167 protein-coding genes, 2 tRNA genes and 2 rRNA genes (1 of these 171 running past the window's edge) are annotated in these 206,749 nt (G+C 67.8%); 70 read left to right on the forward strand and 101 right to left on the reverse strand.

Annotated features, from left to right (window positions below; translation table 11 throughout):
• The 22 genes from AC1DZQ_RS04945 to AC1DZQ_RS05050 all read right to left on the reverse strand — a co-directional run.
• Window positions 1–2,773, reverse strand: partial view of a PKD domain-containing protein gene (locus tag AC1DZQ_RS04945; protein ID WP_476962459.1) — the 5' portion only. Its footprint begins 1,055 nt before the window's first position; the window shows 2,773 of its 3,828 coding nt (coding positions 1–2,773); it begins with the start codon at window positions 2,771–2,773; its stop codon lies beyond the left edge, outside the window.
• 22 nt (window positions 2,774–2,795) lie between these two features.
• Window positions 2,796–6,443, reverse strand: a complete 3,648-nt coding sequence (locus AC1DZQ_RS04950) for a PKD domain-containing protein (RefSeq protein WP_476962460.1) — start codon at window positions 6,441–6,443, stop codon at window positions 2,796–2,798.
• Window positions 6,444–6,454: 11 nt separating this feature from the next.
• Complete coding sequence (locus AC1DZQ_RS04955) at window positions 6,455–7,396, reverse strand: hypothetical protein (protein ID WP_476962461.1); 942 nt, start codon at window positions 7,394–7,396, stop codon at window positions 6,455–6,457.
• Entirely contained in the window at window positions 7,393–8,211 is an 819-nt protein-coding gene (locus tag AC1DZQ_RS04960; RefSeq protein WP_476962462.1) for a hypothetical protein, read from the reverse strand. The genes AC1DZQ_RS04955 and AC1DZQ_RS04960 overlap by 4 nt, the downstream gene beginning before the upstream one ends.
• Window positions 8,208–9,005: a CDP-alcohol phosphatidyltransferase family protein gene (locus AC1DZQ_RS04965; protein WP_476962463.1), complete on the reverse strand. Its 798-nt coding sequence runs from the start codon at window positions 9,003–9,005 to the stop codon at window positions 8,208–8,210. The genes AC1DZQ_RS04960 and AC1DZQ_RS04965 overlap by 4 nt, the downstream gene beginning before the upstream one ends.
• Window positions 9,002–10,168 (reverse strand): DUF1972 domain-containing protein, encoded by a 1,167-nt coding sequence (locus tag AC1DZQ_RS04970; protein WP_476962610.1) that lies wholly within the window; start codon window positions 10,166–10,168, stop codon window positions 9,002–9,004. Before AC1DZQ_RS04970 ends, AC1DZQ_RS04965 begins: the two co-directional genes overlap by 4 nt.
• 5 nt (window positions 10,169–10,173) lie before the next feature.
• On the reverse strand, window positions 10,174–10,635 hold the full coding sequence (locus tag AC1DZQ_RS04975; protein ID WP_476962464.1) for an FAD synthase family protein: 462 nt from the start codon (window positions 10,633–10,635) through the stop codon (window positions 10,174–10,176).
• Window positions 10,636–10,691: 56 nt separating this feature from the next.
• Window positions 10,692–12,293, reverse strand: coding sequence for a sugar transferase (locus AC1DZQ_RS04980; RefSeq protein WP_476962465.1), 1,602 nt, complete (start codon window positions 12,291–12,293; stop codon window positions 10,692–10,694).
• Between the two features lie 552 nt (window positions 12,294–12,845).
• Window positions 12,846–15,485 carry a LuxR C-terminal-related transcriptional regulator gene (locus AC1DZQ_RS04985; RefSeq protein ID WP_476962466.1) on the reverse strand — a complete coding sequence of 880 codons (2,640 nt, stop codon included), beginning with the start codon at window positions 15,483–15,485 and terminating at the stop codon, window positions 12,846–12,848.
• A gap of 68 nt (window positions 15,486–15,553) precedes the next feature.
• Window positions 15,554–18,292, reverse strand: a complete 2,739-nt coding sequence (locus AC1DZQ_RS04990; RefSeq protein ID WP_476962467.1) for a LuxR C-terminal-related transcriptional regulator — start codon at window positions 18,290–18,292, stop codon at window positions 15,554–15,556.
• A 287-nt stretch (window positions 18,293–18,579) separates the two neighbouring features.
• The gene (locus tag AC1DZQ_RS04995) at window positions 18,580–21,243 is read right to left on the reverse strand and encodes a LuxR C-terminal-related transcriptional regulator (RefSeq protein WP_476962468.1); all 2,664 of its coding nucleotides are present in this window, start codon (window positions 21,241–21,243) and stop codon (window positions 18,580–18,582) included.
• Between the two features lie 40 nt (window positions 21,244–21,283).
• On the reverse strand, window positions 21,284–24,028 hold the full coding sequence (locus tag AC1DZQ_RS05000; RefSeq protein ID WP_476962469.1) for a helix-turn-helix transcriptional regulator: 2,745 nt from the start codon (window positions 24,026–24,028) through the stop codon (window positions 21,284–21,286).
• A gap of 252 nt (window positions 24,029–24,280) precedes the next feature.
• Window positions 24,281–24,868 carry an aminoacyl-tRNA hydrolase gene (gene pth, locus AC1DZQ_RS05005; RefSeq protein WP_476962470.1) on the reverse strand — a complete coding sequence of 196 codons (588 nt, stop codon included), beginning with the start codon at window positions 24,866–24,868 and terminating at the stop codon, window positions 24,281–24,283.
• A 175-nt stretch (window positions 24,869–25,043) separates the two neighbouring features.
• A complete protein-coding gene (locus tag AC1DZQ_RS05010) occupies window positions 25,044–25,643 on the reverse strand; it encodes a 50S ribosomal protein L25/general stress protein Ctc (protein ID WP_476962471.1) in 600 nt (199 codons plus the stop codon).
• A gap of 266 nt (window positions 25,644–25,909) precedes the next feature.
• Window positions 25,910–26,890, reverse strand: coding sequence for a ribose-phosphate diphosphokinase (locus AC1DZQ_RS05015; protein WP_018774662.1), 981 nt, complete (start codon window positions 26,888–26,890; stop codon window positions 25,910–25,912).
• A gap of 5 nt (window positions 26,891–26,895) precedes the next feature.
• Entirely contained in the window at window positions 26,896–28,425 is a 1,530-nt protein-coding gene (gene glmU / locus AC1DZQ_RS05020) for a bifunctional UDP-N-acetylglucosamine diphosphorylase/glucosamine-1-phosphate N-acetyltransferase GlmU (RefSeq protein ID WP_476962472.1), read from the reverse strand.
• 43 nt (window positions 28,426–28,468) lie between these two features.
• Window positions 28,469–28,540 (reverse strand) — tRNA-Gln (locus AC1DZQ_RS05025).
• A gap of 574 nt (window positions 28,541–29,114) precedes the next feature.
• Window positions 29,115–30,944 (reverse strand): ABC-F family ATP-binding cassette domain-containing protein, encoded by a 1,830-nt coding sequence (locus AC1DZQ_RS05030; protein ID WP_476962473.1) that lies wholly within the window; start codon window positions 30,942–30,944, stop codon window positions 29,115–29,117.
• 72 nt (window positions 30,945–31,016) lie between these two features.
• On the reverse strand, window positions 31,017–31,979 hold the full coding sequence (locus AC1DZQ_RS05035; RefSeq protein ID WP_476962474.1) for a 4-(cytidine 5'-diphospho)-2-C-methyl-D-erythritol kinase: 963 nt from the start codon (window positions 31,977–31,979) through the stop codon (window positions 31,017–31,019).
• Window positions 31,980–32,060: 81 nt separating this feature from the next.
• Window positions 32,061–32,900, reverse strand: a complete 840-nt coding sequence (rsmA, locus tag AC1DZQ_RS05040) for a 16S rRNA (adenine(1518)-N(6)/adenine(1519)-N(6))-dimethyltransferase RsmA (RefSeq protein ID WP_476962611.1) — start codon at window positions 32,898–32,900, stop codon at window positions 32,061–32,063.
• 214 nt (window positions 32,901–33,114) lie between these two features.
• On the reverse strand, window positions 33,115–34,260 hold the full coding sequence (locus AC1DZQ_RS05045) for a transglycosylase family protein (protein WP_476962612.1): 1,146 nt from the start codon (window positions 34,258–34,260) through the stop codon (window positions 33,115–33,117).
• Between the two features lie 303 nt (window positions 34,261–34,563).
• On the reverse strand, window positions 34,564–35,451 hold the full coding sequence (locus AC1DZQ_RS05050; RefSeq protein WP_476962475.1) for a TatD family hydrolase: 888 nt from the start codon (window positions 35,449–35,451) through the stop codon (window positions 34,564–34,566).
• A 177-nt stretch (window positions 35,452–35,628) separates the two neighbouring features.
• Between AC1DZQ_RS05050 and AC1DZQ_RS05055 the strand changes: the two genes are divergently transcribed.
• The 3 genes from AC1DZQ_RS05055 to AC1DZQ_RS05065 are packed head-to-tail and all read left to right on the forward strand — an operon-like array spanning window position 35,629 to window position 40,858.
• Window positions 35,629–36,774 carry an AAA family ATPase gene (locus tag AC1DZQ_RS05055; RefSeq protein WP_476962476.1) on the forward strand — a complete coding sequence of 382 codons (1,146 nt, stop codon included), beginning with the start codon at window positions 35,629–35,631 and terminating at the stop codon, window positions 36,772–36,774.
• Window positions 36,775–36,788: 14 nt separating this feature from the next.
• The gene (locus AC1DZQ_RS05060; protein ID WP_476962477.1) at window positions 36,789–38,333 is read left to right on the forward strand and encodes a DUF58 domain-containing protein; all 1,545 of its coding nucleotides are present in this window, start codon (window positions 36,789–36,791) and stop codon (window positions 38,331–38,333) included.
• Complete coding sequence (locus AC1DZQ_RS05065; protein ID WP_476962478.1) at window positions 38,330–40,858, forward strand: transglutaminase TgpA family protein; 2,529 nt, start codon at window positions 38,330–38,332, stop codon at window positions 40,856–40,858. The genes AC1DZQ_RS05060 and AC1DZQ_RS05065 overlap by 4 nt, the downstream gene beginning before the upstream one ends.
• 9 nt (window positions 40,859–40,867) lie before the next feature.
• Here the strand turns inward: AC1DZQ_RS05065 and AC1DZQ_RS05070 are convergent, their stop codons facing one another.
• Together AC1DZQ_RS05070 and rsmI are read right to left on the reverse strand one after the other, a co-directional pair.
• The gene (locus tag AC1DZQ_RS05070; protein WP_476962479.1) at window positions 40,868–42,367 is read right to left on the reverse strand and encodes an NAD-dependent succinate-semialdehyde dehydrogenase; all 1,500 of its coding nucleotides are present in this window, start codon (window positions 42,365–42,367) and stop codon (window positions 40,868–40,870) included.
• Between the two features lie 300 nt (window positions 42,368–42,667).
• Entirely contained in the window at window positions 42,668–43,588 is a 921-nt protein-coding gene (gene rsmI, locus AC1DZQ_RS05075; RefSeq protein WP_476962480.1) for a 16S rRNA (cytidine(1402)-2'-O)-methyltransferase, read from the reverse strand.
• 57 nt (window positions 43,589–43,645) lie between these two features.
• Between rsmI and AC1DZQ_RS05080 the strand changes: the two genes are divergently transcribed.
• Together AC1DZQ_RS05080 and AC1DZQ_RS05085 are read left to right on the forward strand one after the other, a co-directional pair.
• Entirely contained in the window at window positions 43,646–45,391 is a 1,746-nt protein-coding gene (locus AC1DZQ_RS05080) for a dolichyl-phosphate-mannose--protein mannosyltransferase (RefSeq protein WP_476962481.1), read from the forward strand.
• A gap of 61 nt (window positions 45,392–45,452) precedes the next feature.
• The gene (locus AC1DZQ_RS05085) at window positions 45,453–47,282 is read left to right on the forward strand and encodes an AMP-dependent synthetase/ligase (protein WP_476962482.1); all 1,830 of its coding nucleotides are present in this window, start codon (window positions 45,453–45,455) and stop codon (window positions 47,280–47,282) included.
• Between the two features lie 19 nt (window positions 47,283–47,301).
• Here the strand turns inward: AC1DZQ_RS05085 and AC1DZQ_RS05090 are convergent, their stop codons facing one another.
• The 5 genes from AC1DZQ_RS05090 to AC1DZQ_RS05110 all read right to left on the reverse strand — a co-directional run bounded on the left by AC1DZQ_RS05090 (window position 47,302) and on the right by AC1DZQ_RS05110 (window position 52,392).
• Window positions 47,302–48,534 (reverse strand): TIGR01906 family membrane protein, encoded by a 1,233-nt coding sequence (locus AC1DZQ_RS05090; protein ID WP_476962483.1) that lies wholly within the window; start codon window positions 48,532–48,534, stop codon window positions 47,302–47,304.
• A 112-nt stretch (window positions 48,535–48,646) separates the two neighbouring features.
• Window positions 48,647–49,873, reverse strand: a complete 1,227-nt coding sequence (locus AC1DZQ_RS05095) for a L,D-transpeptidase (RefSeq protein WP_476962484.1) — start codon at window positions 49,871–49,873, stop codon at window positions 48,647–48,649.
• Between the two features lie 156 nt (window positions 49,874–50,029).
• Entirely contained in the window at window positions 50,030–51,517 is a 1,488-nt protein-coding gene (gene ahcY, locus AC1DZQ_RS05100) for an adenosylhomocysteinase (RefSeq protein ID WP_476962485.1), read from the reverse strand.
• Window positions 51,518–51,675: 158 nt separating this feature from the next.
• The gene (locus tag AC1DZQ_RS05105) at window positions 51,676–51,909 is read right to left on the reverse strand and encodes a hypothetical protein (RefSeq protein WP_476962486.1); all 234 of its coding nucleotides are present in this window, start codon (window positions 51,907–51,909) and stop codon (window positions 51,676–51,678) included.
• Window positions 51,910–52,002: 93 nt separating this feature from the next.
• Window positions 52,003–52,392, reverse strand: coding sequence for a DUF3499 domain-containing protein (locus AC1DZQ_RS05110; RefSeq protein WP_476962487.1), 390 nt, complete (start codon window positions 52,390–52,392; stop codon window positions 52,003–52,005).
• A 133-nt stretch (window positions 52,393–52,525) separates the two neighbouring features.
• Here AC1DZQ_RS05110 and AC1DZQ_RS05115 point away from each other — a divergent pair, with 133 nt between their 5' ends.
• A complete protein-coding gene (locus AC1DZQ_RS05115) occupies window positions 52,526–53,077 on the forward strand; it encodes a metallopeptidase family protein (protein WP_476962488.1) in 552 nt (183 codons plus the stop codon).
• A 39-nt stretch (window positions 53,078–53,116) separates the two neighbouring features.
• On the opposite strand, the gene AC1DZQ_RS05120 is transcribed toward AC1DZQ_RS05115, so the two are convergent.
• From AC1DZQ_RS05120 to AC1DZQ_RS05130, 3 genes are read right to left on the reverse strand one after another with little or no spacing between them, the layout of a single operon-like run.
• Entirely contained in the window at window positions 53,117–54,781 is a 1,665-nt protein-coding gene (locus tag AC1DZQ_RS05120) for a DUF5719 family protein (RefSeq protein WP_476962489.1), read from the reverse strand.
• Window positions 54,774–58,169 (reverse strand): glycosyltransferase family 2 protein, encoded by a 3,396-nt coding sequence (locus AC1DZQ_RS05125; RefSeq protein WP_476962490.1) that lies wholly within the window; start codon window positions 58,167–58,169, stop codon window positions 54,774–54,776. Before AC1DZQ_RS05125 ends, AC1DZQ_RS05120 begins: the two co-directional genes overlap by 8 nt.
• 29 nt (window positions 58,170–58,198) lie before the next feature.
• Window positions 58,199–58,741 carry a WhiB family transcriptional regulator gene (locus AC1DZQ_RS05130; protein WP_476962613.1) on the reverse strand — a complete coding sequence of 181 codons (543 nt, stop codon included), beginning with the start codon at window positions 58,739–58,741 and terminating at the stop codon, window positions 58,199–58,201.
• 368 nt (window positions 58,742–59,109) lie between these two features.
• Between AC1DZQ_RS05130 and AC1DZQ_RS05135 the strand changes: the two genes are divergently transcribed.
• On the forward strand, window positions 59,110–59,814 hold the full coding sequence (locus AC1DZQ_RS05135) for a TIGR03089 family protein (RefSeq protein ID WP_476962491.1): 705 nt from the start codon (window positions 59,110–59,112) through the stop codon (window positions 59,812–59,814).
• A 51-nt stretch (window positions 59,815–59,865) separates the two neighbouring features.
• Here the strand turns inward: AC1DZQ_RS05135 and AC1DZQ_RS05140 are convergent, their stop codons facing one another.
• A complete protein-coding gene (locus AC1DZQ_RS05140; protein ID WP_476962492.1) occupies window positions 59,866–60,432 on the reverse strand; it encodes a GtrA family protein in 567 nt (188 codons plus the stop codon).
• Window positions 60,433–60,700: 268 nt separating this feature from the next.
• On the opposite strand from AC1DZQ_RS05140, the gene AC1DZQ_RS05145 reads away from it, so the two are divergent.
• The 5 genes from AC1DZQ_RS05145 to AC1DZQ_RS05165 all read left to right on the forward strand — a co-directional run bounded on the left by AC1DZQ_RS05145 (window position 60,701) and on the right by AC1DZQ_RS05165 (window position 66,471).
• Complete coding sequence (locus AC1DZQ_RS05145; protein ID WP_476962614.1) at window positions 60,701–61,849, forward strand: 5-(carboxyamino)imidazole ribonucleotide synthase; 1,149 nt, start codon at window positions 60,701–60,703, stop codon at window positions 61,847–61,849.
• Window positions 61,846–62,457, forward strand: a complete 612-nt coding sequence (purE, locus tag AC1DZQ_RS05150; protein WP_476962493.1) for a 5-(carboxyamino)imidazole ribonucleotide mutase — start codon at window positions 61,846–61,848, stop codon at window positions 62,455–62,457. Before AC1DZQ_RS05145 ends, purE begins: the two co-directional genes overlap by 4 nt.
• A gap of 22 nt (window positions 62,458–62,479) precedes the next feature.
• Window positions 62,480–64,141 carry an LCP family protein gene (locus AC1DZQ_RS05155; RefSeq protein WP_476962494.1) on the forward strand — a complete coding sequence of 554 codons (1,662 nt, stop codon included), beginning with the start codon at window positions 62,480–62,482 and terminating at the stop codon, window positions 64,139–64,141.
• Between the two features lie 64 nt (window positions 64,142–64,205).
• The gene (gene manA / locus AC1DZQ_RS05160) at window positions 64,206–65,495 is read left to right on the forward strand and encodes a mannose-6-phosphate isomerase, class I (protein ID WP_476962495.1); all 1,290 of its coding nucleotides are present in this window, start codon (window positions 64,206–64,208) and stop codon (window positions 65,493–65,495) included.
• Between the two features lie 4 nt (window positions 65,496–65,499).
• The gene (locus AC1DZQ_RS05165) at window positions 65,500–66,471 is read left to right on the forward strand and encodes a lipid II:glycine glycyltransferase FemX (RefSeq protein ID WP_476962496.1); all 972 of its coding nucleotides are present in this window, start codon (window positions 65,500–65,502) and stop codon (window positions 66,469–66,471) included.
• Between the two features lie 14 nt (window positions 66,472–66,485).
• On the opposite strand, the gene galE is transcribed toward AC1DZQ_RS05165, so the two are convergent.
• Complete coding sequence (galE, locus tag AC1DZQ_RS05170; protein WP_476962497.1) at window positions 66,486–67,460, reverse strand: UDP-glucose 4-epimerase GalE; 975 nt, start codon at window positions 67,458–67,460, stop codon at window positions 66,486–66,488.
• 151 nt (window positions 67,461–67,611) lie between these two features.
• Window positions 67,612–68,634 carry a class II fructose-bisphosphatase gene (gene glpX / locus AC1DZQ_RS05175; RefSeq protein WP_018774693.1) on the reverse strand — a complete coding sequence of 341 codons (1,023 nt, stop codon included), beginning with the start codon at window positions 68,632–68,634 and terminating at the stop codon, window positions 67,612–67,614.
• Window positions 68,635–68,828: 194 nt separating this feature from the next.
• Here glpX and AC1DZQ_RS05180 point away from each other — a divergent pair, with 194 nt between their 5' ends.
• The 3 genes from AC1DZQ_RS05180 to AC1DZQ_RS05190 all read left to right on the forward strand — a co-directional run bounded on the left by AC1DZQ_RS05180 (window position 68,829) and on the right by AC1DZQ_RS05190 (window position 71,708).
• Complete coding sequence (locus tag AC1DZQ_RS05180) at window positions 68,829–69,575, forward strand: DUF4245 domain-containing protein (protein WP_476962498.1); 747 nt, start codon at window positions 68,829–68,831, stop codon at window positions 69,573–69,575.
• 9 nt (window positions 69,576–69,584) lie between these two features.
• Window positions 69,585–70,199: a carbonic anhydrase gene (locus tag AC1DZQ_RS05185; protein WP_476962499.1), complete on the forward strand. Its 615-nt coding sequence runs from the start codon at window positions 69,585–69,587 to the stop codon at window positions 70,197–70,199.
• A gap of 72 nt (window positions 70,200–70,271) precedes the next feature.
• Window positions 70,272–71,708 carry a class II fumarate hydratase gene (locus tag AC1DZQ_RS05190; RefSeq protein WP_018774697.1) on the forward strand — a complete coding sequence of 479 codons (1,437 nt, stop codon included), beginning with the start codon at window positions 70,272–70,274 and terminating at the stop codon, window positions 71,706–71,708.
• Between the two features lie 92 nt (window positions 71,709–71,800).
• Here AC1DZQ_RS05190 and AC1DZQ_RS05195 read toward each other — a convergent pair whose 3' ends face one another.
• A complete protein-coding gene (locus AC1DZQ_RS05195) occupies window positions 71,801–72,469 on the reverse strand; it encodes a VWA domain-containing protein (RefSeq protein WP_476962500.1) in 669 nt (222 codons plus the stop codon).
• A 164-nt stretch (window positions 72,470–72,633) separates the two neighbouring features.
• On the opposite strand from AC1DZQ_RS05195, the gene AC1DZQ_RS05200 reads away from it, so the two are divergent.
• Window positions 72,634–73,365, forward strand: coding sequence for a TetR/AcrR family transcriptional regulator (locus AC1DZQ_RS05200; protein WP_476962501.1), 732 nt, complete (start codon window positions 72,634–72,636; stop codon window positions 73,363–73,365).
• The gene (locus AC1DZQ_RS05205) at window positions 73,362–75,086 is read left to right on the forward strand and encodes a DHA2 family efflux MFS transporter permease subunit (protein ID WP_476962502.1); all 1,725 of its coding nucleotides are present in this window, start codon (window positions 73,362–73,364) and stop codon (window positions 75,084–75,086) included. Before AC1DZQ_RS05200 ends, AC1DZQ_RS05205 begins: the two co-directional genes overlap by 4 nt.
• A 137-nt stretch (window positions 75,087–75,223) precedes the next feature.
• Here AC1DZQ_RS05205 and AC1DZQ_RS05210 read toward each other — a convergent pair whose 3' ends face one another.
• Entirely contained in the window at window positions 75,224–75,694 is a 471-nt protein-coding gene (locus AC1DZQ_RS05210; protein WP_476962503.1) for an NUDIX hydrolase, read from the reverse strand.
• Window positions 75,695–75,705: 11 nt separating this feature from the next.
• On the reverse strand, window positions 75,706–76,263 hold the full coding sequence (locus tag AC1DZQ_RS05215) for a prepilin peptidase (RefSeq protein ID WP_476962504.1): 558 nt from the start codon (window positions 76,261–76,263) through the stop codon (window positions 75,706–75,708).
• A gap of 58 nt (window positions 76,264–76,321) precedes the next feature.
• Here AC1DZQ_RS05215 and AC1DZQ_RS05220 point away from each other — a divergent pair, with 58 nt between their 5' ends.
• Window positions 76,322–77,149 carry a hypothetical protein gene (locus AC1DZQ_RS05220; protein WP_476962505.1) on the forward strand — a complete coding sequence of 276 codons (828 nt, stop codon included), beginning with the start codon at window positions 76,322–76,324 and terminating at the stop codon, window positions 77,147–77,149.
• Window positions 77,150–77,196: 47 nt separating this feature from the next.
• Complete coding sequence (locus AC1DZQ_RS05225) at window positions 77,197–77,847, forward strand: GNAT family N-acetyltransferase (protein WP_476962506.1); 651 nt, start codon at window positions 77,197–77,199, stop codon at window positions 77,845–77,847.
• Between the two features lie 403 nt (window positions 77,848–78,250).
• Here AC1DZQ_RS05225 and AC1DZQ_RS05230 read toward each other — a convergent pair whose 3' ends face one another.
• Together AC1DZQ_RS05230 and AC1DZQ_RS05235 are read right to left on the reverse strand one after the other, a co-directional pair.
• Entirely contained in the window at window positions 78,251–79,690 is a 1,440-nt protein-coding gene (locus AC1DZQ_RS05230; protein WP_476962507.1) for a PhoH family protein, read from the reverse strand.
• A gap of 233 nt (window positions 79,691–79,923) precedes the next feature.
• Window positions 79,924–80,685 (reverse strand): isoprenyl transferase, encoded by a 762-nt coding sequence (locus AC1DZQ_RS05235; RefSeq protein ID WP_476962615.1) that lies wholly within the window; start codon window positions 80,683–80,685, stop codon window positions 79,924–79,926.
• Between the two features lie 154 nt (window positions 80,686–80,839).
• On the opposite strand from AC1DZQ_RS05235, the gene trhA reads away from it, so the two are divergent.
• Window positions 80,840–81,556, forward strand: a complete 717-nt coding sequence (trhA, locus tag AC1DZQ_RS05240) for a PAQR family membrane homeostasis protein TrhA (protein WP_476962508.1) — start codon at window positions 80,840–80,842, stop codon at window positions 81,554–81,556.
• A 127-nt stretch (window positions 81,557–81,683) separates the two neighbouring features.
• Here the strand turns inward: trhA and AC1DZQ_RS05245 are convergent, their stop codons facing one another.
• From AC1DZQ_RS05245 to mca, 4 genes are all read right to left on the reverse strand, one after another.
• Window positions 81,684–82,349 carry an HAD family hydrolase gene (locus AC1DZQ_RS05245; protein WP_476962509.1) on the reverse strand — a complete coding sequence of 222 codons (666 nt, stop codon included), beginning with the start codon at window positions 82,347–82,349 and terminating at the stop codon, window positions 81,684–81,686.
• Window positions 82,346–84,553 carry a thioredoxin domain-containing protein gene (locus tag AC1DZQ_RS05250; RefSeq protein ID WP_476962510.1) on the reverse strand — a complete coding sequence of 736 codons (2,208 nt, stop codon included), beginning with the start codon at window positions 84,551–84,553 and terminating at the stop codon, window positions 82,346–82,348. Before AC1DZQ_RS05250 ends, AC1DZQ_RS05245 begins: the two co-directional genes overlap by 4 nt.
• Window positions 84,531–84,884: a hypothetical protein gene (locus AC1DZQ_RS05255; RefSeq protein WP_476962511.1), complete on the reverse strand. Its 354-nt coding sequence runs from the start codon at window positions 84,882–84,884 to the stop codon at window positions 84,531–84,533. The genes AC1DZQ_RS05250 and AC1DZQ_RS05255 overlap by 23 nt, the downstream gene beginning before the upstream one ends.
• Window positions 84,885–84,975: 91 nt before the next feature.
• The gene (gene mca / locus AC1DZQ_RS05260; protein ID WP_476962512.1) at window positions 84,976–85,881 is read right to left on the reverse strand and encodes a mycothiol conjugate amidase Mca; all 906 of its coding nucleotides are present in this window, start codon (window positions 85,879–85,881) and stop codon (window positions 84,976–84,978) included.
• Between the two features lie 121 nt (window positions 85,882–86,002).
• On the opposite strand from mca, the gene AC1DZQ_RS05265 reads away from it, so the two are divergent.
• Together AC1DZQ_RS05265 and greA are read left to right on the forward strand one after the other, a co-directional pair.
• Window positions 86,003–86,455 (forward strand): DUF4307 domain-containing protein, encoded by a 453-nt coding sequence (locus AC1DZQ_RS05265; RefSeq protein ID WP_476962513.1) that lies wholly within the window; start codon window positions 86,003–86,005, stop codon window positions 86,453–86,455.
• A gap of 257 nt (window positions 86,456–86,712) precedes the next feature.
• Entirely contained in the window at window positions 86,713–87,207 is a 495-nt protein-coding gene (greA, locus tag AC1DZQ_RS05270; RefSeq protein WP_476962514.1) for a transcription elongation factor GreA, read from the forward strand.
• 158 nt (window positions 87,208–87,365) lie between these two features.
• On the opposite strand, the gene AC1DZQ_RS05275 is transcribed toward greA, so the two are convergent.
• The 4 genes from AC1DZQ_RS05275 to AC1DZQ_RS05290 all read right to left on the reverse strand — a co-directional run bounded on the left by AC1DZQ_RS05275 (window position 87,366) and on the right by AC1DZQ_RS05290 (window position 91,708).
• Window positions 87,366–87,992 carry a rhomboid family intramembrane serine protease gene (locus AC1DZQ_RS05275; RefSeq protein ID WP_476962515.1) on the reverse strand — a complete coding sequence of 209 codons (627 nt, stop codon included), beginning with the start codon at window positions 87,990–87,992 and terminating at the stop codon, window positions 87,366–87,368.
• A 5-nt stretch (window positions 87,993–87,997) separates the two neighbouring features.
• The gene (gene ilvA / locus AC1DZQ_RS05280) at window positions 87,998–89,236 is read right to left on the reverse strand and encodes a threonine ammonia-lyase (RefSeq protein ID WP_476883749.1); all 1,239 of its coding nucleotides are present in this window, start codon (window positions 89,234–89,236) and stop codon (window positions 87,998–88,000) included.
• A 21-nt stretch (window positions 89,237–89,257) separates the two neighbouring features.
• Window positions 89,258–90,571, reverse strand: a complete 1,314-nt coding sequence (locus AC1DZQ_RS05285) for an AI-2E family transporter (RefSeq protein WP_476962516.1) — start codon at window positions 90,569–90,571, stop codon at window positions 89,258–89,260.
• Between the two features lie 171 nt (window positions 90,572–90,742).
• Complete coding sequence (locus tag AC1DZQ_RS05290) at window positions 90,743–91,708, reverse strand: aldose 1-epimerase family protein (RefSeq protein WP_476962517.1); 966 nt, start codon at window positions 91,706–91,708, stop codon at window positions 90,743–90,745.
• A 76-nt stretch (window positions 91,709–91,784) separates the two neighbouring features.
• Between AC1DZQ_RS05290 and galK the strand changes: the two genes are divergently transcribed.
• On the forward strand, window positions 91,785–92,945 hold the full coding sequence (gene galK / locus AC1DZQ_RS05295) for a galactokinase (protein WP_476962518.1): 1,161 nt from the start codon (window positions 91,785–91,787) through the stop codon (window positions 92,943–92,945).
• Between the two features lie 20 nt (window positions 92,946–92,965).
• The gene (locus tag AC1DZQ_RS05300; RefSeq protein WP_476962519.1) at window positions 92,966–94,204 is read left to right on the forward strand and encodes an acetyl-CoA C-acetyltransferase; all 1,239 of its coding nucleotides are present in this window, start codon (window positions 92,966–92,968) and stop codon (window positions 94,202–94,204) included.
• A gap of 111 nt (window positions 94,205–94,315) precedes the next feature.
• Here the strand turns inward: AC1DZQ_RS05300 and AC1DZQ_RS05305 are convergent, their stop codons facing one another.
• On the reverse strand, window positions 94,316–95,218 hold the full coding sequence (locus AC1DZQ_RS05305) for a Bax inhibitor-1/YccA family protein (RefSeq protein WP_476962520.1): 903 nt from the start codon (window positions 95,216–95,218) through the stop codon (window positions 94,316–94,318).
• A gap of 166 nt (window positions 95,219–95,384) precedes the next feature.
• A complete protein-coding gene (locus AC1DZQ_RS05310; protein ID WP_476962521.1) occupies window positions 95,385–96,284 on the reverse strand; it encodes a hypothetical protein in 900 nt (299 codons plus the stop codon).
• Between the two features lie 489 nt (window positions 96,285–96,773).
• Here AC1DZQ_RS05310 and AC1DZQ_RS05315 point away from each other — a divergent pair, with 489 nt between their 5' ends.
• The 4 genes from AC1DZQ_RS05315 to AC1DZQ_RS05330 are packed head-to-tail and all read left to right on the forward strand — an operon-like array spanning window position 96,774 to window position 100,878.
• Window positions 96,774–98,036 (forward strand): branched-chain amino acid ABC transporter permease, encoded by a 1,263-nt coding sequence (locus tag AC1DZQ_RS05315; RefSeq protein WP_476962522.1) that lies wholly within the window; start codon window positions 96,774–96,776, stop codon window positions 98,034–98,036.
• A gap of 9 nt (window positions 98,037–98,045) precedes the next feature.
• Entirely contained in the window at window positions 98,046–99,014 is a 969-nt protein-coding gene (locus AC1DZQ_RS05320) for a branched-chain amino acid ABC transporter permease (protein ID WP_476962523.1), read from the forward strand.
• Window positions 99,011–100,108 carry an ABC transporter ATP-binding protein gene (locus tag AC1DZQ_RS05325; protein ID WP_476962524.1) on the forward strand — a complete coding sequence of 366 codons (1,098 nt, stop codon included), beginning with the start codon at window positions 99,011–99,013 and terminating at the stop codon, window positions 100,106–100,108. The genes AC1DZQ_RS05320 and AC1DZQ_RS05325 overlap by 4 nt, the downstream gene beginning before the upstream one ends.
• Window positions 100,105–100,878, forward strand: coding sequence for an ABC transporter ATP-binding protein (locus tag AC1DZQ_RS05330; RefSeq protein WP_476937114.1), 774 nt, complete (start codon window positions 100,105–100,107; stop codon window positions 100,876–100,878). Before AC1DZQ_RS05325 ends, AC1DZQ_RS05330 begins: the two co-directional genes overlap by 4 nt.
• 348 nt (window positions 100,879–101,226) lie before the next feature.
• On the opposite strand, the gene AC1DZQ_RS05335 is transcribed toward AC1DZQ_RS05330, so the two are convergent.
• The 24 genes from AC1DZQ_RS05335 to AC1DZQ_RS05450 form a co-directional block, all read right to left on the reverse strand.
• Window positions 101,227–102,576: an ABC transporter substrate-binding protein gene (locus AC1DZQ_RS05335; RefSeq protein WP_476962525.1), complete on the reverse strand. Its 1,350-nt coding sequence runs from the start codon at window positions 102,574–102,576 to the stop codon at window positions 101,227–101,229.
• 325 nt (window positions 102,577–102,901) lie between these two features.
• A tRNA-Leu gene (locus AC1DZQ_RS05340) sits at window positions 102,902–102,975 on the reverse strand.
• A 32-nt stretch (window positions 102,976–103,007) separates the two neighbouring features.
• Window positions 103,008–103,952: an N-acetyltransferase gene (locus AC1DZQ_RS05345; protein ID WP_476962526.1), complete on the reverse strand. Its 945-nt coding sequence runs from the start codon at window positions 103,950–103,952 to the stop codon at window positions 103,008–103,010.
• A gap of 122 nt (window positions 103,953–104,074) precedes the next feature.
• Window positions 104,075–105,547 (reverse strand): NAD(P)/FAD-dependent oxidoreductase, encoded by a 1,473-nt coding sequence (locus tag AC1DZQ_RS05350; protein WP_476962527.1) that lies wholly within the window; start codon window positions 105,545–105,547, stop codon window positions 104,075–104,077.
• A gap of 38 nt (window positions 105,548–105,585) precedes the next feature.
• Window positions 105,586–106,986 (reverse strand): S8 family serine peptidase, encoded by a 1,401-nt coding sequence (locus AC1DZQ_RS05355; protein ID WP_476962528.1) that lies wholly within the window; start codon window positions 106,984–106,986, stop codon window positions 105,586–105,588.
• Between the two features lie 65 nt (window positions 106,987–107,051).
• A complete protein-coding gene (locus AC1DZQ_RS05360; protein WP_476962529.1) occupies window positions 107,052–108,023 on the reverse strand; it encodes a Ppx/GppA phosphatase family protein in 972 nt (323 codons plus the stop codon).
• Entirely contained in the window at window positions 108,020–108,754 is a 735-nt protein-coding gene (locus tag AC1DZQ_RS05365) for a DUF501 domain-containing protein (RefSeq protein WP_476962616.1), read from the reverse strand. The genes AC1DZQ_RS05360 and AC1DZQ_RS05365 overlap by 4 nt, the downstream gene beginning before the upstream one ends.
• A 113-nt stretch (window positions 108,755–108,867) precedes the next feature.
• Window positions 108,868–109,635: an FtsB family cell division protein gene (locus AC1DZQ_RS05370; RefSeq protein ID WP_476962530.1), complete on the reverse strand. Its 768-nt coding sequence runs from the start codon at window positions 109,633–109,635 to the stop codon at window positions 108,868–108,870.
• Window positions 109,636–109,721: 86 nt separating this feature from the next.
• Window positions 109,722–111,002 (reverse strand): phosphopyruvate hydratase, encoded by a 1,281-nt coding sequence (eno, locus tag AC1DZQ_RS05375; RefSeq protein WP_476883764.1) that lies wholly within the window; start codon window positions 111,000–111,002, stop codon window positions 109,722–109,724.
• A gap of 191 nt (window positions 111,003–111,193) precedes the next feature.
• Window positions 111,194–111,799 (reverse strand): MazG nucleotide pyrophosphohydrolase domain-containing protein, encoded by a 606-nt coding sequence (locus AC1DZQ_RS05380; protein ID WP_476962617.1) that lies wholly within the window; start codon window positions 111,797–111,799, stop codon window positions 111,194–111,196.
• Between the two features lie 67 nt (window positions 111,800–111,866).
• On the reverse strand, window positions 111,867–113,024 hold the full coding sequence (locus AC1DZQ_RS05385) for an adenosine deaminase (protein ID WP_476962531.1): 1,158 nt from the start codon (window positions 113,022–113,024) through the stop codon (window positions 111,867–111,869).
• A 32-nt stretch (window positions 113,025–113,056) separates the two neighbouring features.
• Window positions 113,057–113,791: a DedA family protein gene (locus AC1DZQ_RS05390; RefSeq protein WP_476962532.1), complete on the reverse strand. Its 735-nt coding sequence runs from the start codon at window positions 113,789–113,791 to the stop codon at window positions 113,057–113,059.
• A gap of 144 nt (window positions 113,792–113,935) precedes the next feature.
• Window positions 113,936–114,571: a DedA family protein gene (locus AC1DZQ_RS05395; protein WP_476962533.1), complete on the reverse strand. Its 636-nt coding sequence runs from the start codon at window positions 114,569–114,571 to the stop codon at window positions 113,936–113,938.
• 192 nt (window positions 114,572–114,763) lie between these two features.
• Window positions 114,764–116,095 (reverse strand): thymidine phosphorylase, encoded by a 1,332-nt coding sequence (locus tag AC1DZQ_RS05400; RefSeq protein ID WP_476962534.1) that lies wholly within the window; start codon window positions 116,093–116,095, stop codon window positions 114,764–114,766.
• Window positions 116,092–116,496: a cytidine deaminase gene (locus AC1DZQ_RS05405; RefSeq protein ID WP_230010838.1), complete on the reverse strand. Its 405-nt coding sequence runs from the start codon at window positions 116,494–116,496 to the stop codon at window positions 116,092–116,094. Before AC1DZQ_RS05405 ends, AC1DZQ_RS05400 begins: the two co-directional genes overlap by 4 nt.
• Before the next feature lie 2 nt (window positions 116,497–116,498).
• Complete coding sequence (locus AC1DZQ_RS05410; protein WP_476962535.1) at window positions 116,499–117,815, reverse strand: ABC transporter permease; 1,317 nt, start codon at window positions 117,813–117,815, stop codon at window positions 116,499–116,501.
• Window positions 117,812–119,212, reverse strand: coding sequence for an ABC transporter permease (locus AC1DZQ_RS05415; protein ID WP_476962536.1), 1,401 nt, complete (start codon window positions 119,210–119,212; stop codon window positions 117,812–117,814). The genes AC1DZQ_RS05410 and AC1DZQ_RS05415 overlap by 4 nt, the downstream gene beginning before the upstream one ends.
• A complete protein-coding gene (locus AC1DZQ_RS05420) occupies window positions 119,205–120,893 on the reverse strand; it encodes an ABC transporter ATP-binding protein (RefSeq protein WP_476962537.1) in 1,689 nt (562 codons plus the stop codon). The genes AC1DZQ_RS05415 and AC1DZQ_RS05420 overlap by 8 nt, the downstream gene beginning before the upstream one ends.
• Window positions 120,894–121,057: 164 nt before the next feature.
• Window positions 121,058–122,164: a BMP family lipoprotein gene (locus AC1DZQ_RS05425; protein WP_476962538.1), complete on the reverse strand. Its 1,107-nt coding sequence runs from the start codon at window positions 122,162–122,164 to the stop codon at window positions 121,058–121,060.
• Window positions 122,165–122,475: 311 nt separating this feature from the next.
• Window positions 122,476–123,507 (reverse strand): NADP-dependent oxidoreductase, encoded by a 1,032-nt coding sequence (locus AC1DZQ_RS05430; protein WP_476962539.1) that lies wholly within the window; start codon window positions 123,505–123,507, stop codon window positions 122,476–122,478.
• Window positions 123,504–123,935, reverse strand: a complete 432-nt coding sequence (locus AC1DZQ_RS05435; RefSeq protein ID WP_476962540.1) for an organic hydroperoxide resistance protein — start codon at window positions 123,933–123,935, stop codon at window positions 123,504–123,506. The genes AC1DZQ_RS05430 and AC1DZQ_RS05435 overlap by 4 nt, the downstream gene beginning before the upstream one ends.
• 150 nt (window positions 123,936–124,085) lie before the next feature.
• Window positions 124,086–124,550 (reverse strand): MarR family winged helix-turn-helix transcriptional regulator, encoded by a 465-nt coding sequence (locus AC1DZQ_RS05440; RefSeq protein ID WP_476962541.1) that lies wholly within the window; start codon window positions 124,548–124,550, stop codon window positions 124,086–124,088.
• 250 nt (window positions 124,551–124,800) lie between these two features.
• Window positions 124,801–126,000 (reverse strand): amidohydrolase, encoded by a 1,200-nt coding sequence (locus AC1DZQ_RS05445; RefSeq protein WP_476962542.1) that lies wholly within the window; start codon window positions 125,998–126,000, stop codon window positions 124,801–124,803.
• A 97-nt stretch (window positions 126,001–126,097) separates the two neighbouring features.
• Window positions 126,098–127,231 carry a mannose-1-phosphate guanylyltransferase gene (locus tag AC1DZQ_RS05450; protein WP_476962543.1) on the reverse strand — a complete coding sequence of 378 codons (1,134 nt, stop codon included), beginning with the start codon at window positions 127,229–127,231 and terminating at the stop codon, window positions 126,098–126,100.
• 267 nt (window positions 127,232–127,498) lie between these two features.
• Between AC1DZQ_RS05450 and sdhC the strand changes: the two genes are divergently transcribed.
• The 5 genes from sdhC to AC1DZQ_RS05475 all read left to right on the forward strand — a co-directional run bounded on the left by sdhC (window position 127,499) and on the right by AC1DZQ_RS05475 (window position 132,013).
• Window positions 127,499–127,879 carry a succinate dehydrogenase, cytochrome b556 subunit gene (gene sdhC / locus AC1DZQ_RS05455; protein WP_090583363.1) on the forward strand — a complete coding sequence of 127 codons (381 nt, stop codon included), beginning with the start codon at window positions 127,499–127,501 and terminating at the stop codon, window positions 127,877–127,879.
• Window positions 127,880–127,882: 3 nt separating this feature from the next.
• Window positions 127,883–128,347, forward strand: coding sequence for a succinate dehydrogenase hydrophobic membrane anchor subunit (locus AC1DZQ_RS05460; protein WP_476962544.1), 465 nt, complete (start codon window positions 127,883–127,885; stop codon window positions 128,345–128,347).
• A 178-nt stretch (window positions 128,348–128,525) separates the two neighbouring features.
• Window positions 128,526–130,325 carry a succinate dehydrogenase flavoprotein subunit gene (gene sdhA, locus AC1DZQ_RS05465; RefSeq protein ID WP_476962545.1) on the forward strand — a complete coding sequence of 600 codons (1,800 nt, stop codon included), beginning with the start codon at window positions 128,526–128,528 and terminating at the stop codon, window positions 130,323–130,325.
• 1 nt (window position 130,326) lies between these two features.
• On the forward strand, window positions 130,327–131,109 hold the full coding sequence (locus tag AC1DZQ_RS05470) for a succinate dehydrogenase iron-sulfur subunit (RefSeq protein ID WP_018774751.1): 783 nt from the start codon (window positions 130,327–130,329) through the stop codon (window positions 131,107–131,109).
• A gap of 139 nt (window positions 131,110–131,248) precedes the next feature.
• The gene (locus AC1DZQ_RS05475) at window positions 131,249–132,013 is read left to right on the forward strand and encodes an alpha/beta hydrolase family protein (protein WP_476962546.1); all 765 of its coding nucleotides are present in this window, start codon (window positions 131,249–131,251) and stop codon (window positions 132,011–132,013) included.
• Here the strand turns inward: AC1DZQ_RS05475 and AC1DZQ_RS05480 are convergent.
• The 11 genes from AC1DZQ_RS05480 to glyA form a co-directional block, all read right to left on the reverse strand.
• Entirely contained in the window at window positions 131,976–133,142 is a 1,167-nt protein-coding gene (locus AC1DZQ_RS05480) for a YihY/virulence factor BrkB family protein (RefSeq protein ID WP_476962547.1), read from the reverse strand. The two genes, AC1DZQ_RS05475 and AC1DZQ_RS05480, sit on opposite strands and share 38 nt — an antisense overlap.
• On the reverse strand, window positions 133,087–133,698 hold the full coding sequence (locus AC1DZQ_RS05485) for a 2'-5' RNA ligase family protein (RefSeq protein WP_476962548.1): 612 nt from the start codon (window positions 133,696–133,698) through the stop codon (window positions 133,087–133,089). Before AC1DZQ_RS05485 ends, AC1DZQ_RS05480 begins: the two co-directional genes overlap by 56 nt.
• Before the next feature lie 4 nt (window positions 133,699–133,702).
• Window positions 133,703–134,806 carry a tryptophan--tRNA ligase gene (gene trpS / locus AC1DZQ_RS05490; RefSeq protein ID WP_476962549.1) on the reverse strand — a complete coding sequence of 368 codons (1,104 nt, stop codon included), beginning with the start codon at window positions 134,804–134,806 and terminating at the stop codon, window positions 133,703–133,705.
• 17 nt (window positions 134,807–134,823) lie between these two features.
• Window positions 134,824–135,657, reverse strand: a complete 834-nt coding sequence (locus AC1DZQ_RS05495; RefSeq protein ID WP_476962550.1) for an exodeoxyribonuclease III — start codon at window positions 135,655–135,657, stop codon at window positions 134,824–134,826.
• A gap of 10 nt (window positions 135,658–135,667) precedes the next feature.
• Window positions 135,668–136,237 (reverse strand): hypothetical protein, encoded by a 570-nt coding sequence (locus AC1DZQ_RS05500; RefSeq protein WP_476962551.1) that lies wholly within the window; start codon window positions 136,235–136,237, stop codon window positions 135,668–135,670.
• A gap of 110 nt (window positions 136,238–136,347) precedes the next feature.
• Window positions 136,348–136,704, reverse strand: a complete 357-nt coding sequence (locus tag AC1DZQ_RS05505) for a VOC family protein (RefSeq protein ID WP_476962552.1) — start codon at window positions 136,702–136,704, stop codon at window positions 136,348–136,350.
• 25 nt (window positions 136,705–136,729) lie between these two features.
• Entirely contained in the window at window positions 136,730–137,578 is an 849-nt protein-coding gene (locus AC1DZQ_RS05510; protein WP_476962553.1) for an ABC transporter permease, read from the reverse strand.
• Window positions 137,575–138,444, reverse strand: a complete 870-nt coding sequence (locus AC1DZQ_RS05515; protein ID WP_476962618.1) for an ABC transporter permease — start codon at window positions 138,442–138,444, stop codon at window positions 137,575–137,577. The genes AC1DZQ_RS05510 and AC1DZQ_RS05515 overlap by 4 nt, the downstream gene beginning before the upstream one ends.
• Before the next feature lie 10 nt (window positions 138,445–138,454).
• Window positions 138,455–139,402: an ABC transporter ATP-binding protein gene (locus AC1DZQ_RS05520; protein ID WP_476962554.1), complete on the reverse strand. Its 948-nt coding sequence runs from the start codon at window positions 139,400–139,402 to the stop codon at window positions 138,455–138,457.
• Between the two features lie 184 nt (window positions 139,403–139,586).
• Window positions 139,587–140,519: a bifunctional methylenetetrahydrofolate dehydrogenase/methenyltetrahydrofolate cyclohydrolase gene (locus AC1DZQ_RS05525; protein WP_476962555.1), complete on the reverse strand. Its 933-nt coding sequence runs from the start codon at window positions 140,517–140,519 to the stop codon at window positions 139,587–139,589.
• Window positions 140,520–140,522: 3 nt separating this feature from the next.
• A complete protein-coding gene (gene glyA, locus AC1DZQ_RS05530; protein WP_476962556.1) occupies window positions 140,523–141,821 on the reverse strand; it encodes a serine hydroxymethyltransferase in 1,299 nt (432 codons plus the stop codon).
• A gap of 313 nt (window positions 141,822–142,134) precedes the next feature.
• Here glyA and purU point away from each other — a divergent pair, with 313 nt between their 5' ends.
• The 3 genes from purU (at window position 142,135) to AC1DZQ_RS05545 (ending at window position 144,064) form a co-directional block, all read left to right on the forward strand.
• Window positions 142,135–142,995 (forward strand): formyltetrahydrofolate deformylase, encoded by an 861-nt coding sequence (gene purU, locus AC1DZQ_RS05535; protein ID WP_476962557.1) that lies wholly within the window; start codon window positions 142,135–142,137, stop codon window positions 142,993–142,995.
• A gap of 21 nt (window positions 142,996–143,016) precedes the next feature.
• Window positions 143,017–143,442, forward strand: a complete 426-nt coding sequence (locus AC1DZQ_RS05540; protein ID WP_476962558.1) for a class I SAM-dependent methyltransferase — start codon at window positions 143,017–143,019, stop codon at window positions 143,440–143,442.
• A gap of 100 nt (window positions 143,443–143,542) precedes the next feature.
• Window positions 143,543–144,064: a gamma carbonic anhydrase family protein gene (locus tag AC1DZQ_RS05545; protein WP_476962559.1), complete on the forward strand. Its 522-nt coding sequence runs from the start codon at window positions 143,543–143,545 to the stop codon at window positions 144,062–144,064.
• A 61-nt stretch (window positions 144,065–144,125) separates the two neighbouring features.
• Here the strand turns inward: AC1DZQ_RS05545 and AC1DZQ_RS05550 are convergent, their stop codons facing one another.
• Together AC1DZQ_RS05550 and AC1DZQ_RS05555 are read right to left on the reverse strand one after the other, a co-directional pair.
• Entirely contained in the window at window positions 144,126–145,823 is a 1,698-nt protein-coding gene (locus AC1DZQ_RS05550) for a flavin monoamine oxidase family protein (RefSeq protein ID WP_476962560.1), read from the reverse strand.
• Window positions 145,820–147,358, reverse strand: coding sequence for an amino acid permease (locus tag AC1DZQ_RS05555; protein WP_476962561.1), 1,539 nt, complete (start codon window positions 147,356–147,358; stop codon window positions 145,820–145,822). The genes AC1DZQ_RS05550 and AC1DZQ_RS05555 overlap by 4 nt, the downstream gene beginning before the upstream one ends.
• 159 nt (window positions 147,359–147,517) lie before the next feature.
• Here AC1DZQ_RS05555 and AC1DZQ_RS05560 point away from each other — a divergent pair, with 159 nt between their 5' ends.
• Window positions 147,518–149,233, forward strand: coding sequence for a PucR family transcriptional regulator (locus AC1DZQ_RS05560; RefSeq protein WP_476962619.1), 1,716 nt, complete (start codon window positions 147,518–147,520; stop codon window positions 149,231–149,233).
• Here AC1DZQ_RS05560 and AC1DZQ_RS05565 read toward each other — a convergent pair.
• Complete coding sequence (locus AC1DZQ_RS05565) at window positions 149,212–150,027, reverse strand: nitrilase-related carbon-nitrogen hydrolase (protein ID WP_476962562.1); 816 nt, start codon at window positions 150,025–150,027, stop codon at window positions 149,212–149,214. The two genes, AC1DZQ_RS05560 and AC1DZQ_RS05565, sit on opposite strands and share 22 nt — an antisense overlap.
• Window positions 150,028–150,270: 243 nt before the next feature.
• Here AC1DZQ_RS05565 and AC1DZQ_RS05570 point away from each other — a divergent pair, with 243 nt between their 5' ends.
• The 11 genes from AC1DZQ_RS05570 (at window position 150,271) to AC1DZQ_RS05620 (ending at window position 163,524) form a co-directional block, all read left to right on the forward strand.
• Window positions 150,271–151,461: an ROK family transcriptional regulator gene (locus AC1DZQ_RS05570; RefSeq protein WP_476962563.1), complete on the forward strand. Its 1,191-nt coding sequence runs from the start codon at window positions 150,271–150,273 to the stop codon at window positions 151,459–151,461.
• Between the two features lie 130 nt (window positions 151,462–151,591).
• Window positions 151,592–153,148: a multiple monosaccharide ABC transporter ATP-binding protein gene (mmsA, locus tag AC1DZQ_RS05575; RefSeq protein WP_476962564.1), complete on the forward strand. Its 1,557-nt coding sequence runs from the start codon at window positions 151,592–151,594 to the stop codon at window positions 153,146–153,148.
• Between the two features lie 54 nt (window positions 153,149–153,202).
• Entirely contained in the window at window positions 153,203–154,471 is a 1,269-nt protein-coding gene (gene mmsB / locus AC1DZQ_RS05580) for a multiple monosaccharide ABC transporter permease (RefSeq protein WP_476962565.1), read from the forward strand.
• Window positions 154,472–154,538: 67 nt separating this feature from the next.
• A complete protein-coding gene (locus AC1DZQ_RS05585; RefSeq protein WP_476962566.1) occupies window positions 154,539–155,642 on the forward strand; it encodes a substrate-binding domain-containing protein in 1,104 nt (367 codons plus the stop codon).
• A 247-nt stretch (window positions 155,643–155,889) separates the two neighbouring features.
• On the forward strand, window positions 155,890–157,305 hold the full coding sequence (locus AC1DZQ_RS05590) for an ABC transporter permease (protein WP_476962567.1): 1,416 nt from the start codon (window positions 155,890–155,892) through the stop codon (window positions 157,303–157,305).
• Between the two features lie 2 nt (window positions 157,306–157,307).
• The gene (locus AC1DZQ_RS05595; RefSeq protein ID WP_476962568.1) at window positions 157,308–158,015 is read left to right on the forward strand and encodes an ABC transporter ATP-binding protein; all 708 of its coding nucleotides are present in this window, start codon (window positions 157,308–157,310) and stop codon (window positions 158,013–158,015) included.
• 111 nt (window positions 158,016–158,126) lie between these two features.
• On the forward strand, window positions 158,127–159,197 hold the full coding sequence (locus AC1DZQ_RS05600) for a Gfo/Idh/MocA family protein (protein ID WP_476962569.1): 1,071 nt from the start codon (window positions 158,127–158,129) through the stop codon (window positions 159,195–159,197).
• Window positions 159,198–159,351: 154 nt separating this feature from the next.
• Window positions 159,352–160,548 (forward strand): hypothetical protein, encoded by a 1,197-nt coding sequence (locus AC1DZQ_RS05605; RefSeq protein ID WP_476962570.1) that lies wholly within the window; start codon window positions 159,352–159,354, stop codon window positions 160,546–160,548.
• A 447-nt stretch (window positions 160,549–160,995) separates the two neighbouring features.
• Window positions 160,996–162,213, forward strand: a complete 1,218-nt coding sequence (locus tag AC1DZQ_RS05610; RefSeq protein WP_476962620.1) for a serine/threonine-protein kinase — start codon at window positions 160,996–160,998, stop codon at window positions 162,211–162,213.
• Window positions 162,210–162,731, forward strand: a complete 522-nt coding sequence (locus tag AC1DZQ_RS05615) for a mucin-associated surface protein (protein WP_476962571.1) — start codon at window positions 162,210–162,212, stop codon at window positions 162,729–162,731. Before AC1DZQ_RS05610 ends, AC1DZQ_RS05615 begins: the two co-directional genes overlap by 4 nt.
• A 211-nt stretch (window positions 162,732–162,942) precedes the next feature.
• A complete protein-coding gene (locus tag AC1DZQ_RS05620; protein WP_476962572.1) occupies window positions 162,943–163,524 on the forward strand; it encodes an SRPBCC family protein in 582 nt (193 codons plus the stop codon).
• Window positions 163,525–163,662: 138 nt separating this feature from the next.
• Here the strand turns inward: AC1DZQ_RS05620 and AC1DZQ_RS05625 are convergent, their stop codons facing one another.
• Window positions 163,663–165,885, reverse strand: coding sequence for an NADP-dependent isocitrate dehydrogenase (locus tag AC1DZQ_RS05625; RefSeq protein ID WP_476962573.1), 2,223 nt, complete (start codon window positions 165,883–165,885; stop codon window positions 163,663–163,665).
• A 245-nt stretch (window positions 165,886–166,130) separates the two neighbouring features.
• Between AC1DZQ_RS05625 and AC1DZQ_RS05630 the strand changes: the two genes are divergently transcribed.
• Window positions 166,131–167,129, forward strand: coding sequence for a trypsin-like serine peptidase (locus AC1DZQ_RS05630; RefSeq protein WP_476962574.1), 999 nt, complete (start codon window positions 166,131–166,133; stop codon window positions 167,127–167,129).
• 560 nt (window positions 167,130–167,689) lie between these two features.
• On the opposite strand, the gene purH is transcribed toward AC1DZQ_RS05630, so the two are convergent.
• Complete coding sequence (gene purH, locus AC1DZQ_RS05635) at window positions 167,690–169,384, reverse strand: bifunctional phosphoribosylaminoimidazolecarboxamide formyltransferase/IMP cyclohydrolase (protein ID WP_476962575.1); 1,695 nt, start codon at window positions 169,382–169,384, stop codon at window positions 167,690–167,692.
• Between the two features lie 150 nt (window positions 169,385–169,534).
• Between purH and AC1DZQ_RS05640 the strand changes: the two genes are divergently transcribed.
• A complete protein-coding gene (locus AC1DZQ_RS05640) occupies window positions 169,535–170,887 on the forward strand; it encodes an MFS transporter (protein ID WP_476962576.1) in 1,353 nt (450 codons plus the stop codon).
• 69 nt (window positions 170,888–170,956) lie between these two features.
• Here AC1DZQ_RS05640 and AC1DZQ_RS05645 read toward each other — a convergent pair whose 3' ends face one another.
• Both AC1DZQ_RS05645 and purN read right to left on the reverse strand, forming a co-directional pair.
• Window positions 170,957–171,568 (reverse strand): hypothetical protein, encoded by a 612-nt coding sequence (locus tag AC1DZQ_RS05645; protein ID WP_476962577.1) that lies wholly within the window; start codon window positions 171,566–171,568, stop codon window positions 170,957–170,959.
• Window positions 171,569–172,063: 495 nt separating this feature from the next.
• Window positions 172,064–172,630 (reverse strand): phosphoribosylglycinamide formyltransferase, encoded by a 567-nt coding sequence (gene purN, locus AC1DZQ_RS05650; protein ID WP_476962578.1) that lies wholly within the window; start codon window positions 172,628–172,630, stop codon window positions 172,064–172,066.
• Window positions 172,631–172,669: 39 nt separating this feature from the next.
• Between purN and AC1DZQ_RS05655 the strand changes: the two genes are divergently transcribed.
• A complete protein-coding gene (locus AC1DZQ_RS05655) occupies window positions 172,670–173,101 on the forward strand; it encodes a hypothetical protein (RefSeq protein ID WP_476962579.1) in 432 nt (143 codons plus the stop codon).
• Between the two features lie 22 nt (window positions 173,102–173,123).
• Here AC1DZQ_RS05655 and AC1DZQ_RS05660 read toward each other — a convergent pair whose 3' ends face one another.
• Window positions 173,124–174,443 carry a cell division protein PerM gene (locus AC1DZQ_RS05660; protein WP_476962580.1) on the reverse strand — a complete coding sequence of 440 codons (1,320 nt, stop codon included), beginning with the start codon at window positions 174,441–174,443 and terminating at the stop codon, window positions 173,124–173,126.
• A 218-nt stretch (window positions 174,444–174,661) separates the two neighbouring features.
• Here AC1DZQ_RS05660 and AC1DZQ_RS05665 point away from each other — a divergent pair, with 218 nt between their 5' ends.
• On the forward strand, window positions 174,662–175,081 hold the full coding sequence (locus AC1DZQ_RS05665) for a DUF4383 domain-containing protein (RefSeq protein WP_476962581.1): 420 nt from the start codon (window positions 174,662–174,664) through the stop codon (window positions 175,079–175,081).
• Between the two features lie 244 nt (window positions 175,082–175,325).
• On the opposite strand, the gene AC1DZQ_RS05670 is transcribed toward AC1DZQ_RS05665, so the two are convergent.
• Together AC1DZQ_RS05670 and AC1DZQ_RS05675 are read right to left on the reverse strand one after the other, a co-directional pair.
• The gene (locus AC1DZQ_RS05670) at window positions 175,326–175,823 is read right to left on the reverse strand and encodes a cytidine/deoxycytidylate deaminase family protein (RefSeq protein WP_476962582.1); all 498 of its coding nucleotides are present in this window, start codon (window positions 175,821–175,823) and stop codon (window positions 175,326–175,328) included.
• 84 nt (window positions 175,824–175,907) lie between these two features.
• On the reverse strand, window positions 175,908–177,212 hold the full coding sequence (locus tag AC1DZQ_RS05675) for an MFS transporter (protein WP_476962583.1): 1,305 nt from the start codon (window positions 177,210–177,212) through the stop codon (window positions 175,908–175,910).
• A gap of 578 nt (window positions 177,213–177,790) precedes the next feature.
• Between AC1DZQ_RS05675 and AC1DZQ_RS05680 the strand changes: the two genes are divergently transcribed.
• The 10 genes from AC1DZQ_RS05680 (at window position 177,791) to AC1DZQ_RS05725 (ending at window position 188,109) form a co-directional block, all read left to right on the forward strand.
• Window positions 177,791–178,399 (forward strand): helix-turn-helix domain-containing protein, encoded by a 609-nt coding sequence (locus AC1DZQ_RS05680; protein WP_476962584.1) that lies wholly within the window; start codon window positions 177,791–177,793, stop codon window positions 178,397–178,399.
• A 225-nt stretch (window positions 178,400–178,624) separates the two neighbouring features.
• Window positions 178,625–180,007 carry an FAD-dependent oxidoreductase gene (locus AC1DZQ_RS05685; RefSeq protein WP_476962585.1) on the forward strand — a complete coding sequence of 461 codons (1,383 nt, stop codon included), beginning with the start codon at window positions 178,625–178,627 and terminating at the stop codon, window positions 180,005–180,007.
• Window positions 180,004–181,263: a CaiB/BaiF CoA transferase family protein gene (locus AC1DZQ_RS05690; protein WP_476962586.1), complete on the forward strand. Its 1,260-nt coding sequence runs from the start codon at window positions 180,004–180,006 to the stop codon at window positions 181,261–181,263. Before AC1DZQ_RS05685 ends, AC1DZQ_RS05690 begins: the two co-directional genes overlap by 4 nt.
• A complete protein-coding gene (locus tag AC1DZQ_RS05695; protein WP_476962587.1) occupies window positions 181,260–182,090 on the forward strand; it encodes an enoyl-CoA hydratase-related protein in 831 nt (276 codons plus the stop codon). The genes AC1DZQ_RS05690 and AC1DZQ_RS05695 overlap by 4 nt, the downstream gene beginning before the upstream one ends.
• A gap of 92 nt (window positions 182,091–182,182) precedes the next feature.
• Window positions 182,183–183,115: a dihydrodipicolinate synthase family protein gene (locus AC1DZQ_RS05700; protein WP_476962588.1), complete on the forward strand. Its 933-nt coding sequence runs from the start codon at window positions 182,183–182,185 to the stop codon at window positions 183,113–183,115.
• Entirely contained in the window at window positions 183,115–183,903 is a 789-nt protein-coding gene (locus AC1DZQ_RS05705) for an SDR family oxidoreductase (protein WP_476962589.1), read from the forward strand. The genes AC1DZQ_RS05700 and AC1DZQ_RS05705 overlap by 1 nt, the downstream gene beginning before the upstream one ends.
• A gap of 56 nt (window positions 183,904–183,959) precedes the next feature.
• The gene (locus AC1DZQ_RS05710) at window positions 183,960–185,435 is read left to right on the forward strand and encodes an aldehyde dehydrogenase family protein (protein WP_476962590.1); all 1,476 of its coding nucleotides are present in this window, start codon (window positions 183,960–183,962) and stop codon (window positions 185,433–185,435) included.
• 6 nt (window positions 185,436–185,441) lie between these two features.
• Entirely contained in the window at window positions 185,442–185,771 is a 330-nt protein-coding gene (gene fdxA / locus AC1DZQ_RS05715) for a ferredoxin (RefSeq protein ID WP_476962591.1), read from the forward strand.
• Between the two features lie 198 nt (window positions 185,772–185,969).
• Entirely contained in the window at window positions 185,970–187,175 is a 1,206-nt protein-coding gene (locus AC1DZQ_RS05720; RefSeq protein WP_476962592.1) for a serine hydrolase domain-containing protein, read from the forward strand.
• Between the two features lie 28 nt (window positions 187,176–187,203).
• Window positions 187,204–188,109, forward strand: coding sequence for an HNH endonuclease (locus AC1DZQ_RS05725; protein ID WP_476962593.1), 906 nt, complete (start codon window positions 187,204–187,206; stop codon window positions 188,107–188,109).
• 23 nt (window positions 188,110–188,132) lie between these two features.
• Here the strand turns inward: AC1DZQ_RS05725 and AC1DZQ_RS05730 are convergent, their stop codons facing one another.
• On the reverse strand, window positions 188,133–189,650 hold the full coding sequence (locus AC1DZQ_RS05730) for a phenylacetate--CoA ligase family protein (protein ID WP_476962594.1): 1,518 nt from the start codon (window positions 189,648–189,650) through the stop codon (window positions 188,133–188,135).
• Between the two features lie 339 nt (window positions 189,651–189,989).
• On the opposite strand from AC1DZQ_RS05730, the gene AC1DZQ_RS05735 reads away from it, so the two are divergent.
• From AC1DZQ_RS05735 to AC1DZQ_RS05770, 8 genes are all read left to right on the forward strand, one after another.
• Window positions 189,990–191,423: a flotillin family protein gene (locus AC1DZQ_RS05735; RefSeq protein ID WP_476962595.1), complete on the forward strand. Its 1,434-nt coding sequence runs from the start codon at window positions 189,990–189,992 to the stop codon at window positions 191,421–191,423.
• A gap of 50 nt (window positions 191,424–191,473) precedes the next feature.
• Window positions 191,474–191,713 (forward strand): hypothetical protein, encoded by a 240-nt coding sequence (locus AC1DZQ_RS05740; RefSeq protein ID WP_476962596.1) that lies wholly within the window; start codon window positions 191,474–191,476, stop codon window positions 191,711–191,713.
• A 304-nt stretch (window positions 191,714–192,017) separates the two neighbouring features.
• Entirely contained in the window at window positions 192,018–193,190 is a 1,173-nt protein-coding gene (locus AC1DZQ_RS05745) for a glycosyltransferase family 4 protein (RefSeq protein ID WP_476962597.1), read from the forward strand.
• Window positions 193,191–193,339: 149 nt separating this feature from the next.
• Window positions 193,340–195,589 (forward strand): putative bifunctional diguanylate cyclase/phosphodiesterase, encoded by a 2,250-nt coding sequence (locus AC1DZQ_RS05750; protein WP_476962598.1) that lies wholly within the window; start codon window positions 193,340–193,342, stop codon window positions 195,587–195,589.
• Between the two features lie 57 nt (window positions 195,590–195,646).
• Window positions 195,647–197,830 carry a putative bifunctional diguanylate cyclase/phosphodiesterase gene (locus tag AC1DZQ_RS05755; RefSeq protein WP_476962599.1) on the forward strand — a complete coding sequence of 728 codons (2,184 nt, stop codon included), beginning with the start codon at window positions 195,647–195,649 and terminating at the stop codon, window positions 197,828–197,830.
• A gap of 100 nt (window positions 197,831–197,930) precedes the next feature.
• On the forward strand, window positions 197,931–198,644 hold the full coding sequence (locus AC1DZQ_RS05760) for a hypothetical protein (protein ID WP_476962600.1): 714 nt from the start codon (window positions 197,931–197,933) through the stop codon (window positions 198,642–198,644).
• Window positions 198,641–200,989: a multicopper oxidase domain-containing protein gene (locus AC1DZQ_RS05765; RefSeq protein ID WP_476962601.1), complete on the forward strand. Its 2,349-nt coding sequence runs from the start codon at window positions 198,641–198,643 to the stop codon at window positions 200,987–200,989. Before AC1DZQ_RS05760 ends, AC1DZQ_RS05765 begins: the two co-directional genes overlap by 4 nt.
• A gap of 242 nt (window positions 200,990–201,231) precedes the next feature.
• Complete coding sequence (locus AC1DZQ_RS05770) at window positions 201,232–203,067, forward strand: putative bifunctional diguanylate cyclase/phosphodiesterase (protein ID WP_476962602.1); 1,836 nt, start codon at window positions 201,232–201,234, stop codon at window positions 203,065–203,067.
• A 90-nt stretch (window positions 203,068–203,157) separates the two neighbouring features.
• On the opposite strand, the gene AC1DZQ_RS05775 is transcribed toward AC1DZQ_RS05770, so the two are convergent.
• The 5 genes from AC1DZQ_RS05775 to AC1DZQ_RS05795 all read right to left on the reverse strand — a co-directional run.
• Window positions 203,158–203,460, reverse strand: coding sequence for an excalibur calcium-binding domain-containing protein (locus AC1DZQ_RS05775; protein ID WP_476962603.1), 303 nt, complete (start codon window positions 203,458–203,460; stop codon window positions 203,158–203,160).
• A gap of 94 nt (window positions 203,461–203,554) precedes the next feature.
• Window positions 203,555–204,415, reverse strand: a complete 861-nt coding sequence (locus AC1DZQ_RS05780; RefSeq protein WP_476962604.1) for an SDR family NAD(P)-dependent oxidoreductase — start codon at window positions 204,413–204,415, stop codon at window positions 203,555–203,557.
• A gap of 139 nt (window positions 204,416–204,554) precedes the next feature.
• On the reverse strand, window positions 204,555–206,057 hold the full coding sequence (locus tag AC1DZQ_RS05785; protein WP_476962605.1) for a CBM96 family carbohydrate-binding protein: 1,503 nt from the start codon (window positions 206,055–206,057) through the stop codon (window positions 204,555–204,557).
• A 251-nt stretch (window positions 206,058–206,308) separates the two neighbouring features.
• A 5S ribosomal RNA gene (gene rrf, locus AC1DZQ_RS05790) occupies window positions 206,309–206,425 on the reverse strand.
• A gap of 202 nt (window positions 206,426–206,627) precedes the next feature.
• Window positions 206,628–206,749: ribosomal RNA gene (locus tag AC1DZQ_RS05795) — 23S ribosomal RNA — on the reverse strand; the annotation flags it as partial.

The following is a 206,749-nucleotide window of genomic DNA, read 5'->3' on the forward strand; positions in this document are numbered from 1 at the left end:
TGGTGCCGTCGGGGTCGGTGGACGTCGACGCGTCCACGGCTGCGGTCAGCTTGCTGGTGGTGGACGTGAACGCCGCCACGGGCGGTTGGTTCCCGGGTGGGGCCGTGGCCGTGACGGTGCGGGTGGTGCTCGTGGAGTTGCCGTCGCCGTCGGTCACGGTGAGGCGGACGGTGTAGGTTCCGGCAGCCGCGTAGGCGTGCTGGGTGGTGACGCCAGTCCCGGTGGTTCCGTCGCCGTATGCCCAGGTGTAGGTAGCGATGGGTCCGTTCGGGTCCGAGGAGCCGGAGGCGTCGGCGCTGAGGCTCAGGTAAGTGATGGAGGAGGTGAAGGCTGCCGTGGGCGGCGTGGCCGGGACGGTGAGCGTGCGGCCGGAGGCGCGGTAGTGGTTCTGGACCTGCTGGAGGCCGAGGGCCGCGGGATAGAGCGCGACTTCGTCGATGTCGGCTTTGAGGCTGCCGCTGCTCGGCTGGCTGGGCCAGGTGCCCACCAGGTCCGATCCGATCCGCCAGTACCCGTCAAAGACCCGGCCCGAGGTGACGTCGGTACGGAAGGCCGCCCGGGCGCCGTCGATGTAGAGGAACATGCCGCCGCCGCTGAGGGTGGCGGTGACCTGGTGCCATTGGCCATCGTTGAACCCCGTGCCGCTGTTAATGCTCCGGACGGCCCCGTTCCAGAGACCGAAGTAGATCCTGCCGGCGTCGTCCATGTAGACGTTGCGGTCAGTGACCCGGGACGTGCCGCTGGCAACGTTGCCGAACCCGATGATTTTCCCGCCCGTTGTGCTGCTCGTGCGGACCCATGCCTCGGCGGTAAACACGTCCGGCGCGCGCTGGAATGCGTTGTCCGCGGCGACACCGTTGACGGTGCCGTCAAAGGTTCCGGCGCCGGACGTTTCGCCGACGACGGCACCGTCGCCCCGCAGCCCGGTACCGGCAGCGGCTGCGAGGTCCTCGGCGCCGGCCGAATCCACCAAAGTGGGTCCGGAGGTGTCATTGAAGCGCCAGAAGTTCCCGGGGCGGTCAGCCTGGACGGCGTCGGCGTAGCCGGAGACCGGCGTGGAGGCCGCGGCCGTGATAGTGACGGTGTCGGACCGGGATTCGTTACCGAGCGGGTCTGTGGCGAAGATCCGGTATCTGTAACTCTGGCCCGGCACCAGCCCGGAATCGAGATAGCTCATCCCGGGCCGCTTCCAGAACGTGCTGTCCTGCGTGACGGTGTAGGCGGGGGCGGCGGTGATGCCGTCCCGGATTACGCGATACGTGAGCCGGACATTGTCCGGGTCATGGTTGGCCTGCCAGCGCAGCCGCACCGTCCCGGCCGCGGGCGAGCTCAGGGTCGGGTTGCTGCGGGCCCCGCTGAAGACCGGGCCGCGCGCGTTCGGGGCCTTGTCCCGTACGGTGAACCGGACGAGGCCCTGCTGGCGGACGCCGTTGACCGTGGTGAATTCCCCGCCCAGGACCACGTATTGTCCGTTCCCGGTGACGGCCCAGGCCCCCTGGTTCTGGCCGGTATACGCGCCGGTGTCGATGGCCGGGAACCAGTTGAGCAGCGAGGGTGAGGGCAGTCCGGACCAGTTCGGGTAGCCGAGCGGGTCCCGGATGATGGTGCCGGTGGCGGCCTTGCTGAACGCGAGGCCGCGTTGGAAGCTCCAGGGTTCGGTCTGCGGATAGCCGCCGACGTTGCCGCAGTAGTGGGCGTGACCCACCTTGTAGATGACGTCGCCGGCCGGATAGACGGCGTACGTGTCGCCGTGGCAGTCCTCCATCCAGGTGATCTGGCCGTCGTTCCAGCCGGCGGCCACCGTCCCTTCGAGGTTGCCGCCCGTGCCAAAGACGTAGCCGGTCGCGTAGACGTTATCGGCGTCGCCGCTCAGGCTCGTGATGGCGGAGTTGGTTCCGGCGTCCCGCACCCGCGCGTTGGCGGCCCAGGGCAGGAGACCGCCGTTGAGGGTGTCCACGGCGGCGAGCCCGTAGCCGGGGTTGGCGGAGCCGTTAAGGGTGGTGAAGGCGCCACCAACCACCATGCGGGTGCCGTCAGGTGACAGGGCCAGGGCGTTGACCCGGCCGCCTTCCGCCGAGGGCGCCCAGGCTGTGAGACCGCCGTTGGCGGCCTGGACGGCCGCCAACCGGCTGCGCGCGACCGATCCCACCGCGGTGAACAGACCGCCAAGGTAGACGGTGCCGGCCGTCGGCACGATCGCCCGGACGCTTGCGGCGACCTTGGGCAGGAAAGAGGGAATGAGCGCCCCCGTTCCGGGATTGAGCGCGGCGACCCGCCAGGCGTTTGCACCGTTGACAGTGGTGAAGTCACCGCCGACGTAGATGCGCGAACCGTCCGGCGATGCGGCGATGCTGAACGCCTGGGCGTTCAACACGGGGGCAAAAGGAAGCAGTTCGCCCGTGGTGAGGTTGTAGGCCAGGATATTGCGGCGGACCACGGTGTTAGTCCCAGCCGGTGAGCCCGCCGGCCGGGCAGTGCCGAAGCTCCCGGCCGCGTAGACGGTGTTGCCGACCACCACCTGTTGCCAGACGACGCCGTCGATCTGGACTGTCGGCAGGGCATCCGCCGTCACCGTGGCCGGGTTGGCGGGATCGGCCGGCGCCGGCGGGGCACTGTCCGCCGCCGCCGGGGCCACTGCCGCCAGCCCCAGCGACAGTGCGAGCGCCGCAGCCGCCAGGGCCGCCACGACCTTTTCCAGCAGCCGTCGCGGGGCCGGTCCGCGGCGCTGTGCCTGTCCTTGCGCGGATCCTTGCGGTGACGTCAGCATCGTCATGGCCTCCCCCAATTCCCTAGGCCTACGGGATCTTCACGGAGAGGGTGTCAAAACGCAACGCCACCGGGAAGTTGGTGGACGATGCCGAGAGGTAACCGGCAAGTCCTGCGCCGCCGGCCACCTGGAGCCCGGCCGTCGAGTCGCTCCCGGTCAACTGCCACGCTGCCGGTTCGGCTGCAGATGCCCGCCAGACCTTTGCGCTGAGCGCCGTCGGTGCAGTGCCGGTCAGGCTGAGCCGGATGATCACGGGATCGTTCGGGGCCAGGGTCAGGCCGGCAATCGCGAGGGGCCCGGCAATGGTCGTCTCGGCGTTGTTGATGACCCGGGTGAGGTACAGGGACACGGCGCCGTTGCTTCCGACCTTGATCTTGGCGCGGTAATCGTTGCTGTTCGCCCGCCGGCCGATCAGGGAGGCAAACATGCCCCCGCCGTCGGCGATCTTGTCGGCTGAGACCGTGACGGTCCCATCGAAGGCTGCCGTGGACACCGAGTTCAGGTACGCACTCCGGCTGGCTCCGGCGGCACCGAGGCTCACAGCACCGGAGCCGTTGTTCACGGCGAAGTTGGTGTTGCCTCCTGAAAGCGTCCAGGCTCCCCCGGTATCCGCTGTGCCGAAGCCCCCGGTGACGGTCCGCCCAAAGGCGTCCGCGGCGACGACGGTGTTGGCTGCCGGGGCCGTGACGGTGACTGTGCGGCTGAGCGTGCCCGTGGCGCCGTCGTCGTCGGTCACCGTCAGGGTGACTGTGTAGCTGCCGGCACCGGTGTAGGTGTGCGACGCCGTCGCCCCGGTTCCGGTGCTTGCGTCACCGAAGTTCCAGGCATAGCCGGTGATGGTCCCGTCCGAATCCGCTGATCCCGAGCCGTTGAAGGAAGCGGCAAGGTTGGTGGCGGCCGACGTGAACGCGGCCGTCGGGGCCACGTTCGCCGGCGGGGCCACGACGGTCACGGGATGGCCGATGCTCGCGGTGTTTCCGGTATTGTCCGTCACCGTCAGCCGGACCGTGTAGGTGCCGCCTGCCGCGTACCTGTGCTGCGCGGTCACGCCGGCACCGGTGCCGCCGTCGCCGAAGTCCCAGGCGTAGGTGGCGATGGGTCCGTTGGCGTCCGAAGACGTGGTCCCGTCCACCGATGCCGTGAGTCCACTGGCCGCAGAGGTGAAAGCGGCCACAGGCGGCGCGGGAGGTGCGTTGACCGTGCGGCCCGAGGCCACGAAGTGCGCCTGCACCCGCGACAGCGGCAGCACGGTCGGGTAGATGGCGACGTCGTCGATCTGGCCGTCGAGGTAGCGGCTGGTCGGACGGTTGGGCCAACTGGTCAGGTTGTCGCCGCCGATGCGCCAGAAACCGTCGATCGGCCACGCGGACGTGGTGTCGGTCCGCCCGGCAGCGAGGGCGCCGTCGAGGAACAGCTGCATTCCGTTGGAACCGAGGGTCGCCACGACGTGGTGCCACTGGTTGTCGTTGAACGTCTTGGTTGTGGTGACGGTGATCCGGGAGCCGGTCCCGCTGGAGCCGGTTGGACGGACGCCGAAGGAGAGCCGGCCGGTGTTGTCCATGTAGACGTTGCGGTCGAAGTCTGCCGAAACACCGGTCTGCGAATTGCCGTAGCCGATGATCTCGCCGCCCTGGTTGGTGCCGGTCCGGAACCAGGCCTCCGTGCTGAAGACCTGGGGACGGATGGAGAGCGTCGGGCTGCTGGCCACGGAGGTGGTGGTGCCGTTGAAGGTGGCGGCGGTGTCCGTGTCCCCGGTCATCGCGCCCGCGGCGCCGAAGCTGACGCCGGGCCGGACCAGGAGGTCGTCCTTGCCGGCGAGGTCCACGCCGGTGGCCCCGCCGGTTTCGCCGAGGCGCCAGTAGTTGCCGGGCTTGTCCGCCAGCACCTGCTGGGCGTAGCTTCCCGGTGCCGTGGTGGAGCCGGGGACCGTGATGGTGACGGTCTCGCTGCGGGCCTCGTTGCCGAAGGCGTCCCGGGCGAAGATGCGGTAGCCGTAACTCTGGCCCGCGGTCCGGCCGGTGTCCAGGAACGTCATGCCGGGCCGTTTCCAGAAGGTGGAGGCCTGGCTGACGGTGGAGATGACGGCACCGTTGCGGCGCACCTCATAGGTGAGGTTCTCGTTGTCCTGGTCCCAGTTGGCCTGCCACCGGACCCGCACAGTGCCGGCGGCCGGGCTGGACAGTGTCGGGTTGAAGTTCACGCCGCTCAGGCGCGGTCCGCGCAGGTTCGGCGAGATGCCGGTGCGCGGGAACCGGGTCAATCCCTGCTGGGGCTGGTTGTTGATGGTGGTGAATTCGCCGGCCATCACGATGTAGTCTGCGTTGCCGGCAATCGACCAGGCGCCTTGGTCCTGCCCCGTGAACGTGCCGGCGTTCAGGATCGGGAACCAGTTCAGCAGCGACGGGGACGGGTTCCCGGCGAAGTTGGTGTAACCGTGGCTTTCGGCCGTCACTGTGCCCGTGGCCTTCTTGCTGAAGGCGATGCCGCGGTTGAACTGCCAGGGCTCGGCCTGGGGGAAGGCTCCGACGTTGCCGCAGAAGTGCGCGTGCCCCGCCAGGTAGACCGCGTCGCCTAGGGGCTGGATCGAATAGGTGTCGCCATGGCAGTCCTCGAGCCAGTTGGTGGAGCCATCGGACCACTTGACGGAGAACATTCCTTCCAGCGTGCTGCTGCGGCCATAGGTGTAGCCGGCGCCGTAGACGTTGACACCGTCGGTGGCGAGCGTGGTGATGGAGCCGGTCGTGCCGCCGTTGCGGGCGATGCTGTTGATCTGGAAGGGCTGGACGGCGCCGAGGTTCGTGTCCACCTTGGCCACGCCGTAGCCGGGGTTGCTGGAGCCGTTGATGGACGTGAAGGCCCCGCCCACCACCATGCTGGCGCCGTCCGGGGAGAGCGCGAGCGCGTTGACCCGTCCGCCGGCGGCAACCGGGTTCCAAGGCAGGAGCGCGCCGTTGGAGGCGCTCACCGCGGCGAGCTCGGCGCGGGTCACGGAGCCGACGGCATTGAACAGGCCGCCAAGGTACACCGTGGTGGAGGTTGCCACGATCGAGCGGACGGACGCGGACATGCGGGGCAGGAAGCTTGTGATCAGGGCACCTGTGGTGGGGTTCAGGGCGACGGCCCTCCACACGGTGGAACCGTTGTAAGTGGTAAACGCGCCGCCGACGTAGAGCCGCGATCCGTCCGGGGACGCTGCCAGTGCCGTCACCTCTGCGTTGAAGCTGGGCGTGAACGTGCTCAGCAGCGCACCGGTGGTGAGGTTGTAGGCCAGGATGTTGTTCCGCGGGACGGTGCCGGTCCCGGCGGCAGCGCCGGCGGGCCGTGCCTCGGTGAAATTGCCGCCGACGAACACCGTGTTGCCGATGATGACCTGGGCCCAGGCGACGCCGTTGATCTGGGCGGTGGGCAGGCCGTCGGCGGAGACGGTCACGGGGGTGGCGGGGCTGGAGGGATCCGCGGGAGCAGTATCCGCCGCGGCAGGCTGGATGCCGACCAATCCCAGCGACAGGGCGACTGCGGCGGCCAGCAGCAGCGCCAGCAACTTTTTCGCACCAGTCAGGACGGTCGTGTAGGCGGTCTTAGTTATTGTCGGTGCCGGTGCCGTCGTCGGTGCCGGGCCGGCGGGCGGCCGTGCCCCTCTCCTCCGAGCGCTCCCCAGCGTTGCGTTCCTGAGCATTTTCTGTCCCCTTAGTTCGGTTGATGACTGGCCGTGCTGGCACCCAGCTCGGCCACATCCTCGGCCGAAAAGAGGCCTCGAATGCATTGATCGTTTTGGTTCTCTCCCACGTTTGTGCTCATGAGGGTCTGGGCTTGGCTGCCGGGAATGATCGGGAAGTGCCGGGGCACCGGCCCGATCTGGCGCACCGGGATTCCGGCCCGCAGCGCCACCCACTTCAGCCAGATGTCATCCGCGCGCGGGCACGAGGTCAGGAAGCCGTCCCCGCACAGCCGCAGCGCCTCCAGCATTGCCGGCGGGTAGATGACGCCGGACACGCCGGTGGCGAAGTTTCCCGCCCGCACGGCGGTGTCACGGGCTCTCGGCCAGGTCGCGTAACCGGATACCTGGTCCCCCTCTATCCCCATGATGCTGACCCGGTGCGCGCTCACGGCGCCGGGGTGGCGCTCGCCGGCGTCCGCCAGCAGCGCCAGCCACTTCGGCGGGTAGACGATGTCGTCGTCGGCGGTCACGAGCGGCACGGTGTGCCGTGGTGTGGATGAGACGTAGGGGTAGTACTTGGTGTGGGGTCCGTAATTGGACGGTCCGTCATCGGACGGCAGGTAATCGGATGCCGCCAGGATTTCCAGGCCGCGGCGTTCAAGGCGCCGCAGCGACGGCGGGCACGCAGCGATGTCTTCAGGGGACTGCAGCCACAGCACAAGGCGCTGCGGCCGGACCGTGCCGCGGGCAATCGATTCGATCCCGATCGACACCGTGCGTATCCGGGCACCGTAGCTCGTTAGGGAGACGACCACCGGCGCGGATCCCGTGACGGGCCCGCGGGCCGCCAGGTTGCGGACCCGCAGGTACGCCACCGCACAGGTGGCCCGGAGCCGTTTTCCCAGCTTGCGCGCCCGCCGGACCACGCGGCGGGGAGCCGAGACCGGGCGCCCGCCCGGTGCCGGGGTCATGGTTTGTTCCCGGCCGGGGCACGGCCGGCGAACGTCGCAATGGGCGTCTCGGCTTCCAGGTTGAAGTGGATCTTCACGGTGTCCCGTGCGTCGAGCGGCACGGCGAAGATGAACACCCCGACGCCGGTGGCCCCGGGTGCGACGCTGGCCGGGAAGGCCACCGGGTCCGGCCCGCTGAGCTGGCTCGCCGGGGCATCGTCCTTGCCGTAGCTGACGTCCACGAGCGCCCGGTCAAGCGCGAGCGGCGCCGCGGTGTTGTTGACCACGCTGACCTTGAACCGCACGGCCGGTCCGGCCACTTCGCCGATGCCGGTTGCCACGCCCTGGACCGCCGTCATGTCCGTAATGGTCGCCGACACGCCACCTTTGACGGCCTTCTTGGCCGTCAGCTCCACCGGGGCGGCGGTGGGCTGCGCGATTGCCGCGAGCTCCTGGTCCGATTTGCCCTTCCGGTCCACGGGGGCCGGGTTGACCTCCGGCGGCCCGGACGGTTTCGGCGCTATTGGCGGTACACCGGCAGCGGCGGCCGCGTCCAACGTTGGGGAGCTGGCTCCCGGGTCCGGCGTTCCGGAGCCCGTCTGGGCGGCATTGGGGCTGGCCGGGTCAAGACTGGCGGTGCCAGGCTTGGCGGAAGCGCTCGCCGTGCTGTCCGAGCTGGCTGCCGGCGCGGTGCTGCCGGAATTCTTGATCCCGGAAGCCCATGCAACGCCGCCAACAGCCAAGAGCGCGGAGACTCCGAGCGACGTCGCCACCAGGCGGGTGCGGCGGCTGGGCTTCCGGCGCTTGTTCGCGGGGGTGTTGACCTGCTTGTTCATCGCCGGCCTCCCTTCGTGACGGGCTGCTCTGCCGGGCGGGATTGCGGCTGGGAGGCCGAGAGTTCACGGAACCACTTCACTGACGCCAACACCAGGAACCCGGCAGTGGCAGCGAAGATCAGCGTGTAGACGGTGAGGAACACCGGCAGAACGCCGTAGCTGAGGAAGGACAGGCAGAGGACGCCGTAGTCCATCGGGACCACCAGCAGCGAACGGATCCAGGACCGGCCGCCGGGGTCCGCCACGGACACCCGGCCGCTCTGGCGCCGGAGTTGTTCGGTCAGGATCATGCCGAAGAACAGGACCGCGGACACGATCGCCGCACCCAGGGGTACCACGAGCCACCACCGGTCCACGGCGCCAAAGCGGTAGAGTCCGACGGCGAGCGCCAGCGGCATCGTGGAGGTCTTGACGGCGTCGACCATGTGGTCCAGCCACTCCCCCGCGGGCGAGCCGCCGCCCCGCATCCTGGCCACCTGGCCGTCGGCCGAATCACAGGCGTAGCCTGCCACGAGGCACAGTGCCACGGCGATGCCCAGCGCGCCGGAGGGCGGGAAGATTATCAGCAGGGCGATCCCGGCGAAGGTAAAGGCCGCGCTGATGGCTGTCACCGCGTTCGGGCTCAGCCCTGCCCGCATCGCGGCCGCGGCCAGGAGCCGTCCCAGCCGGCGGTTGATGTAGCGCGAATACGCAGGTGCGCTGCGCGCGGCGGCTTTCTGGCCGACTGCCAGGGCCCTGACGGTGTCCCAATAGCCGGCGGCGGCACGTTCGACGTGTGGATCGACGGCAGTCATTGGCCAGCTCCCAGGCTCTGCTGGGCCGAGGCCGAGGGCCGCCGGTAGGCGCCGCGGGCCGAATGCACGCGCAGGCGGGCGAGGTCGTGGCAGAGCTCCTCATAGCCGTCGGTGACGAGGTCCCAGTTGTAGCGGTGCGCGATCAGCCGGGCCTGCTCTCCCCGCGCAGCCACATCGGTGTCGGGGCGCTCGGCGTCCGCGACCAGCCCGGCGACATCCTGCGGGTCCGAAAAATACCGGCCGGAGTGTTCCAAGACTTCACGGTTGAAGCTGACGTCGAACGCGTTGGTCGCCGTTCCGGAGCCGATGGCCCGCAGGAGCGAGGGGTTTGTTCCGCCAACCGAGTGGCCGTGCCAGTACACGAGTGCGTTGGCGTATAGCTGGTCGAGCAGGTCCTGGTCCCAGATCCCGCCGACGAAGCGGACCCGGGCGTCGGCCAAGGCGTGGACGGCGCTCGTGTAGCGGTTCGAGTACGGGGCCGAACCCACGACGATCAGCGGCAGCCGCGCCCCGCTGCGGACGAACCCGTCCACAATCAGGTGGACGTGGTTCTCCGGCTCGAAGCGGGCCACCACCAGATGGTAGCCCTGCGGCGTGAGGTCCAGCTGCCCGAGCTTGTCCGCGTTGCCCTCGGCCAGCAAAGGTGCGCCGTACGCGAGGTAGACAGTGTCGGCGTCGAATTTCTGCCGGTAGTAGGCCTGGATCCCGACGGCGTCGGCGATCAGCGCGTCCGAGAGCTTGACGGCGAGCCGTTCCACGGCCCGGTAGTAGTTCTGGCCGCCTTTGCCCCACTTGGCGCGTTTCCACTCCAGCCCGTCGACGTGGGTGGCCACCGGGATGCCTGCCGCCCGGAAAGCCGGCAGGTAGGGCGCGTTGGCGGCGTTGAAGAGGATTACTGCGTCCGGCCGGCGCCGGAGCAGGTGGGCGACCGACAGACCGGTGTGGCTCAGCGTCTCCAGGGACCGTTTGCGCATCGCCGGGAGGTGGACCAGTTCCATGCCCAGATGCTCGGAGGGCTTGTCGGTGCCGTCCCCCGCGTCACGGCAGTAGACGGTGATGCGGTGGCCGCGTTGCACCAGGCGCTGGCCGATTTCCTCGATCGCGGTTTCAAAGCCGCCGTAGCGGGCCGGGACGCCACGCGTCCCCACCATCGCGACGTGCAGGCCGCTCACCGCCTGGCTCCAAGCCTGAGTTGCGACGGCGAGGCGGACTGGTTGATAAGTTCCAGGGCCGTGCGCAGGGCCGAACTGGACGTGTGGACGGTGTACGGGAAGTAAATGACCTCGACGCCGACGGCGCCAAAGGCCGCCTGCAGCCGGTCGCCTTGCGGCGTGCCTTTCCAGTCGTCGCCCTTGAAGAATACGTTGAAACGCAGTTCTTCCCAGACCTGGAGCTTGTCCGGGACGACTTCTGCGAAGACCTTGTCCACGTAGCCGATGCTGCCGACGATTTCCATCCTCTCGGCGAGGGGGACGAGGGGCAACCTGCCCTTGACCTCCTCAAGGATTTCGTCGGCCACGACCCCGGCAATCAGGTAGTCGCATTGGCTCTTGGCGTGCTTGAGGATGTTCAGATGCCCGATGTGGAAGAGATCAAAAGCCCCCGGGGCATATCCAATTTTGAGACCCATTGTGTTTCTGCTGCCTTCCCGTTTGGCGCCGGCCCAGTACCGGCGTTTTTGTGCGTTTAGTAGGCCCCCACCGGGTGGAGAATGACTCTGAGCGTTCGCCACAGGATCATGATGTCGCCGGTCAGTGACCAGTTCTCCACGTAGTAGAGGTCCCAGCGGACGCTCTCGTCCCAGCCCAAGTTGGACCGGCCGTTGATTTGCCACAGACCCGTGATGCCCGGCTTGATCAGGAGCCGCCGGCTCACATCGCCCTCGTAGCCCTCGACTTCACCGGGCAGCTGCGGCCGTGGCCCCACCAGGCTCATGTCGCCCTTGAGGACGTTCCAGAACTGCGGCAGCTCGTCCAGCGAGTACTTCCTGAGCCAGCGTCCGCAGGTGGTGATCCGGGGATCGTGCTTGAGCTTGAACAGCAGCCCCGCTCCCTCGTTGAGGTCCAGCAGCGCCGCCAGGTCCTGTTCCGCGGTGGTGACCATGGAGCGGAATTTGACCATCTTGAACCGCTCGCCGTTGAGTCCAACCCGTTCCTGGCGGAAGAACACCGGCCCCTTGCTGTCGCGGACGATGATCCAGGCCACGGCGCAAAGCAGGGGTGAGAGGACCAGCAGGGCCGCGGCGGAGGCCACGATGTCAACGAGGCGCTTGAGCGTGTGCTTGTAGCCGGTGAACCGCGGCAGTTCCACGTGCATGAGGGGCAGGCCCTCGACGGGCCGCCAGTGGATCCTGGGGCCGGCGACGTCGGTCAGGCTCGAGGCCAGGACCAGGCCGGCCCGGGTGCCCTCCAGGGCCCACCCCAGCTGCCGGATGGACCGGGTACCGCCCTGGAGCGGCCCGGCCACCACGACGGCGTTCGCCCCTGTTTCGGCGATCTTCCCCGCGACCGAGTCGACGTCGCACAGGACGGGCACCCGCCCGGCGGAGACTTGCAGGTGTTTTTCGCTGTAGCCGGCCGGCAAAGCGGCCCCCACGACTTCGTAGGCGGCCCCTGACACTTTGCCGAACTGCCGGATCACGTACTCGACGTCCGCGGGTTCCCCCACGACGATCACCTTGGAAAGGTAGTGGCCAAAGAGCCTCTGGCGGTTCAGCCAGGCCCGCCACTGCCAGCGATTGACTAACAGCAATAGGGCACCGGCCGGAAGGGCGAGGGCAAAGTGGCTGCGGACCACATCGATGCCCAGGAGGATGACCGTGATCGCGATCCCGCCGAAGACGCCCAGGGTCGCGTCCAGAACCCGCTTGTACTCCTCGGAGCCGATTCCCAGGACCGTCTCTTCGCGGGTGCGGTGCACTTCGAGCGCCAGGACCCAGACCAGGAGGATGGCAACGCTCACGGCCAGGTATGAACCGCCTGCCCCGCCCTTGGTCAGGATGGGCTCGCCTGGTTCGAGGTGGAAGGCGTAGGCGGCTGCGACAGCGATCGCCATAATGGCGGTGTCCGTGAGCCGGAGCCAGCGACGGTAGCGCTTGGCCCAGGACTTGCCTGAGTCCACAAAGGCGGCGTCCACAACGGCGGCCGGAACATCGTGGCCCACGGCCGGGGTGGCGGGCCACGGCTGGCCGAGCGAACCGGCACTCGAGGCCAGCACCGGCGCGGTCCGGCCCGTCAAACGGCTTCCCCGCGCCCGGTACCCCCTGCGGCGCTCGTCGACGGCGCTCATACCGGGTCCGCGCTTCTCATCGGCGCGGACCCGCGAATAGACCGGTTAAGGGAGCCGGCGGCGGCTGGGGGGAGAGCCTCGGTCTCAGAAGGCTCTGACGCCGCCGGCTCCGACCTTGGCGTACGGCTGCCAGTTATGGCACCGTACGATTCCAATGAAGGAGTTCGGTGTAGGGAGGTTACGGCACGACCACCTCTAATGGTGGCAGTGGCTGCTTCAGCAAGCAAGATGGTTTGCAAGACCAAACTTCCCTGCAGGTCATACCCGCGGTCGATTACCGCCCTGAAGTTCCTCATTTTGAGACCTTTGTGAGTTGTTCGTGGGACTGACTTAAGTCAATGCCCGGGACCGGATCTGCACACGAGTAGCGTTTACCCGACTTCTGTCGGCCCACTTGCGGCGGCACTACTTGGGGATACTCCCGCCGGTCCCCCGCGCCACCCGTGCTGTACGCAGGCCGCCGCTGCCGGCGGTCAGGAGGGCAGGGTGCGGGGCTTCAGGTGCCAGGTTCGGGGCTCGGGGCTTCAGGTGCCAGGGTTCAGGGCGCGGCGTTTAGGGCTCGGGGTTCAGGGAGCCGTGGCCCAGCAGGTCCGCGCGCCGGCCGACGCCGAGTTTGGCGAAGATCCGGGACAGGTGCCCCTCCACGGTCCGTTGCGAGACGCAGAGCTCCGAGGCGATCTCGGCATTTGTGGCCCCGCGGGAGACAAGATCCAGGACTTCGGCTTCGCGGCCGGTCAGCGCGGCGCCGTGATCGCTGTGGACGATCTCCAACTGCGCCGACATGCCGGCCTCCACGAGCCGGTGATGGACCCGGCGCTGGACCGCGGTGAGCCTCCACCGGTCCGGGTCATCTTCCAGGATCCGCTCCGCCTGCTGGGCGGCTTCAAGGGCCAGCAGCCCGTGCCCGCCGCCCAGCGCGTCGTCGCTGATGCCAATGAGGTCGGCGGCGTCTGACGCCGATACGGCCAGCGCGTAGGATTCCAGCAGGCGCGCCTCCGGGCCGTCCACTGCCCTGCTGCTCAGGGCCAGGGCCGCGGCCTCGGCCTCCGAGACGTCACCACTGCGGAACGCCAGCCGCCTGATATCGGTTTCAACGCCCCGCAGGCCCTCGTGCAGCGCTTCGTCCGCCAGCCGCGCCAGGGCGGATGCACCGCTCCCGTCCGGGCCGCTCTCGGCTTCCGCCGCCAGACAATACGCCTCTGCCAGCAGGCGGAGGGTTTTGGGCTCCCGGTAGACCGAAAGCCGGAAGGCCAGGCAATGCTGGCTGGCCTCATAGTGCCGGCCGACGGCGGCAGCGGCGTAGGCTGCCACGGCGTGCGCAAACGGCAGCAGGTTCAAGGGGTCGGCGATGGTAAGTTCCTCGACGCCCAGCCGCACTTCCGCCAGGCATTCGCGCATCCTGCCCTGGCGGAGCCGGGAGTATCCGCGCATGAGGTGGAGCATGCCGCCGCTGTACAGCAACCGTCCCGGCTCGCGGGCCGCGTAATCGTCCAGGACCATGCCCAGCCCGTCCCAGTCGCCGGCCCGGATCAGGTTCAGGCAGTGGCGCACCACGAGGTCCTCGAACAACAGGGGAAGGCCCAGGCCCCCGCTGCCGGCGCCGGTCCATGCTTCCCGGTCCAGGCGCAGCCCTGTCCGCAACTGGCCCTGCGCGGTCAGGAGTTCGGCGAGCAGGGAAACGGCCGGGACGCGGATTTCGGGAGGGGTACCGGCGGTGTCGACCAGTTGGCGCAACCCGGTGCCGACGGCCGTGAACCTGCCGTCCCACGTGCGGCCCTGGAGCTCTACGGCCAGTCCCGCAGCGGCGGCCCCGGCCCACAGCCGTTCCTCGGGGGCCCGTCCCGCAGGATTCACGGAAGTCACGGAGTCCCCGGCCGGCGTCGTGGACCCGAGGCGGGCGGCGAGCAGGGCGGCCAGATAGGACGGCCGGCCGGGCAGCACAGGCCGCGCCGACTCCAGGAACACCACAGCGGCCTGCGGGTGCCCGGCAATGTAGTGGGAATAAGCCAGCTGGATCCGGGCCTCGGAGAGGAAGCGGGCGTCCCGGATGGCGCCGGCGGCGCGGGCAGCTGTCGCGGGATCCAGGGCCGTGTTCGCGGCGACAGCGGCGTGGAGCAGCTGGACGGGCGGGATCTCCACGCCGCAGTCCAAGGACCAGCGCAGCCGGTTCAGGTCGGCCCCCGGCACCGCGGCACGTTCTGAGGGAAGTGACAGCACGCTTGAGCGCAGGGCGGAACTGCGGCCTGCCGGGACCCGGTGCCGGATGATCTCGCCAACTATCGGGCTCGCGGGCCGGACGAGCCGGTCGTGCCCGGCGGAGACAGCGATTATTCCTGCCGTGTCCAGCGCATCGACGGCTTTGGGGCCGCTGATCCGCAGGATCTGGGCCAGGGAGAGCGGTCCTGCCAGGGCAACGATCGTGGCCGCGGTCTTTTCCTCCGGTGTCATGGAGCGCAGCTGCCGGTCCACGACGTCGGCGGCCGGAACCTGGGCCATGTCGGGGTTGGCCAGGAGGAACCATACTCCGTGCCGGCAGCCCAGGGCGCCGGTGGTGCGGGCATGCTGGATCAGGGACATCAGCATGAGCGGGTTCCCGTCAGCGGCGTCATGAAACACCGCGCTGACCCACGGTGAGACGTCGGCCCGCAGAACCTGTTCGCACAGCTGGTGGGTCCCGGCCCGGCTGAGCGGGGCCAGATCGAATTTGGCAATAATTCCGTCGTCCCACAGGGAGAGGAATGCTTCCGGGATCATCGGCCCGGGCCGGCAGGTCGCCAGGATGCCCGCCGCGCCGGTCGCCGCGGCCTGCGCGAGTTGCCGGACGGTCCCCTGGTCGAGGCACTGCGCGTCGTCGACGACGAACAGCGGACGGTCCGTCTCAGCTCTCAGGCTGCCGGCCATTGCCTGCACGACGGCGGCGTAGGAGTCGAGCTCTCGGTCGGGAAGCCGGGACAGGTACGGCGCCAGGGCGCCAAAGGGAACGGCGGCGAGGGCCGGTGTGGCCGTCAGCCGAATGAGGTGGCTGCGGGATCCGAGTTCGCGGAGGGCGGCCTTGACGACGGCGGTCTTGCCCGTCCCTGCCCCGCCGACGACGATCGCACCTGAGCGGGTGTCGTCGCGCAGGCAACGCACCAGATCCTTGAGCAGCGTGGACCGCTCGACCAGCGGGGCGGTCTCAGCCAGGCTTTCCATAGCCGGTTCCTGCCGCCCTTTGCCCGTCCTGGAAAGCCGTCCGGGAAGCCGTCCGGATTTTGCCGGGGTCAGCCGAGTCGGGCGCTGTCTGCCGGGGTTGAGATGACATCTTTGAGTTCCGATCGGCTTGCGACATGCAGCTTCGAATACACCTGATAGAGGTGTCCCTCCACGGTGCGGACCGATACGTGCATCTGTTCCGCGATCTTGCGGTTCGACGTGCCGGCAGCGGCCCGGACCGCCACCTCGCATTCCCTCGCCGTCAGGGTTGAGGTAGTGAGCGAGTGCAGACCGTTCTTCGGACTGCCGAACCTGTCATCGAGTGACTGTTGCGCCCGCTGGGCGATCCGCAGCGCGATCCGGTTGCCGGCGTCGTTCGCGCAGCTGACGGCCTTCCGGGCCGCATCCCGGGCGAAAACGGCGTTGCCGGACGCGTCAGCGTCCTTGGAGGCCCCCAGTAAGAGTTCGCTGTCGGCCTCCCGCATGCCCTCGGCCAGTCGCGAGCACAGGGCCGCGAATTGCCCCGTCACCCGGCCGCCGAGGCTGCCGAGCTTGTGGCCCATCTGGCGGTCTCCCAACCTGGTGGCGGCGGCCTGGAACAGGAGCGCCGGGGCAGCGGCCGATTCCGTGTCGTTCTCCGCCTCGGCTGCGAGGGCGCGGATGGATGCTGCCCGCTGACCGAGCTCGGCCTGGGCCGAGAGTTCGAAATAGCGTGTGAGCCGTTCCGGCAGCCAGGCCGCCGGCGGCCGCGGCTGGTCCAGCTCGCCCAGCAGGAGGCCTGCCATGTCTTCTTCGCCCTGAAGCGCGGCGGCATAGGCACAGACTGCTGTGGCCAGGCCGATCAAGGCATCGGGGTCCTGGGCCCGGAGCTGCCACCTGCCGGCCTGAAGCCGGGACAGGGCGTCGTCCAGGTGCCCGGCGTGCAGATCAATGACGCCGTGCCCGATCTCGAACATCCCGCCGAGCCGGGTCTGGGGCTCGGCGCCGCCATAGGTCTCGTCAAGATAGGCGGAGGCCTCCCGGAACTTTGCCGAGAGCAGCAGGAGCAGCAGGAACCTGCCCCTGACCTCACGGACTGCCCGGTCCGTGACGTGGACGTTGGCTGCGGCCGCCAGGACCTGCTTGCCCAGGGCCATGGCCGGCACGACGTTGCCGGTGACGGCCAGGGCCTCGCAGCGCACGCTGGCGGCCACGATGCGCAGTTCGCTGCCCAAGTCCGTCGTGTCCACGTCCTCGGTCGCGGCCAAGACGTCGGCGTAGCGCCCCTGGAATGCGGCGAGCTCGGCCTCGGCGAGGCGCAGCTGCTCGCGGGCCGTTCCCACCGCGTCGCTGTGCTGCTCCGGTTCCGTGGCCAGCCGCTCTGCGAGCTCCCGCAGCGGCGCCTGGGGATCGGTTCCAGGTGCCGGGCTGCGCTTTTCCAGCTCGGCCCGCAGGAGCTGCAAAGCCGTCCACTCGGTCAGCGGAAGCTCCCGGCAGGCGGCGTCATCCAGCGCCTCCAGGACCCGGCGCGCGGACTCCACGTTGTTCACCAGCAGGTGGGCATTCACCGATTCGATGGCGGTCAGGACGGCGGGTTCGCTTCCTTCGGCCTCCTGGATGAACCGCAGGGCGGCCGCGGGGTCCGAGTCGCTGTTCGCGGTGTGGGCCGCGGCCAGAGCCACCTGCGGGCGCACCTGCTCTCCGCAATCCAGCGCCCAGGCGACACCCGTCGCGCCGCCGGCGTCCAGGGCGCCTGACTCCTGGAGCACGGCCGTGAGCCGGCGGCGGAGTTCGGCGCTGCGGCCGGGCGGGACCACGCTGGCGACGATTCCTGCCGTCACGGGGTTGGCGACGCTGACCATCGGCGGATGCTCGTGGGTGACACGGATCAAAGCCCGTTCCTGGAGCGCGTCCATGTCTTGGGGGTTGGCGATGAGCATGAGGGTCTGCAGCGGGACCGCGCCGGCAAGTGCCAGCAGTTCAAAGACGTCCCGCTGGCCGGTGCCAAGCCGGTTGAGGCGTGCCTTCACGACATCCCGGATCTCGCCGGTCAGGGCAATGGGGCCGGTGCCCAGGAACCATGCGCCGTCCTGGCGGACCACGGTGCCCAGCTTGATCTGTTCGCGGGCGAGGGAATGGAGGAACAGGGCGTTGCCCCCGCTCGCGCTCCAGAGCGCCCGGGCGGCGGTCAGGGAGAACCGGCCGCCGTATTCGTGATGCAGGGTGGCTGCCGTTTCGGCGAAGTCGAACGGTCCGAGGTCCACCCGCTGTAGCAGGTCATCCTTCCACAGGCCCATGATGTCGCCGCCGACGTGGGGCATGTCCACACACGCCGCCAGCAGGGTGACATGGGCCCCTGCGCTCAACTGGGCCACCATCATGCTCGAGAGCTCGTCGAGGTCATGGGCGTTGTCTACGAACAGGATGATCCGCCGCCCCTCGGATTTGTTGTGGAGCAGCTGGGTCAGTCCGCGCAGCACCATCAGCGGGTGCTCAAGGTGGGAGGCGTCGAGGTCGTTGAGCAGGACGCTCAGCGCCCCGTACGGAAGCTTGGAGGAAATGGAGCTGCCCCTGACCTGGACTACCAGGTACTCGTCACCGAGCTGCTCAATGGCGCGCTGGGCGATAAAGGACTTGCCGGCCCCGTGGTCGCCCACGAGTACTATGCCGCAGCCCGAACCCGACGTCAGGGTCTCAACGATGTCGGCAACGAGCTGCTGGCGGGTAAAGGGCTTGTCTTTATTTCGGCCGTATCCGTTTCTTGTCGCCGGAAACATAGCCTCTGTCTGGCCGCTGCCCGCAGGCAAGCCGGCGTCTTGCTGGAACATATGAGAGACCTTCGCAATCAAAGTGTGAGCGGTGATACCTCTACGGTAGGTACTACGCGTATTTTCGGGATGCGTAAGTAGTACTCGATTACGCACCGAGTATTTGGCCCGCCCTACGTAGCTGTACTCAGTTGGACCCGCACCGCCGCAGGGCCCAAACCAAGTAGTCGGAGTCCCGCTTCACGTGTCCCTGACCGTAGCGTTTCCGGGACCGGAAAATCGGCCCACGTCAGGGCCGGATTGCCGTCCCACGCGATCCTGGGCCGCCCTCAAACCGGCCGTTGCCGCTAGCGTCCGCCGATGCCGGGCAGCTGTTCACGGCCCTTGACGTTGAGCTTGGCGTAGCTGCGGTAGAGGTGGCCTTCCACCGTGCGCACGGACACCTGGAGTTCGGCAGCAATCTGCCGGTCGGTGAGGCCGCGTACAGCCAGTGCCACAATGTCCCGCTCGCGGCGGGTCAGTATGCCGAGCGAATCATCGCTCTTGGCCGCGTCCTCACCGGGGAGGTCGTCGGCCCGGTCCAGGCACCGCTTCCGCTGGGAGTTCGCCATGCGCTCGCGCAGGGTGTCGCCCGCGGCCCGGTAGGCGTGCGCCGCGGCGTCGTAGGCCAGGGCGGCAAAGGTCCACAGCTCCGCCGTTTCACAGGTTTTCGCGGCCTCAAGGTGGTCTGCGGCGTTGTCCGTGCTGATGGCCGCGGCGTAGGCGCAGATCGCGGCGGGGCGTGGGCCCTCAAGCCCGGCCCGGAGTTCGAGCAGTCTCGGCGCCGAGTCTGTGTCCCCCAGTTCGAGGCAAAAGGCCAGCGCGTCCAGTTCGAGGCCGGGGGTGTCCATGTCCGGGTCCGGGCGGCCGAGCCGTTTCAGTTCCGCGATGGCGCCGGGGTAGTTACCGAGCCGGGCTTTTCCATAGACCACGGCCATGGCGGCCAGCGAGTGCATGTACCGCGGCAAGGCCGCGGGTGCGGCCTCGAAGTCGGCGAGGAGAAGTTCCGCTTTCGTCTGGGCACCGACTTCGGCGGCCGCAGCGAAGGCCATGGCCGCCGTGAGGGCGAACAGCTGCTGGGGGTCGGTCAACCGCAGGGCTTCGAGCGCGGCACTGAGGGTGTTCAGGGCCTGGGCGGCCTTGCCCTGGTAGAGCAGGACGATGCCGTGGGCCGCGTGGACTCCCCCGCCGAAGGAAATCAAGTTGGGCCCGGATCCGGCGACAAAGCCGGTCAGGAGGTTTTCCGCTCCCTGCCAGTCCCCGGAGTGGATCGCGGCGGCGGCGGAACGGACCACGAGGAAGTCGGTGAGGAAGTAGAGCTCATCGTGGTCGGCTCCGGCGGCCTCGATTGCCCGGGACATCATGGCGAGGGCGCTCAGTCCCTTGCCGCCGGCGAGGAGCCGGTCAGCGTCGTGGCAGAGCCGGAACGCCTTTGCGAGGGTGTTCGCCGGCCCGGTATCGGCGGCTGCCTCCCCGACGGCTGCTTCCGCCGCGGCAGGGGCCGCCGCGTACTCGCCCGCCAGCGCCAGGACCATGGCTTCCATCGTGTCCAGGCGCTCTTGCGTGGCACGCTGAATGGCCTCGGCGTCGTCCGGCCGGGCCACGGCGAGGCGTTCGGCCGCACGTCCGAGTACCTGGGCCCGCTTCATGATCTCCGCCGGCGGGTGGCCCAGCGCCGACATCACCGCAGCCCACAGGAGCGATCCGACCAGCAGGCCGGGGATGTTGTTTCCCTGGCCGAAATCGGCGTCGAGGATGTCCCGGGCCGCGGCGTAGTCGGAGGCGTTGTAGCGCGTCCGTGCTATCACGGCACGGGCCGCCATCTGCAGTTCCGGGTTCTTGACGAGGGCGGCGGCCTTGCGGGCGAACTCATCCTCGTAAAGGCGGCTGGCCAGCACGGCGGCCCTCAGGAGCTGCCGGTCCTCGACCTCCGCGCCGCATTCGATCGACCAGCTCACGTGGCGCAGCAGTCCTTCAGCCGACGTCGGCTCGCTGTCCATCTTGCGCAGCAGGCTCTGCCTAAGCTGCAGGCTCCTCGCCGGCGAGATCAGGTTCCGCAGGGTGTCGCCGTAGACGGTGTGCCACAACCGCAACTCACCCGAGCCGGTATCCGTCACGCGGATCAGTTCGCTGTCGATCAGCGATCCCACGGCCGCCTCGCCGGCCACAGACTCGATGAGTTCCCGGGACACGGGTTCGGCCAGCGCGACCAGGTTCAGGACCTGCCGTTCTTCCGGCGAGCGCAGCAGCAGCTGGCGGCGCACGACGTCGGTCAGCCGGTCGCCGTGGCTGTTGAGGTGCCGGCTGAACAGCCAGACACCGTTGCGCCGCAACAGCGTTCCGTCGTTTTTGGCGTCGTCGAGGAGCCCGTTGAGGAGCATGGGGTTGCCGCCGGAGGCCTCCCAGAGGATCTCGGCGACGTTCGGCAGCACTTGCGAGCCGAGCTCGCCCTCCAGCATCTCTGTGGTCTGCGCGAGGGTGAGCGGGCGCAGGTCGTGCCGTTCGGCGATGCCTTCAAACCAGAGTTGCAGGAGCGGTTCCGGCAGTCCGGGCCGGGCGGCCGCACCCACGAGCAGTTTCGCCCAGCCGGCCGCTGCCAGCTCCGCCAGGATCCCGGCCGTCGCCTCGTCGAGGTCGTGGGCGTCGTCGACGACGAGCAGCAGGGGCTTCTGGGTGGCGCGCTTCTGCTCTTCCAGATGCGCCCACAGCGTCCTCAGCACGGCCAGCTGCGATGTTGCCTCCTGGACCGGCAGTCCGACGATGAAGGGGCCAAGGACACCGTAGGGCACCTTGGTCAGCGACGCGCTGCCGTGGATGGGTACCGGCGTCACTTCGGAGCCCAGCTCCCCGACAACGGCATCGATGAGCCTGGATTTGCCCATCCCGCTGTCGCCAAGGACAAACACGGCCACATGGCTGCCGCCCTGGAGGGCCTCCACCGCCGACGTCAAATCTTCCGATCTGCCGGTCAAGGCGCGGGTCGGCGCTGTGCCGGGGTTTCCCGCCGGCCCCCTAGATGAGTCCAAGCAGATCACTTCGCGATGAAACGCCGAGCTTCGTGAACACCTGGTACAGGTGGCCCTCCACAGTCCTGACGGAAATGCCCACTTCCAGGGCGATGTCCTTGTTGGAGACCCCGTTGCCGGCAAGTGTGGCGATTTGCCGCTCCCTCTCCGTCAGCAGCGGACCCTTGTTGCGCGGCATGACGGGCAGTGCCGGAACTGACTCCGAGAGGCTCTCAAGCATGCTGTACGCGGCGTTGGCGCTGGCGGTCAGCCCGGCGCCCTTCGCGTAGTCGAAAGCGAGAGCCGCGCACCGGGCCTGGACGGCGTCCAGTTCGAGGCTCGCGGCCTGCCCGGCGGCTTCAAGCATGATCGCTGCGTCCTTCTTCCGGCTACCGACGGCGATGGTGCGGGACAGCTCGGCAAGCGGTCCCTGCCGCAGCCCTGCGAGTTCCTCCATGAACAGATAGTCCTTGACGGTTCCGTTGACGGTGGCCCCCAACATGCAGATGCCGGCCAGGGTGTGGCGGCCCTTCCGGAAATGTGCCTCCGCGGACCGTACCAGCCGGTCCTTGGCCTCGGGGTCACCGAGCCACCGCGACGCCATATCCATGCAAAACTCCGTGGAACTGCCGACGGTGAAGCGGGCCGGGCCGTCAGCCGAGCGGGCCCGGTCCAGGTAGATCGTGGCCTGGACCGAGTTGCCGGTCTGGGCGTAGGCAAAGGCAGTGGCGGCGTAGGCCTGGCGCAGGGACTGCAGGCTCGCCCGGACTTCCAGCTGGGCGATAGCGGCCAGCAACGGGTCAAGTGCCATATAGCCGCGGCCGGCATAGACATAGGCGAGCCCGACGGCGAGGTCGGTTGCGGCGCTGCCGGAATGCAGTCCGTGCCCCGCCCGGCCGCTCGCGTCCTTGAGCATGTCGATGGCCTGGCGCCACAAGCCGGAGAGCAGCAGCACGTTGAAGGAGCGCCAGGCGAAGTTTTCGCGGATGCGCGGCACATTGGACCATTCGCCCAGCTGTCCGCCGATCTCCCGCATGAGTTTGCGGGCATCGAGTTCGTGGCCGGTCATGCACCAGGCTTCCATCAGGATGATGGCCGATCTGAGCCGGTGCACGGGATCGGCGCCCGGGACATCCGTGGTGGCCGCGGTGGTGAGCCGCCCCATCATGGGCTCGAAATCCCCGATGAAGGAGAAGTAGTTGAACTCGCACAGATCCAGGCACAGCCCAGCCCGGGCAAGTGCCGCCGGCGCGGGGGGCGTCTCGTCCAGGCTGAGGTCCTGGAGCCGGACCCTGGCCTGCCGGAGCAGCTCGGGGACCTGGCCGGAACGGTCGTCCAGCCAGGCCATGCAGTCAGCCTTCGCCGCGATGAATTCAGCAAAGTGCTCGGCCGTGAGGTCCTTGACCTGCCGTTCGGAGACATCGTCCAGCGCGGACATGGCTTGCAGCGGCAGACCGAGTTGGAGGTAGGCGGCCGATTTCTGGAGCTGCCCCTCTGCCCATTCAGCGTCCGCGGGCGAGAGGCTGCCAGCGCATTTGAGGGCAAACTTCGGATCGAAGAGCTTGACGGCGGCGCTGGCAGCCGCCACGGCGTGGGCGGGTGCCAGCTGGGCGTTGCAGTCGTGGGTCCACGCCGCGTAGGCCAGCAGGTCCTCGACCGTCAGCTCGTCCAGTTCATGTTCCTGGTGCCCGGGGACCTTGTCCCGGAGCTCCAGCCTGCGCTCTACGCTGAGCCAGTTGCGGACAATGTCGCCGAGGTAACGGTCACCCAGCGTCACAAGGTGCCGGTCCGTGCGGTCGACCACGATCTGGCCGGCCTCTTCCATGTCGGCGATAATACTGGGGCTGTACATCCTGGCGAGCCGGGACAGGGGCAGCGTCCGCGCGCAGGAGAGGACGTCGATGACCTCCCTGGCCTCGGGCGTTTCCCTGGCATACCTGGCCCGGACAATATCCTCCAGCGCCGTCCGGCCATCCAGCACGACCTCATCGAGCAGTGTCCACACGGATCCGGACAGGACAAGGTTTCCGCGCTCGATCTGTTCGGAGACGACGGCCTGCAGGAGCGTGGGGCTGCCGCCGACCAGCTGGTGCAGCTGGCTGGCCAGGGCGGTCGAGACCCGATGGCCCAACGCTGACTGCAGGACCTCCAGCGTCTCGAGTTCGGTCAGGTTGGCGAGCCGGACCTCGGCAAGCTGGCCCGAGGTGATGAGCCAGTAGAAGTCGGGCGGAAGGTCTGTGGTGCGCTGGGCAGTTGCGATCAGCCGGGCGGTCCGAGTCTGCAGCAGGTTCAGCAGGACCCCGGTACTGAGTTCGTCGAGGGACCCGGCGTTGTCCAGCAGGATCACGCACTGGCGGCCGGCGGCGTCGTCCCGGATCAGCGAGGTAATGCCGTGCAGGATGGCGGTCGGAGAGCCCAGGGAACTCTGCGGAAGTCGCGCCAGGGTGAAAGCGAGGCAACCGTAAGGTGTGGCCGAACCGGGCCCTGAACTGCGCAGCTGGATGGTGTACACCTCGGGGCCGAATCCCGCGAGAGCGGTCCGGCCGACAAGTGTCTTGCCCACGCCGCGGTCGCCCGTGATGACGACGCCCATCCGGTCCTGGGCCAGCAGTTCGCTGCGGACCCGCTCAGCATCAGCGTTGCGCGCCAAACCGGACCAGCCGTGTCTCGCGACCTGGCCGGCAGCATGTTCTTCTTCGGCGGGTGCCAATGTAGTGGAAACATTCCCCCAGCCCAGCGAATCCCTCGACATGTAGTTTCCTTCGTACCGCTTTGCAGACAGCAACCCCGGACTGCCCACTTAGAAGTAGCGTATCCCTATCCCCCGACATGAGAGTAGACAGATCATAGCCGGAATGCCGAAAGCTTGGAAAGGAAACCCGTAACGCGGATGCAACTAAACCGTCCGGCGCCTCCCGCGGGCCCCTGCCTGCCGGGCCGGCGGGCACTTTGGCTGCGTTAATTTGCCGGCGTTTAGTTTGGCAGCGTTTGTGTTGAGGGTGCGTTAGGGGGTCTTGGCGGGGTGGAACTTTTGTTGGGCGGCGGGCAGACCGTCCCTGACCAGGACTTCTACGGCGTCGGCCGCTGAATCGATGAGGAAGGGCAGTTCCTTCTTCTCCGGGCCGGAAAAATCGCGCAGGACGAAGTCCGCGGTCTCCATCCGGCCGGGCGGACGCCCGACACCCACCCGCACGCGAAGGTAGTCCTTGGTGGCCAGGGCCTTGGAGATGTCCCGCAGTCCGTTGTGGCCGCCCTCGCCGCCGCCGATCTTGAGCCGCACGGTGTCGAAGGGAATGTCGATCTCGTCATGGACGGCGATGACATGGGCCGGATCGATCCCGTAGAACTGGGCCAGGGCCGAGACCGGGCCGCCGGAGACGTTCATGTAGGACAGCGGCTTGGCCAGCACGATGCGGGGGCCGCCGATGCCCAGGCGCCCTTCGAGGACCTGGGCACGCGATTTGTGTGACTTGAAGCCGCCGCCGACGCGCGAGGCGAGTTCGTCCAGGACCATCTGGCCGACGTTGTGCCGGTTGTGGCTGTACTCGGATCCGGGGTTGCCAAGGCCTACGATCAGCCAGGTGTCGGTCATGGATCAGTCCTTCGGTGGGACGCGGCAGGTGGGATGCGGCCGGCGGGGCGGGTCAGGTGGGACGGTCAAACAGGGCAGCCGACTCCGGGGCGGCGTACGGCGCGGGATACGACGGCATCAGAGACGACGGCGGCCGGGCCCCTGAGGGACCCGGCCGCCGGCAAATTCGCCGGAATTACTCGGCTGCTGCTTCGCCTGACGGGGCAGCTGCTTCGCCCTCTTCGCCCTCTTCGACGTTTTCGGTGGCCTCGGAGATGTTGACGACGAGTGCTTCGGGGTCGGCCAGCAGGGTGGAGCCCTTCGGCAGGACGAGGTCGGAAGCGTGGATGTGCTCGCCGGCGCTACGGCCTTCGATGCTGACCTCGATGGCGGTCGGCAGGTGGGTTGCCTCGGCCTCGACGGAAACGACCGTCATTTCCAGGTTGTGCACGTTGCCCGGAGCCAGCTCGCCGCTGAGGTGCACGGGAACGTCAACGGTGACCTTCTCGCCGGTGCGGACGGTCAGCAGGTCGAGGTGCTCGATGATCTGCTTGATCGGGTTGCGCTGGATGTCCTTGACGAGGGCCAGGTGCTGCTCGCCGTCGATATCCAGGGTCAACAGGGCGTTGGCGGTGCGGACGGCCAGGGTGGTGGCCTTCGCCGGCAGCGTGATGTGGATCGGCTCGGCGCCGTGGCCGTAGATGACGGCCGGGATCAGGTGTGCCATGCGGGCGCGGCGGGCGAAGCCCTTGCCGAATTCGGTGCGGACTTCTGCTGCGAGCTTCTGCTCAGACATGGATATCTCCTCGTGGGATTTCAAGCTGTGGGACTAAACGGTATTCAGCAAGGGCGGAGGTCTGTTTACGACCTTCAACGCCGGGCTGCCGTGCAGCTGCCCTTCAGAAGGAGATTCAGACCCAGTCGATCACGGAGACCAGCAGTCCGGTTCACCGATTAATTTTCCATTAATACGGATTACCGGCGCTCTCCCTCGCCAAGGTTTCGGTACAAGGCTACCAGCGCAGGGCCCGGTTTCTGAAACCGGGCCCTGCGCCGGCCGGCTCAGGCCTGGCCGTCGAACAGGCTGGTGACGGAGCCGTCGTCGAACACTTCACGGATGGCGCGGGCGATCAGCGGCGCGATGGACAGCACGGTCAGCTGCGGGAAGCGCTTGTCAGCGGTGATCGGCAGCGTGTTGGTGACCACCACTTCGCGGGCGCCGGACTCGGACAGCCGGCGGGCTGCCGGATCGGAGAACACGGCATGGGTCGCGGCGATGATGACATCCTTGGCGCCGGCGTTCTTGAGCACCTGGACGGCGCCGGAGATGGTTCCGCCGGTGTCGATCATGTCGTCGATCAGGACACAGGTGCGGCCTTCGATCTGGCCCACGACCGTCTTGGAGACGGCCTGGTTGGGCACGGTGAGGTCCCGGCTCTTGTGCACGAAGGCCAGCGGCGCGCCGCCGAGGCGCTCGGCCCACTGCTCGGCGACGCGGACGCGGCCGGTGTCCGGGGAGACGACCGTGACCTTGTCCGAGCCGACGCGGGTGCGGATGTAGTCGGCCAGGAGCGGAATGGCCATGAGGTGGTCGACGGGGCCGTCGAAGAAGCCCTGGATCTGGGAGGTGTGCAGGTCCACGCTCATGATGCGGTCGGCGCCGGCGGTCTTGTACAGATCGGCGACAAGGCGGGCCGAGATCGGCTCGCGGCCGCGGCCCTTCTTGTCCTGCCGGGCGTATGGGTAGAACGGGGACACGACGGTGATGCGCTTGGCGGAGGCCCGCTTGAGCGAATCGATCATGATCAGCTGTTCCATGAGCCAGTTGTTCAGCGGGGCCGGGTGGGCCTGGATCACGAAGGCATCGGTCCCCCGGACGCTCTCGCCGGCCCGCACGTAGATCTCGCCGTTGGCGAAGTCGTAGGCGTCCAGGGGCAGTAGTTCGGTGCCCAGCTCCTTCGCGATCTCCTTGGCCAGCTCAGGGTGCGCGCGCCCCGCGGCGAGCACCAGCTTCTTCTCGCCGTGTGCCGTAATTTCGCTCATGATTGCTAGCCCTCTTCTGTCGGTGCCGGAGTAGTGGAGGATATTGGGGCGGCGCCCGCGGCGGCTGTATCGACCGCGGCGGCGGATTGGACCAATGCGGACTCGGCCAGTGCGGCGGAGACGGAACCGGGGCGGTTGGCCGCAACCCAGCCCTCCGAGTTCCGCTGCCTGGCCATGGTGACCGCGAGGGCGCCGGCCGGGACGTCCTGGCGGATGATCGCGCCGGCGCCGCTGTAGGCGCCGTCGCCCACGCGCACGGGGGCCACGAACACGGTGTTGGAACCGGTGCGCACACCCGAGCCGATCACTGTGCGGTGCTTCTTCTCGCCGTCGTAGTTGGCCGTAATGTTGCCGCAGCCGATGTTGGTGTCCTCGCCGATTTCCGCGTCCCCGGCGTAGCCGAGGTGGGACAGCTTGGAGCCGCGGCCGATCGTGACGTTCTTGGTTTCGTAGAATGCGCCGATCTTGCCGGTCTCGCCCAGGACGGTGCCGGGGCGCAGGTAGGTGAAGGGGCCCACGCTGGCGCGCGCCCCGATGGTGGAGCCGGAGCCGTGGGTGCGGATCACCGTGGCGCCCGCTCCCACCGTGACGTCGGTCAGCGTGGTGTCCGGGCCGACGACGGCGTCGCGCGCCMCCGTGGTGGCGCCGTGCAGCTGGGTGTTGGGCAGGAGCCGGACGTCCTCGTCGAGCGTCACCGTGGCGTCGATCCACGTGGTGGCGGGATCCACGACGGTCACGCCGGCGCGCATCCAGGCCTCGACAGTGCGGCGGTTGTGTTCGGCGCCGAGCGCCGAGAGCTGGACGCGGTCGTTGGCGCCCTCCACCTGCCAGCGGTCCTCGGTGACGACGGCGGCAACGCGGCCGCCCGCGGCGCGGGCCAGGGCCAGGACATCGGTGAGGTACTTTTCGCCCTGGACGTTGTCCGTGGTGACGTGGACAAGCGCGTCGCGCAGCACGGCGGCGTCGAAAGCGTAGATGCCGGAGTTGACCTCACGGATATCGCGTTCGGCGCTGGTGGCGTCCTTGTGCTCGCGGATTCCCGTGACGGTTCCGTCCTCTGCGCGGAGGATTCGTCCGTAGCCGGTGGCGTCCTCGAGCACCGCAGTGAGCACCGTGACGGCGTTGCCCTCGGCCTCGTGGGCGGCGACGAGCTCGGCGAGCAGGCCGCCGGTGAGCAGGGGGACGTCGCCGTAAGTGACCACGACCGTTCCGCTCAGCGAATCGTGGAGGTCGAGCGTATCGAGCGCTTCCAGTGCCGCTTCGACCGCGCGGCCAGTGCCCGGCACATCATCCTGGTCCACGATTAGGGCTTGCGGATCGAGGGCGGAGACGTGGGCGGCCACGAGGTCGCGTTCATGGCGGACCACGAGGGCCAGCTCGCGGGGGTTAATGCTGCGGGCCGCCTGGAGCGCGTGGCCGACCAGGGAGCGGCCGCCGATCTCATGGAGAATCTTGGGGGTACGGGATTTCATCCGGGTACCGGCCCCTGCAGCTAGGACGATCACGGCGGCTGGGCCAGTATTCTCGGGGCTCACGTATTGGCTCTCCTTGCTTGGTTGCGCAGTGTGTCTCGCCAAGTTCCGCCCATAGGACTCGAACCTATACTCCACGGCTCCAAAGGCCGGGGTGCTGCCATTACACCAGAGCGGACCGTGCACAGGCATGACCTGTGGCACGAGAATCAATTCTGCCACGAAGGTTGATGCTCGTGCGACTCAGCGCCGCGGAAGGGCGGCGGGCAGGTGCTCGCCTGTTGCCGCGGGGACATGCCCAGTGTTGGTCCCGAGCAATGGACATAATGTCAACATGCCCATCCCTGGCCCGCGCGGTAGGACATGTCCTGTGGGATATCAGACCTGCGAGGAACATGCTCATCCCTGGCCTGCGCCGTAGGACATGGCCCCCGGGTTTCCAGGGCTCCAAGGGACATGCTCATCCCTGGCCTGCGCCGAGGGACATGCCCATCGTGGCCCGCGCGGTAGGACATGTCCCGCGGGTTTCCAAGGCTCCGAGGGACATGCCCATCCTTGGCCGAGGGACATGTCCCGCGGGTTTCCAGGGCTCCGAGGGACATGCCCAGTGTTGGTCCCGAGCAATGGACATAATGCCAATATGCCCATCCCTGGCCTGCCCCGAGGGACATGTCCAGCAGGTATTCAGACCTGCAGGGGACATGCCCAGCGGTGCCTGAACACACTGGGCATGTCCCGGGTAGGCCAGGAGGCTACTCCCCCAGCACTTCCAGGGCCTCGAGCCATTCGAGTTCGAGGGCTTCGCGTTCCCCGGCGAGTTCCTGGAGTTTCGCGTTGAGCCCGGCGAGCTGGTCGAACTTGCTGGCATCCCCGGCCCCGGCTGTCATCTGGGCGTGGATCTTGTCTTCCTGCTGCTTGAGTTTGCCCAGCTGGCGATCGATCCGGTTCTTGGCCTTGCGGGCGTCGCGCTTTTCGGCCTCCGAAGGACCGGCGACGGCGGGCGCGGAGCCTCCGCCGGCCGAGGTGACGGGGTTCCCGCCGCCGGTGATCGTGGAGCCGGCCAGCGCCCCTTCCCGCAGTTCAAGGTACTGGTCCACGCCGCGCGGCAGGGCGCGGATCTTGCCGTCGCCAAGGAGCGCCATCTGGTGGTCCGTGACGCGCTCGAGCAGATACCGGTCGTGGCTGACCACAACGAGCGTGCCGGGCCAGCCGTCGAGCACATCTTCGACGGCGGCGAGGGTATCGGTGTCGAGGTCGTTGGTCGGTTCGTCAAGCATCAGCACGTTCGGCTCCCCCACGAGCAGGCGCAGGAGCTGCAGCCGCCGGCGTTCGCCACCGGAGAGGTCCTTGACCGGGGTCCACTGCTTCTCGTTGGTGAAGCCAAGCTGCTCCACGAGCTGGCCGGCGGTGAATTCCTTGCCGCCGACGTTGAAGGAGCGCTTTTCCCGCTCGATCACTTCGATCACGCGCAGGTCCGAGACGTCGTCGAGTTCCTTGACCTCCTGGGTCAGGACCGCGGTGACCACCGTCTTGCCGCGCTTGACCTTCCCGGAGCTGGGCTGGATCTCGCCGTTGAGGAGCTTCAGCAGGGTGGTCTTGCCGGCACCGTTGACGCCCACGAGGCCCAGCCGTTCACCGGGAGCAAGGCGCAGCGTGATGTTGTCGAAGAGCTTCTGCCCGGCGTCGCCCCCGAGGAAGTCCAGTGAGACGTGCTCGAGGTCCAGGACGTCCTTGCCGAGCCGGGCGGTGGCCATCTTGCTCAGCGCCGTCGAGTCGCGCGGCTCGGGGACGTCGGCGATCAGGGCGTTTGCCGCCTCGATCCGGAACTTGGGCTTGGCCGTGCGGGCCGGGGCGCCGCGCCGGAGCCAGGCGAGCTCCTTCTTCACCAGCTGCTGGCGTTTGCTCTCCACCACGGAAGCGGAGCGGTCACGTTCGGCGCGGGCCAGCACATAGGCGGCGTAGCCGCCGTCGAACGGGTCCATGATGCCGTCGTGGATTTCCCAGGTCGTGGTGCAGACTTCATCGAGGAACCAGCGGTCGTGGGTGACCACGAGGAAGGCGCCCTGGTTGGCCCGCCAGCGGGTCTTCAGGTGCCGGGACAGCCACGCRACGCCCTCGACGTCGAGGTGGTTGGTGGGCTCGTCGAGCATGATGACGTCGTGGTCCTCGATCAGCAGCTTGGCCAGCGCCACACGCCGCTTCTGCCCGCCGGAGAGCGCATGGACGTTGGCGTGCCAGTCGACGTCGGACACGAGGCCGCCCATGACTTCGCGGATCTGGGGATTGCGGGCCCACTCGTAGTCGGCCTGGTCCCCCACGATCGCGGCGCCGACGGTGAGGTCGCCGTCGAGCACGTCGCTCTGGTCCAGGTAGCCGATGTTGACCTCGCTGCGCTTGGTCACCCGGCCGCTGTCCGGGGTGGAACGCATGGCCAGCAGCCGCATGAGGGTCGACTTGCCGTCACCGTTGCGGCCCACCATGCCGATCCGGTCGCCCTCTTCAAGGCCGAGGGTAATGCCGTTGAGGACGGTACGGGTTGCATACGAGACAGTGAGGTTCTCGCCGCCGAGCAGGTGTGCCACTGGGAACTGCTTTCTTAGGTGTATCGGTGAAGTGATGCTGTGAAGTCATGAGATGCGGTGCGTCAAAAGCTCCTAAAGGAGCGTATCGGAGATGATGCGGGCCCCGTGCACCGGGCCGTGCACCGCCATGGCGTCGAAGCTGTGATGGCGGAGCTCTTCGGCGAGTCCGGCGGCCGCGGCCGGGCTGTGCGCGAGGAACGCGACAGTGGGTCCGGAGCCGGAGACGATGCCTGCGATCGCGCCGCAGGCCTCGCCACGGCCCAGAGTCTCGCGCAGGCCCGGGGCCAGTTCGATCGAGGCGCGCTGGAGGTCGTTGACCAGGACGCGGCTCAGGGCGTCGGCGTCGCCGCTGCGCAGTGCCGTGAGCACGCCGGGATCCACGGCGTCGGGTTCGTCCACCGCCACGCCCTCGGCCGCGCGCAGACGGTCCAGGGTGCGGTAGACCTCCGGGGTGGGCAGGCCGAAGTCCGCGGCGACCAGGACCCAGTCCGTCTGGGCCTTGACCAGGGCCGGCGAGAGGTCATCGCCCAGGCCCAGTCCGACGGCGGTGCCGCCCAGCAGCGCGAAGGGAACGTCGGCGCCGAGCTCGGCGGCCAGGTGGGCCAGCTCATCGCGGGACAGCCCGCTGTTCCACAACGCGTCGCAGGCCAGCAGGGTTGCGGCGGCGTCGGCCGACCCGCCGCCCATGCCGCCCGCCACAGGGACCCGTTTGGTGATCTCCAGGTGGACCCCGGTGGAGTGTTCCGAGACGTCAGCCATGATGGCTGCGGCCTTGTACGCCAGGTTGCGGTGATCGAGCGGAATGTCCACCCCATCAAGGTCCACGGTGCTCGCATCGCTGATGCTGACGGTGATCTCGCCGGTATCGGTGCTGGTGGCGGCAATTTCTTCGTAGAGCGAGACAGCCAGGTAGACGCTGGCCACGGAGTGGTAGCCGTCCGGCCGCAGCGGTCCGACGTCCAGTGAGACGTTAACCTTGCCTGGAGCTTTCACTCGGACAGTCCTCGCGGCAAAGCGCCCTCTCACTGCGTTCATGGCTCCACGCTATGGCATCGAGGCCCGGGCTCCAAGCACGCAACAGCTCCCATGGGAACCCACAAGGAGCTCATAAGGAACTCAGGAGTCGGGCTGCCCGTGGGCTTCGGCGATTCTGGCGAACGCCGCGATGTCGATCACTTCACCGCGGGCGGTGGGGTCGACGCCGGCAGCCCGCAGGCAGCGTTCGGCCTCGGCGGCACTGCCGGCCCAGCCGGCCAGCGCTGCCCGGAGCGTCTTGCGGCGCTGCGCGAAGGCGGCGTCAATCACGGCGAAGACCTGCTCCCGGGTAGCAGTCGTGACGGGGGGCTCCCGGCGCGTGAAAGCGACGAGTCCGGAATGGATCTTGGGCGCGGGCCAGAAGACGTTCATGCCGATCACGCCGGCCTTGCGCATGCTGCTGTACCAGGCGGCCTTGACCGAGGGCACGCCGTAGGTCTTGGAACCGGGGCCGGCCGCGAGGCGGTCGGCGACTTCATCCTGGACCATGACCAGGCCGTGCTGCAGGCTCGGGAAGTGCTGCAGGAGGTGCAGCACCACGGGAACGGCGACGTTGTAGGGAAGATTCGCCACGAGCGCGGTCGGCTCGACGGGAAGTTCGGTGACCCTCATGGCGTCGGCCAGGACGAGGTGGAAATTCCCGGCGGCGTGCGGCCGCCACGCTGCGACCGTGGCCGGCAGGCGCCCGGCGAGGACCGGATCGATTTCGACGGCGACGACGCTGCGGGCGGCGTCCAGCAGGCCAAGCGTCAGCGACCCGAGTCCGGGACCGACTTCCAGGACGGTTTCATCGGCCCGGATGTCGGCGGTGTTCACGATCCGCCGGATGGTGTTGCCGTCGATGACGAAGTTCTGGCCGAGGGTCTTCGTGGGCCGCATGCCGATTTCCTCTGCCAGCCGGCGGATATCGGAGGCACCCATCAGCGGTGCGGGCGCCGCTCCGGGCAGGCTTTCGGGGGCGGAGGGGCTCGGTTCAGTCACCTAGGTATCCTATCCCGGCGCCGGTACGCCGCAGGCCGGGTCCGGAGGGAATCCGGACCCGGCCTGCGGTCCCCTGGCTGTGGTCAGCAGCCGCGGGAGTCGGGCGGTTCAGTGGCAGGCGGTCAGCCGCCGGCCTGGCCTACTGGTCTGGCGGCTAGCTGGAGGCGGCCCAGCCGCAACCCCAAGGCTGCAGGCCGCGCTGGGCGTAGACGCGGTTGGCGACGGCGATCTGCTGGGCCTTGGTGGCCGCAGCGGCGTTCGGGGCGTAGGCGCCGCCGCCGGAGCTGAGCCAGGTCCCAACATCGAACTGCAGGCCACCGTAGTAGCCGTTGCCGGTGTTGGTGGACCAGTTGCCGCCGGATTCGCACTGGGCGATCTTGTCCCACATGCCCTGGTTCATCATGGCGGGGGCGGCTGCACCGGTGTTGGCGGCGGGCTCGGGCTTTTCCTTGGTGCCGACAGTCACCTTTTCGGTGACGGGCTGGGCGCTGACGGTCTCGGACACCAGGGTCCGGGAGGCTTCGCGGCCGTCCACGAGGACCAGTTTGAAGCTCTTGCTGGCGGTGCCGGCGACGCCGGCCTGGGTGACCTTCTTCTCACCCTTGAACATGTCCGCGCTCTCGGTGGTGAGTGTTTCGAAGGCGATGGGCTCGGTGGTTTTGGCGGTCTTGCTGACGTCGACGCGGGAGACCTTGATCACCATGTCATTGACCACGGGAGCGTTCCCGGGCTGGGAGACGCGGTCGCTGGCCCCGAGCTTGAGCCCGGCGTCCTCCAGCACCTTGGCCACTGTGGCCGCCGTCGTGGTGGTCGCGGCTGCCTTGCCGTCCGCAACGACGCTCACCTTTTTCGGCGTCGAGATGGCAACGAAGGAGCCGGAGACGGCGAGCTGGGCGTCCTTGGGCACGGAGACCTGCGAGGCACTGGCCACACCGAGTTCGGTCACGAGGCCTGCGACGGTGGGCGAGGTGGTGGAGATGGTCCGTTCGGCGCCGTCCAGGCTGACCTTGACGGCCTTGGCGAGGTTGACGTTGATCACTGACCCGTCCTGCACATGGGCGTCAACCGAAGGAGACACCTTGTCGGATGGCTGCAGTTCAACCTTGGCACCCTTGACGACTTCCCCGACAGTTCCGCCGAAGGACTGGACGGAGCTGACTTTGCCATCCACGTTGAGTGTGATCGTCTTGTTGTTGCCGACGAAGGCCACGAGGCCCAGCACAAGTGCCACCAGCACTACGAGCTGCGTGCCAACCTTGACGAAGCTGAACTTGCCGTCCGATGTGAAGAACTTGACCACAATTGCCCGAATCTCTTGGACCTTCCGGGCACGGGGAAAAGTGCACGAAACCACATCCGCGAGCGCGCCAACGGCGGCTCCGGACAGCGTCCGGAGCGTCACGAAACATGCGTGCACTGCCTCACCCAAAACGAGAGCGCGCACGTGGTTCGTTTGCCACAATGCACGCCCTGCTGGAGTGAAATTATCCGTAGGCCTTCCCCGACCCCGGCTAATAGTTGACCACTGTAATCGAAGCGTTATAAATGAACCAAGAATTTGTGCATACCCGGTATCTATTCCGGGAGGCTGGATGAGGGCGGTTCAGTCCCAGGATCCGTACGCCCGCACCGTATTTGCGGCGATCTGCGCGCACAGCCCGGAAAGCTCGGACCCAGTCACATCGGCCATGGCCCGCACCGTATACGGAACCATGTAGCTTGCGTTCGGCCGGCCGCGATGCGGGTGCGGGGTGAGGAAGGGCGCGTCGGTCTCGACCAGGATCCGGCTCGGCTCCGCGATGGCCAGCGCTGCCCGCAGGTCCGCCGCGTTCTTGAAGGTCACCGTTCCGGCAAAGGACATATACCAGCCCTCCGCGTTGCAGGTCCGGGCGAGGTCCTCGCCGCCGGAGAAACAGTGGAAGACCACCCGCTCCGGGGCCCCCTCTTCGCGCAGGACCTGGACGACGTCGTCGTGGGCGTCGCGGTCGTGGATTTGGAGTGTCAGTCCAAGCCGTTTGGCGATATCGATATGGCGGCGGAACGAATAGCGCTGGTGGGCCAGCCCCTCCCCCTCGGTCCGGAAGAAGTCGAGGCCGGTCTCACCGATCGCCCGGATCCTCGGATGGGCGGCGAGCGCCTCGATCTCAGCCAGGGCCTCCTCCAGGCCGCCACGCCGGGCGTAGCCGGGGGCATCGTTGGGGTGGAGGGCAACGGCGCCCAGGAGCCGCGAATCGAGGTCGACCGCCTTGACCGTAAACCGGGACGATTCGAGGTCGCAGCCAACCTGCACCGCGCCTTGGACGCCCACCGCCGCGGCGGCATCGAGGGCGTCCTTCACGCCGACCTCGAGCTCCGCGTCGGGAAAGTCCAAATGCGTGTGGTTGTCCATGACCGGCACGGGAAGCGGCTCGGGTGCGGGCGGATACCCGCTGCGTCCGGTACCGTCGTTTCCAGGCGACCGGAACGGGACGGGGGTGAGGGGATTGAGCATTCATCCACCCTAACCGGCGCCCAAAAATCCCCGGAACGCTCTGTCAGGGCCGGCGGTTGTGTTAGTAGTCTGTTAATACTCTGTTATTTCCCCGTTAGGAAACAGGCGAACGCCGCTGCGGGGCCCGGCGGCCGCGGGCGGTCAGTTCCGGGACCCACCAGGGCTGAAAGGCTGCCGATGGATTACCACCGCACTTCCCTAGACGACATCCTCCCCGAAGGACAGAGCCTCCCGGGCCGCCCCGGCATGGACCCCAACGGAGCCGGACACCGCTCCTCGCCGGCCATGGACGCGGACGCCTTCCACTCAGCCAGCACCCGGATCCTGACGGCGATCAATACGGTCATCGACGGCAAGGCCGAAGCGGCCAAGCTGGCGCTCACCGTCCTCCTCGCCCAGGGCCACCTGCTCCTGGAAGACGTCCCGGGGGTGGGCAAGACGTTGCTGGCCAAGACCCTGGCCCGCACCATCGACTGTTCCGTCAGCCGGATCCAGTTCACTCCGGACCTGCTCCCGTCCGACGTCACGGGCGTGTCCATTTACAACCAGGCGACCCGGACCTTCGAGTTCCGGCACGGCGCGGTGTTCGCCAATATCGTCATCGGGGACGAAATCAACCGCGCCTCGGCCAAGACCCAATCAGCCCTGCTGGAGTGCATGGAGGAGCACCAGGTCACGGTGGACGGCACGTCCTACCGGCTGGATGAGCCGTTCATGGTGGTGGCGACGCAGAACCCCATTGAGATGGAGGGCACGTACCCGCTGCCGGAAGCGCAGCGGGACCGTTTCATGGCCCGGATTTCCATGGGCTACCCCGACCGCGAGTCCGAGATGGAGATGCTCGAAACCCACCAGGCATCCTCTCCGCTGGCCCGCGTGACGGCAGTGGTCACCGCGGCGGAAGTGGCCGCCATGATCGCCACGGTGCAGCAGGTCTATGTGTCCCGTTCCATCAAGGAATACACGGTGGCCCTGGGACGGGCCACGCGGGAAAGCGGGCTTCTCCGGCTCGGCGCCAGTCCGCGGTCCATGCTGCAGCTGCTGCGTGCGGCGAAGGCCACGGCCGCGCTGGAGGGCCGGGACTTCGTGCTGCCGGACGACGTCGTCAGCGTCGCCGAGGAGGTGCTCGCCCACCGGATCATCCTCGACCGCAAGGCGGCCAGCGCGGGTGAGACGCCGCAAAGCGTCATCCGGGCCATCATCGCCAAGATTCCCGTCACCCCGGAGGTGACGGCTTCAACCAACGGAACCGGCCGCCCTGGCCGGAAGAATGCCTCGGTCATCGCAGCCGCGCCCTCACCCAAACTGCCGAATCCGCGCTAGGGAATGGTCCCGCCGTGGCGTTGAGGGATCGGTTCCCCGGACACTTCTTCAGCACCCGCGGCTGGGGCCTGCTCGGCGCGGGTGCGCTGTCCCTGCTGGCCGCGCAGATCATGGGGCGCCGGGACCTGCTGGCGCTGGCCGTACTGCTGCTGGTGCTGCCCGTGCTGGCCCTGGCCGGAACCCGGGTCCTGAAGCCGAGGTTCCAGGTCTACCGCGAATTCAGCCCGTCGCCGGTCGAAACGTCCGCGCGCACTACGGTGCGGCTGGCCGTCGCGCGGACCGGGGCCGGGGCAGGGCACGCGGTCATGGAGGAACACCTGCCGGCCCGGTTCGGCGAATCCCCCGTCTTCCGGTTCCCGGCACGTGCGGCCGCCGGCGGCACCAGCCGCTATGAGTACCACCTCCGCTCGGCCAGGCGCGGACAGTTCCTGATCGGGCCCGTCACGGCAGAGTTCAGCGACCCTTTCGGGCTGTCCTTCCACCGCCACGCGATCGACGACGGCGACCTCCTCACCGTGACGCCGGCCGCCGTGGAGCTCCCGGAGACGGGGCTGGCCGGTGCCCGCGGACACGACGGCGTCACGCCCACGCGGGCCCGGGCCAATCCCAGCGACGACGACGTCATGACCCGCGAATACCGCCACGGGGATCCGCTGCGCCGGGTGCACTGGGCCGCGACCGCCCGCCACGGATCCCTCATGGTGCGGCAGGAGGAATCCGTCACGACCCCCGAGGCGACCATCATCCTGGATCAGCGGGTCTCGGCCTACCCCCACGGCGTGTTCGGCCACAGTGCCCATGCCTCCGGCGCCCACCCTGGGCATGGGGAGGGGGACGGCCATGAGCTGCTGACCTGCGATGCCTTCGAATGGGCTGTCACGGCGGCGATGTCGATCGGGGCGCACCTCGCGGAACGCAACTACACGCTGCGGTTCCTGGACACCGCGGGCGCGCCCGCCTTCCGGAATTCGCCGTCCGCTCCCGATCCGGAGGCCGAGGAATACACCGGAACGGCCGGACTGCAGTCCATCGCCGAAAGCCTGGCCGCCATCGAACTTTCCGGCCCGCACCACAGCCACCTCCACACCCATCCGCGCCGTGACCGCGCCCCGGGGCCCCGCCCCCAGCCCCGCCCGCAGGAGGCCAAGGCGGGAACCACCGCCGGAACCTCCACGCCGGGTGGATTCCGCGCCGGGGCCGTTTCGGGCACCGGGAATGCCCCGCAGGCCTTCGACGACGCCCTGATGGACAAACTTTCCGCCCACCGGCTGCGGGGACCGGTCCTGGCGGTCCTGGGCAGCCTGTCCCCGGCCGAGGCCCGGGCGCTGTCCCCGGCCGCCGGGTTCGGCGCGAACGCCTTCGCGCTGCTGGTCACGGACCATGCCCTGGATTCCGGCGAAGTACCCGAGGTGCTGGAGGCGCTGCGGCTGGGCGGATGGCGGGCCGTGGCGGTATCCGCCCAGAGCTCGCTGCCGGACGCCTGGGCAGCCTTCGACCAGGCGGACCCGGCGATGTCCGCCGCGGCCGACGTCCGCCGCGGCGTGGGGGGCCGGCCATGACGCTCGCCCCGCAGCGCAGCTCCGGAGCCGGCACCGGCACGGCCGGCACAGAAGAACCAACAGTCCTCTCCCCCGGCGCGGCGTCCCGGCCGGACGGACCCGGCGCCCAGCCCTGGGTGATGGCGACCGCAATCGCGGTGGCAGTCGCTGGCGCGGCCCTCGGATTCAACGGCGTTCTGCGCGGGTGGGCCTGGTACTCACCGGTGTTCAGCACCGTCCTCTCCGTTGCGTTCTCCATGGCCGTGCTCCGGTCCCTGCGAGTCCGGCCCTGGCTCGTGGCTGCCGGCGGCCTGGCGGCGCTGATCGTGGCCGTGACCTTCATTTTCTTCCGGCAGCACAGCATTGCCGGGTTCATCCCGTCCCCGGAGACCATGAACTACCTGGGAAAGTTCCTCCGGCGGGCCAGCGAAACGGTCCTGGCCGAGAGCACCCCGGTGGCTCCCAACGCCGGCATAGTCATGTTGATCTGCACGGTCCTCGGGCTGTTGGTGATCCTCATCGACGCCCTGGCGTTCCCGCTGGCGCTGCCGGCCACGAGCGGGCTGGGGATCCTGGCAATCCTCGTGGTGCCGGCCATGGTCAAGCCGCAAAGCGTCGGGGTACTGGGATTCGTGGGCGCCACCGTCGGGTACCTGTTAATCCTCGGGTGCAGCCATTGGTACACGCCGGATGCCCGCACCCTGGCCGACACCGCCCGCAACCCCGGGCAACTCCGGCGCGGCACGATCACGGCCGTCGCGGCGCTGACCCTTACGCTGGTGCTGCAGTTGGTCATCCCGGGTTTCGACCAGGGCACGTTCCCGCAGGGCTCGCGGCTGAACCCGTTCGGCGGCGCCACCGGCCTGAATCCGATGATCAGCCTGGGCAACAGCCTGCGCAGCCCCTCCGGCGAGGGCCGGATCACGTTCGCCACGAACGCGCCGACGACGCCCTACCTGCGTTCGGTGACCGTGGACAACTTTGACGGCGATGCCTGGTCACCCGATGACCGGGAATCCACCCGGCGACAGGGGACCGGCAGGATCGAGCCCGGGCATGAGACCGCCGCGACCGAGCTCCGCGTGATTACGGCCGTCAACACCGGCCAGTACACGAGCCCATACCTGCCCGCGCCGTATGCGCCGGAAGCTGTCAACGGCCTCTCAGGGCGCTGGAACTGGGATCCTGCCACGCTGAGCATCAAGGGGGTGGACACAAATTCCCGCGACCAGCAGTACGTCGTCACATCCGTCACTCCCCAGCTCACGGCAACGCTGCTGGCGGGGGCTTCCGGGCCCGTGCGCGATGTCCCCGAGCAGTTCCTCCGGGAGCCTTCGAATGTTCCGGAGGTTGTGCGCAGCACGGCCAAAACCGTGACGGCGGGTGCCAACTCGCCCTATTCGCGGGCCATGGCGATCCAGAGGTATCTGCGCTCCACCGAGTTCAGCTACTCCCTGCAGTCCCCCGTGCAGGGCGGCTACGACGGCAACGGCCTGTCCGTGCTGGCGGACTTCCTGACCCAGAAGAGCGGCTACTGCATTCATTTCGCCTCCGCCATGGCCGTGATGGCCAGGTTGGAGGGCATCCCGAGCAGGATCGCCGTGGGCTACGCGCCGGGGCGCCTCACCGGGGCCACAGTGGCGGTCTCGGGCCAGGGTCCGCTTCCGGAGTTCGAGGTCGATGCCCGGGACGCCCATGCCTGGCCGGAACTCTACTTCCAGGGCGTCGGCTGGGTCGCGTTTGAGCCGACGCCATCCCGCGGCGTCGTTCCGGCGTATGCCACGGATGCCTCCGTGCCCAGCGGTGCCAGCACCAACGATCGCAACGACGCCCTGACCCCAGGTGACGGCTCCACCCAGGCACCGGTCCCCGTCCCCGGCACGGTCCCGCTGCCCGGAACGGGCACGCCGGCGGCCGGCGGCGCGCAGACGGCACAGGCGCTGTACGGTGTTGCCGCGGTGCTGCTGCTGGCGCTGCTGGTGGCCTCCCCGCGGCTGGTGCGCCGCGGGGAGCGGCGCCGAAGGCTGAGGACGGGGGCCCGCGGCCATCCCGGCGCCGCGGCCGGGACGGCGCTGCCGGCCTGGGCGGAACTGCGGGATCTGGCCACGGACTACGGGGTGGCGCCCGGAGCGAGCGAGACGCCGCGGCATTTCTCCGAGCGGTTGCGTGCCTCGGCGGCCTTGGGGGGACCCGGCGGCGCGGACGGGCCCGGCCAGCAGGCCGTGGCCGCCCTGACCGAGGACTTTGAACGCGAGCAGTACGGCCGCCCGGGCGGCGCCGCCGGTCCGGGGCAGAACGCGGACTCCGCGGCTCCGGCCGACCCCGCCGCCAGGATCGCCCTCGTGCAGGCCTCGCTGCGGGCCAACGCGGGGTTCCTGGTCCGGCTGCGCGCGGCCTGGCTGCCGCCGTCGGTGATGTCCGGCTGGCGGCGGGCCCTCCAGCTGCCCCGCGGGATCCTCTCCCGGACAGCACAACGCACCCGGCGGGGGTTCGCGGGATCCTGGGGGAAGATCCGCAACTCCGTCCGCCGGGTGCGCCGCGGCTAGCTTTTCTGGCTAGCCGGCGTAGGGGTCGGCGATGCCGATGTACTGGGTGTAGAGGTATTCCTCGATGCCCTCCAGGCCGCCTTCGCGGCCCAGGCCGGACTGCTTGACGCCGCCGAAGGGGGCGGCCGCGTTGGAGACCACGCCCGCGTTCAGGCCCAGCATGCCGGTCTCGAGCCGTTCGCCCATCCGGATGCCCCGGTTCAGGTCCCGGGTGAAGACGTAGGCCACCAGCCCGTACTCGGTGTTGTTCGCGAGCCGGACGGCCTCGTCCTCGGTGTCGAAGGTGATGATCGGGGCGACGGGTCCGAAGATTTCCTCGGACAGGATCCGGCTGCCCTCGCTCACGCCGGTGAGGATCGTGGGCTTGTAGAAATAGCCCGGGCCCTCGACGGCGGAACCGCCGGTGACGGCGACCGCGCCGGAGTTCACCGCGTCCGTGACGAGTTCGTGGACCTTGTCCCGGCTCTTGGCATCGATCAGCGGGCCCACCTTGGACTCGGCCTCGGTGCCCCGGGCCGTGGTCATGTCCGCCATCTTCGCGGCGAACTTCTCCGCGAACTCGGCCGCGACGGACTCGTGCACGATGAACCGGTTCGCCGCGGTGCAGGCCTCGCCCATGTTCCGCAGCTTCGCCAGCATTGCCCCGGCGACGGCGGCGTCGATGTCGGCGTCGCCGAACACCACGAACGGGGCGTTCCCGCCAAGCTCCATCGAGGTCCGCAGCACCGTCTCGGACGCATCCGACAGCAGCCGCCGGCCGACCTCGGTGGAGCCGGTGAAGGAGAGTTTGCGCAGGCGCTGGTCCTTGATCAGCGGCCCGGTGGTCGCGCCGGCCGTGGACGTCGGGATGACGTTCAGGACACCGGCGGGCAGGCCGGCCTCGACCATCACGGCGGCGAACAGCTGCGAGGTCAGCGGGGTCAGGTTCGCAGACTTGAGCACCATGGTGCAGCCCGCGGCGACGGCGGGGGCGATCTTGCGGGTGGCCATGGCCAGCGGGAAGTTCCACGGCGTGATCAGCAGGCACGGGCCCACTGGCTTCTTGGTCACCAGCAGCCGGGACTTGCCGTCCGGGGAGACCGAATAGCGGCCGAAGGCGCGGACGGCTTCCTCGGAGAACCAGCGCAGGAACTCAGCGCCGTAGGTGACCTCGCCGCGGGCCTCGGCCAGCGGTTTGCCCATCTCCAGGGTCATCAGCAGCGCGAAGTCCTCGGCACGCTCGGTCACGAGCTCGAAGGCGCGGCGCAGGATCTCGCCGCGTTCCCGGGCCGGGACCTTGGCCCAGGACTCCTGCGCGGCAGCGGCCGCGTCCAGGGCCGCCTTGCCGTCCTCGGGGCCGGCGTCGGCAATGCTGAGCAGGACCTTCCCGGTGGCGGGGTCCTCGACGTCGAAGGTCTTCCCGGACGCGGCCGGACGCCACTCGCCGTTGATCAGCAGGCCCGTCGGAACGGACGCCAGCAGGGCGCTCTCGCGCTCCGCGGAAACAATAGGCTGGGCAGTTACAGTCACAATGACTCCCTCGTCAGCAATTCGGTTGGCCCTAGTTTGTTGGCACTAGTTTGTTGGAATTAGTTTTTGGTGCAGGCGCTCGTTCCCGCAGGCAGGCACGGGCGTCTGGATTACTGCCACGGTACTGCCGCGCTCACGGGCAAGTCTATGCATGGGCGCACTACCCGATCCAGAATATGCTGTGCAGCTGCACAACCGCTCCGTGCGACCCGTGGGGTCCGGTTCCAGCCGGCCGGTGAGGGCCTGGCGGCGAGCGGAATCCCCTGCCTGGATCCGGCAGCCCGGAACCGACCGTCTGGATCACCGCGCGGCGAGGACCGCGGCATAGAGTTCGCGCTTGCTGACCTTCGCGTCGTCGGCCACGGCGGCGACGGCTTCCTTCAGCCGGATGCCTTGGGCTATCAGCCCGTTGACGGCAGCGACGTGGTCCTCGGGACGGCCGGGTTCGCGTTCCGGAGCCCCGCCCACCACCACGGCGATCTCGCCGCGCACCTCGTTGGACTCGGCCCATTCGAGCAGCTCGCGCAGGGTGCCGCGGATGACCTCTTCATAGGTCTTGGTGAGTTCACGGCAGACGGCGGCCCGGCGGTCGGCGCCGAAGCTTTCGCGCAGGGCCCTCAGCATGGGTTCCAGCCGGTGCGGCGCCTCGAAAAACACCATGGTGCGCCGCTCGGCGTCGAGGTCCGCCAGCCGCGAGGAGCGTTCACCCGCCTTGCGGGGCAGGAATCCTTCGAAGCAAAAGCGGTCCGTCGGCAGGCCCGACAGGGCCAGGGCGGTCAGCACGGCGGAGGGGCCCGGCGCCGCGGTGACGGTGAGGCCGGCCGCCACGGCGCCTTCGACCAGCCGGAAGCCCGGGTCCGAAACGGACGGCATGCCGGCGTCGGTCACCATCACCAGGGTCTTGCCGGACCGGACCTGGTCCAGCAGGTCGGCCGTCTTGGCTGCCTCATTGTGCTCGTGATAGCTGATGATCCGGCCGGCCACGGTGATGCCGAGGTTCTGCACGAGGCGGTGCAGCCTCCGGGTGTCCTCCGCGGCGACGATGTCCGCCGTCGAGAGCAACTCCACGAGCCGCGCCGAGGCATCGCCGGCGTTCCCGATCGGCGTCGCCGCGAGGACGATCCTGCCGGGGCCGCCAACGGCGGGAACGGGGGCGGCAACGGCGGCAGCCGCGCTGTCGTCGAGGGGAGGAAGGGGGGAAGTGCTGGGTTCGTGGTCCACAGGACCAGCCTACTGCCGCCGGGGCGGGGCCCTGAGAGCACAGCTGCGAAAGGTAGCATGGGCAACGTGACCCAGACCCCCACGCGGCAGCCCGAGGCTGGCCCCGATGCATCGCCGACGTCAGGCCCGAGCGGTCCCGACGGCCGGGACCGGAGCCGGTTCCGCACAGGCCGCAACCTTGAAGGACACCGCTGGATCGGCCGCCCCGCCGAGGCCAACACCCCGGAGGCCCTCAGGGAACGCCTGATCGGCAGCCTCCAGAGCTGGCGGGACTACCCGGCGTCGCTTCGGCTCTGGTACTGGCTCATTCCGGCCCTCACGGCCGCGCTGGGCGGCGTCCTGCGGTTCGTTCGGCTGGACACGCCGCGAAACCTGGTCTTTGACGAAACGTACTACGTCAAAGACGCGTACTCATTCCTGCTCAGCGGGTACGAGCGCAGCTGGCCTGACCGGGCGAACGACTCCTTCATTGCCGGCAACCCCGGCGTGCTGCTGAACACGCCGGAGTACGTGGTCCACCCGCCGGTCGGCAAGTGGATGATCGCCGCGGGCATGTGGCTGTTCGGGGCGGACAATCCCTTCGGCTGGCGGTTCGGTGCGGCCCTGACGGGGACGCTGTCCATCTTCCTGCTGGCCCTGATCGCGCAAAAGCTCTTCCGCTCGCTGACTCTGGGCGCTGTGGCCGGCGTCCTGCTCGCCGTGGATGGCCACCACCTGGTCATGTCCCGGACCTCGCTGCTGGACATCTTCCTCATGTTCTGGATCCTCGCCGCGTTCGGGGCGCTGCTGATGGACCGCGACGACGGCCGGAGGCGGCTGGCAGCCCGGCTCGGCCGGCAGGCCGCAGCCTCCGCCACGGGGCGGCCCTCGGCGCTGCAGCTCACCTCCGGGCCCTGGCTCGGCATCCGCTGGTGGCGCCTCGCCGCGGGCGTCTGCCTGGGCCTGGCGGTCGGCACGAAATGGTCCGCCCTGTTCTTTCTGGCCGGATTCGGCCTGCTGACCGTCTTCTGGGACCTCAGCGCACGGCGCATAGCCGGTGTGCATGCCTGGATCAGCGGCGGCATCCTCAAGGACGGCGTCCCGGCCTTCCTGAGCATCGTTCCGGTGGCCGCCCTGGTCTACGGCGCCACGTGGACCGGCTGGTTCCGGTCCACGGACGCCTACTTCAGGCACTGGGCCGAGACCAACCCGTCCGCCGAGTGGGGCTGGCTGCCGAACGCCGTACGGTCCCTGGCGCATTACCACCTTGAGGCCTACAAGTTCCACCAGGGCCTGAGTGCCGACCACCCCTACGAGGCCAGCGCCTGGAGCTGGCTGGTCATGGGCCGGCCCACGTCCTTCTTCTACGAATCCCCCGGCCAGGGCACCCCGGGCTGCGATCTGACCAACTGCACCACGGCCATCCTCTCCGTGGGCAACCCGCTGATCTGGTGGAGCGCGGCCGTGAGTCTGGGCGTCCTGCTGTTCTGGTGGGCGGGCCGCCGCGACTGGCGCGCCGGCGCGGTCCTGGCCGGAGTGGCCGCCGGTTATCTGCCCTGGTTCATGTACCCGGAGCGCACCACCTTCACCTTCTACGCCGTCTCCTTTGAACCGTTCCTGGTGCTGGCGCTCGTCTATTGCCTGGGGCTGGTGCTCGGCCAGCGCGGCGATCCCCTCTGGCGCCGGCGATCCGGGTTCTACCTGGTGGCGCTGTTCGTGGTGGCGGCCGTGCTGGTGTCCGCGTTCTTCTACCCGGTCTGGACGGCCGAGGTGATCCCGTACCAGGACTGGCGCATCCGGATGTGGATGCCGTCCTGGATCTAGGGCAGGATTGCAGGGGAAAGTCCGCCGAACTCCGGGCGGACCCGGAAATGGAGACTCGGCTGTGAGAGAAGCAAGCACCGGACTGCTCGTGGAGCTGGACCCGGAGAGCAACGTGACTGACCTGCTCCTGGAGCAGCACGCGAAGGATCCCGTGCACGCCCTCTACTCCCGCAAAGGCCCCAGCGGCTGGACCGACGTCTCCGTCCAACACTTCCTGCAGCAGGTCACTGCCCTGGCCAAGGGCCTGATCGCCGGCGGACTCACGCCGGGCGAAACCGTCGCGGTCATGTCCGCCACCCGGTACGAGTGGACGGTGGTGGACTTTGCCATCTGGTTCGCCGGCGGCGTCACCGTCCCGATCTACGAGACCTCCTCCGCGGCCCAGGTCGAGTGGATCCTCCACGATTCGGGGGCCCCGCGGGTGTTTGTCGAGGACCACGCCAAGGCCGCCCTCGTCCAGGGCGTCCTGGACGCCTCCACCGTCCTCGGCGACCGGCTTGTCGCCGTCGTGCGGATGGAGCACGACGGCGCCGCACCGAACCTGGCGAGCCTGGCCGCGGCCGGCACCGGGGTGACCGACGCCGAGCTCGAACGCCACCGGTCCGCTGCGTCCCTGGCCGATGTGGCATCCCTGGTCTACACCTCGGGCACCACCGGCAAGCCCAAGGGCTGCGAGATCACCCACGCCAACTTTGCCCTGGTGGCCAAGAACATCGTCTTGTTCCTGCCCGAGCTCCTCATGCAGCCACGCTCGCGGACGCTGATGTTCCTGCCCCTGGCGCACGTCCTGGCCCGGGCGGTGCAGGTCGTCTGCCTGAGCTCCGGCTCCACCCTCGGCCACACCGCCAGCGCCAAGGAGCTCCTGGACGACCTGGCCAGCTTCAAGCCCTCCTTCCTGCTGGTGGTCCCCCGGATCTTCGAGAAGGTCTACGCCGGAGCCGCGCAGACCGCTGCCGCCGCCGGCAAGGAACGCATCTTCACAGCCGCAGCGACGGCCGCGATCGACTACTCCAAGGCGCTCGACGCTGCCTCCCGGGGCAACGGCTCGGGCCCCGGACTCCTCCTGCGTGCCCGGCACGCGGTCTTCGACCGGCTCCTGTACCCCAAGCTCCGGCAGGCCTTCGGCGGCCAGCTGCGGTACACGGTCTCCGGTGCCAGCCCGCTGAGCTCCAACGACGCCCATTTCTTCCGCGGCGCGGGCATACCCGTCCTGGAAGGCTACGGCCTGACCGAAACCACGGCGCCCTGCACGGTCAACACCCCGGCCCGGACCAAGGTCGGCACAGTCGGCATCCCGGTGCCGGGCACCACGGTCCGGGTGGCCGACGACGGCGAGATCCTGGTCAAGGGCATCGGCGTTTTCAAGGGCTACCACGCCAACGAGGCCGCCAACGCTGAGGCGTTCGTGGACGGTTTCTTCCGGACCGGCGACCTCGGCTCCCTCGACGAGGACGGATTCCTGACCATCACGGGCCGGAAGAAGGACCTGCTGGTCACGGCCGGGGGCAAGAATGTCGCCCCGGGCCCGCTCGAGGAGAAGATCCGGGAGCACCAGCTGGTCGGACAGGCCGTGGTCATTGGAGACGGCCGGCCCTTTGTCTCGGCACTGGTCAACCTGGACCCGGAAGGACTGAGCGACTGGTGCACCGCCCGGAAGGTGCCCGTCATGGCGCCGGCCGAAGCCGCCGCCGACCAGAGCGTCCGGGCCGCGATCCAGGAAGCCATCGATGCGGCGAACCTCACGGTCTCCAAGGCCGAGTCGATCCGCAGCTTCGTCATCCTGGACGCCGACTTCACCGTGGAATCAGGGCACCTGACCCCCTCGCTCAAACTCAAGCGGGCCGCCGTCGTGCGGGACTACGAACAGCAGATCAACCGCATCTACGGCTGACCCGCAGGCAACTGGCCCGTCAGACGGTGTGCCGGGTGCGTGCCGCGCCCTCTGCCTCGCTGCCTGCCGTGCCGTCCGCCGCGGGCGCAGCCTCGGCGGTCGCGTCGGCGTCGGCATCAGTGTCCGTGTCCTTGGACGTGGCGGCGGCCTTCTTGCCAAGACCGCGGCGCCGGCGTGTGGGCCACGTCAGGACGAGGGTGACCAGGGAAGCCAGTAGCACAAGGCCTCCGATGACGATCCCGGCGTCCATCCAGAACTGGCCCGGGAAGAGCCGGATCAGGGTGTCCTGGAGCGTAAATGTCCAGGTCCCGTTGGCGAAGAAAATACGGTGGAAATCGGTAAAGAACTGCTCCCAGCCGAGCACGGCAAGGGTACCGAGGCCTATGATGAGCGCGAGGGTGACGATCGAGCCGGCGAACAGGCCTCGGCGGACTCCCCCGTTGTGTTTCCGCTTCAGGTAGATCACGGCAACCAGGCCCAGCAGGATCAGGAGGGTGCCGGCACCGAACGTGGACAGGATCACGGCCTTGACGTCGGCCATGTGGCTGACTTCGCCGTCTTTGAACAGCCGCTCCCCGCTTTGGTCCACAAGATCACCGAGGTAGCGGGGACCCGACCAGTTGCTGAGGTAGTCCACCGCGTAGGAACCGTAGGTCATGCGGTCATCGGCGCTGAAGCCGTAGCCGTCACCCGGGAAGCCCGGACGGTTGTATTCCACCCAGAGGAACATGGGGCTGGTTACGGCGCGGACCGCGAGCACCAGCAGGATTACCGGGTAGAACACGGCGAGCAGCACCTGCAGCACCCGCGGCAGGACGGGCTTGGCCTTGGCCGCCTGCTCGCGTTCGGCATTCCGGCGTTCGGCGTTGCGGCGTTCGACGTCGTCCTCGGGGGCCGAGTCCAGACGGGCTCCGGCTGGTGCACCGGGCTCCTCGCCGTCCGGCTGGGCAGCATCCTGGCCGATGGCGGCGGCCTCGGCCGCCTTGCGGTCGGCGCGGCTCTCCGGCTGGCTGGCGGTGGGCGCTTCCGATTGCGCTGCCGTGCCCGCTGCTGCCGGGCCGGCCGTGGCGGCCGGGCTGGCCGAGGCGGCCGGGCTGGCCGTGGACGGGCCGGTCGACCCGGCTGCCGGGCTGGCCGTGGACTTGGCGGTGGACGCCGGTTTCATCCAGTCGAACGCCGGCTCGTCGGTGTCGTCCGTGGGATCCAGGTGCGGATCTGGCCGGTCGGGAGGGGTGGGACTTTTGTCAGTCACGTGGAGCTTCGCTTCCGTAGGCTTCTGCGCTGCCCGGCCTGCGCCCGGCTGCGCAACTTATCTGGCTCTGAGCCTACCGTCAGAGGATTGGGCTCGGCGAGGTGCCACCCCGTCAGTTGGCGTATTGGGCCCAAGGGATGTTCCAGTCCCCGAAGCCGTCATCGAAGTTGGCGAACTCCCCCTCGGTGTTCACCACCTGGACGACGTCGCCGGTGGTCATGTTGTCGAAGACCCACTTCGCGCCGTCCGGGCCCAGGCCGATGCAGCCATGGGAGAGGTTCGCCTTGCCGATGAAGGGCATTGCGGAGTCCGTGGCCTGGTGAATGAACTCCCCGCTGGGCGTCAGGCGCGTGGCGTAATTGACGTCAAGCTGGCCGTAGTAGGCCGGGTCCCCCGGTTTGAGCCCGATCGTGGAGGCATCCATGTGCTCCACACGGTGCTTCTCCATGAACACGAGGAAGCCCCGGGCGGAGGGGAACCGGGTGTCGCCCATGGTCGCCGGCCAGTGACCGGCCGGCTTGTCGTTGACGCTGACCGAGAAGGTATGGGCCTTGGCGTCGGCCACCGCCACCTTCTTGTCCCCGATGTGGACGGTTACCGTCTTGTTGAAGTTTCCGACCTGCCCGTTGCCCAGCTCCACGCCGAACATCTTCATGTCCATGGTGATGGTGCTGTTCGCGGCCCAGAAGGCCTCCGGCCGGTACCTGACAGTGTTCTTGCTGAACCAGCGGAAATCACCCTTCTGGCCGGACGTGGAGGTGATCTTGATGGCCTTTTCGACGGCGTCGCGGTTCAGGACCGGCTCGCTGAAGGTGATCTGCAGGGGCTGGGCCACACCCACCTTCATCCCGTCCAGCGGGTAAATGGCGGCGTCGGCCTCGTTGGCCGTCGATACGGTGGTGAACGCGCGCGTGCTGTGGGTCTCGCGGCCCGCGTCGTCCACCACGGAGTACGTGAAGTTGTACCGCGTGTTGAACTTCAGGTCGCCCGAGGAAGTCCAGGCGGATCCGTCCGCGCCCAAGGTGCCGTCGACGGTGTCGCCGTCATCACTCGTCAGGGCCACCCGGTCAATGCGCCCGTTCTTGACCTTGAGGGATACCGGCGCCGCAGGGTTGACCTGCCCGACGCCGTCGGCGGGCGTGACGGCCAGTTCCGCGGGGGCCACCACCGGGACGGCGAGTCCCGGCGTCGTCCGGGACGGGGATCCCGCCTCGGAGGAAATCGCGGACTGGGCCAGCCCCGGAGCCGCCGCAGCGAAGGCACCGCCGCCGGCTGCGAGGGCGCAGACCATCCCCACCAGGGCAATTTTGCGGCCGGTACTCCAAGTTTTCAAGGCCATCACAGGACCCGGGCGTTTTCACACGTCATCTTGCCAGCATAAGCGAGTTACCTTGGAAACCCCGACCGGTTCGACCACGATCCGATTACAAAAGTGCCCCAAAACGGCCACAACAAAGGGCCCCGGACCTTCGTCCGGGGCCCTTTGCGAGGGCTCCTAGTAGCGGTAGTGACCGGGCTTGTACGGTCCGGCCACCTCGACGTCCAGGTACTCCGCCTGCTCCTTGGACAGCTCGGTCAGCTCCACGTCGAGGGCACCCAGGTGCAGACGGGCGACCTTCTCGTCCAGGATCTTGGGCAGCACGTAAACCTGGTTCTCGTATTCACGCTCGCCCTCGGGCTGGCCGGCCTTCGTGAACAGTTCGATCTGTGCGATCGTCTGGTTGGCGAACGAGTTGCTCATGACGAACGAGGGGTGTCCGGTGGCGTTGCCGAGGTTCAGCAGGCGGCCCTCCGACAGGACGATGATGGAGCGGCTGTTCTGCCCCGTCGCCGGGTCTGCTTCGAAGACCCACTCGTGCACCTGGGGCTTGATCTCGACCTTCTTGATGCCGGGGACCCGCGCCAGGCCGGCCATATCGATCTCATTGTCGAAGTGGCCGATGTTGCCCACGATCGCCTTGTCACGCATCCCGGCCATGTGCTTGGCCAGGATGACGTCCTTGTTGCCGGTCGTTGTGATGAAGATGTGGCCTTCGCTGAGCACGGATTCCAGCTTGGCGACCTGGTAGCCGTCCATGGCCGCCTGGAGCGCGCAGATCGGGTCGATTTCCGTGACGATCACGCGTGAACCCTGGCCGCGGAAGGCCTCCGCGGCGCCCTTGCCGACGTCCCCGTAACCGCAGACGACGGCGACCTTGCCGCCCATCAGGACGTCGGTGGCGCGGTTAATGCCGTCCGGCAGGGAGTGGCGGATGCCGTACTTGTTGTCGAACTTGCTCTTGGTGACGGAGTCATTGACGTTGATCGCCGGGAAGAGCAGCTTGCCCTGCTCCGCCAACTGGTACAGGCGGTGCACACCGGTGGTGGTCTCCTCGGTGACGCCGAGCAGGAGGGCGCCGATGCGGGTCCACTTCTGCGGGTCGGCCTCGAGGGAGGCGCGCAGCACGTCGAGGAACACCCGGCCTTCCTCGGACTCGTCCTCGGCGGCGGCCGGGACAGCACCGGCGGCCTCGAATTCGACACCCTTGTGCACCAGCATGGTGGCGTCGCCGCCGTCGTCCAGGATCATGTTCGGACCCAGCTCAGGGTTGGCGTCGGCACCCGGCCAGGTAAGGATCTGCTGGGCCGTCCACCAGTACTCCTCGAGCGTCTCGCCCTTCCAGGCGAAGACGGGGACGCCCTGGGGGTCCTCGACGGTGCCGTGGCCGACCACCACTGCGGCGGCGGCTTCGTCCTGGGTGGAGAAGATGTTGCAGGAGGCCCAGCGGACTTCGGCGCCGAGGGCGGTGAGGGTCTCGATCAGCACCGCAGTCTGGACCGTCATGTGCAGGGATCCGGCGATCCGGGCGCCCTTGAGCGGCTGGCTGGCGCCGAACTCCTCGCGCAGGGACATGAGTCCGGGCATCTCGTGCTCGGCGAGGCGGATCTGGTGGCGGCCCGCCTCGGCCAGGGAAATGTCCGCAATCTTGTAATCGAAAGTCATGTGAATCCTTTGTTGTGGCCGGTGGCATTGCGTGTCTGGAGCTCGGTGATTCTGGCTTTGAGCTGTATCTAAGCAGTCATTCGCTGCCGGGGGTGTCCCCGATGGGTGCGCTGCAGCGTTTTCCTACGGCGCTATTCCGCGGCGTGGCGCGGACCGCGCTATTCTGCGGCGTGGCGCGGACGGGCATCGTGCTGATCAGCGGGGGCCGCCGCGGCGGCGGGCAGGAGTTCCGGCGGCAGCAGCAGCGGGATGCCGTCCTCGATGCTGTACCGCAGCTTGTTCCCGGCTTCATCTGCCGTGACGGTGACGAGCTCGTCGCCTTCCTGCACCAGGCCGGACCCGGTGACGGGGCATCGCAGGACAGACAACAGTTCGGAACTGAGCTTGGGCATGGTGAACGCTCCCTGATGGGCGCCGCGACAGGGCGCCGGTGGCTAAGTGGCTGACGGCTTTTTGCAGTTTCCACCCTACCGCCAGTTGGCGCCTTAGGAAGGTTCGCGCAGGACGCGCAGATGTCCGCGCCGGGTGCCCTCGGCCGGGGCCGGTGCTTCCAGTGCCGGGTGCAGCGTGCGCTGCCCCTTCACCGTTTCCCCCGCAGCCGGGCGGGAGGCCGCCTCGCGGACTGCATTGGCGAGGGCCAGGAGGTCGTCGGGGCCGGGGCCGGCCGGGGTTGAGGGCATCGCCAGCCGCATGACTTCCCAGCCGCGCGGTACGGTCAGCGAGTCGGCGTGCTGTTCGCACAAGTCGTAGCAGTGCGGTTCGGCGTACGTCGCCAGCGGGCCCAGAACCGCCGTGGAGTCGGCGTAGACGTACGTCAAAGTGGCCACCGCAGAATTGCGGCAGGCAGACCTAGAACAAATACGAATTGCACCCACGACATCACAGACTACTCCCCCTCGGACCGGGGTCTGCGCATTGAAACGTCAGTTGTTATGCCGCGGCGGGGCGGAGGCGGATCGCCGTCTGGCCCGTATCGCGTAATTCATTCCGCGGGTTTAGAGTCAAGATATGCAGTCATCGCACCACGATTCGGGTTTCACGGTCCGGTTGGCTGACCTCGACGCCGGACGCACAGGCGCCGGTTCCGGCCCCGCCGGCGCGCCTCTGGCCGGGTCGCCCACCGCTGTCCAAGGAAAGACCTTCCGGCAGCGCCGCAGGAACCGGCACGGCCGGGGGCTTCGCGGCGAGCTCATGCTCCCCACCCTGCCCGGGTACCGGACCCGCTCCGACCGCTTCGATGACTTCGTCCTGGACTCGGCCCAGCGGCTGCATGACATCTGGGGCAAACCCCTCGACGGCGTCCGCTTCGCCGTGGACGAGATCCCGCCGGGCCTGGAGCAGCTCGTGGCGGACCGCACGCCCGCGCCGATGGGCGCCTTCACGGCCGCGACGGCAGAGGACGGACCGGTCATCACGCTGTACCGACGGGTGGTGGAGCAGGCGTGCGGAACCCGGGACGAGCTCCAGGACCTCGTGCACGACGTCGTTGTGGAATACACGGCCGAGATGCTCGGCGTACCCCCTGAGTCCCTCGACCCGGTCTATCGCCGCCGGTACTAGCCGGACCCTGCCCGGACCGCGCCTTGGTCTGCCCCGGGCCTAGTAGCCCAGCGTGACGGGGACCTGCCGTTGTCCTGCCGCTTCCGGTGCCAGCGCCACCGCGGAAATGTCCTGACGGCCGTCCTGCCCCAGGACCAGCGCCCCGTATGCCGGGTCCCCGGCGGCGGACACCACATAGCCCACGAGCGGCGAGCCGCCCACGTCCGCGGGGACCTTGATGGACACGGTGGTTCCGCCGGCAATATCGGCGGTGCCGGCGGTCCGGATCTTGCCGTCCGCCGTGATCGGCGTGTAGGTCACTGTTGCCGGGCCGTCGGGGGCGCCGAGAACGAGCTGCCGGTCGCCCGTGCGGGGAACCGCAACGATGTGCTGGCTGCCCAGCCGGGCCGAGGCGGCGGAAAACGCGATGTCCGCTGCGTCCCCGGACTGCAGTCCCCGCGTGAGCCGGGCAGTGGCCGCGAACGAGACATCCGAGCTCGCCGCCACGGTGTAGGTCCCGGCCGGGACGCCGGCCAGGGAAACTTCCGTGACCGCACCGGCCTTCGCCGTGACCACGCCGCCGCCGGGCAGCGCCTTCTGGCCGTCGGGTCCATACAGCTTGATCTCGACCACGGCGTCGGCGGCCCCCGGCACGGCGACTTCCAGGGCCGGTACCGCGTCGGCGAAGCCCGGCTTCGCCGTCAGCGCTGCCAGCGCCGCCGGATCCTGGATTTCGAGACCGGCGGCCACCTGGTTGGCGGACGGGGCGGTGCCGGGCGTAATGAAGTCGACGCCGCCCGGTGTGAGGCCGCGGAGCACGCTTTGCTGGATCACGGCAGCCACCGGACCGCCGGTGCTGCGAACCCGCACGCCGAGCCGTTCCTGCCCCGGCGCGAGCCCGGCCAGGATTATGGAGCGGGTGCTGCCGGGCGCCACGAGCAGGCCGCGGCTTCCGGGCGCCTGGATAGGGCCCTCGGAGCCAAGCAGGTCCAGGCTCACCGTCGCCGGCGTGCTGGAGGCATTGGTCAGGTTCAGGACTGCCGACCGGCCAAGGGCCGTGTTGGCGCCGACCAGCCAAAGATCGTTGCCGGGTTGCTGGCAGGCGGCGGCCGCGGAACCCTGGAGGTCACCGTCCTCGGCCCTGTAGCTCAGGACGGCGCCGGCAGCTGCCTGGCGGTTGTCCTGGGCATCGGCGCTGAGGACGCTGATGTTGTCCACCTCACGCTGGGGCACGACGCCAGCGACCAACACGGGCGTGCGGGCCGCAGGCGCTGAGGCGGCAGGCGCAGCCGCGGCACCCTTGGCGATTTCGGCGAGGGGGGCACCCTTGAGCGGGGCGAGCCGGCTGCCGGGGATGATGCCCGCGCTTGAGCCGAGCACGGCGGCGCTGACGGCAGTCGTCGCGGTGGCGGATTCCGGACTGAACTGGGGATCGGTGCCCACGGGGGTGCCCTCGAGCAGCCGGGCCGGGCCCGGGCAAACCCCGACGCTGCTGCCGGCCGGCACCGCCGCAACGGGGGCCTCGAGCTGCCTGCTGGCGGGGCTTTGGGGTGCCAGCGACGCCGCCGCTACCAGGCCGCCGCCCGCGGCAACGAGGGCGACCGCAGAGAGGACACCGCCGATCACACCGGCCCGCGGCAGGCCCCGCTTCCGCGGCGCCGGACCCGACTGGGTTTCGGTGGCGGTGTCGGTTTCGGTTTCGGTTTCGTGGTCGCCCTTAGACATGCTGATGTTCCTTACGCAGGGAGGCTTCGTCCCTGGACAGGCCGGTGTTGGACCGGCGGGCAGGCATGGGCACGGCCAGGAGGACAGTCAGCCCGATCATCACGGCCTGCGCGATTCCGATCAGGGGGGCCCAGGGTGCTTCGTAACGGATGCTCAACTGGCCGCCCTGGGCGGGCAGGGTGAATGCCTGGGACCATCCCGACGTCGTTGAGGTCAGGCGGCGCCCGTCAAGCCAGGCGCTCCAGCCCGGATCCGCCCGGTCTGCAAGCACTGCCAGGCGGCCCTCGGGGCCGGCCGGAACAGTGCCGGCTGCCGAAACTTCCTCCGCAGAAAGCAGGCCGATGGCGGCGCCGCTGGCTTCCACCACCCGGACCCGGTGTGCGACGTCGGAGGCCGTGATGCCGGGCCGGTCCAGCGGGCTGACCCGCCAGAGCCAGCCGGTCCCGGTCTGGCCGACGGCGACGAGTCCGGGGACTGCGTCCATGCGGCTGGCCGTCAACTCAGAGGCTGAATCGGCAACCCGGAGCACGACAAAGCCGACGCCGAGCCGTTCGAGGTCTTCCCGCGGATCCACACCCTCGCCGGCCACGATGGTGGCCACGACGTTGCGGAGCGAGCCGGCGACGGCGTCGTCGTCGCGGACCGTCTCCTGACCCGGCGCCCCAATGATGCTGCGGGCCGCGGCGATCGTTGACAGCGCATCCAGGGTGGTGCCGGCTCCGCGCATAAGTGTTGCGTCGAAGCTTCCGTCCTCGTTGCTGGCAATCAGCAGCGTCCGGGACTGTTCCGGGCCCTCGCCGCGGTCAACCGCCGTCGCGGGCAGGGTGCGGGCCTGGGCAGGCTGAACGAGCCTCGGCGTCCCGAGACCGGCCGGCGCTTCGGTGGCTGCCGCTGCCGGTGCCGGTGACAGCGACGTGGGCTGCAGCAGGTTTTGCGCGGTCCACACGGTGAACCCGGCCAGGGGCGCGGCCAGCAGCAGGGTCAGGGTTGCCGCTGCCGTGCCGCGGATCAGGACCTTCCGTGCCAGCCCGGTGCCGGCCGTCCGGTCGGCAGCGTCAATGAGTCCTTCGGCTGCGATCAGCGCAGCACCCAGGAGCGCAAACGCGGCCGCCGACACGGCGGGGCCGGGGAACGGCGTGACCAGGACATCGGCGCTGGCGCCGGAGGCGACATGCCCGGCGAGCCAGCCGCCGGCCAGCATCAGGACTGCCGCGGCCCACAGGCAGCGTGCCGTCCAGGTGCGTCCCGCCAGCACCAGCCGGCGCGGCATGAACATTGCGGCGAGGGCCAGCAGCAGCACCGGCAGCCCGAAAAGCAAGGCCAGCAGCAGCGCCCACGGCAGACCGGCCAGCCCGGTGGAGTCCGCGGCGGACCCGCCGAAGGCACTGAGCCCGGTGAGTCCGGCACCGGCATCGAAGTTCAGCGGCTGGCCCAGGGCCTGTTGCCACAGCGGGGCGGCATCGAAACCGAGCGGCAGGCCCGGGTCGGCCAGAAGCGCCCGCGGCCGGTCCAGGACCGAGAAGGCGAAGGGCAGGAACAGTGCCAGGCTGGGCAGGAGTGCCCACCACACCGTGCGGCCGCGCCGGCCCAACAGCACGCCGCAGAGGGCCACGACGGTCATGGAGGGCACCAGCAGCGAGGGCGCCGCGGCGGTGACCACGGCCAGGGCGAGACCCGCGGCGGCCGCAGCCGTCCACGAGGGCGTTCCGTTGACGCCGGGACGGGCGGCGGGCTTGGGGGTGAGCCGTCCCTGGCCCGGGGCCGGGACGGCCTGCACGCGGCGGCCTGCGGCCGTGCCGGTCGCCCGGAGCAGCGCCAGGGCGAGCACCGGGATCATGACGTGCGCGATCAAGGCGCCCAGCCGGCCCTGGTTGAGGGAAATCTGGAGTGCCGGCGCCGCGGCCCACACGAGGGCGGCCGCGAGGCGCAGCCTCCGGCGTGTGGTCAGGGCGCCGGCTGCGAACCACGCGCCCAACGCGGACAGCGGCATGGCGAGGATCAACAACCAGCCGACGGCGCCGTTGGCGTCGCCGGCACCGAGCACGCCCAGCACCCACAGGAGGTAGCCGAAGGGATCGCCGTGGCCCGGGAGGCCCGCCCCGAGACTGATCCACCAGGTGGAGGCGTGGTTCCAGATTTCGGAGAGGTGCACTGAGACGGGGATCAGTGCGCCGCCGGAGACGGCCGGGGCACGGAACAGGCTGAGCAGTCCGGTCAGGGAGACCGCCAGGGTCACGAGCATGGCCAGCACCGCACCGCTGCCGACCCAACCGCGGTCCGGGGTGGCGATGGCGGCGAAGTCGTCAGTGTTCCCGGTGTTGCCCGTGGGCTGCTCGGCCAGCGGATCGGTGCCCGTGAGTTCGTCGCCGAAGTCGTCGGCGCCGAGCGCCTCGATCAGTGAGCGCCGGTGCGCCCAGACCTCACGGCGCGGCGTCTGCAGTCCCTTCATGACGGAGCGCCGGATCCGGCGGGTGCGCGCGGAGTTGCGCCGTCCTCGGATCACAGCCGCCGGGCGGGCCAGGGCAGCAAAGGTCGCCATCAGTTGGGAGAACCCGTGCCCCGGGTCCTTGACCGCAATGCTCAGGACAAGTTTGAAAAGGCTGCCCAGGAGGGCGCCGGCCGCGTGAAGCGGGACTTTCCAGCCTGCGGCGTGCTTGAGCCGCAAGTGCACCTGTGCCTTGCGTGCCGCGGTCGCGTTGCCCAGGGCACGGGGACGGTGCGAGACATGGAACATCCTGGCGCTGGGGACCACCACCACGCGGTGCCCGGCGAGGCGGTTGCGCCAGCAGAAGTCGACGTCGTCGCCGCTTCCGGGCAATGCCGGATCGAAACCCCGGAGCTCCTCCCAGATGTCGCGGCGGACCAGCATGCCGGCGGAATTGACCGCAAAGGTGTCGCTGCGGCCGTCGTACTGGCCCTGGTCGAGCTCGTCGGCGTCGATCAGCGTCAGGCGCTCCGCCCAGCGGCTCGTGGAGAGGCCGACGTCGATCAGCCGCCTCTCGGCATGCCAGTCCAGCTGCTTGCAGCCTGCCACCGTGACCGACGGCGCCCGCTCGACCGCACGGAGGAGTTCGGCCAGGGCCTCGGGTGCCGGTGCGGCGTCGTCGTGCAGCAGCCAGATCCAGTCGGCGCCCGGCACGGCACCGGCGGAGCCCTCCGCAGGCCATGGGTCGAGGGCCTTGAGCCCGGCCATGACAGCTCCGCCCATGCCGGACTTTGGCTGGTCGAAGACAGTGACGTTGGCCTTGCCCAGTTCCTGTTCGAGGAGGGCGGCGGAGTGGTCGCGGGAGCCGGTGTCGACACCGATCACGGCGTCGGCGGGCCGCGTCTGGGCCGCCAGCGCCGCGAGAGTCCTGGGGAGAAAATCACCGCCGTCGTGGGAGACCACGACGGCGGTGACTCGTACTTCTTGAAGAATTAGACTGCTCGCTTCCTAAGCCGGCGCCGCTCGCGCTCGGAGAGGCCTCCCCAGATCCCGAAGCGCTCGTCGTTGGACAAGGCGTATTCGAGGCACTGGGAACGCACGTTGCAGGCGCCGCAGACTTTCTTGGCGTCGCGGGTGGAGCCGCCCTTTTCAGGGAAGAAGGCTTCGGGATCAGTCTGGGCGCACAACGCATCGGTCTGCCAGCCGAGCTCGCCCTCGTCGTCGAAATCCTGCCGGGACGGCAGTCCGATCCAGACGGGCTGCGCGGGGGTACCGGTACCGGGCGAATGGAGCTCCATCGGCGGGTCGAGGGGATCGCTGTCATGATCCGGGCCGGCAAGGAGTTCGTCGTGCGCTGCGAGGAAGGCTGTGGCGGCCTCCTGCAGGGAATCCTGGGTGTGTTCGTTATAGCGGTCAGCCGCGTCCGGGTCCGCCGGATCTACGTACCAGTCACTCGGCACGCCGCGTGACCGGTATTTCGCCGTGGCCTGGCCGGCAACTACGGCATCTTCATGGATACGCTCTGCTAGCCCCATGGCGTCCCCCTCCTGATTTGCAGCCACTGCAAGACCCCCTTGGCAGTCGGTTGAATGCCGGTTTATGCGCAGTGGCTTAGATAACTAATTACACGCGTGTAAGTATCCGGGAGTCAAGCCACGGCGGAGATAATAATCAACTTGATACACAAAGTGCAGGCACGCCACGCCCGGAATTTTTTCGCCCCTTCCGCAGGAATCCGCGGAATAATCAGGGTACTGAGCACTTCTGGGGGTTTTCATTGAGTTTTCGGGAAATTTTTCCCACCCCCACGCGAAGGTCGCAGGACGCGGCAATCGCCGGCGTGACGGACGTCACGGCGGCGGGGGCTGATTGGCCGTAACAAGAGCCGTGGCAAGATGAGGGCATGAGCATTCCGGCGATCGAACTGATGACAGCGCTGCGGTCCGGCCAGGCCACGGCGCCCCGGCTGACCTGGTACGGCCCCGAATCGGAGCGGGTTGAACTCTCTGGCCGCGTGCTGGACAACTGGGTGGCGAAGACTTCGAACCTGTTGCAGGACGAACTCGACGCCGAACCGGGCATGCGGCTGCGGCTCGACCTGCCCGCGCACTGGAAGTCGGTGATCCTGGCCCTCGCGGCCTGGCAGCTCGGCATGGAAGTGGTCTTCGACGACGCGGAGGCGGAGCTGCTGGCCACCGCCGACCCGGGTCCGGGCGCTGCCGCGGGTGGGGTTGACGCCGTCCTGGCCGTGTCGTTGCCGGCGCTGGCCATGCGGTGGACGGGCGAGCTGCCCACCGGCGTCCTCGACTACGCCGCCGAGGTCCGCTCCCACGGCGACATATTCATGCCCCACGTGGATCCGGAGGCGGAACGCCCCGCGGTCCGCACCTCGGACGGCGCAGTCCACGCCCACGGGGCACTCCTGGACGGTTTTGCCGCGCACCAGCACACCGGACTGCGGCTGCTCGTTCCGGCGGCGGACGGCCTCGAAACAGTCCTTGCGCAGTCACTGGGAACCTGGAAGGCCGACGGTTCCGTGGTTCTGGTGCACCCCGACGTAGAGGTGACCGGCAAGCTGCGGGCCGCCGAGCGCATCAGCGGGGACTGATCCCCAGGCCGGCGGTTCCTTAGGACAGCCGGCCCCTTGGCCGGCGGTTCCTTAGGACGGCGGGCCGGGCAGCTCCGGATCGTTGACGGATTCCCTGACGGCCGCCCTGGCAACGGGCTCAGAGTGCGGGTGCAGTTCGATGATCTCGTGGTCGTGCGAGAACTCCGGTTCTTCGTCGAGTTCCTGGTTGAACACCAGGAAGCGGTAGGCAAAGAACCGGACCACGGTCGCGACCAGGATGCCGACCACCCCGGCCAGGAACAGCATGTTCTTGTCGCTAACACCCATGCCGTACTTCGCGATGGCGGTGAGGCCGGTGGAGATGCCGATCCCGATCCCGTTGATGATGAGGAACATCACGAACTCGCGCAGCACGTTGGCCTGCCGGCGGTGCCGGAACGTCCAAAAACGGTTCGCAATCCAGGAGAAGACCGTGGCCACGCTCGCCCCGAAGAAGCGGGCCTTGGCCTCGCTGTCGGTCATGGGACCGTGCATCAGGTAATACGTCAGTCCGTTATCGATGACGAACGCGATGCCGCCGACGGCGCCGAACTTGGCCACTTCGCGCCAGAACAGCGAGGCCAGCCCGCGCATGCGCTCGTTAAGTGTAGTAATCATGACCCTCCGTGGCCTTCTGGAACTGTCGGCCATTGGGCCAAACGCCCATTTTAGCGCCGTTTCCCGGGACTCCGCCCTCACTGGCCGTCCACACGGCTCCCTCCGCACCCGGCGTCGGGCGGCACCCGGGTGGGTACGGAACGCCCGGTCCGGCACCGTTCCCGCGCTTGTCAATCCCTTAAAGCCGGGTTCGCGTGAGGTTTTCGGTAGGCTGGGACTTGTGACTTTTCCTGTAATCGGTGTTGTTGGCGGCGGCCAGCTTGCCCGCATGATGGCCCCTGCCGCGACCGCCCTGGGCTTTGAGCTCCGTGTTCTCGCCGAAGGCGAGGACGTCTCCGCAGTCTCTGCCGTGGCTAACGCCCCGGTCGGCGACTACAAGGATCTGGAGCATCTGCTCGAGTTCTCCCGCGGCCTGGATGTTCTGACGTTCGACCACGAGCACGTCCCCACGGCGCACTTACGGTCCTTGATCGGTGCCGGTGTGAACGTCCATCCCGGCCCGGATGCCCTGGTCAACGCCCAAGACAAGCTGGTGATGCGCGCCGCGATCGACCGGCTCGAGCTTCCGAACCCCACGTGGGCCGCCGTCGCCAATGTGGCGGATCTCGTCGCCTTCGGCGAGCAGACCGGCTGGCCGGTGGTTTTGAAGATGCCCCGCGGCGGCTACGACGGCAAAGGCGTGCGCATCGTGTCCTCGCCCGAGGACGCGGCGGACTCCGCCGACTGGTTCGAGGCCATGTCCCCCCTGCTGGCCGAAGCCAAGGTGGAATTCAGCCGCGAGCTCTCTGCCATGGTCGCAAGAACGCCGGACGGTGAAACACGGGCGTGGCCGGTGGTGCACACCATCCAGGTGGACGGGGTGTGCGATGAAGTGATTGCCCCGGCCCTGGACATCTCTGTCGATGTGGCCGCGGCCGCGGAGAACGCCGCGGTCCGGATCGCCAGCGAGCTTGGCGTGACCGGTGTCATGGCCGTCGAACTCTTCGAGACGCCGGGCGTGGGCGCAGGCTTCCTGATCAACGAACTCGCCATGCGCCCGCACAACACCGGGCACTGGACCCAGGACGGCTCGGTGACCAGCCAGTTCGAACAGCACCTGCGGGCCATCCTGAACCTGCCGCTGGGCGCCACTGACCTGCTGGGACCCGTCGTGGTGATGAAGAACTTCCTCGGCGGCGCCAACCAGGACCTCTATTCCGCCTTCCCCGCCGCCCTCGCAAGCGAGCCGGCCGCGAAGGTGCACTGCTACGGCAAATCCGTCCGGCCCGGCCGGAAGATCGGCCACGTCAACCTGGTCGGGACCTCAGCCGCCGACGTCGACTCCGTGCGGCAGCGGGCCACTACCGTGGCCGACATCATCCGGAACGGCCGGACCCACGCCGGCACAATGCCGGCAACCTCCGAGGAGACCGCATGAGCACCGCACGCAGCCCCGAAGCCAACACCGCAGGAACCCCCCTCGCCGGCACCCGCGCTGACACCCCGCTCGTGGGCCTGGTCATGGGCTCGGATTCGGACTGGCCTGTCATGGAAGCCGCCGCCGAGGCCCTCGCAGAGTTCGGGATCCCGTTCGAGGCCGACGTCGTTTCGGCCCACCGGATGCCCACGGAGATGATCCGCTACGGCCAGACGGCCCACGAGCGCGGTCTTCGCCTGATCATTGCCGGCGCCGGCGGTGCCGCGCATCTTCCCGGCATGCTCGCCTCAGTCACTCCCCTGCCGGTGATCGGCGTCCCCGTGCCGTTGAAGACCCTGGACGGCATGGATTCCCTGTTGTCCATCGTGCAGATGCCGGCCGGTGTTCCGGTCGCCACCGTCTCGATCGGCGGCGCGCGCAACGCCGGCCTCCTGGCCGTGCGCATGCTGGCCTCGGGCACGGACGAACTCGCCGTCCAGCTCCGGGCGGACCTCCTGGAGTTCGCCCAGGAACTGAACGACGTCGCAACCCGGAAGGGCGCGAACCTGCGGCAAAAGGTCAGCGAAGTGTTCGCTGCCGGAAACGTCACCCCTCGTAGCAGCAATTAAGGAAGCCATTAGGAACCCCGGCATGAGCAACAGCTACGCCCCGACGCACCGCCCTGAGAGCCCCGGGCAGTCCGGGCGGGCACCGAGCGACCCGGTCCGGCACCCCTCCGGCGCCCCGTCCCCGGTGCTGACCAAGCGGGCGTTCGTCCTGATCCTCATGACGCTGCTGGTTCCCGGCAGCGCCCAAATCGTCGCGGGCAACCGCCGGCTTGGACGGGCTGCGCTGCGCGTGACCTTCACGGTCTGGGCGCTGGCCCTGCTGGCCGTGCTGCTCCTGCTCGCGTCCCGCTCCACGCTCATCAACCTCCTCACCGGCACGGTGCCCTCGCTCTTGCTGGTGCTCGGCCTCGCGTGCCTGGCCATCGGCTGGGCAGCCCTGTTCCTGAACACCCTGCGGCTGATCCGGCCCGGGCTGCTCGCCCCCAGGATCCGTCCCGCAGTGGTGCTGGCGCTCGTGCTGGCCATGATCCTCAGCAGCGGATCCCTGGGCTACGCGGCCTATCTGCTCAATGTCAGCCGCGACGCCATCGGCAGCATCTTCTCCGGCTCCGGCCCCACCCTTGAGCCGTCCGAGGGCCGGTACAACTTCCTGATGATGGGCGGCGACGCCGGAGCAGACCGGACGGGCCGCCGGCCGGACAGCCTCTCGGTGATCAGCGTCGATGCCAAGACCGGCAGCACGGCGATCATCTCCGTGCCCCGCAACCTCCAGAACGCCCAGTTCAGCGCGGAGTCGCCGATGCGCCAGGTGTATCCGGACGGCTACAACTGCGGCGACGAATGCCTGATCAACGCGATCAACACCGAGGTCACCAACGAGCATCAGGACCTCTATCCCGGGGTGTCCGACCCCGGTGCGCAGGCCACCCTCGAAGCGGTGTCCGGGACGCTGGGCATCAAGGTCCAGGCCTACGTGCTCGTGGACATGGACGGATTTTCCAAACTCATCGACGCCATGGGCGGCATCCGGATCAAGGCCGGCGGCTGGGTCCCCATCAGCGGACCGATGGTGGATGAGGCCAACGGCATCCACGGCATGCCGGACGGCTGGATTCCGGCCGGCAACCAAACGCTCGACGGCTTCCACGCGCTCTGGTACGGCCGGTCCCGGGAATTCGTGGACGACTACGCCCGCATCCAGCGCCAGCAGTGCGTGCAGCAGGCGATGCTGAAGCAACTCGATCCGGCAACCCTGCTGGCCAAGTTTGAGGACATCGCCAAGGCCGGCACCAAGGTGGTCGAGTCGAACATCTCCTCCGGCCAGCTCGGCAGTTTCGTGGACCTGGCCATGAAGGCCAAGGGACAGGACGTCAGCCGCCTGACCATCGGCCCGCCCGACTTCAACGCGGCCTTCTCGACGTCCCCGGACTTCGGCCTCATCCACGAGCGGGTAGCCAAACTGCTGGCCAGCCCGTCCGCAGGCGCCGCCGCGGCTGATGACACGGCCGTTGAAGATACGGTCCTGCAGCCCGGAACGTCCGCCGGGCCGCTCTCCGCCGCCGGCGCTGCCCCGGCCACCGCGCCCCCGCCCGCGCCGCCCGCGCCGTCGGATTTCACCCCGGTGACCACCACGCCGGACGGCGAGCCGATCACCGAAGAGATGCTGAACCAGTTCAAGCGCAACGGCGACGAACAGTCCATCCGCGACCTCGTCGCCACCAACGGGCAGTGCGCGCCGCTTTAACCCCGGGCAACAGTTTTGACCGCAACGTGACGAGACATTTCATTGATCAGACAGGGACCAGGCCATGTACGAACTTGAGAACGTCCTCCGGCCCTATGCCTGGGGCTCCCCGACGGCCATCGCCGGGCTGCTGGGCAGGCCGGCTTCCGGCGGTCCCGAAGCAGAGCTCTGGATCGGCGCCCACCCGGACTCCCCGTCCGTCGCGCTGACGCCGGCGGCCGGGGGTGCCGGCCGGCACGCGCCGGAAACGCACGACGGCGGACGGCTGGCGCTGGACACCTTGATCGCCGAGGATCCGGAACATTGCCTCGGCAGCGCGAGCGTGGCCGCTTTCGGTCCGCGCTTGCCGTTCCTGCTCAAAGTCCTCGCGGCGGAGGCGCCCTTGTCCTTGCAGGTGCACCCGACGCTCGCCCAGGCCCGGGAGGGCTTCGCACGCGAGGAAGCCGCCGGCGTCGACCCCGCCGCCACGGAGCGCAACTACAAGGACGATAACCACAAGCCCGAAATGATCTTCGCGCTGACCCCGTTCGAGGCGCTCTGCGGTTTCCGGCCGGCCGCGGAATCCCGTGCGGTCTTCCAGCATCTGGCGGCGTGCTTCGACCTCGCCGGGCTCGAGCTGCCGCCGCTGATCCCGCTGCTGCTCGAAGACTTGGCGCAGCCGGACGAACCCACGGCGCTGCGCTCCGCCTTCGAGCGTCTCATCACCGGCGGCGGTGACGTCGCGGACGCGACGGCGATGATCGTCGCGGCCCTCGTCTCCGGTGCACCCATGGCTGGGCACGAGGCGGAACTGTCCACCGCGGTGAGCCTGAACGGCCGGTACCCCGGAGATCCGGGCGTGCTGATTTCCCTGCTGCTGAACCGGATTTCCCTGGCCCCGGGGGAGGCCGTCTACCTGCCGGCCGGCAATGTCCACGCCTACCTGCACGGCCTCGGAATCGAGGTCATGGCGTCCTCGGACAACGTGCTCCGCGGCGGGCTCACGCCGAAGTTCGTGGACGTGCCGGAACTGCTCAAAACAGTCGCGTTCGAGGCCGTCGCCGTGCCCATGCTGCCCGCCGAGACCACCATGCTGGGCCAGGAACTCTTCCGGCCGCCGTTCCGGGAATTCCAGCTGCAGCGAATTGTTCTGGCGCCCGGGGCGGAGCCGGTGCCGCTGGCGCAGTCCGGTGCCGCCGTCGTCATTGTCACGGGCGGCTCCGTCCGCCTCGACTCCCCCAAGGGCGAGCTGCGGCTGGATCTTGGCGCCAGTGCCTTCCTGACCGCCGCAGAGGCCCCGGTCAACGTCCACGCCGTTTCCGGCGCCACAGGCCCCGCCCTGGCATTTGCCGTCACCACCGCATTGGAAGCCTGACACCATGGATTATTTCCTGCAGAGCCCGCAGTGGGCACAGTTCCAGCGTTCGCTGGGACGCACGGTCCACGAACAGTCCGGCCCCGGGTGGCGCTTCCTCGCGGTCGAGGAATCCAATCCGGCCGGCAAACTGCTGTACTCCCCGTACGGTCCGGTCGCCGAGTCGCTGGCAGCGTTCGACGCCGCGCTGGCGGCCCTGACGGACCTCGCCCGGACCAGCGGGGCCGTGTTTGTCCGGGTTGAGCCGGTCACCGCAGGGTTCACCGCCGCCGAGGCCGACTCCGTGCTCCGCAGCCGCGGCCTGCAGCCGGCTCCGGCAAGCCAACAGCCCGAGCTCAGCTGGATTGTGGACCTGGACCGGGATTTCAAGGACGTCCTGGCGGACATGAAGCCGGCGAACCGGAACCTGTTCCGCAACATCCACAAGAAGGGCGTGACCTTCCGCTCCAGCCAGGACCCGGCAGAGATCGTCGTCCTCCTGGACTTCTTGCACATGACGGCCGCCCGCAACGGCTTCAAGCCGCAAAGCGACGAATACCTGAGCCAGGTGGCCCGGGCGCTGATGCCGGCCGGCGCCGCGACGCTGTTCATCGCGGAGCTCGACGGCCACCCCATCGCCGCGGCCCTGGCCTACGATTCGGCCGACACCCGGACCTACGCCCATGCCGCCCTGGACGACACCCACCGCAAACTCAGCGCGGGCATTCCCCTGCTCATCACCCTGATCGCGGACGCCCAGGCGAAGGGCCTCAAGCACGTGGACCTCTGGGGTGTGGCCCCCGCGGACCAGCCCGACCACAAATGGGCCGGGTTCACGGCGTTCAAGAAGTCGTTCGGCGGCCGCGGGATCGCCTATCCCGGAACGTGGGACCTGCCGGTCCGCAAAGTGCGCTACGGCAGCTACCAGCTGGCCCGCAAGGGCGCCCAGCTCGCGAAGAAGCTGCGCGCCCGGTCCTGGGCCCTCGCTAACCGCTAAGGGCGCTGCCGGCGCTAGCTGGCGGGGGTTATCGCGTGCCGCTGCGCGTCGTAGGCGCTGGCCACCATCTGCTCCACGGAGTGCCGCATCTTCCAGTCGAGATCGCGGGCAGCCAGCGTGCCGTCGGCCACGATCCGGTCCGGATCCCCCGCCCGGCGCGGACCGATTTCGGGTTCGAAATCGATTCCCGTGACGTTGGCCATCGCCGTCATGATCTGGCGCACGGAGAGCCCGTCCCCGGATCCGAGGTTGTACACGCGCTCCAGCGGCTTGCCCGCCGCGAGGGCTTGGGCGGCGGCCACATGCGAGGTGGCCAAGTCGGCCACGTGCACGTAGTCGCGTACGCAGGTTCCGTCCGGCGTGTTGTAGTCGATGCCGTTGATGCGCGGCGTCTGGCCGGCCGTGAGCGCCCGCAGCACGATCGGGAAAAGGTTGTGGGGGCTCGTGTCGTAAAGCTCGGGCGCACCGGAGCCGACCACGTTGAAGTACCGCAGCGAGGTGTGGTTCAGGCCCCGGGCCCGGCCCTGGTCCCGGATCAGCCATTCGCCGATGAGTTTACTCTCGCCGTAGGGCGATTCCGGGTTGGTGGGCGTCGCCTCGGTGACGACGTCGCCGGTGGGCGTGCCGTAGGTGGCCGCGGACGAGGAGAAAACCAGTTTGTCGACGCCGGTGAGCTCCATGGCCTTGAGCAGCTGCGCGGTGCCTGTGACGTTCTGTTCATAGGTCAGCAGCGGCTCCTGGACGGAAACCCCGGCGTACTTGAATCCGGCCAGGTGGATCACCCCGGTCACCGCGTGCTCCCGCAGTGTGTGGGCCACCAGGTCGGCGTCGAGGATGCTGCCGTGGATGAACGGCACATCGGCCGGCACGAACTCACGGTGCCCGCTGGAGAGGGAGTCAATCACCACCGGCTGGATCCGGGCCCCGCGCAAAGCGGAAACCACATGAGAACCGATATATCCTGCACCGCCAGTTACGAGCCACGTCATGGCCCCACCCTATCTAATCCCACCGGCTCCGGCCGCCCCGGGCAATAGACACGGCATCAGACACCGGGACTAAGACGACGAATCCCGGGTCGCGGAGGCGGCCCGGGATTCGCGGTGTTCAGTGGTGCAGTTCAGCGTTGCCGCGTTAGTGCTAGCTCTTGCGGGCGTAGCCTTCCCACTTGCTGGCCTGGTGTTCGCCGTCCACGAAGCGGATGGTGCCGGACTTGGAGCGCATCACGATGGACTGGGTGAGGACCTTGTCCTTGGAGTAGCGGACGCCCTTGAGGAGGTCGCCGTCGGTGATGCCGGTGGCCGCGAAGTAGCAGTTGTCGCTCGAGACGAGGTCGTTGGTCGAGAGCACCCGCTCAAGATCGTGGCCGGCGTCGATGGCCTTCTGCTTCTCTTCGTCGCTCGTGGGCCACAGGCGGCCCTGGATGACGCCGCCGAGGGACTTGATGGCACAGGCCGCGACGATGCCTTCCGGGGTTCCACCGATGCCCATCAGGGCGTCGACGCCGGTGCCGGCACGCGCAGCGGCGATGGCCCCCGCGACGTCGCCGTCCATGATGAACTTCGTGCGGGCGCCGGCTTCGCGGATTTCCTCCACGAGGGGGCGGTGCCGGTCGCGGTCCAGGATCATGACGTTGAGCTGGTTGACCTTGACGCCCTTGGCCTTGGCGATCAGGTGCAGGTTCTGCTTGACCGGCAGGCGCAGGTCCACCATGTCGGCCGCTTCCGGGCCGGTGACGAGCTTTTCCATGTAGAACACGGCGGAGGGGTCGAACATGGAGCCACGTTCGGCCACGGCCAGGACCGCCAGGGCATTGTTGATGCCGAGTGCGGTCAGGCGGGTTCCGTCGATGGGGTCGACGGCGACGTCGCACTCGGGGCCGGTGCCGTCGCCGACGCGCTCACCGTTGAACAGCATCGGGGCTTCGTCCTTCTCGCCCTCACCGATGACCACGACGCCATTGAAGTGCACGGTCTGCAGGAAGGAGCGCATGGCGTCCACGGCGGCGCCGTCGGCCTTGTTCTTGTCGCCGAAACCCACCCAGTGACCGCCGGCGATGGCCGCGGCTTCCGTGACGCGGACAAGTTCCAGTGCGAGGTTGCGGTCAGGCTCGTCGATCCCGACGGCGAGCGAGGGGGAAAGCGTGGAGTACTTCTGGGACATGGGCGCTGGTGTCACGTGAACCTCTTCTTCGAGTGGCGGTCGTTGAACCCGTACGGCCAGGATCGATCCGTCGCGTTGATTCGTCTGATACTGATCATAGTCGGGGCGGGCCCGCGAGGTCATGGGATGACCGGCGCGTGACGCACTTCACCCCTGGGCGGCCGGAGCGGCGCGAATGTGAGATCGGCCCGGACATGCGCGACTATAGAGGGGTGAGTGAATTGCAGGACGCTTCCCCCGCCGCCCCCGGTTCTCCGGCTGGCAGCTCCCACGCCGCGGACCAGGACCTGTCCGGACAGCCGCCGGCGAAGCCCGTCATCGCCGCCGCCGCGGCCAAACGCGCCAACGCCTCCGTGATGGGCATGATCATCGCCCTGGTGGTGAGCATCGCCGCGTTCCTCCCGATCGTCCTCATGAACCCGTCCCCCAAGAGCGACGGATACCGGCCCAACGTCAACGTCAGCGCCACAGCGCAGAACGCGGCGGGTGTGGCGGGATTCACACCCGTGGCGGCCGATACCGGCGACGCATTCCGCGCCAACTACGCCCGCTGGGAGTCCGGCGCCGGCAGCGGCGTCCCCGCCTGGGAAGTCGGCTACCTGACGCCCAAGGAATCCTTCATCGCCCTCGTTCAGACCCGCCAGGCCAACCCCACCTGGCTCCTGCAGCAGACCAAGAACGCGCCCGTGACCGGCACCCGCAACGCCGGCGGCCGGGACTGGGAACTGCGCGACACCGGCAAGGGCGAGAAATCCATGGTGCTGACCGAACGCGGCACCACCGTCGTCCTGTCTGGATCCGCAACGCTGGAGGAGTTCTCCACCCTGGCCGACGCGGTGGTGAAGTCGCTTGAAGGCAATCCTCCCGCCGGGGCACCGTCCAGCCCGCCGGCGCCCACGCCGGGCGCAACAGTTTCCCCTTCGGCCACCCCTTCACCGTAAAGTGGCCACGTGGCTACTTACCTGACTCCCGCGCTCGCCTGGCAGCGTCTCCGTGAAGGCAACAAGCGTTTTGTCGCCGGCATGTCGTCCCATCCCAACCAGGACGCGTCGCGGCGCTCGTCGCTGGTAGAAAACCAGCATCCCTTCGCCGTGATCTTCGGCTGCTCCGACTCCCGCCTCGCCGCCGAGATCATCTTCGACCTCGGCCTAGGGGACGCCTTCGTTGTCCGCACCGCCGGCCAGGTGATCGACGACGCCGTGCTCGGCTCGCTGGAGTACAGCGTTAGCGAACTGGACGTCCCGCTGATCGTGGTTTTGGGCCACGACCGTTGCGGTGCCGTCACCGCCACCAAGACCGCCGTCGAAACCGGCCAGATGCCGGCGGGTTTCATCCGCAGCTTGGTGGAGCGGATCACCCCGTCCGTGTTGACGTCGCTGCGTAACAATCAGACCGACATCAACGACATGGTGGTCGAAAACGTCAAGCAGACCTCGCAGCGGCTGGTGGACAGCTCCCGGGTGATTTCGGACGCAGTGGAAGGCGGCCGCACTGCAGTGGTCGGCCTCGCCTACAGCCTTGCTGACGGCCGGGCCGACCTCGTCTCCAGCATCGGCCGGCTCTAACCCTCGGCGCCCGGCCCCTTGCAGCCCGTTCACGGTTTTCGATGGGACTCCAACTCCCAATAAGCTAGCCCCATGACTTCCACAGATGAGTTGAACACCGAAGAGTTCCGCATTGAACACGACACGATGGGCGAAGTCCGCGTTCCCGTGAACGCCCTGTACCGCGCACAGACGCAGCGGGCAGTCGAGAACTTCCCGATCTCCGGCAAGACCCTGGAGCGCGCCCACATCGAAGCCCTGGCACGCGTGAAGAAGGCCGCCGCCCAGGCGAACGCCGAACTGGGGGTGCTCGATGGCGAGCTGGCCCAGGCGATCGCCGACGCCGCCGACCAGGTTGCGGCCGGCAAGTACGACGGCGACTTCCCGATTGACGTCTTCCAGACCGGCTCCGGCACGTCCTCGAACATGAACACCAACGAGGTCATCGCCGAGCTCGCCACGCGGGCCCTCAAGTCCGCCGGAAGCGACAAGGTTGTCCACCCCAACGACCACGTCAACGCCTCGCAGTCCTCCAACGACGTCTTCCCGACCTCCGTCCACGTCGCCGCCACGTCCGCGCTGATCAATGACCTGATCCCGGCCCTCGGCTACCTGGCAGAGTCGCTGGAGCGCAAGGCCACCGAATTCAAGGACGTCGTGAAGTCCGGCCGCACGCACCTCATGGACGCCACCCCCGTCACCCTGGGCCAGGAGTTCGGCGGCTACGCCGCCCAGGTCCGCTACGGCATCGAGCGCATCAACGCCTCCCTCCCCCGCGTCGCCGAGGTCCCGCTCGGCGGAACCGCCGTGGGCACCGGCATCAACACGCCGGCCGGATTCCCGGAGCGCGTGATCGAACTGCTGGCGGCCGACACCGGACTGCCCCTGACCGAGGCCCGCGACCACTTCGAAGCCCAGGCGAACCGGGACGGCCTCATCGAGGCCTCGAGCCAGCTGCGCAACATTGCGATCTCCTTCATGAAGATCAACAACGACCTGCGCTGGATGGGCTCCGGCCCCAACACCGGCCTCGGCGAAATCGCCATCCCGGACTTGCAGCCGGGCTCCTCGATCATGCCGGGCAAGGTCAATCCGGTCATCTGCGAAGCCTCCATCATGGTCTGCGCCCAGGTGATCGGCAACGACACCGCCATCGCGTGGTCCGGCACCAACGGCGCCTTCGAACTCAACGTCGGCATCCCCGTCATGGCCGCCAACCTCCTGGAATCCGTGCGCCTGCTGGCCAACACCAGCCGCGTCATGGCCGACAAGATGATTGACGGCATCACCGCCAACGTGGAACGCGCCCGCTTCCTCGCCGAGGCCTCGCCGTCGATCGTGACCCCGCTGAACAAGTTCATCGGCTACGAGAACGCCGCCAAGATCGCCAAGAAGGCCGTCGCCGAGGGCCTGACCATCCGCGAGACCGTCGTCTCCATGGGCTTCCTCGAGCGCGGCGAACTGACCGAGGAGCAGTTGGACACCGCCTTGGACGTCATGTCCATGACGCGCCCGCCGCACAAGGCCTAGCGGCTCCTGGCGGCGGCCCCGCCCCCGTAGAAACATCCGCCGCCGGCCGGCACCTTTCCTGGAAGGGTGCCGGCCGGCGGCATGTCTGCGCCCTAGACCATGGGCGGTTCCCCGCCGGCGGCCTCCCGCTCCTCCGCTGTGTAAGCCGCTGCCGCGGCGGCGTCAGCCATGCTGGCACCGCCGATCCGTGCCTCCCGCAACCGCCGCGTCTTGGCGGACTGGACGGAGAAGGCAGCATCGACGTTCCCTGCGGCATAGGTCAGGGCGTCCTCGGCGCGGATGCCGAGGCCGCCGGCGGTCAATACGGCGTCCTGGTTGGCGCCCAGATATGTGAACTGCCAGCCCCACTGGCTCTGCTGCCGCTGGACCAGGGCCTTGACCAGCTCGCCAGTGGCCTCGCGCGAGGAGTTCTCGTGCCCGTCCGTCAGCACGGCCACGAGCACGGTGCCGGGGCGCTGGTCCTCCGGGAGTGCCTCGAGTTCCGCGCCCGCCTCCCCGATCAGCCGGACCATGGCGTCGTGCAGGGCGGTGCTGCCCCGCGGCTGCAGGTCCAGGGCCGGCACGTCATGGATATCCACCGAGGCGTAGACGCGCTCGTAGGTGTCATCGAACTGCGCCAGCGAGAGCCGGCACCGGCCCGCCACGGCCTGCTGTTCGCGGACAAACGCCGCGAACCCGCCCACCGTGTCATCGGCGATGGTGCTCATCGAGCCGGAACGGTCCAGGAGGACGTACACGTGCGTCAGGGCTGAATCTGTCATGCTTCCCCATTTCCGGCCCGGACGGGGCTTCTGCCTCATCCGGGCCACCTGTTGCCAGCAGTATGGCTGGACAGGAGCAGGCTACGGCCGGGCACCGACATTTTGTCAGCACCAGACCAGAGCATCTTTTGCACTATTTCTGATTAAGTGCAAAAATACACTCTATGGGAAACAGTGCAACTAATATGGGTGGCCTCCGCGAGCGCAAGCGGGCCGCAACACGGGCGGCCATCACCGCCGTCGCGCGTTCCCTGACCGCCGAACGCGGCCTCAGCGGCTACACCGTAGAGGAGGTCTGCGAGCGGGCGGGCATCTCCCGCCGGACCTTCTTCAACTACTTCCCAGCCAAGGAAGACGCGATCCTCGGCCACGTCGACGACGACTTTCCCGAAGAGGTGGTGGCGCGGTTCATGGCAGGCGGCGCCGGTTCGCCCGCCGGGGAAATATCGGCCTCGCTGCTCGCCGACCTCGTGCGGCTGTCCCTTGACCTGTCTGAACGGATGAGCGGCTCCGAGGAAGAGACCCGTCAGCTGATCGGGGTGATCAAGAAGGAGCCCCAACTGATGCTGAAGATCATCGGCGCCACCGAGGAACGCGAGGCCGACTTCGCCCGGCTGCTCGCGGCCAGGGAGGGCGTTGCCGCCGACCATCCCGTGGTCCGCATGGCCGTGGTCCTCCTGGGAAACGTGGCCAGGAAAACCAGCGCCGACTACTTCTCCGAAGGCAATACCCGCCCCTACAAGGACATGCTGCTGGAAAACATTGCCGCCGCCCGCACGCTCTTCTCCCTGCCGTTCACCGTGTCCCACTTCGACACCGTCCACTTCAACACTGCCCAGTCAGACGCAGTCGAGTCCAAAACAGTCCAGTCCAACACTTCCGAAGGAGCGCAATGAGCGCCGCCGTCAGCACCAAGCCAGCAGCCGAGCCGCTGCTGCTGACCCAGAAACGCATCTGGATCATCTTCTCCGCCCTCATCGCGGGTATGCTGCTCTCCAGCCTTGACCAGACCATCGTGTCCACCGCCATGCCCACGATCGTCGGCAAGCTCGGCGGCGTGGAGCACCAGGCCTGGATCACCACGGCCTACCTGCTCGCTACCACCATCGTCATGCCCATCTATGGAAAGTTCGGCGATATCCTGGGGCGCCGGAACCTGTTCCTCATCGCCATCGCGCTCTTCACCCTCGCCTCCGTCGGCTGCGCCTTCGCCACGGACTTCTGGGGCTTCGTGGTCTTCCGCGCCATCCAGGGCCTGGGCGGCGGCGGCCTGATGATCCTGTCCCAGGCCATCATCGCCGACATCGTTCCGGCCAAGGAGCGCGGCAAGTACATGGGCCCGCTGGGCGCAATCTTCGGCCTCTCCGCCGTCGCCGGACCCCTGCTGGGTGGTTTCTTCGTGGACCACCTGACCTGGGAATGGGCCTTCTACATCAACATCCCGATCGGCATCGCCGCGTTCACCATCGCCTGGTTCACCCTGACGCTGCCGAGCAAGAAGGCCGAGAAGCGGATTGACATCCTGGGCGTGCTGCTGCTCTCCACGGCCACGACGTGCCTGATTTTCTTCACCGACTTCGGCGGCAAGAAGGACGAGGGCTGGGATTCGCCCCTGACGTGGGCCTTCGGCGCCGGGCTGGTGCTCGCCGCTACGGCCTTCGTGCTGGTGGAGCGCCGGGCCGAGGACCCCATCATTCCGTTGAGCCTGTTCAAGAACCGCATCTTCGTTAACTCCACCGCCATCGGCTTCACCCTCGGGCTGGGCATGTTCGCGGCGATCGCCTTCGTTCCCACCTTCCTGCAGATGTCCTCCGGGACCTCCGCCGCCGAGTCCGGCCTGCTGATGCTGCCCATGATGGCGGGCCTCATGGGCATGGCGATCTTCTCCGGCATCCGCATCTCCAAGACCGGCAAGTACAAGATGTTCCCGATCCTCGGGGCCGTCCTGACCATCGCGGCAATGCTGTGGTTGACCACGCTCACGGCCGCCACGCCCATCTGGGTCATCTGCGTGCAGCTGTTCATCTTCGGCGCCGGCCTGGGCTCGATCATGCAGGTGATTGTCCTGGTGGTCCAGAACTCTGTACCGGCGGACCAGATCGGCACGGCCACGAGCACGAACAACTACTTCCGTGAAGTCGGCGCATCCCTCGGCGTCGCAGTATTCGGCTCCATTTTCACCACCCGGCTCTCCGAGTCCCTGACCAATGCCTTCACCGGGGCCGGTGCCTCCGCTGAGCAGGCGTCGCAGTCCACCCGGACGATGGACCCGCAGGTCCTCAGCCAGCTCCCGGCGCAACTCAAAGACGCGATCGTCAACGCCTACGCGGACTCGCTCGCCCCCGTCTTCTGGTACCTGCTGCCGTTCCTGGTCATCGCCCTGATCCTGGCCCTGACCCTCAAGCAGATCCCGCTTTCGGACACCGCCGGCATGGTGGCTCGCGGGGAAGCGGTCGGCGGAGAGGAAGCCGAGCGGCTCGAGGCGGAACGGACCGCAGCCCGCCACGCCGCCGACAGCTCGGAGCCCACGAACCGCGACGAGCCGGAAGGGCCCACCGCGCACAGCAACTCCGGCGAGCCCAGTCACGACGACGGGCTAACCCGCCGGCGCGGCTGACGGCCCGGATTCGGGCCCACCCGCCGGCACCCGCCAGCGGGTGCCGGCCAGCGCCAGCCAGGGGCGCCGCAATCTTTGGGGGTTGCGGCGCCCCTGCTGCGTGCCGGGCCGGTCAGCAGCGGCCTGCCCGCGTGGGGTCAGTGCCGGTAGTGGACTTCGCCGGCGGGGTCAGCGGCCCGCCGGATCATCTCCAGATGCCCGGGCATGAGCTCCGGGAAGTCCTCCGGGCGGAACCATCCGACGTCGAGGGATTCGTCGTCGTTGACCCTGGCCTCTCCCGAGACGAAACGGCAGCGGAACACCAGGGTCAGAAAATAGCACGCGTCGCCGTTGGGATAGCGGGTCGGACCCACGGCATGCACCGAAACCAGCCGTTGCGCCGCGGCCACCACGCCGGTCTCTTCGAGAATCTCCCGCAGCAGGCCCGGCGCGGGGTCCTCGCCCGGTTCCAGGATCCCGGTGATCAGGCCCCATAGCCGGTTATCGGCGCGCTGGCCGAGCAGGACCCGGCCGACGTCGTCGAACACCACTCCCGTGACGCCGGGCAGCCAGAGGGTCTCGTGTCCGATCTTCTCGCGCAGTTTCAGGATGAAATCCGGCGTGGCCATGCCGTGTCAGCCTAACCGGCCGGAATCAGCAGCATGGCGGCCGCCGTGCCGGCCAGCATGAACGGCCCGAAGGGAATGGCCGACTGCAGCGTGCCGCGCCGCATGGCGAGCAAGCCCAGGCTCCACAGCCCGCCGAGGAGGAACGCGGCAAAGGTCCCGGCCATGACGTGCCCCCAGCCCAGGAATCCCAGGTACATCCCCAGGACGCCTGCGAGCTTCACGTCGCCGAATCCCATTCCCGGCGGATACACCGCGTGCAGCAGGAAGTAGAAGAGCCAGAGCGCGGCCCCGCCGGCGAGGACACGGAGCCCCGGCACGCCGAACGCCCCGGCGTCCGCGGCGCCGGCAACGTCCTGGCCGCCGTGAAGGAGCTGGCTGGCGGCCGCGCCCAGCAGGAGGACTCCAGCGACCGCATAGGAAGGAAAGACGATCCTGTCCGGGAGCAGGTGGTGCCGGACGTCGATGACGGTGAGCCGAACGGCCATCACGAAGAAATAGACGCACGCGGCCAGGGCAAGCCAGAAGGCCAGCGGGTTGGCGGCGCCGAGAATACCGAGTCGTTCGATCACTCTCGGATGCTACTGGATATTCATCCGGCCCGGCGGTCCCCGCGCGTAAACTGTGGATATGGCCGCATGGGACAGCAAGAACCGGCGCGGGCCGGACGCGCCCCGCGGCCCGGCGGACCAGGCCGCGGCCTTCCGGAACCTGTGCCGGTCCTCGCCCTGGAAGTGGCAGTCGCTGAGGTTCGAGTACCTGGACCGGCCGCTCACGGTTTCCGCGGGTTCTCCGACGGGCCCCTCCCCCGGCGACCTCGTCAGAGGGTGGCTGCGAAGGCCCGGCGCCTTGCGGCTGGAGACCGCCAACGGGCTCGTGATCGGCAGCACCACCGGCATCAATGATTCCCGTGGCGGCTTCTATATCAGTTCCACGAGGAAGACCTGGCTCCTGCCGCCGCACCTGGTCACGCCGGTGTACGACGACGACGGGCTGGTGCGCCGCCGCCCGGAGGCAGCCTACGGCGAGCCGTCGTTCGGAAACGGCAGGTTCGCCGCCGTCCTGGACCCGGTGGAGCTCGCGGGGAACGCTCCGGTCCCGTTGGAGTTTCCCAACTCCAACGCCGTGGAGCTTGGCCCTATCACGGAGGTTGACCACGAGGGCCGGTCGGCCCTGGAATCCACGGTCAGCCCGAACCTCTCCTATCGTCCCGCCGATCCCGGAGCCCCGCTCTGCCGGCCGGGGCGCACGCTGCTGAGGATTGACGCCGGCACGGGAGTCTGTGTCGCGAGCCGCTGGCTGGACGCACCCGGGGGTGCCAATGAGCAGGACGGCTACGGCCATTGGCTCCGGATCCTGGGCGTCGACGAATACATGCTCGATGACCTGTTCCTGGCCGAATCGATGAACCTCACGGACGTCCGTCGCCACATTAGCTGGGACGTTCCCGCGGAGTAGCCGGCCTGTGACTGGCATCCGCCTGCCGGCACCGTTAGGCTTCGCCGATGACTGATCCCGCCGACTACTGGCCCCCATTCGGCCTGACCCTGACCACGCCGCGCCTTGAGCTGCGTCCCATCCGCGACGCGGAGATTCCGGCCGCGGTCTCGGCCGCCCTGAGCGGCGTGCACGAGCCGGGCCGCAGCCCCTTCAGCAGGCCCTGGGCCGAATCCCCCGCTGAGGAGCTCGGCCCGAACATGGCGCAGTGGTACTGGCGGTGCCGCGGGAACATGAGCCCCCAGGACTGGACCCTCCTGCTTGGCATCTGGCACGATGGCGAGTTCATCGGCTGCCAGGACGTCGAGGCCAAGGACTTCGCGACGCTGAAGACGGTCACCACGGGCTCCTGGCTCCGGCAAAGCGTGCATGGCCAGGGCTTCGGCAAGGAGATGCGGGCCGCCGTCGCCCTCTACGCCTTCGACTACCTCGGCGCCGAAGTGGCGGAATCCGAGGCCGCCGCCTGGAACCAGCAGTCCCTGGGCGTCTCACGCTCCCTCGGCTACGAGCTCAACGGCGTCAGCCGCGCCGCCTGGGGCGGGAAGGCCCAGGAGGTCCAAAAAGTCCGCCTCACCCCCGCCACCTTCAAACGCCCCGACTGGAATCTGCAGGTAAAGGGCCACGAAGCAACAGCGAAGTACCTAGGCATCCACAAGTAGCAGCAACAGCCCCCAAGCGGCTGCGGCGTCCCGCCGTTTAGGCACCTCCCGTCGCTGGGTTCGCCGTGGTTGGGTTCGCGGGGCAGCGGCGTCCCGCCGTCGCTTAGACACCTCCCGTCGCTACGCTGCGGTCGCTGGGCGACCTTCGCTTCGCTTTGGTCGGCGATGCGCTCCTTAGCGGGACACCGCAGCCCCGCGACGGTGAGACGCTCAGCAGGCCGGGACCCGGTCTTTCGCAAAGGAGCGCATCGCGACGCATCGGACCCCGGGAGGTCGCCCAGCGACCGCAGCGGGTCCCATGCGTCGTGTCTAAGCGACGGCGAAAGGCCGTGTCCCGGCAAAACCCAGCCACGGCGAAGGGCCGTGGCCCGGCGAACCGGACCACGGCCCCAACGGTGGACGCCTAGATCTCCGCCCCCTCCAGCAGCTCCGTTACCAGGGCTGCGATCGGCGAGCGCTCCGAGCGCGTGAGCGTGATGTGGCCGAACAGCGGGTGTCCCTTCAGCGTCTCGACGACGGCCGCCACGCCGTCGTGCCGTCCGACCCGCAGATTGTCGCGCTGGGCGACGTCGTGCGTCAGGACAATCTTCGAGTTCTGGCCGATCCGGCTCATCACCGTCAGCAGCACATTCTTCTCCAGGGACTGCGCCTCGTCGACAATCACGAACGCGTCGTGCAGCGACCGTCCGCGGATGTGCGTCAGCGGCATGACCTCAAGCATGCCCCGGTCCATCACTTCCTCCACGACTTCCTGGCTGACCAGGGCGCCCAGGGTGTCAAAGACCGCCTGCGCCCACGGGTTCATCTTTTCCGCTTCGGACCCGGGCAGGTAGCCGAGTTCCTGGCCGCCCACCGCGTACAGGGGCCGGAAGACGATCACCTTGCGGTGCTCCCGGCGCTCCAGGACGGCTTCGAGCCCGGCGCACAGGGCCAGCGCGGACTTGCCCGTGCCGGCCCGGCCGCCGAGGGACACGATGCCGACCGACGGGTCCATCAGGAGGTCGATCGCCAGCCGCTGCTCGGCCGAGCGGCCGTGGAGGCCGAAGACGTCGCGGTCGCCCTTGACTAGCCGGACCTGTTTGTCCGCCCCTACCCGTCCCAGGGCCGAGCCGCGGTTGGAGAGCAGGACCAGCCCGGTGTTGGTCGGCAACTCGGCCGCCGCCGAGATGAAGACCGGCTCGTGCCCGTACAGGGTGGCAACCTCGTCCTCGCCCGCGTCGAGCTCGGCCACGCCGGTCCAGCCGGAGTCCTTGACGAGTTCATTGCGGTATTCGTCAGCCAGCAGCCCCATGGCCGAGGCCTTGACGCGCATCGGCAGGTCCTTGGACACCACCGTCACGTCGCGGCCCTCGTTGGCCATGTTCTTGGCCACCGCGAGGATGCGGCTGTCGTTGTCCATGCCCCGGAACCCGGCGGGCAGCACCTCGGCGGAGATATGGTTCAGCTCCACCATGAGCGTGCCGCCGTCGGGGCCAAGCGGGATGGGACGGTCCAGGCCGCCGTGCTCGAGCCGCAGGTCATCGAGCAGCCGGAGGGCCTTGCGCGCAAAGTAACCCAGCTCCGGGTCGTGGCGCTTTCCTTCGAGCTCGGTGATGACGACGATCGGCAGAATGACCTCGTGCTCGGCGAAGCGCAGGAGGGCCCGCGGATCGGAGAGCAGTACGGATGTATCGATCACGAAACTGCGGGCCGTGCCCCGGCTCCCTGTTCCTTCCCCGGAAACAGCAAGACCGGCCGCCGCGGAATCCGCTGCACCGGTCTTTGAGGTGGCTCGCTTGGCGCGAGAGGTAGCTTTCTGTCCCTGATCGGAAGTGACATCGGGCAGTTGCTCAGAAATAGCCACATCGACTCCAGCCCCGGGGCAATGCCCGGAATTGTTAGTGGTGAGGCGGCTCGGCCTGGAGGCCGGACGCGGCCTCCCATACACCCGGTGCGAAAATCCGCTCCATGTACTGGCCTCCCCGATCGGCCGGCGAATTGCCTGCCGATGGGATTAACGTACGTCTCCGGTGGCCGGTTTGTCCGATAATTCTTCGGCGATTCTTATTGCCGTCTCGTTAACTCCGCGTGAACCGCTCAGGCACCGAAGCGGCGCTGCCTGCCGGCATAGTCGCGCAGGGCGCGCAAGAAGTCGACCTTGCGGAACGCCGGCCACAAGGCCTCGCAGAAGTAGAACTCACTGTACGCGCTCTGCCACATAAGGAACCCGGACAGCCGCTGCTCCCCCGAGGTCCGGATCACCAGGTCCGGATCCGGCTGGCCCCGGGTATAGAGGAAGCGCGAGATGTCATCCACGGTGAGTTCATCGGCCAGTTTTCCGATGTCCGCTCCCCGGGCGACGGCGTCGTGCAGCAGTTCCCGGACGGCGTCGACAATCTCGCGCCGTCCGCCATAGCCGACGGCGACATTAACGTGCAGCCTCTCGTGCGCGGGCGTGCGCGCCGYCAGGTTGTTCAGCCGCTCGGCGAGGTAGTCCGGCAGCAGTTCGGGGGCGCCCATGGCGTGCACCGAGATGTTGGCGTCCTCATCCAGCCGGTCCAGCGTGTTGGCGATGATGCCCATCAGGAGGTCGAGTTCCTCGCCGGAGCGGTTCATGTTGTCCGTGGAGAGCATGTACAAGGTGACCACCTTGATGCCCAGCTCCTGGCACCAGCCGAGGAATTCGTGGATCTTGTCCGCGCCGGCCTGGTGTCCCTGGCTTGTGGGGGCGTTGAACTGGCGGGCCCAGCGCCGGTTGCCGTCGACCATGACACCGACGTGCCGCGGGATCCGTTCCGGATCGAGGGAGCGCTGGAGTTTGCGCTCGTAAAAGCCGTAGAGGAACCCGGGCATTTCCATCCGGAGATTCACCTGGCTTCCTTGAGGTACTGGTTCAGTGCACATCCTAGGCTACCTGCCGGAGGGCCGTGCCGGGTGCAGCTCCGCGGCCGGAAAGCCTCCGCGGACATGTTACTCATCGGTAACTTACTACTCCGTAAGTTATTATTGCGGGATGGAAAGCAACAGTCTTGAGCCCCGGCCGGAGCCTCCGGCGAAGCGGGGAACCCCGGTGGACGACGCCGCGGTGAGGCTTGCCGAACTGCTGATGATCAAGCCCAAATGGCGGGGCTGGATCCACACCGTGACCGCCCCGCTGGCGCTGGCCGCCGGGCTGGTGCTGGTGATCCTGGCCCCGCCGGACCTGAAGGTGGCCTGCGCCGTCTATGCCGTCACCGGGGTCCTGCTCTTCGGTGTCAGCGCTGTCTATCACCGCGGCAACTGGTCACCGCGCGTGAAGATCGTCCTGAAGCGGTTGGATCACACAAACATCATGCTGGTGATCGCGGGAAGCTACACGCCGCTCGCCTGGGCCCTGCTGGAACGGCAGCAAGCCGAAGTGCTGTTGTGGGTGATTTGGTCCGGGGCCATCCTCGGCGTGCTGTTCCGCCTGCTGTGGACCAATGCCCCGCGGTGGCTCTACGTGCCGATCTACATCGCGCTGGGCTGCGGCTCGCTGTTCTACCTTCCGGACTTTTTCGCCGCCAACGCCGCCTCCGCGGTGCTGATCTGCGTCGGCGGTGTCCTATACATCACCGGAGCCGTCTTCTATGCGCTGAAGAAGCCGAACTTCAGCTACGAACACTTCGGCTTCCATGAGCTGTTCCATGCGCTGACGGTCTTGGCCTTCGCCGCGCACTACATCGCCATTGCCATCGCGGTCCTGGGCTGACCCCGGCCGCGCGGATTCTCCCCACCTTTGAAACAGCGACGCCGGGACTCACCGCCGGTTCGGCCCGCCACGCCGTGCGCCGCCCCCAATAGTGGGGAGTTTCCGGCGTCGAGTGCCGGGGCACGGCTCAGCCGGGCCGGCCTGCCACGATGAGCTCGGGGAGCCGCCGCATGTCGGAAAAGACGGTGGTCCCGGGACCGGCCAGGCGGGAGGCCGGGGTGACACCGCCGGTATACGCGAAGACGTGCATTCCGGCCGCCCGGGCGGCCTGGATGCCGTAGGCGCTGTCCTCGACGACGGCGCACCGGCCGGGCGCGGTGCCGAGGCTCGCGGCGGCGTGGAGGAACAGGTCGGGCGCGGGCTTGCCGTTGGCGACCTCGGTGGCGCTGTAGATGCGGCCCTGGAAGCGGGGCAGAAGCCCGGTCTTGCCCAGGGTCCGGTGCATTTTTTCGTGGCTGCCGCTGGAGGCGACACAGTGCGGCAGGGATAGCCGGTCCAGGGCGTCCTCGATGCCGGCCACGGCTTCGAGGTCGCGTTCAAACGCTTCCTGGTACCAGCGCCCATACTCCCGGTCCCAGCCGTCGGCCAGCCGGATCCCGAGCTGCTGTTCAACGGCGGCAACAAAGTGCGCCTCGGACTTTCCGACGAACCGTTCCACGATTTCATCGAGTTCCAGTTCCCAGCCGAGATCGGCCAGCACGCGCTGGTCCACCCGGATGGCGATCACCTCGGAATCCACCAGCACACCGTCGCAATCGAACACCACCAGCTCAAAGCCGTCCTGACCAGTCATGAGGACATCCTAGCCAGCCGCTCGCGCATCCCTTCGACGGACTTCGTGGGAAGGTCGCAGACCATGCCACGGCACAGGAAGACCTGCGGTGCGCCGTCCGGGTCCGCGCCGCGGCCCCGCAGGAGCGGCACTGGCCGGGATGCGCCGTCGTCCTGGACCGCGACCACCAGCCCGGGGCTGGCCGAGAGCAGGAGCTCCCGGTGCAATGCGGCCCGTTCCGGCGTGTCCGGACCGGCGACGGCGGCCTCGACGGGACCGGCGAGGGCGGCCTGGCCCGTCGCGAGCAGCCAGCCGGCCGCGGGGGGCGCCCGGACCGCAACCGGAGGCAGCAGCTGGGCAAGGATGTTGGCAGCCAGGGTGCGGTGTTCGGAAGAGCCGGACAGGGCCGAGTGGGTCAGCAGGGCACCGGCCAGCGCGGCGGCGCCGCTGGGGGTGGCGCCGTCGAACGGTTCCAGGCCGTCACGGCCGCCTTGGGCGGCCGTGACCTGCGCGGACTCCCCCGCAGCGTCCTTGAGGCCGTCGGCGGCTGCGAACCGCGCGCAGGCGGCCTCCAGAAGGGCCTCGGCCAGCTCATACCAGCGGGTGTGCCCGGTAACCCCATAGAGCGCGAACAGCCCCTCGGCGCACAAGGCATAGTCCTCCAGCAAGCCGCCGATTCCGCGCGCCACTCCGTCGTGGGAGACGCGCGTAAGCCTGCCGGGGCCATCAGCCGCGGGCCGCCAGTGCACGCGCTCAAGATAGCCCGCGATCCTTTCCGCGGCGGCCACGAGCTCCGGCCGCGCCAGGACGGCGCCGGCGTCGGCGAGGGCCGCGACGGCCAGTCCGTTCCAGCCCGCCACCACCTTGTCATCCCGGCCGGGCGGGGGTCGTCCGTTGCGCGCCCGCGCCAGCACTGGGCGCACCCGCTGCCACAGGGCGGCGTCCCCGCCGGATATCTCGCGGCCCGGATGCAGCGGCGAACCGTGCGCGCTCACGCTCCCGGGCGTGCGGACGTTCATGAGCTCCGCCACGGCGCCGCCGTCGGCCGGGCCCAGGAGTGAGTCGAGCTCGCCGGGAGTCCACAGGTAGCTGGCCCCTTCGGCGTGCACGCCGTCGATGACCGTGTCGGCGTCCAGCGACGACGCCAGGGCCACGACCCCGGCGTCGGGGCCCGTCGCAGGACCAGGCGTCAGCCCGAGGCGGGCCAGGAGCCAGTCGGCGGTGAGCCCGGCGGTCGCGGCGGCCTCGGCCGCCGGGTACTCCGGCGTGCCGCCCAGCCGGACCCAGTGGACGTAGACGCGCAGCAACTGGGCGTTGTCGTAGAGCATTTTCTCGAAATGCGGAACAGACCAGTCGCCGGTCACCGAATAGCGGGCGAAGCCGCCGTCGAGCTGGTCGAACAACGCCGAGCGGGACATTGCCGCCAGGCTCCGCCCGGCCATGTCACGGGCCGCCGCGGCGGTGTCCGGGCCGGCGGTGTCCGGAACGGCTGCCGGCGGCACGGCGGCGTGACGGATCAGGAATTCGAGCACGGCCGCGGGCGGGAACTTCGGCGCGCCGCCGAACCCGCCGTGGGTCTGGTCCTCGGAGCCGGACAGGGCGGCGACGGCTTCGCCGAGGAGCGCCGCGTCCAGGGACTCGGGCGGCCCGTCGAGGCGCAGGGCGGCGGCCGGCTGGGAGGCTGCGATGCCGCGCGCCAGGGTAGCCGCGTTGGCCTCGACGGCGCCGCGGCGTTCCGTCCAGGCCTCGCTCACGGCTTCAAGGACCTGGCGGAAGGACGGACGGCCCGGCATGGGCCGGGGCGGGAAGTAGGTGCCGGCATGGAAAGCCCGGCCGTCGGGCAGGAGGAAGACGGACATCGGCCAGCCGCCCTCGCCGCTGATCGCCTGCGTCGCTGTCATGTAGACAGCATCGACATCGGGGCGCTCTTCCCGGTCCACCTTGATGGAGACAAAGTGGGCGTTCAGGTAGTCGGCGGTGTCTTGGTCCTCGAAGGATTCATGGGCCATGACATGGCACCAGTGGCAGGCCGCGTAGCCGATGGAGAGGAATACCGGCACGTCCCGGGCGGCCGCGGCGGCGAAGGCCGCGTCACCGAACCGCTGCCAGTGCACGGGGTTGCCGGCGTGCTGGCGCAGGTACGCAGAGGGTTCCGCCGCCAGGGCATTCGAGGCCCCGGTCGGCGGGTTGGGAGCACCGCCGTCAGCGGGTTCCGGGTCCCGCATCGCCGTTGACTTCCGGCCGGGTAACCCCGCCGTCGGACTGGGTAACCTCGCCGTCGGCGGGGAATGCGCCGCCGCCGGCAGGGAAACCGGCGTCCGGGCTCCCTGCATCCTCGGCGGCTGCACGCTCGGCCTCCACCTGGGCACGGTAGCGGACCCGGCGGATACGCCGCACCATGTCCACGATCAGCAGCGCGGTCAACACCACGATGAAGGCTGTCAGCAGGAAGCCCAGCAGACCCGGGGTGACCTGGTCCTCGGACAGGCCCGGGCGCAGCGACGGCGTTGGGGTCGGCGCCGGGGTTGTTGCCAGGGCGATGAGCAAGGAGTGCACGGTGGAAAACCTTCTGTGGAAACTGGTGTCTTTTCTGCGGCGACTTTTCTACAGTGTCTTTTCTACACCGGATAGAAGAGCCCTTTCGTCTCTATCTTAGCCCGGCGAAGAGGTCCGTTTCGGGCAGTTCCGCCGGGATCCGGGACTCGATCAGGGAGTAGTCCTCCCACGGCCAGACCCTGCGCTGCATGGCCGAGGAGACCGCGAAGAAGAATCCTTCCGGGTCCACCTGGGTGCGGTGGGAGCGGAGCGCCTCGTCGCGAGCTTCGAAGAAGTCGCCGCACTCGATCTGGGTGGTGGTGGGGTGCGTCGGCGGCGGCGGGGTGTGCCCCTCGGCGTCCGCTTCCAGCCAGGCGGCCAGCCGCTCGGCATACGGGGACTGCAGGCCGGACTCTTCCAGCGCGGCGTGGAGGGCGCGGAAGCGGTCCGGGCTGAAGGCGCGGTCGTAGTAGAGCTTGCTGGGCTCCCAGGGTGCCCCGGCGTCCGGGTACCGGGCGGGATCGCCGGCCGCCGCGAAGGCCTCGACGGCCACGCGGTGCGCCATGATGTGGTCCGGGTGCGGGTAGCCGCCGTTCTCGTCGTAGCTGAGGATCACGTGGGGCTTGAAGTCCCGGACCAGCCGGACCAGCGGTGCGGCCGCCCGCTCCAGCGGCTGCAGGGCGAAGCACCCGGGCGGCAGGGCCGGCAGGGGGTCGCCCTCCGGGAGCCCGGAATCGACGAAGCCGAGCCAGCGCTGCCGGATGCCGAGGACGTTCGCGGCGGTATCCATCTCGAGCCGGCGCGCCCCGGCCATGTCGCGTTGGGGGTGCGGCTGTCCCTCCATCGCGGGGTTCTGGATGTCGCCGCGGGAGCCGTCGGTGCACGTGGCCACCAGGACGTCCACGCCGGCGGCGGCATACATCGCCATCGTGGCGGCACCCTTGCTGGATTCGTCGTCGGGATGAGCATGGACCGCCAGCAGGCGAAGCGGTGCTGACGGGCTGGGGGATGCTGTCATCGTGGGACGGCTCCTCTTTCTGCTGTTCTGCTCTGTTGGGGTGCTCTGTTGGGGTGCGGCTTGACCTGTGCGGCCGGCCGTCCCGGAAATAACCCGGTCCGATCCACACTAAACTGGACTGGTGACTTCCGAGGACCAGCCCGCCGCGCCGGCACCTACCAGCCTAACCAATCGTTACGGCGGCCAAAAGCGCGCGCTGTCCCGCAAGGCCAAACGCAACATCCTGATGGCCGCCCTCGCCGTGGGCATTGCCTTCCTGGCCTGGGTGTCGACGTCGTCGGCCATCGGCAGTGTCAGCTTCAAGGATGTCGGCTACAGCACCCGCGACGCCACGCTGACGGAAATCGACTTCCAGGTCACCAAGGACCCCGCAGCGGAGGCGAAATGCGCCGTGAAGGCCATGGACTCCAAGTTCGCGATTGTCGGCTGGAAGGTTGTGGACATCGGGCCGAACGCGGCCGACGCCGGCACGGACGGCGGACGCACCACGGCCCACCGCGCCCAGTTGCGCACGGAATCCCAGGCGGTCTCCGCCGTCGTGGACAGCTGCTGGATTCCCCACGCCGGGCAGTAGGCCGTGGCAGGCACCGGACAACAGGCCGCGGCATGCGCCGGGCCGCGCGTAGACTTAAGTCTGAGGCGGCCCCTAACACCTCCTGTAACAAGCACCTCCTGTAACACGGTGTGATCCACGCCGCAGTCCTCTTTGGTTTATCCACAGGATTGACTACAATGGATCAATACCTTTCCCCCGCTGAGCTGGTTACTGCGTCATAAAAGTGGCCACCGTGGCGGGGTCTTTGCTTGTATGACCACCCAAAGGAGAAGTCCGTGTCTACCACCAACAGCGCAACTGCGGCTTGGCTTACCCAGGAAGCTTTTGACCGCCTGAAGGCAGAGCTGGACAACCTTTCCGGCCCCGGCCGGGCAGAAATCGTCCAGAAGATCGAAGCCGCGCGCCAGGAGGGCGACCTCAAAGAGAACGGCGGCTACCACGCTGCCAAGGAGGAGCAGGGCAAGATCGAGGCCCGCATCCGCCAGCTCACGGCCCTTCTCCGCGACGCCCACGTCGGCGAGTCCCCGGCCGACGACGGCATCGTCGAGCCCGGCATGATCGTCGTGGCCAAGATCGCAGGCGACGAGGAAACCTTCCTGCTCGGCTCCCGCGAGATCGCCGGCGACTCGGACCTGGATGTCTTCAGCGAGAAGTCCCCCCTCGGCGCGGCCATCGTCGGCCACAAGGAGGGCGACAAGCTCAGCTACACCGCCCCGAACGGCAAAGACATCGCTGTGGAAATCATGTCCGCCAAGCCGTACGCCGGCTGACAGCAGCTCGCTCTGTTCCGTGACGGAACACTTTTACGAAACAACGACGCCGGTCTCCCCTTCGCGGGGAGGCCGGCGTCGTGTTTTTCGCCTGTTGGCAGTGGCAGCCGGGCGGGCCGGCCTGGCGGGCGTCCCCGGTCGATCCTCTTCCCGGGTGTTCAGCGTCCGGCGGGCAGCGCCCCCGGGCGCCGGGTACTCAGCAGCAGCGCCGCCACGACGCCGCCGATCGCCCCGCCCAGGTGGGCCTGCCATGAGATGAAACTGGCCACGGTGGGCAGGACGCCGAAAAGGATGCCGCCGTAGACCATGAACAGCACCACGGACAGCACGATCTGCCACCAGTTCCGGTTGATGAAGCCGCGGACCAGGAGGAACGCGAAGAGTCCGAACACCAGCCCGGACGCGCCGACCGTGACGCTCGCGCCGCCGATGAGCCACACCGCGAGCCCGGACGCCAGCCAGCTGGCGGCCAGGGCGGTTATGAACACCCGCCGACCGGACAGGAACACGAGGAACCCGAAGATGATCAGCGGGAGCGTGTTGGACATCAGGTGGGCAAGGCTGGAGTGCAGCAGCGGAAACGTCAGGATGTCCAGGATCCCGTCCGGGCTGCGCGGCCGCAGCCCGAACGTGCGGTTCAGGGAGTGGAACAAGGCGGTGTTGACGATCTCGATCAGGTACAGCAGCACCACGAAGGAGCCCACCACCAGGAGTCCCCGGCGGGCACGCACCGCGGTGCTGTCCCCCTCCGGCGGCGGCCCCACCGAGAACGCGTCCGTCATCATGGCCCCTAGTGCACCACGATCGGCTGGAAACCCTCGGCGCGCAACGCCGCGAGGACCTGGCTGCAGTGCTCGTGGCCCTTGGTTTCCAGGTTGACGGTGATGGAGACGTCGCCCATGCTGATGGAGCCGCCCACCCGGGTATGGTCCAGGCCCGTGACGTTGGCGTCGTTTTCGGCGATGATGCGGGCGATCGTGGCGAGCGAGCCCGGCCGGTCATCGAGCATCATCCGCACGGTCATGTACCGGCCGGCGGCGGAGAGGCCGCGCTGGATGACCTTGAGCATCAGCATGGGGTCGATGTTGCCGCCCGAGAGAACCACCGCAACGGTTCCGGGATTTTCGATCTTGCCTTCCATGAGCGCCGCGACGCCGACGGCCCCGGCAGGTTCCACCACCATCTTGGTGCGCTCCAGCAGGAAGATCAGCGCCCGGGCCAGGGCGTCTTCGCTGACGGTGACGACGTCGTCGACGAGCTCGCGGATGATGCTGAACGGCAGCTGGCCCGGCCGGCCCACGGCGATGCCGTCGGCCATGGTGGACACCTTCTTGAGCGGGACGAGGGCGTCCGCGGCGAGCGAGGGAGGGTAGGCGGCAGCGTTTTCGGCCTGGACGCCAATGATGCGGATGTCGCGTCCGAGTTCCTTGGCGCGCGCCTTCACCGCGACGGCCACGCCCGCGAGGAGGCCGCCGCCGCCGACACCCATCAGGATGGTGTCGACGTCGGGGACCTGTTCGAGGATCTCCAGCCCCACGGTCCCCTGGCCGGCGACGACGTCCACGTCATCGAAGGGGTGGACAAAGACGGCGCCGCTTTCATCCGCGTACCGCTTGGCTTCGGCCAATGCCTCGTCCACATTGTGGCCGTGCAGCACCACCTCGGCGCCGTGGCTGCGGGTGGCGGCGAGCTTGGGCAATGCGACGCCGAGCGGCATGTAGATCCGGGCCTTGATGCCGAGGCTCTTGGCTGCGACAGCCACACCCTGGGCGTGGTTTCCGGCGGAGGCCGCCACGACGCCGCGCTTCTTTTCGGCGTCGGAGAGTTTGGCCATCCGCACATAGGCGCCGCGGACCTTGAAGGAACCGGCGCGCTGGAGGTTTTCGCACTTGAGGAAGACCTCGCCGCCCACCGTGGCGCCGAGGGCACGCGATGATTCCACGGGTGTCCGCGTAATAATCCCGTCGAGCAGCTTCTGCGCCTCCAGGACATCGTCCAGCGTGACGGGCAGGCTCTCAAGGGTATTCACGAACTGTTCTCCTTCTTTGGATCAGGCGTCGGTGCCCCGTCCGGCATCGCTGCCCGGAGCACCGCTGTTGGGTGCGGCGCCCTCGCCGCCGGGGGTTCCGCCCGGCAGGTGGACGTCTGTGAAGGTGGTGTCTGCGCCGGGTTCGGGGGCAGGGCTGCCCTGTGGTCCCGCGGTTGCCAGCACTTCATCATGTTCCCACGTTCTGCCCGCAATGTAGCGAATCGACGAGTTTGCTACGGCCAGGATCGGAACGGAGAACAGCGCGCCGGGGATCCCGGCGAGGTAGGAGCCCGCCGCGACGGACAGGATCACGGCCACGGGGTGAAGGGAGACGGCCTTGCCCATGACGAGCGGCTGCAGGATGTGGCTTTCGAGCTGCTGGACGCCGAGCACGATCGCCAGCATGATGAGGGCGTTGACGGGCCCGTTGGCGACCAGCGCCAGCAGCACGGCGATGGCTCCCGTGACCAGCGCGCCGACCACCGGGATGAAGGAACCGAGGAAGACCAGCACGCCAAGCGGCAGCGCGAGCGGCACGCCGATGATGGCGGCGCCGACGCCGATTCCCACGGCGTCCACGAACGCGACGAACATCTGGATGCGTGCGTAGCTGACCATGGAGGTCCAGCCGCGGCGGCCCGCGCCGTCCGTGGCGCGGCGGGCCTTCCGGGGCATGAGGCTGACGAGGAAGGCCCAGATCCTGTCACCTTCGAGCAGGAAGAAGATCAGGATGAACAGCGCCAGGACCAGGCCGGCGGCGAAGTGCCCGGCTGTGCTCCCGAACGTCAGGGCCCCGCTGAGGATGCTGCTGCTGTTGTTCTGCAGCGCGGCGGTGGCGTCCTCGATGTACTTGTCGATCTGTGCGGCCGTCAGGTGGAGCGGGCCTTCCGACAGCCAGGTCTGGACCTGCTGCACGCCCGTGAGCGCCTGGGACCACAGCTCGCCGAAGCCCTGCATGAGCTGGCGCCCGACCAGGGTCAGCGCACCGATGATGATGCCGATGAAGCCGAGCACCGTGATGGCGACGGCGAGCCCCTTGGGCACGCTGCGTTTGGCCATCCAGCGCACCGCAGGGCTGAGGAGCCCCGAGAGGAGGGCGGCCACCATGACGGGGATGATGAGGAAGCTGACGTGGCTGAGCAGCCAGACCAGCAGCCCGATCACGAGCAGGATGAGCCCGCCGCGCCATGCCCAGGCGGCGGCGATCCGCACGCCGTAGGGAATGTCCTGGTCGATCTCCCGGTCGGTCCGTGGCCGGGCCCCGGCACGTACCCCGGTCCCGGCCGCGGAAAGGGAAGGGCTTGTGGCGGGTGCGGCGTCCTCAGCTGGCGTCATAGCCCCATGATTCCGCAGAGGCCGATTAATAGGAAACCAGCTGGTGGAGTCGGCCCACCGGGCCAGCTGGTGGGGCCGGCCCGACCGGTCCGCCGGTCCGGCCCGCCGGGTCAGCCTGTGGGGTCGGCCCGACCGGTCCGCCCGTCCGGTCCGCCGGTCCGGCCCGCCGGGTCAGCCTGCAGTGGCCGTCAGCGAGGCCGAGATGCCCCAGGTCATGGAGAACTGCTCCCCCGGCGCGAGCCAGCGCAGGCCCTCGCCGCTGTTGAAGGCGTTGGCCGGTCCGGTCATCGGCTCGATCGCGACGGCCTTCGACCGGCCCGGAAACTCGGTCGTTACGAAGACATGGACGTAACCGCAGTTCGCGTCCTGCCACAGGCTTACCGTCCGCCCGTCCGGTGACCGCAGCGTGTGCCGGGCGACGCCGCCGTCGAAGTCCAGGTCCGTATAGGCCGAATCGAGGTCAAGTGTCCCCACGGGCCGCCCGCCGCGCAGGTCGAAGTCGCCGCCGACCGGCTCGGTGCTGCGCGGGATGAGGCGGTCATCGGCCACCAGCCGGGTCCGGGCGTCCACGCTCACGGTGAGGTCCTCGCTGGGCACGTCGCCCAGCCGCAGGTACGGGTGTGCGCCAAGCACGAACGGCGCGGGGTCCTGGGCGTCATTGATCAGGGTTTGGCGCACCACCAGCCCCAGGTCCTCCGCCAATTCGTAGCGGACCCGGTGCCTGAGCAGGAACGGGTAGCCGTGCTGCGGGAAGACCGCCGCTTCCAGGGTCACGGAGAACTCGTCCTCGTCCACGAGATCGTAGGAGGAATTCCGCAGCAGCCCGTGGCTGGCGTTGTTGCGCGAGACCTCGGTGATGTCGAGCTGGAGCTTCTTGCCGTTGAGGTACCAGACACCGTCTTCCACCCGGTTTGCCCAGGGCGCCAGGGTTATTCCGGCGGCGCCGGGCGGGATCTCGGCATCGCCATAGCTCTCCGTTAGGGCGGTCCCGCCGCGGCTGTAGAGCCGCAGCCCGGCGGCAAGTTCGGTGACAATGGCCAGGGCGTCGCCGCGCCGGAGCTCGTACTGCCGCCCGGTCGCGTACCGCCGCATGGTGTCATCGGGGCCGGAAGCAGAATGAGTCGCTGTGAGATCCATGGTGACCACCGTACAGACCCGCCCGGCAACGCGTATACCTTGGATCCATGACTTTCAGCACCGCCGGCGCCCGGCCATGAACCCTCCCCTGGACAGCAGCGGGCTCGCCGCCCGGTTTGAGACGGTCTTCGGTGCCCGGCCCGACGGCGTGTGGCGGGCGCCGGGGCGCGTCAACCTCATCGGCGAGCACACTGATTACAACGAGGGCTTCGTCCTGCCGTTTGCCATTGACCGGGCAGCCCGGGTGGCCATCAGGGTCCGGCCGGATTCCACCATGAGGATGCTCTCCACGTTTGGTAACCAGGGGCTGACCACCGCGGACACCGGCACGCTGGCCCGCGCCAGCGCCAAGGGCTGGACCAAGTACCCGCTCGGGGTCATCTGGGCACTGCGGCAGCAGGGCCTCCTGGTTCCCGGAGTGGACCTGCTACTCGATTCGGATGTCCCCCGCGGAGCCGGCCTGTCGTCCTCCCACGCCATCGAATGCGCCGTGATTTCGGCCCTGAATGAGCTCATGGGCGCCGGCCTGTCCGCGCAGGACATGGTCCTGGCCACCCAGCGGGCGGAGAACAACTTCGTCGGCGCGCCCACCGGCATCATGGACCAGTCCGCCTCGCTCCGGGGCACGGCCGGCCATGCCGTCTTCCTCGACTGCCGGGACCAGAGTGTCCGGCTGGTGCCGTTCGACGCCGACGCCGCCGGGCTGGTGCTGCTGGTCATCGACACCCGGGTGTCCCATTCCCACGCCGACGGCGGGTACGCGGCCCGGCGGGCATCGTGCGAACTCGCCGCCGAGGTCCTCGGTGTGCCGGCGCTGCGCGACGTCGGGTTCGAGGACCTCGAGAAGGCCAGCGGGCTTCTGGACCAGGAGACGTTCCGCCGCCTCCGGCATGTCGTCACCGAGAACCGCCGCGTCCTGCAGACGGTGGAGCTGCTGGACACCCTGGGCCCGGCCGCCATCGGCCCCCTGCTGGACTCGTCCCATGCCTCGATGCGCGATGACTTCGAGATCTCCTGCGCCGAGCTGGACCTTGCCGTGGACACGGCGCGGTCGGCCGGCGCGATCGGGGCCCGCATGACTGGCGGCGGGTTCGGCGGCTCCGCGATCGCCCTGACCCCGGCGGGATCGGCACAGCGGGTGCGTGCCGCCGTCGAACGGGCGTTCGCCCGGGCCGGGTATGCCGCGCCGGAGATCTTCAGCGTCAGTCCCGCGGCAGGGGCCATGCGGCTGGCATAGGCGGGGCGTAGTCTGGGCGCATGCCTGAAGCTGTCATCGTTTCCACCGCCCGGGGCCCGATCGGGCGCGCCTTCAAGGGGTCCCTGAAAGACGAGCGGCCGGACGATCTCGCCGCCGCCATGATTACGGCTGCCCTCGCCGGGATTCCGGGGTTCGACGCCGCCGCCGGACCGGGCCGCGGCCTGGACGACATCTATCTGGGGTGCGCCGAACCCAGCGGCGAGGCCGGTTCCAACATGGCCCGCGTGGTCAGCATCCTGGCCGGGCTGGACAACGTTCCGGCCGCCACCATCAACCGTTTTTGTGCCTCCAGCCTGCAGACGCTCCGGATGGCATTCCACGCCGTCAAAGCCGGAGAAGGCCAGGCGTTCGTGGCCGCCGGTGTGGAGGCGGTCTCGCGCTACCGGGAATGGGCCGGTGCCGGCGAGACCGACGCGGGCACGCACAATCCGCGCTTCGAGGCGGCCCGGAAACGCACCGAGGCCCGCGCGGCCTCCAACACCCCGTGGACCGACCCGCGGCTGGGCGGCCGGATGCCGGACGTGTACATCGCCATGGGCCAGACGGCGGAGAACGTCGCCACAAGCTACGGCATCACCCGCGCGGAGCAGGACGCCTGGGCGGTACTCAGCCAGAACCGGGCCGAGGCGGCCATCGCCTCGGGGTTCTACGCCCGCGAAATCACGCCGTACACCCGCGCTGACGGCTCGGTGGTGGACCGCGACGATTCACCGCGTCCCGGTGTGAGCGCGGAAGCCGTCGGCGCGCTGCAGCCGGTCTTCCGCTCCGGCGGCACCGTGACGGCCGGGAACGCGTGTCCGCTCAATGACGGGGCAGCCGCCGTCGTGGTCATGAGTGACTCGCGCGCCCGCGAGCTGGGCCTCGAGCCGCTCGCCCGGATCGTCTCCACCGGGGTCAGTGCCCTGTCCCCGGAGCTGATGGGCATGGGCCCGGTGGAAGCGACCCGCCGGGCGCTCGCGATCGCCGGGCTGGGCATCGGGGACATCGACCTCGTGGAGCTCAACGAAGCGTTCGCGGTCCAAGTGGTGGCCAGTGCCCGGGAACTCGGCATTGATCCGGAGAAGCTCAATGTCCACGGCGGCGCCATCGCGCTCGGCCACCCCTTCGGGATGACCGGCGCACGCATGACCACCACGCTGCTCAACGGGCTCCGCGCCCGGGACGCCTCCCTCGGCCTGGCCACGCTGTGCGTCGGCGGCGGCCAGGGCATGGCGGTTGTGTTCGAGCGGCTCAGCTGACGGCATGCAACTGAGGCGTTGCAGCAGCCGCCAGCGGCCGCAAACACGTGGAGCCCCGCCGTTGGGCGGGGCTCCACGTGGGAAATCAGGGGCGGTCAGGAACGACGCCGGTTACTCGTCGCCGCGGAGGATGGCCAGCAGTCGGATGATCTCGACGTAGAGCCAGACCAGCGTGACCGTGAGGCCGAAGGCTGCGGTCCAGGAGAACCGCTGCGGGGCCCCGGCGCTGATGGCCGCCTCGATGGACGTGAAGTCCATGATCAGGGAGAAGGCGGCCAGGCCGATCGCCAGGAAGCCGATGAAGACGCCGAGCGGGATACCCATGATCTCCACGCTGGTGCTCAGGCCAAACGGCGTGGTCACGGCCCCGGTCATCATCATGACGACGTTGACGAGCGCAAACACCGCATAGCCGATCAGGGCGATCATGAAGAACCGCATGAGCTTGGGCGTCGCCCGGACCTTGCCGCTCTTGAACAGCACGAGCGTCACGGCGAAGACGGAAAGCGTCCCGACGACGGCCTGGATGCCGACTCCCGGGAACAGGTTGTCGAGGATGCGGGTCAGGCCGCCGAGGAAGAATCCTTCGAGCAGCGCGTAGGCCAGGATCAGTCCGGGGGACGGCTGCTTCTTGAACGTATTGACCATCGCGAGGGCGAAGCCGCCGAGGGACCCGAGGATCATCAGCATGGATCCCGTGCCCTGCGGGACGGCGAGCGCCACTGCGGCACCGACGATCAGGATGCCGAGGCACGCGGCGGTCTTGACGATGACGTCGTCGTACGTCATCCGGCCGATGTCAGCCGGGCCGGCCGCCGGGCGGTTGTACAGGTCCTGAAGCTGTTCCTGGGTCATGCCCTGCTGCGCCGAATTCCATCCGCCCTGGCCCGGGGCCTGGCCATACGGGTTCTGGCCATAGGGGTTCTGGCCATACGGAGCCTGCGGGGCAGGCGGTGCCTGGGTGGCTTCGCGGAAATTCTTTCCGCTGAAGATCGGGTTTCCGCCATGTGCCATTGCGGGTGTCCTCCAAAATAAGGGGGTGGGTGATGTTCCGGTGCGATGCGGATTACACAAAAAGGGGCTTCTATATATTCACGCTACCAATTCCCACGGCCGACGGGGAGGGATAGTTCCCCTGTGGGGCCGCCGCAACCGAACCGTGACCTAATCAGCCGGGTCCTCAGGCCCAGGATGTCCGCGCGGACGCCTGCCGCCATGGCCGCCCCGTGCGGCTCGCGCCAGTGCCGGCCGCCAGCAGGCCGGATTGTCCGTCACCGCGGAAATCGTCGAACCGCTTCGACGGGTCCCCCTTCGGCTCCGGGAGCGGCCCGGGAACCGGGGCCGGCGTTCCCGTGCCGCTGTTGACAATGACGTCGTCGATGTAGATGTCGGCCATTTGCTGATCGTGTTCGGAGCCAAGCTGGAGCGTGTCAAGCGTCGTCGCGGAAATACTGACGGTGCCCACGTAGACCGAGCGACCGTCCCACCAGATTTGGACGTTGGTCCCGGGACCGTTGGGGACCACGTGCATGACCAGCCTGTGCCAGGAGTCAGTGGGGACGTCCCGCCGCAGCGTGGTGTAGGCGAACCCCGCGGATGACGAGGTACGGAGCACCAACTCATGGGAGATGTTCTGCCGGAAGACATCCAGGACGCGGACGCCGCCGGCAAAGAACCGGAAGTAGGGAACATTGTTTCCCGCCATTCCCTCGGCGGCGATATTGAACCATCCGTCCGCATACGCCTCGGTGGTCCCGGGGGTCAGGCCCACAGTCAGCCTGGCGATGGAGCCGGGCCCAGCGGTGGTGTGCAGGAGGGCGGCACAGTTCCCGGAGTGCGACAGCCCGGTGGACACCGAGGCATTTCCCGTCCCGGCCGTGGAGATCCCGAACCCGTCCAGGGTGCCCGCCTCGAAGCTGGATGCCGCGGCCATGATTCCCGGATAGGGGTCGGTGAGTGCCTCTGTGGAGGGAACGCAGGCCTGCGCCCCGGCGGTCTCGGGGCCGAGGCTGAGCGCCGGAAGGCCCAGGATCGCCAGCACAAGCGAACCCGCGAGGCACAGCTTGACCACCCTGTTCATCCGTCGGCCCTCCAAGATCGGACCCTGCCATCAGCGCCGGCTCGGGCCGAAAGTTCCGGCCTCCGGTTCCGGATTCCGGTTCTGGCGCTCTTCGCACCATAGCGCCGGAGGACTTGGAAAAAGCTTGGATTTGCCGCGCGGACCGGCCACTGTTTAGGCATACTCGGAATCAACAAAAGTTTTCTTTAGCTGGGCTACAGCAAGGTATCTCCGCGACTACACGGTTGTTATCCGATCGCGACGTTCTGCCTGCTCGCAGCGGCATTCATTGCCTCGCCCGGGCTGTAGCATAGGCCACACAGGGTGACGGACATCACAACGAGTGATCGTATTTTGAGACGCTCGTCCCCTGACCGTTCGCAACGGTTGCAAAGGCGCAACCCACAGCACCCCCATGTGGAGGTTTTCAATTTGAGAAGCACAACGAGCGGCCTGTCGCAGAGACGGCGCGGCAGACTATTGAGGGCTGTGGGGGCAGTATTTGCCGCCATGGCTGCGCTACTGCTCATCGTGGCCCCGGCGTCCAGCGCCACGACCCCTTCACCGACACCATCCCCGTCGGCGACACAGTTCACGAACAGCATCAGCGGCTTCTTGCGCGGCGACGACCGCGCACCGATCCCCGGGGTAACCATCACCGCCACGAGCGGCGATTTCACGGGAACCACGAAATCGGGAGCCAACGGCGCCTGGACCATCGGCGTCCCCACCCAGGGAACCTACGAGGTCAAACTCGATGAATCCACGCTTCCGCAGGGCATCAAACTGGCCGAGGGCCAGGAGAACCCCCGCAACGTCACCTTCAGCCAGACCTCAAACCTCTCGGTGATCTTCACCTTTGGCAAGGGCATTGTCGTGGAGCAGCAGAACTTCATGCAAAACCTGCTCAACCGGCTGGTGGCAGGCCTGAGCTTCGGCCTGTTGCTCGCCCTCGCGTCCGTGGGCCTGTCCCTGATCTTCGGCACCACCGGCCTGACGAACTTCGCCCACGGAGAAATGGTCACCATAGGCGCGGTGCTGGTGTTCGCCTTCAACCAGATGCACCTGCCGTTCTGGCTGGCCGTCATCCTGGCCGTCATCGGCGGCGGATTGTTCGGCTACGTCCAGGACGCGGGCCTGTGGAAGCCGCTGCGGCGCCGCGGAACTGGGCTTGTTCCGATGATGATCGTAAGCATCGGCCTCGCCCTGTCCGTGCGCTACATAATCCAGTTCTATTTCGGCGGCGCCACCCAGCAACTGCCGTTCGCCCAGAGCGTGGAAATCCTGATCGGCCCGATCTCCATCTCCCCCAACAACCTCTTGTCCCTCCTCGTCAGCGCCGTCGTGATCGCCGCCCTCGGCGTCGTCCTGCTCAAGACCCGCCTCGGCAAGGCCACCCGCGCGGTGGCCGACAACCCGGCGCTGGCCGCAGCCTCCGGCATCGACGTCGACTCCGTCATCCGGATCGTCTGGGTGGTCGGCGGCATGCTCGCCGCCCTCGGCGGCATCCTCTGGGCCTACTACCGGCCCGGCGTCACCTTCGACATGGGCTCGCAGATCCTGCTGCTCATCTTCGCCAGCGTCACCCTCGGCGGCCTCGGCACAGTCTGGGGCGCCCTGGTCGGTTCCATCATCGTCGGCATCTTCGTTGAGCTGACCACCGTGTTCGGCCTCGCAGCCGACCTCAAATACGTGGGAGCGTTGTTCATCATGATTGTTGTCCTCTTGTTCCGCCCTCAGGGCATTCTGGGCCGCCGCGAGCGCGTGGGTTAGGAGACAGCCATGGATTTCGGATTCATATTTTCCAGCGCCGCCGGCGAACTCTTCAGCCCGACGACAGCTGCCTACGCCCTGGCCACCCTCGGCCTCGCGGTCCACTTCGGCTACACCGGCCTGCTCAACTTCGGCCAGGCAGGCTTCATGGCAGTGGGGGCCTACGGCTTCGCCATCTCCACCCTGACGTTCCATGTGCCGTTCTTCGTCGGACTGCTCGTCGCCGTCGTCGCCTCCGCCATCTTCGCCCTGCTGCTCGGCATCCCGACGCTGCGGCTGCGGGCGGACTACCTGGCCATCGTGACGATCGCGGCGGCCGAAATCGTGCGCTACATCGTCACGACCAACCAGCTGACCGCCATCACCGGCTCGGCCAACGGCCTCGCCGCCTTCGAGGGCGATTTCTACGCCATGAACCCCTTCCCGCCGGGAACCTACATTGGCATGAACAACCGCGACTTCTTCATCCGGGTGGTCGCCTGGGCAGTCGTAGCAGTCTTCTGCACCCTGGTCTGGCTGCTGATGCGAAGCCCCTGGGGCCGGGTACTCAAGGGCATCCGAGAGGACGAGAACGCCGTCCGCTCGCTCGGCAAGAACGTGTACGCCTACAAGATGCAGTCCCTGATCATCGGCGGCGCGCTCGGTGCCCTGGCAGGCATGATCTTCACGATTCCCCGCGGCGCGGTGCAGCCTGCCAACTACGGCACGGAACTGACGTTCTTCCTCTACACCTGCCTGCTGCTCGGCGGGCTCGGCACTGTGCTCGGCCCGGTGGTCGGGGCCATGATCTTCTGGGTGGTGCTCTCGCTCACCCAGGGCATCCTCTACGGCCTGATCGAGTCCGGCACCATCACGTGGCTGAACACGGTCCAGGCCGGGCAGCTGCGTTACATCCTGGTCGGCGTGGCGCTCATGCTGCTGATGATCTTCAGGCCCCAGGGCGTTCTCGGCAATAAAAAGGAGCTGGCATTCGCATGAGCCTTCCAAGCGAAGAGTCACGGGACGAACCCCGCACGTCGGAAGAAATCGACTATATGACGGACAACCGTCCGATCGCCGCCGGGGAGATCGCGCCCGGTTGCAAGAAGCGTGATCCGATCGTGGTGGCGGAGAACGTCACCCGCACCTTCGGCGGCATCAACGCCGTCGACGTCCAGTACCTCGAAATCCCGCGGCACAAAATCACCGCACTGATCGGCCCCAACGGCGCCGGCAAGACCACCTTGTTCAACCTGCTGACGGGATTCGACACCCCGAACTCGGGTACATGGCAGTTCGAGGGCAACAACATCGCCGGCGTCTCCTCCTACAAGGTGGCCCGGATGGGGATGGTCCGCACCTTCCAGCTCACCAAGGTCATGGGCAAGCTCACCGTGATGGAGAACATGCGCCTCGGCGCCTCCAGCCAGTCCGGCGAACGACTGTCGAAGGCCTTGTTCAAGGGCATCTGGGGCGGCCAGGAAAAGAAGATCACCCAGGAAGCGAACGTGCTGCTGGAGAAGTTCAAACTGGACGCCAAGAAGGACGACTACGCGGCGTCGCTGTCCGGCGGGCAGCGGAAGCTGCTGGAAATGGCCCGGTCACTCATGGTCCGGCCCAAGCTTGTCATGCTCGACGAGCCGATGGCCGGCGTCAACCCTGCGCTGACGCAGTCGCTGCTGGACCACATCAAGAACCTCAAGGCCGAGGGCATGACCGTCTTGTTCGTCGAGCACGACATGAACATGGTCCGGCACATCGCCGACTGGGTGGTCGTGATGGCCGAGGGCAAGATCGTCGCGGAAGGGCCTCCCGCCGAGGTCATGAAGAACCCCGCCGTGATCGACGCCTACCTCGGCGCCCACCACGACGTCGATCTCGGCGACGCCGAGGGCATCAAGGAACTGGCCGCGGAGCTGGTCGCCGACGAGGAATCGATTGTCGGCACTGAAAACGCCGGCATCATCTCCGCCGACGTCCTCACCACCGAGGCGGAGGAAGCGGCGGCGAACGGGACGACGCGCGGCCGCCGCAGCGCCGGAGAGCCGAACCGCGCCGAAGAGCCAAACCGCACAGAGAAGGACAAAGAATGAGCGCCACCAGCGCGGCACCGGCCGCCCAGCCCGCCTTCGATGGCGACTCGGTCGTGAAGGTCACCGATCTGGTGGCTGGTTACATCCCCGGCGTCAATATCCTCAACGGCTGCAGCATCGAGGCCCGCAAGGGTGAGCTGATCGGCATCATCGGCCCCAACGGCGCCGGCAAGTCCACGCTGCTGAAGGCCATGTTTGGCCTGGTCAAGGTCCACTCCGGCTCGGTGGTGGTCCGCGGGCAGGACATCACCGGACTCAAGGCCAACAAGCTGGTCAGCAAGGGCGTCGGCTTCGTTCCGCAGAACAACAACGTGTTCGCCGCCCTGACCATCGAGGAAAACCTGCAGATGGGCATGTTCCAGCGGCCCAAGGACTTCGCTCAACGGTTCGACTTTGTCTCCGAACTGTTCCCGGAGCTCGCCAAACGGCGCGCCCAGCGGGCAGGCTCGCTCTCCGGCGGCGAACGCCAGATGGTCGCCATGGGACGGGCCCTCATGATGGACCCGGCCGTACTGCTGCTCGATGAGCCCTCCGCGGGCCTCTCCCCTGTCAAGCAGGATGAGACCTTCCTCCGGGTCCACGAGATCAACCGGGCCGGCGTCTCCGTCATCATGGTGGAGCAAAACGCGCGCCGCTGCCTGCAGATCTGCGACCGCGCCTACGTGCTGGACCAGGGCAAGGACGCGTACACCGGTACTGGCCGGGAACTCATGAAGGATCCCAAGGTCATCCAGCTCTACTTGGGGACGCTCGCAGACACCGTCGAATAGCGCCTCGGGCAGTATCCCCGCAAGGGCCGTCACCAGCCGGTGGCGGCCCTTCTGCGTGCCCAGCGTAGTTGGCTCCGGGTTCGGGCCCGGTGGTACCGTCCGGGCGCCTCCGTCGCCCTCAGCGTTTGTCTCACCGGCCGCTCTCCCGGCAGGACGGCGACGGCGTCACGCGGCGCAGAGTTATGGGCGGGCACCTTGAGGGCGCAGCCGGAATTCCGGCGTCGAGCTGTCCAACGCCGGCCAAAAGGCTGCTGTGCGTGACGCCTGGCCCGCACGGACGCTGCCCCGGACGCAAAAGACCCCCGTCCGGGCTGGACGGGGGTCTCTTGTTAGTCGGGAGGAAGCGGCTTACAGCTTGCCGAATTCTTCCTTGACCGGCTTGTAGGTGTTGTCATCCTGGAACTCGTAGATGCCGATGTAGGCTTCCGTCGGGTCGCCGGCGTCGGAGAACGATACGGGGCCGGACTGGCCGTCGTAGTCGATGTCCTTACCGTTGCGGAGCAGGGTGACACAGGTCGGGAACGTGTTGCACTTCTCTCCACCTTCAGAGACTGCCTTGAGCTGGGCTGCGATGTCGGTGCCCTTGGTGCTCTTGGCGGCTTCGGCAGCGAGTGCGATCAGGTTCACGGCGTCGTAGGACTCGCCGGAGTAGCTGTAGTCCTTCAACGCGGGGTCGATCGTCAGGAGCTTCTTCTTGAAGTCATCCTTGGCGAAGGTACCCGGGATGGTGCCCTGGGCGCCCTTCAGGGTTCCCGGCTGGAAGTCCTTGCTGTAGTCGGACATGTTGCCGTCCACCATGAAGATCTGGGTCGGCTTGACGCCCTTGCCCGTCATCAGCGGAACGATGCTCTTGGCCTGGTCGAAGGTGATCAGGGCAATGGCGTCCGGCTTGGCGGCGAGAACCTTGTCCACCTGGCTGCTGAACTGGGAATCGCCCTCGTTGAAGAGTTCCTGGGCAACAACCTTGCCGCCGGCTGCCTCGAAAGCGGACTGGACGTTCTTTGCAAGGCCGGTTCCGTAGGCGTCGTTCAGGACGATCATGCCGACAGTCTGGGCGCCACAGGTGGCCATGTAGTTGCCGAGGACCTTGCCCTGGAGCACGTCCGAGGGGGCGGTGCGCCAGTAGAGGCCCTTGTCATCCCACGCGGTGAAGTCCGGGGAGGTGTTGGCCGGGGAGAACTGGACGACGCCGGCACCGGTGATCTGGTTGATCACGGTCTTGGAGACACCCGAGGAGGCTGCGCCGACGATTGCACTGACGCCCTGTCCGAGCAGTGCCGTGGTGGACTGAGTGGCGATGTCGGTCTTGGTGTCGCCGGAGTCACGGTGGATGACCTCGACCGGCTTGCCCAGGACGCCGCCGGCATCGTTGACCTCCTTGATGCCGAGGTTGACACCTGCAATTTCGGGCGGGCCGAGGAAGGCCAGCGAACCCGTCGTCGGCAGGAGCGAGCCGATCTTCAGGGGTGTGGGGGTGGTGGTGGCCGAAGCGGGCACAGTGCCCGCTTCGCCGGCAGCGCTGGTACCGCCGCCGGTGGCGCTGGGTGCCGGGCACGCGATTCCCGCGGCCGCGGCTGAGCTGGATCCCGACGAACTCGGGGCAGGCGAACCGCCACAAGCCGTAGCCAGAAGGGCGACGCCGAGGCTAAGCACTGTGAGCTTAGCGACGCGGGGCGCAACCCGTGGGAGTGAAGTCATGTACAAGCTCCTCGATCTAAAGGTGCGAACGGCCTTTGACGCGAAAGATCAGGTGTTCCTGATTCCACTTCAAGCTAGTGCAATTTCGACGTGAAAATAAGTGACTACGGTCACATCCTTATAACACTCGTTGCATAGAGGAAATCTGGACGGTTTCAGAGGCTGTTTTGGCGGCTGTTTTGGCGGGGCGACGGCCTGGAACGCCCAGCCGGGCAAGGGGACGCCGGGGGCCAGTCCGCTCGGCTGCCGGGGCGCGGCAGGGCGGCGGACCCGGGGCGCGGCAGGGCGGCGGACCCGGGGCGCGGCAGGGCGGCGCGCAACACTGTGCCCCAGGTGGGACTCGAACCCACAACACGCGGATTTTAAGTCCGCTGCCTCTGCCAATTGGGCTACTGGGGCGCCCGGTCCATGGTATCCCGTCGCCGGGCGGATCAGCCCGCGAAAGGGTCCGCGTAGCGGAAGGTGCCGCTCACGCCGCCGGGCCAGACGGCGAGCGGGAGCAGCTGGAAGTGCGCGGCCCAGCCGGCCTCCGGCGGCGCCACCCCGAGCGACGTGGACGGGACAAAGCCGAAGCGGGAGTAATACTCGGGGCTGCCCAGCAGCGCGATCCCCCGCTCCCCCGCGGTGTTGGCCCGGGCCACGGTCTCGTTCATGAGCGCGGTGCCGATGCCGTGGCGCTGCAGCCGCGGCACCACCCCGATCGGCCCGAGCCCGAGCAGCTCCAGCTCGCCCACCCATCCGCGGGTGCTGATCACATACCCCACGATTTCGCCGTCGAGTTCCGCAACGACGCTGAAATCCGGCAGGTATTGCTGGCACTCGAACAACCGGGCCAGCAGCTTCACTTCGTCGGGTTCGCCGTCGATGTGCAGCCCGGTGGCGGGCGAGATGGCAAACGCGGCGGCTGTGAGGGCGAGGATGGCCGGACGGTCCGCTGGCTCCTCGCTGCGCAGCACGAGTTCCGGTGCCGGTTTGTGCTCCCCATGGGCCGCGACGAGTTCGTGCAGTACCTCCAACGCCCGTTCGGTATCCGCCACCGGCACCAGCAGGTGGTCATGGTGGAAGCCGGCCAGGACGTTGCAGCTGATCTTCGCCTCGGTCAGGGCGGCGCTGACGGCTGCGGTCAGGCCGATCGCCTCCAGCGAGGAGTGCACCTGGAGCGTGATCCAGGCCGCGACGAAGTCGTAGGAGAGCCCCAGACTGTCCGCTTCGTCCCGCGGCAGCACGACGGTCAGCCCTTCCGCCTCACGGACGGCGGCCGCGATGGCCCCGGCCAGGGGCCTGCCGTGCGGCCACAGGGCGTAGACGTATTCGCCCTCGCGCAGTTCGGGGTGCATGGTGGCCAGGAGGGTGTGCAGGTCCTTTTCAGCTGTCATGGAGCCAGTCTAGGCGCGGGTCCTGCACACCTGTCCGCTCGGGCGCCCCTGCGGTTGCCCGCCACGAAAACGGCGGCCGCTCCCCCTGAGGGGAACGGCCGCCGTCGAAAGCTCGGATCAGGCTACTTGGAGTCGGCCGGAACAGCTTCCTTGGCGTCGTTCTTGGCAGTGTCGCTCTTCGCGGTGTCCGCAGGCGTGCCGGCAACGGGAGCAGCGGCAGGCTTCGGGGCCGGCGTCGCTGCGGCCACGAAGGCGCCGCGCGGGTTGTCCAGATCCATCAGCTGCGTGGTGTCGCGGCCCAGGAAGAAGGCCCACACCCAGCCGGAGATCACGCGGATCTTGCGCTCCACCGTGGGGATGGCCATGCCGTGGTAGCCACGGTGTGCCAGCCAGGCCAGCGGGCCCTTGAGGCCGATGCGGCCAACCAGGTTGATGTTCGCCACGCCCTTCCATTCGCCGAAGCCGGCCACGGCGCCCAGGTTCTTGTGCTTGTAGTCCTTGAGCGGCTTGTCCCAGCGGGAGGCCCACAGGTTCTTGGCCAGGCGCTTGGACTGGCGCAGCGCGTGCTGGGCGTTCGGCACGCAGGTGCCGTCCGGCAGACCGCTGCCCGTGAGGTCGGGGACAGCCGCGACGTCGCCGGCAGCCCAGGCGTTCTCGATGATGCCCTCGTCGCCTGCGATGCGAAGGTCGGCCAGCACGCGGACGCGGCCGCGCGGCTCGAGCGGGAAGTCGGTGGAGCGGACCATCGGGTTGGCCTGCACACCGGCAGTCCAGACCAGGGTGTCAGTCTCGAACTCCTGGGCCGGGCTCTTGTCCGGGAGGTTGATGAGCTTCAGGGAACCCTCGGCGTTGTCGAGGGAGGTGTTCAGCAGGACCTCGATGCCGCGGCTGCGCAGGTGTTCGACGACCCATTCGGCCTGCGGTGCCGTGACCTCGGGCATGATGCGGCCCATCGCCTCGACCAGGACGAAGCGGACTTCCTCCTGCTTGATGCGCGGGTTGTTCTTGACCGCGGCGCGGGCGAGGTCTTCCATTTCGGTGATGCACTCGATGCCGGCGAAGCCGCCGCCGACGACGACGAACGTCAGGGCGCGGGCGCGCTCAACGGGGTCCGTCATGAGGGAACCGGTCTCGATCCGCTCGAGTACCTTGTTGCGCAGAGCGACGGCCTCTTCGATGGTCTTCAGGCCGATGCCCTTTTCCGCGAGGCCCTTGATCGGGAACGTGCGGGTGATGGCGCCAGCGGCCAGCACGACGTCGAAGTAGGGAATCTCGAAGGTGTCGCCACCGTCGGAGGGTGCCACCACGGCTTTGCGGTTGGCGTGGTCGATCGAGGTGACGCGGCCCTGGATGAGTTCCGTCTGCTTCAGGTGCTGGCGGTGCGAGACGACTGCGTGGCGCGCCTCGATGTTGCCGCCGGCAACTTCCGGCAGGAAGGGCTGGTAGGTCATGTAGGGCAGCGGATCCACGAGGGTGACGATGCCACCTGCATTCGCGATCTTTTTCTGAAGTTTGAGGGCTACATACAGGCCGACGTACCCGCCGCCGACGACGAGTACCCGGGGACGGTCCTGGAGCTGAAGGGAGGATGCCATGCCTCAAGAATACAGTAGTTTGTGAAAACCTTCACTAACTATGACGGGCTGCCGGAGTCCACCGGATTGGCCGACTCGGGTTCGGCCCTGTCGGGTCCGTCCGGCCCGTTCTTTGGCGTGCGCATGGCGGCCCGCAGCTGGAAGGCGGCGGCCACAACGATTCCCACGAGCAGGGAACCGAAGCCCAGGACCACCGCGGCCGGCACGGCGCTGTCCAGCTGGGACGGCTTCCCCGCGACGGGCACGGTCGCTTCGGGCAGGGTGGGCGCAGCGCTGGAGGGCGCGGGCGCGGCAGCCGGTGCAGTCGTGGCGAGGTTTCCGCGCCGGTGGACCCGGATCCAGTCCGAAATGGACCCCAGCGGATTGACTTTCGTTTCCGGGACATCGGCTTTGAGGGCCGCTTCGGCGTTCAGCACACCAAAGCCGTAAAGCGGATCCTTCCCTGGCACCCCGGCGTCTTTGGCCGTGCTGACGATCCGGTTGATGACCTGGCTCGCGGACATCTCGGGCCATTTGGAGCGGATCAGGGCCGCGACGCCGGAAACGATGGGCGTGGCTCCGGAGGTGCCCGCCCACTCGGCGTAGCCGCCGGCCGGCAGGCCGCCGACCAAGTCCTCGGCGGGAGCTGCGACGCCGATACTGATGCCCTGGGAGGAGGAGTCGATGCTGGCCGCGCCCGTGCGGTCCAGGCCTGCGACCGTGAGGACACCGGGGATGGTGGCCGGGGCGCCGACCTGGACGTTGCCGCCCACCCGGTTGCCTGCGGCGGCGACGATCACGACGTCCTTCTGTTCGGCGTACAGGAATGCCGCGTCCCAGCTCTGCGGCCATTCCGGCGACGTGCTGCCGAGGGAGATGTTGATGACGCGGGCGCCGTTGTCCACAGCCCACCGCACGGCCTCCGGGATCTGGTCCTGGTCGCTCTTGCCGCCCGGGTTGGCGGAACCGAGCCAGGTGGACACGGACAGTAGCTGGGCTTCCGGGGCGACGCCGACGACTCCGTCCGGGCCAACGGTCGGGCCGACGGCAGAGCCAGGTGCGCTGGCGCTCGGTTTGGCAGTCGCTTCGGGCGGCTGATGCCCGCGCCCGGCGAGCATGGTGGCCACGAGGGTGCCGTGTTCGGGTTTGGCGCCGATGCTCCCCTCGCCGTTGGCATTGCCGGCGCCGGAGATGTCCGCGCCGCCGGCGAGCACGCCAGCCAGGTCCGGATGCCCGCCGTCCACGCCGCTATCGATGACGGCGACTTTGACGCCGGCTCCCTTGGAAACATCCCAGGCTTTGGTGATGCCGGATTCGGCGAGCCAGTATTCCTTGTCCCGCCAGGAGTCGGCGTAGGCGGGCGCGGCCAGGGTCAGCGCCGCCGTGGACGCCCCGCCGGCGAGGGCCAAGGCCATCAACGCGGAGGCGGTCCGGCGGCGCCGGGCTGTTGCTCTGGTCATTCAGGTCCTATCGGCGGATGCACCAGCGGTACGGGCGCGCGCTGGGCACACCTGCTGGGGCGGGATCATCGGATGCTGAGGGCAATTCCGTCAAGAATATCGTGTTCACTGCTCACGGCCGTGGTGATGCGCCCGCCGGTGACCTCGGCCAGGCGTTGCAGGACCCGCCGCCAAACGAGGCCGCCGGCGCCGATCACGTCCACCCGCCCGGGGTGCATGTACGGCAGCGCGGCCCGCTCCGCCCGGGTCATTTCGAGCAGCTCGGTGCAGGCCTTGCGGACCGCGTCCAGGTCCAGCTCGGTGCCATGGATCGCGGCCGGCGAGTACTCCGGCAGGCGCAGCGCATGCGCCGTGATGGTGGTGACCGAGCCGGCCACGCCGACGACGGCGGTGGTGCGTTCCAGCGGAACGGTTCGTGCCGCCTCGCTGATGGCGGCGTCGACGTCGGCCTCTGCTGCTGCGATCTGTTCCGCGGTGGGCGGATCGCTGCGCAGGTGCCGTTCGGTCATCCGGACGCAGCCGACGTCGACCGAGCGGGCGGCGATGACGCCGTCGGCGTTGCCCAGCACGAACTCCGTGCTTCCGCCGCCGAGGTCTACCACCAGCACGGGGTCCTCGCCGCGGGAGGGCAGGACACTGCTGGCGCCGGCGAAGGACAGCGCGGCTTCCTCGTCGCCGGTGATCACCTCGGGTTCGACGCCGAGGATGGCGCGGATGCCGTCGACGAAGACCTGGCGGTTGCGGGCATCGCGGGTGGCGGAGGTGGCCACGAAGCGCACCTTTTCGGCGCCGTGCTCGCGGATGAGGTCAGCGTAGTCCCTGGTCGCGGCGAAGGTGCGCTCGAGCGCTTCCTGGGCCAGTTCACCCGTGGAGTCCACGCCCTGGCCCAGCCGGACCACGCGCATTTCCCGCACGATGTCCGTCAGCCGCGGCGTGGGCTGCCCTGTTGCGCCGCCTGTGCCCGCATCTGTGTTCATATCAGCGATCAGCAGGCGGATCGAGTTGGTGCCGCAGTCTACGGCCGCGACCCGGGTCACTGGGACTCCCCCGCGCCGGCGGCGCCAGCCGCGCCGGCAGTGTCGGCTGTGGCGTCGGCGCCGCGGGACTGGCGGACCGGCGCGGGCCGGCCCACGATCTCCGGAAGGCCTTGCGGTCCGTGGCGGCTGAGGTCCTGGGACGGGACCTCGCCGCTGGTGTCCCAGGCGCCGTCGCAGTAGCACCGGTCCGCGGTCCACCATTCGGCGATGGCCGCGATCGACTCATCCCCTAGCGGGTTTACGCCCGGGCCGGCGGCCAGCGAATGCCCCACGAGGACGTGCAGGCATTTGACGCGCGTCGGCATTCCGCCGGCGGAGACGCCGTCGATTTCAGGAACGGCCCCGATGCCGGAGCGCGCGCCGATCTCGGCACGGGAGGCCAGATATGCCTCGTGGGCGGCGCGGTACCGGGCCGCGAGGCCGGCGTCGGCGGCGAGCCGGTCATTCATTTCGTTCATCAGCCCGGCGGCCTCCAGCCGCGATACCGCCGACGTGATCACCGGGTGGGTGAGGTAGAACGTTGTGGGGAACGGCGTCCCGTTGCTGAGCCGCGGCGAAGTGGCGGCGACCAGCGGGTTCCCGCAGACGCAGCGGGCCGGGATTTCGACGACGTCGCGCACGGGCCGGCCCAGCTGGCGGCTGAGGACCTCGAGGTCGTGCGGCGATGGCTGGGCGAGGCCCTCCGGGGCGCTTGCCCTGTGCCGTGGCGCCGGGGTCTTGGCTGTCTGCACAGGGGTGGTCTCGTCCGCTCGGTTCTGGTCCACTCGGTTCTCGTCCACGGGAGTGGCACCTTCCTGCCCTGTTCCGGATTGTCCGCGGGACAATCCGGCGGCGGGCGCCGCTTCTAGTCTGTTGCCGATCGCCTGACGGACTCCCAGAGGGCGTCCACCCAGGGCAGGTTGGCCGGGTCTTGTGCTGATGCTGCACCCGCCGCGCCACCGGACTGTGCGGCAGGAAGATCGCTGCCGAATACCCAGTAGCCCGTCTCTCCGGGCATAACCATGTTAATGCGGTCGCGGGCCTGCTGTTTCACATAGTTGGGATCCTGCCACCGCGACACCTGGCGTCTGAGGTCCTCCTGCTTCGTCTGCTTGGCCGCGATGTCGGCCTGCAGCGCCGCGATTTCGGCGCGCTTGTCCACGAAGATCTTGACCGTGGGGGCCAGCAGGATGGTGATGGCAATCATGACGACACCCAGGGCAAGCAACCGGCCCGAGAACGCCTTGGCCGGCACGGGGTCGAGGGACTCGTCCGGACCCCCTGCGGCGGTCCGGCTCGGGGTCTTGCCGCTGGCCCTGCCGCCGGCCTTCCCGGGCGCCGGGCGGGTCGCGGGCTTTGCGGGTGCTCCTGCCGGTGCTGCTGCGGGGCGGGGTTTGGCGGGAGATGCGGCCCCGGAACTGCTGGCGGCCGGCTTGCCCGCTGCGGGTGCTGACGCACGCGGCGGGGCAGGCGCAGCGCCCGGGGGCGTGGCCGGCGTCGTCGCTGCGCCGCTGCGGGAGCCGCCAAAGTCCGCCTGGATGACCTCGCCGCCGTCGGCTGTTGCCCCCAAGCCTGCTGGCCCGGGCTTGGCGGCAGGCGTAGCCCGGGGAACATTGGGGCGTCGGGTAGCCATGTCACTCCTTCAAAAGCGGACCAAAAACAGAACCGGTGGCCATGGTCTTTCAACCATAGCCACCGGTTACCGGTTTTCGCGGCTAACTAGCCCTTGAAACGCGGGAAGGCGCTGCGGCCGGCGTACCGTGCGGCGTCGTCGAGTTCCTCTTCGATGCGCAGCAGCTGGTTGTACTTGGCCACACGCTCGGAGCGTGCCGGGGCACCGGTCTTGATCTGTCCCGCGTTGGTGGCAACGGAGATGTCAGCAATGGTGGTGTCCTCGGTTTCGCCGGAGCGGTGCGAGGTGATGGTGGTGTAGCCGGCACGCTGGGCCAGTGACACGGCGTCCAGCGTCTCGGTCAGGGAACCGATCTGGTTGACCTTGACGAGCAGCGAGTTAGCGGTCTTGGTGTCGATGCCGCGCTGCAGGATGGCCGGGTTCGTGACGAAGAGGTCATCGCCCACGAGCTGGACCTTGTCGCCGATGCTGTCGGTGAGGGTCTTCCAGCCTTCCCAGTCGTTCTCGTCCAGCGGGTCCTCGATGGAGACCAGCGGGTAGTCGGCGACGAGCTCGGCGTAGTAGGCGCTCATCTCGGTGGCGGAAAGTGCCTTGCCTTCGAACTGGTAGGCGCCGTCCTTGAAGAACTCGGAGGAGGCGACGTCCAGGGCCAGGGCGATGTCCTTGCCCGGGGTGTAGCCGGCGTTCTTGATGGCTTCCTGGATCAGGTCCAGGGCCGCACGGTTGGACGGCAGGTTCGGCGCGAAGCCGCCCTCGTCACCCAGGCCGGTGGACAGGCCCTTGGCCTGCAGGACGGACTTGAGGTTGTGGTAGACCTCGACGCCCCAGCGCAGGCCCTCGGAGAAGGTCTCGGCGCCGATCGGGACGATCATGAATTCCTGGATGTCCACGTCGGAGTCGGCGTGCGAGCCGCCGTTGAGGATGTTCATCAGCGGCACGGGCAGGACGTGCGCGTTGGGGCCGCCGAGGTACTTGTACAGCGGCAGGTCGGCGGAGGCGGCGGCAGCGTTGGCCACGGCCAGGGACACGCCCAGGATGGCGTTGGCGCCGAGCTTGCCCTTGTTGGGCGTGCCGTCCAGGTCGATCATGGCCTGGTCGATGCTGCGCTGGTCGGTCGCGTCGAAGCCGGTCAGGGCCGGGGCGATCTGGTCGATGACCGCGTCGACGGCCTTCTGGACGCCCTTGCCGAGGTAGCGGCCCTTGTCGCCGTCGCGGAGTTCAACGGCCTCGTGCTCGCCGGTGGAAGCGCCGGAGGGAACTGCTGCGCGGCCGATCTGGCCGTCCGAGAGCAGGACTTCAACTTCTACGGTCGGGTTGCCACGGGAATCGAGGATTTCGCGGGCGTGGATGGCATCGATAAGCGCCATGGATATGCTCCTTTGGGTGAAGCGATCTGCAGGGAATCTGACTGCTTGGACTCTGGCTGTACACCAAGTACGAAAAAGCCGACGTCGTCGTCGCTACTAGCGTAGTCGAGAGCGGGATAAGTTACGGAAACCTATCCAATCCCCGGACGTCATGATGCCGACGCTGATGTTCCGACTCTAGTCTGCCTGCGCTATTTTGCCTGCGGCGGTGAGCCCTTGCTGTCCTGGAATCGGCGGAGGGCTCCACGGAGGGCGCGCTCGGCGTCGAGCCCGCCGGCCCGGGCAGCCGCCACGATCCCGAACAGCAGGTCGCCGAGTTCTTCCTCGGCGGCCGGGACGTCGACGGCGGTTTCGGCGGCGGTTTCGCCGGCGGCCGCTGCCAGGCCCGCGCGTTCGGCCCGGTCCAGGAGCTTTTGGGCCCGAGCCAGGGCCGGAAGGGCGGCGGGAACGCCGTCGAAGACGTGGCCGCGCTCGGGTTTCTCGGCCTTCTTGACGGCATCCCATTTCAGGACGATCTCCTCCACCGTTGCCGGGAAGGAATCCTGCAGCGACCCATCGGGCCGGAACACGTGCGGGTTGCGGCGGATCATCTTGGCGGTCAGGCCGCGGGCGACGTCGCCCAAGTCAAAGGCGCCGCGTTCCTCGGCGAGCCGGGCGTGCAGGACCACCTGCAGCAGGACGTCTCCCAGTTCAGACTGCAGTTCCGCGTCGCCGCCGCCGGCCTCGATGGTCTCGGCGACCTCGTAGGCCTCCTCCAAGAGATACTCCACGAGGGATTCGTGGGTGAGGGCACCCATCCAGGGGCAGTGCTCGCGCAGGGCCGCAATCGTAGCGACCAGCCCCTGGACGGGTGTCGTGTCCTCGTTAGCCAAGATCGGAGTAGGCCTCGTTGATGTATTCGACCAGTGCTTCCTTCTCCTCGAGCGGAAGGAAAGCGGCCTCGGCCGCGTTCAGCGTCAGCTCCAGCAGGTCATCGAGGTCGTAGTCGAACGTTTCGACCAGGAGCTCGAACTCGTCGGTCAGCGTCACGCCGCTCATGAGCCGGTTGTCGGTGTTGATGGTGACGTTGAAGCCGAGCTGGTAGAGCATGTCCAGCGGGTGGCTTTCGATGCCCTCACCGAAGCCGGCAATGGCGCCGGTCTGCAGGTTGGACGAGGGGCAGATCTCCAGGGCGATGCCGCGGTCGCGCACCCAGCTGGCGAGTTCGCCCAGGGTCACCATGCCGATGGTGTCGTTGACTTCGTCGCCCTGGGCGTCCGCGTCTTCGTCATCTTCGAATTCGATCGAGACGTCCTCGGCGATCCGCACGCCGTGGCCCAGGCGCAGGGCCCGGCCGTCGACAAGCGCCGACTGGATGCTTTCCAGGCCGGCGGCTTCGCCGGCATGGACGGTGGCCGGGAAGTTGTGCTGGGCCAGGTAGGTGAAGGCGTCCTTGAAACGGGACGGCAGGAAGCCGTCCTCGGCACCGGCGATGTCGAAGCCGACGGCGCCGTTGTTGCGGTGGCGGACAGCCAGTTCGGCGATCTCCTGGCCGCGGTCGGCGTGGCGCATGGCGGTGATGAGCTGGCCCACCTGGATGTCGCGGCCGGTCTCGGCCACGGCGTCCACGCCGGCTTCGAGGCCCGCCTGCACGGCCTCAACCACTTCGTCCAGGCTCAGGCCCTTCTGCAGGTGCTGTTCGGGTGCCCAGCGCACTTCGCCGTACACGACGCCGTCGTCGGCCAGGTCTTCGACGAATTCCTTCGCGACGCGGAACAGGCCTTCCTTGGTCTGCATCACGGCAATGGTGTGGTCGAAGGTCTCGAGGTAACGGACCAGGGAGCCGGAGTCGGCGGATTCGCGGAACCACTCCCCCAGCGCGACGGGGTCCGTGGACGGCAGCGTGTGGCCGGCAGCCTCAGCAAGTTCAATGATGGTGGCCGGGCGGAGTCCGCCGTCCAGGTGGTCGTGAAGGGAAACCTTGGGAAGGCCCTTCAGGTCGAAGTCGAGGTCATGGGCGGCGTCAGGAATAGTCTCAGTCACGTTCCAACCATAGGGTCGCCGGGCGCCGGAAGCTACTTTCTGGACGCTCCGGCCTCAGTGGGCGGACCGGCCAGGATCGTGCCGTGCAGCTCGGGAGCACGATTCCCGGAAGCGGGTTCGGTGGCGTATTCGGCGTCGGCCGCGACCGGACGGGTGTCGTGGCGACCCAGGCGCTTGTGCCACCAGCGCAGGAGGTGGTCGATGAGGACACCGAGCACAATGGCGAATACCACCGCGATGCCCGCGCTGAGCAGCGGGTTGTGGTGCAGCCACGGGAAGGAACTGGCCAGGACGCCGATGCCGATCGAGTAGGCGACCCAGGTCAGGCACGCGAAGGCGTCCAGGAAGAAGAACCGCCGGTGCGGAAACGCCGTCGTTCCCGCCACGTAGTTGACGGCGACGCGGCCCCACGGGATGTACCGGGCGGTGAAGATCAGCACGGCGCCACGCTTCTCGAGTTCGTAGTGTGCCCAGCCAAAGACCTTCTGGACCTTCGGCTTGCGCATCCAGCGGAACCGTTCGAGTCCGATCTTGCGGCCGAGCATGTAGGCCATGTTGTCGCCGGCCATGGCCCCGACGAGCGCAGTGAGGCCCAGGATCCACAGGTTGGGCTGGCCGCTGTGCACGGAGTATGCCGCCAGGGCAACGATCAGGGTCTCGCTGGGGACCACCATCGCGAAGCCGTCCACGAAGAAGAAAACCAGCAGGAGGGGGTAGATCCACCACTGGCCAGCGGCATGGAGCACGGCCTCGTTAATGAACTCCATGCGGGTGGTGCTCCTTGATGACTGGGAACGGACAACTAAGCCGTAACGTACACGCAATGACAGTGGGCGGAACCTTGGACGACGTGCGGCTAACAAACGTGACGCAAATCGCTCCTAAGTGTCCCATGGGCGGGGCCAATCCGCCTAGGACTCGGCGGGCGGAAGGGAACGCGTCGATTCCTCCGGGGTACGGCCGCGCACCTTGCTGATCACGCGGTCCAGGATGATGCCCAGGACGATCGCGCAGATGATCGCAATGGCCGCGCCCAGCACGTGGTTTTTCTCAAACCAGGGGCCAACAAACAGGCCGATCCCCACCGAGTAGCCGGCCCACAGCAGCGCCGAGAGTATCGTCAGGCTGACGAATCTGCTCCGCGGGTAGTGCGTGGCACCGGCGGTCAGGTTGACGGCCACCCGTCCGATCGGGACGAAACGCGCCACGAGGATCAGTGAGGCAGGCCGTTTCCGCAGTTCCCGTCCGGCCCAGCGGAAGGCCGCCTGCATGCGCGGGCCGCGCATCCATGCCCAGCGCCGTGTTCCTACGCGGCGGCCGATCAGGTAAGCGATGTTGTCGCCCAGAAATGCCCCTGCGGCGGCGGCGGCGATCAGGAGCGCCGGATTGGGAACACCCGCCGTGGCGGCGACTGCGGCCAGGCCCACCACCACCGACTCGCTCGGGATCGGTGGAAAGAAGCCATCGATCACGCAACAGGCGAATACCAGGACGAGGACCCAGGGTTGCCCTGCGGCGGCGAGGATGAAGTCGTTGATTGCCTGCACAGCTTCCTAACGCGCGGCGGGGCCAGATCGATCCAAGCGCAGGCTCGGCCGGAGCCGGGCCTGCGCTAGACGGGTACTGCTGTGGAGTCAGTCTTGTGGAGTCAGTGTACCGCCGGCCGCGGCCGCCGTTGCCCTATCACTTGCGGCTGTTAAACCACGGGTTTGGGGACCATAACTGATAGGGCAACGGGCTTAGGCGATGCGGTCGATGATGAGCTTCTGGGCGGGCCGGGACCCCTCGGGGGCGATCACGGCGGCGTGTTCGAGCGCTTCCTTGGCACGCTCGAACTTCTCCGGGGTGTCCGTCAGGAGGGTCATGAGCGGCTCGCCCGCCTTGACCGTGGCGCCCGGCTTGGCGTGCATCCGCACCCCGGCACCGGCCTGGACCTGGTCCTCCTTGCGGGCGCGTCCCGCGCCAAGCCGCCAGGCAGCGACGCCGACGGCCATCGCGTCGAGCTCCACCAGGACGCCGTCGGCCGGGGCGTAGATGACCTCGGATTCCTTGGCCACCGGGAGCTTGGCGCGCGGGTCCCCGCCCTGGGCCTGGATCATCCGGTTCCAGACGTCCATGGCCCGGCCGTCCCGGAGTGCTGCCCGGGGATCGGCGTCGCGGATGCCGGCGCACGCCAGCATTTCCTCCGCCAGCCGGACAGTGAGTTCGACGACGTCGTCCGGGCCACCGCCGGCGAGGACCTCCACGGATTCCTCGACCTCGATCGCGTTGCCCGCCGTGAGGCCCAGGGGCGTGTTCATGTTGGTGAGCAGGGCAACGGTGTTGACACCTGCGTCCTTGCCCAGGGCCACCATGGTTTCGGCCAGTTCGCGGGCGCGGGCCTCGTCCTTCATGAACGCGCCGCTGCCCACCTTGACGTCGAGCACCAGCGAGCCGGTGCCCTCAGCGATCTTCTTGCTCATGATCGAGGAGGCGATCAGCGGGATGGCCTCCACGGTCCCGGTGACATCGCGGAGCGCGTAGAGCTTTTTGTCCGCCGGGGCCAGTCCCGCGCCGGCAGCGCAAATGACCGCGCCGACGTCCTGGAGCTGGGCCATCATTTCCTCATTGCTCAGGGCCGCACGCCAGCCCGGGATGGCCTCGAGCTTGTCCAAGGTGCCGCCGGTGTGGCCAAGGCCGCGGCCCGAGAGCTGCGGCACGGCCACGCCGAATACCGCCACCAGGGGCGCCAGGGGCAGAGTGATCTTGTCCCCGACGCCGCCGGTGGAGTGCTTGTCCGACGTCGCCTTCACGCCGCCGTCGGGCCGCCGCAGGCTGGAGAAGTCCATCCGCTCGCCGGAGGCGATCATGGCCGCCGTCCACCGGGAGATCTCCGCCCGGTCCATGCCGTTGAGCAGGATGGCCATGTTCAGGGCGGCCATCTGTTCGTCGGCGATGGCGCCGCGGGTGTACGCGTCGATGGTCCAGTCGATCTGGGCCGGGCTGAGCACGCCCTTGTCCCGCTTGATGCGGATGATGTCGACGGCGTCGAACGCTTCGCTGTTGCCGGGGTTGTGTGTCGCTTGTGTCACCGGGGTTCCTCCAGGTGTTGGGGGCCAAAGGCATCGGGAAGGACCTGGTCCATGGTCTTGATTCCCTGCGTGGTCATGAGCTCCATGTCCGGAGCCCGGAATTCGTAGAGCAGCTGGCGGCAGCGCCCGCACGGCATGAGGACATTCCCGCCGGCGTCGACGCAGTAGAAGGCGCGGAGCCGTCCCCCGCCGGTCATCTGCAGGTTGCCCACCAGTGCGCACTCGGCGCACAGGGTCAGGCCGTAGCTGGCGTTCTCGACGTTGCAGCCGCTGACGATCCGCCCGTCCCCGGTGAGGGCCGCGGCCCCCACCGGAAACTTCGAATACGGCGCGTAGGCGTTCTTCATGGCGGACACGGCCGCGGCTTCGAGTGCTGCCCAGTCGACGTCGATGCTGTCCATTCTCAGCCCTTGATGTACGGGATGCCGTCGGCGGCCGGCGGCCGGGAGCGGCCGACGAGCCCGGCCACGGCAAACACGGTCACGACGTACGGCAGCATGGCCATGAACTGGCTCGGCACGGGCGTGCCGATGATCGTCACGATGCTTTGCAGGTTGTCGGCGAAGCCGAACAACAGCGCGGCGAAGAACGCCCCGATCGGATTCCAGCGGCCCAGGATCATGGCGGCGAGGGCAATGAAGCCGCGGCCGCCGGAGATTTCCTTGGTGAAGCTGTCGATTGCCACGAGGGTGAAGAACGATCCGCCGATCCCGGCGACGGCCCCGCCGAGTGTGACGTTCCAGAAACGAGTCGCGTTGACCTTGATGCCCAGGGTGTCGGCCGCCTGCGGGTGCTCGCCCACGGCACGGACGCGCAGCCCCCACTTCGTCTTGAACAGTCCGATCCAGATCACAATCACGGCCACGTACATCAGGTAGCCCACCACGGACTGCTTGAACAGGATGGGCCCGATCACCGGGATGCCTGACAGGACCGGGATGTCGATGTTGGGCAGCTCGGCGGGCGAGTTGTATTTCTCCGGGTCCGACTGCATCACGGTGGTGAACAGGAAGCCGGTGAGCCCGGAGACCAGGACGTTGAGCACGACGCCGACGATGATCTGGTTGACCACGTACTTGATGGCGAACAGCGCCAGCACCATCGAGACAAGGGCGCCCGCCACGGCCGCCGCAAGCAGGCCCAGGTAGGCGTTGTGCGTCAGGCTGGCGACGAGCGCGGCCGTAAAGGCACCGCCCAGCAACTGGCCTTCAATGGCGATGTTAACGACGCCGGCGCGTTCGCACAGCACGCCTGAGAGGGAGCCGAAGACGATCGGCACGGCGAGTGTCACGGATCCGGCGATGAGGCCGGCCAGCGAAATGCTGGGGGTCCGGGCGCCGCCCACCACCCAGATCAGGAAGGCGACCACGAACACGACGGTGAACACGGCCGGCACCCAGCGCGGGGGCCGGACGTTCCTTTTCGCCTTCAGGACCAAGGCGTAGCCCGCGAGGCCCAGCAGGATCAAGGAGAGCACCATCCCGGAAAGGAATGCGGGGACTTCGATCGCGGGGAGTTGGAAGAAATCTCCGCCGGACGAAACGCCGAACTTGGCGTTCACCTGCGGGCCCAGCAGGCCGAAGAAGATGAAGGCGAGGGTGGCCAGCACCGCCAGGGTTACCGGCAGCTTCCAGGTTACGGGCTTCGCGGACTGCGCGGGCCCGCGGCTCTTGTCCGGCTGGGATTCCCCCTGAATGGGCGAGGTTGCTGTTGTGCTCATGCGGCACCTCCGGTGGTTGCGGCCTGCTTGGTTTTGCCGGCGGTCGCGGCCTTCTTCTTGCGCGGGTTGAGTCCGAAAATCGCCCGGACCAGGGGCGGCGCCGCGATGAACAGCACAATGAGCGACTGGACCACGAGCACGATGTCGATCGGAGTTCCGGTCTGGATCTGCATCTGGACAGCGCCGGCGCGGAAGGCTCCGAATAGCAGGCCGGCGGCAAACGTGCCCCACGGCGAGGAACGTCCCAGCAGCGCCACGGTGATCGCGTCAAAGCCGTAGGTTGCCGCGACACCATCGGTCAGGACCTTTTCGGTGCCTGCCACCTGCGCCACGCCGGCCAGTCCGGCCAGGCCACCGGCAATGGTCATCACCAGGATGGTGGCCCTGGAGACGTTAATGCCGGCAGTCAGGGCTGCCTTGGGGTTGGCCCCGACGGCACGGAATTCGAAACCGAGCGTGGAGCGGTTCAGCAGCCACGAAACAAACACGGTGGCCGCAATGGCCAGCAGGAATCCCAGGTGCAGCCGGTACTGGCTGCCGAAGAGCAGCGGGTACGCGGCGCTGGGGTCCAGGATCGGCGATATCGGGGTGTCCGCCCCCGGACGCTGGAACAAGTCCGTGTCCAGCAGGTAGCGCAGGAAATAGAGGGCGATGTAGTTGAACATGATGGTCACGATGACCTCGTGGGCGCCCGTCCTGGCTTTAAGCACGCCGACGAGGCCGCCCCAAACGGCGCCGCCGACGACGCCGGCCACGAGGACCAGCAGCAGGTGCAGCCCGATCGGCAGGTGCAGCGCGAAGCCGACCCACGAGGCGAGGATGCCGGCCATGATGATCTGGCCCTGCGCACCGATGTTGAACAGACCCGCGCGGAAGGCCAGTGCGACGCCGAGGCCCGCGGTGATCAGCGGGGTGGCGATAGTCAGCGTCTCCATGAGGGGTGCGAACTGTCCAGCCGCTCCGGCCCCGCGGGGGTTGAAGACCGCGCCTTGGAAGAGGGCGACGTACGAGCCGGTGGCGGCGGACCAGACGGCGGTGAGGAAATCACTGGGCCGGGCAAAGAGATAGCCCGCGGTGGTGCCGACCACCTTGTCCGTCATGGCGATGAGCATGCCGCCCAGGATCAGTGCGAGCAGCACCGCCAGGATGGTCACGATGCCATTGCCGGTGAAGATCTTGCGCAGCAGCGACTCCTCTTCCGGGGCACCGGGAAGGGATCCGCTCTGAGTCGAGACCGGAACGGCCGATGGCTGGTGGGCACCGCCCGCGGTGTCCAGCGAGGTGACGAAGGCTTCATCGTCCTCGAGCGGCTCGGGCTCCACGTCGGTGGCTTGGGCTGCCGGAAGCCGGTCCGGGTCCGGTGTGGCCGCGGGCCGCGGCTCGGTGTTCTCACTCATTGTGGTCTCCTACGGCGCCGGAGCCGGGCTCCTGCACGGACGGGGCGGCGGGCGCCGGGTTCGTTGCCTTCGTTGCGGGGTTGTCGGCCGGGGTGCCGGACGGGTTTTCTGCTGTGTTCCCTGCCGGGTTTTCAGAGAGAGATTGAGCCGAGTGCTTGCCTGCGGCGTCGGCCTGGGCTTCGTCCGGGGAAACCCCGGCCATCATCAGGCCCAGGACGTCGCGCCCGGTGCCGGCCGGGACAATCCCGACCAGCCTGCCCTTGTACAGCACAGCGATCCGGTCAGCGAGTTCAATCACCTCGTCCAGTTCGGTGGAGACGATCATGACGGGCGTGCCATGGTCCCGCTCCGCGACGATCCGATTGTGCAGGAACTCGATGGAGCCCACGTCCACGCCGCGGGTGGGCTGGGAGGCTATGAACAGCCGCAGCGGCCGGGAGAGCTCCCGGGCCATGACGACTTTCTGCTGGTTGCCGCCGGACAGGGTGCCTGCGGCAAGCATGCCGGACGGGGTGCGGACGTCGAATTCTTCGATCCGGGTCTTGGCGTTCTCCAGGACCTTGGCCGGGCTCATGCTGATGCCCTTGGCGAACGGCGCCTGGTCGTAGCGGTCCAGGATCAGGTTCTCGGCAATGGAGAACGTGCCAATCAGCCCGTCGAGTGAACGGTCTTCCGGCACGAATCCGACGCCGGCGTTGAGGACGTCCTTGACGCTGCGGCCCAGGAGTTCCTCGCCGTCGAGGGTGATCGAGCCGTCGACCCTCTCTTGCAGGCCCAGGATGGCCTCGGTCAGTTCGGTCTGGCCATTGCCCTGGACGCCGGCGACGGCGAGGATCTCGCCGCGGGCGATCCCGAAGCTGATGCCGTCCACCACGTGCTGGCCGCTGGGCGCGATCACCGTCAGGTCCTTGACCTCGAAGGTGGTCTCCTGCGGATTGGCCGGAGCCTTGTCCAGGGTCAGGCTCACGGCCCTGCCCACCATCATGGACGCCAGCTCGGTGGTCGAAGCGCCGGGATCGGCCGAGCCCACCACCTTGCCGCGCCGGATGACGGTGATGGTGTCCGAAACGGCCTTCACCTCACGCAGCTTGTGGGAAATGAAGACGATGGAGGTGCCGTGGCTCTTGAGCTGGCGCATGATGTCCAGCAGCTCATCGGTGTCCTGCGGGGTCAGCACGGCCGTGGGCTCATCGAGGATGAGCACCTTGGCGTCGCGGACCAGCGCCTTGATGATCTCGACGCGCTGCTGCACGCCCACGGGGAGGTCTTCGATCAGCGCGTCGGGGTCGACGTCGAAGCCGTACCGGTCGGAGATCTCCCGGATCTTCCGGCGCGTGTCCTCGAGGTCCAGGAATCCGCCGGTCTTGGTGGTTTCCGCTCCCAGGGCGACGTTCTCCGCGACAGTGAAGACGGGGACCAGCATGAAGTGCTGGTGCACCATGCCGATGCCGGCCGCCATCGCGTCGCCGGGGCCCCGGAAGGTGACCGGTTTGTCGTCAATCAGGATTTCGCCCTCTGTGGGCTCGTACAGTCCGTAGAGGACGTTCATCAGCGTGGACTTGCCAGCGCCGTTCTCGCCGAGCAGACAGTGAATCTGCCCGGGTTCAACAACCACATCGATGTGATCGTTGGCTACCAGGGAGCCGAAGCGTTTTGTAATGCCCTTGAGTTCAAGTTTCAAAACTCTGACCAATCTCGAGGTGTCCGGAAGGCTTGATCCGGACGCGTATGGGGGCTGCAGCACCAGCTTAGTGCCTGCGCTCTGAGGCGCGGCGGGCCGCAACGTAAAAGCGCCACAGCCCGTGCGGTGGTGACCGGACGGGCCGTGGCGCTTAGCGGAGGAAGTTAGGCCTTCGGGCTGGCTGCGGATTCAACCTTCAGCTTGCCGTCGGCGATGTCCTTCTTGATCTGATCCAGCTCGGACTTCAGTTCGGCCGGAACCTGGGCATCCAGGTCGTGGAACGGAGCCAGCTGGACGCCGTCGTTCGCGAGCGTGCCGACGTACGGCTTGTTGGTGAACTGGCCGTCCTTGTCCTGCTTGACGACCGCCTCGACGGCCTGGCCCATCTGCTTCATGACGGAGGAGAGCATGATGTCCTTGTAATCCGGTGCCGTGAGGAAGCCGTCCGAGTCAACCCAGATGAGCTTGACGTCCTTGCCGGCTGCCTTGGCTTCCTGCAGGGCCGCGCCCGCACCCTTGCCGACCGGACCGGCGACAGGCATCACGATGTCGGCGCCCTGGTCCAGGAAGTTCTGGGTGAACTGCTTGCCCTTGTCCTGCTTTTCGAAGTCGCCGGTGAAGGAGCCGTCCTGCTTGGCCTTGTCCCAGCCAAGAACCTTGACGTTCTTGCCCTTCTGCTCGTTGTAGTACTTCACGCCGTCGGCGTAGCCGTCCATGAAGATGGTGACCGTGGGGATCTTGATGCCGCCGAAGGTGGCGACCGTTCCGGTCTTGGTGGTGCCTGCCGCGAGGTAGCCGGCCAGGAACGCGGCCTGGGCGGTGTCGTAGATGATCGGCTTGACGTTGGCGACGGGGGTTTCGTAACCGAAGTCGATGATGGCGAAGTGCTTGTCCGGGTTCGCGGTGGCCTGGGACTTGGTGGCGTCACCGAGCAGGAAGCCGACCGTGATGGTCAGGTTGCAGCCGGCGGAGACCATGGCGCGCAGGTTGGGCTCGAAGTCATTGTTGGTCTTGGACTCGGCCTGGTTCATCTTAAGGCCTTCCTCCGACGTGACCTTCTTCAGCCCCTCGTAGGAAGACTGGTTGAACGACTGGTCATCGAACCCACCCGAGTCGGACACGATGCAGCCCGTGTAGTTGCTGGCGGTGTTGGTGGCGGTGCTGGCCTCCGGGGCAGCGCCGCAGCCGGTCAGCAGGAGTGCAGCCGCGCCCGCGGTGGCGACGCCGGCCATTGATCCGCGCTTGAAGGTGGCACGCAGAGAGTTCTTCAATTTTCCTCCAGGAAGAAAGAGTAGGCGCTACGACGGAAGTTCAATGAGTGTCTGTCTGCGGTGTTCCGCTGAACTCTGTTTTCACTGATGGATTCGCAGCACTGCGCCGAGGCGCACTGATGGAAGCTACTTTAGTGGCCTGCGCCACGTCCAGATAACACACTTCCCGGCGAATCCCCAGATTGTTGAGAACTTGTTACCTAGAGGTAGCAGGGCACTCCTTTCAGGGAGCGCGCAGACGCCTCCGGCGCCGGTCCCGAAGGAACCGGCGCCGGAGGCGTCGTGGCCAGCACAGCGATTACTGGAAGTGGCTACAGCCGAACGAGCATCTTGCCGGTGTTGGCGCCATCGAGCAGGTCCATGAAGGCCTGCGGGGCGTTGTCCAGGCCGTCCACCACGGTCTCGTCGTAGCGGACCGTTCCGTCGGCGAGCCAGGCGGACATGGCCTCGACAAACTCGGCCATGTGCTGCCAGTAGCCGCCCACCAGGAAGCCCTTGAGCGTCAGCTGCTTGCCGATCGCCTGCATGAGGTTCCGCGGCGCGGGCGTGGGCTCGGTCGCGTTGTACTGGGCGATGGCCCCGCACATCGCCACCCGGCCGCCGACGGTCAGCGTGGCCAACGCCGCTTCCAGGTGCTCGCCGCCGACGTTGTCGAAGTAGACATCGATCCCGCGCTCACCCGCGGCCGCGGCGAGCTGATCCGCCACCGGGCCGTCGTGATAGTTGAATGCGGCATCGAAGCCGAGTTCGAGCAGCCGTGCCACCTTTTCCGGCGAGCCCGCGCTGCCGATGACCCGGGAGGCACCCATGGCCTTGGCGATCTGCCCCACGAGCGAGCCGACCGCGCCGGCGGCACCCGAGACGAACACGGCATCGCCGGGCTTGAATTCCGCGACCTTCAGCAGCCCCGCGTAGGCGGTCAGCCCGGTCATGCCCAGGGCGCCGAGGAACGCGGACGCGGGGGCCAGATCGGTGCGCGCCAGGGTGGTGGCCGCGGCATCGACGACGGCGTATTCGCGCCAGCCGAGGCCGTGCACGACTGTGTCGCCGACAGCGCGCCCTGCGGCGCGGGACGCGATGACTTCGCCGACGGCGCCGCCGTCCATCGCGGCATCCAGCGCAAACGGCGCGGAGTAGGACTTGACGTCGTTCATGCGCCCGCGCATGTACGGGTCTACCGAGATGTAGAGGTTGCGGACCAGGACCTGGCCGTCCTGGAGTTCGGGCAGCGGCGACTGGGCGAGGCGGAAGTTCGCCGGGACGGGGCGGCCGTGCGGGCGGGACGCCAGCTGGATCTCCCGTGTGGTGGCGGGCAGGGTGAGAGTTTCGGCGTTGTCGCTCATGCGGCTACCTCCAGGATGTTGATGTCGACAGTGATGTTGCCGCGGGTGGCGTTGGAGTACGGGCAGATCTGGTGGGCCTTGGCCACGAGGGCCTCGGCGGTGTCCCGGTCCAGGGCCGGCAGGGCGATCTCAAGTTCTGCGGCCAGACCGTAGCCGGCACCGTCCTCGAGGGCGCCGAAGTGGATCTTGGCGGCGACAGCGGAGTCCGTCAGGTCGGCGCGCTCCTTGCGTCCCACCAGGCGCAGCGCGGAGTGGAAGCACGCGGCGTAGCCGGCGGCGAAGAGCTGTTCGGGGTTGGTGCCCGCGCCGTCACCGCCGAGTTCCACAGGGCTGGCCAGGGTGACGCTGAGCTTGCCGTCGTTGCTGACGGCGGTGCCGTCGCGGCCTTCGCCGGAGGCCAGGGCTTCGGCTGTGTAAAGGGTCTTCATGGGGTTTCCGTTCTGTCGGGCGGGAAGAAGGGGTTCAGTTGGAAGCTCGCCGGAAGCCTGCGGAGTCGCCGTAAACTTCCGGCGAGTTGGCACGCCTGCCGCGATTTCGACGTCGGCCGTGTGGGGCTGGGAAGGGTGTAAGGGGAAGGGCTAGTGGGAGGCGTGGAGCGCGTTGGCCAGCCGGCCCAGGGTGTCGCGGAGCTGGTCCAGTTCCGCGGCCGTGAGGCCGGCGGCGTCCGCCAGGCGCTGCGGGATGCCGCTGGCTTTGGCGCTCAGGGCGGCGCCGGCGCCGGTCAGGAAGATCTCCACGCGGCGCTCGTCCTCGGCGGAGCGGCGGCGCTGGACGAGGCCGAGCGCTTCGAGCCGCTTGAGCAGCGGCGACAGCGTGCCGGAGTCGAGCCCGAGCTCCTCCCCCAGTTCACGGACGCTGCGCGGCTCCGCTTCCCAGAGCACCAGCATGGCGAGGTACTGCGGGTAGGTCAGGCCGAGCTCCTCCAGCATGGGCCGGTAGGCGGCCGTGGCGGCGCGCGAGGCCGAGTACATCGCGAAGCACACCTGCCGCTTCAGGCGGAGCGCTTCCGGGCCGGCCGTGCGGGCCTCTTCTGGCGTGGTCATGAGTCCACCATACTGCACAATTCAATTGTACGCAATTTAGTTGTGCACAACCCATTCGTGCCTGCTGCAACCGTGCCTCCGACCTGGAACGGGGCCCACGCCGCAGGCACCCGCCGGATTTCCCCATGTTCGCAAGGCGCCGACGGCGCGTCGGCCCGCACGGCCGGTGCGTCCCGGCGTCGTGCTGACAAAGGTGGGGAAACTCTGCGCGGCGCCTCGCGGTGGCCTGAGTCGCGGGTAGCTGCGGGATTTAGAGGTCGCGGATGGTGCGCAGGGCCGCCGCCGTCAGCACCTGGATGCCGAGGCCCAGTGCCCGCTCGTCGACGATGTAGTCGCCGCGGTGGAGGTCGTACTCTTCCCCGCCGGGAGTCTTGGTGCCCAGGCGCATCATGGCGCCGGGGGTGTCGGCCAGGAACCAGGCGAAGTCTTCCCCGCCCATGGACTGCGGGGTCAGGACCACGGCGCTCTCGCCGATTTCGGCACGGGCCGCGGCCTCAATCAGCGCGGTCTCGTGCTCGGAGTTGACCACCGGCGGCACGCCGCGGGTGTGTTCCAAGTGGACGTCGACGCCGTAGGGCTCGGCGACCTGCCGGATGATGTCGTCGAGCAGCTCGCCGGCGTCGTGCCAGGCGTCCCGGTCCAGGCAGCGCATGGTACCGGCCATATAGCCGCTGCCGGGGATGGCGTTCGGGGCCGAGCCCGCTGAGATCTGTCCCCAGACCACCGACACGCCGCTGCGGACATCGACGCGGCGCGAGAGCACGGCGGGAACATTGACCGCGATCTGGGCCAGGGCGAAGACCAGCTCCTCGGTCAGGTGCGGGCGCGAGGTGTGGCCGCCGCGGCCCGAGAGTTCAATCTTGATGGTGTCCGAGGCGGAGGTGATCGCCCCGATCCGGGTGCCGATCTTGCCGATCTCGATCCGGGGGTCGCAGTGCAGCGCCAATATGCGCGGCACGCCTTCCAGGACGCCCTGCTCGATGCACGCGTTGGCGCCGCCCGGCATGGTTTCCTCGGCCGGCTGGAAGATAATCCGGACCGTCCCGCGCAGCGGGGACACCTCATGCATGCGCTGCAGGACCAGAGCGATCCCGAGCATGGTGGTGGTGTGGACATCGTGGCCGCAGGCGTGGGCCACGCCGTGGTTCTTCGAGGCGAACTCAAGGCCCGTTTCCTCGATGATCGGCAGGGCGTCGATGTCTCCGCGCAGGGCGGTGGCGATGGGACCCTGCCCGACGTCGACGGTCAGGCCCGTGCCCTCGAGGCGGCGGGGTTTGAGCCCGGCTTCCTCGAGCCGTTTCGCCAGCTTGTCGGTGGTGCGGAACTCCTTGAAGGAAAGTTCCGGATGCGCATGGAGGTCGCGGCGGAAAGCGATCAGCTCCGGCAGGAGGGGCTCCAGCCACGGCCCCACGAGAGTCGTGGGCTCAGCTTCAGTCGAGTAGTTGCGCACGGAATAACTCTATCGAGCGGCCAAAGAATAGCGGCATCGCGTACGGCGCGTTACGGATTGCTGAACATTGCACAAGCCTTGATCCGCTCCAATCCGGCTACAGGACGTCGGTGTCGCCCTTGGCCTTGATGGCGTCCACGGCCTGCTTGACCCGCTGCGAGTGTTCCTTCGTGGTGACCAGCAGGGCGTCCGGGGTGTCAACGATCACGACGTCCTTGATGCCAATCAGGGCGATCACCCGCTTGGTATCGGAGACCACCACGCCGCTGGCGTTCTCGGTGAAGACGCGTGCGCCCTCGCCCAGGACCGTGACCTCGTCGACTTCCTTGGCGCTGTTGAGCCGTCCCACGGAGGCAAAGTCCCCGACGTCGTCCCAGAGGAACGTTCCGGGCACCACGGCGACGTCGCCGGCGGCGGCGGCGGGTTCGGCGACGGCGTAGTCAATGGCGATCTTGGGCAGCATGGGCCACACCCGGGCCGTGACGGCGTCGCGCTCCGGGGTGTCCCAGGCCTTGGCGATTTCCTGCAGTCCGGCGAAGAGCTCGGGCTGGTTGGCTTCGAGGTGCTTGAGCATCAGCGAGACCGGGGCCACGAACATGCCCGCGTTCCAGACATATTCGCCGCTGTCGACGTACTGCTGGGCCACTTCCTCGCTGGGCTTCTCGACGAACTCCACCACGGACTGCGCGCTGGGCGCGTCGGGGATGTTGAGGTTTGCGCCGGAGCGGATGTAGCCGAATCCGGTGGAGGGATGGGTCGGTTTGATGCCGATGGTGACGATCTTCCCCGCGGCCGCGGTGTAGACGGCCTCACGGACGGCGTCCTGGAACAGATTGTCCGGGCTGATGACCTGGTCCGCGGCGAAGGAGCCCATGATGATGTCCGGGTCCCGCTCGTGGAGGATGGCCGCGGCGAGGCCGATCGCCGCACCGGAGTCTTTGGGTTCGCTTTCCAGGACGAGGTCGGAGTCCAGGACCTCAGGCAGTTGGCGGCAGACGGCTGCCTTGTGGGCGGCGCCGGTCACCACCAGCACGTGCTTGCCGGCGACGGGCTGGAGGCGGTCATAGGTCGCGCGCAGCAGGGTGCTGCCGGAACCGGTGAGGTCGTGAAGGAATTTCGGGGCTGCTGCCCGTGACAGGGGCCAGAGACGGGTCCCCACCCCGCCCGCCGGAATGACCGCAATAAAACGGTCCAGCGGTGAATCCTGGCTTGTCACTTTGTCTGTAGTCATCACGGCTACTTTAGCCGACGGCGGCCGAATCGGCCCCGATTAGGCCCGGATCGAGGCCTTCCGGCCCCATTAACAACGGTCAAATGTGGCGTTCGTCTCAAAACCGACGCAAAACCGCGCCGGGGCTTGTCAACAAGGGGTTCCTAAATTGAATAAGCTGTGAGCGAAGCCTAGATTTAGGCTTGAGCTTACGAGTGCTCTCGCAGCAGGCGTTCCCCCCGCGTGGATCCCATGCCAGCGCCGCTGTGTTGCAGGGAGGTTTATTCAGTGCCGACAAAACCAGCTGGCACCTTGTACCGCGGCCGTGAAGGCATGTGGTCCTGGGTTGGACACCGCATTACCGGTGTAGTGATTTTCTTCTTCTTGTTGGTCCACGTGCTGGACACCTCATTGGTGCGTGTGTCCCCCGAGGCCTACACCGCAGTGATTGGTACCTACAAGAACCCCCTCATGGCCCTGGGTGAAACGGGCCTTGTCGCGGCGATCGTGTTCCACGCCTTCAACGGCCTGCGGATCATCGCCGTCGACTTCTGGAAGAAGGGTGCCAAGTACCAGCGTCAGATGCTCTGGACGGTCCTGGGCCTCTGGGTCGTCGTGATGGTCGGCTTCTCCATCCGCCACCTGTCCCTCGCCTTTGGAGGTCACTAAGCCATGACTGCAACGATTCAGAGTCCGCGTAGCGGAAAGATCCAGCCGAAGTACCGCCGCAGCGGCGGTTCCAAGGGCAACTTCGAGATGCTCGCCTGGCTCTTCATGCGCCTCTCCGGCGTCGTGCTGGTAGTCCTGATCTTCGGCCACCTGACCGTCAACCTGCTGGTCGGCGAGGGCATCCACGCGATCAACTTCGGCTTTGTGGCCGGCAAGTGGGCCGACCCGTTCTGGCAGTTCTGGGACCTGGCTATGCTGTGGCTCGCCATGCTGCACGGCACCAACGGCGTCCGCACGATCATCAATGACTACGCCGAGAAGGACGCCACGCGCCTTTGGCTGAAGATTGTGCTCTACGCGGCCACCACGGTCATCATCGTCCTGGGCACCCTGGTCATCTTCACGTTCAATCCGTGCCCCGTGGCCAACGGCGTCCAGCTTCCCGGCGGCTTCTGCCCCGCGCCATAGTTGCGCAGCCGTAACGGCGGCGCCGCCGCGGACCGCAGCCCGTTCGGGCAAGAACCAACGGTCCGTCACGGCAACTGATCTTGCCTGCCGAGCGCAGGCGCAGATTGCACGAGACTTCACCGGGCAGGCACGGCCTGCCGGTGGTTTATAGCGAATTTTGAGAGAAAGAGCGTCTGGTATGCAGGTCCATAAGTACGACGTCGTAATCGTCGGTGCCGGTGGCGCCGGGATGCGCGCGGCGATCGAATCAGGTCAGCGCGCCCGAACAGCAGTACTGACCAAGCTCTACCCCACCCGGTCCCACACCGGCGCGGCGCAGGGCGGCATGTGTGCGGCCCTGGCCAACGTCGAGGAAGACAACTGGGAGTGGCACACGTTCGACACCATCAAGGGCGGCGACTACCTGGTTGACCAGGACGCCGCTGAGGTCATGGCGAAGGAAGCGATCGACGCCGTCCTGGACCTGGAAAAGATGGGCCTGCCGTTCAACCGCACGCCCGAGGGCCGCATTGACCAGCGCCGTTTCGGTGGCCACACCCGCGACCACGGCAAGGCACCGGTCCGCCGCGCCTGCTACGCCGCCGACCGCACCGGCCACATGATCCTGCAGACCCTGTACCAGAACTGCGTCAAGCACAACGTCGAGTTCTACAACGAGTACTACGTCCTGGACCTGCTGACCGTCGAAGAGGACGCAGTCCGCGAGGACGGCACGCCGTACAAGCAGAAGCGCGTCGCCGGCGTCGTGTCCTACGACCTCGCCTCCGGCGAGCTGCACGTCTTCCAGGCCAAGTCCGTGGTGTTCGCCTCCGGCGGCGCCGGTAAGGTCTTCAAGACCACCTCCAACGCCCACACCCTGACCGGTGACGGCATGGGCATCGCGTTCCGCCGGGGCATCCCCCTGGAGGACATGGAGTTCTTCCAGTTCCACCCGACCGGCCTGGCCGGCCTGGGCATCCTGCTCTCCGAGGCCGCCCGCGGCGAAGGCGCGATCCTGCGCAACTCCGAGGGTGAACGCTTCATGGAGCGCTACGCGCCCACCATCAAGGACCTCGCCCCGCGCGACATCGTGGCCCGCTCCATGGCCAACGAAGTCCGTGAGGGACGCGGCTGCGGCCCGAACAAGGACTACGTCCTCCTGGACCTGACGCACCTTGAGCCTGCGCACATCGATGCCAAGCTGCCGGACATCACCGAGTTCGCCCGCACCTACCTGGGTGTGGAGCCGTACACGGAACCGGTTCCGGTGTTCCCGACGGCGCACTACGCCATGGGCGGCATCCCCACGAACATCAGCGCCGAGGTCCTCCAGGACAACGACACGGTGGTCCCGGGCCTCTACGCCGCCGGCGAGGTCGCCTGCGTCTCCGTCCACGGCTCCAACCGCCTGGGCACCAACTCGCTGCTGGACATCAACGTGTTCGGCAAGCGCGCCGGCATCGCCGCCGCCGAGTACGCGAAGACCGCAGACTTCGTGGAACTCCCCGTTGACCCGGAGGCCTACACGCTGAACCTGCTGGACCACGTCCGCACCTCTGACGGCACCGAAAAGGTCGCTGCGATCCGCAAGGAACTGCAGGACACCATGGACGCCAACATGCAGGTGTTCCGCACGGCCGACACGCTGAACCAGGTCCTGACGGACATCGCCTCCTTCGAGGAGCGGTACCAGCGCATCAGCGTCCAGGACAAGGGCAAGCGCTTCAACCTGGACCTGCTCGAGGCCGTGGAGCTGGGCTTCCTGCTGGAGCTCGCCAAGGTCATGACCGTGGCGGCCCTGCACCGCGAGGAATCCCGCGGCGGCCACTTCCGCGAGGACTTCCCCGAGCGCGACGACGAAAAATTCATGAAGCACTCCATGGCGTACAAGGATGACCACGCCCCGGCGGACGGTTCCGCCGAGTCGATTGCCGGCATCCGGCTTGCCACCAAACCGGTGGTCTTTACGCGCTACGAGCCGATGGTGAGGAAGTACTAAGATGAGCGCTGAACTCGCTGAGCCAGCATCCAAGATCGAACTGCCCGCCGGCGTCGGCGGCGGCGGGGAGATCCCGTCCTTCGACGTCACGCTGCGCGTGCGCCGCTACAACCCCGAGGTCTCCGAGGACGCCACGTGGGATGACTTCAAGGTCACCATGTACGGTACCGACCGTGTCCTGGACGCCCTGCACAAGATCAAGTGGGAGATGGACGGCAGCGTCTCCTTCCGCCGTTCCTGCGCCCACGGCGTCTGCGGCTCCGATGCCATGCGCATCAACGGCCGCAACCGCCTCGCCTGCAAGACCCTGCTCAAGGACCTGGACACGTCCAAGCCCATCACGGTCGAGCCGATCAAGGGCCTGCCGGTGGAGAAGGACCTGATCGTGGACATGGAGCCGTTCTTCCAGTCCTTCCGCGAAGTCATGCCCTTCCTGATCAACCGTGGCCACGAGCCCACCAAGGAACGCCTGCAGTCCGCCGAGGACCGCGAACGGTTCGACGACACCACCAAGTGCATCCTGTGCGCCGCGTGCACCTCGTCCTGCCCGGTGTTCTGGACCGACGGGCAGTACTTCGGCCCGGCGGCGATCGTCAACGCGCACCGCTTCATCTTCGATTCCCGCGATGACGCCGGCGACATGCGCCTGGAGATCCTCAACGACAAGGAAGGCGTGTGGCGCTGCCGCACCACCTTCAACTGCACCGAAGCGTGCCCCCGCGGCATCCAGGTCACGCAGGCAATCGCCGAGGTCAAGCAGGCCATCCTGTCCCGCAAGATCTAAGGACCGGTTCCACCGGCCCGATTTACCGGCTTCACTTTCAGTCAGTAGTTACCGACGACGGCGCCTCTCACCTTCCGGGTGGGGGCGCCGTCGTCGTCCTCGCCCTCATCCGAAGCGCCCTCACACGAAAGGGGACACCATGTCCCGCTCAGAAAAAGTCTCGTTCCAGGGTTCCACCGGCGAGCTGCTCTCCGGCATCATCGACGTCCCGGAGGGGCCGGTGAAAGGCTGGGGCGTGTTCTCGCACGGCTTCACCCTGGGCAAGGACAGTCCCTCCGCCTCGCGGATGTGCAAGGCCCTGGCGGACAACGGCGTGGGCATGCTGCGCTTCGACAACCTGGGTCTCGGCGAATCCGCCGGCCTGTGGTCGGAGGGGTCCTTCAGCCACAAGGTGGCCGACACCGTCAAGGCCGCGGAATTCATGCGGGACTCGGGCAAGCCCATTTCGCTGCTTGTGGGCCATTCCTTCGGCGGGGCCGCCGTCCTGTCGGCGGCTCGCGAGATCCCGGAGCTTGACGCCGTGGCTACGGTGGGGGCGCCCTTCTCCCCCAAGCACGTGGCCCACGTCTTTGACGCGGCCCTGGACCGGATCCTGAGCGAGGGAAGCGCCGAGGTGGACCTCGGCGGCAAGCGGGTGGAGATCCGCCGGCACTTCGTCGAGGACCTCGAAAACGCGGACCTGACGGACTGCATCCGGCAGCTGCACAAGCCGCTCATGGTGCTGCACTCCCCCACCGACAACACGGTGGGGATCGAAAACGCCAGCACCATCTTCCAGACGGCACGCCACCCGCGCAGCTTCGTCTCGCTGGAGGGCAGCGACCACCTGCTGACGGGCAAGGGCCAGGCGGCCCGTGCGGCGAAGATTATTTCGGCGTGGGCCGACCAGTACCTCGACGCCTGAACGCGGCGGACAGCGACCTGCGGCGGCCCCGGGGCTCCACCGGCGTCTTGCCGGGCTGGACGCGCCGGGCACCCCACCCGGTGGTCGCGGCGGCGGGCCCGGTCTTGAGGTCCTCCTCCCGGAGCGCCACCCACGCGGCGCAGATCACGTAAACCTGGCTGACCAGGTTGAACCAGATCAGCAGGCCGATGATGATGGCGAAGGGCGCCAGAATGGGGTTCTTGCCCGCACTGGCCAGCAGCTGGGTGCTGAAGATCTGCAGAATCGTGGTGCCCACCGCGGCGAGGATGGTCCCCTCCAGCAGGGAGCGCCGGGCCGGCTTCAGCCCCGCAGCCACCCGATACATGATCAGGGCGGTGCCCCAGCCGAGCAGCAGCGGCACGAGGATGGTGACGGAGGTCGTCAGCGGCCCGGCCACTATCGGATCGAGGCCCAGCTGCTCGGTGACCCATCCGGCGGCCGTGCCGAAGATCAGCGAGGCTGCGGAGCTGACCACCAGGGCCACCCCCATCAATAGCAGCGTGCCGATGTCCTTGAGGATCTGCAGGATCGGATTCATCACCAGAGGTCCGAGCAGCATCATGCTCCGAGTACCGTCGCGGATGCCGCTGATCCAGCCCAGGGACGTGAACACCGTCACCAGGGCGGCGATCCCGGCGGCCCAGCTGAGGCTGGTGGGGTTCAGCAGTTCATAGGGATCAACCAGCCCCTCGCTGCCGTCGACCTGCAGCAGGCCCGGCGCGGCGGCGGCCACACTCTTGATGACCTGGTCCAGCAGGGCCGGACGGTCGCTGAGGACCAGGCCGGCCAGGGACAAGCCGGTGGCCAACAGGCCTGTGATGGAGAAAAACATCCGGAACCCGATGCCGGCACTCAACAGCGGGCCGCGCTGGCGGAGGTAGTGCGAGTATGCGCGCACGGGCAGCAGCATGTTGATCCGGGCCAGGAGCCACAGCATCATCGCCGTCAGCGACGCAACCGTCCCGCCGCCGGAGCGCCGAACCCTGCCCCATTCGACCCTCTTGCGGATGACTTCCAGTTTTAGCCCGGCCAGATCGGTGGGAAGCGGCGGCTTATCGGGCGTCTGCGGTGCCGTCCGGGCCTCTGTCGTGGTCAGGTTTGGTCCCAAAATCAAGCTCTTCCCGTAGCTGCCAGATGCCGTTGTCGTCGTGCTCGTAGAGTCCCATGCTAGCTACAGGAAACGTGGCCCTGTAATCCTTGAGGACCGTTTCGGCCTCGTCGAGGCTTTCCGGGGCGACGTCGTGGGCCACCGTAACGTGCGGATGGTAACCGAACGGCAGTTCCCGCTCCAGCGGGCCGCACTGCAGCTGGCGGTGCAGGTTCACGCAGTCCCCGAAGCCGTCCTCGACGTTCAGGAAGACCACCGGGGACACCGGCCGGAAAGAGCCGGTCCCCGCGATGGTCACCGTGAAGGGCTCCTGCCGCCGTGCCACGTCCCTTACGTGCCGTTGAGTGGCGGCCCAGTCCTGCGTCATGGTGGTGGTGACCAGCGTGATGTGGGCCGGGACGACGGCGGCCATCGGATCCCCGAAGGATGCCCGCCAGCGCTGGAGCTCCTCAGCGATGTCCGCCGGGAACCTCAGGATCACACCGATGCTGATGCCTTCGCTGCGCTGTCCGTTGGACGTGGCGGCTTTCGCGGTGACTTTGCTGACGGAGGACATTGACCTAGCGGACTCCCTGGGCGCCGGCGTACGGCAGGAAACCCACCTTGGCGTAGACGTCGCGCAGAGTGAGCGAGGCAATCTCCCGGGCCTTGTCCGCACCGAGGCCCAGCAGCCGGTCCAGCTCCGCGGGATCGTCCAGCAGCTCCTTGGCGCGGTTCCGGATCGGGGTCAGGTGCTCCGTGACCACCTCGGCGAGGTCCGACTTGAGGTGGCCGTACATCTTGCCCTCATACGCGGTGACAAGGGCGTCAACGCTTTGCCCGCTGATCGCCGAATAGATGGTCAGCAGGTTGGACACGCCCGGCTTCGCCTCACGGTCGAACCGGATTTCGGTCTCCGCGTCCGTCACGGCGGACTTGATCCGTTTGGCGGTGACCTTGGGTTCGTCCAGCAGGTTGATCAGGCCTGCCGGTGACTCCGATGACTTGGACATCTTGGCGGTGGGGTGCTGCAGATCGTAGATCTTCGCGGATTCCTTCTGAATGAAGGGTTGCGGCACGGTGAACGTGTGGCCGAAGCGGGAGTTGAACCGCTGGGCGAGGTCACGGCTGAGCTCCACGTGCTGGCGCTGGTCCTCGCCCACGGGGACACCGTGCGGCTGGTACAGGAGGATGTCCGCGGCCTGCAGGATCGGGTAGGTGAACAGCCCGACGCTGGCGTGCTCTGATCCCTGCTTGTGGGCCTTGTCCTTGAACTGGGTCATCCGGGACGCCTCGCCGAAGCCGGTGATGCAGTTCAGGACCCACGCCAGCTGGGCGTGCTCGGGCACCTGGGACTGGACGAAGAGCGTGCACTTGTCGACGTCGACGCCGCCGGCAATGTACTGCGCGGCCGTGACCCGGGTGCGGTGCGCCAGCTCGGCCGGATCCTGCGGAACGGTGATCGCGTGCAGGTCCGGGATGAAGAAGACGGCGTCGTACTCATCCTGCATCCGGACCCAGTTCACGAGGGCGCCGAGGTAGTTGCCCAGGTGCAGGGAGTCGGCGGAGGGCTGCATCCCGGAGAGGATGCGGTGCCGGGCCGCGGTGGCCGGCTGAGCGGCCTTCGCAGCGTCGGGGGCGACGCCGGCCTGGGTCACAGTGGTCGCAGTTGAAGTAGTGGTCATTCGTGGAAGCCTTAAGACTAGAGCCGGTAGTCCACTACCAGCGGGGCGTGGTCGGAGAAGCGTGTGTCCCAGGACGCTGCCCGGTCAACAACGGCTGACACTGCGGCAGCAGCGAGAGCGGGCGTGGCCATGTGGTAGTCGATGCGCCAGCCGGTGTCGTTGTCGAAGGCCTGGCCCCGTTGCGACCACCAAGTGTAGGGGCCGTCGACGCTACCCGCCAGGCCCCTGTGAACATCCTTCCAACCGATTTCCTCGCCAAAGAAGCGGTCAAAATAGGCCCTCTCCTCCGGCAGGAAGCCGGCACGTTTGACGTTGCCCTTCCAGTTCCTGATGTCCAGCTCCGTGTGGCCGACGTTGAGGTCACCCACCACCAGCGCGTGGTCACTGTGTTTGGCGAGCTCGGGCAGCCGGGTGCTCATGACGTCCAGAAAGCGGAACTTGTCGTCCTGCTTGGGAGTGCCGGCCTCGCCCGAATGCACGTAGGCGCTCACGACGGTCAGCTGCGAAGCCTCCCCGTCCGCATCCCGCACGATGTAGTCCGCCTCGACCCAGCGTCCGGTCGTGGCGAAGAAGTCATCGCCGATCCCCACCCGGGTGGCAAGGGGCTCTTCGCGCGAGGCGATGGCAACACCGGCCCGGCCCTTGGCCTCGGCCTCGGCGTGGAGGATGTACCAGCCCTCGCCGAGCAGTTCTTCGACGATGGCGTCTGGCGCGCGGACCTCCTGGAGGCACAAGATGTCCACACCGCGCGGCTCAAGCCATTCCGCCATGCCCTTCTTATAGGCGGCACGAAGGCCGTTGACGTTGACTGACGCGATGCGAAGGTGGTCCTTCTTCAATGCCGAGCTCACCCGATCCACTCTAGTCGATGATGGTTCCGCTGACGGGAGCGTCGTCGCCGCCCGAGGCTTTGATCATGTCACGCGCGTTGGTGGCAGTGATCTCGATGGTCTCCAGAGCACGGCTGATCGTATCGCGGTCCGCCGCCTCACCCTTCGCCCGCTCCTGCTCGACCACACGGACCTGGACCTGGACAATCTTGAAGGAGTGGTCCAGCTTCATGTCCCGGACGCCGTCCGACGCGCGGCTTTCGCTGACCACGCGGGTGCCGCCGTGGTCCGCGCTGCCCGTCGCCGGCGGCCGCCCGGCTGCGGCGTTGAAGGCATTCTGGGCCTCGTTCAGCCTGGCCCCGGCCTTCTTGGCGGCCTTCTGGATGCTGAACACCACGAAGGAGGCCAGCAACAGCCAGAAGCCGGCGATGATCGCCACGATCCAGCCCACGACGTCGTTCTGGTTGGCCGCGAAGATCACGGCCACCACGAACGCGATGATGAAGACCAGCATCCCCGGCCCGCTGATGCGGAACATGGAGAACCGGCCAGCGGCCGTGTTGTCGTTGGACGTGGACGAGGAGCTACCCAGAGATTGCATGAGCCCATTATCGCAAACGCGGCCGGCCGCCCGCTGCGCTTCCACCCCGGGCGAACGCCGCCTGCGCCCGGATCAGGTCAGGACGGGCATTTAGGTCAGAAGCAGGCAGCTTAGGTCAGGACCAGGCAGAACGGGTGGCCGCTGGGGTCCGTGTAGACGCGGAAGGTGTCAGTGCCGGCGTCGAGGCTGGTGGCGCCGAGCCGGAGCACTTCGGCTTCGGCGGCGTCGAGGTCCCCGACGAGCACGTCCACGTGCATCTGCTGCGGGTGGCCGGCGTCGGGCCATTGCGGGCGCACCAGCCGTTCCACACGCTGGAAGTCCATGGTCGGCCCGCCGTCCGCGTCGCCGATGGATATCCAGTCGTCGTCCTCGTGGACCCGGGCCATGCCCAGCAGCTCCTGGTAGAAGCCGGCGAGCTTGTCCGGGTCCTCGCAGTCGATCACGAGGGACTGCCATTTGCCGATCATGGGTTCTCCTTTTGAAGAAGAGCGGCTACTTGAGGAACAGCTTGCGCAGCCGGCTCGTAGTGAGCAGGACGCCGAGGGCAATCATGACGAGGTAGTAGCCAATGTGCACGGCGGTGGCCGGGGTGAACACTCCCACACTGATCTGGCGCAGCAGTTCCACGCCGTGCCAGAGAGGCATGACCTGGATGAACCACTGGATGGACTGCGGGTAGACGCTGAGCGGGTAGAACGTGGCGCTGAAAAGGAACATCGGCAGCATCACGAAGTTGATCCAGTCCATCTGCTGGAACGTCTTCATGAAGCTCGTGATCCCCATGCCGAAGCTGGCGAAGCCGAAGGCGATCAGCACCGAGGCCGGGATCATCAGGATGGCCCACGGAGTGGTGATGAGGCCCATCACGCCCATGACGGCCGTGAAGCCGGTGGCGTACATGGCCCCGCGCAGCAGGGCCAGGAAGATCTCGCCCATGGCGACATCCAGCGGCCCCAGCGAGGTGTAGAGCATGCCCTGGTAGAGCTTGGCGAAGTTCATCTTGAAGAAGACGTTCCAGGTGGAGTCGTAGACGGCGCCGTTCATGGCGGACACGGCCAGCAGGGCCGGCGCGATGTACGCGGCGTAGCTGATCTCCTGCCCGCCCGGGCCCTGGACGGAACCGACAATGGCGCCCAGGCCCACGCCCATGGAGATCAGGTACAGCACGGGTTCGAAGAACCCGGAGACCATGACCATCCAGTTGCTGCTCTTGGTGGCCATGAGCCCGCGGGCAACGACGGCGCGGACGTTACGRGAGTAGATGGGCCCGAAGCGCCGGTTGCGTGCGGCGTCGGTGACGCTGTGGTCCCCTGCGTTGAAATTTCCGGTCAGGACGCTCATGAGGCCATCCTTTTAGCGAACTGGCGTTTGGTCAGGACCCAGCCGGCAGCGGCCAGGCCCAGCAGGAAGACGACGTGGACGATGGTGAGCCACGGCTCTTCCTCGTAGCCGTAGCTGACCACGCGGCCAAGTTCCGTTCCGTGCCAGATCGGTGAGATCCAGCCGATCCAGCGGACTGCGAGCGGGAGCGTGTCCAGGGGGAAGAACGTGCCGGAGAACAGGAACAGCGGCATGACGATAAACCGCATGACCATGGCGAACTGGCCCTTGTCGTGCTGGATGGTGGCCGCGTAGGCCATGAGCGGCAGGCCGAAGGACAGGCCGGCGAGCGTGGCGATGAGGATCGACACCCAGGCCCAGGCTCCGGGTGCGGCGCCGAACAGCGCAACCACGGCGAAGTAGATGGCCGACTGCAGCAAGAAGCGCACCGTGACGGCGATGACCTGGCCGCCGGCGATCTGCTCCGGAGTCAGCGGCGAGGCGTGCGGGCCGTAGTAGACCCGCCGCCATTTGAAGCCGTCCATCACCGGGAAGGTGAACTCGTTGGCGGCCGTCATGACGGCGGCCGAGATCAGCAGGGCCGGCGCGATGAACGTCAGGTAGCTGACCCCGCCGAAGACGCCGGCGCCGTTGGCCTCGACCAGCGTGGCCAGGCCAACGCCCATCGCGAACAGGTAGGCCACCGGCTGTCCCACGCCGTACATGACGATGGTCCAGCCGTAGCCCTTCATGACCCGGAGGACCTGCTCGGCGTAGAAGAACGCGCCCCAGCGGCGGGCGCGGGCGGCCGAGACTTCCGGCGAGTGAGCGCGCAGGGCCGGCGCGGCCGCCGCGGTGCCCGCCGTCGTCGTCCCCGCCGCAGTCAACTCTGCTTTCTTAGTCAACGAGGCTCCTGCCGGTGAGGCGCAGGAAGACGTCTTCGAGCGAGGAGCGGCGGACCAGTGAGGTGACGGGACGCAGGCCGCGGGCGGTGACCTGCTCCAGGGCGGCCTCGCCGTCGTGGGCGTAGATGAGCACCCGGTCCGGCAGGGTTTCCACGCGTTCGCCGATGCCTTCGAGCTCCGCGCCGACGCTTGCATTGCGCTCCGAGCCGAAGCGCAGTTCCAGGACCTCCCGGGTGGAGTACTCGCGGATCAGGCTGGCCGGAGATCCCTCGGCCATGATCCTGCCCTTGTCCACCACGATCAGCCGGTCGCACAGCTGCTCGGCCTCGTCCATGTAGTGCGTCGTGAGGATCAGGGTGACACCCTGTTCCTTGAGCCGGAACAGCCGGTCCCAGAGGATGTGCCGCGCCTGCGGGTCCAGGCCGGTCGTCGGCTCGTCCAGCAGCAGGATCCGGGGCTCGTTGATGAGCGAGCGGGCGATCGTCAGGCGCCGCTTCATGCCGCCGGAGAGGGCATCCACTTTGGAATTGGCCTTGTCGGTGAGCTGGGCGAATTCCAGCAGCTCGTCGGCCTTGGACTTGAGGTAGCTCATGGGCAGGCCGAAGTAGCGGCCGTAGACCAGGAGGTTGTCCCGGACTTTCAGTTCCTCGTCCAGGTTGTCCTGCTGCGGCACGACGCCCAGATGGGCGCGGACCTCCGGCCCGTGCTGTTCGGGGTCCAGGCCCATGATGGACAGGTTGCCGGAGGTGCGCTGCGAGACCCCGCCGATCATCTTCATCGTGGTGGACTTGCCGGCGCCGTTGGGGCCCAGCAGGCCGAAGGCTTCCCCGGCGGGGACGCGGAAGGAGATGCCGTCGACGGCGGTGACGTCGCCGTAGCGTTTGGTGAGGTTCTCGGCGGTGATGACGTACTGCGGAGCGGCGTCGGAGGAGCTGCTCACGCGGGATTCTTTAGAGGCAAGTTCGGACACCCGCACTACGGTAGTGGATCCCCGCAAACTATGAAAGAGTCTTTTCGTAAAAACTCCTGACGTATCCGTTCCGTTATGCCAGCCGGCGGTGAAACCTGCGGAATCCTGCGGTGGTTGGGCCTGCCGAAGCCCGGCCCAACCACCGCGGGAGCCTTTAGGCGAGTCCCGAGCGGCTTCCCTCTGCCAAGTGGCGTTCCGCGGTTTCCACCACGTTGGCGAGGAGCATGGCGCGGGTCATGGGGCCCACTCCCCCGGGGTTCGGCGAGAGCCAGGCGGCGACATCGGCCGCGGCGGGGTCCACGTCTCCGGTGACCACGGCCTTGCCGTTGCCGTCATCGACCCGGCTGACACCGACGTCGAGCACGATCGCGCCGGGCTTGAGGTCCCCGGCCTTGATCATGTGCGGCTGCCCGGCGGCGGCGATCACGACGTCGGCCTGCCGCAGTTCTGCCGGCAGGTCCACCGTTCCGGTGTGGGCCAGGATGACCGTGGCGTTGACGTCCTTGCGGGTCAGCAGCAGACCCACGGGGCGGCCGATGGTGACGCCGCGGCCCACCACGAGGACGCGCTTGCCGTTCAGGTCGATCCCGTGCCGGGTCAGCAGCTCCACGCAGCCCTTGGGCGTGCACGGCAGCGGCGACTTCATGGGCCCGCTGACGTTGGCCACGAGCCGGCCCAGGTTCATCGGGTGCAGGCCGTCGGCGTCCTTCTCGGGATCCATGGCCTCCAGGATGGTGTCCTGGTCGATGTGCTTGGGCAGGGGCAGCTGGACGATGTAGCCGGTGCATTCCGGGTTCTCGTTGAGCTCGCGGACCACGGCCAGGAGTTCGTCCTGGCTGGTCTCCTCCGGCAGGTCGCGGCGGATCGAGGTGATGCCCACCTCGGCGCAGTCCTTGTGCTTGCCGCTGACGTACCAGGTGCTGCCGGGATCGGAGCCCACCAGGATGGTGCCCAGTCCGGGCGTGATGCCCCTGGCCTTGAGTACGGCCACGCGCTCGGTCAGCTCGGCCTTGATGGCGGCGGCCGTAGCCTTGCCGTCAAGGATCCGTGCGGTTTCAGCCGTCTTTGCAGTGTGCGAAGAGGTCATGGCCTACCACTGCTCGTGCTGCGGGTACAGCGGGAAGTCGGCGGCGAGCTTGTCCACGCGTGCCTGCAGGGGCTCGATCTCCGTGGCGGCTCCGGACTTCAGCGCCGTGGCAATGATGTCTGCGACCTCGGTAAATTCCTCGGCGCCGAAGCCGCGCGTGGCCAGGGCCGGGGTGCCGATGCGCAGGCCGGAGGTGACCATCGGCGGGCGGGGGTCGAACGGCACGGCGTTGCGGTTGACGGTGATGCCGACCGAGTGCAGGAGGTCCTCGGCCTGCTGGCCGTCCAGCTGGGAGTTGCGCAGGTCCACCAGGACCAGGTGCACGTCGGTGCCGCCGGTCAGGACCGAGACGCCGGCGCCGGCGACGTCGGCCTGGCCGAGGCGTTCGGCGATGATCTTGGCACCTTCGAGCACGCGTTCCTGGCGCTCCTTGAATTCCTCCGTGCCGGCGATCTTGAAGGCCACGGCCTTCGCGGCGATCACGTGCATGAGCGGGCCGCCCTGCTGGCCGGGGAACACTGCCGAATTCAGCTTCTTGGCCCATTCCTGTTTGGCCAGGATCACGCCGGAGCGCGGACCGGACAGCGTCTTGTGCACGGTGGAGGTCACGACGTCGGAGTACGGGACCGGGCTCGGGTGCAGGCCGGCGGCGACGAGGCCGGCGAAGTGCGCCATATCGGTCCAGAGCAGGGCGCCGACCTCGTCGGCGATCGAGCGGAACGCCGCGAAATCGAGGTGCCGGGGGTAGGCCGACCAGCCGGCGATGATCACCTGGGGCTTTTCGGCGATGGCCTGCTCGCGCAGCTTGTCCATGTCGATCCGGAAGTTGTCTTCCTCGACCTGGTAGGCGGCGACGTTGTAGAGCTTGCCGGAGAAGTTCAGCTTCATGCCGTGGGTGAGGTGACCGCCGTGGGCAAGGGACAGGCCCAGAATCTTGTCGCCCGGAGTGATCATGGCGGCGAGCGCGGCGGCGTTGGCCTGCGCGCCGGAGTGCGGCTGCACGTTGGCGTATTCGGCGCCGAAGAGTTCCTTGACGCGGTCGATCGCGAGCTGCTCGGCGACGTCGACGTACTCACAACCGCCGTAGTAGCGGCGCCCCGGGTAGCCCTCGGCGTACTTGTTGGTCAGGACGGAGCCCTGCGCTTCCATCACCGCGCGCGGGGCGAAGTTCTCGGAAGCGATCATTTCCAGGGTGCCGCGCTGGCGGCCAAGTTCCTGGGCAAGGACGGCGGCGATTTCCGGGTCGAGTTCGGCCAGCGGCTGGTTGCTCACGGCGGCTGAGGTGGCGGTGGTAGTAGTCACGAGGAACTCCTGGTAGGCAACGGGTACGGCTATTGGTCAGGCTACCGGCTGGCCCGTTGCACCGCCCTTTGATTACGGGCCCCTTGACAGCGGGCCGCGACAGCGGCGGCCGGCACCCCGCGCGGGCACCAGCAACGGTGCGGCAGCGGTGATGCTGCCGACCGGTAAGACATGACCCTCGGCCCAGGCGTACGATCCGTGGTCTTCGTGAGTGCCGCTCCCTGATGGTTAGCCATCCAACGCCAGTTGCGACGGGTTAACACTACCAAAACCCTTTCAAAACTGCCCTTGAAGCGCGGGTAGGCTGTTCTTCGTGACTGACGAGAACCTGACTGCCTCCTACATCCTGACCCTGTCCTGTCCTGACCGGCCGGGCATCGTGCACGCCGTCGCCGGAGCCCTCCTGGTGGCGGGCGGCAATATTACAGACTCCCAGCAGTACGGCAGCCAGGGCACGGGCACCTTCTTCATGCGGGTGGAGGCGACGACGGCGGCGCCCCAGGCGGAGCTGCAGGCGGCACTCGAGCCCGTGGCGCAGGCCTTCGGGATGCAGTGGAGCCTCAATCCGGCCGGCCGGAAGGTCCGCACCCTGCTGATGGCCAGCACCTCCGCCCACTGCCTGAATGACCTGCTGTTCCTGCAGCGCTCCGGAACCCTGCCGATCGAGATTCCGGCCATCGTGTCCAACCACCGCGACCTTCAGGGTTTGGCGGAGTTCTACGGCATCCCGTTCCACCACATCCCCGTCACCCCGGACACCAAGGTCCAGGCCGAGGACGCCCTCCGGCTCCTGATGAAGGAACACGACATCGAGCTCACCGTCCTGGCCCGGTATATGCAGATCATCTCGGACGAACTGTGCACCGAGCTCACGGGCAAGGCCATCAACATCCACCACTCGTTCCTGCCCTCTTTCAAGGGTGCCAAGCCCTACCACCAGGCCCATGCCCGCGGCGTCAAGCTCATCGGCGCCACGGCGCACTACGTCACGGCCGCCCTGGACGAGGGGCCCATCATCGAGCAGGAAGTCATCCGGGTGGACCACCGGCGCACCGCGGAGCAGTTCGTGCAGATGGGCCGCGACGTGGAGGGCCGCACCCTCGCCCAGGCCGTGCAGTGGCATGCCGAGCACCGGGTCCTGCTCGACGGCAACCGGACTGTTGTCTTTAACTGAAACCGGTTCTTGACTAGAGCTATGGAACCTACCCGCAGGGACCGGCTCGAATCGTTCGTGGCGCTGTTGAAGACCGAGGGGCGGCACGGCGTGCTGGGGCTCGATTGCGGCCCGGGCGCCGACGGGCTGCATTTTGTGCAGTCCGGCATCCATTTCACCGGCGTCGACCGGTCCGAGGAGAACATCCACATCGCCCGGGCGCACGGGCTGGAGGCCTCCGTGGCGGGGCCGGTGTCGCTGCCGTTCGCCGACGCCGCGTTTTCCTCGGTGTGGGCGGTGGACGCCCTGGCCGGGCTGCCCCCGGAGGAATGGGACGACGTCGTCCGCGAACTCGGGCGGGTGGCGGAACCGGGCGCGCCGATCGCCGTCGTGCTCCCCGTCCCCGACCCGCGCAGCGAGGGCGACTGGGGCGGTGAGGGTTTCACGGTCCTCCGCTCCCCCGCCTGACTCAGACCCCCGTTGCGCTATCACTTGTGGCTGCTCTGAACGCTGTGAGCAGCCACAACTGATAGGGCAACGGGGGTCGGAGGTGTCCTAGGCTGGAGGCATGGCTCCCCTCTACGCATTCGCCGGCACCACTCCGGCCGTCCATGACTCCGCCTTCATCGCGCCCACGGCGTCCGTGATCGGCAACGCCACCCTGGCCGAGAACTCCAGTGCGTTCTACGGTGTCAGCGTCCGCGCCGACACCGCCGCCATCACCGTCGGCGCCGGCACCAACCTGCAGGACAACGTGGTGCTGCACGCTGACCCCGGCTTCCCCTGCACCGTCGGCGCCCGGGTCAGCGTGGGCCACAGTGCCGTGGTCCACGGCTGCACTGTTGAAGACGACTGCCTGATCGGCATGAGCGCCACCATCCTCAACGGGGCCGTGATCGGTGCCGGGTCCCTCATTGCCGCCGGTGCCGTGGTGCTGGAGGGCACCATCATCCCGCCCCGTTCCCTGGTGGCCGGCGTTCCGGCCAAAGTCCGGCGCGAGCTCAGCGACGAGGAGTTCGCCGGCGTCCAGCACAACGCCGCGCACTACCAGGAGCTGGCACGCGCGCACCGCGAACTTCACAGCGCGTGACTTAGACAGCGCCTGACCTGCGCAGCGCCTCGGCTACCCGGCGCCCGGGCCGACCGTCCGCTCAGTCCAGGGCGATCGGCCCGAGCTCGGAGAGCAGCTCGCCCGGTCCGGGATTCCCGGCGGGCGTGGATCCGCCGAGATGGTTGACCACGCCCCAGACCGCGTTGAGCCCGGTGGTGATGGCGCCCTCGGCCCAGCCTGCGGTGAAGGAGACGTCGTCGCCGGCGAGGAAGATCCCGCGCTGTTCGGCCGGCAGCCCGTCCTGCTTGAAGTGCGTGAAGAGCCGCTGCTGGTAGCGGTAGTGCCCCGGCAGGTTGGCCTTGAAGGCGCCCATGAAATTGGGGTCGGCCTCCCACGAGACCGTGATCGGCTGGCCCACGATGTGGCTGGCGATGTCCACGCCGGGGTAGATCTGCTCCAGCGAGTGCAACATGAGCTCCGCCCGTTCCTCCGCTGTGAGTGAGAGCCACTTCAGCGCGTCGTCGTTCCACGTGTAGGACAGCAGGATCACGGCCGGCTGGTCCGGGCCGTTGTCCAGCAGGTAGGTGGCCCGGTTCAGCCGGTCGGTCAGCGTCATGGACAGGACCTCGCGGCCGGTCGCCGGATCGATGTCCTTCCAGAACGGCCGGTCCACCATGACGAAGGTCTTGGAGGACTGCATGTAGTGGGAGCGTTCGATTGCCGTCCACAGTTCGGCGGGAAACAGGGCCTCGTCCGTGTGGATCCGCGTCGACAGCAGCCAGGACTGGCAGGTGGTGACCACCGCCGGGTAGGCGGATTCGCGTCCCCAGCGTTCCCGGATCCGGAAATCGCCGGCGCCGTCGCGGGCGATGCGCTCGACGGCGCCGCGCGGGGCGCCCGCGTGCAGCGAGGCCAGTGACGTGCCGTCAGGCCAGTGCGCCATGCCCGACGGCGAATGCTCCCACAGCGCCTCGGGGAGCCGCTGCGCGCCGCCGTCGATGAGCCGGTGCCGGTCGTCGGCGTCGGTGTAGACCACGCGAAGGATCTCGAGGATTGAGTTGGGGAAGTCGGTATCCCAGCCGCCGGTGCCGAACCCCACCTGCCCGAAGGCCTCGCGGTGGGCGAAGCCTGCCTCCTTGAAGGAGTCGCTGCCGGCGATGAAGCCATAGAACGTCTGCTCGTCCAGCTGCGGGAGCAGCGCGTTCCAGAGTTCCTTGATCCGGGCCGTGTCCCGGGCACGGATGGCCTCCTGCATCTCGGCGAACCCGGCGCCGTCGTTCACGGCAGCCTTCCACGCGTCCGCGACCTCACGGAAGAACGGCGGCAGGTCCGCCGCGGTCTCGGCATAGTATTTCTGGCCCGCGAGCTCGATTACCGTGCTGGATGTCTCCGGCGCCAGCGGATTGGGGAAGGCCCGGGTCTGGAGCCCGAGCAGGTCCACGTAGTGGTAGAAGGCCTTGCCGGATTCCGGGAAACGCATTCCGCCGAGGTCCGCCACGATGCCCGGCGCGGACGGGAAACTGGCAGTCCGCAGCCGGCCGCCGATCCTGTCGGCCTCGTAGACCACCGGCCGCAGGCCCAGCTTCATGAGTTCATACGCGGTCACCAGTCCGGACAGCCCGGCGCCGACGACGGCGACCTCGGTCCCGTAAAGCTCAGGCGGCACCGACCCCAGGCCCTCCGGGTGGGCGAGGTAGTGGTCATAGCTGAACGGGAAGTCCGGATTCAGCATGGTGACGGGCGCGGCGCCTGGTTCAGCAGCGGACCGGGGGGCCGGAAGTTCGGTGGCGATGGTCATGAGATCTCTGCCTTCAGTTCCTGGGGCGTAGGGGTGGTGGCGGGTTGGCGGGTTGATAGTTCAAGGTATTCCTCGTGGCCCAGGGCAGCCACCCTGGAGTTCTTCCGGCCGTAGCCGAAGTAGGCGGCACCGCCAACGAGCATCCAAACACCGAACACCGCCCAGGTCTCGGCGCCGAGGTTGGCCATGAGGTAAGCGCACATGAGCGCGCCGAGAATCGGCGTCAGCGGAAAGAGCGGGACGCGGAAGCTGCGCGTGAGCTCAGGCCGGGTCCGCCGCAGGTAGATGACTGCCACGTTGACCAAGGCGAACGCGAACAGGGTGCCGATGCTGGTCGCGTCCGCGAGGGCACCGAGCGGCACCAGCCCGGCGGTCAGTGCGACGGCGGTGCCCACGATCAGGGTTCCGGCAGCCGGCGTGCCGGTCCGGGCCGAGATCCGGCCGAAGACCTTGGGAACCAGGCCGTCGCGGGACATCGAGAGCAGGATCCGGGTCTGCCCGTACAGGACGGTCAGCACGATGCTGGCGATGGCGAGCACGGCGCCGACGGCGAACACCACGCCAACCCACGGCTGCCCGGTGATTTCCTCAAGGATCTTCACGAGGGCTGCTTCGGTGCCGTCGAACCAGCCCCAGGGGCGCGCGCCGATGGCGGCGACGGCCACGAGCACATAGATGCTGGTGACGATCAGCATGGAGAGGAGGATGGCCCGCGGGAGGTCTCGCTTGGGGTTGCGGGCTTCCTCACCGGCCGTGGAGGCGGCATCGAAGCCGATGTAGGAGAAGAACACGCGGGAGGCCGCGGCCGAGACGCCGGCGGCGCCCATCGGCATGAGGGGTTCGAAGTGTCCGCCGTTGAAGGCGGTGAAGGCCACGGCGCAGAAGAACAGCAGGATGCCGACCTTGACCAGGACGATCGCCGTGTTGATCCAGGCGCTCTCCTTGGCGCCGCGGACCAACAGCACCGTGGCCAGGGCCACAATGACGATTGCGGGCACGTTCAGCACGCCGCCAGATCCGGGCGGTTGCGAGATGGCCTCCGGGAGTCCCAGGCCGAAGACCGCCAGGGCCTCGTTGACGTACTGGCCCGCACCGACCGCTACCGCGGCCACCGAGACGGCGTATTCGAGCACCAGGCACCAGCCGCAGATCCAGGCCATGCCCTCGCCCATGGTGGCGTAGGTGTAGGAATAGCTGGAACCGGCGGCAGGCACCAGGCCGGCCATCTCCGCATAGGACACGGCCGAGAGCAGGGCGGCGAATCCTGCGATGGCGAAGGAGATCCAGATGGCCGGGCCGGCGAGCGGCACCGATTGGCCCAGGATAACCAGGATGCCGGTGCCCAGGGTGGCGCCGACGCTGATCATGGTCAGCTGCAGGACACCGAAGCTGCGGACCAGCTGCGTGCCGCCGTGCCCGGTCTCGGCCTCGCTGACCAGCTGCCCGATCGGCTTGCGGCGCAGGAGCTGGGCGGCGAGCCCCGGACGGCCGGCTTCCGCCGGGGGGCGTTCCCCGATCAGAGTTGGCACAGTCATCGTTGACGTCCTTATCTTCAGTAGTGGTCGGTTTCCCGAACCCACCCTAGGCGTGTGAGCCACCTCTCACGGTTGTGCAAAATGACCTATAGTCTTCAGTGATGAGACTTAATGCACCGGGAAGCCGTCGTCGGGCCGGCCAGGACGGGGGCCGCGGCCATGGCTGCTGAGGACCCCGAGCGGCTCGGCTTCGTCACGCTGGCGCAGTTCCTGGGCCAGCTGCCGGCACTCGGCGTCGTACACGACGGCGGCAACGGGCACGAACGCCTGCGCTGGGTGGAACCGAGCGAACTGGAAGATCCCACCCCCTACCTGCTCGATGGCGAGTTCCTGCTCACGGCCGGCCTGCCGTTCGTGGGCGAGGGAGGCAGCGAGGAGGCAGTGGATGCCTATGTGCAGCGCCTGGTCCAGGCTCGCGTGGGCGCCCTGGGCTTTGGCCTGGAGCCGTACTTCGACGCCGTGCCGGATGCCGTGGCGCGGGCCTGCCGGCAGCACAACCTGACCCTGGTCTCCATCCCGGAGAGCCTCCCGTTCGCCGCGTTGGGACTGGAGTTCTCCCGGCTCCTCGAATCGGATAACGCCAAGACCTTCCGCCAGCTGGCCGATACCAGCCGGCAGCTCATGCGCGCGGTCTTGTCTCCGCGCCCCGAGCACGAACTCCTCGCGGCCCTGGTCCAGCGCGTCCCGGTTTGGGCGGTGCTGGTCGGCGCCGACGGGCGGGTGCGTGCCCGCGGTTCGGGCCCCTCCCCCGGCCCGCGGGCCTCCGGCGCCGCCGTCGACACCGCTGTCGGCCCCGCCCCAGGCGTTGACTCCGCCGACCTGCAGCCGCTGCTGGCCAGGCTGCTCGGCGGCAGCGGTCCGCGGGTGGAGATGGATTCGTTCGACGCCGCGGGCTCGTCCCTCGTCTTCGGGTATCCGCTGCGCAGCACCCGGGACGCCAACCTCGGCGCGCTCGTTCTCGGCACGGACGCCCCGCTGACCCCGGCCCAGAACAGTGTTGTCTCGACCGCCGTCGGGCTGCTGGAACTGCTGGTCCGCCAGCGCATCAGCGGCTCCCTGGCCCCGAGCCAGCTTGCCACGGCGTTGCTGCTGCATCCGGAGAGCGTGGCCTCGGGATCCGCACGGCATGTCAACGGTTTCAAGGACCTGCTGGCCCAAAGCATCTCCTCCACCCGGTCCGGCCAGCTGCGGGTCGTCCAGGGCGTCCGGATTGACCCCGCCCCGGGCACCGCCCGGACTGCGGGCGGGCCGGGCCGCACGGGCGAGGCTCCGGTGCGGGCGTTGCTGGAGTGGCGGCGGCTGTTCGACACCAAACTGGTGGAGCTCACCGAGTACGGCTTTGCCACCATCACCCGGCTAAAGGTCGACGACGCCCTGCTCGCCGAAGTGGAGCGGCTCGGCTGGCGCCTTGTGATCGGCAGCGGCACCGAGTTCGCGGGCCTGCCGGACGCTTACCGGCGCGCCGCCTCGCTGCGCAACCGCGTCCTCACGAGCCGCCGGAGCGTCCGGGCGGACGACGTGACCTGGTCGGTGACCGGCCTGCTGGGACCGGTTGCCGGCACCCTGCTGGCGGGCCGCCTGCTGGCACCGCTGCTCGCCCTCGAGCCGGAGCGCCGCGACAGCCTGCTCGGCATCCTGCGGGCCTGGCTGGGCGAAAACGGAAGCTGGGACGCCACGGCTAAGGCCACGGGATTGCATCGAAACAGCGTCCGCCGGCAGATCGGCATCATCGCTGAGCTGCTGGGCCTTGACCTCAACCAGGCGCAGGCGCGCGCGGAACTCTGGATCGCGCTGCAGTACCAGGACGGGCTCGAGCTGCCCGATGCCCCGGCAACGGCCGGCTCCCCCGCCGGTCAGACGCCCCAGGAGCCGTAGATCTCCGGGCGGCGGTCGCGCAGGTAGTCCACGGCGTCCCCGACGCGGTCCGACGCATCGGCCGCGGCGCGGCCGGCCTCGCCCAGCTCGGCAAACAACAGTTCCGGCCCGCCTCCGGCTTCGGCCAGGACTGTGCCGTCCGGGCCCGCGACGATGCTGCCGCCGCGGAAGTCGCAGTCTTCCTCCATGCCGGCGTGATTGGCGTAGGCCACCGTCAGCTGGTTCTCCAGTGCCCGGGCCCGGACCAGCACCTGCGGCACGGCGTCGAACCCGCCGGCGAGTGCCGTCGGCACCAGCAGCAGCTCCGCGCCACGCAGGGCAGCGGCCCGCGCCGACTCGGGGAACTCGATGTCGTAGCAGATGACCAGGGCCGTTTTGTGTCCGTGGAAATCCACGACGCCGGGGGCCGCCGCGGCGGGCGCAAACGCCGCCCGCTCGTCCGGGCCGAACAGGTGCACCTTGTCATAGCTGAGCAGCTCATGGCCGGACGCGTCGACCAGGGTGGCGGAAATGTGCCACTCGCCCGCCGGCGTCACCGCGGGCAGGCTGTAGACCAGGGCGATGGTGTGGCGCCGGGCGATGCCGGCCAGGGCTTCCCGGAGCGCAGGCAACCCGCCGGGATCGAAGGCCTCCCGCAGCCGGCGCGGCGCATAACCCACGGGGAAGAGTTCCGGGGTCACCAGCAACTGCGCGCCCGCGGCGGACGCTTTTTGCGCCGCATCCTCCACCGCGGCGCAGTTCGCCTCAATGTCCAGCACGGCGGCGTTCGCCTGCATCAGGGCCAGCAGCACCATTACCACCTCACGTTTCCGGGCGCCTCCGCGGGGTCGCAGCGGGCTCTCCCGACCCAGAGTAGCCGCGTCCCGGAACGTCGTGTGTGGTGCATTTCCACCCGGGCGGCGGGCAAGCGGGGCAGAACGTCCTTGCCGTGGAGACGGGGAGTGCCGGCCGCCCTTCGCCCCACAGGCGAAGCGCGCGGCCGTTACCGTTGCGTTAACTTCTTGACTACAAGCCGGGAATGCGTCACGCTTCATAGCATGCCCTCACCAACGCGCTCAACGAGGAGCCGCACCAAGAACCCGGGATCGCAGTCCGCCCTCCGGCATTTGAACCAGCAGCGGATCATCGAATGCCTCCTCGCGGGCCCTTCCACGCAGGCCGAACTGGCCCGCCAGACGGGCCTTTCGACTGCCACGGTCTCCAACATCGTCAAGATCATGCAGGACGCCGGGCTGGCCTCGACTGAACCCATCACCAGTTCCGGGCGGCGCGCCCTGAACGTCCGGCTCAACAGCAACGGAGCCGTCGCCGTCGGGATCGACTTCGGCCGGCGCCACCTGCGCGTCGTGCTCGCCTCGCTGAGCTACCACGTGATCGCCGAAGAGTCGGTCCTGCTGCCCTTGGGCCACCACGCCGAGGAGGGCATCCAGGCCGCCGTCGGCGTACTGGACCGGCTGCTCGCGGACAGCGGCGTCGAGCGCAGCGCCCTGGTGGGTGCCGGCGTCGGAATTCCCGGCCCCATCGACCGCCGCACCGGCACCGTGGCGCAGGGCGCGATCCTGCCCGAATGGGTGGGCATCAACATCCTCAAACGCCTCGAAGAAGCGCTTGAACTCCCCGTTTTCGTGGACAACGACGCCAACCTGGGCGCGCTCTCCGAGGTCACGTGGGGGCCGCACAGCGGCATCAGCAACCTGATGTTCCTCAAGATCGGCTCGGGCATCGGCGCGGGTCTGATCCTCAACGGCGTCCCGTACTACGGCAACGTCGGCATCACCGGCGAAATCGGCCACGCCACCATCCACGAGCACGGGCTGATCTGCCGCTGCGGTAACCGCGGCTGCCTGGAAACCATCGCCTCCACCACCACCATGATCGAGCTCCTGAGCCGGGGCGAGGACCGGCCGCTCACGCCCGGGGACATCGTCCGAAAGGCCCTGGAACGGGACTCCGCGACGCTCCGTGTCGTGGACGATGCCGGGCTCGCCGTCGGACGCGCCCTCGGCAACGTGGCGAACCTGATCAACCCTGAAGTCATCGTGGTCGGCGGCCCGCTGGCAGGGCTCGGCCAACTCCTTTTGGACCCAATCCGGCGCGGCCTGATCCGCCATGCGGTGCCGGTCGTCGGCGAGACAACCACCCTCACGATGTCGTCCCTGGGCGACCGGGCGGAGGCCCTCGGGGCCACGGCTTTGGTCTTCCAGCACGCCGGAATCCGGCGTAACTAACCATTTTGTTATCCGCCCGTTGCGTTAAAGACTTGACGACAAGGGCGTGATCCAGTTTACTTTTCCATCAGACGGCCCTGCGGTTTGCAGGGGCGGACAACGAAGTCATGCATTGGAGGCGTAAGGGCAGATGACGTCCCTCAACACGCACAGTGATCCGCTAATCCTCGAGATGCGCTCCATCACCAAGGAATTCCCCGGCGTTAAAGCTTTGGCCGATGTGAGCCTGCGGGTGAAGGCCGGCGAGATCCACGCCATCTGCGGTGAGAACGGCGCCGGGAAATCGACCCTGATGAAGGTGCTCTCGGGGGTGTACCCCTTCGGCACCTACACCGGCGACATCGTGTACCAGAACGAGGTCCAGGAGTTCAAGGACATCCGGGCCAGCGAGCACGCCGGGATCGTGATCATCCACCAGGAACTCGCGCTCATCCCCGAACTGTCGATCATGGAGAACATCTTCCTCGGCAACGAGCCCACCAAGCGCGGCGTGATCGACTGGGCCGAGGCCCGGACCCGGTCCACCGAACTGCTGGCCCGGGTGGGGCTGCGCGAGGACCCGGACACCCCCATCAAGGAAATCGGCGTCGGCAAGCAGCAGCTGGTCGAGATCGCCAAGGCCCTGAACAAGTCTGTCAAACTCCTGATCCTCGACGAGCCCACGGCGGCGCTGAACGAGTCCGACTCCCAGCACCTGCTGGACCTCATGCTGGGCCTCAAGGGCCGCGGAATCACCTCGATCATCATTTCGCACAAGCTCAACGAGATCGAACAGATCGCGGATGAGATCACGATCATCCGCGACGGCAAGTCGATCGAGACCCTGAACGTCAAGGCCGACGGCGTCGACGAGGACCGCATCATCAAGGGCATGGTGGGCCGGACACTGGAATCACGGTTCCCGGACCACGAGCCGAAGATCGGCGAGGTCCTCTTCGAGGTAAAGAACTGGAACGTCGGGCATCCTCAGATCCAGGACCGCCTGGTCTGCAAGAACTCCAACTTCTTTGTCCGCCGGGGCGAGATCGTCGGGTTCGCCGGCCTGATGGGCGCCGGACGCACCGAGCTGGCCCGGTCCGTGTTCGGGCGTTCCTACGGCCGCTTCATTTCGGGCCATGTCTACAAAGACGGCAAGGAACTGCAGCTCAAGAGCGTCCGCCAGGCGATCGACGCCGGGCTCGGCTACGTCACCGAGGACCGCAAGTCCCTGGGCCTGAACCTGCTGGACGACATCAAGGCCACCACGGTCTCGGCAAACCTGCGCAAGATCAGCAAGAACTTCGTGGTGGACGCCAACAAGGAATACGCCGTCGCCGAGGAATACCGGAAGTCGCTGCGGACCAAGACGCCCTCCGTGGAGGAAGGCGTCGCGAAGCTCTCCGGCGGCAACCAGCAGAAGGTCGTGCTGGCGAAATGGATGTTCACCGACCCGGACGTGCTGATCCTGGACGAGCCCACCCGCGGGATCGATGTCGGGGCCAAATACGAGATCTACGGCATCATCCAGAAGCTGGCCAACGAGGGCAAGGCCGTGATCGTCATTTCCTCGGAACTGCCCGAACTGCTGGGCCTCTCGGACCGGATCTACACGATTTTCGAAGGCGCCATCACCGGCGTGCTGAACAAGGACGAAGCCAGCCAGGAAAGCCTCATGAAACTCATGACGTCCGCCCGCAAGACCGCTTGACCCTTTGGGACAAACCAGAACAATCCGAACACCCCGGACACAAGGACTGAAACAATGAACGCGCTCAAGAAGCTCTTTGGCGGCAACACCCGCCAATTCGGCATGATCTTCGCCCTGGTTGCGCTGATCCTGTTCTTCGAGATTTTCACGGAGGGCCGCACGCTCACATCGGGCAATGTCATCAACCTCTTCAACGGCAACTCCTACATCCTGATCCTCGCCATCGGCATGGTGCTGGTCATCATCGCCGGGCACATCGACCTCTCGGTCGGTTCCGTCGCGGCCTTCGTGGGTGTCTGCGTCTCACTCTTCATCCGCGACTGGGGCCTGCCCTGGTACATCGGCGTTCTGATGGGGCTGGGGCTCGGCGTCCTGATCGGGTGCTGGCAGGGATTCTGGGTGGCCTACGTCGGCATTCCCGCGTTCATCGTGACGCTGTCCGGCATGCTGATCTTCCGCGGCGCCAACCAGTTGGTCGGCAAGTCGAACACCATCCCGGTCCCCACGGATTTCCAGTACATCGGCTCCGGCTACCTGCCCGAGTTTGGACCGAATACCGGCTACAACAACCCCACCATGCTCATTGGCCTGCTCGGCGTCGCGTTCGTGATCTTCAGCGAGATCCGCTCCCGCCGCAACGCCAAGGCCCTCGGTGCCGAGGTTCCCGAAGCGTGGGTCATGGTCCTCAAACTGGTACTGGTCTCCGGCGCCATCCTCTACGCGACCTACCTCTTTGCCACCGGCCGGCCGGGCACCTCCTTCCCCGTGCCGGGCCTGATCCTGGCCGTCCTGGTCCTCGTGTACGGCTTCATCTCCTCCAAGACCGTTATCGGCCGCCACATCTACGCCGTCGGCGGCAACCGGCACGCCGCCGAGCTCTCCGGTGTCCAGTCCAAGAAGGTCAACTTCCTGGTCATGATGAACATGTCCTTCCTGGCCGGCCTCGCCGGCATGATCTTCGTCGGCCGCTCCACCGCCTCAGGCCCCTTCGACGGCGTCGGCTGGGAACTGGACGCCATCGCCGCCGTGTTCATTGGCGGCGCCGCTGTCACCGGTGGCGTGGGCACCGTGATCGGCTCGATCATCGGCGGCCTGGTCATGGCAGTCCTGAACAACGGCCTGCAGCTGCTCGGCGTCGGCGCCGACCTCACCCAGATCATCAAGGGCCTGGTGCTCCTGATCGCCGTCGCCTTCGACGTCTACAACAAGACCCAGGGCAAGAGGTCCGTGGTCGGGATGCTGATGAAGAACTTCAGCCGCAGTAACGAGATCAAGGCCGACGAGACAACCCAAACCACAGACGTCATCTCCAGGGGAGCCTGAGCGGCTCCCCCTGGTCCACGATTCCCCCGTTTTCTCCGCACACCATCAAAAGAAAGTGAACCAAGCAATGCGAATGATTGGTAAAGCAGGAAAGGCAGCAGCGATCGCTGCTATTGCGGCACTGGCGCTGACGGCCTGCGGCCGTTCCGACACCGGGACTACCGGCGGTTCGAGCTCCGGAGGCGAAGCATTCCCGAAGGGCTCCTCGATCGGCGTCGCGCTGCCCCAGAAGACCTCGGAAAACTGGGTTCTGGCGGAGCAGCTGTTCAACGACGGCCTCACCAAGGCCGGCTACAAGCCGGATGTGCAGTTCGCCAATGGCGGCGTTTCGGATCAGCAGAACCAGATTAGTGCCATGATCACCAAGGGCGACAAGCTCATCATCGTCGGTGCCATCGACGGTGCGCAGCTGGGCACCCAGCTCAAGCAGGCCAAGGATGCCGGCGCCACGATCATCGCGTATGACCGCCTGCTCCTGAACACCCCGGACGTGGACTACTACGTGGCCTACGACAACTTCAAGGTCGGTGAACTCCAGGGCCAGGCGCTGCTGGACGGCATGAAGGGCAAGAAGCCGGCAGGCCCGTACAACATCGAGCTCTTCGCAGGTTCACCTGACGACGCCAACGCGAAGGTCTTCTTCGACGGCGCCATGAGCGTCCTGAAGCCGAAGATCGACGACGGCACCCTCAAGGTCCTCTCGGGCCAGACGAGCTTCGAACAGGCCGTTACCCAGGGCTGGAAGGCAGAGAACGCCCAGAAGCGCATGGACACCCTGCTCGCCGGAACGTACGGCAGCGCCCCGCTTGACGGCGTGCTCTCCCCGAACGACACCCTGGCCCGCGCGATCATCACCTCTGTCAAGGCCGCCGGCAAGCCGATCCCGATTGTCACGGGCCAGGACTCCGAGGTTGAGTCGGTCAAGTCCATCATGGCGGGCGAGCAGTACTCCACTATCAACAAGGACACCAATGCACTCGTTGACCACTCGATCACCATGGTCAACGACGTCCAGGCAGGCAAGACGCCCGAGATCAACGACGACAAGTCCTACAACAACGGAGTCAAGGTTGTTCCCGCGTACCTGCTGAAGCCGGTCATCGTGACCAAGGACAACGTCCACACGGCGTACGAGAACGATCCGGTACTCGGACCGATCACCAAGCAGTAGTACCCGCCCCGGCACGCGACAGTCGCGCGCCAGGCAACAGAGCCCCGGCTCCCCCGCGAGGGAGGGCCGGGGCTCTTGCGTTGGCTCGTCTTGCCTGGTTGTCCGCCTGGTTTCCGCCTGGTCTTTCGCCTGCGGTAATTCGCTTCACAGCGGAGACATAGCTTCGCCGGGAGGTTCGCACAGCGGCCCGTACCACTGTGGGATCAGCGCCGGGCATCGGGCCCGGCAAAGAAATCCTAGGAGTACCGTGAGCGTTCTTGCCCGGAGTGTAGGCAACGCCTTTCGAAACAAGGTCAGGACCGCCGCTGTGGTGGCTGTGCTGGCCGTAGCAATCGGACTTGCCCTGGCCATGCTCGTGGCCAACCAGGCCGTCACCGGCAAGGTCGCCGAGCTGAACGCCTCGGTGGGCACGGTCTTGACCGTGAACCCGGCCGGCGGCCAGGGGTTCGAGGGCGGCGGCGAACCGCTGACCTCGGCGCAGGCCGCCACGGCCGCGGCCGTCCCCAACGTCAGCACCGTTGTGGGCACCAAGGCGCTGCGCCTGCGCAACGCCGCTGAAACCGCCGCCGAGGCCGCGTCCGGACGCCCAGCGCAGGGCGGGCCGGGCGGGCAGTCGGCCACCTCCGTCACCACGAGCCTCACGGCCGCCGTCGACGCCGGCACGCTCGGCAACCGTAACCAAGCTACTTCCAGCACATCCGGAAGCAGCAGCACCACGCAGGCCGCGCCGGCGTTCTCGCTGCCCATCACGGCAACCGGCATCGGCGCAGGGGTGGACTCCACCGGCAAGGCCCTGCAGCTGACGCAGGGCACCGGCCTGGGCAACTACACCGCCGCGTCCACCGGCGCCCTGCTGGGCACCACGCTGGCCACGAAGAACGGCCTCAGCGTCGGCTCGACGTTCACCATCGGGGCCCAGACCTTCACCGTCCAGGGACTGTTCGACTCCGGGACCGCCTTCGGCAACAACGCGCTCTACGTGACGCTGCCGACGGCCCAGACCCTCGCCGCGCTGCCGGACGAACTCTCCACCATGATCGTGACGGTCAACAGCATGGAAAACGTCGACGCCGCCAAGACCGCCCTGCAGGCGGCGCTCGGCGCCGACAAGGCCGACGTCACCCAGGGCCAGCGGAACCTTGAGACCGCCGTCAGCTCGCTGGACAGCGTCAARAACATTTCCTTCATCGCCTTCGTCGCGGCCCTTGGCACCGCTGGCCTGATCATCCTCCTGATCATGGTCATGCTGGTCCGCGAACGCCGCCGCGAGATCGGCGTCCTGAAGGCCATCGGCGCCCCGAACCGCACCATCGGCCTGCAGTTTGTGCTGGAGGCCCTCGTCCTGGTGGCCCTGGGCAGCGTGGTGGGCGCCGCCGTCGCCTCCCTCGCCAGCGGCGGCATCGCCAGCGCCCTCATCAGCTCAAGCAGCTCCAGCACGACGGCGGCGACCGGCCAGCGGGGCGGCCCGGGCGGGTTCCCGGGCGGGGCGGGCGGCCCGCTCGGCGGGGCCAGCCAACTGCTGACCTCCGTGACGGCGAGCGCCTCCCCCGGCGTCATTGCCGCGGGCATCGCCGCGGTTTTCGGCGTCGCCATCATCGGGGCCCTCGTCCCGGCCCTGCTCACCGCCCGCATCCGTCCCATCGAAGTCCTCCGAGGAGAATAGCCATGATCGAAGTCAAGAACCTGGTCCGCACGTTCAAGTCCGGCGACCGGACCATCAAGCCGGTCAACGATGTCAGCTTCGAGCTCGAGCAGGGCACGCTGGCCTCGATCGTGGGCAAGAGCGGCAGCGGCAAGAGCACCCTGCTCTCCTTGCTCGGGGCGCTGGACAAGCCCACCAGCGGCGATGTGGTGGTCAACGGCGTGAGCCTGGCCGGCATGCCGGACGGGAAGCTGACCAATTACCGGCGCCGGGACATCGGATTCGTGTTCCAGCAGTTCAACCTGATCCCGAATCTCTCGGCCGTGGACAACGTGATGCTGCCGATGGAGTTCGCCGGCGTGCGCAAGGCCGCCCGGGCCGAGCGGGCCCGGCAGCTGCTCGAACAGGTCCAGCTCGATCCGGACAAGCATGTCCGGCGCATCAACCGGCTTTCCGGTGGCGAGCAGCAGCGGGTGGCGATTGCCCGGGCGCTGGCGAACGAACCCAAGTTGATCCTGGCCGATGAACCCACCGGCAACCTGGACGAGCAGACCGGGGAGCACATCATCGAGCTGCTCAGCACGCTCAGCCGGGACCACAACACCACCATCCTCGTGGTCACCCACGACCGCGCCCTGGCCAACAAGACGGACCGGCGCTTCCGGCTCCAGCAGGGCCGGCTCACGGAGGAAACGGCCCGGACCCGCGCGGCGGCGGCCCTGACCGGCTGAGGTCCGGCGGAGGAGCTGCGGGCGGATCCCCTCCGATCCGTCCGCAGCTCCGTCGTCGCCCCCCTGGGCTAAAACCCCACCCCACCAGCGATCCGGTGAGAAGATGGCACCATGTCTGCCCTCATCGCGAAGCCGTGGCTGTTCAGCCAGCCGGACCAGGATCCCCGCACAGCCACCGGCGCCAGGCTGCGCTGGGGGGTCATCGCCACCGGCGGGATCGCTGCTTCGGTTACCCGCGACCTCGCACTGCTGGCGGATGCGGAACTGTACGCCGTCAGCTCCCGCACGCAGGCGGCCGCGGACGCGTTCGCGGCCGACTACGGCTTTGTCCGCGCCTACGGTGACCAGGACGGCAGAAGTGGCTATGCCCGCATGCTCGCGGATGACGCCGTCGACGTCGTCTACGTCGCCACGCCGCACGCCCACCATCACAAAATAGCCCTCGCCGCCCTCAACGCCGGCAAGCACGTCCTGTGCGAGAAGGCCCTCACGATCAACGCCCGGGAAGCAGCCGAGCTCATCGCGGTGGCGCGGGCAAAGGGCCTGTTCCTGATGGAGGCGGTGTGGAGCCGGTTCCTGCCCAGCATGCAGCGGGCCTTCGAGATCGCCGCCTCGGGCGAGATCGGCGAGGTGAAATGGGTCGGCGCCGACCTCGGCTTTCCGGCGCCGTACTCGCCCGGTTCCCGGCTGTGGGCGCCAAAGGACGGTGGCGGCGCCCTGCTGGACATGACGGTGTATCCCCTGCTCTGGGCGCTCGGCACCCTGGGGTTCCCGCAAACGGTCAGCGCCACCGGCTGGCTGAACGACGACGGCGTGGACGCCCAGAATGCGTTGACGCTCGGTTACCACCACGGTGCCCAGGCCCAACTGACCTCGTCATTGATGGCCTACGGACCCCGGACTGCCACCGTCGCGGGCAGCAAGGGCTACCTTCAAAGCCCAGGCTCCATCAACAACCCGAAGGAACTGCTGATCCGGATCGGCTTCGAGGAGCCCCGGACGGAGCAGTTCACCGTGGTGGGGCGTGGCTACACCTACGAGCTCCGCGAGGTCACGCGGTGCATCCAGCAGGGGCTCACCGAGAGCCCGGTCATGCCGCTGGAAGACTCCCTGAACACCATGCGGCTTTTCGACGGCGTACGCGCCCAACTCGGCGTGAGCTACCCCAACGACGCCCACTGACCACATCCCGCTTTCGACGTCCCACAGCCAACGGACGCGGCGCATCCCAAGTGTCTCGGTATGCCTACAGTTTCGGCTCCGCTCTGGACTCTCCCGTTGGGGCCGACTTACCCTGTAGGCAATTGTCCAGTCTTCCGGGAGCGGGGGTGCGCGCATGGATCCAGCAGCAGCGTCTTCCCGCGCGGGCCTCACCCTGCGCCCCATGCGCCCCTTGCGCCGGGTTCTCCTGGCCGCCGTCGCCGGTGCCGCGTGGCTGACACTGTCCTGCACGGCCGCACAGGCGGACGATGCCTGCACGTTCTCCAGGACGGCTGCCGAGGCCGCTGAGAGCGCGGCCGCCGCCGACTGTGCGGACGCCGACGACCTCCCTGTTCCCTCCCTCGACGGCGTGGTCTCCGTGGACATCGCTACAGTCCCGGCGGGCACCTGGGCGGCAGGCGCCGTTCCGGGCCCGAGGGCAGTTGCGGCGGACGTTGGTTCCGCCGACACCGACGAGCCTGCGGACAATGCCCCTGCCCCTGCGGTTCCGGATCCTGCGGTTCCGGACCCCACCGTGCCGGCGGCACCCGACCCGGCGGTCCCTGTCCCGCCGATCCCTGACCCTTCGCTACCTGACCCTTCGCTCCCTGCGCCTGCAGTCACCCCGCCGGCAACCGGGCCCGTGGTGGACCCAGGTGTTGTTCCGCCGGCCGTAGACCCTGCTGTTCCTGTTCCCGGCGTTGTTCCGCCGGCCGTAGATCCCGTGGCCCCGGCTCCGGATGCGGCCGGCGCGCTGCCCGGTGACCCCGCGTCCGTACCTTCGGGCGGCGTCGTTCCGGGCGCCGTCCCGGCGGGGACGCCGGCAGCCGTCGACGGCGCATCGTCGTCGGGCGCCCCGTCGTCGGGCGCCGCCAAAGCAGTCGCCCCCGTGGCTGCGCCAGCAGAACCGCCGGCGGCTGCTCCCACCGGCTCCGAGGCGGCCCGTCCCTTCCAGGCATCCAGTCCTCCGGTTGCCCCGGTTGCCTATCCCGCCTTGCTCATGCCTGAACCCCGGGGCGGGCCACCTGTCCAGTCCGGCGCTGCCCCGCCGGCCGAGCCCCCTGCCGGTACCGGTGAACCGCCGGATCCCTCCGGTAACCCCGGTCCGAGCCCGTGGCATGGCGGCACGGGCCTGCCTGCGCCAGAAGCACTCCCGCCTGCTCCGGGCTCCGGATCCGGCAGCGGGCACTCCGGCAGCGGGCCTGCCGGAACGGCCGCGTGGATGCCCAGCCTGTTCTTCTACGTGCCTACGATCGGCGCCGACCCTATCAGCGGTCCGCTCCAGCACGAGTACGCAGCCGTTAGCGCTGACCCCGGTTCTTCTCCTGACTAGTCGGGCCGTCTCTGCCTCCCCAGAGCACGGTCCGTCGGGCTGCCTTTGCCGCCCGTCAACAGTCACCCAGGAGAATCCCCCATGGACTCGACCGTCCACCGCCGGGTTTCCGGCACCCCAATCCCCTCAGGCCTGACCCCGTCAGCGCCCGCCCACCCGGAACACTCCGGTCCGCAGCCGCGGCCCGGCTGCAAGCCCCGCCCGCCCTAGCGCATGCCACCGCTCCCATCAAGGTCCTGTACCGCCGGAGCGAGGTCGTTGGGTCCGCTGGGGGACCCAACGGCATGCTCCGGCGGAAGGGCGCCTGCGGATGAGCGGCCGGCCAGGCACTGCACTTCACTACCCGGACCGGCGCGTCTGCCGCCGCCGCGCTGAACAAAACCAGATACCCGTCCCCGTATCATTCTTTAGGAGCACCGCCGGTGCGCACACGGAAGGTACGGGAACATCGTGAACAGTTCGCCCAACAGCATCGCGGCGGAGCCCTTGGGCGGCCGCTATCAGCTGGGGGAGGTGATTGGCCGGGGCGGCATGGCGTCGGTCTACACTGCCAGGGACCTGAACCTTGGCCGGGACGTTGCCCTGAAACTCTTTGCACCGCAATCGGCCGATCCTGACGAGCTTCGCCGCCAGGAAGCAGAGATCGAGCTGCTGGCGACCCTGAACCACCCAAGCCTGGTGACGCTGTTCGACGCCGGGACGGACACCCGGATTCCCGACGAACCCCGCCCTTTCCTGACCATGGAGCTCGTGGACGGCCAGGATCTGCGGACCCGGATCCGCCACAGTCCCCTGCCGCTGGACGAGTTGGCCGTGGTCGGCGCCGGGATCGCCGACGCCCTCGCCTATGTCCACGGCCTCGGCATCGTCCATCGGGACATCAAGCCCGCCAACATCCTCCTGGTGCCGGTCCGGCCGGGCGAGCCGCTTCGGCCCAAGCTCACAGACTTCGGCATCGCCCGGATCATCGATGGGACCCGGCTTACAACCACGGGAACCCTGGTGGGAACCGCCGCCTATCTCAGTCCGGAACAGGCCCGCGGCGCCGATCTCGGACCGGCGAGCGACATTTACTCCTTGGGCCTGGTCCTGCTCGAATGCCTCAAGGGCGAAGTGGAGTACCCGGGCAGCGCCGTCGAATCCGCCGTGGCCCGCCTGCACCGCGCCCCCGTCATTCCGGACACCGTGCCCGAGGAGTGGGCCCGGCTAATCCAGGCCATGACCGTCCTGGACCCGTTGGACCGCCCCGCGGCCGCCGACCTCGAGGCGGCCTTCCGCGTTGCGCTCGTTTCCCCCGGATCGCTGCCCGGGCCCGTCAAAACGGAACCCACCCGGATACTCCCGGCCCCGCCGCCAAGGCGGCCCCGCGCGCCCCGGCCCGGAGTAGCGGCGGGAACACGCCCCCTGATCGCGCTGGACCCGGATGCCCTCCCCCTTCGGCCGCGCCACCGCCGCTCCGTGTCGCGCGGAGCCGCTTGGTTCCTCCGGGCCCGGCTCCGCACCCGCGTTGCTGTGCTGCTCGCCGTGCTGGCAGTCCTTGCCGTCGCGGCAACGATCGCGGTCACCATCTCAGCCCCCGCGGCGCCCGACGTCGTCCCCTACCCCACCGTCACCGGACCGCTCGGCGATCACCTGAAGGATCTGCAAAAGGGCGTGGAACCATGAGCCAGTCGAGAACCGCCGGGCAGCACCACAGCGGCACCAGGCACCGGATGTCCGCAGGAATCCTGGCGGGACTGCTGTTGGCCGGGGCACTGGCCGGCTGCGGCTCCCCCGCCCCCGAACTGGGCAGCGGCGCGGCCAGGCAACTGCAAGCCGAAGTCCTGGCTGTCAGCGAGGCTGCAGCCGCCAACGACCCCGCCGGTTCCCTGAAGCACCTTGACGAACTGCTGACCCGGCTGGATGCCGTCGCCGCGAGCGGCGAGGTGTCCTTCAGACGCCACCAGAGCATCAAGTCATCGATTGACGCCGTCCGCGCGGACCTGACCGCGCAGCAGGCGGCCGAGGCGGCCCGGAAGGCTGCGGAAACAGCAGCGGCTGAACAGGCTGCCGCGGCTCAGGCGGCAGCCCAGGCGGCTGCCGCCCAGCCTGCCCCGGCCGCCGTCGCCCCGGCGCCTGCGCCTGCGCCGGCTCCTGCTCCGGCTGGCAAGGGCAAGTCGAAGAAGGGGAACGGCAAAGGCTGAGGCACCACGTAACTGCTGCCGCACCAGATTCCGCGCCACTCGCGGCCGCGACAAGCGTCGGCATGCCGCAGACCGACCGTCACTCCGCCGTCGTCATCGTCAGCCTACTTACTATTTCGGCGGAAGCCCGCTAGCGTAGAGGAACGGCTTTACGCCGGTCAACGACAAGAATCGCGGACTGCCGTCCGCCAATCGAAGGAGTGACGCCTGCATGGCAATTGTTCAGGAATCCATCGAAGTCAATGTTCCGCTAAGCCAGGCCTACAACCAGTGGACGCAGTTCGAGGAATTTCCGCACTTCATGAGCGGCGTGGAATCCGTTAGTCAACTGGACGACACCACTGTCCATTTCAAGACCAGCATCGGTGGAGTCCGGCGTGACTACGATGCGCGGATCATTACGCAGGAACCGGACCAGCGGGTGTCGTGGGAAAGCCTTGATGAACCTCGGAACGCCGGCACCGTCTGGTTCGAGGACCTCGGCGACGCCGAAACGAAGGTGAACGTCGAGCTGACCTGGGAGCCGGACTCGGCCACGGAAAAGATCGGCGCGGCCATCGGCCTTGATTCCCGCCAGGTTGCTGCCGACCTGAAGAAGTTCAAGCAGTTCATCGAAGAGCGCGGCGCCGAGACGGGCGGGTGGCGCGGACGCGTGGACCCGGTCGCGCCCGGCGCTGCCACCGCCGTACCGCTCCAGGAGGAAGTGGGCTACGGCGCGGAGCCTGCCTTCCAGCGCGTAGACGCCGATCCCGATCTTGCCCCCGAGCCGCCCTTCGGCCAGGACCAGCGCTAACCGGTCGTTTACTGGGCTGACTGGTTTGCGCTTTGCGGACTGGCAGCAAAACGCCCCGCCTCCCTTTCGGGAGACGGGGCGTTCTGCGTGGCGACCGGCCAGGTATTGCCAAAGCGCCGTCTGCGCGCTGCGGCTGGACTACTTGGTCAGCGTTGCAAGCACTTCGCTGAACTTCGCCGAGGGGCGCATGACCGCTGCGGCCTTGGCCGCGTCCGGCCGGTAGTAACCGCCGAGGTCCACCGGGGAACCCTGCACGGCCAGGAGTTCGCCGGTGATGGTGTCCTCATTGGAGGTCAGCGCGTCAGAAACGGCGGCGAAGGCCGCAGCGAGCTCGGCGTCGTCAGTCTGGCGGGCCAGTTCCTGGGCCCAGAACTTGGCCAGGTAGAAGTGGCTGCCGCGGTTGTCCAGCTCGCCGGCCTTGCGCTTCGGGGACTTGTCCTCGAGCAGGAACGTGCCGGTGGCGCGGTCCAGGGTGTCGGCCAGGACCTGGGCGCGGGCATTGCCGGTGCTGGTGGCGAGGTGCTCGAAGCTGACGGCCAGGGCGAGGAATTCGCCCAGGCTGTCCCAGCGCAGGTGGTTTTCCTTGAGCAGCTGCTGGACGTGCTTCGGGGCGGATCCGCCGGCGCCGGTCTCGAACAGGCCGCCGCCGTTGATCAGCGGCACCACGGAAAGCATCTTGGCGCTGGTGCCCAGTTCCAGGATCGGGAAGAGGTCGGTGAGGTAGTCGCGGAGCACGTTGCCGGTCACCGAGATGGTGTCCTCGCCCTTGCGGAGGCGTTCCACCGTGAAGGCCGTGGCCTCGTCCGGGGACATGATGGCGATTTGCAGGCCCTCGGTGTCGTGGCCCTTGAGGTATTCCTCCACCTTGGCGATCATCCGGGCGTCGTGCGCGCGGCCCTTGTCCAGCCAGAACACGGCGGGCGTGGCGGAGGCGCGGGCACGGGTGACGGCAAGCTTCACCCAGTCGCGGATCGGCACGTCCTTGGTCTGGCAGGCGCGCCAGATGTCGCCCGGGGCAACCGTGTGCTCGATCAGCACGGTGCCGGCGTCGTCGACGATCTGGACGGTACCGGCGGACTGGATTTCGAACGTCTTGTCGTGGCTGCCGTATTCCTCGGCGGCCTGGGCCATGAGGCCGACGTTCGGGACGGTGCCCATGGTGGTGGGATCGAAGGCTCCGTGCGCGCGGCAGTCGTCAACCACAACCTGGTAGATGCCGGCGTAGCTGCTGTCCGGGAGGACGGCGAGCGTATCGGCTTCCTGGCCGTCGCGGCCCCACATGTGGCCCGAGCTGCGGATCATGGCCGGCATCGAGGCGTCGACTATGACGTCGGAGGGCACGTGCAGGTTGGTGATGCCCTTGTCGGAATCGACCATCGCAAGTTCGGGGCCCTCGTTGAGGCCCTTTTCGATGGCTGCCTGGACGTCGCCCCGGATCTCCTCCGGCAGGTCGTCGAGGCCGTTGAGGATGGAGGCAAGGCCGTTGTTGGGGCTCAGGCCGGCGGCGGCGATCTGCTCGCCGTAGGTGGCGAAGAGGTCCGCGAAGTAGGCCTTGACGACGTGGCCGAAGATGATGGGGTCCGAGACCTTCATCATGGTGGCCTTGAGGTGGGCCGAGAACAGCACGCCCTCGTTCTTGGCCCGGACAACCTGGGCGGCGAGGAACTCATCCAGGGCCGCGGCGCGCATCACGGTGCCGTCGATGACCTCACCGGCCAGGACCGGGAAGGCACGCTTGAGGACCTTTACGGTGCCGTCTTCCTTGACAAGCTGGATCTTGATGTTGGTGTCGGCCTCGATCACCACGGACAGCTCGTTCGAGCGGAAGTCGTCGGCGTCCATGTGGGCCACGTTGGTCTTGGACTCCGGCGTCCAGGCGCCCATGCTGTGCGGGTTCTGGCGGGCGTAGTTCTTGACCGAGAGCGGGGCGCGGCGGTCCGAGTTGCCTTCGCGCAGGACCGGGTTCACGGCGGAGCCCTTGATCTTGTCGTAGCGGGACCGGATGTCCGTTTCCTCGTCCGAGGAGGGGTTGTCCGGGTAGTCCGGCAGCGCGTAGCCGTGGCCCTGGAGTTCGGCGATGGCGGCCTTCAGCTGGGGCACGGAGGCGCTGATGTTGGGCAGTTTGATGATGTTGGCTTCGGGCGTCTTGGCGAGGGCACCAAGCTCGGCCAGGGCGTCACTGACCCGCTGCTCTTCGGTGAGGTAGTCGCCGAACACGGCGATGATGCGGCCGGCCAGCGAGATGTCGCGGGTCTCCACTTCCACACCGGCCGTCGAGGCGAACGCCTCAATGATCGGCAAGAACGAATAGGTGGCCAGCATCGGCGCTTCGTCGGTGTGGGTATAGATAATCTTTGCCATTGCGCGGGCGTCTCCCTGAAGGTCTGGGTATTTCCGGAATCTTGTGTTATCTCAACACCCCTAACTTACCCGAGGTGCCCCCGTTGACGCCTACCGGCGTCGTGCGCGGACGGAAGAGTGACACCCCAACACGGCATAACAAAAATTGACAGGTGACTTTACAGGTTAGTCAAATTGCCGTAGTTTCGTTCCATCCAGCGGCCGCCAACAGCGGCCGCCCCGCTTTTCCACCGGTTAGGACACCCATGAGAACACCCAAGACTCTGGCCACCAGCCTGCTGACTCTTTCGGCCGCCGCGCTGCTGGCCCTGAGTGCCGCGGGGGCGGCCACGGCCTCCCCCGCACCGGCCAAGGCACCGGTCTCCGCCTCCGATGTCGCCAGCCACACCGTCACCGAGACGGGCGCGGCCGACTACTGGACTGCGGAACGCATGCGCAGCGCCGTCCCCGGCGATGTCCTGGCCGACAGGGCCATGAAGCGCAATGGCAAGGCCGCCGCGGCCAGGGGCCCGGCGGAAACGGGCGCACCCAGCAAGGTCGAGGCCGCGGCTCCCAAGCTGCAGTCCCAGACGCTCCAGACGAAGGCCAATGCGAGCGAGACCCCCGTCCCGCACATCGGCAAGGTCTTCTTCACCCTCGGCGGGACGAACTATGTTTGCTCCGGCAACTCGGTCTCTTCCGGCAACAAGAGCACGGTCTCCACGGCCGGGCACTGCGTGAATGAGGGCCCGGGCGCCTTCGCCACCAAGTTCACGTTCGTCCCGGCGTACCTGAACGGCGCCGCCCCCTACGGCAAGTGGACGGCCAAGGCCCTCTACGCCCCCACTCAGTGGAGCTCCTCGGGCGACATGACCTATGACACCGGCTTCGCCGTCATGTCCACGCTCAACGGCCAGTATCTGAGCGATGTCGTMGGCGGCTCCGGGCTGCAGTTCAACGCCGCCCGCGGCCTGACCTACAAGTCCTACGGCTACCCCGCCGCGGCGCCCTTCAACGGTGAATCCCTCAAGAGCTGCTCCGGCACCGCCACCAACGATCCCTACAACCCGCAGTTCAACACCCAGGGGATCCCCTGCAACATGACCGGCGGGTCCTCGGGCGGTCCGTGGTTCATCGGCACCAGCGCCTCCGGCTACCAGAACTCGATCAACAGCTACGGCTACGGCAGCAACTCCACCAAGATGTACGGCCCGTACTGGGGCAGCGTGATTCAGCAGGCCTACACCACGGCGGCCGCTTCCTAACCTGACGGCACGGGCTCCGTCCGCGGGGCCCGTGCAGCCAGGCTTGTTTACCCTGTCAACCCTGTTTACCCCGTCAACCCTGTTTACCCCGGCGCGGGGTCACTTGCGGCCCATCTTCAGCAGTGGGGAGGACGCAGTGGCCCCGCGCCGGCTTTAATGTGCGACGGCGGATCGCCCCCCGCCGCTGGACATGCCCTCCGCTCGCGCCAAGGCCCGGACATATCCCCCATATGTCCGGGCCTTGGCATGAAAAGTGGACATGTCCCCTGGTGGGCCCTCTTCGCTCCGCAAACAATTGAGCATGTCCTSCCGGGCTGGTCYTCTGCGCTCCGCAAAGAAGGAGCATGTCCCCCGGTTGGCCCTGGCAGCTCCRGAGCTCACGGGACATGCCCTCCCCACCCACCGGGGCCTGGACATATCCCCCATATGCCCACYCCTSGCCGCGAAAAATGAGCATGTCCCGCGGACCGGCTCCCACCCCACTCGTGGCACAAAAAATGGACATGTCCTCCGGCTAAGGGAGGGCATGTCCATTCTTTGTGCGGCTTTGAGGAACAGGCCTAGTGGAAGAAGTGGCGGGCTCCGGTGAAGTACATGGTGATTCCGGCGGCGTTGGCCGCGGCGATGACTTCCTCGTCCCGGACGGAGCCGCCGGGCTGGACCACGGCGCGGACGCCGGCATCGATCAGGATCTGCAGTCCGTCGGCGAACGGGAAGAACGCGTCCGAGGCGGCCACCGCGCCGCGGGCACGCTCGGGAGCTTCGCTGGCGTCGGTGCCGGAAGCGCCGGCGGCACCGCCGGCGGCGTCGACGTCGGACTCCACGGTGACGCCGAGGGTGTTGGCGCGTTCGACCGCGAGCTTGCAGGAGTCGAGCCGGTTGACCTGGCCCATGCCGATGCCGACGGCGGCACCGTCGTCCGCGAGCAGGATGGCGTTGGACTTCGCTGCGCGGCAGGCGGTCCAGGCGAACGCGAGGTCGGCCAGCGTGGCGGCGTCGGCGGCCTCGCCCGCGGCAAGGGTCCAGTTCGCCGGGGTGTCGCCGTCGGCGTCGACCTTGTCCGTCGCCTGTACCAGCATGCCGCCGGAGACCTGGCGGAACTCGGTCGGGTAGCGGCCGTATCCGTCCGGGAGGGCCAGGAGGCGGATGTTCTTCTTCTTGGACAGGATCTCCACGGCCTCCTCGTCAAAGCCCGGCGCGATGACGACCTCCGTGAAGATGCCGGCGACAGTCCGCGCCATGCCGGCTGTGACCGTGCGGTTCGCGGCGATGACGCCGCCGAACGCGGACACGGGATCGCAGGCGTGCGCCTTTGCGTGGGCGTCGGCGATGGGATCCGCCGCGGACGCGGAACCCACGGCCACACCGCACGGGTTGGCGTGCTTGATGATCGCGACGGCGGGCTCGGCGAAGTCGAAGGCGGCGCGCAGGGCGGCGTCGGCGTCGACAAAGTTGTTGTAGCTCATGGCCTTGCCGTGCAGCTGGTCGGCCTGCGCGATGCCGGCCGGGGCGGCCTGGTCCACGTACAGTGCGGCCTGCTGGTGCGGGTTTTCGCCGTAGCGGAGCACCTCGGAGCGTTCCAGGGCCAGGCCGGCGTAGGCGGGCCAGTCGATCACGCCGTCGCCATCCTCGTCGCGGAACTGGCTGGCGGTCCAGGTGGCCACGGCGGTGTCGTAGGCCGCGGTGTGCGCGAACGCCTTGGCGGCGAGCCGGCGTCTGGTCTGCAGGTCAAAGCCGCCCGAGGCGGCCGCCTCCACCACGGCACCGTAGGACGACGGGTCCACCACGATGGCGACGGCGGCGTGGTTCTTCGCGGCGGAGCGCACCATTGCGGGGCCGCCGATGTCGATCTGCTCGACGACGTCGTCAGGCGCGGCACCGGACTTCACGGTCTCCACGAAGGGGTAGAGGTTGACGACGACGAGGTCGAACGGCTCGATCTCCATGTCCGCCAGCGTCTGCATGTGGGCCGGGACGCGGCGGTCGGCGAGGATGCCGCCGTGCACGCGCGGGTGCAGGGTCTTGACGCGGCCGTCCAGCATTTCCGGGGACCCGGTGACTTCCTCGACTTCCTGCACGGGGATGCCCGCGGCGGCGATCTTCTTGGCCGTGGAGCCGGTGGAGACGATCTTGACGCCGGCGGCGTGCAGGCCTTGAGCGAGCTCCTCCAGACCGGTCTTGTCGTAGACCGAAATCAGTGCCCGGCGGATGGGAACTCGGTCGATGGATACACGGTCAAGCTGCGTGAAGCTCACAAAAGTCTCCGTCTTATATCGCGGCGGGGCCGCGGGTGGTGGGGATGCGGCCAGTTTATCGCGTCGCGGCGCCGGGCCGTCCCGCGCGCCGGAGTGTGAAGCAGACACCGGCCGCGCCCGGGCCACGTAGAGTTTTCACAGGAGGCCAAGATGAACACTTACACCACTGTGCCCAGCGGCGAACAGGTGGTCCAGGAGCTGCCGTGGCGGTGGAAGGTCCAGGGCCGGATCTTCCTGATCGGCGGACTGGGCTTCATGTTCGACGCCTGGGACGTCACCCTCAACGGCATCCTCATTCCGTTGCTGTCCAAGCACTGGTCGCTGACCCCGGGCGATGCCGCCTGGATCGGCACGGCGAACCTGATTGGCATGGCCCTGGGTGCCTTTGTCTGGGGCACCATCGCGGACACCATCGGCCGCAAGAAGGCCTTCACCGCGACGCTGCTGATCTTTTCCATCTTCACGGTGCTCGGCGCCTTCTCCCCCGACTTCCTGTGGTTCGTCCTGTTCCGGTTCCTGGCCGGGTTCGGCCTGGGCGGCTGCATCCCGGTGGACTATGCGCTGGTGGGCGAGTTCACCCCCCGCAGACAGCGCGGCCGGGTCCTTACCGCGATGGACGGCTGGTGGCCGATCGGCGCCGCGCTCTGCGGTTTTGTCTCCGCCGGGCTGATCGCCGCCTTCGCGGACTGGCGGCTGACCATGCTGGTGATGGTGCTTCCGGCCCTGCTGGTGTTCTGGATCCGCCGCAGCGTGCCGGAATCCCCGCTGTTCCTGATCCGCAAGGGCCGCCGCGACGAGGCCGCAAAGGTGATCGACAACCTGGTCCTGGCCACCGGCGCCGAGCCCCGGGTCTACAGCCTGCCCGCACCGCAGGAAGCACCACGTCTCTCGGCCGGCAGCGCGTGGACGCAACTGCGCGCCCTCTGGCAGTTCAACTGGAAGATCACGACGGCGGCGTGGGCCCTCTTCTTCAGCATCCTGCTGGTGTACTACCTGTCCCTGACCTGGATGCCGCGGATCCTGATCGGCGCCGGCTTCGAGGAGTACAAGGCCTTCCTGACCACGGCGTCGATGGCCGCCGTCGGACTCCTCGGCGTCGTGGTGGCCGCCCTGCTGGTGGAGCGGGTGGGCCGCAAATGGATCCTGGCCATCACGGGCCCGTTGTCCGCGCTGACGCTGGTGATTGTGGCGATCGTGGTGGACATCCCCACCGCCGCCGTGTTCTGGCTCCTGGTGTTCGGGTTTGTGGTGCAGGTGGCCATCCCGGTGCTCTACACCTACGTTTCCGAGCTCTACCCCACGGAGCTGCGCGGCTCCGGCTTCGGCTGGGCCTCGACGTTCTCCCGGCTCGGCGCCGGGTTCGGTCCGCTGATCTTCGCGGCCTTCCTGTGGCCGGAACTGGGGCTCGCGACGTCGTTCGCGCTGGCCGGCGGCCTCGTGCTGCTCTCCGTGCTCTGGATGGCGTTCTTCGCCCCCGAAACCAAGCAGCGCCGGCTCGAATAACTCCTCCCCTCCCCCAACTGACTCGCAGCAGGGGCCGTTTTGAGCGTTCAGAACGGCCCCTGCTGCGAGCTAGTTGGGTTGCCAGCCGCGGGAGGCGAGCGCGGCGCGGACCTTGGCAACGGCGGCCCTCGCGTCGTTCTCCATGTGCCGCTTCGAGATCCGGACCAGGATCCAGCCGGCGCTGCTGAAATCCTCCTCCCTGGCGATGTCACGGATGACCTGGGCCGGCTCGGAATGCCCGGCGCCCTCGTACTCCACGGCAACCCGGTGCTCCGGATAGGCAAGATCAGGTTGACGCACGACTCCGGAGCGCAGGACCGTGCTCATGTTCAGTTCCGGTTCCGGCAGCCCCGCACGGCACAACGCGAGCCGGAGCCTCGTCTCGGGGGCGGAGTCGGCACCGATCCGGGCCTCATCCAAGGCGAGCCGTGCCTTGCGGATGCCGGGCGTACCTTTGTGTCGGTCCAGCATCTCGGCCAGCTGCTCCGGACTTGCAAAAGGTTCCGCCCGGCCTTCAAACTCGGGCCGCGGATGACGCAACAAGTGGTCCGCCACCACTGTCAACTCGTCGATGCTCATCTTCCGGGCGCAGTCCAGCCACGTCCTGGTCCGCGTGGTGACCAGGACGCCGTCGATCGTGGTGATTTCGTCGGCGAAGAATTGCCCGACGTGGCCAGTCACGCCCCTGCGCCGGGGTATGGCCATCGTGTCCGGACGGGAAATGTGGATCCCGGGAGCATCGGAGCCCGGGAGGAAACCCGGAAAGTCCCAGATCCGGAAGGCGGTCGCGTGGGAGGCCGCGGAGAATTGCGTGACAAGCGTGAGGGGCCTGGCTTGGAGCTTCAGTTCAGCGGTCAGTTCTAAGGGCTGCCGGATCCCGCGGCTCGGAACGTGCAGGGAGCGATGCTTAAGACGGCGCCGGCTGATCCCCCTCTCGGCTGCCTCTTGAACTGTGAACGGCGCCAAGCCGAGCGGTGCTGGGAGCGGTCGAGGTGGCCTCATCGACCCATCGTCGCAAATCCGAGGACTGTCTCGGAGGGTTATCCACAGGCCGTGGCCCGTTCACCCAACTGACTCGCAGCAGGGGCCGTTCTGAGCGCTCAAAACGGCCCCTGCTGCGAGTCAGTTGGGTGGGTCGCCTATGAGGGTGGGCGGGCTACGGAAGGGGGTGCGGGGCTACGGGGCTGCGGCGAGGGCGGCGAGCGTGGAGACCAGGAGCCGGCGCTCGACGACTTTGATGCGCTCGTGCAGGGATTCCTCGCTCTCGCCGTCCCCGATCGCCACGGCTTCCTGCGCGATGATGGGGCCTGTGTCCACCCCGGCGTCGGCCCAGTGCACCGTGCAGCCGGTGACCTTCACACCGTAAGCCAGCGCGTCGCGGACACCGTGGGCGCCGGGGAAGGACGGCAGCAGCGCCGGGTGCGTGTTCAGGTATTTGCCGCCAAACGCTTCGATGAAGTCGGCGCTGACAATCCGCATGAAGCCCGAGGACACCACCACATCCGGGGCGAAGCCGGAGACCGTCTCGGTCAGGGCCGCATTCCAGGCCGCCCGGTCCGGGTAGGCCTTGAAGTCCACCACAAACGTGGGAATCCCGGCGGCGGCTGAGCGCTCCACCCCGAAAGTCCCCGGCCGGTCGGCGCCGACGGCGGCGATCTCGACGTCGAGCGCACCGGACTTCACGGCATCGATAACTGCCTGGAGGTTGGAGCCGGTGCCGGAAACGAGGACAACTATGCGCATGGTCCTAGCTTATGGGGCCGCTCGCGTAGGCTGGAAAACATGAATCCCCCCACGGAATCCGGCAGCGGCCAGCCGGACCGGCAACCGGGCGGCCAGGCGGCACAAGATTCCGCACGGCTGACGCACACCCTGTTCCGGCTGTTCATCGTCGCAGTCCTGGGCTCGTTCTTCGTCTTCCAGCTCGACGTGAACTACGTGTGGCTGACGGCGCTCCTCACCGCGGCCGGGATTGCGCTGGGCATCGCGGTGCTGATCCGTGCGGTGAAATACAAGGAATCACGGCTGGTCCTGTACGGCGCGATTTCCGGGCTGATCGTCTCGGCGGTGATGCTGCTCGTGGTTCTGGCCTCAACGCTGTTCTTCACCCAGATCCGCGACTACCAGCAGTGCGTCCGCCACGCCCTGACACAGCAGGCAACCTCGGAATGCAGGACGCAGCTGGAGAAGTCCCTGCCCACGCAGCTGCGCTAACAGCTACACCCACGCAGCCGCGCTAGCGGTTGTTGACCGTCTCGAGGTCTGCCTCACGCAGCTTCTGCTGGCGTTCCAGCCAGGGTCCAGCCGCGTAGCCGATCACGACGCCGATGCCGACCTCCGCGGCCACGAACAGTGCCATGCGCAGCGGATCGGGACCGATCTCCGTCAGCCGCCCGATGCCGGCCGAACCGCGGGCCAGCCAGGCGAGCCCCGCCGCGAGCAGCCCGGCCACGGAACCGATCACCGCACCCAGCACCAGGGTGGAGGCGGCGGCGGTAAACCAGCGGGCCCGGATCTTGATGGACAGCCATTCGTCGAAGTGGTTTTCGCCTTCGCGCAGGAACCACCAGCCGGCCAGCGCCCCGGCCAGCGCCGGCACCACCAGTGCCACGAAACCGAAGTCGAGGGAACCGGACGGCAGCGCCGCGAACACAGGAATGGACGGCAGCGGCCCGACGGCGGTCCCCAGCGGCCCGGCCAGCGACCCGACGCCCAGGGCGAACCCCGAGCCGCAGATCCAGGCCAGGGCGAACACGACGAGGTTGGGCAGGAAGCCGAGCTGCACGATGGTGAGGACACCGCCGCCCAGGGCACCGGCGTCGAGCCCTTCATAGACGGCGACCACAAGGTTCCAGTGGATGAAGAGGTCGACGGCGAGCAGCGCGGCGGACATCGCCAGGCTCGCCATCAGCGCCACCGATCCTGCCTTGATGGCCGAACCCAGGTACGAGCCGGCCCAGCGGGAGTGCTGGCTGGTGCGGGACAGCCAGGCCACGGCGTCGACGCCGATCAGCCGGCTCCACGAGCCTGCCTCGCGGCGCGCCCCGACCACCATGCCGAGCCCGAACGGGATGAGGGGAATGAATGCGGCGGCCCAGAGACTGATCCCGACGTCGGCTGTGCGGCAGACGAAGCCCGTGACGATCCCGAATCCCGCGTACGCCAGCCAGGAACCAAGCAGCGCCTGCCAGAGCTGGTCCGTGTACGAGGCGCGGGCAAGGCTCCGCCCCGCGCGCCAGGCGAGCAGGAACGGGATAAGGGCCAGCCCCAGCGGGATGAGCGAGAGCGTCCCGGATTCCGGCTGCGCGGCGGACCCGGCGCCGGCGGTGTCCAGCAGCAGCGGAACGCCGTGGATCAGCAGCCAGGCCTGGCCGGCCAGGCGTGCCAGGACGTCGAACCCGCCGTGCTGGAATCCGGCCGTGGCCCAGACCATGACGATCGGCGCCACCACCACGAGGGCGGAAATGACGGCGGCCTGGGCGGACTCGAGGGCACCCTGCAGCCACAGAGGCATGGGAAGGCCACGTTGTCCGGTCTGATCAGCGCGCAGTTTCATCGAGATCCATGGTGCCACGGGCCCGGCATCCGGCCGGTTTCCGACAGGCACAATGGCCGGATCCGCGGAATTCGCCCACCTGGGCCGCCGAGCTTTTTCCATACCCGGGTCGTAAAATTGTAAATGTCCGCAATCAGTGGTTGGAGGCAGATATGACTACCGCATCTCCTCATGCGCATGGCGTTCATCTTGGTCGGACAGATGTGCAGAACGTTGGCATGGGTGTAGGTATCGTCCTGATCGTCGTGGGCATCCTGGGGTTCATCCCCGGCATCACTACGCATTACAGCGAACTGAGGTTCTTCGGGCCTGATTCCAAGGCTCTGTTCCTGAACCTGTTCCAGGTGTCGATGTTGCTGAACATCGTTCAGCTCGCGATCGGCGCCACCGGCCTGACCATGTCCCGGACCGCCGTGGGCGCCCGGAATTTCCTCATGGGCTCCGGTCTGCTGTACATCGTCCTTAGCATTTACGGTTTCATCGTCGGCGTGGATTCGGCGGCCAACTTCCTGTCGCTGAACACCATGGACAACTGGGCCTTCATGGTAATGGGCGTAGCAATGGCCGGCGCAGGCTGGCTGCTGACGAGGCACCTTGAAGAAGACGTAAAGACCCGGTCATCAACCCCCGGGACCTAGGGAGCCGCGAATGAGTAACGTTTCATAGATTCGAAAAAATTCGTACTACCTGCTGGTGCAGTGGCTTAGCGGAAACGCGGCGGCTGCACCAGCTTTCTGTGTGCCGGGCGGTCTGCTCGGCACAGCGCCCGACGGCGGAACGTCCCGGCACGCCGGAAGGCCGGGACTTTGTGAGTCCCGGCCTTCCGTGATGCCCTACCGCTGCCGTTCCCGCTGGTGATTGTGCGGGTACTGCGGCGGCTTGTTAGCTTGCGCGTTCGTCCACGCGGGGCGGAAGGGTGTCCCACTCCGTTTCGGTGGCACGCATCCAGGGAAATGGCAGCAGGTCCTTGATCCGGACCTTCCCCACTTCGCCCTCGGCATCGACCAGTACAGACGTCTCGGTTCCGTAGGAACGCAGCAGCTCCCGGCAGAGGCCACAGGGGTTCGTGACTTGAGGCTGTCCCTGCCCGTCCATGCTGACGGCCACCACGGAGTGGATTGCTGCCTCCTGTGCCATACGGGCATTGGCGAGGGCGCTGGATTCGGCGCACACGTTGATGCGCTTGGCGCCAATGTGCAGTCCGAGGTAGATGGCCCCCGACGCACCACGCATGGCGGCGGCCACCCGGTGGTTTTCGCTGTGATGGGCGGTCAGCAACAGCCCACGCGCTGCCTCGTAAAGCTCCACGTCCAACGCGTCGAGATCAAAGGAGAGCACGTTTGCCTGCAAACCGCTTCCGTCCGGGCGACTGGCGTCCATAAGGGTTCCCACTTTCCGTTCTTACGTGCCGGCGTTCTTACGTGCCGCTGTTCTTACGTGCCGGTGTTCGTACCTGGCTGTGTCTTACCGGCCGATGAAGATGCCGTTCTTCTTCCGGGCGAGCAGGTAGAAGACGATGCTGAGCGCCGACAGGACAGCCACGTAGACGGGGAAGATCCAGGACGCGTTCATGGACTGGAGCCAGACCAGGAGGTAGGAGGCCGTGCCACCGAAGAGTGCGACGCCCAGGCCGTAGCCGAGCGCGGTGCCGGCACCGCGGCAACCCTTCGGCATCAGGGAGCTGGTGACCACGTTGTACAGGGTCATGTTCAGGACCAGCACAACCGAGCCACCGAGGAGGACGGCAGCGAAGCCTGCGATGCCGGGCTTGACGTACATCAGCATCAGGAAGACGGACGGAATGGCCAGCGCACGGGTGATCAGGAACCACTTGGACATCGACTTGCCGTCAGCGACCTTGCTGATAATGAGGCTACCGACAACCAGCACGACACCCAGGATGGTGGTGAGTGCGAAGACAGCGGTCGCGTCTTCCTTGAAGCCGGTACGGGCCGCCGTCGGGAGGCCGGTGTTCCACGCGTAGTTGTAGGCCTGTGCCGCGCCGACGACGAACGTGATGGCCAGAACGCTGAGCCAGTGCTTGCGCACGCCACCCCAGACCTTTTTCGCGGAGTTGTCCGCCAGCTCCTCCGGCTTCATGGTTTCAGGAAGGGTCCGGCGAAGGTAGACCACGACAAAGCCGAAGGCTGCGCCGACGACGAACGGCACACGCCAGCCCCAGTCGGCCATGACGGCTCCGCCGAGCATCAGGGACGACAAGTAGCTGACAAGCGACGCGAGCAGGATGCCTGCGTTGACGTAGAAGGAGATGATGCCGGCGACAAAGCCCTCACGTCCCTCGGGGACGAGTTCGACGGCGTGGGCGGTGGAGAGCGGCGCCTCAACGCCGGTGGAGATGCCCTGGATGATGCGGCAGACCAGCAAGATGACGCCGGCGGCGGCACCGATCTGGTCATAGGTCGGGCACAGGGCAATGATCAGCGTGGTGCCTGCCATCATCATGATGGACCAGAGCATTACGCGGCGTCGTCCGATCCTGTCGGCCAGGGTGCCGAGCATGATTCCGCCCAGCGGACGGAACGCGAAGCCGACGGCAAAGACTGCCAGCGCGCTCAGCGTTGCGGCAACGGGGTCCTGCGACGGGAAGAACTTCGGTCCGATGAAGGCCGACAGCAGGCCAAAGACCATCCAGTCGTACCACTCCAGGGTGTTCCCGAGTCCGAGGCCGAGCAGTCCCCGGCGGATTTCCGGAGATAGCCGGGACTTGCGGCGTATCTCCAGGTCAGTCTTGACGACAGTGTCAGTCATGATTCCTTTTCCCTTCCCCAGCACTTTCGGGGTGCGTGAGGTACGGATTACCGGAGGGCACCCCTGTTGGGGTCGCCGGTAATCGAAACTATCGTTTGGCTTGGTCCGCGGGGGCGGAACCGGCTCACCACATGGGAGGCGAGTTAGCCCAGATAGCTACGCATGCCTCTTCGTAGCGCTTGAATGCAAACGGGCCATCCAGCTCGGCAACACGGAACATGCCCTTCGTTAACCGGCCAAAATCGTGTTCTGCGGATGGCTTGGCAGATATCACGGCAGCATTACCTGGGAAACGAACGTGAACGCGGGTCGGATGCGCCTTCCGCCAGAAGGCCGTGCGCCCAAACCTGTTCAAAGCTTTCTTCCCCAAGTGCTGCAGCTCACACAACTATATTGAAGATCTTCACAGAGTCAACGGTTTTCGAGAAAGTCCCGTCCCGCCACGGCAGGCCGGCCAGCAAAGCCGCACGTCAGGCGCAAATCCGGGCGGATTCCGTAAAAATATTTACTAAAACCTTGATTCGCTAAAAGTTTTCACTATAGTTATGTGTGTTAGCTCACCAAGAGAGAGTCGGAGCATGGCCAACGAAATCGTCACGGGACATTCCCCAGCCGGCACGAGCGTCCTCCTTGCCACCGTAGGCAACAAGGTCCGCAACATGCGCAAGGACAAAGGAATGACCCTTGCGAAGCTCTCGGAAGTCACTGGCCTCAGCCCGGCGATCGTAAGCCAGATCGAACGCGGCCTGGCCAATCCGTCTTTCACCACCTTGGCGCAGCTGGCGCACGGCCTGGACATCCCCGTGGGGAAGTTCTTCCTCGGACAGGAGGAAACCAGGTCCCCCGTGGTCCGCAAGGCCGAGCGGCGAAACCTCAAGGGTGTCACCAAGAAGTCTGTGGGCGAGGCGGTCTATGAACTGCTCACCCCGGACCTCAACGGTGCGCTGGAGGCCCAATGGATCGTGAGTCCGCCAGGCCACGACACCAGCGCCACTCCTTTCCGGCACAGCGGCGAGGAGTTCGGCATCGTTATCTCCGGCCGGAAGGACGTCTTCCTGGACGGCGAGTGCTACACCCTGGAAGAAGGCGATTCGATCACCTTCTCCTCGGACACGCCCCACTGGTACAAGAACAGCTACGAAGAGGTCTGCGTAGCGATCTGGGTTAACGCACCTCACGCGTGGTGATCGGCCGGCCCTAGCCGCCGTCGCCATCTCCGGTTCCGACACCCACGGTGTCCGCCGGAACATTTTCCACACCCTGCATCACGGTCCGCAACGGGCCGCGCTGCGTCATACCCTCTGCCGGGTGGAATTCGCGGTCAGCGCCGCCGCGTAATCCTCCCGGGCACCGTCTTCTACGTCACCGGCCACCGTTCCAACGGCACCCCTGCCGGAAAGTAAGGATCCCCCATGAACCCGTCCACAGCCATGTCGTCGCTGGAACTCAGCACCACCACGGCGGACCTCACCGCCCCCGTCATCTCCCGCTCCGACGTCCTCGTGGTCGGTGGTGGCCCCGCAGGTGTGGCCGCCGCCGTCACCGCGGCCCGCTCGGGCGCCTCTGTCACGCTGCTGGAACGCTACTCCTCCCTGGGCGGCCTCGCCTCCGGCGGCATGGTCCTGGTGCTCGATGACATGATCAACGGCCAGGAAATCACCGTCACCGGCATCGTCTCCGAGTACGTCGAGCGCCTGCAGAAGCTGGGCCTGGCGATCGTCCCGCCGGCCGATGACCGCAAGACCTCCGAAGAACTGTGGAACAAGTGGGGCCGCTACGGCACCTTCGACTTCCACTCCCACACCACCCCCAAGCCGGTCTGCTACGCCGCCGCCTTCGACCCGGACGGCTGGAAGCGCGTCTCCAACGACATCGTCCGTGAGGCCGGCGTCAACCTGCGCCTGCACTCCTGGTTCTCCCGCCCCATCGTGGACAACGGCGTCATGAAGGGCGTCATCTGCGAGACCAAGTCCGGCCCGCAGGCCTTCATGGCCGACGTCGTCATCGACACCACCGGCGACATCGACGTCGCCTCCCGTGCCGGCGCCAGCTACGTCAAGGACAGCTACCTCACCACGCTCGTCTTCCGCCTGGGCAACGTCGACACCAACGCCGCGGAGGCCTTCGAACAGGCCAACCCGAAGGAAGCCCGCGCCATCAACCGCAAGATCAAGCGCCTCCTCGGCGGTGCCTGGGAACTGTGGTGGCTCAAGACCCCCATCGACGGCGTCGTCTGGTGCAACGCACCGCACATGACCGGCTTCGACGGCGTCGACCCGGCGGACATGACGGCCGCCGAGTTCGCCGCCCGCGACCGCATCACCGAGGCCGTGGACTACGTCCGCGCCAACCTTCCCGGCTTCGAGAACTGCTACATGCTCGACGTCGCGTCCCAGATGGGCGTGCGCCAGACCCGCCTGCTGGAAGGCGAGTACGTCATGACCAAGGACGACGTCACCTCCCGCCGCCACTTCGCCGACACCGTGGCCCGCGGCCGCGACTACTACTACCCCTTCCGCTCGCTGCTGCCCAAGGAAGTGGACCAGCTGCTCGTCGCCGGCCGGCACTACTCCGCCACCCCCGAGGCCCAGAAGATGTCCCGCGAGATCCCGCCCTGCATGGCCATGGGCCAGGCAGTCGGCGTCGCCGCCGCGCTGGCGATCGAGAACGGCACGCTCGTCCGCGACGTCTCGGCCCTGGACATCCAGCAGGGCATGCGCCGGCACGGCGCGGACCCGGGCGACGCCCCGTCGTCGAACGCCACCCTTGACGTGGACGCGGTGGTGGGGGCATGAGCACCGTCATCGACGAACTCTTCAACGCAGAAGGCACGACGGCGGCCCCGGCGGCCGCCACTGAAACGGCCGGCACCCCGCTCCCGCTCGACGGCATCAAGATCGTGGACTTCACCCAGGTGTTCATGGGCCCGTCCTGCACCCAGCTGCTCGGCGACTACGGCGCGGACATCATCAAGGTCGAACGCCCGGGCGCCGGGGACATCTCCCGGAACTCGTTCCCGGACAAGGACGGCCAGGACAACCCGATCTTCCTGTCCATCAACCGGAACAAGCGCAGCATCTCCGTGGACACCCGCACCGACGACGGCAAAGCCGTGCTCCGCCGGCTGCTGGCCGACGCGGACGTGGTGGTCAGCAACTTCCGCTCCGGCGTGATGGAGCGGATGGGCTTCGGCTACGAGGACCTCAAGGAGCAGAACCCGGGCATCATCTGGGCCTCCGGTACGGGCTTCGGCCCCGTCGGCCCCTACTCGCACAAGGGCGGCCAGGACGCGATCGCGCAGGCCTACTCCGGCGTCATGTGGCGCCGCGAGTCGGACGACACGAAGCCGGCCATCTACCCCACCACGCTGTGTGACTACATCACCGGCATGCACCTCATGCAGGGCATCCTGCTGGCCCTGCGCACCCGCGAGTCCGCCGGCGTCGGGCAAAAGGTGGAGGTGACCATGTACGACTCCATGCTGCACCTGCAGATGCAGGAGGCCTGCATGCAGCTCAACCGCGGCTACGAGGTCAACTGGGGCGCCATGCCGCTCAGCGGCGTCTTTGAAACCACCGACGGCGCCGTCTGCATGGTGGGCGGCTTCACCCCGGACCCGCTGCTGCGCATTTCGGAGGCGCTGGGCTTGGACGAGGACCTCACGCTGCGGCCCGAGTTCGCGAACCTTGAGCAGCAGTTCAAGCACAAGCCGGCGCTGCAGGCGATCTTCCGCGAGCGCATCGCCACCAACACCACCGAATACTGGACCACCAGGCTGGAAGACCAGGGGTTGCTCAACGCCCCGGTCCACACCCTGGAGCAGACCCTGGCCGACGCGCAGACACACGCCAACAACATGATCGTCGAGGCAGAACACCCCGGCGTCGGCACCGTGAAGATGCTCAACGCACCCATCCGGCTCTCCGCCACCCCGCCCACCATCCGCCGGGTGGCGCCGCGGCTCGGCGAACACAACGTTGAGGTGCTGCTGGAGAACGGCTTCGACTCCGAGACCATCGAGCGCCTGCAGCAGCTGGGGGTCCTGCGGTGACCGCCGTTTCAGCAGCTGAGAAGACGGCCTCAGCTCCCACCACAGTTGACCAGGTCACCCTGACCATCGAGAACCACGTCGCCACCGTCGTCATCGACCGCCAGCACGTACTCAACGCCGTCGACGGCGGCGCCCAGGCCCGGCTCAACGACATCTGGGACCAGCTCGAAGCCGATCCCGACGTCCGGGCCGTGGTCATCACGGGCGCCGGGACCCGCGCCTTCTGCGTCGGCGCGGACATGTCCGCCTCCGCCGTGGACAAGACCGGCCTCGAATACTGGGCCGGCCTGGACCCGAACGGGTTCGGCGGGCTCAGCCTGCGCACCACGCTGGACATCCCGGTAATCGCCCGGGTCAACGGTTACGCGCTCGGCGGCGGCATGGAGATCGTGCTTGGCGCGGACATCGTGATCGCCGCGGACACGGCCCGCTTCGGGCTGACGGAACCGCGCGTCGGGCGCCTGGCGCTCGACGGCGGCATCCACCAGCTGGTGCGCCGGATCCCGTACACCCAGGCGATGGGCATGCTCCTGACCGGGCGGAAGGCCGAGGCCGCAGAGATGCAGTCCATGGGCCTGGTCAACGAGGTGGTCCCCGCGGACGAGCTCGACGCCGCGGTACAGCGCTGGGTGGACCAGATCCTCGCCTGCGCCCCCACCTCTGTCCGGGCGGTCAAGCAGATGATCACGCAGACCGCGCACCTGACCGCCACCGAGGCCCGCGGCCTCCGGCTCCCGGCCCTCATGGCGGCGCTGGACAGCGAGGACTCCGCCGAGGGCGTCCGCGCCTTCCAGGAGAAGCGCCCGCCGGTCTGGCCGGGACATTAGAAATACAGCCGCTAGCCGTTCCACCGCCTGCGACTCAGGCGACCGAAGATTCAGCCGCCCGAAGAACAACAAGAGCTTAGAAGGAGAAACCAATGCGGGAGTCACTGACACCCGGCGTGTGGGGCGTCGTCGCCACACCGTTCCAGGGCAGCGCCCTGGATGTCGACACGGACAGCCTGGCCGGACTCGTGAGCTACTACGAGTCGATCGGCGCCACGGGACTCACGGTCCTGGGCGTGTTCGGCGAGGCCGCGGCCTTGACGGCAGCCGAGCGCAACCTGGTCCTGGAAGTGGTCCTGGAGGAAACGCGCCTGCCCCTCGTGGTGGGGGTGACTTCCCTCTTCACCGGCACGGCCGTCGATGAAATCCGTTCCATCCAGGCGGCCACCGGGGACCGGCTGGCTGCCGTCATGGTGCAGGCCAACTCCGCCAACCCCGGCGTGGTCATCGCGCACCTGAACGCCATTCACCACTCCACCGGCGCCAACGTGGTGCTGCAGGACTACCCGCTGGCCAGCGGCGTCCACATCAGCACCGAGGCACTGATTTCCGTCGTGCAGGCCTGCGGCTTCGTCACCGCGGTCAAGGCCGAGGCTCCTCCCACCTCCGTGGCGATCGGACACCTCACCGCAGCCCTCGACGTCTCTGTCTTCGGCGGCCTCGGCGGCCAGGGGCTGCTGGACGAGCTCATGGCCGGCGCCGCAGGGGCGATGACCGGTTTCTCCTACCCGGAAGCGCTCATCGCCTGCGTGCGGGCCTGGCAAAAGGACGGCTACGAGGCCGCCCGCGATGCCCTGCTGCCCTACCTGCCGTTGATCAACTTCGAGCAGCAGGCGAAAATCGCGCTGGCGATCCGCAAGGAATGCCTGCACCAGCGCGGACTCATTGCCGACGCCGGAGTCCGGGCCCCGGCCGCCGCATTCCCGGAGGTTCTCCGGACCGGGCTGCGCACGCACCTGGCCGAGGCCGCCGAGGCCCTTGGGCCGAACCCGGCCGCCGTCCTCACCACGGCGGGGAGGAACTAATGGATCTCGGAATCAGCGGAAAGACCGCCTTCGTGGCCGCCTCGACCGGCGGCCTGGGCCTCGCCATCGCACGGGCCCTCGCTGCCGAAGGCGTCCGGGTGGCCATCACCGGCCGGCGCGAAGTCCGCGCCAAGGAGATCGTTGCCGAACTGACCGACTCCTACGGACCGGGCGCCGTCGCCATCGAAGCGGACCTCAGCACCGCCGAAGGCGTGGCCGCCGCCGTCGAACAGACAGTGGCGGAACTGGGACCCATCGACATCCTGGTCCTCAACGGGCCCGGACCGAAGCCCGGCGCCGCCGCCACGCTCGGCGCGGACGACATTGCCGCGGCGTTCGAACAACTCGTCAAACCGCACCACGCCCTGGTCTCGCACATCCTGCCCGGCATGCGGGAACGGCGCTGGGGCCGGATCCTGGCCGTCGGTTCGAGCGGCGTCGTGGCACCACTGCCCAACCTGGCCGTGTCCAACACCGGCCGCGCCGCGCTGGCCGGCTACCTCAAGACCCTCGCCGCCGAGGTGGCACTGGACGCCGTCACGGTCAACATGCTCCTCCCCGGACGCATCGCCACGGACCGGGTCGCGGAACTCGACCAGGCCGCCGCAAAACGGCGCGGCACCACCCCCGAGGAAATCCAGCTCGAATCGCGCAAGACCATCCCCGCCCGCCGCTACGGCGAACCCGAGGAATTCGGCGCCGCCGCGGCCTTCCTCTGCAGCGCCCCCGCCTCCTACATCACCGGCGTGGCACTGCGCTGCGACGGCGGCCTGATCCGCGGGCTCTAACCGCGGGCTATGAACAGTCAGCACACACCCTGCTCCGACTCTCCCGAAGGAACACCATGACTTCCACCGACACAGCTACCTCAACTGCTACAGACCTGGACCTCATCACCGCCCGGCACCTTATCAACGGTGAATGGCTCGGCGGGGCGGACACCGAGCGGATGAACCCGGCCCGCCCGGGCGAGCTCGCCGCCCTCTCCCCCAGCGGCACCGCGGCCGACGTCGACGCCGCCATCACCGCCGCCACCGCCGCGCAGCCGGGCTGGGCAGCCCTGCCCGCCCCGTCCCGCGGGGCCATCCTGATGGCCGCCGGCAACCTGCTCCTGGAGCGCCAGACCGCCATCGCCGAGGACCTCGTCCGTGAAGAGGGCAAAACTCTCGCCGAGGCCAAGGGCGAGGTCAAGCGCGCGTCCGACGTGCTGCGCTTCTTCGGGTCCCTCGGCTGGGCCGCCACAGGCGAGGTGCTGCCCAGCGGCCTGCCGGACACCACCATCACCACCCGCCGCGAGGCGCTCGGCGTCGTCGGGCTCATCACGCCGTGGAACTTCCCCATCGCCATCCCGGCGTGGAAGGCCGCCCCGGCACTGATCAGCGGCAACGCAGTGGTCATCAAGCCGGCCGAGCTCACCCCGCTCTCCGCCACGCATCTGGCCCGCGCCCTGCAGGACGCCGGGCTGCCCGCCGGCGTCTTCAACGTGGTCCACGGCAAGGGCCGCGTGGTGGGCGACGCCCTGGCCCGCGATCCCCGCATCGCCGGGCTGTCCTTCACCGGCTCCACCAACGTGGGGCTCGGGCTGCAGGAGATCCTCAACGCCCGCCGCGCCCGGGTCCAGCTGGAAATGGGCGGCAAGAACGGTGTGCTGGTCCTGGACGACGCCGATCCCCGCAAGGCCGCCCAGGTGGTGGCGGCCGGCGCGTTCGGCCTCACCGGCCAGGCCTGCACCGCCACGTCCCGCGTCTACGTCACGCCCGGCATCCGCGCTGCCTTCCTTGAGGCCCTCACCGAGGAAGCCGCGCAGTACACCGCCGGAGACGGCCTCGAGGCCGCAAAGATGGGCGCCGTGGTGAGCAGCCAGCAGTTCGAACAGAACCAGGCTGCGGTGCGCACCGCCGTCGAACGCGGCGCCACGCTGCTGCACGGTGAGTACGACGGCGGCACGGACGCCGGTTTCCTCTTCCCGGCCGCCATCCTCACGGATCTGCCGTTCGACGACGCCGCCGTGACCGAAGAGATCTTCGGACCGGTAGTGGCCGTCCTCGAAGTCCCCGACTATGAGGCGGGGCTCGCCGCGATCAACGATTCCCGCTACGGCCTCACCGCCGGCATCTGCACCGATTCCCTGGCGTTCTCCACGGACTTCGCCGCCCGCGCCCAGGCCGGGGTCATCAAGGTCAACCGTCCGACGGCGGGCCTGGACCTGAACGTGCCGTTCGGCGGCGTCAAGGACTCCTCCACCAACACGTTCCGCGAGCAGGGGAAGTCCGCGCTGGACTTCTTCACGTGGGGCAAGACCGTCTACACGGGTGTGTAGCCTGCCATGACGTACGTGATCGCCCAGCCCTGTGTGGATGTTAAGGACAAGGCCTGCATCGACGAATGCCCGGTGGACTGCATCTATGAGGGTGACCGCTCGCTCTACATCCACCCGTCCGAATGCGTGGACTGCGGCGCCTGCGATCCCGTCTGCCCGGTGGAGGCGATCTACTACTCGGACGATGTCCCGGACGAGTGGGCCGACTACGTGCGCGCCAACGTGGAGTTCTTCGAGGAGCTGGGGTCGCCGCAAGGCGCCTCAGCCCTCGGAAACCTGCACCGCGACCACCCTGTGGTGGCGCGTGCGCCTCTAGGCGCCGGCGCCACGGGCTGACTCCGCACTGTCGCCGGCTTGCCGAAAAACGGCCGCCAAGCAAAACTGCTTGGTGGCCGTTTTCGTCTGACCACACCCCTTTGGCCCTTGACGGCGGCACCCCGCCTGAGGAGCATCACAAGGATTAGGACTGTGCCCGGCCAGGGCATCCTCCTGCCCTGACTGCACACCCGACCTGCAAGAAGGACCCTCATGCCGATGGTCTGGATTCGCGCATCATCCCGCCGGCTCACGGCCGCAATCCTCGCCGTCGTGCTCACGGCCGCCCTCGGCGGATGCAGCCCCGGACCGGAACCGCCGGTGCAGCCGGTGCCACCCGATTCCGGCTACCGGACAGTGCTCGAACAGTTCAGCAGGAGACTGCTCGACGACGGCGCTCCGGCCGTACTCGTCCAGGTCCGCGTGGGCGGGGACGAGTGGTCCGCGGCCTACGGGGTCCGAAACCTGAACAGCCCTACCCGGGCCGAGACCACGGACCCGGTGCACGTCGGCGGCATCACCAAGTCCATGGTGGCCGTCTGCGTGCTCAAACTGGTCGAGGAAGGCCAGCTGGAGCTGGACGCGCCGGTCAGCACCTACCTGCCGGAGTTCAACAAGGTGATGCACCCGCCGGGACCCGTCACCGTCCGCCAACTGCTGCAGCACCGCTCCGGCATGCCGTCCGTGGACGGGCCGTTGTTCGATCCGGCCACGGTGCGCGAAGCCCTCACCACCAAGGTGAGCCTGGCGGACCTGCTGGCCATGGCGGGGCGGATCTCCTGGCAGGCGAAGCTGGCCCAGGGATTTGAGTACTCCAACTCGAACTACATTGCCCTGGCGCTGATCGTCGAGCGCCTCAGTGGCCGGCGGATCGGCGAGGTGATCAGCACCGACATCATCGAGCCGCTGGGCCTGAGTGAAACGTCGATGACGGCGGCCGGGCCGGCGCCGTCGTCCATGGTCCACGGCTACATCGCGCTGAACCGCCAACAACTCGACGTCACTTATCCGGCCGCCCAGATCGACAACGCCGCTGGCGGCATGGTGTCCTCCGTGGCGGATGTGAATACGTTCTACCGCGCATTGCTGCAGAACAGGCTCCTCAAGCCGGACACGATCACGCAAATGGAGAGCCCGCTCTACGCCAGGTACGGACTCGGGGTGGTCCGCTGGAACGATCTCTGCACCAATGACTTCTACTACGGCCATCCCGGCGACGTGCCCGGCTACGGCACCATCGCCATGACCAGCGCGGACGGAACCCGGCAGCTCACCATGGCCGTGGCCTACCCGCCGGAACCGCTCCGGCCCTCGGACACCCACATCCTGCACCAGATGGAATCCATCGCCGAGGACACCCTCAACGCCACCTGCCAGACGGGGCCGACAGGGCCGGTCCAGGCTGCCGCCGCCGGTTCGGGCTAACGGCGGCCGTCTCTGTGACAATGGGCAGATGACAGCAATCATCCTCGTCTGGGACCCCGACGAATGGAACGATTGGACCTACCCGGCGGTGCTGGAAGAGGTCGCCGAAACCGGCCGGTATCTGGCCAGCTGGGAGGTCGGGACTGATCTCGGCAGCGGGCCCGGCAGTTCTGCCGGCGCCGGCGCAGACGCGTGGCTCGTGCTCCAGGGCCGCCACGGGCGCGGCCTGATCGGCCACGGCGTCATCGTCTCTGAGCAGCCGGGGCCCCGTTTCCAGGCACCGGACTCCGCGAGCGCCGCTCAGGCCAACGCACAGGACTGGTCCGCGCTGTACATCCAGGTGGACTTCGACGCCCTCCTGCCCGCCGGGGACCAGATCCCGCCCGGGGTCCTCGCCGAGGCCGTGCCAGGCATCGATTGGGAAGCGCTTCACGGCCCCGCGCTGGCCGTCGACCCCGCCGTCGAGCCCCTGCTCCGCGGAGTCTGGGGTGATTTCGGCCCGCTGCCAGCGGACCCCACCCAGCCCGTGCCCGGCACCGTCCCGGAGGCGGCGGTCACCCGGGTCGAAGTGAACCGGTATGAACACAGTCCGGACGCCCGGCGGGTCTGCGTCGCCCACCACGGGACCAGCTGCGCCGCGTGCGGATTCTCGTTTGAAATCGCCTACGGCGAGATCGGCAAGGACTTCATTCCGGTCCACCACCTGGTCCCGGTGTCACAGCTGGGCAGCAGTTATGAACTGGACCCCGTCACCGACCTCGTCCCGCTCTGCGCCAACTGCCACGCCATGGCACACCACGGGGTGCGGACCCCGCGCAGCGTCGCGGAACTGCGCCGGATCATGGCCGCCGCCGGGTTCCTGACCGGACAGTCCCTGACCCCGGACCAGCTCCAGGCCCAGCAGGACGCCCGGCGGATCCTGGATCAGCACTAGCAGGGTTAACAGCTTCATCCGCCTCAGGCGGACCACACCTCGCGGAACTTGCCGCTGCGGTCCGGCCGGGGAGGCTCATCGCTGAACCGGACGTCGACGCCGGCGGCGCCCTGGGCCGCGAAGAACGCCCCCAGGCGCTCTCCCACCGCCGCCCGCACGGCCGCCGTCCCTGCCGCCGTCCCGGCCTCCGGCCAAAGCTCAAGCCGCACGGTGAGCGAGCCCGGCCCGGTGCGGATCGCCTGGAACCGGCGGACGCCGGCGGTCTCCTCGATCACCGTGCCCAGCGCCAACGGCAGCACAGTCACCACTTTGCCGTCCAGCGCTGACCTGTCCAGCGCTGCCCCGTCCAACGCTGCCCCGTTCAACGCTGTCCCGGCCGACGCCGTCCCGTCGGCGGCGGCGAAGCTCAGCACGTCGCCGCTGCGGCCCTCGACCCGCAGCACGGGAAACGGGCTGCCGCAGGCGCACGGGCCGGCAGCCAGCTGCACCCGATCGCCCAGGTTGTAACGGATGAGCGGCTGGACCCGGTTGGCCAGGTTGGTGACCAGCACCGTGTGGGAGAGTTCGCCGGGCGGGACGGGCCGGAAAGCGTCGTCCACCGGCTCCACGATGTTCCAGTCCGCGTTGACGTGCAACAGCCCCTGCCGGCAGCGGCTGGTCAAGGCGAGCGCCTCCGAGGCAAGATATCTCACGGTGACCCGGCAGCCGAGGGCCGCCTCGATCTGCGCTCCGGCGTGGGCTGCCAGGGACTCCCCGGACGCGACCGCCAGGAGCGGATGGATCCGTAGCCTTCCCGCCTTTTGTTCGGCGGCCAGTTGCAGCATGGCGCTCGGATATCCGTAGAGCACGGTCGGCTGGAAGTCGTTGAGGTCCGCCACGAGGTCCGGGAGCGGCCGGAGCACGGAGAATACGCGCACCCGGCGGGCAATGCGGGGGCTGCGCCGGCGCGCGGCTTCGGTCAGCACGACGCCGGCAAAGTGGTCCCCGTCCGCGATCAGCGCCGCGGCCCGCAGCCCCCGGTGCAGGAAAGCCCGTGCCTCCTTAGCCGCCATCAGGGTCCGCCGTTCGCGGATCGGGCCCAGGAGATTGGCCACCAGCTGCGAGGTCAGGTCGTGGAGCAGGACCGCGGGTTCACCGGTGGACCCCGACGTCGTCACCACGAGGTACTGCCCGCGGTAGAGGCCGCCGATCCGCGAGGGGTCATCGAGCAGGTCTTCCTTCAGCCCGGCGAGCGTGATGTGGGGGTCGGTCACCCAGTCATCGAAGTTCTCCATGAGCTCGCGCTTGCCCACCGGAGGCAGCTCCCCTAGATACTTAGCCAGATCCGTGGCCACGTCCTTGACCGGATCCTTGACGGTGTCCGAGTCCCTGCCCGAGACCATGTCCGGGACGTCCCGGTACAGCCTGCGGTAGTAGGGCGAGGAGGACCGTGCGCACTCGACCAGTGCGGCGAGCCGGTCCCGTTGCCGGCGGGCGATCGCATCCTGGCTGGCCCGCCCGGCCCGCCAGATGTCCCACGCGATTCCGGCAGTCCGTGTCATCCCGAGGGGAGAGCCGCGCATCACCCATCACCCCTTCACGGGTCCGGCGCGCCTAGCATCCGGCGTTCCAGCATCGCCCAGGCTCTGCCCGCTCGTCAACGCCCGCACCCTCTTCCACGCTGGCACGGCGGTTGACCCTCCCAACAGGGGCTTTAGGCACCGGCTCGCCTCCCAACATGGCCCAATTGCTGGACTTCCCGGCCGGGAGCACCACAGACTGTGTACAACAGCTGGCTGGGCGGCGTGGGAAATCCTGCCTCCAGGCCGGCTGGGGACTAYCAGCAGCATCGTTTGGGGCTTTGCTTAATATCTTTTCCACCGCCGTGAAAGGACCTGGTTATGCCGGACTTGTCATTTTTGTACACGCTCATTTCGATCATCCTGGGGGCGGTCGCCGTCGTCGGCGTCATTTGGGTGGCAACAAAACTGATGTGGAAGGTGGCGGAACCGAACGAGGCCCTCATCATCTCCGGTCTGACGCGCGGCACGCTGGAAACCCGTGAAGGGATGGACTTCAAGATCGTCACGGGCAAGGGGGCCCTGGTGCTGCCCGGCCTCCAGACGGTGCGGCCGCTGTCCCTGACGCTGAACGAAACCGAACTCAAGGTCTCCTGCGTCACTTCCCAGGGCATCCAGGTGATTGTCGACGGCGTGGTCATCTACAAGATCGGGGACGCCCCGCCGTTCATTGCCAACGCCGCGCGGCGGTTCCTGGGCCAGCAGCCCAAGATGGAAAGCCAGGTGTACAACGTCTTCGAAGGCCACCTGCGCTCGATCATCGGCAGCATGACGGTCGAGGAAATCATCCGCGAGCGCGACAAGCTGGCCTCCCAGGTCCGCAGCGCCAGCGGCGTCGAAATGGAGAAGCTGGGGCTTGTGGTCGATTCCCTGCAGATCAAGGACCTCCAGGACCCCACGGGCTACATCCAGAACATCGCCAAGCCGCACATCGCCATGGTCAAGATGGAGGCCCGCATCGCGGAGGCCACCCGGAACCGCGAGGCGGCGGAAAAGGAAGCGGAGGCCGCGGCCATGATTGCCGACGCCCAAAGCGTGTCCGCGATCCGACAGTCCGTGGCGCAGGCCAATGCCGAGCGCGCCAAGGCGAACGCGGCCCAGGCCGGGCCGCTGGCCGACGCGACGGCGCGCCAGCAGGTGGTGGTCCAGGAAACCGAGGTGGCCAAGCTCGAGGCCGACCGGGAGGAACAGAAGCTGCAGACCACCGTCCGCAAGCCCGCCGACGCGAGGGCCTATGCCAAGCGCACCGACGCCGAGGGCCAGAAATCCGCGGACATCAGCGCCGCAGAGGCGTTGGCCCGGCGCACCGAGCTCGAGGCCCAGGCCAATGCGCGCCGAACCGAGCTGCAGGCCCAGGCGAACGCGACGGCGGCAGCGGCGGCAGCCGGGGCCACCAAGGTCACGGGCGAGGCCGAGGCCGCGGCCACGAAGGCGCGTGGCGATGCCGCCGCCTCCGCCATCAAGGCAAAGGCACTGGCCGAGGCGGAGGGCATCAAGGCGCGTGCCGAGGCGCTCGCAACCAACCAGGACGCCGTCATCTCCCAGCAGCTCGCCGAGAACATGCCGGCGATCGTGGCGGCGGCGGCCGAGCCGTTTGCGCACGTCGGCCAGATGACCGTCCTCAACGGCGGCGAAGGGGTCAACCAGATGATCGGCGGGATAATGGCACAGGTGGGCAACTACCTCCCGGCGCTCTCCAACGCGCTCAAGGACAGCCGGGATGGCAAGCGGCCCGCGAAGGGGCCTGAGGCGTAGGGGCGGCCATGCGCGCGGAGAGCCGGAGGACCTGATGCGCTGGGGTTCTTATGCATAAGGATGTTGACCGGAGCCTGACCGGAAAGATCGGCCGGGTCACCGGACGGATCGGCCCGGGCACCATCGGCGAGGTCATGCTGCCTGTCCGCGGCGGAACCAGCGCGTTCCATGCGCACCCGTTCGACAAGAGCAGCGTCTTCGCAGTGGGCGAGAAGGTCCTGGTCATCTATTTTGAGCCGCCGCAGACCGTGTTTGTGGACGAACTTCCGGACGTCCTCAAGGCGGACTGAGCGCCTCTGGACGCTGGAAGGCGGTGGGCGTATCCTGAAGTTCCGTCGCCTCTGGAGGTATTTTCGGATGGAAGGCAATTCGCGTCTGCGTGGTCCGGTCGGCAACTGGCCCGACCCGCTCTAACCCGTCCTTCCGCCATGCCGCTCGGCACCGCCGTTAAGTGGGCGTGCGCCGAACTCATGGCCGTAGTCCTTTACGCCCTCTTGGCGGTTTCCGGCATTTCGCCCACCTGTTAACCCACTCTTCCCCTCCCGGCCACGCCTGCTCCCCCCCGCCGCAAGCCGCCGCCCGCACCGTGGAGGGGTGAGGATCGCAATCGTCGCCGAATCATTCCTGCCGCTCATGAACGGGGTCACCCACTCCATCCTGCGCGTGCTGGAGCATCTGCAAGAGCGCGGGGACGAGGTGCTGGTGATCGCGCCGTCCACACAGGACACGGACGTCCCGGATGAGGTCTATGGCGCCCACGTCCACCGACTCCCGTCGGTCCCGCTGGCCGGCTATACGAATCTGCGGGTGGCGCTGGGCGGTGTGTATCGGGTCAAGCGAATCCTTGCCGACTACGCGCCCGACGTCGTGCACCTCGCGTCCCCATTCGTGCTCGGCTGGCGGGCAGCGCAGGCCGCCCACCAGCTCGGAATCCCCACGGTCGCCATCTACCAGACCGAGGTGCCCGGCTATGCGGGGCGCTACGGCGTCCCCTTCCTGGAGAATTGGGCCTGGAACCGGGTGGACCAGATCCACCTGTTGGCCTCGCGCACCCTGGTCCCCTCCACCTTCGCGCTAAACCAGCTCCTCGGCCGCGGCATTCCGCGCGTGGACATGTGGCGGCGCGGCGTGGACACCCAGCGGTTCAACCCCGCGAAGCGCGACGCCGGCTGGCGGGCTTCCGTGGCGCCCGGCGGCGAGCGCCTGATCGGCTACGTGGGCCGGCTGGCGGCCGAAAAGCAGGTGGAGGATCTGGCGGTGCTGGCGGATGTTCCCGGGACCCGGCTGGTGATCGTCGGCGACGGGCCCCAGCGGGCCGCCCTGGAAGCTGCCCTGCCGCAGGCGGTCTTCACCGGCTTCCTCGGCGGCGACGACCTCGCCCGGGCGGTGGCGTCCTTCGACCTCTTCGTCCATCCCGGCGAGTTCGAGACCTTTTGCCAGACCATCCAGGAGGCCATGGCGTCGGGGGTGCCGGTGGTGGCCACAGGCCGCGGCGGCCCGCTGGATCTCGTGGAGAATTCACGGACCGGCTGGCTGTACGAGCCCGGCGACCTCGAAGGGTTTCGTGCCCGGGTGATGGACCTGATGGGCGACGATGCCAAGCGCCGCGCGTTCGCCGCGGCGGCGCACGCCTCGGTCCAGGGCCGGACGTGGTCCGTCCTCGGGGCCGAACTCGTTGGCCATTACAAGGCCGTGATCCGGGAGACAGCGATCGGCCGCTCCCCCCTCGTTGCCCTATCACCTAGGGCGGCTGAACCCGGGTTTTAAGCACCCTAGGTGATAGCGCAACGAGGGGTTTGAGCCTTCCCCGCAGGTCTGGACCCGGCCCCGCCCACGTGTTGACACCCTCTTGACACACAAAGGGAGGCTCTGTGCGCCTATGATTTCCCGGTGGGAGGGTTCTAAATGTCTCGTTGGTGGTCTCAGGTTCGCACGGCGGTAGCCGGGTGACGGCGTCGTCGTACCCGGAGGACGCCCCCGGCACAGTCCCCAAGGAAGTCCCTAAGGAAGTTTCCGCCGCGGTCCCGGGCTATGGGGATTTGGTGGAATCCAGCCCCGACGCCCTGCTGGTGGTGGCCGAGGACGGGACTATCAGGATGGTCAACACCGCAGCGGAGCGCATGTTCGGCTACGTCCGCGCGGAGCTCGTGGGCTCGGACCATCGCATGCTCCTGGCCGAGGGGTTCCGGAACGGACTCGAGCGGCTGTTCTTCAGCCTCCGCCGCGGAGCCCACACCGACGGCGGCGCCGCTGCCGCCGAAACTGACACTGACACCGCTCCCGTGGAGGCCTACGGGGTGCGGCGGGACGGTACGGAGTTCCAGGCCGAAGTGGCCGGGTCCATCTTCGTCACCGGCGAAGGAACCGCGAGCATGATCGCCGCGGTCCGGGACACCTCGCACCGGCCGGAGAACGATGACAGCCTCCGCGAGGCCATGTCGCTACTGAGCGCGACGCTCGAATCCACCGCCGATGGCATCCTGGTGGTCAGCAGCGAGGGCGAGATCGCCGGCGTCAACAATCAGTTCCTCACCATGTGGGGCATCCCGCGGGAGATGCTGGCCACCGGGGACGACGAGGCGGTCATGGCCTTCGTCCTGGACCAGTTGCGGGATCCGGCCCGGTTCCTCGAGAAGGTCGAGGCCCTCTACGCCGATCCCGCGGCGGAAAGCCACGACATCCTGGAATTCCGCGACGGCCGGACTTTTGAACGCTATTCCCGCCCGCAGAAAGTCGCGGACGAGGTGGTCGGACGGGTGTGGAGCTTCCGCGACGTGACCGCGGCCAAGGTTGCCCAGGACCGGATCACCCGGGCCATGGCCGACCTCGCCGCACAGTCCGCCCAGCTCAAGGCGCTGGCGTTCCGGGATGGATTGACCGGGCTGTCCAACCGCCAGCTGTTCAACGACCGCCTCGCCAGCGCCCTCACGGACCGGCACGGCGCCGCCGTGGACGTCCTGCTCCTGGACCTGGACGACTTCAAGGAAGTCAACGACATCCTGGGCCACCACGCCGGAGACCAGATGCTCATTGAGGTCGGCCGGCGCCTCCGGGCGTGCGTGCGCCCGAGCGACATCGTGGCCCGGCTGGGCGGCGACGAGTTCGTGGTGCTCCTGATCGGCTCGCTGGAGCCCGAGGCGGTCGCTGCCCGGATCGTCGACTCGCTGCGCGTCCCGGTGTGGATCGACGGCACCATGTTGCGGCCCAGCCTCAGCCTGGGGCTCGCCTCGATCGGGGAGGCCGCCGTGGACGCCTCCGAGCTCCTGCGCCGTGCCGACGTCGCGATGTATGCCGCGAAGACCGCCGGGAAGAACCGGTACATGCGCTTCAAGCCGGAGATGATGAAGGCCCTCGTGGACCGCAATGACCTCGAGGCCGGCCTGCGGCGCGCCGTGGACAGCGGACAGATCGCCGTCCACTACCAGCCGATCGTCTCCACCGGCAACGGGACAGTGACCAGGGTCGAAGCCCTGGCCCGCTGGGTACGCGACGGCGCGCTCGTTCCGCCGAACCATTTCATTCCGGCGGCGGAACGCAGCGGCCTCATTGTCGAGATCGGCACCGAAGTGCTGCTGCGCGGCTGCACCGAGCTCAAGCCCTGGCTGGAAGAGGACTCCTCCCGGTCCCTGGCCGTGAACGTCTCCGGTGTCCAGCTGCAGCACGGGGACTTCGCCGAGCTGGTCCTGGCCGTGACGGAATCCTGCGGCGTCGACCCGCGCCAGCTGGTCCTGGAGGTCACGGAGAGCGTCTTTTTCGAGGACGACTGCCACGTGATCCAGCAGCTTATGAGCCTGCGCACGGCCGGCGTCCGCGTGGCGCTGGACGACTTTGGCACCGGCTTCTCCTCCCTGGGACGCCTGCAGGGCCTGCCCGTGGACACGCTGAAGATCGATCAGTCATTTGTGGCCATGATCAACACCGGCACCGAACAGTTGCCCATCCTGAACGCCATGATCGGGATGGCCCACGGACTGGGGCTGACCGTCACGGCAGAGGGCGTGGAAACGGCCGCCCAGGCCAGCTACCTGATGAATCTGGACTGCGATTCCCTGCAGGGATTCCTGTTTTCCGGCCCCCAGCCGGAGGCCGCCCTCCAGCCTGCGCTGGACCGGGCGGCCCGGGCCATCGCCGCGCTGCGGGGCGATCGGGTGCCCGGCAACCGGTGACCCGCAAAGTTCCGTGCCCAATGTGCTGGACACCGGGCCGAAGGACCCTATGATTCAGTGAAACGCATTGCTCCGGGCACCTCGGCCGGGAACATCATCGCTGAAGTGAACTTCCGTCGCTTGGGGGCCGGTATCGTCGTGGGAACTGGATTTGGTGAAGACCTGCTGGAGCAGGGTCCTGATGCGTTTCTGCTGCTGACCGCCGACGGGACCATCGCCTTCGTGAATTCGGCCGCTGAACGGCTGTTCGGTTACCCCCGCGCGGAACTCCTCGGCGTTCAGCACACCATCCTGCTCTCGGAGGAAGCCCGCGGCGGCTTCCTGCGGGTCTTTGGCCGGCTGGGCCGCAAGAGCCCGGCCGGAAGCCGGCCGTTCGCCGCCGCCGGACTGCGCCGGGACGGTTCGGACCTCGCCCTGGAGATCACGTGCTCGCTGGTCAGTGTCGACGGCGGCACGGCCATGGCGGTAGCTGTCCGCGACGCCGAGCACCGCAACGACTCCGATTCCGGCCGGCGGCTGGCCGTCTCCCTCCTGGACGCCACGCTGGAATCGACGTCGGACGGCATCGTCGTGGTCTCCAACGAAGGCCAAATCACCGGAATCAACGACCAGTTCCTGTTGCTTTGGGGCATGCCGCCGGAGCTGATCGCGGCCGAGGACCCCAATGCGCTGGTGCGGTTCATCGCGGACCAGCTGGTGGATCCCGACTACTTCCTGCAAAAGGTTGCAGCGCTCTACGCGGACAGCCTGATGCAGAGCCACGACGTCCTGGAGTTCGCCGACGGCCGCACCGTGGAGCTGTACTCGCGCCCGCAGAAGGTGGCTGACGCGATCGTGGGACGGATCTGGAACTTCCGGGACATCACCTCACGCCGACGCGCCCAGGACCAGGCCCGCCGCGCCATGGACGAACTGGCCGAGCAGGCGGGCAAGCTCAAGGAACTGGCGTTTCAGGACCCACTCACCGGGCTGGCCAACCGGATGCTCTTCAATGAACGGGCCGCCGCGGCACTGCTCACCCCGGAGCCGGTGCACGTGCTGCTGCTGGATCTGGACGACTTCAAGGAAGTCAACGACGTCCTGGGCCACCATGCCGGCGACGAGATGCTGGTCGAGATTTCCCGCCGGCTCCAGAACTGCGTGGGTCCGCACGGCACCGTCGCCCGGCTGGGCGGGGACGAGTTCGTGGTCTTGCTGGTCGGCTGCCGGGACGCCGACACCGTGGCCCAGCGCGTGGTCAGCACCCTGAACGCCCCCGTCTCCATCGAGGGAACGCTCATGCGGCCCGGCCTGAGCCTGGGCGTGGCATCGCGCGACGCCGGGACGGAGACGTCGTCGGAGCTGCTGCGGCAGGCGGACCTGGCCATGTACGCGGCCAAGGAGGCCGGGAAGAACTGCTACGTGCACTTCCGGCCCGAGATGCTGGCCGCGCTGCTGGAGCGCACCCAGCTCACGGCCGGGCTGCGGCGGGCGGTGGAGCTGGGGCAGATCACGGTCCACTACCAGCCCGTCATCTCCAGCGACCGGCTCGAGGTTGTGCAGTTCGAGGCCCTGGCCCGCTGGGAATGGGACGGCGAACTGATCCCGCCGGACGAATTCATCGAGACCGCGGAACGCAGCGGCCTGATCCGGGAAATCGGGGCCGAGGTGCTCAGGCGCAGCTGCACCGAGCTCGCCCCGTGGCTCGCGGAGGACCCGTTCCGCAGCCTGGCCGTCAACGTCTCCGGCGTGCAGCTGCAGCACCGGGACTTCGCCGAGCGCGTCCTGGACATTGCGGCGTGGAGCGGCGTGGACCCCCGCCAACTTGTCCTGGAAGTGACCGAGAGCGTGTTCTTCGACGCCCACTCCCACGTCATCGGCCAGCTCGAGACCCTGCGCGAGGCCGGCATCCGGGTGGCCCTGGACGACTTCGGGACCGGCTATTCCTCGCTGGGCCGGCTGCAGGACCTGCCGGTGGATGTGGTGAAGATCGACAAGTCCTTCGTGTCCATGCTCCAGACCGGCGTCGAAAAGCTGCCCATCCTCACCTCCATGATCCACATGGCCCGAAGCCTGGGGCTGAAGGTCACGGCCGAGGGCATCGAGACACCCGCCCAGGCACGCTACCTCATGGACCACGGCTGCGATGCCCTGCAGGGCTTCCTCTTCTCCCGCCCGGAACCCGGGGCGGCCAGGCAGCGTGCCGTCCGGAACTCCGCGGCGGCCATCGCCGATCTCGAGGGCGTCCCGCTGCCCGGGTAAGCCCCGCGGAAACTCGCGTCCGGTCTCTCCCCAAGTTTTCTATAGGGCCCTCTGAGCACCATGGGGCTTTATCGCGAACCCAACGTGTGGAGGCACCGCCATGGATGCACGCTTTCCCCTGATTTCCGGCCCAGTCCTGAGCCGCCGCCAGTTCGGACTGATCGTCGGGGGCGGCGCCTTCCTGCTGGTGGCAGGCGGCACCTACGGCGCCGTCTCCCGAAGCGGTCCACAGTCTGCAACGCAACTGGATACGGCCTTTGGCACCCTGTCGGTAACCCGGGCCGGACGCCTGGCCCGGCTGAACGCCCAGGGCCAACAGGCTTATCCGTCGATCGAAAGCGCAGCCGCCCTGCTCGATGATCCCGGAGCCTTGGCGGCCGGCGCAAGCACGGCCGTCACCGGTAGTTTCCGTCGGGCCGCGAACTCGACGAACCTCCCCGCAACGTCCCACGACCATGATCACGGCCACGACGGCGCACCGCCGGAGGATCCCAACTGGCCCCAGCCGGTCAACCTGACCTGGGGCGACGTCGTCCTCCTTGAGGTTGAACTCCACAACTCCAGCCAGGAACCCGTGCTCTTCAGCCCCGGCCAACTGCGTCTCAGGCTGCTCCCGTCCGGAACCACAGTCACTCCCCAGGACTTCGACCGCGGCCTGGGCTCGGTGGAACCAGGGGCCGCGGAGCATCTCTGGATCAGCTACCTGGCCCCCCATGACGCCCTGGCGATGGAACTGGAGTATTCGGAACCGGAACACGACGGCACGGCCATCCTCTCCCTTCCGTCTCTGACAGTCAGCCAGGTGAAGTCATGAGCCCGCTCGAGATCCACATCAACGACGGATTCCTGCCCATGGTGGACGGATCCCGCGTCTACCACCGGGGGTTCGGTGACCGGCGGACGCTGGTGAACGACGCGAAACCCAGCCTGACGATCAGCCCGAGGGTGTTCCTGCGCGACGGTTCGATCGTGGCGAGCCGCACCTACCCCCTGAAGGCCACCACTCCCCCGCTCGGACGCCCGGCACCTGCCGCCAAGGACCCTGCCAACCCCGGTGAATTCCTGGTCCGCCGCGCATTCTGGGCCAGCTTCTTCCCGGACCGGACGCTGATCGCCGAGACCGGCAGCACCATCAGCATCCGCGTCACCAACCACCTGGCCCAGGCGCACGCGCTGCAGTTCCTCAACGCGGGGACGGGGAACAGCCACGTCGGCACAGGGGTGATCAGGCCCGGCCAAACCAAAACCCTGGAATTCACGGCCCCCAAAGCAGGCACCTACCTGTACTGCGATCCCGGCGCCGATCCGGCCGATCCGACCGCCGACCCGGTCCAGCGCGTCCTGGGCCTTTTTGGTGCCTTGCTGGTCACCGATCCGGCCTCGCCGTGGCTGCCCATGCCCAACGGGCCGGAATTCGAACGCCAATGGTTGTGGATGCTCCACAACGTTGACCCGGTCTGGGCCGGCATCGCGTCGCGCAACGGAACGGTGGATCCCGACAAGACACCGGTGTATCCGCGGTATTTCACGCTCAACGGCCGCAGCGGCTTCCAATCGCTGGCCGCGTCCACTGACCTGGCGCTGAACCGCGTGCGGGAAGAGGACTCCCTGATGTCAGGCTCGGCCCGGCAGGTCGACGTCCGCAATTTCAGCCTGAGCGCCGCGGCAGGAACTGTGAGGACCGGCCAGCTGATGCGCTTCCTTAACGCCGGCGTCGTCCACCACCAGCTCCACTTCCACGGAAACCATCTCTGGACCGTCAGCCGCAACGGGAGCGTGTTTCCGCGTACCGGCGGCAGGATTGACGCTGACGGTCACGTGGTGCTGCAGCAGTGGGAGGACGTCATCGAAATGCACCCGCTGGACCGCAAGGACTCCATGCTCCCGTTGCGGCGTCCGCCGGAGATCATCGATGAGGTGTGGAACGCCCGGAAAGTGGACTATGACTACCCGATGCACTGCCATGCCGAGCCCTCCCAGGTGGCGAGGGGCGGCATGTATCCCGGCGGCCTGGTTGGCCACTGGACCGTGGCGGCGCCCGCGCCTGGAAGCGCCGGCGAGGCCACGCACGAGCTGTTCCGCACCCAGGTCGATTTCAGCTCCCACCAGATGCATGAGGGAAGCCCCGAAACCGAGTTCCGCCAGACCCCGGACGTGGAACACGAGTTCAAGTTCTTCAACCGCGAAATGTTGTTCGACGACGGCGGCAAATTCGAGATCTGGACCTTCGAGACCGAGAACTCCGGACAGATCTTCCCAGCACCGCTGATCCGGCTCACCGAAGGGCAGCTGTTCCACGGCACGGTGCTCCCGAGCAAGAAAGTCCACACCATCCACTGGCACGGCATCGAGCCGGATCCACGCAACGACGGCGTCGGCCACACGTCCTTTGAGGTCTCGGGAAGCTACACCTATCAGTGGCGACCGGAACGCGGGCAGCCCGGCAACCCGAACGTGGGTGCGTCCGGAACATATTTCTATCACTGCCACGTCAACACCACCCTGCACGTACAAATGGGCATGTTCGGCCCGCTGATCATCGACCCCCCGGTGCACCCGGCCTTTCCGGTGACCAAGGGCGCCAGGCGGGCCTTCGTGGACGGGCCGGAATACGACATCGACACCGAGACTATCCTTGTCCCCTTCTCCGTGGACCCCCGCTGGCACCTGCTCAACCACGCCGCCGGGCTCTCGGGCGAGGACGTTGGACTGGACAAGTTCGTTCCCAAGCACTTCTACCTGCTGGGCGGGGAATTAGCCCGTGCCCCGAAGATTGAAGGCCCAACCCGGCTTAGCCGCATCCGGGCCAAGAGGGCAGGAGGAGCTGTCAAGCCCACCCTGCTGCGGCTGCTCAACGCCAACTACTTCCCGGTCAACGTGCGCTTCACCGATTCCGCGGGCAAGCCGGTGGCCATGGCGGAACTCATCTCGCACGACGGACGGCCGTTCCGGGACACGTCCAACCCCAACGGACCGGCAGTGCCGATTTCTTCCACAAGCCCCCTGCGGTCCAGCCTGATCAACTTCGGCGCCGCCGAACGCTACGACATGCTTCTGCGCCCGCCGGCAGCCGGCACGTTCTGGCTCACTGTGGACCTGCTGGACTGGATAACTGAGGAGGTCCTCTTCACACGGAGGGTTCCAGTCGTCGTTGTCTAGCCGTCGCCGGCTAGCCGTAGGCCGCGCCACCGGCCCGGCCGCTGCCGGCACGGCCGGCGCGTGCCGGGTAGGGCTGCACAGGCAGGCCTACCCGGGCACGGCGTTCGACACATTTGGCTGCGGCATGATGCCCATCACGTTCGGGGCGCCCGCACCGCATATGATTCACTCAGCGCAGTGTGCCCTACTATCCGCAAGGTGCCCGCTATCCGTATTCATCGCCTGGGGGGCTGTTAGACATCGTGGAAGCCGGTTTCGCACAACAACTGCTGGAGTACAGCCCGGACGCACTGCTGCTGGTCGGCCAGGACGGAGCCATTTCCTTCCTCAATACGGCCGCGGAACGGCTCTTCGGCTACCCCCGCGCGCAGCTCCTGGGCGCGGACCACAGCATGCTCCTGGCCGAGGCCTCGCGGGAGGAATTCCACACCGTCCTGGCCGGGCTGGGCAAGGCCGCAAGCCCCGGCTCCCCGAGCCCCGGCTCCCCGAGCCCTGGCGCCCCGTTCGCCGGCTCGGGCCGCCGCGCCGACGGCACCGAACTCCCGGTCGAAATCACGTGCTCGCTGGTCCCCGCCCCGGCAGGAGCGGCCGACGCCGGAACGTCCGTGGCCCTCTCGGTCCGCGGCGGCGCCGGAGGCAACTCGGGTGCCGGCAGCGCCGGGCGCTCGCTCAGCGGCGACCTTCTCCGCCGTCGTCCTCCTGTTTCGGGGGCAGCCCCTGCTTCTGGAGGTCATCAGGGTGCTGCCGCTCCGGCGGCGTTTGCCGAGCACGACGACGAGCTCAAGGCGGGCTCGCTCCGTGACCCGCTGACGGCGCTGCCCAACGGCCCCCTCTTTAACGAGCGGCTCGCCGCGGCCTTTCGCCGCCCGGATCCGGTGGACATCCTCCTGCTTAACCTCGACGACTTCCGGCACCTCAATGACGTGCTGGGACGCTCCGCGGCCGACGAACTGCTGGTGGAGGTGGCGAGCAGGCTGCGCAACTGCGTCCGCCCGCATGACACCGTGGCCCGGCTCGGCGGCGACGAATTCGCGGTGCTGCTGACCGAATGCCTCAACGCGGACGCGGTGGCCAAGCGGATCGCCGGGGCCCTCTACGAACCCCTGCGTGTGGGCGGCTCCATGGTCCGGCCCGGCGTGAGCATGGGCCTGGCGTCGAAGTCGGGGCAGACGGTGGACGGGGCGGAACTGCTGCGGCAGGCCGACGCCGCCATGACCGCGGCGAAGGCTGCCGGGAAGAACAACTGGCTGCGGTTCCGGCCGGAGATGCTGAGCACCGCGGCCCACAAGGCCGACGGCGATTCCGGGCTCCGGCGCGCCGTCGAACTGGGCCAGATCTCGGTGCACTACCAGCCCGTGGTGTCGCCGGGCATCGGCTCGGTGGTGCAGTTCGAGGCGTTCGCGCGGTGGGAACGGCACGGCCGGCTGGTGCCGCCCAACCAGTTCCTGCCCGTAGCGGAGCAGAGCGGCCTGATCCGCGAGATCGGCGACGAAGTCCTGCGCCGCGCCTGCGCCGAGATCCGGCCGTGGCTGGCCGGCGACCCCGCCTACAGCGTCGCCGTGAACGTCTCGGGCCTGCAGTTCCAGCACCGGGAATTCGCCACGGACGTACTCGCGATTGCCGCATCCACCGGCGTTGACCCGCGCCAGCTCACGCTGGAGCTGACGGAGAGCGTGTTCTTCGACGCCTCCTCGGATGTGCTGGGCCAGCTGCGGCAGCTGCGCGCGGCCGGTGTCCGGATTGCCATGGACGACTTCGGCACTGGATATTCCACGCTCGGCCGGCTCCAGGAACTGCCCCTGGACAACGTCAAGGTCGACCGCTCCTTCGTGGCCATGATCAAGACCGGCCAGGAGCAGCTCCCGTTCTTCGCCACCATGATCAACGCCGCACACGCTCTCGGTCTGAAGGTCACGGCGGAAGGCATCGAGACCCCCGCGCAGGCCAAGTACCTGATGGACCGCGGCTGCGACTCCCTGCAGGGCTACCTGTTCGCCAAGCCGGCCCCCGCCAGCCACCTGGCCGGGACCATGGAAAGCGCCCTGAACGCCCTGGACAAGGTCGACGCCGCGCGGTAGTCGGGCGGGCTGGGCGCGCGCCGGCCGGGCGCGGTAGCCGGTTAAACCTGTCGGGATCCCCGCCGTTGGCGAGGATCCCGACAATTCATATCAGCGCTTTTCGCAGGCGATGCCGTCGTTGTCACGGTCGAGGTCGTATTCGCCCCAGTGACGGGGTCCGGCGCCGTCGTTGTAGCTGTACAGGGTGTTGTCGACGCGGAACGTGGTGACCGGCTTTCCGGTCGTCTTGTCCCGCGCACCCTTGCGGCCGACGCCGTGCGGGTACACCTTGTTGAGCTCCGTGCAGTTCTTGTACGACTTCGGCGCGGGCGCGGCGGTTGCCGGCACGGCCGTAGCGCTCAGGACGACGGCGGTGCCCGCCAAGGACGCGATAAGCAATTTCTTCAGGCGCACGTTTAAGAGCACTCCCCCAGGTCGTAGCCCTCGGCCGCGGATCGACGAGGGGCAGGAAAATGCTAACCCACGAATCCGCCGTTTCCGGTGAGGCTCAGGCGCCGTGATCCGAGCCCTGATCCAGCTTGTCGAGGTCCTGGGCCACCATCGCCTCGCTGCGCTGCCACAGCGCCTTGGCCAGGCCCGCGTCGTAGGCCTGCTTGTTGGCCTTGGAGAGCGTCCGTTTGGCGTAGTAGGCGCCGGAGATCCAGTCGTGGCCCGGGGTGGCGTTGGCGAGCCATACAAGGGTGTCCGCGCCCTGGTCCGGGGTCAGCATGAAGCGCTTGAGGAAGGACTTGTAGGCCAGGCGCATGGGGCTGGTGGAGTCGGCCGCGAAGTTTGTGGCCACACCGCCCGGGTGGAACGCCGCCGTCGAGATTCCCTCGGTGTTGTAGCGGTTGTGGAGTTCGGTGGTGAAGAGGATGTTGGCGAGCTTGGCGTTGCCGTAGGCGCGGTTGGTGGAGTAGCTGCGGGCCGCGTCGAGGTCGTCGATGTCCAGCTTGCCGAAGAGCGAATTCGCGACGCTCGARGTGTTGATGACGGTGGCCTGGCTGGCGATCAGTACGTCGATCAGCTCGGTGGTGAGCAGGAACGGGGCCAAGTGGTTGACCTGGAAGGTTGTCTCGTGGCCGTCCACGGTGAGTTCGCGGGGTCCCATGATGCCGCCGGCGTTGTTCGCCAGGACGTCGATCCGCGGGTACTTTTCCTTCAACTGCGCGGCCAGGGTGCGCACCTGGGCAAGATCGGCGAAGTCACAGACAAAGAAGTCAGCGCCGATTTCCTTCGCGATCGCCTCGGTCTTCTGCGCGGAACGCCCGACGACGACCACGCGCTCCCCCTGCCGGGCGAACGTCCGCGCGGCGGACGCGCCGATCCCGTCGCTGGCTCCGGTGATGACGATTGTGCGCTCGGGCATTGAGGTGTCCTTAGAACGAAGCGTTGGGCTGGTCTTTTGGAATCCGGCCCCGTCGAATTCTAACGAGCCTATCCAGGAGTTTGTTCCGCCGGAGCCGGTGCTTTCCCCGGAACTTGCTGGGAATGCACCGGCTGTAGCGCTAGATGCGCAGCGGCGAGCGGAAACTCAGGGCGGTGCCGGCGTTCTGCAACTTCAGGCCGATGGCCAGCATCTCCTCGGTGGACCGGAGCAGGGAGTAGTGGCTGTAGTTGCCCTGGATAACGGTGCCCGGGACCACAGAGGGAGCCACCACGAAATTGGGGATCGGAGTATCTTCGTCAAACAGTACGAATATCGCCGTCCGTCCCGCCTGGTAGCTCTGGCTGTTCAGGATGACCGGCAGCCATTGCGAAAGCCAGGTGTCGCCCGTCGCAACGCTGCAGTCATGCATGTCATTGCAGACATTCGGCACGACAACGGAAAAATTCGGAAGCGTGTTGTTGGCCAGGTCGCTTGCCAGCTGCCCGGCGCTCACGGTGCCCAGAGGCACATTGTTGACCGCGCATGACTCCCTGTCCCCCGGCCCTTGGTAGTAGATTTCGGGGTTGTGCCGCTCGGCATACAGGCCGGACGCGCTGAGCCGACAATTCGAAGGCATGTCCTCCATATAGCTCTTATAGGACTGGCCAGACGTACGCACCTGCCGGAAGATATTGTCGGCAGTAATGGGCGGCAGGCCGCTCGGGCTCGAATCGGAAGTGACGCCCTGCGTACTGCCCGATGTCATGGCCAGATAGCTCGGCAACGAGGGCAAACCCAGGCCGGCGTCACTCCAGGTGGAAACCGAGGCGCACTGGTTCGCTTTCGTACTCATGTACGGCGCGTTGGCGTTCCCTATGACCTGTGAATAGGTCTTGTTCTCAAATAGCACCCACATGACGTGGTCGTATTTCGCCGGAGCGACGGTCGCCGTACCGCACGGGTTGGCGCCGGGGGGCGGAGGAGGCGGCGGGGGCGGAGGAGGAGGGGGTGGCGGCGTGGCGTTCGTGGTGACAGTCAGTCGAGGCCTCTGCGTCGTGACGGAAGTCTCTTTGGAACTGTAAATGACGCCGTCGGAGGATGTGGTGCTGATGCGGAACGAATACGTCCCATCACCCTTGATCGCACTGAAGAGATCAAACTCCACAAAGGTGTTATCCGCAACAGCGCCGCGCGAAGCCACAATCGGCGTTTCCGCAACCGGCGCGTTGTTGAAGGTGATGGTGTTCTCACTCCAGGAGTTGTTCAGGACCCGTCGGACTTGGCCGCCCGAGTTGGATGGATCCGTAGCGAATAGCCGGAGCTTGGCGCCGGTCACGGTGCTGCCTGCAGTGCCGGTTACCGTCAATTTGAGGAAGATCATCTCGACCGGCGAGTTATCGGCCTTGAGGCCTGTTGCCGTGCGGAAGTTGATGGTGGGACTGTCACGCTTTACGACGGCGTCTGCCGTAGTTGAAAAGGTCAGTGTGGCGGCTTGTACGGGGCCGGCAACAAGGGAAATTGTGGCGGCCACGAGGAATATGACTGACGCCAGGGAAATCCATCGGTGCCTCGAGAAGGAACGGCTAAAACGATGCCTCTTGGTACCGTTTTTGCCCAAGGCGAAGCCAGGAACGACGCGCATCTGGGACTCCTATAAGGTCCGGTCGACGCACCCTGCGCCGCGGTGGCTGGTAGGAATCCAAACCCTAACCTGCGCAATAGTGGCTCACAATGCTCACGCGAAAAATAGCTGGCCGGCTAAAGGTATTCCCAAGGTTTCCAGTCGGCCCTATGCACGTGCCAGAACTGCCCGGCTGATTCACCGACGGCTTGTTGGGGGTTAAATGCGGGAGGACCCCCAACGGTGGTTGGGGGTCCTCGACCTGAATGGTGTTCCGGCGGTGACCTACTCTCCCACACCCTCCCGGGTGCAGTACCATCGGCGCTGTGGGTCTTAGCTTCCGGGTTCGGGATGGGACCGGGCGTTTCCCCCACGCTATGACCGCCGTAACCCTGTGTCCGCACCCTGCCGGCYGKGCCGGGGGTGGGAAATCTGGTGGTTACAACATGTGTGGTGTTGTTATTTGGTTGTGGTTTGTTCCTCAAGCAACGGGTTTGTTGTTTGGGAACCACATAGTGGACGCAAGCAGTCTTGTTTCTTTGTACCACCCCTGGGTGCAAACCCCTTTTGAATGGGTTTGCGGGGTGGTGTGTGGTGTAAGTTATCGGCCTATTAGTACCGGTCAGCTTCACGAGTCGTTAGTCCTCGCTTCCACATCCGGCCTATCAACCCAGTGGTCTGGCTGGGGGCCTCTCACACACAAGGTGTATGGA

It is taken from the genome of Arthrobacter sp. P1_C12_2, from assembly GCF_056406415.1.

Bases quoted from the DNA above. Each gene is read 5' to 3' on its own strand.
- AC1DZQ_RS05065 (WP_476962478.1), top strand. From the start codon at position 38,330: ATGACGCTCGCCCCGCAGCGCAGCTCCGGAGCCGGCACCGGCACGGCC.
- AC1DZQ_RS05685 (WP_476962585.1), top strand. From the start codon at position 178,625: ATGAACCCGTCCACAGCCATGTCGTCGCTGGAACTCAGCACCACCACG.
- AC1DZQ_RS05130 (WP_476962613.1), bottom strand. From the start codon at position 58,741: ATGGGGCTAGCAGAGCGTATCCATGAAGATGCCGTAGTTGCCGGCCAG.
- AC1DZQ_RS05390 (WP_476962532.1), bottom strand. From the start codon at position 113,791: ATGGAGTTCATTAACGAGGCCGTGCTCCATGCCGCTGGCCAGTGGTGG.
- AC1DZQ_RS05450 (WP_476962543.1), bottom strand. From the start codon at position 127,231: ATGACTACAGACAAAGTGACAAGCCAGGATTCACCGCTGGACCGTTTT.
- AC1DZQ_RS05055 (WP_476962476.1), top strand. From the start codon at position 35,629: ATGGATTACCACCGCACTTCCCTAGACGACATCCTCCCCGAAGGACAG.
- AC1DZQ_RS05335 (WP_476962525.1), bottom strand. From the start codon at position 102,576: ATGACTTCACTCCCACGGGTTGCGCCCCGCGTCGCTAAGCTCACAGTG.
- AC1DZQ_RS05405 (WP_230010838.1), bottom strand. From the start codon at position 116,496: ATGGACAGCATCGACGTCGACTGGGCAGCACTCGAAGCCGCGGCCGTG.
- AC1DZQ_RS05205 (WP_476962502.1), top strand. From the start codon at position 73,362: ATGAGCGCCGCCGTCAGCACCAAGCCAGCAGCCGAGCCGCTGCTGCTG.
- AC1DZQ_RS05440 (WP_476962541.1), bottom strand. From the start codon at position 124,550: ATGACCACGCCAGAAGAGGCCCGCACGGCCGGCCCGGAAGCGCTCCGC.
- AC1DZQ_RS05155 (WP_476962494.1), top strand. From the start codon at position 62,480: ATGAGCAACAGCTACGCCCCGACGCACCGCCCTGAGAGCCCCGGGCAG.
- AC1DZQ_RS05740 (WP_476962596.1), top strand. From the start codon at position 191,474: ATGCATAAGGATGTTGACCGGAGCCTGACCGGAAAGATCGGCCGGGTC.
- AC1DZQ_RS05660 (WP_476962580.1), bottom strand. From the start codon at position 174,443: ATGAAACTGCGCGCTGATCAGACCGGACAACGTGGCCTTCCCATGCCT.
- AC1DZQ_RS05620 (WP_476962572.1), top strand. From the start codon at position 162,943: ATGGCAATTGTTCAGGAATCCATCGAAGTCAATGTTCCGCTAAGCCAG.
- AC1DZQ_RS05225 (WP_476962506.1), top strand. From the start codon at position 77,197: ATGACTGATCCCGCCGACTACTGGCCCCCATTCGGCCTGACCCTGACC.
- AC1DZQ_RS05500 (WP_476962551.1), bottom strand. From the start codon at position 136,237: ATGCAATCTCTGGGTAGCTCCTCGTCCACGTCCAACGACAACACGGCC.
- AC1DZQ_RS05700 (WP_476962588.1), top strand. From the start codon at position 182,183: ATGCGGGAGTCACTGACACCCGGCGTGTGGGGCGTCGTCGCCACACCG.
- AC1DZQ_RS04985 (WP_476962466.1), bottom strand. From the start codon at position 15,485: ATGGAAAGCCTGGCTGAGACCGCCCCGCTGGTCGAGCGGTCCACGCTG.
- AC1DZQ_RS04990 (WP_476962467.1), bottom strand. From the start codon at position 18,292: ATGTTCCAGCAAGACGCCGGCTTGCCTGCGGGCAGCGGCCAGACAGAG.
- AC1DZQ_RS05665 (WP_476962581.1), top strand. From the start codon at position 174,662: ATGGGTGTAGGTATCGTCCTGATCGTCGTGGGCATCCTGGGGTTCATC.
- AC1DZQ_RS05730 (WP_476962594.1), bottom strand. From the start codon at position 189,650: ATGACACGGACTGCCGGAATCGCGTGGGACATCTGGCGGGCCGGGCGG.
- AC1DZQ_RS05435 (WP_476962540.1), bottom strand. From the start codon at position 123,935: ATGAAGACCCTTTACACAGCCGAAGCCCTGGCCTCCGGCGAAGGCCGC.
- AC1DZQ_RS05195 (WP_476962500.1), bottom strand. From the start codon at position 72,469: ATGACAGATTCAGCCCTGACGCACGTGTACGTCCTCCTGGACCGTTCC.
- AC1DZQ_RS05345 (WP_476962526.1), bottom strand. From the start codon at position 103,952: ATGACAGCTGAAAAGGACCTGCACACCCTCCTGGCCACCATGCACCCC.
- AC1DZQ_RS05485 (WP_476962548.1), bottom strand. From the start codon at position 133,698: ATGTCCTCCGTCAGCAAAGTCACCGCGAAAGCCGCCACGTCCAACGGA.
- AC1DZQ_RS05015 (WP_018774662.1), bottom strand. From the start codon at position 26,890: ATGAGCGAAATTACGGCACACGGCGAGAAGAAGCTGGTGCTCGCCGCG.
- AC1DZQ_RS05220 (WP_476962505.1), top strand. From the start codon at position 76,322: ATGGCCGCATGGGACAGCAAGAACCGGCGCGGGCCGGACGCGCCCCGC.
- AC1DZQ_RS05165 (WP_476962496.1), top strand. From the start codon at position 65,500: ATGGATTATTTCCTGCAGAGCCCGCAGTGGGCACAGTTCCAGCGTTCG.
- AC1DZQ_RS05525 (WP_476962555.1), bottom strand. From the start codon at position 140,519: ATGACCTCTTCGCACACTGCAAAGACGGCTGAAACCGCACGGATCCTT.
- AC1DZQ_RS05560 (WP_476962619.1), top strand. From the start codon at position 147,518: ATGGCTGCTGAGGACCCCGAGCGGCTCGGCTTCGTCACGCTGGCGCAG.
- AC1DZQ_RS05785 (WP_476962605.1), bottom strand. From the start codon at position 206,057: ATGCGCGTCGTTCCTGGCTTCGCCTTGGGCAAAAACGGTACCAAGAGG.
- AC1DZQ_RS05705 (WP_476962589.1), top strand. From the start codon at position 183,115: ATGGATCTCGGAATCAGCGGAAAGACCGCCTTCGTGGCCGCCTCGACC.
- AC1DZQ_RS05250 (WP_476962510.1), bottom strand. From the start codon at position 84,553: ATGCGGGACCCGGAACCCGCTGACGGCGGTGCTCCCAACCCGCCGACC.
- AC1DZQ_RS04980 (WP_476962465.1), bottom strand. From the start codon at position 12,293: ATGAGCGCCGTCGACGAGCGCCGCAGGGGGTACCGGGCGCGGGGAAGC.
- AC1DZQ_RS05540 (WP_476962558.1), top strand. From the start codon at position 143,017: ATGGAACCTACCCGCAGGGACCGGCTCGAATCGTTCGTGGCGCTGTTG.
- AC1DZQ_RS05190 (WP_018774697.1), top strand. From the start codon at position 70,272: ATGACTTCCACAGATGAGTTGAACACCGAAGAGTTCCGCATTGAACAC.
- AC1DZQ_RS05675 (WP_476962583.1), bottom strand. From the start codon at position 177,212: ATGACTGACACTGTCGTCAAGACTGACCTGGAGATACGCCGCAAGTCC.
- AC1DZQ_RS05765 (WP_476962601.1), top strand. From the start codon at position 198,641: ATGAGCCCGCTCGAGATCCACATCAACGACGGATTCCTGCCCATGGTG.
- purN (WP_476962578.1), bottom strand. From the start codon at position 172,630: ATGCGCATAGTTGTCCTCGTTTCCGGCACCGGCTCCAACCTCCAGGCA.
- AC1DZQ_RS05305 (WP_476962520.1), bottom strand. From the start codon at position 95,218: ATGGCACATGGCGGAAACCCGATCTTCAGCGGAAAGAATTTCCGCGAA.
- AC1DZQ_RS05115 (WP_476962488.1), top strand. From the start codon at position 52,526: ATGCAGTCATCGCACCACGATTCGGGTTTCACGGTCCGGTTGGCTGAC.
- AC1DZQ_RS05000 (WP_476962469.1), bottom strand. From the start codon at position 24,028: ATGTCGAGGGATTCGCTGGGCTGGGGGAATGTTTCCACTACATTGGCA.
- AC1DZQ_RS05725 (WP_476962593.1), top strand. From the start codon at position 187,204: ATGACAGCAATCATCCTCGTCTGGGACCCCGACGAATGGAACGATTGG.
- ahcY (WP_476962485.1), bottom strand. From the start codon at position 51,517: ATGACTTTCGATTACAAGATTGCGGACATTTCCCTGGCCGAGGCGGGC.
- galE (WP_476962497.1), bottom strand. From the start codon at position 67,460: ATGACGTGGCTCGTAACTGGCGGTGCAGGATATATCGGTTCTCATGTG.
- mmsB (WP_476962565.1), top strand. From the start codon at position 153,203: ATGAACGCGCTCAAGAAGCTCTTTGGCGGCAACACCCGCCAATTCGGC.
- AC1DZQ_RS05290 (WP_476962517.1), bottom strand. From the start codon at position 91,708: ATGGATCTCACAGCGACTCATTCTGCTTCCGGCCCCGATGACACCATG.
- rsmA (WP_476962611.1), bottom strand. From the start codon at position 32,900: ATGGGTGCCTCCGATATCCGCCGGCTGGCAGAGGAAATCGGCATGCGG.
- AC1DZQ_RS05245 (WP_476962509.1), bottom strand. From the start codon at position 82,349: ATGACTGGTCAGGACGGCTTTGAGCTGGTGGTGTTCGATTGCGACGGT.
- AC1DZQ_RS05410 (WP_476962535.1), bottom strand. From the start codon at position 117,815: ATGAGCACAACAGCAACCTCGCCCATTCAGGGGGAATCCCAGCCGGAC.
- purE (WP_476962493.1), top strand. From the start codon at position 61,846: ATGAGCACCGCACGCAGCCCCGAAGCCAACACCGCAGGAACCCCCCTC.
- AC1DZQ_RS05350 (WP_476962527.1), bottom strand. From the start codon at position 105,547: ATGGCATCCTCCCTTCAGCTCCAGGACCGTCCCCGGGTACTCGTCGTC.
- AC1DZQ_RS05380 (WP_476962617.1), bottom strand. From the start codon at position 111,799: ATGGGTGCCCTCACCCACGAATCCCTCGTGGAGTATCTCTTGGAGGAG.
- AC1DZQ_RS05735 (WP_476962595.1), top strand. From the start codon at position 189,990: ATGCCGGACTTGTCATTTTTGTACACGCTCATTTCGATCATCCTGGGG.
- AC1DZQ_RS05135 (WP_476962491.1), top strand. From the start codon at position 59,110: ATGAGCATTCCGGCGATCGAACTGATGACAGCGCTGCGGTCCGGCCAG.
- AC1DZQ_RS05680 (WP_476962584.1), top strand. From the start codon at position 177,791: ATGGCCAACGAAATCGTCACGGGACATTCCCCAGCCGGCACGAGCGTC.
- AC1DZQ_RS05475 (WP_476962546.1), top strand. From the start codon at position 131,249: ATGTCCCGCTCAGAAAAAGTCTCGTTCCAGGGTTCCACCGGCGAGCTG.
- AC1DZQ_RS05285 (WP_476962516.1), bottom strand. From the start codon at position 90,571: ATGACGCCAGCTGAGGACGCCGCACCCGCCACAAGCCCTTCCCTTTCC.
- AC1DZQ_RS05275 (WP_476962515.1), bottom strand. From the start codon at position 87,992: ATGATGACGGACGCGTTCTCGGTGGGGCCGCCGCCGGAGGGGGACAGC.
- AC1DZQ_RS05145 (WP_476962614.1), top strand. From the start codon at position 60,701: ATGATGGCCCCTGCCGCGACCGCCCTGGGCTTTGAGCTCCGTGTTCTC.
- AC1DZQ_RS04965 (WP_476962463.1), bottom strand. From the start codon at position 9,005: ATGACTGCCGTCGATCCACACGTCGAACGTGCCGCCGCCGGCTATTGG.
- AC1DZQ_RS05050 (WP_476962475.1), bottom strand. From the start codon at position 35,451: ATGCTCAATCCCCTCACCCCCGTCCCGTTCCGGTCGCCTGGAAACGAC.
- AC1DZQ_RS05355 (WP_476962528.1), bottom strand. From the start codon at position 106,986: ATGACCAGAGCAACAGCCCGGCGCCGCCGGACCGCCTCCGCGTTGATG.
- AC1DZQ_RS05080 (WP_476962481.1), top strand. From the start codon at position 43,646: ATGGGCAACGTGACCCAGACCCCCACGCGGCAGCCCGAGGCTGGCCCC.
- AC1DZQ_RS05470 (WP_018774751.1), top strand. From the start codon at position 130,327: ATGAGCGCTGAACTCGCTGAGCCAGCATCCAAGATCGAACTGCCCGCC.
- AC1DZQ_RS05330 (WP_476937114.1), top strand. From the start codon at position 100,105: ATGAGCGCCACCAGCGCGGCACCGGCCGCCCAGCCCGCCTTCGATGGC.
- AC1DZQ_RS05200 (WP_476962501.1), top strand. From the start codon at position 72,634: ATGGGAAACAGTGCAACTAATATGGGTGGCCTCCGCGAGCGCAAGCGG.
- AC1DZQ_RS05320 (WP_476962523.1), top strand. From the start codon at position 98,046: ATGGATTTCGGATTCATATTTTCCAGCGCCGCCGGCGAACTCTTCAGC.
- AC1DZQ_RS05370 (WP_476962530.1), bottom strand. From the start codon at position 109,635: ATGGCTACCCGACGCCCCAATGTTCCCCGGGCTACGCCTGCCGCCAAG.
- AC1DZQ_RS05670 (WP_476962582.1), bottom strand. From the start codon at position 175,823: ATGGACGCCAGTCGCCCGGACGGAAGCGGTTTGCAGGCAAACGTGCTC.
- AC1DZQ_RS05325 (WP_476962524.1), top strand. From the start codon at position 99,011: ATGAGCCTTCCAAGCGAAGAGTCACGGGACGAACCCCGCACGTCGGAA.
- AC1DZQ_RS05760 (WP_476962600.1), top strand. From the start codon at position 197,931: ATGGATGCACGCTTTCCCCTGATTTCCGGCCCAGTCCTGAGCCGCCGC.
- AC1DZQ_RS05105 (WP_476962486.1), bottom strand. From the start codon at position 51,909: ATGCCCAAGCTCAGTTCCGAACTGTTGTCTGTCCTGCGATGCCCCGTC.
- AC1DZQ_RS04975 (WP_476962464.1), bottom strand. From the start codon at position 10,635: ATGGGTCTCAAAATTGGATATGCCCCGGGGGCTTTTGATCTCTTCCAC.
- AC1DZQ_RS05095 (WP_476962484.1), bottom strand. From the start codon at position 49,873: ATGGCCTTGAAAACTTGGAGTACCGGCCGCAAAATTGCCCTGGTGGGG.
- fdxA (WP_476962591.1), top strand. From the start codon at position 185,442: ATGACGTACGTGATCGCCCAGCCCTGTGTGGATGTTAAGGACAAGGCC.
- AC1DZQ_RS05180 (WP_476962498.1), top strand. From the start codon at position 68,829: ATGCGCGACTATAGAGGGGTGAGTGAATTGCAGGACGCTTCCCCCGCC.
- AC1DZQ_RS05710 (WP_476962590.1), top strand. From the start codon at position 183,960: ATGACTTCCACCGACACAGCTACCTCAACTGCTACAGACCTGGACCTC.
- sdhA (WP_476962545.1), top strand. From the start codon at position 128,526: ATGCAGGTCCATAAGTACGACGTCGTAATCGTCGGTGCCGGTGGCGCC.
- galK (WP_476962518.1), top strand. From the start codon at position 91,785: ATGAACCCTCCCCTGGACAGCAGCGGGCTCGCCGCCCGGTTTGAGACG.
- mmsA (WP_476962564.1), top strand. From the start codon at position 151,592: ATGACGTCCCTCAACACGCACAGTGATCCGCTAATCCTCGAGATGCGC.
- pth (WP_476962470.1), bottom strand. From the start codon at position 24,868: ATGACCGACACCTGGCTGATCGTAGGCCTTGGCAACCCCGGATCCGAG.
- AC1DZQ_RS05605 (WP_476962570.1), top strand. From the start codon at position 159,352: ATGGATCCAGCAGCAGCGTCTTCCCGCGCGGGCCTCACCCTGCGCCCC.
- AC1DZQ_RS05545 (WP_476962559.1), top strand. From the start codon at position 143,543: ATGGCTCCCCTCTACGCATTCGCCGGCACCACTCCGGCCGTCCATGAC.
- AC1DZQ_RS05315 (WP_476962522.1), top strand. From the start codon at position 96,774: ATGGCTGCGCTACTGCTCATCGTGGCCCCGGCGTCCAGCGCCACGACC.
- AC1DZQ_RS05655 (WP_476962579.1), top strand. From the start codon at position 172,670: ATGAATCCCCCCACGGAATCCGGCAGCGGCCAGCCGGACCGGCAACCG.
- trhA (WP_476962508.1), top strand. From the start codon at position 80,840: ATGGAAAGCAACAGTCTTGAGCCCCGGCCGGAGCCTCCGGCGAAGCGG.
- AC1DZQ_RS05010 (WP_476962471.1), bottom strand. From the start codon at position 25,643: ATGTCTGAGCAGAAGCTCGCAGCAGAAGTCCGCACCGAATTCGGCAAG.
- AC1DZQ_RS05720 (WP_476962592.1), top strand. From the start codon at position 185,970: ATGGTCTGGATTCGCGCATCATCCCGCCGGCTCACGGCCGCAATCCTC.
- AC1DZQ_RS05690 (WP_476962586.1), top strand. From the start codon at position 180,004: ATGAGCACCGTCATCGACGAACTCTTCAACGCAGAAGGCACGACGGCG.
- AC1DZQ_RS05595 (WP_476962568.1), top strand. From the start codon at position 157,308: ATGATCGAAGTCAAGAACCTGGTCCGCACGTTCAAGTCCGGCGACCGG.
- AC1DZQ_RS05310 (WP_476962521.1), bottom strand. From the start codon at position 96,284: ATGAACAGGGTGGTCAAGCTGTGCCTCGCGGGTTCGCTTGTGCTGGCG.
- AC1DZQ_RS05550 (WP_476962560.1), bottom strand. From the start codon at position 145,823: ATGACCATCGCCACCGAACTTCCGGCCCCCCGGTCCGCTGCTGAACCA.
- AC1DZQ_RS05415 (WP_476962536.1), bottom strand. From the start codon at position 119,212: ATGAGTGAGAACACCGAGCCGCGGCCCGCGGCCACACCGGACCCGGAC.
- AC1DZQ_RS05565 (WP_476962562.1), bottom strand. From the start codon at position 150,027: ATGGTGCTGCTGGCCCTGATGCAGGCGAACGCCGCCGTGCTGGACATT.
- AC1DZQ_RS05460 (WP_476962544.1), top strand. From the start codon at position 127,883: ATGACTGCAACGATTCAGAGTCCGCGTAGCGGAAAGATCCAGCCGAAG.
- AC1DZQ_RS05505 (WP_476962552.1), bottom strand. From the start codon at position 136,704: ATGATCGGCAAATGGCAGTCCCTCGTGATCGACTGCGAGGACCCGGAC.
- eno (WP_476883764.1), bottom strand. From the start codon at position 111,002: ATGGCGCTTATCGATGCCATCCACGCCCGCGAAATCCTCGATTCCCGT.
- AC1DZQ_RS05210 (WP_476962503.1), bottom strand. From the start codon at position 75,694: ATGGCCACGCCGGATTTCATCCTGAAACTGCGCGAGAAGATCGGACAC.
- AC1DZQ_RS05600 (WP_476962569.1), top strand. From the start codon at position 158,127: ATGTCTGCCCTCATCGCGAAGCCGTGGCTGTTCAGCCAGCCGGACCAG.
- AC1DZQ_RS04955 (WP_476962461.1), bottom strand. From the start codon at position 7,396: ATGACCCCGGCACCGGGCGGGCGCCCGGTCTCGGCTCCCCGCCGCGTG.
- AC1DZQ_RS05585 (WP_476962566.1), top strand. From the start codon at position 154,539: ATGCGAATGATTGGTAAAGCAGGAAAGGCAGCAGCGATCGCTGCTATT.
- trpS (WP_476962549.1), bottom strand. From the start codon at position 134,806: ATGACCACTACTTCAACTGCGACCACTGTGACCCAGGCCGGCGTCGCC.
- AC1DZQ_RS04950 (WP_476962460.1), bottom strand. From the start codon at position 6,443: ATGCTCAGGAACGCAACGCTGGGGAGCGCTCGGAGGAGAGGGGCACGG.
- AC1DZQ_RS05570 (WP_476962563.1), top strand. From the start codon at position 150,271: ATGCCCTCACCAACGCGCTCAACGAGGAGCCGCACCAAGAACCCGGGA.
- AC1DZQ_RS05625 (WP_476962573.1), bottom strand. From the start codon at position 165,885: ATGGCAAAGATTATCTATACCCACACCGACGAAGCGCCGATGCTGGCC.
- mca (WP_476962512.1), bottom strand. From the start codon at position 85,881: ATGACAGCATCCCCCAGCCCGTCAGCACCGCTTCGCCTGCTGGCGGTC.
- AC1DZQ_RS05140 (WP_476962492.1), bottom strand. From the start codon at position 60,432: ATGATTACTACACTTAACGAGCGCATGCGCGGGCTGGCCTCGCTGTTC.
- AC1DZQ_RS05120 (WP_476962489.1), bottom strand. From the start codon at position 54,781: ATGTCTAAGGGCGACCACGAAACCGAAACCGAAACCGACACCGCCACC.
- AC1DZQ_RS05430 (WP_476962539.1), bottom strand. From the start codon at position 123,507: ATGAGCGACAACGCCGAAACTCTCACCCTGCCCGCCACCACACGGGAG.
- AC1DZQ_RS05300 (WP_476962519.1), top strand. From the start codon at position 92,966: ATGCCTGAAGCTGTCATCGTTTCCACCGCCCGGGGCCCGATCGGGCGC.
- AC1DZQ_RS05615 (WP_476962571.1), top strand. From the start codon at position 162,210: ATGAGCCAGTCGAGAACCGCCGGGCAGCACCACAGCGGCACCAGGCAC.
- manA (WP_476962495.1), top strand. From the start codon at position 64,206: ATGTACGAACTTGAGAACGTCCTCCGGCCCTATGCCTGGGGCTCCCCG.
- AC1DZQ_RS05555 (WP_476962561.1), bottom strand. From the start codon at position 147,358: ATGACTGTGCCAACTCTGATCGGGGAACGCCCCCCGGCGGAAGCCGGC.
- glpX (WP_018774693.1), bottom strand. From the start codon at position 68,634: ATGTCCCAGAAGTACTCCACGCTTTCCCCCTCGCTCGCCGTCGGGATC.
- AC1DZQ_RS05035 (WP_476962474.1), bottom strand. From the start codon at position 31,979: ATGAACGCAGTGAGAGGGCGCTTTGCCGCGAGGACTGTCCGAGTGAAA.
- AC1DZQ_RS04960 (WP_476962462.1), bottom strand. From the start codon at position 8,211: ATGAACAAGCAGGTCAACACCCCCGCGAACAAGCGCCGGAAGCCCAGC.
- AC1DZQ_RS05640 (WP_476962576.1), top strand. From the start codon at position 169,535: ATGAACACTTACACCACTGTGCCCAGCGGCGAACAGGTGGTCCAGGAG.